This window comes from Ruegeria sp. CH5, assembly GCF_056537025.1.
In genome coordinates this window covers 171,031-397,213 of record NZ_JBQFQT010000001.1, presented here as the reverse complement: position 1 = coordinate 397,213, position 226,183 = coordinate 171,031, and the positions used below count along the sequence as shown (strand labels likewise).

At 61.1% G+C, this 226,183-nt stretch carries 212 protein-coding genes, 4 tRNA genes and 1 pseudogene (2 of these 217 running past the window's edge); 119 read left to right on the top strand and 98 right to left on the bottom strand.

Annotated features, from left to right (window positions below; all coding sequences use genetic code 11):
• Positions 1–344 carry the beginning of a class I SAM-dependent methyltransferase gene (locus tag ACR0JC_RS01900; protein ID WP_170339367.1) on the bottom strand. It extends 502 nt beyond the left edge of the window, so 344 of the gene's 846 nt are visible here — the first part of the coding sequence; its start codon is at positions 342–344; its stop codon lies off the left edge, out of view.
• A 143-nt stretch (positions 345–487) separates the two neighbouring features.
• On the opposite strand from ACR0JC_RS01900, the gene ACR0JC_RS01895 reads away from it, so the two are divergent.
• Positions 488–1,603, top strand: a complete 1,116-nt coding sequence (locus ACR0JC_RS01895; protein ID WP_170339368.1) for a carboxylate-amine ligase — start codon at positions 488–490, stop codon at positions 1,601–1,603.
• Between the two features lie 3 nt (positions 1,604–1,606).
• Here ACR0JC_RS01895 and ACR0JC_RS01890 read toward each other — a convergent pair whose 3' ends face one another.
• A complete protein-coding gene (locus tag ACR0JC_RS01890) occupies positions 1,607–2,464 on the bottom strand; it encodes a hypothetical protein (protein ID WP_170338794.1) in 858 nt (285 codons plus the stop codon).
• A gap of 174 nt (positions 2,465–2,638) precedes the next feature.
• On the opposite strand from ACR0JC_RS01890, the gene ACR0JC_RS01885 reads away from it, so the two are divergent.
• From ACR0JC_RS01885 to ACR0JC_RS01870, 4 genes are all read left to right on the top strand, one after another.
• Positions 2,639–3,781 carry an acyl-CoA dehydrogenase family protein gene (locus tag ACR0JC_RS01885; protein WP_170339369.1) on the top strand — a complete coding sequence of 381 codons (1,143 nt, stop codon included), beginning with the start codon at positions 2,639–2,641 and terminating at the stop codon, positions 3,779–3,781.
• 7 nt (positions 3,782–3,788) lie between these two features.
• Positions 3,789–4,823: an enoyl-CoA hydratase/isomerase family protein gene (locus ACR0JC_RS01880; protein WP_170339372.1), complete on the top strand. Its 1,035-nt coding sequence runs from the start codon at positions 3,789–3,791 to the stop codon at positions 4,821–4,823.
• Positions 4,824–4,826: 3 nt separating this feature from the next.
• Positions 4,827–5,699, top strand: a complete 873-nt coding sequence (gene mmsB, locus ACR0JC_RS01875) for a 3-hydroxyisobutyrate dehydrogenase (RefSeq protein WP_170339374.1) — start codon at positions 4,827–4,829, stop codon at positions 5,697–5,699.
• Between the two features lie 102 nt (positions 5,700–5,801).
• Positions 5,802–6,191, top strand: a complete 390-nt coding sequence (locus ACR0JC_RS01870; protein WP_170339376.1) for a hypothetical protein — start codon at positions 5,802–5,804, stop codon at positions 6,189–6,191.
• Between the two features lie 12 nt (positions 6,192–6,203).
• On the opposite strand, the gene uvrA is transcribed toward ACR0JC_RS01870, so the two are convergent.
• From uvrA to ACR0JC_RS01850, 4 genes are all read right to left on the bottom strand, one after another.
• Positions 6,204–9,062, bottom strand: a complete 2,859-nt coding sequence (uvrA, locus tag ACR0JC_RS01865) for an excinuclease ABC subunit UvrA (RefSeq protein ID WP_170339377.1) — start codon at positions 9,060–9,062, stop codon at positions 6,204–6,206.
• Positions 9,063–9,166: 104 nt separating this feature from the next.
• Positions 9,167–9,736 (bottom strand): methyltransferase domain-containing protein, encoded by a 570-nt coding sequence (locus tag ACR0JC_RS01860; protein ID WP_170339379.1) that lies wholly within the window; start codon positions 9,734–9,736, stop codon positions 9,167–9,169.
• Positions 9,737–9,828: 92 nt separating this feature from the next.
• Positions 9,829–9,905, bottom strand: a tRNA-Asp gene (locus ACR0JC_RS01855).
• Positions 9,906–9,955: 50 nt separating this feature from the next.
• Positions 9,956–10,032, bottom strand: a tRNA-Asp gene (locus ACR0JC_RS01850).
• 573 nt (positions 10,033–10,605) lie between these two features.
• On the opposite strand from ACR0JC_RS01850, the gene ACR0JC_RS01845 reads away from it, so the two are divergent.
• The 3 genes from ACR0JC_RS01845 (at position 10,606) to ACR0JC_RS01835 (ending at position 14,444) form a co-directional block, all read left to right on the top strand.
• Positions 10,606–12,483, top strand: coding sequence for a M10 family metallopeptidase C-terminal domain-containing protein (locus ACR0JC_RS01845; RefSeq protein ID WP_170339381.1), 1,878 nt, complete (start codon positions 10,606–10,608; stop codon positions 12,481–12,483).
• Between the two features lie 207 nt (positions 12,484–12,690).
• Positions 12,691–12,765: transfer RNA gene (locus ACR0JC_RS01840), tRNA-Val, on the top strand.
• A 95-nt stretch (positions 12,766–12,860) separates the two neighbouring features.
• Positions 12,861–14,444, top strand: coding sequence for an APC family permease (locus tag ACR0JC_RS01835; RefSeq protein ID WP_170339383.1), 1,584 nt, complete (start codon positions 12,861–12,863; stop codon positions 14,442–14,444).
• Between the two features lie 47 nt (positions 14,445–14,491).
• On the opposite strand, the gene lon is transcribed toward ACR0JC_RS01835, so the two are convergent.
• The 3 genes from lon to ACR0JC_RS01820 all read right to left on the bottom strand — a co-directional run bounded on the left by lon (position 14,492) and on the right by ACR0JC_RS01820 (position 19,220).
• The gene (gene lon, locus ACR0JC_RS01830; protein WP_170338810.1) at positions 14,492–16,900 is read right to left on the bottom strand and encodes an endopeptidase La; all 2,409 of its coding nucleotides are present in this window, start codon (positions 16,898–16,900) and stop codon (positions 14,492–14,494) included.
• A 214-nt stretch (positions 16,901–17,114) separates the two neighbouring features.
• Positions 17,115–18,245, bottom strand: a complete 1,131-nt coding sequence (gene tgt / locus ACR0JC_RS01825) for a tRNA guanosine(34) transglycosylase Tgt (protein ID WP_170339385.1) — start codon at positions 18,243–18,245, stop codon at positions 17,115–17,117.
• Positions 18,246–18,308: 63 nt separating this feature from the next.
• Complete coding sequence (locus ACR0JC_RS01820) at positions 18,309–19,220, bottom strand: nucleoside hydrolase (RefSeq protein WP_480763082.1); 912 nt, start codon at positions 19,218–19,220, stop codon at positions 18,309–18,311.
• Positions 19,221–19,395: 175 nt separating this feature from the next.
• Here ACR0JC_RS01820 and ACR0JC_RS01815 point away from each other — a divergent pair, with 175 nt between their 5' ends.
• The 3 genes from ACR0JC_RS01815 (at position 19,396) to ACR0JC_RS01805 (ending at position 21,022) form a co-directional block, all read left to right on the top strand.
• The gene (locus ACR0JC_RS01815; protein ID WP_170338815.1) at positions 19,396–20,286 is read left to right on the top strand and encodes an SPFH domain-containing protein; all 891 of its coding nucleotides are present in this window, start codon (positions 19,396–19,398) and stop codon (positions 20,284–20,286) included.
• Positions 20,286–20,564, top strand: a complete 279-nt coding sequence (locus ACR0JC_RS01810; protein ID WP_093962948.1) for an NfeD family protein — start codon at positions 20,286–20,288, stop codon at positions 20,562–20,564. Before ACR0JC_RS01815 ends, ACR0JC_RS01810 begins: the two co-directional genes overlap by 1 nt.
• Before the next feature lie 95 nt (positions 20,565–20,659).
• Positions 20,660–21,022 (top strand): SUF system Fe-S cluster assembly protein, encoded by a 363-nt coding sequence (locus ACR0JC_RS01805; protein ID WP_170339389.1) that lies wholly within the window; start codon positions 20,660–20,662, stop codon positions 21,020–21,022.
• Between the two features lie 264 nt (positions 21,023–21,286).
• On the opposite strand, the gene ACR0JC_RS01800 is transcribed toward ACR0JC_RS01805, so the two are convergent.
• Positions 21,287–21,619, bottom strand: a complete 333-nt coding sequence (locus ACR0JC_RS01800) for a hypothetical protein (protein WP_170339391.1) — start codon at positions 21,617–21,619, stop codon at positions 21,287–21,289.
• Between the two features lie 171 nt (positions 21,620–21,790).
• On the opposite strand from ACR0JC_RS01800, the gene ACR0JC_RS01795 reads away from it, so the two are divergent.
• Both ACR0JC_RS01795 and tpiA read left to right on the top strand, forming a co-directional pair.
• A complete protein-coding gene (locus ACR0JC_RS01795) occupies positions 21,791–22,156 on the top strand; it encodes a HesB/IscA family protein (protein ID WP_170338817.1) in 366 nt (121 codons plus the stop codon).
• Positions 22,157–22,336: 180 nt separating this feature from the next.
• Positions 22,337–23,086 (top strand): triose-phosphate isomerase, encoded by a 750-nt coding sequence (gene tpiA / locus ACR0JC_RS01790; protein WP_170338818.1) that lies wholly within the window; start codon positions 22,337–22,339, stop codon positions 23,084–23,086.
• A 15-nt stretch (positions 23,087–23,101) separates the two neighbouring features.
• Here tpiA and ACR0JC_RS01785 read toward each other — a convergent pair whose 3' ends face one another.
• From ACR0JC_RS01785 to ACR0JC_RS01755, 7 genes are all read right to left on the bottom strand, one after another.
• Positions 23,102–23,635 (bottom strand): nucleoside deaminase, encoded by a 534-nt coding sequence (locus ACR0JC_RS01785; RefSeq protein WP_254430708.1) that lies wholly within the window; start codon positions 23,633–23,635, stop codon positions 23,102–23,104.
• On the bottom strand, positions 23,628–23,939 hold the full coding sequence (locus tag ACR0JC_RS01780; RefSeq protein WP_170340063.1) for a DMT family transporter: 312 nt from the start codon (positions 23,937–23,939) through the stop codon (positions 23,628–23,630). Before ACR0JC_RS01780 ends, ACR0JC_RS01785 begins: the two co-directional genes overlap by 8 nt.
• A 191-nt stretch (positions 23,940–24,130) precedes the next feature.
• Entirely contained in the window at positions 24,131–25,507 is a 1,377-nt protein-coding gene (locus tag ACR0JC_RS01775) for a TRAP transporter large permease (RefSeq protein WP_170339394.1), read from the bottom strand.
• Entirely contained in the window at positions 25,507–26,184 is a 678-nt protein-coding gene (locus ACR0JC_RS01770; protein WP_170338826.1) for a TRAP transporter small permease, read from the bottom strand. Before ACR0JC_RS01770 ends, ACR0JC_RS01775 begins: the two co-directional genes overlap by 1 nt.
• A gap of 108 nt (positions 26,185–26,292) precedes the next feature.
• Entirely contained in the window at positions 26,293–27,294 is a 1,002-nt protein-coding gene (locus ACR0JC_RS01765) for a DctP family TRAP transporter solute-binding subunit (RefSeq protein WP_170338828.1), read from the bottom strand.
• A 273-nt stretch (positions 27,295–27,567) separates the two neighbouring features.
• Complete coding sequence (locus tag ACR0JC_RS01760; RefSeq protein ID WP_170339397.1) at positions 27,568–28,797, bottom strand: sigma-54-dependent transcriptional regulator; 1,230 nt, start codon at positions 28,795–28,797, stop codon at positions 27,568–27,570.
• Positions 28,794–30,527 (bottom strand): sensor histidine kinase, encoded by a 1,734-nt coding sequence (locus ACR0JC_RS01755; protein ID WP_170339399.1) that lies wholly within the window; start codon positions 30,525–30,527, stop codon positions 28,794–28,796. The genes ACR0JC_RS01760 and ACR0JC_RS01755 overlap by 4 nt, the downstream gene beginning before the upstream one ends.
• 47 nt (positions 30,528–30,574) lie before the next feature.
• Between ACR0JC_RS01755 and ACR0JC_RS01750 the strand changes: the two genes are divergently transcribed.
• A complete protein-coding gene (locus ACR0JC_RS01750; RefSeq protein ID WP_170340065.1) occupies positions 30,575–31,756 on the top strand; it encodes a cytochrome P450 in 1,182 nt (393 codons plus the stop codon).
• Positions 31,757–31,763: 7 nt separating this feature from the next.
• On the opposite strand, the gene ACR0JC_RS01745 is transcribed toward ACR0JC_RS01750, so the two are convergent.
• Positions 31,764–32,243 (bottom strand): Lrp/AsnC family transcriptional regulator, encoded by a 480-nt coding sequence (locus tag ACR0JC_RS01745; protein ID WP_093961931.1) that lies wholly within the window; start codon positions 32,241–32,243, stop codon positions 31,764–31,766.
• A 174-nt stretch (positions 32,244–32,417) separates the two neighbouring features.
• Here ACR0JC_RS01745 and cobA point away from each other — a divergent pair.
• The 7 genes and pseudogenes from cobA to infC form a co-directional block, all read left to right on the top strand.
• Positions 32,418–33,164: pseudogene (gene cobA / locus ACR0JC_RS01740) on the top strand (uroporphyrinogen-III C-methyltransferase); the annotation flags it as partial.
• Positions 33,164–33,478 carry a DUF2849 domain-containing protein gene (locus tag ACR0JC_RS01735; protein ID WP_093961929.1) on the top strand — a complete coding sequence of 105 codons (315 nt, stop codon included), beginning with the start codon at positions 33,164–33,166 and terminating at the stop codon, positions 33,476–33,478. The pseudogene cobA and the gene ACR0JC_RS01735, both read left to right, overlap by 1 nt.
• Before the next feature lie 65 nt (positions 33,479–33,543).
• The gene (locus ACR0JC_RS01730) at positions 33,544–35,208 is read left to right on the top strand and encodes a nitrite/sulfite reductase (protein ID WP_170339403.1); all 1,665 of its coding nucleotides are present in this window, start codon (positions 33,544–33,546) and stop codon (positions 35,206–35,208) included.
• Positions 35,198–35,959: a phosphoadenylyl-sulfate reductase gene (locus ACR0JC_RS01725; protein WP_093961927.1), complete on the top strand. Its 762-nt coding sequence runs from the start codon at positions 35,198–35,200 to the stop codon at positions 35,957–35,959. The genes ACR0JC_RS01730 and ACR0JC_RS01725 overlap by 11 nt, the downstream gene beginning before the upstream one ends.
• Positions 35,956–36,363, top strand: coding sequence for a DUF934 domain-containing protein (locus ACR0JC_RS01720; RefSeq protein WP_170339405.1), 408 nt, complete (start codon positions 35,956–35,958; stop codon positions 36,361–36,363). The genes ACR0JC_RS01725 and ACR0JC_RS01720 overlap by 4 nt, the downstream gene beginning before the upstream one ends.
• 88 nt (positions 36,364–36,451) lie before the next feature.
• Positions 36,452–37,285, top strand: coding sequence for a ferredoxin--NADP reductase (locus ACR0JC_RS01715; RefSeq protein ID WP_170339407.1), 834 nt, complete (start codon positions 36,452–36,454; stop codon positions 37,283–37,285).
• Positions 37,286–37,416: 131 nt separating this feature from the next.
• Positions 37,417–37,992: a translation initiation factor IF-3 gene (gene infC, locus ACR0JC_RS01710; protein WP_311201685.1), complete on the top strand. Its 576-nt coding sequence runs from the start codon at positions 37,417–37,419 to the stop codon at positions 37,990–37,992.
• Positions 37,993–38,071: 79 nt separating this feature from the next.
• Here infC and ACR0JC_RS01705 read toward each other — a convergent pair whose 3' ends face one another.
• Positions 38,072–39,388, bottom strand: coding sequence for an aspartate aminotransferase family protein (locus tag ACR0JC_RS01705; protein ID WP_170339409.1), 1,317 nt, complete (start codon positions 39,386–39,388; stop codon positions 38,072–38,074).
• Position 39,389: 1 nt separating this feature from the next.
• Positions 39,390–40,151: a beta-keto acid cleavage family enzyme gene (locus tag ACR0JC_RS01700; protein ID WP_170339411.1), complete on the bottom strand. Its 762-nt coding sequence runs from the start codon at positions 40,149–40,151 to the stop codon at positions 39,390–39,392.
• An 88-nt stretch (positions 40,152–40,239) separates the two neighbouring features.
• Between ACR0JC_RS01700 and ACR0JC_RS01695 the strand changes: the two genes are divergently transcribed.
• On the top strand, positions 40,240–41,142 hold the full coding sequence (locus ACR0JC_RS01695; RefSeq protein ID WP_170339413.1) for a MurR/RpiR family transcriptional regulator: 903 nt from the start codon (positions 40,240–40,242) through the stop codon (positions 41,140–41,142).
• A gap of 44 nt (positions 41,143–41,186) precedes the next feature.
• Here ACR0JC_RS01695 and ACR0JC_RS01690 read toward each other — a convergent pair whose 3' ends face one another.
• From ACR0JC_RS01690 to ACR0JC_RS01670, 5 genes are all read right to left on the bottom strand, one after another.
• Positions 41,187–41,978, bottom strand: a complete 792-nt coding sequence (locus ACR0JC_RS01690) for an FAD binding domain-containing protein (protein ID WP_170339415.1) — start codon at positions 41,976–41,978, stop codon at positions 41,187–41,189.
• Positions 41,979–42,078: 100 nt separating this feature from the next.
• Entirely contained in the window at positions 42,079–44,439 is a 2,361-nt protein-coding gene (locus ACR0JC_RS01685) for a xanthine dehydrogenase family protein molybdopterin-binding subunit (RefSeq protein ID WP_170338852.1), read from the bottom strand.
• 81 nt (positions 44,440–44,520) lie between these two features.
• Positions 44,521–45,006, bottom strand: a complete 486-nt coding sequence (locus tag ACR0JC_RS01680; RefSeq protein ID WP_170339417.1) for a (2Fe-2S)-binding protein — start codon at positions 45,004–45,006, stop codon at positions 44,521–44,523.
• A 148-nt stretch (positions 45,007–45,154) separates the two neighbouring features.
• Positions 45,155–46,159 carry a molybdopterin-binding protein gene (locus tag ACR0JC_RS01675; protein WP_170339419.1) on the bottom strand — a complete coding sequence of 335 codons (1,005 nt, stop codon included), beginning with the start codon at positions 46,157–46,159 and terminating at the stop codon, positions 45,155–45,157.
• The gene (locus ACR0JC_RS01670; RefSeq protein WP_170339421.1) at positions 46,156–47,124 is read right to left on the bottom strand and encodes an XdhC family protein; all 969 of its coding nucleotides are present in this window, start codon (positions 47,122–47,124) and stop codon (positions 46,156–46,158) included. Before ACR0JC_RS01670 ends, ACR0JC_RS01675 begins: the two co-directional genes overlap by 4 nt.
• 256 nt (positions 47,125–47,380) lie before the next feature.
• Here ACR0JC_RS01670 and ACR0JC_RS01665 point away from each other — a divergent pair, with 256 nt between their 5' ends.
• Positions 47,381–47,881 (top strand): hypothetical protein, encoded by a 501-nt coding sequence (locus ACR0JC_RS01665; RefSeq protein ID WP_170338859.1) that lies wholly within the window; start codon positions 47,381–47,383, stop codon positions 47,879–47,881.
• A 2-nt stretch (positions 47,882–47,883) separates the two neighbouring features.
• Here ACR0JC_RS01665 and ACR0JC_RS01660 read toward each other — a convergent pair whose 3' ends face one another.
• Both ACR0JC_RS01660 and ACR0JC_RS01655 read right to left on the bottom strand, forming a co-directional pair.
• Positions 47,884–49,140, bottom strand: coding sequence for a vWA domain-containing protein (locus ACR0JC_RS01660; RefSeq protein ID WP_170339423.1), 1,257 nt, complete (start codon positions 49,138–49,140; stop codon positions 47,884–47,886).
• A gap of 37 nt (positions 49,141–49,177) precedes the next feature.
• Positions 49,178–50,086 (bottom strand): AAA family ATPase, encoded by a 909-nt coding sequence (locus ACR0JC_RS01655; RefSeq protein ID WP_170339425.1) that lies wholly within the window; start codon positions 50,084–50,086, stop codon positions 49,178–49,180.
• 144 nt (positions 50,087–50,230) lie between these two features.
• Between ACR0JC_RS01655 and pyrC the strand changes: the two genes are divergently transcribed.
• Positions 50,231–51,268 (top strand): dihydroorotase, encoded by a 1,038-nt coding sequence (gene pyrC, locus ACR0JC_RS01650; protein ID WP_170339426.1) that lies wholly within the window; start codon positions 50,231–50,233, stop codon positions 51,266–51,268.
• On the opposite strand, the gene ACR0JC_RS01645 is transcribed toward pyrC, so the two are convergent.
• Both ACR0JC_RS01645 and ACR0JC_RS01640 read right to left on the bottom strand, forming a co-directional pair.
• Positions 51,265–52,560 carry an MmgE/PrpD family protein gene (locus ACR0JC_RS01645; RefSeq protein ID WP_170339428.1) on the bottom strand — a complete coding sequence of 432 codons (1,296 nt, stop codon included), beginning with the start codon at positions 52,558–52,560 and terminating at the stop codon, positions 51,265–51,267. The two genes, pyrC and ACR0JC_RS01645, sit on opposite strands and share 4 nt — an antisense overlap.
• A 38-nt stretch (positions 52,561–52,598) precedes the next feature.
• Positions 52,599–53,045 carry a type II toxin-antitoxin system RatA family toxin gene (locus ACR0JC_RS01640; protein WP_170339430.1) on the bottom strand — a complete coding sequence of 149 codons (447 nt, stop codon included), beginning with the start codon at positions 53,043–53,045 and terminating at the stop codon, positions 52,599–52,601.
• Between the two features lie 75 nt (positions 53,046–53,120).
• On the opposite strand from ACR0JC_RS01640, the gene hpt reads away from it, so the two are divergent.
• Both hpt and ACR0JC_RS01630 read left to right on the top strand, forming a co-directional pair.
• Complete coding sequence (hpt, locus tag ACR0JC_RS01635) at positions 53,121–53,663, top strand: hypoxanthine phosphoribosyltransferase (protein ID WP_170339431.1); 543 nt, start codon at positions 53,121–53,123, stop codon at positions 53,661–53,663.
• 47 nt (positions 53,664–53,710) lie between these two features.
• Positions 53,711–53,860 carry a hypothetical protein gene (locus tag ACR0JC_RS01630; protein ID WP_170337603.1) on the top strand — a complete coding sequence of 50 codons (150 nt, stop codon included), beginning with the start codon at positions 53,711–53,713 and terminating at the stop codon, positions 53,858–53,860.
• Here ACR0JC_RS01630 and ACR0JC_RS01625 read toward each other — a convergent pair.
• Positions 53,850–55,004 carry an amidohydrolase gene (locus ACR0JC_RS01625; protein ID WP_170339432.1) on the bottom strand — a complete coding sequence of 385 codons (1,155 nt, stop codon included), beginning with the start codon at positions 55,002–55,004 and terminating at the stop codon, positions 53,850–53,852. The genes ACR0JC_RS01630 and ACR0JC_RS01625 overlap by 11 nt on opposite strands.
• Positions 55,001–55,951: a lipoyl synthase gene (gene lipA / locus ACR0JC_RS01620; protein ID WP_170339433.1), complete on the bottom strand. Its 951-nt coding sequence runs from the start codon at positions 55,949–55,951 to the stop codon at positions 55,001–55,003. Before lipA ends, ACR0JC_RS01625 begins: the two co-directional genes overlap by 4 nt.
• 266 nt (positions 55,952–56,217) lie before the next feature.
• Between lipA and ACR0JC_RS01615 the strand changes: the two genes are divergently transcribed.
• The gene (locus ACR0JC_RS01615) at positions 56,218–56,766 is read left to right on the top strand and encodes a peroxiredoxin (protein ID WP_170339434.1); all 549 of its coding nucleotides are present in this window, start codon (positions 56,218–56,220) and stop codon (positions 56,764–56,766) included.
• 48 nt (positions 56,767–56,814) lie between these two features.
• On the opposite strand, the gene ACR0JC_RS01610 is transcribed toward ACR0JC_RS01615, so the two are convergent.
• Both ACR0JC_RS01610 and ACR0JC_RS01605 read right to left on the bottom strand, forming a co-directional pair.
• Positions 56,815–57,738: a LysR substrate-binding domain-containing protein gene (locus tag ACR0JC_RS01610; RefSeq protein ID WP_170339435.1), complete on the bottom strand. Its 924-nt coding sequence runs from the start codon at positions 57,736–57,738 to the stop codon at positions 56,815–56,817.
• Positions 57,739–57,798: 60 nt separating this feature from the next.
• A complete protein-coding gene (locus ACR0JC_RS01605; RefSeq protein ID WP_170339436.1) occupies positions 57,799–58,902 on the bottom strand; it encodes a DUF6456 domain-containing protein in 1,104 nt (367 codons plus the stop codon).
• Between the two features lie 238 nt (positions 58,903–59,140).
• On the opposite strand from ACR0JC_RS01605, the gene ACR0JC_RS01600 reads away from it, so the two are divergent.
• A complete protein-coding gene (locus tag ACR0JC_RS01600) occupies positions 59,141–59,449 on the top strand; it encodes a DUF6477 family protein (RefSeq protein WP_170339437.1) in 309 nt (102 codons plus the stop codon).
• Here ACR0JC_RS01600 and ACR0JC_RS01595 read toward each other — a convergent pair.
• Together ACR0JC_RS01595 and ACR0JC_RS01590 are read right to left on the bottom strand one after the other, a co-directional pair.
• The gene (locus ACR0JC_RS01595; RefSeq protein WP_170339438.1) at positions 59,442–60,986 is read right to left on the bottom strand and encodes a trimethylamine methyltransferase family protein; all 1,545 of its coding nucleotides are present in this window, start codon (positions 60,984–60,986) and stop codon (positions 59,442–59,444) included. The two genes, ACR0JC_RS01600 and ACR0JC_RS01595, sit on opposite strands and share 8 nt — an antisense overlap.
• 140 nt (positions 60,987–61,126) lie before the next feature.
• Positions 61,127–61,564, bottom strand: a complete 438-nt coding sequence (locus ACR0JC_RS01590) for a GNAT family N-acetyltransferase (protein ID WP_170339439.1) — start codon at positions 61,562–61,564, stop codon at positions 61,127–61,129.
• Between the two features lie 82 nt (positions 61,565–61,646).
• On the opposite strand from ACR0JC_RS01590, the gene guaA reads away from it, so the two are divergent.
• The 9 genes from guaA (at position 61,647) to ACR0JC_RS01545 (ending at position 70,997) form a co-directional block, all read left to right on the top strand.
• A complete protein-coding gene (gene guaA, locus ACR0JC_RS01585) occupies positions 61,647–63,206 on the top strand; it encodes a glutamine-hydrolyzing GMP synthase (RefSeq protein ID WP_170339441.1) in 1,560 nt (519 codons plus the stop codon).
• 98 nt (positions 63,207–63,304) lie between these two features.
• Entirely contained in the window at positions 63,305–64,210 is a 906-nt protein-coding gene (locus tag ACR0JC_RS01580; protein WP_170339443.1) for a DMT family transporter, read from the top strand.
• Positions 64,211–64,352: 142 nt separating this feature from the next.
• Positions 64,353–65,489 (top strand): OmpP1/FadL family transporter, encoded by a 1,137-nt coding sequence (locus ACR0JC_RS01575; RefSeq protein WP_170339445.1) that lies wholly within the window; start codon positions 64,353–64,355, stop codon positions 65,487–65,489.
• Between the two features lie 134 nt (positions 65,490–65,623).
• On the top strand, positions 65,624–66,520 hold the full coding sequence (locus ACR0JC_RS01570; protein WP_170339447.1) for a DMT family transporter: 897 nt from the start codon (positions 65,624–65,626) through the stop codon (positions 66,518–66,520).
• Positions 66,521–66,569: 49 nt separating this feature from the next.
• Complete coding sequence (locus ACR0JC_RS01565; protein ID WP_170339449.1) at positions 66,570–67,442, top strand: ATPase; 873 nt, start codon at positions 66,570–66,572, stop codon at positions 67,440–67,442.
• A 37-nt stretch (positions 67,443–67,479) separates the two neighbouring features.
• Positions 67,480–68,397 (top strand): homoserine O-acetyltransferase MetA, encoded by a 918-nt coding sequence (gene metA, locus ACR0JC_RS01560; RefSeq protein ID WP_170339451.1) that lies wholly within the window; start codon positions 67,480–67,482, stop codon positions 68,395–68,397.
• A gap of 43 nt (positions 68,398–68,440) precedes the next feature.
• Entirely contained in the window at positions 68,441–69,340 is a 900-nt protein-coding gene (locus ACR0JC_RS01555) for an alpha/beta fold hydrolase (RefSeq protein WP_254430709.1), read from the top strand.
• 49 nt (positions 69,341–69,389) lie between these two features.
• On the top strand, positions 69,390–70,259 hold the full coding sequence (ppk2, locus tag ACR0JC_RS01550) for a polyphosphate kinase 2 (RefSeq protein WP_170339455.1): 870 nt from the start codon (positions 69,390–69,392) through the stop codon (positions 70,257–70,259).
• A 123-nt stretch (positions 70,260–70,382) separates the two neighbouring features.
• On the top strand, positions 70,383–70,997 hold the full coding sequence (locus tag ACR0JC_RS01545) for a TetR/AcrR family transcriptional regulator (protein ID WP_093961897.1): 615 nt from the start codon (positions 70,383–70,385) through the stop codon (positions 70,995–70,997).
• 3 nt (positions 70,998–71,000) lie between these two features.
• Here ACR0JC_RS01545 and ACR0JC_RS01540 read toward each other — a convergent pair whose 3' ends face one another.
• From ACR0JC_RS01540 to ACR0JC_RS01515, 6 genes are all read right to left on the bottom strand, one after another.
• Positions 71,001–72,059 carry an adenylate/guanylate cyclase domain-containing protein gene (locus ACR0JC_RS01540; RefSeq protein ID WP_170339457.1) on the bottom strand — a complete coding sequence of 353 codons (1,059 nt, stop codon included), beginning with the start codon at positions 72,057–72,059 and terminating at the stop codon, positions 71,001–71,003.
• The gene (locus tag ACR0JC_RS01535) at positions 72,056–72,424 is read right to left on the bottom strand and encodes a group I truncated hemoglobin (protein WP_170338900.1); all 369 of its coding nucleotides are present in this window, start codon (positions 72,422–72,424) and stop codon (positions 72,056–72,058) included. Before ACR0JC_RS01535 ends, ACR0JC_RS01540 begins: the two co-directional genes overlap by 4 nt.
• A gap of 133 nt (positions 72,425–72,557) precedes the next feature.
• A complete protein-coding gene (locus ACR0JC_RS01530; RefSeq protein ID WP_170339460.1) occupies positions 72,558–73,451 on the bottom strand; it encodes a glycosyltransferase family 25 protein in 894 nt (297 codons plus the stop codon).
• A gap of 75 nt (positions 73,452–73,526) precedes the next feature.
• On the bottom strand, positions 73,527–74,204 hold the full coding sequence (locus tag ACR0JC_RS01525) for a GntR family transcriptional regulator (RefSeq protein ID WP_170339462.1): 678 nt from the start codon (positions 74,202–74,204) through the stop codon (positions 73,527–73,529).
• The gene (locus ACR0JC_RS01520; RefSeq protein ID WP_170339464.1) at positions 74,201–75,232 is read right to left on the bottom strand and encodes a Gfo/Idh/MocA family protein; all 1,032 of its coding nucleotides are present in this window, start codon (positions 75,230–75,232) and stop codon (positions 74,201–74,203) included. The genes ACR0JC_RS01525 and ACR0JC_RS01520 overlap by 4 nt, the downstream gene beginning before the upstream one ends.
• Complete coding sequence (locus ACR0JC_RS01515) at positions 75,229–76,320, bottom strand: isocitrate/isopropylmalate dehydrogenase family protein (protein ID WP_170339466.1); 1,092 nt, start codon at positions 76,318–76,320, stop codon at positions 75,229–75,231. The genes ACR0JC_RS01520 and ACR0JC_RS01515 overlap by 4 nt, the downstream gene beginning before the upstream one ends.
• 131 nt (positions 76,321–76,451) lie before the next feature.
• Between ACR0JC_RS01515 and ACR0JC_RS01510 the strand changes: the two genes are divergently transcribed.
• From ACR0JC_RS01510 to ACR0JC_RS01450, 13 genes are all read left to right on the top strand, one after another.
• Complete coding sequence (locus tag ACR0JC_RS01510; protein ID WP_170340069.1) at positions 76,452–77,459, top strand: tripartite tricarboxylate transporter substrate binding protein; 1,008 nt, start codon at positions 76,452–76,454, stop codon at positions 77,457–77,459.
• A 58-nt stretch (positions 77,460–77,517) separates the two neighbouring features.
• Complete coding sequence (locus tag ACR0JC_RS01505; protein WP_170339468.1) at positions 77,518–78,267, top strand: hypothetical protein; 750 nt, start codon at positions 77,518–77,520, stop codon at positions 78,265–78,267.
• Between the two features lie 4 nt (positions 78,268–78,271).
• Complete coding sequence (locus ACR0JC_RS01500) at positions 78,272–79,783, top strand: tripartite tricarboxylate transporter permease (protein WP_170339470.1); 1,512 nt, start codon at positions 78,272–78,274, stop codon at positions 79,781–79,783.
• Positions 79,783–80,070 (top strand): putative quinol monooxygenase, encoded by a 288-nt coding sequence (locus ACR0JC_RS01495; RefSeq protein WP_170338916.1) that lies wholly within the window; start codon positions 79,783–79,785, stop codon positions 80,068–80,070. Before ACR0JC_RS01500 ends, ACR0JC_RS01495 begins: the two co-directional genes overlap by 1 nt.
• On the top strand, positions 80,067–80,864 hold the full coding sequence (locus tag ACR0JC_RS01490) for an N-acyl homoserine lactonase family protein (RefSeq protein ID WP_170339472.1): 798 nt from the start codon (positions 80,067–80,069) through the stop codon (positions 80,862–80,864). Before ACR0JC_RS01495 ends, ACR0JC_RS01490 begins: the two co-directional genes overlap by 4 nt.
• The gene (gene otnK / locus ACR0JC_RS01485) at positions 80,861–82,090 is read left to right on the top strand and encodes a 3-oxo-tetronate kinase (RefSeq protein WP_170339474.1); all 1,230 of its coding nucleotides are present in this window, start codon (positions 80,861–80,863) and stop codon (positions 82,088–82,090) included. The genes ACR0JC_RS01490 and otnK overlap by 4 nt, the downstream gene beginning before the upstream one ends.
• Positions 82,087–82,731, top strand: a complete 645-nt coding sequence (gene otnC, locus ACR0JC_RS01480) for a 3-oxo-tetronate 4-phosphate decarboxylase (RefSeq protein WP_170339476.1) — start codon at positions 82,087–82,089, stop codon at positions 82,729–82,731. The genes otnK and otnC overlap by 4 nt, the downstream gene beginning before the upstream one ends.
• Positions 82,732–82,890: 159 nt before the next feature.
• On the top strand, positions 82,891–83,979 hold the full coding sequence (locus ACR0JC_RS01475; RefSeq protein ID WP_170339477.1) for a glycosyltransferase family 4 protein: 1,089 nt from the start codon (positions 82,891–82,893) through the stop codon (positions 83,977–83,979).
• 152 nt (positions 83,980–84,131) lie between these two features.
• Positions 84,132–84,722, top strand: a complete 591-nt coding sequence (locus ACR0JC_RS01470; protein WP_170339479.1) for a TetR/AcrR family transcriptional regulator — start codon at positions 84,132–84,134, stop codon at positions 84,720–84,722.
• Positions 84,719–84,979 carry a hypothetical protein gene (locus ACR0JC_RS01465; protein WP_170339481.1) on the top strand — a complete coding sequence of 87 codons (261 nt, stop codon included), beginning with the start codon at positions 84,719–84,721 and terminating at the stop codon, positions 84,977–84,979. The genes ACR0JC_RS01470 and ACR0JC_RS01465 overlap by 4 nt, the downstream gene beginning before the upstream one ends.
• 18 nt (positions 84,980–84,997) lie before the next feature.
• Positions 84,998–86,161, top strand: coding sequence for an aromatic ring-hydroxylating oxygenase subunit alpha (locus tag ACR0JC_RS01460; RefSeq protein WP_170339483.1), 1,164 nt, complete (start codon positions 84,998–85,000; stop codon positions 86,159–86,161).
• Between the two features lie 112 nt (positions 86,162–86,273).
• On the top strand, positions 86,274–86,726 hold the full coding sequence (locus ACR0JC_RS01455; protein ID WP_480763048.1) for a hypothetical protein: 453 nt from the start codon (positions 86,274–86,276) through the stop codon (positions 86,724–86,726).
• Between the two features lie 38 nt (positions 86,727–86,764).
• Positions 86,765–87,826 (top strand): 2Fe-2S iron-sulfur cluster-binding protein, encoded by a 1,062-nt coding sequence (locus ACR0JC_RS01450; protein ID WP_170339487.1) that lies wholly within the window; start codon positions 86,765–86,767, stop codon positions 87,824–87,826.
• A 131-nt stretch (positions 87,827–87,957) separates the two neighbouring features.
• Here the strand turns inward: ACR0JC_RS01450 and ACR0JC_RS01445 are convergent.
• The 8 genes from ACR0JC_RS01445 to ACR0JC_RS01410 all read right to left on the bottom strand — a co-directional run bounded on the left by ACR0JC_RS01445 (position 87,958) and on the right by ACR0JC_RS01410 (position 97,324).
• Positions 87,958–88,047: transfer RNA gene (locus ACR0JC_RS01445), tRNA-Ser, on the bottom strand.
• 159 nt (positions 88,048–88,206) lie between these two features.
• Positions 88,207–90,651 carry a DUF3772 domain-containing protein gene (locus ACR0JC_RS01440; RefSeq protein ID WP_170339497.1) on the bottom strand — a complete coding sequence of 815 codons (2,445 nt, stop codon included), beginning with the start codon at positions 90,649–90,651 and terminating at the stop codon, positions 88,207–88,209.
• Entirely contained in the window at positions 90,651–91,685 is a 1,035-nt protein-coding gene (locus ACR0JC_RS01435) for a cysteine synthase A (protein WP_170338935.1), read from the bottom strand. Before ACR0JC_RS01435 ends, ACR0JC_RS01440 begins: the two co-directional genes overlap by 1 nt.
• A gap of 69 nt (positions 91,686–91,754) precedes the next feature.
• Complete coding sequence (locus ACR0JC_RS01430) at positions 91,755–92,870, bottom strand: NUDIX domain-containing protein (protein WP_170339500.1); 1,116 nt, start codon at positions 92,868–92,870, stop codon at positions 91,755–91,757.
• Between the two features lie 21 nt (positions 92,871–92,891).
• Positions 92,892–93,332, bottom strand: coding sequence for a TrgA family protein (locus tag ACR0JC_RS01425; protein WP_093961876.1), 441 nt, complete (start codon positions 93,330–93,332; stop codon positions 92,892–92,894).
• Between the two features lie 17 nt (positions 93,333–93,349).
• The gene (locus ACR0JC_RS01420) at positions 93,350–94,558 is read right to left on the bottom strand and encodes a class I SAM-dependent methyltransferase (RefSeq protein WP_480763044.1); all 1,209 of its coding nucleotides are present in this window, start codon (positions 94,556–94,558) and stop codon (positions 93,350–93,352) included.
• Positions 94,559–94,627: 69 nt separating this feature from the next.
• On the bottom strand, positions 94,628–96,052 hold the full coding sequence (locus ACR0JC_RS01415; RefSeq protein ID WP_480763042.1) for a cryptochrome/photolyase family protein: 1,425 nt from the start codon (positions 96,050–96,052) through the stop codon (positions 94,628–94,630).
• A 45-nt stretch (positions 96,053–96,097) separates the two neighbouring features.
• Complete coding sequence (locus tag ACR0JC_RS01410) at positions 96,098–97,324, bottom strand: aminotransferase class V-fold PLP-dependent enzyme (RefSeq protein WP_170339506.1); 1,227 nt, start codon at positions 97,322–97,324, stop codon at positions 96,098–96,100.
• 257 nt (positions 97,325–97,581) lie between these two features.
• On the opposite strand from ACR0JC_RS01410, the gene ACR0JC_RS01405 reads away from it, so the two are divergent.
• Complete coding sequence (locus ACR0JC_RS01405; protein ID WP_170339508.1) at positions 97,582–97,965, top strand: VOC family protein; 384 nt, start codon at positions 97,582–97,584, stop codon at positions 97,963–97,965.
• Positions 97,966–98,014: 49 nt separating this feature from the next.
• Here ACR0JC_RS01405 and ACR0JC_RS01400 read toward each other — a convergent pair whose 3' ends face one another.
• Together ACR0JC_RS01400 and pyrH are read right to left on the bottom strand one after the other, a co-directional pair.
• The gene (locus ACR0JC_RS01400) at positions 98,015–99,601 is read right to left on the bottom strand and encodes a BCCT family transporter (RefSeq protein WP_170339510.1); all 1,587 of its coding nucleotides are present in this window, start codon (positions 99,599–99,601) and stop codon (positions 98,015–98,017) included.
• A 206-nt stretch (positions 99,602–99,807) separates the two neighbouring features.
• On the bottom strand, positions 99,808–100,560 hold the full coding sequence (pyrH, locus tag ACR0JC_RS01395) for a UMP kinase (protein WP_170339512.1): 753 nt from the start codon (positions 100,558–100,560) through the stop codon (positions 99,808–99,810).
• 98 nt (positions 100,561–100,658) lie between these two features.
• Between pyrH and miaA the strand changes: the two genes are divergently transcribed.
• The 5 genes from miaA (at position 100,659) to ACR0JC_RS01370 (ending at position 108,409) form a co-directional block, all read left to right on the top strand.
• Positions 100,659–101,555 (top strand): tRNA (adenosine(37)-N6)-dimethylallyltransferase MiaA, encoded by an 897-nt coding sequence (gene miaA, locus ACR0JC_RS01390; protein ID WP_254430711.1) that lies wholly within the window; start codon positions 100,659–100,661, stop codon positions 101,553–101,555.
• Positions 101,556–101,895: 340 nt separating this feature from the next.
• Positions 101,896–103,566: an ABC transporter substrate-binding protein gene (locus ACR0JC_RS01385; protein WP_170339516.1), complete on the top strand. Its 1,671-nt coding sequence runs from the start codon at positions 101,896–101,898 to the stop codon at positions 103,564–103,566.
• 137 nt (positions 103,567–103,703) lie between these two features.
• Complete coding sequence (locus tag ACR0JC_RS01380; protein WP_170339518.1) at positions 103,704–104,750, top strand: ABC transporter permease; 1,047 nt, start codon at positions 103,704–103,706, stop codon at positions 104,748–104,750.
• A 13-nt stretch (positions 104,751–104,763) separates the two neighbouring features.
• A complete protein-coding gene (locus ACR0JC_RS01375) occupies positions 104,764–106,227 on the top strand; it encodes an ABC transporter permease (protein ID WP_170339519.1) in 1,464 nt (487 codons plus the stop codon).
• Between the two features lie 94 nt (positions 106,228–106,321).
• The gene (locus tag ACR0JC_RS01370) at positions 106,322–108,409 is read left to right on the top strand and encodes a dipeptide ABC transporter ATP-binding protein (protein WP_170339521.1); all 2,088 of its coding nucleotides are present in this window, start codon (positions 106,322–106,324) and stop codon (positions 108,407–108,409) included.
• 52 nt (positions 108,410–108,461) lie between these two features.
• Here the strand turns inward: ACR0JC_RS01370 and ACR0JC_RS01365 are convergent, their stop codons facing one another.
• Positions 108,462–109,040 carry a lytic transglycosylase domain-containing protein gene (locus ACR0JC_RS01365; protein ID WP_170339523.1) on the bottom strand — a complete coding sequence of 193 codons (579 nt, stop codon included), beginning with the start codon at positions 109,038–109,040 and terminating at the stop codon, positions 108,462–108,464.
• Between the two features lie 204 nt (positions 109,041–109,244).
• Between ACR0JC_RS01365 and ssb the strand changes: the two genes are divergently transcribed.
• A complete protein-coding gene (gene ssb, locus ACR0JC_RS01360; RefSeq protein WP_170339526.1) occupies positions 109,245–109,718 on the top strand; it encodes a single-stranded DNA-binding protein in 474 nt (157 codons plus the stop codon).
• Positions 109,719–109,736: 18 nt separating this feature from the next.
• Positions 109,737–110,807: a site-2 protease family protein gene (locus ACR0JC_RS01355; RefSeq protein WP_170339527.1), complete on the top strand. Its 1,071-nt coding sequence runs from the start codon at positions 109,737–109,739 to the stop codon at positions 110,805–110,807.
• Positions 110,808–110,816: 9 nt separating this feature from the next.
• Here ACR0JC_RS01355 and aroB read toward each other — a convergent pair whose 3' ends face one another.
• Together aroB and ACR0JC_RS01345 are read right to left on the bottom strand one after the other, a co-directional pair.
• Entirely contained in the window at positions 110,817–111,929 is a 1,113-nt protein-coding gene (gene aroB, locus ACR0JC_RS01350) for a 3-dehydroquinate synthase (RefSeq protein WP_170339528.1), read from the bottom strand.
• Complete coding sequence (locus ACR0JC_RS01345) at positions 111,930–112,517, bottom strand: shikimate kinase (RefSeq protein ID WP_170338960.1); 588 nt, start codon at positions 112,515–112,517, stop codon at positions 111,930–111,932.
• Between the two features lie 79 nt (positions 112,518–112,596).
• On the opposite strand from ACR0JC_RS01345, the gene ACR0JC_RS01340 reads away from it, so the two are divergent.
• From ACR0JC_RS01340 to ACR0JC_RS01300, 9 genes are all read left to right on the top strand, one after another.
• The gene (locus tag ACR0JC_RS01340) at positions 112,597–112,746 is read left to right on the top strand and encodes a hypothetical protein (protein ID WP_170338962.1); all 150 of its coding nucleotides are present in this window, start codon (positions 112,597–112,599) and stop codon (positions 112,744–112,746) included.
• A complete protein-coding gene (locus ACR0JC_RS01335; protein ID WP_170339529.1) occupies positions 112,736–114,262 on the top strand; it encodes a hypothetical protein in 1,527 nt (508 codons plus the stop codon). Before ACR0JC_RS01340 ends, ACR0JC_RS01335 begins: the two co-directional genes overlap by 11 nt.
• A 2-nt stretch (positions 114,263–114,264) precedes the next feature.
• A complete protein-coding gene (locus tag ACR0JC_RS01330) occupies positions 114,265–115,215 on the top strand; it encodes a tyrosine recombinase (protein ID WP_480763036.1) in 951 nt (316 codons plus the stop codon).
• Positions 115,216–115,284: 69 nt separating this feature from the next.
• A complete protein-coding gene (locus ACR0JC_RS01325; RefSeq protein ID WP_170339536.1) occupies positions 115,285–116,592 on the top strand; it encodes an HlyC/CorC family transporter in 1,308 nt (435 codons plus the stop codon).
• Between the two features lie 94 nt (positions 116,593–116,686).
• Entirely contained in the window at positions 116,687–119,104 is a 2,418-nt protein-coding gene (locus ACR0JC_RS01320; protein ID WP_170339537.1) for a GcvT family protein, read from the top strand.
• Positions 119,105–119,136: 32 nt separating this feature from the next.
• Entirely contained in the window at positions 119,137–119,742 is a 606-nt protein-coding gene (locus ACR0JC_RS01315) for a nucleotidyltransferase family protein (RefSeq protein WP_170339538.1), read from the top strand.
• Between the two features lie 744 nt (positions 119,743–120,486).
• Entirely contained in the window at positions 120,487–121,923 is a 1,437-nt protein-coding gene (locus ACR0JC_RS01310) for a DegQ family serine endoprotease (RefSeq protein WP_170339539.1), read from the top strand.
• A 165-nt stretch (positions 121,924–122,088) separates the two neighbouring features.
• Positions 122,089–122,769: a response regulator transcription factor gene (locus tag ACR0JC_RS01305; RefSeq protein WP_093961855.1), complete on the top strand. Its 681-nt coding sequence runs from the start codon at positions 122,089–122,091 to the stop codon at positions 122,767–122,769.
• A 37-nt stretch (positions 122,770–122,806) separates the two neighbouring features.
• Entirely contained in the window at positions 122,807–124,132 is a 1,326-nt protein-coding gene (locus tag ACR0JC_RS01300; protein ID WP_480763032.1) for a sensor histidine kinase, read from the top strand.
• A 25-nt stretch (positions 124,133–124,157) separates the two neighbouring features.
• Here ACR0JC_RS01300 and ACR0JC_RS01295 read toward each other — a convergent pair whose 3' ends face one another.
• Positions 124,158–125,336, bottom strand: a complete 1,179-nt coding sequence (locus ACR0JC_RS01295; protein ID WP_170340071.1) for a cytochrome P450 — start codon at positions 125,334–125,336, stop codon at positions 124,158–124,160.
• Positions 125,337–125,478: 142 nt separating this feature from the next.
• Here ACR0JC_RS01295 and ACR0JC_RS01290 point away from each other — a divergent pair, with 142 nt between their 5' ends.
• The gene (locus tag ACR0JC_RS01290; protein WP_170339541.1) at positions 125,479–125,826 is read left to right on the top strand and encodes a TfoX/Sxy family protein; all 348 of its coding nucleotides are present in this window, start codon (positions 125,479–125,481) and stop codon (positions 125,824–125,826) included.
• A gap of 60 nt (positions 125,827–125,886) precedes the next feature.
• Here the strand turns inward: ACR0JC_RS01290 and ndk are convergent, their stop codons facing one another.
• Together ndk and ACR0JC_RS01280 are read right to left on the bottom strand one after the other, a co-directional pair.
• Entirely contained in the window at positions 125,887–126,309 is a 423-nt protein-coding gene (gene ndk, locus ACR0JC_RS01285; RefSeq protein WP_027237357.1) for a nucleoside-diphosphate kinase, read from the bottom strand.
• Between the two features lie 119 nt (positions 126,310–126,428).
• On the bottom strand, positions 126,429–127,631 hold the full coding sequence (locus ACR0JC_RS01280; protein WP_170339542.1) for a multidrug effflux MFS transporter: 1,203 nt from the start codon (positions 127,629–127,631) through the stop codon (positions 126,429–126,431).
• 106 nt (positions 127,632–127,737) lie between these two features.
• On the opposite strand from ACR0JC_RS01280, the gene ACR0JC_RS01275 reads away from it, so the two are divergent.
• The 10 genes from ACR0JC_RS01275 to ACR0JC_RS01230 all read left to right on the top strand — a co-directional run bounded on the left by ACR0JC_RS01275 (position 127,738) and on the right by ACR0JC_RS01230 (position 141,028).
• Entirely contained in the window at positions 127,738–129,591 is a 1,854-nt protein-coding gene (locus ACR0JC_RS01275; protein ID WP_480763029.1) for an ABC-F family ATP-binding cassette domain-containing protein, read from the top strand.
• Positions 129,588–130,208 (top strand): MarC family protein, encoded by a 621-nt coding sequence (locus ACR0JC_RS01270; RefSeq protein WP_093961850.1) that lies wholly within the window; start codon positions 129,588–129,590, stop codon positions 130,206–130,208. The genes ACR0JC_RS01275 and ACR0JC_RS01270 overlap by 4 nt, the downstream gene beginning before the upstream one ends.
• 42 nt (positions 130,209–130,250) lie before the next feature.
• Entirely contained in the window at positions 130,251–130,832 is a 582-nt protein-coding gene (locus ACR0JC_RS01265) for a retropepsin-like aspartic protease family protein (RefSeq protein WP_170338984.1), read from the top strand.
• A gap of 51 nt (positions 130,833–130,883) precedes the next feature.
• Entirely contained in the window at positions 130,884–131,504 is a 621-nt protein-coding gene (locus tag ACR0JC_RS01260) for an ImuA family protein (RefSeq protein WP_093961848.1), read from the top strand.
• 66 nt (positions 131,505–131,570) lie between these two features.
• A complete protein-coding gene (locus tag ACR0JC_RS01255; protein ID WP_170339548.1) occupies positions 131,571–132,785 on the top strand; it encodes an MFS transporter in 1,215 nt (404 codons plus the stop codon).
• Positions 132,782–133,381, top strand: a complete 600-nt coding sequence (locus tag ACR0JC_RS01250; RefSeq protein WP_170339550.1) for a YceI family protein — start codon at positions 132,782–132,784, stop codon at positions 133,379–133,381. Before ACR0JC_RS01255 ends, ACR0JC_RS01250 begins: the two co-directional genes overlap by 4 nt.
• Positions 133,382–133,457: 76 nt before the next feature.
• Complete coding sequence (locus ACR0JC_RS01245; protein WP_170339553.1) at positions 133,458–134,681, top strand: MFS transporter; 1,224 nt, start codon at positions 133,458–133,460, stop codon at positions 134,679–134,681.
• Positions 134,682–134,750: 69 nt separating this feature from the next.
• Entirely contained in the window at positions 134,751–136,469 is a 1,719-nt protein-coding gene (metG, locus tag ACR0JC_RS01240; RefSeq protein WP_170339555.1) for a methionine--tRNA ligase, read from the top strand.
• A 239-nt stretch (positions 136,470–136,708) separates the two neighbouring features.
• Positions 136,709–137,887 (top strand): efflux RND transporter periplasmic adaptor subunit, encoded by a 1,179-nt coding sequence (locus ACR0JC_RS01235; RefSeq protein WP_170339557.1) that lies wholly within the window; start codon positions 136,709–136,711, stop codon positions 137,885–137,887.
• Between the two features lie 3 nt (positions 137,888–137,890).
• The gene (locus tag ACR0JC_RS01230; RefSeq protein ID WP_170339559.1) at positions 137,891–141,028 is read left to right on the top strand and encodes an efflux RND transporter permease subunit; all 3,138 of its coding nucleotides are present in this window, start codon (positions 137,891–137,893) and stop codon (positions 141,026–141,028) included.
• A gap of 56 nt (positions 141,029–141,084) precedes the next feature.
• Here the strand turns inward: ACR0JC_RS01230 and glpD are convergent, their stop codons facing one another.
• On the bottom strand, positions 141,085–142,677 hold the full coding sequence (gene glpD / locus ACR0JC_RS01225; RefSeq protein WP_170339562.1) for a glycerol-3-phosphate dehydrogenase: 1,593 nt from the start codon (positions 142,675–142,677) through the stop codon (positions 141,085–141,087).
• Between the two features lie 218 nt (positions 142,678–142,895).
• Between glpD and ACR0JC_RS01220 the strand changes: the two genes are divergently transcribed.
• From ACR0JC_RS01220 to ACR0JC_RS01195, 6 genes are all read left to right on the top strand, one after another.
• Entirely contained in the window at positions 142,896–143,657 is a 762-nt protein-coding gene (locus ACR0JC_RS01220) for a DeoR/GlpR family DNA-binding transcription regulator (RefSeq protein ID WP_170339563.1), read from the top strand.
• Between the two features lie 110 nt (positions 143,658–143,767).
• Positions 143,768–143,923 carry a DUF5993 family protein gene (locus ACR0JC_RS01215; RefSeq protein ID WP_170339565.1) on the top strand — a complete coding sequence of 52 codons (156 nt, stop codon included), beginning with the start codon at positions 143,768–143,770 and terminating at the stop codon, positions 143,921–143,923.
• A 12-nt stretch (positions 143,924–143,935) separates the two neighbouring features.
• Positions 143,936–144,505, top strand: a complete 570-nt coding sequence (locus ACR0JC_RS01210; RefSeq protein WP_170339003.1) for a disulfide bond formation protein B — start codon at positions 143,936–143,938, stop codon at positions 144,503–144,505.
• A 34-nt stretch (positions 144,506–144,539) separates the two neighbouring features.
• On the top strand, positions 144,540–144,899 hold the full coding sequence (locus ACR0JC_RS01205) for a DUF3302 domain-containing protein (RefSeq protein ID WP_093961840.1): 360 nt from the start codon (positions 144,540–144,542) through the stop codon (positions 144,897–144,899).
• 21 nt (positions 144,900–144,920) lie between these two features.
• Positions 144,921–146,066, top strand: coding sequence for an HlyD family secretion protein (locus ACR0JC_RS01200; protein ID WP_170339567.1), 1,146 nt, complete (start codon positions 144,921–144,923; stop codon positions 146,064–146,066).
• A gap of 2 nt (positions 146,067–146,068) precedes the next feature.
• Positions 146,069–147,661: an efflux transporter outer membrane subunit gene (locus ACR0JC_RS01195; RefSeq protein ID WP_170339569.1), complete on the top strand. Its 1,593-nt coding sequence runs from the start codon at positions 146,069–146,071 to the stop codon at positions 147,659–147,661.
• A 3-nt stretch (positions 147,662–147,664) separates the two neighbouring features.
• Here ACR0JC_RS01195 and mprF read toward each other — a convergent pair whose 3' ends face one another.
• Together mprF and ACR0JC_RS01185 are read right to left on the bottom strand one after the other, a co-directional pair.
• On the bottom strand, positions 147,665–150,274 hold the full coding sequence (mprF, locus tag ACR0JC_RS01190; protein WP_170339570.1) for a bifunctional lysylphosphatidylglycerol flippase/synthetase MprF: 2,610 nt from the start codon (positions 150,272–150,274) through the stop codon (positions 147,665–147,667).
• Between the two features lie 101 nt (positions 150,275–150,375).
• Complete coding sequence (locus ACR0JC_RS01185) at positions 150,376–150,804, bottom strand: Lrp/AsnC family transcriptional regulator (protein ID WP_093961837.1); 429 nt, start codon at positions 150,802–150,804, stop codon at positions 150,376–150,378.
• Between the two features lie 86 nt (positions 150,805–150,890).
• Here ACR0JC_RS01185 and rocF point away from each other — a divergent pair, with 86 nt between their 5' ends.
• The 3 genes from rocF to ACR0JC_RS01170 are packed head-to-tail and all read left to right on the top strand — an operon-like array spanning position 150,891 to position 153,782.
• Entirely contained in the window at positions 150,891–151,811 is a 921-nt protein-coding gene (rocF, locus tag ACR0JC_RS01180; protein WP_170339573.1) for an arginase, read from the top strand.
• Positions 151,811–152,731, top strand: a complete 921-nt coding sequence (gene ctlX / locus ACR0JC_RS01175) for a citrulline utilization hydrolase CtlX (protein WP_170339575.1) — start codon at positions 151,811–151,813, stop codon at positions 152,729–152,731. The genes rocF and ctlX overlap by 1 nt, the downstream gene beginning before the upstream one ends.
• Before the next feature lie 10 nt (positions 152,732–152,741).
• Positions 152,742–153,782, top strand: a complete 1,041-nt coding sequence (locus ACR0JC_RS01170; RefSeq protein WP_170339577.1) for an ornithine cyclodeaminase — start codon at positions 152,742–152,744, stop codon at positions 153,780–153,782.
• 170 nt (positions 153,783–153,952) lie between these two features.
• On the opposite strand, the gene ACR0JC_RS01165 is transcribed toward ACR0JC_RS01170, so the two are convergent.
• From ACR0JC_RS01165 to ACR0JC_RS01155, 3 genes are read right to left on the bottom strand one after another with little or no spacing between them, the layout of a single operon-like run.
• Positions 153,953–155,356 carry a TRAP transporter large permease gene (locus tag ACR0JC_RS01165; protein WP_480763021.1) on the bottom strand — a complete coding sequence of 468 codons (1,404 nt, stop codon included), beginning with the start codon at positions 155,354–155,356 and terminating at the stop codon, positions 153,953–153,955.
• A 3-nt stretch (positions 155,357–155,359) separates the two neighbouring features.
• Positions 155,360–155,989, bottom strand: coding sequence for a TRAP transporter small permease subunit (locus ACR0JC_RS01160; RefSeq protein ID WP_170339581.1), 630 nt, complete (start codon positions 155,987–155,989; stop codon positions 155,360–155,362).
• Between the two features lie 58 nt (positions 155,990–156,047).
• Positions 156,048–157,064, bottom strand: coding sequence for a C4-dicarboxylate TRAP transporter substrate-binding protein (locus tag ACR0JC_RS01155; RefSeq protein ID WP_170340073.1), 1,017 nt, complete (start codon positions 157,062–157,064; stop codon positions 156,048–156,050).
• A gap of 429 nt (positions 157,065–157,493) precedes the next feature.
• On the opposite strand from ACR0JC_RS01155, the gene acs reads away from it, so the two are divergent.
• The 8 genes from acs (at position 157,494) to ACR0JC_RS01115 (ending at position 166,901) form a co-directional block, all read left to right on the top strand.
• On the top strand, positions 157,494–159,458 hold the full coding sequence (acs, locus tag ACR0JC_RS01150; RefSeq protein WP_480763018.1) for an acetate--CoA ligase: 1,965 nt from the start codon (positions 157,494–157,496) through the stop codon (positions 159,456–159,458).
• A 7-nt stretch (positions 159,459–159,465) separates the two neighbouring features.
• The gene (locus ACR0JC_RS01145) at positions 159,466–160,149 is read left to right on the top strand and encodes an adenylate kinase (RefSeq protein ID WP_170339585.1); all 684 of its coding nucleotides are present in this window, start codon (positions 159,466–159,468) and stop codon (positions 160,147–160,149) included.
• Positions 160,150–160,332: 183 nt separating this feature from the next.
• The gene (locus tag ACR0JC_RS01140; RefSeq protein ID WP_093962930.1) at positions 160,333–160,617 is read left to right on the top strand and encodes a DUF4212 domain-containing protein; all 285 of its coding nucleotides are present in this window, start codon (positions 160,333–160,335) and stop codon (positions 160,615–160,617) included.
• Positions 160,618–160,632: 15 nt separating this feature from the next.
• Complete coding sequence (locus tag ACR0JC_RS01135) at positions 160,633–162,417, top strand: sodium:solute symporter family protein (protein WP_170339586.1); 1,785 nt, start codon at positions 160,633–160,635, stop codon at positions 162,415–162,417.
• A 108-nt stretch (positions 162,418–162,525) separates the two neighbouring features.
• Positions 162,526–164,349 carry a DUF294 nucleotidyltransferase-like domain-containing protein gene (locus tag ACR0JC_RS01130; RefSeq protein ID WP_170339588.1) on the top strand — a complete coding sequence of 608 codons (1,824 nt, stop codon included), beginning with the start codon at positions 162,526–162,528 and terminating at the stop codon, positions 164,347–164,349.
• A gap of 31 nt (positions 164,350–164,380) precedes the next feature.
• Positions 164,381–164,899: a hypothetical protein gene (locus ACR0JC_RS01125; protein ID WP_170339590.1), complete on the top strand. Its 519-nt coding sequence runs from the start codon at positions 164,381–164,383 to the stop codon at positions 164,897–164,899.
• A 2-nt stretch (positions 164,900–164,901) separates the two neighbouring features.
• Positions 164,902–166,314, top strand: a complete 1,413-nt coding sequence (locus ACR0JC_RS01120) for a 3'-5' exonuclease (protein WP_170339592.1) — start codon at positions 164,902–164,904, stop codon at positions 166,312–166,314.
• Between the two features lie 86 nt (positions 166,315–166,400).
• Positions 166,401–166,901, top strand: a complete 501-nt coding sequence (locus ACR0JC_RS01115; RefSeq protein ID WP_170339594.1) for a flavin reductase family protein — start codon at positions 166,401–166,403, stop codon at positions 166,899–166,901.
• On the opposite strand, the gene ACR0JC_RS01110 is transcribed toward ACR0JC_RS01115, so the two are convergent.
• The 4 genes from ACR0JC_RS01110 to ACR0JC_RS01095 are packed head-to-tail and all read right to left on the bottom strand — an operon-like array spanning position 166,902 to position 169,328.
• The gene (locus ACR0JC_RS01110; protein ID WP_170339033.1) at positions 166,902–167,381 is read right to left on the bottom strand and encodes a DUF6505 family protein; all 480 of its coding nucleotides are present in this window, start codon (positions 167,379–167,381) and stop codon (positions 166,902–166,904) included.
• Positions 167,378–168,076 carry a biotin/lipoate--protein ligase family protein gene (locus ACR0JC_RS01105; protein ID WP_170339596.1) on the bottom strand — a complete coding sequence of 233 codons (699 nt, stop codon included), beginning with the start codon at positions 168,074–168,076 and terminating at the stop codon, positions 167,378–167,380. Before ACR0JC_RS01105 ends, ACR0JC_RS01110 begins: the two co-directional genes overlap by 4 nt.
• Complete coding sequence (locus ACR0JC_RS01100; protein ID WP_480763012.1) at positions 168,073–169,134, bottom strand: Mrp/NBP35 family ATP-binding protein; 1,062 nt, start codon at positions 169,132–169,134, stop codon at positions 168,073–168,075. Before ACR0JC_RS01100 ends, ACR0JC_RS01105 begins: the two co-directional genes overlap by 4 nt.
• Positions 169,131–169,328, bottom strand: a complete 198-nt coding sequence (locus tag ACR0JC_RS01095) for a DUF6494 family protein (RefSeq protein WP_170339600.1) — start codon at positions 169,326–169,328, stop codon at positions 169,131–169,133. Before ACR0JC_RS01095 ends, ACR0JC_RS01100 begins: the two co-directional genes overlap by 4 nt.
• 63 nt (positions 169,329–169,391) lie before the next feature.
• On the opposite strand from ACR0JC_RS01095, the gene ACR0JC_RS01090 reads away from it, so the two are divergent.
• Positions 169,392–170,120 carry a c-type cytochrome gene (locus tag ACR0JC_RS01090; RefSeq protein ID WP_170339602.1) on the top strand — a complete coding sequence of 243 codons (729 nt, stop codon included), beginning with the start codon at positions 169,392–169,394 and terminating at the stop codon, positions 170,118–170,120.
• Here the strand turns inward: ACR0JC_RS01090 and ACR0JC_RS01085 are convergent.
• Positions 170,114–172,069 carry a 4Fe-4S dicluster domain-containing protein gene (locus ACR0JC_RS01085; protein ID WP_170339604.1) on the bottom strand — a complete coding sequence of 652 codons (1,956 nt, stop codon included), beginning with the start codon at positions 172,067–172,069 and terminating at the stop codon, positions 170,114–170,116. The genes ACR0JC_RS01090 and ACR0JC_RS01085 overlap by 7 nt on opposite strands.
• A 252-nt stretch (positions 172,070–172,321) precedes the next feature.
• Between ACR0JC_RS01085 and ACR0JC_RS01080 the strand changes: the two genes are divergently transcribed.
• From ACR0JC_RS01080 to ACR0JC_RS01040, 9 genes are all read left to right on the top strand, one after another.
• Entirely contained in the window at positions 172,322–172,876 is a 555-nt protein-coding gene (locus tag ACR0JC_RS01080) for a DUF3305 domain-containing protein (RefSeq protein ID WP_170339606.1), read from the top strand.
• Positions 172,873–173,442, top strand: coding sequence for a DUF3306 domain-containing protein (locus tag ACR0JC_RS01075; RefSeq protein ID WP_170339608.1), 570 nt, complete (start codon positions 172,873–172,875; stop codon positions 173,440–173,442). Before ACR0JC_RS01080 ends, ACR0JC_RS01075 begins: the two co-directional genes overlap by 4 nt.
• A 4-nt stretch (positions 173,443–173,446) precedes the next feature.
• A complete protein-coding gene (locus ACR0JC_RS01070; RefSeq protein ID WP_005983758.1) occupies positions 173,447–174,058 on the top strand; it encodes a TorD/DmsD family molecular chaperone in 612 nt (203 codons plus the stop codon).
• Positions 174,059–174,119: 61 nt separating this feature from the next.
• On the top strand, positions 174,120–174,308 hold the full coding sequence (locus ACR0JC_RS01065; protein WP_005983760.1) for a twin-arginine translocation signal domain-containing protein: 189 nt from the start codon (positions 174,120–174,122) through the stop codon (positions 174,306–174,308).
• A 129-nt stretch (positions 174,309–174,437) separates the two neighbouring features.
• Positions 174,438–177,332, top strand: a complete 2,895-nt coding sequence (locus ACR0JC_RS01060) for a formate dehydrogenase subunit alpha (protein ID WP_170339610.1) — start codon at positions 174,438–174,440, stop codon at positions 177,330–177,332.
• Between the two features lie 11 nt (positions 177,333–177,343).
• Positions 177,344–177,937 (top strand): formate dehydrogenase FDH3 subunit beta, encoded by a 594-nt coding sequence (fdh3B, locus tag ACR0JC_RS01055; RefSeq protein ID WP_005983764.1) that lies wholly within the window; start codon positions 177,344–177,346, stop codon positions 177,935–177,937.
• A 71-nt stretch (positions 177,938–178,008) separates the two neighbouring features.
• Complete coding sequence (locus ACR0JC_RS01050; protein ID WP_170339612.1) at positions 178,009–179,217, top strand: formate dehydrogenase subunit gamma; 1,209 nt, start codon at positions 178,009–178,011, stop codon at positions 179,215–179,217.
• A complete protein-coding gene (locus ACR0JC_RS01045) occupies positions 179,218–180,486 on the top strand; it encodes a c-type cytochrome (RefSeq protein WP_170339614.1) in 1,269 nt (422 codons plus the stop codon).
• A gap of 139 nt (positions 180,487–180,625) precedes the next feature.
• Complete coding sequence (locus ACR0JC_RS01040) at positions 180,626–181,498, top strand: helix-turn-helix transcriptional regulator (RefSeq protein ID WP_170339616.1); 873 nt, start codon at positions 180,626–180,628, stop codon at positions 181,496–181,498.
• A gap of 6 nt (positions 181,499–181,504) precedes the next feature.
• Here ACR0JC_RS01040 and ACR0JC_RS01035 read toward each other — a convergent pair whose 3' ends face one another.
• The 10 genes from ACR0JC_RS01035 to ACR0JC_RS00990 form a co-directional block, all read right to left on the bottom strand.
• A complete protein-coding gene (locus ACR0JC_RS01035) occupies positions 181,505–182,323 on the bottom strand; it encodes an ABC transporter substrate-binding protein (RefSeq protein ID WP_170339618.1) in 819 nt (272 codons plus the stop codon).
• A gap of 19 nt (positions 182,324–182,342) precedes the next feature.
• Positions 182,343–183,077 carry an ATP-binding cassette domain-containing protein gene (locus ACR0JC_RS01030; protein ID WP_170339620.1) on the bottom strand — a complete coding sequence of 245 codons (735 nt, stop codon included), beginning with the start codon at positions 183,075–183,077 and terminating at the stop codon, positions 182,343–182,345.
• Complete coding sequence (locus tag ACR0JC_RS01025; RefSeq protein ID WP_170339622.1) at positions 183,070–183,783, bottom strand: ABC transporter permease; 714 nt, start codon at positions 183,781–183,783, stop codon at positions 183,070–183,072. The genes ACR0JC_RS01030 and ACR0JC_RS01025 overlap by 8 nt, the downstream gene beginning before the upstream one ends.
• 153 nt (positions 183,784–183,936) lie before the next feature.
• Entirely contained in the window at positions 183,937–184,926 is a 990-nt protein-coding gene (locus ACR0JC_RS01020; RefSeq protein ID WP_093961809.1) for an ABC transporter substrate-binding protein, read from the bottom strand.
• Positions 184,927–184,989: 63 nt separating this feature from the next.
• On the bottom strand, positions 184,990–185,835 hold the full coding sequence (locus tag ACR0JC_RS01015; RefSeq protein WP_170339624.1) for an ABC transporter permease: 846 nt from the start codon (positions 185,833–185,835) through the stop codon (positions 184,990–184,992).
• Positions 185,832–186,749 carry an ABC transporter permease gene (locus tag ACR0JC_RS01010; protein WP_170339626.1) on the bottom strand — a complete coding sequence of 306 codons (918 nt, stop codon included), beginning with the start codon at positions 186,747–186,749 and terminating at the stop codon, positions 185,832–185,834. Before ACR0JC_RS01010 ends, ACR0JC_RS01015 begins: the two co-directional genes overlap by 4 nt.
• Entirely contained in the window at positions 186,746–187,177 is a 432-nt protein-coding gene (locus ACR0JC_RS01005; RefSeq protein WP_170339628.1) for a GNAT family N-acetyltransferase, read from the bottom strand. The genes ACR0JC_RS01010 and ACR0JC_RS01005 overlap by 4 nt, the downstream gene beginning before the upstream one ends.
• Positions 187,177–187,974, bottom strand: a complete 798-nt coding sequence (locus ACR0JC_RS01000; protein WP_170339630.1) for an ABC transporter ATP-binding protein — start codon at positions 187,972–187,974, stop codon at positions 187,177–187,179. Before ACR0JC_RS01000 ends, ACR0JC_RS01005 begins: the two co-directional genes overlap by 1 nt.
• A gap of 51 nt (positions 187,975–188,025) precedes the next feature.
• Positions 188,026–189,480 (bottom strand): dihydropyrimidinase, encoded by a 1,455-nt coding sequence (hydA, locus tag ACR0JC_RS00995; RefSeq protein ID WP_170339632.1) that lies wholly within the window; start codon positions 189,478–189,480, stop codon positions 188,026–188,028.
• 72 nt (positions 189,481–189,552) lie between these two features.
• Positions 189,553–190,803 carry a Zn-dependent hydrolase gene (locus tag ACR0JC_RS00990; protein ID WP_170339634.1) on the bottom strand — a complete coding sequence of 417 codons (1,251 nt, stop codon included), beginning with the start codon at positions 190,801–190,803 and terminating at the stop codon, positions 189,553–189,555.
• Between the two features lie 171 nt (positions 190,804–190,974).
• Between ACR0JC_RS00990 and ACR0JC_RS00985 the strand changes: the two genes are divergently transcribed.
• A complete protein-coding gene (locus ACR0JC_RS00985) occupies positions 190,975–191,583 on the top strand; it encodes a TetR family transcriptional regulator C-terminal domain-containing protein (RefSeq protein WP_093961802.1) in 609 nt (202 codons plus the stop codon).
• 43 nt (positions 191,584–191,626) lie between these two features.
• Here ACR0JC_RS00985 and preA read toward each other — a convergent pair whose 3' ends face one another.
• The 3 genes from preA to ACR0JC_RS00970 all read right to left on the bottom strand — a co-directional run bounded on the left by preA (position 191,627) and on the right by ACR0JC_RS00970 (position 195,127).
• Positions 191,627–192,931 (bottom strand): NAD-dependent dihydropyrimidine dehydrogenase subunit PreA, encoded by a 1,305-nt coding sequence (gene preA, locus ACR0JC_RS00980; protein ID WP_170339636.1) that lies wholly within the window; start codon positions 192,929–192,931, stop codon positions 191,627–191,629.
• A 69-nt stretch (positions 192,932–193,000) separates the two neighbouring features.
• Positions 193,001–194,335 (bottom strand): NAD(P)-dependent oxidoreductase, encoded by a 1,335-nt coding sequence (locus ACR0JC_RS00975; protein ID WP_170339638.1) that lies wholly within the window; start codon positions 194,333–194,335, stop codon positions 193,001–193,003.
• Positions 194,336–194,494: 159 nt separating this feature from the next.
• The gene (locus tag ACR0JC_RS00970) at positions 194,495–195,127 is read right to left on the bottom strand and encodes a cupin domain-containing protein (RefSeq protein WP_170339640.1); all 633 of its coding nucleotides are present in this window, start codon (positions 195,125–195,127) and stop codon (positions 194,495–194,497) included.
• Positions 195,128–195,278: 151 nt separating this feature from the next.
• On the opposite strand from ACR0JC_RS00970, the gene ACR0JC_RS00965 reads away from it, so the two are divergent.
• The 3 genes from ACR0JC_RS00965 to ACR0JC_RS00955 all read left to right on the top strand — a co-directional run bounded on the left by ACR0JC_RS00965 (position 195,279) and on the right by ACR0JC_RS00955 (position 198,356).
• The gene (locus ACR0JC_RS00965) at positions 195,279–196,274 is read left to right on the top strand and encodes a hypothetical protein (RefSeq protein WP_170339642.1); all 996 of its coding nucleotides are present in this window, start codon (positions 195,279–195,281) and stop codon (positions 196,272–196,274) included.
• A 72-nt stretch (positions 196,275–196,346) separates the two neighbouring features.
• The gene (locus ACR0JC_RS00960) at positions 196,347–197,639 is read left to right on the top strand and encodes an O-acetylhomoserine aminocarboxypropyltransferase/cysteine synthase family protein (protein ID WP_170339646.1); all 1,293 of its coding nucleotides are present in this window, start codon (positions 196,347–196,349) and stop codon (positions 197,637–197,639) included.
• 6 nt (positions 197,640–197,645) lie between these two features.
• Positions 197,646–198,356: a GNAT family N-acetyltransferase gene (locus tag ACR0JC_RS00955; protein ID WP_170339647.1), complete on the top strand. Its 711-nt coding sequence runs from the start codon at positions 197,646–197,648 to the stop codon at positions 198,354–198,356.
• Positions 198,357–198,358: 2 nt separating this feature from the next.
• Here ACR0JC_RS00955 and ACR0JC_RS00950 read toward each other — a convergent pair whose 3' ends face one another.
• A complete protein-coding gene (locus tag ACR0JC_RS00950) occupies positions 198,359–199,054 on the bottom strand; it encodes an SIMPL domain-containing protein (RefSeq protein WP_170339649.1) in 696 nt (231 codons plus the stop codon).
• Between the two features lie 164 nt (positions 199,055–199,218).
• Here ACR0JC_RS00950 and ACR0JC_RS00945 point away from each other — a divergent pair, with 164 nt between their 5' ends.
• A complete protein-coding gene (locus tag ACR0JC_RS00945; RefSeq protein WP_170339650.1) occupies positions 199,219–201,249 on the top strand; it encodes a hypothetical protein in 2,031 nt (676 codons plus the stop codon).
• 60 nt (positions 201,250–201,309) lie between these two features.
• Here ACR0JC_RS00945 and hppD read toward each other — a convergent pair whose 3' ends face one another.
• Positions 201,310–202,407, bottom strand: a complete 1,098-nt coding sequence (gene hppD / locus ACR0JC_RS00940; protein ID WP_170389767.1) for a 4-hydroxyphenylpyruvate dioxygenase — start codon at positions 202,405–202,407, stop codon at positions 201,310–201,312.
• A gap of 145 nt (positions 202,408–202,552) precedes the next feature.
• Between hppD and ACR0JC_RS00935 the strand changes: the two genes are divergently transcribed.
• Both ACR0JC_RS00935 and ACR0JC_RS00930 read left to right on the top strand, forming a co-directional pair.
• On the top strand, positions 202,553–203,008 hold the full coding sequence (locus ACR0JC_RS00935; RefSeq protein ID WP_093961793.1) for an Lrp/AsnC family transcriptional regulator: 456 nt from the start codon (positions 202,553–202,555) through the stop codon (positions 203,006–203,008).
• Between the two features lie 19 nt (positions 203,009–203,027).
• On the top strand, positions 203,028–204,905 hold the full coding sequence (locus ACR0JC_RS00930; RefSeq protein WP_170339654.1) for a monovalent cation:proton antiporter-2 (CPA2) family protein: 1,878 nt from the start codon (positions 203,028–203,030) through the stop codon (positions 204,903–204,905).
• A gap of 27 nt (positions 204,906–204,932) precedes the next feature.
• Here ACR0JC_RS00930 and cobT read toward each other — a convergent pair whose 3' ends face one another.
• A complete protein-coding gene (cobT, locus tag ACR0JC_RS00925; RefSeq protein ID WP_170339656.1) occupies positions 204,933–205,946 on the bottom strand; it encodes a nicotinate-nucleotide--dimethylbenzimidazole phosphoribosyltransferase in 1,014 nt (337 codons plus the stop codon).
• Between the two features lie 79 nt (positions 205,947–206,025).
• Between cobT and cobS the strand changes: the two genes are divergently transcribed.
• Entirely contained in the window at positions 206,026–206,790 is a 765-nt protein-coding gene (gene cobS / locus ACR0JC_RS00920; RefSeq protein WP_093962928.1) for an adenosylcobinamide-GDP ribazoletransferase, read from the top strand.
• Here cobS and ACR0JC_RS00915 read toward each other — a convergent pair.
• From ACR0JC_RS00915 to ACR0JC_RS00890, 6 genes are all read right to left on the bottom strand, one after another.
• Entirely contained in the window at positions 206,787–207,548 is a 762-nt protein-coding gene (locus ACR0JC_RS00915) for an ion channel (RefSeq protein ID WP_170339658.1), read from the bottom strand. The two genes, cobS and ACR0JC_RS00915, sit on opposite strands and share 4 nt — an antisense overlap.
• Positions 207,549–207,674: 126 nt before the next feature.
• The gene (locus tag ACR0JC_RS00910) at positions 207,675–208,184 is read right to left on the bottom strand and encodes a CarD family transcriptional regulator (protein ID WP_093961789.1); all 510 of its coding nucleotides are present in this window, start codon (positions 208,182–208,184) and stop codon (positions 207,675–207,677) included.
• Positions 208,185–208,466: 282 nt separating this feature from the next.
• Positions 208,467–208,805 (bottom strand): ferredoxin FdxA, encoded by a 339-nt coding sequence (gene fdxA / locus ACR0JC_RS00905; protein ID WP_170339660.1) that lies wholly within the window; start codon positions 208,803–208,805, stop codon positions 208,467–208,469.
• Between the two features lie 66 nt (positions 208,806–208,871).
• Positions 208,872–209,243, bottom strand: a complete 372-nt coding sequence (locus ACR0JC_RS00900) for an RNA-binding S4 domain-containing protein (protein ID WP_170339096.1) — start codon at positions 209,241–209,243, stop codon at positions 208,872–208,874.
• Positions 209,244–209,249: 6 nt separating this feature from the next.
• Positions 209,250–212,051 (bottom strand): helicase-related protein, encoded by a 2,802-nt coding sequence (locus ACR0JC_RS00895; protein WP_170339662.1) that lies wholly within the window; start codon positions 212,049–212,051, stop codon positions 209,250–209,252.
• 20 nt (positions 212,052–212,071) lie between these two features.
• Positions 212,072–212,680: a tetratricopeptide repeat protein gene (locus ACR0JC_RS00890; RefSeq protein WP_170339665.1), complete on the bottom strand. Its 609-nt coding sequence runs from the start codon at positions 212,678–212,680 to the stop codon at positions 212,072–212,074.
• A gap of 29 nt (positions 212,681–212,709) precedes the next feature.
• Here ACR0JC_RS00890 and ACR0JC_RS00885 point away from each other — a divergent pair, with 29 nt between their 5' ends.
• The 4 genes from ACR0JC_RS00885 (at position 212,710) to ACR0JC_RS00870 (ending at position 216,101) form a co-directional block, all read left to right on the top strand.
• A complete protein-coding gene (locus tag ACR0JC_RS00885) occupies positions 212,710–213,000 on the top strand; it encodes an SCP2 sterol-binding domain-containing protein (protein WP_093961784.1) in 291 nt (96 codons plus the stop codon).
• Positions 213,000–213,977, top strand: coding sequence for an alpha/beta hydrolase (locus ACR0JC_RS00880; RefSeq protein WP_170339667.1), 978 nt, complete (start codon positions 213,000–213,002; stop codon positions 213,975–213,977). Before ACR0JC_RS00885 ends, ACR0JC_RS00880 begins: the two co-directional genes overlap by 1 nt.
• A gap of 70 nt (positions 213,978–214,047) precedes the next feature.
• Positions 214,048–215,868 (top strand): M3 family oligoendopeptidase, encoded by a 1,821-nt coding sequence (locus ACR0JC_RS00875; RefSeq protein ID WP_170339669.1) that lies wholly within the window; start codon positions 214,048–214,050, stop codon positions 215,866–215,868.
• The gene (locus ACR0JC_RS00870; protein WP_170339671.1) at positions 215,865–216,101 is read left to right on the top strand and encodes a hypothetical protein; all 237 of its coding nucleotides are present in this window, start codon (positions 215,865–215,867) and stop codon (positions 216,099–216,101) included. The genes ACR0JC_RS00875 and ACR0JC_RS00870 overlap by 4 nt, the downstream gene beginning before the upstream one ends.
• Positions 216,102–216,119: 18 nt before the next feature.
• Here the strand turns inward: ACR0JC_RS00870 and ACR0JC_RS00865 are convergent, their stop codons facing one another.
• From ACR0JC_RS00865 to ACR0JC_RS00855, 3 genes are read right to left on the bottom strand one after another with little or no spacing between them, the layout of a single operon-like run.
• Positions 216,120–217,007, bottom strand: coding sequence for a DMT family transporter (locus ACR0JC_RS00865; protein WP_367646549.1), 888 nt, complete (start codon positions 217,005–217,007; stop codon positions 216,120–216,122).
• Complete coding sequence (locus ACR0JC_RS00860) at positions 217,004–217,273, bottom strand: DksA/TraR family C4-type zinc finger protein (RefSeq protein WP_170339675.1); 270 nt, start codon at positions 217,271–217,273, stop codon at positions 217,004–217,006. Before ACR0JC_RS00860 ends, ACR0JC_RS00865 begins: the two co-directional genes overlap by 4 nt.
• 57 nt (positions 217,274–217,330) lie before the next feature.
• Positions 217,331–218,305 (bottom strand): Gfo/Idh/MocA family protein, encoded by a 975-nt coding sequence (locus ACR0JC_RS00855; protein WP_170339677.1) that lies wholly within the window; start codon positions 218,303–218,305, stop codon positions 217,331–217,333.
• A 147-nt stretch (positions 218,306–218,452) separates the two neighbouring features.
• On the opposite strand from ACR0JC_RS00855, the gene ACR0JC_RS00850 reads away from it, so the two are divergent.
• Complete coding sequence (locus ACR0JC_RS00850) at positions 218,453–219,631, top strand: dipeptidase (protein ID WP_170339680.1); 1,179 nt, start codon at positions 218,453–218,455, stop codon at positions 219,629–219,631.
• Between the two features lie 60 nt (positions 219,632–219,691).
• Here the strand turns inward: ACR0JC_RS00850 and rpoH are convergent, their stop codons facing one another.
• Together rpoH and ACR0JC_RS00840 are read right to left on the bottom strand one after the other, a co-directional pair.
• On the bottom strand, positions 219,692–220,588 hold the full coding sequence (gene rpoH, locus ACR0JC_RS00845; protein WP_170339682.1) for an RNA polymerase sigma factor RpoH: 897 nt from the start codon (positions 220,586–220,588) through the stop codon (positions 219,692–219,694).
• Between the two features lie 124 nt (positions 220,589–220,712).
• Positions 220,713–221,756, bottom strand: coding sequence for an RluA family pseudouridine synthase (locus ACR0JC_RS00840; RefSeq protein ID WP_170339685.1), 1,044 nt, complete (start codon positions 221,754–221,756; stop codon positions 220,713–220,715).
• On the opposite strand from ACR0JC_RS00840, the gene ACR0JC_RS00835 reads away from it, so the two are divergent.
• On the top strand, positions 221,755–222,057 hold the full coding sequence (locus ACR0JC_RS00835) for a DUF6476 family protein (protein WP_093961773.1): 303 nt from the start codon (positions 221,755–221,757) through the stop codon (positions 222,055–222,057). The genes ACR0JC_RS00840 and ACR0JC_RS00835 overlap by 2 nt on opposite strands.
• An 18-nt stretch (positions 222,058–222,075) precedes the next feature.
• Here the strand turns inward: ACR0JC_RS00835 and ACR0JC_RS00830 are convergent, their stop codons facing one another.
• The 3 genes from ACR0JC_RS00830 to ACR0JC_RS00820 all read right to left on the bottom strand — a co-directional run.
• Positions 222,076–223,059 carry a hypothetical protein gene (locus ACR0JC_RS00830; protein ID WP_170339688.1) on the bottom strand — a complete coding sequence of 328 codons (984 nt, stop codon included), beginning with the start codon at positions 223,057–223,059 and terminating at the stop codon, positions 222,076–222,078.
• Positions 223,059–224,063: a glycosyltransferase family 2 protein gene (locus tag ACR0JC_RS00825; RefSeq protein WP_170339691.1), complete on the bottom strand. Its 1,005-nt coding sequence runs from the start codon at positions 224,061–224,063 to the stop codon at positions 223,059–223,061. Before ACR0JC_RS00825 ends, ACR0JC_RS00830 begins: the two co-directional genes overlap by 1 nt.
• A gap of 164 nt (positions 224,064–224,227) precedes the next feature.
• A protein-coding gene (locus ACR0JC_RS00820) for a tetratricopeptide repeat protein (RefSeq protein ID WP_170339693.1) crosses the window boundary here: on the bottom strand, positions 224,228–226,183 show its 3' portion. Its footprint extends 39 nt past the window's final position; the window shows 1,956 of its 1,995 coding nt (coding positions 40–1,995); its start codon lies beyond the right edge, outside the window; it ends in the stop codon at positions 224,228–224,230.

The window sequence follows — 226,183 nt, the reverse complement described above, 5'->3', positions numbered from 1 at the left end:
ACCTCGACGACGCGTTTCGGCTTGAACCGCCGGATCATCAAGTACAGAGCGTCGGCGTCCGGACTGTCGTAGTACCCGTTGCCGATCCGGTAGCCGGTTTGGTTCCGCTCAGGATCCTTCAAGGCAGCCAGTGCTTCGGCATGGACCGTATATTCTGAGACCAGTTCGGCAATATCGAACCCTTCCATCCCGGGTGACAGGGCATAGGCCGGTCGGGTCAGGCCGCCAACCCGCTCGAATGCTTCAAGCCGTGCCCGCTCATCCCGCTCGGGTGCCTTGTCGATCAACCGTGTGCCGAACCTGTCCAAGAATGCATTGAGCTTCGGGAATTTCCTGGGTTTCACGACATACGGCTCCGATTATCTGTCTGGCTTCTGTGGTGCTTACCGTCGGCACACGGGTCAGCGCAAGGTCGATGGCGCCAAAGCCTTGGCAAAAGAGCAGATTCCGTATTCACTGATCCCAAAAGGGAACGGGAGGCCCGCACATGCAGCAGGATTTCACGATCGGCATCGAAGAGGAATACCTGCTGGTCGATCGCGACAGTTTGCAACTGGCGCAGGCGCCCGAGGCATTGATGCAGGCCTGCCAGGCGGATTTTGAAGGCCAGGTCAGCCCGGAATTCCTGCAATGCCAGATTGAGGTTGGAACCCGCCCGCATACGACGGTCAAATCCGCGCGTGAGGACCTCAGGCGGCTGCGGTCCTGTGTCGCCAAGCGCGCCGCCGAGCACAACCTGTCGCCCATCGCTGTATCCTGCCACCCGTTTGCGGATTGGAAAGACCAGCACCACACGCGAAAAGAGCGGTATGACAACCTGCAACACGCGCTGGGGGGTGTCGCCCGGCGCATGCTGATCTGCGGGATGCATGTGCATGTCGGCGTGGACGATCCCGCGCAGCGCGCCGATATCCTGCCGCAACTGTGTTATTTTCTGCCCCACCTCCTGGCGCTTTCAACCTCATCACCCTTCTGGAACGGACAGGATACCGGGCTGTCCTCGTATCGCCTGACGGTGTTCGACAACCTGCCCCGCACCGGCCTGCCCCCTGTTTTTGGTAGCTGGTCCGAATACGAGCGCACCACCGGTGTCCTGGTCGAATTGGGCGTAATCGAGGATACCTCGAAGATCTGGTGGGACCTTCGACCGTCGCACAGCTATCCGACGCTCGAGACGCGGATCATGGATGTGCAGCCTCGCATGGAACACGCGCTGTCGCTTGCGGCCATGGTGCAGGCACTGACCCGAATGCTCTGCCGCCTGAAAGACCGCAACCTGCGCTGGCGGCAATATGATCGGTTCCTGATCGGCGAAAACCGTTGGCGCGCGCAGCGCTACGGCGTGGGCGAAGGTCTGATCGATTTCGGAGACCGCTCGATCAAACCGATGCCCGACCTGATGGGCGAGTTGATGGGCATGCTGGCCGAAGATGCCGAAGCATTGGGCACCATGGCCGAGTTGGCCCGTTTGCGTCAGATCGCCGAGAGCGGCACCTCGGCTACGCGACAGCGTCGCGTTCACGCCGAAGCGCTGGCCAATGGCGACGATCCGGGCCAGGCGGTGGTCCGGCACCTGATTGACGAATTCCACGCTGATCTCTGACTCTCACACCGCATTGAGGATCTGTCTGATCCGGTCGGCCACGGGCTCGTACAGGCTGCGGGCTTTCCAATACCCATTGTGCGAAAACGGATTCCATCCGGTGAAGATATTCCCGACCCGGATTGCCTGGTCGGTGATCTCCCCCGTTCCGACAAGCTGCCCATAGCTGGGCGCGATCGGTCCAAGGGGGAAGCCAAGAACGTCGTGCTTGTCATAATAGTTCTGCCACCAGTTATGGAATTGCAGGGTCAATGGCAATTCCTGGTTGGGGCGTTGGATCGGCGTGATGTCCTGTTCGGGATAGGCGAACAGAAAGATCGGGATGTTGCAGCCAAACGTGACCAGCCCGGCCACTGTCTGCATGTCTTCCACCGGAACACCGTGCTGCGGCAATCCACCGTGGCGCAGATGGCGCTGAAGGTCATAGATGTAGTTCGACATGATATGCCCACCCAGGGAATGGGCGACGATCAGGATGGGGGCACGCTCGCCGATCTGAAACCGGACGATGCGTATCACTTGCGCAACTCGTTCATGGATCGCGGCATAGGTCTTGTCGCTGCCGTCGGGGGTCGGGCGATAGGATGCCGCGTCGGACAGGTTGCACACTACGAAACGGCGCGTGCGGTCATAGCCAGTATAGGGGCTTATGCTGTTCAGATAGGCCATCTGCCGCCCCTGCAGGATCTGCGCCCAGATCACCTCGTGCCAGGCAACCTTGCTCATGTCCTGCCCCAACTGCCGCCCCACCCGGTCGTGCAAGTCGCTCGAAAACGTCGGCACCGAGGACGGCTGGTTCGGCCCGACCGACTGGCTGCCCATTCCGTGTATCGCAACCACGGCCATCTTGTAATTCGACATCCACAACTCCGATCAATCAATAAAACGAATGGCTCAGCATAACCGCCTTTTGGCAATCACCCAAATCCGGCGCACGTGCATCACGGGGTTTGCTCAGCGTGAAAAATTTCTGTAAGGATTGCGCAATAAATAAACAGTCGTTCAATTCACGTCGCCACAAGGGGGAGACCGGCCATGGATTTCGCGCTGACCGAGGAACAGACGGCCATTTTCGATATGGCCTACGCGTTCGGGCAAGAACAGATCGCACCTTTCGCCCGCCAGTGGGAGGCCGAGGGCACCATACCCAAGGATCTGTGGCCCAAAGTCGGCGAACTGGGCTTTGGCGGGCTCTATGTGTCCGAGGAAAGCGGCGGTTCGGGCCTGACCCGTCTGGACGCCACGCTGGTGTTCGAGGCGCTGTCGATGGCCTGCCCCTCGGTCGCGGCCTTTCTGTCGATCCACAACATGTGCGCCAAGATGCTGGACAGCTTTGCAAGCGATGAATTGAAATCGCGCATCATGCCCGACGTTCTCAGCCTGAACACGGTGCTCAGCTATTGCCTGACCGAACCGGGCACGGGCTCGGACGCGGCGGCGCTCAAGACACGGGCCGAGCGCACCAACGACGGTTATACGCTGAACGGCACCAAGGCCTTCATCTCGGGCGGCGGCTATTCCGATGCCTATGTCTGCATGGTGCGCACAGGCGGAGACGGGCCCAAGGGAATCTCGACCGTCTATGTCGAGGACGGCACACCGGGCCTCAGCTTTGGTGCGCTGGAACAGAAGATGGGCTGGAAAAGCCAGCCCACCGCGCAGGTTCAGTTCGACGACTGCAAGATCCCGGCCGAAAACCTTGTCGGGACCGAGGGCGACGGGTTCAAATACGCGATGATGGGCTTGGACGGCGGGCGCCTGAACATCGCCTCATGCTCTCTGGGTGCGGCGCAGGCGGGGCTGGATATGACGCTGCAATACATGTCCGAACGCAAGGCCTTCGGTCAGACCATCGACCAGTTCCAAGCCCTGCAGTTCCGGCTGGCCGACATGGAGATCGAGCTGCAGGCCGCCCGCACCTTCCTGCGTCAGGCGGCTTGGAAGCTGGATCAGGGCGCGCCCGACGCCACCAAATTCTGCGCGATGGCCAAGAAATTCGTGACCGAGACCGGATCGAAAGTGGTCGATCAGTGCCTGCAGTTGCATGGCGGCTACGGCTATCTGGCCGACTACGGCATCGAAAAGCTTGTGCGCGATCTGCGGGTGCATCAAATTCTGGAGGGCACGAACGAGATCATGCGCGTGATCGTTGCCCGCCAACTGCTCGCCCATCGCTGAGGTTTCCATGTCCGATATCGACATCCGCACCACGGGCCGCGCCGGCCGGATCACCCTGACCCGGCCCAAGGCCCTGAATGCGCTGAGCTACGAGATGTGCATGGCCATCGACACCGCCCTGCGCAATTGGCGCGAGGATGACGAGGTCGATCTGGTCATCCTGGATGCCGAGGGCGAAAAGGCCTTCTGCGCGGGCGGAGACATCGCCGAGTTGTACACAACGGGCACCAAGGGCGACTATGCCTATGGGCAGAAGTTCTGGCGCGATGAATACCGCCTGAACGCGATGATCTTCGAATATCCCAAGCCGGTGGTCAGCTTCCTGCAGGGCTTTACCATGGGCGGCGGCGTGGGCATCGGCTGTCACGGCACGCACCGGATCGTCGGCGAAAGCTCGAAGATCGCGATGCCCGAATGCTCGATCGGGCTGGTGCCGGATGTGGGTGGGTCGCTGCTGCTGGCGCTGGCGCCGGGGCGGCTGGGCGAATATCTGGGCGTCACCGGCGCGCGCATGGGTCCGGGCGACGCGATCTATGCCGGGTTCGCCGACCACTTCATCCCGCAGGACCAATGGCCCGACATGATCGAGATGCTCGAGGCCTCGGGCAAGGCCGACCTGCTGGCCGAACACGCCGCCCCTGCCCCGAACCGCACCTTACCGCAGGACGAGATCGACCGTTTCTTCGGTGGTGAAACCCTGGGCGACGTGCTGACCGACCTGCGCAATGGCGACACCGAATTCACGCGCGGCGCGCTCGCGGCGATGGGCCGCAATTCGCCGCTGTCGATGGCCTGCGCGATCGAGATGCTGCACCGCCTGCGCGGACCCGCCCTGACCATGCGCAAGGCGCTGGAGCTGGAATACCGCTTTACCTTCCGGTCAATGGAGCATGGCGATTTTCTGGAGGGCATCCGGGCGCAGATCATCGACAAGGACCGCAACCCGAAATGGCAGTTTGCGGACATGAACGTGCCGGCCACGGCGGTATCACGGATGCTGATGCCGCTGGGCGCGGACACGCTGACATTCGAGGAGGAGTGAAACATGAAGATCGGATTCATTGGCCTGGGCAACATGGGCGCGCCGATGGCGGCCAATCTGGCCAAGGCCGGTCACGACGTGACTGGGTTCGACGCCGCGGGCGTGTCGGTCGAAGGCGTGACCAAGGCCGAAACGGCCACTGATGCTGTCCGCGGGGCCGAGGCGGTCATCACCATGCTGCCCAATGGCGACATCCTGCGCGCGGTGGCCGATCAGATCATTCCGCACATGGAGAAAGGCGCGGTGTTCATCGACTGCTCGACCGTCGATGTGGACAGCGCCCGCGCCGTGGCCGATCAGGCCGAGCGGGCCGGGCTTCTGGCCGTGGACGCGCCCGTTTCGGGCGGAATCGGTGGCGCGGCCGCAGGCACGCTGACCTTCATGGCCGGCGGATCGGACGCGGCCTTTGCCAAGGCGGCTCCGCTGTTCGATATCATGGGCCAGAAGGCGGTGCATTGCGGTGCGGCCGGCGCAGGCCAGGCCGCCAAGATCTGCAACAACATGATCCTGGGCGTCACCATGATCGCCACCTGCGAGGCTTTTGCCCTGGCCGACAAGCTGGGCCTGGACAGGCAGAAGATGTTCGACGTGGTCAGCACCTCGTCGGGCTACAGCTGGAGCATGAACGCCTATTGCCCCGCCCCCGGTGTCGGACCGCAGTCACCTGCCGACAACGGCTACAAGCCCGGTTTCGCCGCCGAGCTGATGTTCAAGGACCTGCGGCTCAGCCAGCAGGCCGCCGAAAGCGCCGACGCCGACACGCCGATGGGCCAGATCGCCACTGCGCTGTACGAACAGTTCGTCGAAGCCGAAGACGGCAAGGGCATGGATTTCTCGGCCATGCTGCCCCGTTTCGAAAAGCGCGGCCGCAGCTGAGCTTGGGCGGCATTTCGCCGCCCAGGGCTTGAACTTCTGGCGGGCATTCCAAAATATCGGGAAACGCGGCATGACGGCGCGACGAACCGAGGGGAACCGCCCATGAAGACACTGTTGCATATTGCACTGCTTGCCGGCCTGTCGCTGACCCCGGTCGCGACGCTGGCTGACAACGGCAAAGGCAAGGGAAAGACCAAGGACGCGTTCTCGGTCGAGCGCGTGGCCCCGCAGAAGGGCGCAAAATCCGTTGCCAATTGCCCGCCCGGATTGGCCAAGAAGGCCGTGCCCTGCGTCCCGCCCGGTCAGGCCAAGAACTGGTACAAGGTCGGAGACCGGATTGATCGCGACTATGTCTGGATCGACGATCCGTACCGCTATGGCCTGAAACGTGGCGGCAACTACGTTCGCGCGGGCGACTACGTCTACAGAATCGACCCCGATACGCGCAAAGTGCTGAACCTTATCGGCGCGGTGGCGGATATTCTGTACTGACGCGCAGGCAGCCTATTCGGCCGCCACGCGTTCGGGGTTCAGCATCGGCTTGAGGTATCGCCCGGTGTGGCTGCGCTCGCATTCGGCGACCTCTTCCGGGGCGCCCACGGCAACGATCTCGCCGCCGCCATCGCCACCCTCAGGGCCGATGTCGATGATCCAGTCGGCGGTTTTCACCACGTCCAGATTGTGTTCGATCACGACGACAGTATTGCCCTGATCGACCAGTTCATGCAGCACTTCCAACAGCTTGCGCACATCTTCGAAATGCAGGCCGGTTGTGGGCTCGTCCAGAATGTACAGGGTCCGGCCCGTCGAACGTTTTGCCAGCTCTTTCGAAAGCTTGACTCGCTGCGCCTCGCCGCCCGACAGGGTCGTGGCCTGCTGGCCGACCTTGATGTAGCCCAGCCCCACGCGTGCCAGCGCATCCATCTTGTCGCGGATCGAGGGTACGGCCTTGAAGAACTCCTGCGCGTCTTCGACCGTCATATCCAGCACGTCGGCGATGGACTTGCCCTTGAACTTGATCTCGAGCGTCTCGCGGTTGTAACGCGCGCCCTTGCAGGTCTCGCAGGTGACATAGACGTCGGGCAGGAAATGCATCTCGATCTTGATGACTCCGTCGCCCTGACAGGCCTCGCAGCGCCCGCCCTTGACGTTGAAACTGAACCGCCCGGGCTTGTAGCCCCGCGCCTTCGCCTCGGGCAGACCGGCGAACCAGTCGCGGATCGGGGTGAAGGCGCCGGTATAGGTGGCCGGGTTCGACCGTGGCGTGCGTCCGATGGGCCGCTGGTCGATGTCGATCACCTTGTCCAGATGTTCCAGCCCCTTGATCGTTTCGCAGGGCGCAGGCGTCTGACGCGCGCCGTTCAGACGCATCGAGGCGGTCTTGAACAGCGTCTCGATCGTCAGGGTTGACTTGCCGCCGCCGGACACCCCAGTCACGCAGACGAACTTGCCCAGCGGAAACTCAGCCGTCACGTCTTTGAGGTTGTTGCCCGAAGCCTTTACAACCGTTACCTTTTTCTTGTTCCCCTTGCGCCGCTCGGCGGGCACCGGAATTTCCCGAACCCCCGACAGATACTGCCCCGTAATCGAGGCCGCATCGGCCGCGATCTGCTCGGGCGTGCCGTGGCTGACCACCTGCCCGCCATGCACGCCGGCACCGGGGCCGATGTCGAACACATAGTCGGCTTCGCGGATGGCTTCCTCGTCATGCTCGACGACGATCACGGTGTTGCCCTGATCGCGCAGGTTCTTCAGCGTGCCCAAAAGGCGGTCATTGTCGCGCTGATGCAACCCGATCGAGGGTTCGTCCAGCACGTAAAGCACGCCGGTCAGGCCCGAGCCGATCTGGCTGGCCAGCCGGATGCGCTGGCTTTCGCCGCCTGACAGGGTACCACTTGAACGAGACAGCGTAAGGTATTCCAAACCAACGTTATTCAGAAACCCCAACCGCTCACGGATCTCTTTCAGAATCGCGCGGGCAATCTCGTTTTTCTGGGCGCTCAGATGGTTCGGCGCGTCCTCGACCCAGGCTAGAGCCTCTTTGATCGACATTTCGACCACCTGACCGACATGCAGCCCTGTAATCTTGACGGCCAACGCCTCGGGGCGCAGGCGGTAGCCCTCGCAAGTGTGGCAGGGACGGTTGTTCTGATACCGTTCGAATTCCTCGCGGATCCACGCGCTGTCGGTTTCGCGATAGCGGCGCTCCATGTTCGGGATAACGCCTTCAAAGCTGCGGGTCACCTGATAGACCCGTCCGCCTTCGTCATAGCGGAACTGGATTTCATCATCGCCCGAGCCATGCAGAAACACCTGCTGCACATGCGCCGGAAGATCTTTCCACGGCGTGTTCTTGTCGAACTCATAGTGGCGCGCGATCGCTTCGATCGTCTGCAGGAAATACGGCGACTTACCCTTGCGCCACGGGGCCAACGCACCGTCATACAGTTTCAAGGTCTGATCGGGCACCACAAGCCGTTCATCGAAAAACAGCTCGACCCCCAGCCCGTCGCAATCCGGGCAAGCCCCAAAGGGCGCGTTGAACGAAAACAGGCGCGGCTCGATCTCGGGGATGGTGAACCCACTGACCGGACAGGCAAAATTCTCGGAGAACGTGATGCGCTCGGGCTCGCCCTCGCGCGGGGCGGTCTCCAGTATCGCGATGCCATCGGCCAGGTCCAGCGCGGTGCGCAGGCTGTCGGCCAGGCGGGTCTCCATCCCCTCGCGCACGACGATCCGGTCAACAACCACGTCGATGTCATGGCGGAACTTCTTGTCCAGCGTCGGCGGCTCGTCCAGTTCGTAGAACTGGCCATCGACCTTGACGCGCTGGAACCCTTGCTTGCGCAGTTCCAGAAACTCTTTCTTGTACTCACCCTTGCGGTCGCGAACGATGGGCGCCAGCAGATAGCCTCGGGTGCCCTCCTCCATCGCCATGATCCGATCGACCATGTCCTGAACCTGCTGGGCTTCGATCGGCAAACCGGTGGCAGGGCTGTAGGGCGTGCCTGCGCGCGCGAACAGCAGGCGCAGATAGTCATAGATCTCGGTCACCGTTCCCACGGTCGAGCGTGGGTTTTTCGACGTGGTCTTCTGCTCGATCGAGATCGCCGGGGACAGGCCGCTAATGTGATCAACATCGGGCTTTTCCATCATGTCCAGAAACTGGCGCGCATAGGCCGAAAGGCTTTCGACATAGCGGCGCTGGCCCTCGGCATAGATCGTATCGAAGGCCAAGGACGACTTTCCTGACCCGGACAGACCCGTGATGACAACCAGCTGATCGCGCGGAATGTCCACGTCAATGTTTTTCAGGTTGTGCTCGCGCGCGCCGCGCACCTCGATATTCTTCAGCTCAGCCATTCAGGCCCCCAACACACAAGTGTCCTAGAGATAGGCGAGCGACGCTGAGTCTCCAACCGAAAAGTTAGAACAAAGTGTGAACGAGCAGATTTTCTCCGCTTGGCTCACCCGTCTTCGCTCTTTTGTGCCATGGCCCAGGCACAGATCGGAAAATCCGGGTCGTTTTCCAGACTGTCGGTTTCAGGGTCGTAGACGGGCGGCCAGACCGGTTCGAGGTTCCGCAAAGCCGCCTGACGGTTGCCCCATTGCGCGGCCTGTATACCTTCCGGATCAAAGCCGCATTCGGTCAGCAAGTTGCGCAATCCCCGCGCCGACCAACGCGAACAGTCGTTCGGAGCCGCATGGAACGGGATGAAGAACGGCACGGCCAACCAGAACCACCCTCCCGGCCGCAGCATTTCGAGCACGTTCAGACTGGCTTCATAGGGCCGGTCCAGATGTTCCCAGACCTGGTTGGCCAGTATCAGATCGAATTGCCGAACCTCCGCGCGCTCATCCATCAGCGGTCCTTTGCAGATATCGTGTTTACGATGCCAGATCTGGGTATGGCTGCGAAATCCGAATTGCGTTCCCCATTTTCCCGAAATTTCGGCGCAGTCCAGCGCCTCGGGCCCCAGACTCCGTATCCATTTCTTGCTTTCCCGAACCATGACGACGCGGTTCAAGCTGACCATCGAAAACCCCGACTGCGTGCTACCTGCCGGGACCGATTGTCCAGAAAAGCAGCCCTGTGTCCACAGGGAACGCAACGACTTTTGAGGAGAAGTGGCGCGGTTGACGGGGCTCGAACCCGCGACCCCCGGCGTGACAGGCCGGTACTCTAACCAACTGAGCTACAACCGCGCATTAGGGTCTATGTCGATCCGTTTGCCCAGATCAAAGGCTGGCAGCGATGGCGCGGTTGACGGGGCTCGAACCCGCGACCCCCGGCGTGACAGGCCGGTACTCTAACCAACTGAGCTACAACCGCCCGCTGCCCGTTCATTGCTGAACGTTGGGGTGTATTATGGCCACGCCCGGGCATCGTCAAGCGGCGTTTTCAAGTTTTTTGCAGGAACTGGAAAATTTGTTCGCGAGCGCGTTTGGCATGCTCCTTTTGAATAGCTCCGGCGCGCACCGTTGCGTGAACCGGCACTCGCCGGACTTTCCACTGGCCAGCGTGCTGGATAGCGGTTGCCAGACTGCGCTCCCGCATAGGCTGTCGAATTCGAAGATTACTTTTCGGTTTGCCCGCAGGAGCCTTGCTCGAACCGAAGGGGAAAGCCCACTCGCTGTGTAGACCCGACTTATTCACTGCCCCGACGTTTACTTGACGACACGGTTTTGCCGAAGTCTTGACCCAATCGAGCCACAACCATCTGGGAACTATTTACTTTCTGGCACATCAACGCGAGAAGAGTCCCTGAAAGAATTCAGAGGCCGGGAATTCCTCCATGGTACTTTCCGATACCCTCCACCATGATCGCGCGCAGCAAACAGGGGGCTGCTAGAGGCCCCAAAAATATTGAAACCTGTTGAACACCAAAGAAGGCGATAATTTTCTATGTCGATTGCCAATACAACCAGTCCGGGCGCCAACCCGACCGGGCTTACCTACGTAGACGGATTGATCTGGGGGACATCCTGGGATCTCAGCACCAATATCGGAGGCCCGGCTGGAACGCTTACCTATTCTTTTGATGACGGCACCCTTGGGGATCAACCGTTTGCAAAGTACATGAAGGCGGCAATTCGGGCAGCATTCGACCTGATCGAAACGATTATCCCCATTGAGTTCACCGAGACAAACTTTCTCGCGCCCAATGGCACCATCAACCAGGTGAACCTGACTTATGGCTTGGTGACCCAAGACACCCTGGGAGGTTCGATCGGGTTTCACCAAGTGCCGGGCGATACGCCTCTGCTGTCCGGCTCACTCGGTTTGGATGCGCTGTTTGGCCTGTTTGCGTACGATACCGTTTTGTGGAGCAAAGCTGCTTTGCGTAAGGGCGGTGAAGGCTTCGCGACTGTACTGCATGAAATTCTACATGGCATGGGGTTAGCTCACCCCCATGATGACGGCGGTTCTTCCTCGGTCTTTCCCGGGGTTACCCAACCCTTTGACGACTTCGGGACGGACGGACAAAATCAGGGCGTCTATACGATCATGTCCTACAATTCGGGTTACCCCGAAATGTTCCCCCTGCATTACTACGATATCGGCGGCACTGCCTCGCCAATGGCGTTGGACATCGCAGCACTGCAGGCGATCTACGGCACCCAGCAGCACAACACCAAAAACGACGTGTACAAGATCAAAGGATCGAACAAGGTCGGAACGGCCTGGACCTCAATTTGGGATGCTGGCGGAATCGACACACTTTCGGCCGCCGGAGTCGGGCGTTCAGTGACGATCAACCTGAACGACGCCGACCTCGAGGGGGACGACGCCGGAGGCGCGATATCATCCGCCGAAGGCGTTCGTGGCGGGTTTACAATCGCCAATTCTGTCGTCATCGAGAACGCGATTGGCGGCAACGGTGGGGACGCCATCCTCGGAAACGAGGTTGGCAACGTCCTGCAGGGTCGCGGTGGTTCCGACACCATCTACGGCGCCGAGGGCGAAGATACACTCAGCGGCGGCGGTGGCCACGATACGTTGTCCGGTGACACCGGTGCCGATACGGTTCTCGGCGGCGGCGGCAAGGACAACATCCTTGCGCAGGACGCGGACGGAAACGATGTTCTGGACGGAGGTGGTGGCAGCGACTGGATTCGCTTCCTCGGCACCGGGGCGGCCACTGTTGATCTGTCGAATATCGAGGCGCAGGACACCGGGTACGGCGTTGACACTTTGCAACGCATCGAAAACGTTTCCGGGACCGCTCAAGCTGACCAGATAACCGGGTCCAAAAAAGCCAACATCTTGCAGGGTAATGATGGAAACGACACACTCAACGGCCTGGAAGGAAGGGACACACTGGAAGGCGGTCAAGGAAATGACGCTCTGACAGGCGGAACAGGATCCGACAAACTGCTGGGCGGCACCGGTCAAGATATCTTGGCCGGAGGAACCGGAAAAGACTTCCTGACCGGTGGCGACGATGCCGATACCTTCGTGTTCAACACGATAAAGGACAGCTCAAAATCCGCAGGCTCGGCGGATGTCATCACCGATTTCGAAGTCGGCGTGGACAAGATTGACCTCAGCGGAATTGACGCCAGCACGGTTTTGGATGGCGATGATGCTTTCACCTTCAACGGAACGACGCCGTTCTCGACTGCGGATGAAGGTGAGATCTACTACAAGCAGATCGATTCTCGCGGAACGGCTTCGGACAGGACCCTGGTCTTCATCGACACCGACGGGGACAAATCGCCCGAGATGGTCATCCGCTTGAATGGCCTCCTTGACCTGACAGCGGACGACTTCATCCTCTAGAAACGGCGCGATTCTCGAATGGACAAGGCCCCGGATTTCCGGGGCCTTTTCGTAGGAACGACTACCTGCAACACGAGCCGGCGCCTCAGAATGACCGTGTCGATTTCACAGCTTGGCGCAGGATATCCTCATGCCTGAAGAGGTTAAGAACTCCAGCCATCTCCCCTCTTGCAGCCGGATAAAAAGCACTGTAAGACGCCGCCCTACGGGTGATTAGCTCAGTGGTAGAGCGCTTCGTTCACATCGAAGATGTCAGGAGTTCAAATCTCTTATCACCCACCATTCTCTCTCTTTTTCAACGCTTGAAACGGATGAGACTCGGCGTCTATCCTTGAGTTCGGGTCGGTGCAGCACCGGCATGGCAATCAGGGACATGCATGGCCGAATTAAAGCGCGACATCGGCCTGGTGGGTCTGACATTCATATCTGTCGGAGGAATCATTGGCTCAGGCTGGCTGTTTGGGCCGCTTCTGGCCGTTCAGCACGCAGGCCCCGCGGCGGTTTTGTCCTGGGCAATCGGGGCCGTCGCGATGTTCATTCTGGCCATCACATTCGCCGAAATCTCTGCCATGTTGCCGATCCCCGGAGGGATCGCTCGGGTCCCGCAGTTTTCACACGGCAATATCGTCGCCATGACGATGGGTTGGACTGCCTGGATCGGGTACAACACGACCGCTCCGATCGAGGTCGAGGCAATGCTGTCCTACCTCGCACCCTATGCACGCTGGCTGCATGCGCCATCTGGTGACCTGACCGCGCCCGGACAGGCTGTGGCCTTGGCATTCATGGTGTTCTTCGTCGTGATTAACATGCTGGGCGTAAAGTTCTTTGCGCGTGTCAACACAATGATAACAAGCGCAAAAGTGGCCATTCCAATCCTGTTGTCCGTGGTGCTGATCGTTTCACGTTTCAATGCCGAGAACTTCACGCAGCCCGAGGGGTTCGCACCGTATGGGCTCAAGGGAATAATGGCCGCCGTTTCGACAGGTGGGGTAATCTTTTCGTTCATCGGGTTCAGGCATGTGGTCGACATGGCAGGCGAGGTGCGAAACCCGAAATTCGACATTCCGGCGGCGCTTGTATTGTCGATCATCATGTGTGCGGCAATCTATCTGGGCCTCCAGATCGCTTTCATCGGCTCGCTCGACCCTCAGATGCTGGTGCAGGGCTGGGCCAAGCTCAGTTTTGCCGGAGAGGGCCCTTTGGACGGGGTCATAATGTCCGTCGGGATATTATGGTTCATCAGCATCCTCAACGTCGGCTCGGTGATCGGGCCGTTCGGAAACGCCCTCGTGGCCACCGGTTCGAACGCTCGTATTGCGATGGCCCTGTCGCAGAACGGGTTTCTGCCTGCGCGCATCCAACACCTGTCGGCATTTGGCGTGCCCATCTGGGCGCTGGTGCTCAACTTCGTGATTGGCACTCTTTTCCTTTTGACCATTCCCTTTGAGACAGTGATCGCCCTGAACGGGGCAGCGATCGTCCTGTCCTTCGCCGTGGGCCCCATCGCCGTTGTATGCCTGCGCAGCCTACTGCCAGACAGGCCCCGCTCGATCCGCGTTCCAGCGGTTGGTTTTGTCGGAATGCTGGCCTTTGCGATTGCAACTCTGATCGTCTACTGGAGCGGCTGGGATACGGTCTGGCGCCTGGGCATCACCCTTCTGATCGGACTGCTCCTGCTTTTGGTGCGGTTTCGGGGGCGCCTGGAACAGATGGATCTCAAACAGGCCTTGTGGCTCGCGCCCTATCTGGCCGGACTTGGGTTGATCTCGTTTCTTGGTCAATTCGGAGACGGCGCGCTGCACCTGATCCCGTTCGGGTGGGACATCTTGTTGTGCACCCTGCTGTCATCGACCATTTTCTGGATCGCAGTCCGGTCCGCCCTGCCCCCTGAGAAATTCCAGCGCTACATAGCCGAGGAAGAAGTTCTGGACCCATCAAAACCTGTAATCGGGCTTTGAATCAGAAAGGGCGGGGATTATTCCCCGCCCTTCTCGTTGTTTTCAGATCAGTGCGCCGTGGCTGAAGGTCCGCTGTTATCCGAAGCCTTGGCCGCTGCGGCTGCGGCTTCTTCGGCGGCCTCATCCCATTCGATCGGCTCAGGTTTGCGCACCAAGGCGCGCTCAAGAACTTCGGACACGTGCTTGACCGGGATGATCTCCAGCCCTTCCTTCACGTTTTCGGGGATGTCGGCCAAATCCTTCTCGTTCTCTTCCGGAATAAGCACCGTCTTGATGCCACCCCGCAGAGCCGCGAGCAGTTTCTCCTTCAACCCGCCGATCGGCATGGCGTTGCCACGCAGCGAAACTTCGCCCGTCATGGCGATGTCCTTGCGGACCGGGATACCGGTCAGAACCGACACGATCGAAGTCACCATCGCCAGGCCGGCGCTGGGTCCATCCTTGGGCGTCGCGCCGTCAGGCACGTGCACGTGGATGTCGATCTTGTCGAACTGCGGCGGTTTGACCCCGATCTGAGGCGAAATCGACCGCACATAAGACGAAGCCGCGTCGATGGATTCCTTCATCACATCGCCCAGCTTGCCTGTGGTCTTCATCCGACCCTTGCCTGGCAGCTTCAACGCCTCGATATGCAGCAGGTCGCCACCGACCGAGGTCCAGGCCAGACCGGTCACAACGCCGACCTGATCATCCTGTTCAGCCAAACCGTAACGGAACTTGGGCACACCCAGGAATTCGTGCAGGTTCTCAGCCGTCACGACAACCCGGTCGGTCTCGTTCTTGATGATCCGGGTCAACGATTTGCGCGCCACCTTGGCAATCTCGCGCTCAAGATTCCGCACACCGGCCTCGCGGGTATAGGTGCGGATGATCGCGGTCAGCGCCTCATCGGTCAGTTCGAACTCTTTGGCTTTCAGCCCGTGGTTCTTCACCTGCTTGGAGATCAGATGCTGCTTTGCGATCTCGCGCTTTTCGTCCTCGGTGTAGCCGGCCAGCGGAATGATCTCCATCCGGTCCAGAAGCGGCCCAGGCATGTTGTAGCTGTTGGACGTGGTCAGGAACATCACGTTGGACAGGTCGTATTCGACCTCAAGATAGTGGTCCATGAACGTGCTGTTCTGTTCCGGGTCCAGCACCTCGAGCATGGCCGAAGCCGGATCACCACGGAAATCCTGCCCCATCTTGTCGATTTCATCGAGCAAGATCAGCGGGTTCGTGGTTTTCGCCTTTTTCAGCGCTTGGATGATCTTGCCGGGCATCGAGCCGATATAGGTCCGGCGGTGGCCGCGGATCTCGGATTCATCGCGCACCCCACCCAACGAGATGCGGATGAACTCGCGCCCCGTGGCCTTGGCGACCGACTTCCCAAGCGAGGTCTTGCCCACGCCCGGAGGGCCGACAAGGCACATGATCGGGCCTTTCAACTTCTTCGAGCGCTGCTGAACCGCCAGATACTCGACGATCCGTTCCTTGACCTTTTCGAGGCCATAGTGATCGGCATCGAGGATCTGCTGCGCCCGGCCAAGGTCTTTCTTGACCCGAGACTTGGTGCCCCAAGGCAGCGACAGGATCCAATCCAGATAGTTGCGCACCACTGTCGCTTCGGCCGACATCGGCGACATGTTCTTGAGCTTTTTCAGCTCGCCTTCCGCCTTTTCGCGGGCTTCTTTCGAAAGCTTGGTCTCGGCGATCTTGGCTTCCAGCTCGGCGATCTCGTTCGCGCCGTCCTCACCATCGCCCAGCTCCTTCTGAATGGCCTTCATCTGCTCATTCAGATAGTATTCGCGCTGGGTCTTCTCCATCTGCGACTTGACGCGGGTCTTGATCTTCTTCTCGACCTGAAGAACCGACATCTCGCCCTGCATCAGGCCATAGACCTTTTCCAGACGCTCGCTGATGCTGAGCGTTTCCAGCAGGTCCTGCTTCTGTTCGACCTCGATGCCAAGGTGACCCGAAACCAAATCGGCCAGTTTCGCCGGATCGGTTGTCTCGCTGACTGCAGTCAGGGCTTCTTCCGGGATGTTCTTGCGAACCTTGGCGTACCGCTCGAACTCATCGGCGACAGTGCGCAAAAGCGCCTGCGTCGTCGTAACGTCGCCGGGGATCTCGGTCAGGTATTCGGCGCGGGCCTCAAAGAACTCTTCATTCTCAATGAACTCCGAAATCTTGACGCGTGCCTGCCCTTCGACCAGCACTTTGACCGTGCCATCGGGCAGCTTGAGCAGCTGCAGGACATTTGCCAGAACGCCGCTGCGGTAGATACCGTCCTGGGTCGGGTCGTCGACGGAAGGGTCAACTTGACTGGACAGCAGAATTTGCTTGTCATCCTGCATCACCTCTTCCAGCGCGCGCACCGACTTTTCACGCCCCACGAACAGCGGGACGATCATGTGCGGAAACACGACAATGTCGCGCAGCGGCAGAACGGGGTATGAGGAATTAAGAGGCTCTTGCATGCTCTATCCTTATCATTGGCAAGATGGCACTGACCCCTGTTTCAGGCAGCCGTCGGCCATCTCCTTTCTCGGACGATAAAGGTGGGGCGCGGACCGCCCCATTTCAACCTCGTCGCCTTACCTGTACAAATCAGAATGGCCCGAGGTTTCCCCGACTGCAAGGCATCGCGGCAACATATCCACTGATTTTGACTTGGGTCGCCCAACACGCCCGTTAGAGCGGCTCGATATCACCCAGCGCCCGCTGCGCATGGAACTCGGCCTGCCAGACCTCGAATGCACCGGCGGCGATGGCGTCCCGCATGCACTGCATGATCTCTTGGAAATAATGCAGATTGTGCCAGGTCAGCAGCATGCCCGAAATCATTTCGTTGGCCCGGAATACATGGTGCAGGTAGGCGCGCGAGTAATTCGAGCAGGCTGGGCACGTGCACTGTTCGTCCAGCGGACGCGGATCGTCGGCGTGGCGGGCGTTCTTGATGTTCACGACCCCGCGGCGGGTGAACACCTGCCCCGTCCGTCCCGAGCGCGACGGCAGCACGCAATCCATCATGTCGATCCCGCGCGCCACCGCGCCCACGATGTCGTCGGGCTTGCCCACGCCCATCAGATAGCGCGGCTTGTCGGTTGGCAGGAAATCGGGCGCATAATCCAGACAGTCGAACATGGCCTCCTGCCCCTCGCCCACCGCGAGTCCACCAACGGAATATCCCTCGAACCCGATGGCCTTCAGCGCCTCGGCGCTTTCCTCGCGCAGGTCGCGCTCCAACCCGCCCTGCATGATCCCGAACAGCGCATGGCCGGGCCGATCGCCAAAGGCCTCGCGGGACCGTTCGGCCCACCGCATCGACAGGCGCATCGACTCGGCGATCCGATCGCGGTCGGCAGGCAAGGCAGGACATTCGTCGAAACACATCACGATGTCCGATCCCAGCAAACGCTGGATCTCCATCGACCGCTCGGGTGTCAGCTCGTGTTTGGACCCGTCGATATGCGATTTGAAGGTCACGCCCTTTTCGGTCAGCTTGCGCAGACCCGCCAGGGACATCACCTGAAACCCGCCCGAGTCGGTCAGGATCGGGCGCTCCCAGTTCATGAATTTGTGCAGCCCGCCCAGACGGTCGATCCGTTCGGCCGTGGGCCGCAGCATCAGGTGATAGGTGTTGCCCAACAGGATGTCCGCCCCGGTCGCACGCACGCTTTCGGGCATCATCGCCTTGACCGTCGCGGCGGTGCCCACGGGCATGAAGGCAGGCGTGCGCACCTCGCCCCGCGGCGTGTGGATAACGCCGGTGCGAGCCTTGCCGTCGGTGGCCTTCAATTCGAATGAGAAACGCTGGGTCATGTCATCGCCTCGGGTCGCTGAACCGGGCAGGATTTGCCCGATCTGCCCGGCCATTGCAACCCGTCAGGGCAAGCTGGCAACCCTTTGCGTGAACAGGTCCACCACCTGCTGACCAACGACGTCACAACACACCTGCAATGGTGGGCGAGACGGGTCCGGCCGGGTTGCCCCAACCTCGGGCCCTTCGGTTACCACTTTCAAACCTGTTTCTTGAATTTCGAACATCGCACGGTGCGAACAGGCGATGACTGCGGTCGAGTCATGCAGACCGCAGCCATCCAACCCGGCGACATCGCGGTAGAAATTCAGATAGAACTGAGAGATATCGTTCAGAAATCCACCGATTTCAGGCGCGCGTCGCGCCAGTTCCCCGAAATCAGCCGCGCGATAGAGCGTTCTCAGGGTCACATCCAGACCCACCAGAACCGTCGGAGCGGGCTGGGCAAACACCTCGTCTGCAGCTTTGACATCGTGATAGATATTCGCCTCGGCGTGTTCGGTGATGTTGCCAGGACAGAAGACTGCTCCGCCCATGATGACCAATTGGCCGATGTTCTCAGCGAAATCCGGATCCAGACGCATCGCATTGGCAATGTTGGTCAGCGGCCCAACCGCGCACACCGTTAGGTCCTTCTTGTAGCGCCGGGCCATCTCGACCAGAAACTCGGCTGCGCTCAGGTCGTGGTTCGCGCCGATCTCGGGCACGTCGATTACATCGCCAAAACCCTCATCCCCATGCACGTGCCGAGAGGGCGTGTGCGCATCAGCTTCCCATGGAAACGCTGCGCCCTGCGCTACAGGTATGTCCAGCCCAAGCTTGTGAGCCAGAAACCGCGCGTTCCGGCTGGACTGCTGGACATGCGTATTGCCGAAAACCGTAGTCAGGCCGATCAGGTCAATTTCCGGAGCGGCGGCGGCGTAGGCGATCGCCATGGCATCGTCGATGCCGGGGTCTGTGTCTATAATCAGTTTCATTTCGCCCCGATAGCGCAATCAACGGCGGATGCAAAGCAGCCACAACCCGAAATCTCCGTGCTTTGTCCCAATTACCTTGCATGGATATCCTGTTCGGTTCATTTCATAGCTGAGTTGAAATTCAGCCCTTCAATCCCCAAGTGTATACCATTGTACACAAAAAATGAGGACAGAAATGACCGAAGACCAGATCATCGGACTGCTATCATCGAACATCATCTACCTGCTTGGGGCGGCTTTGGTCGTCGTCATCATTCTCAAGGGTATCAAGATCGTTCCACAATCCGAGAAATATGTGGTCGAACGGTTTGGACGCCTCCACTCTGTGCTGGGGCCCGGGATCAACTTTATCGTTCCTTTTCTTGACGTTGCGCGCCACAAGATATCCATCTTGGAACGTCAGCTGCCCAATGCGACGCAGGACGCGATCACCAAAGACAATGTGTTGGTGCAGATCGATACATCGGTCTTCTACCGTATCCTCGAGCCGGAAAAGACCGTCTACCGCATTCGCGACGTCGACGGCGCCATCGCAACGACCGTTGCTGGTATCGTGCGGGCCGAAATCGGCAAAATGGACCTGGACGAGGTTCAGTCAAATCGCGCGCAACTGATTGAACGGATTCAAGAAAGCGTCGAAACCGCGGTTGACGACTGGGGGATCGAGGTAACCCGCGCCGAAATTCTGGACGTGAACCTGGATCAGGCGACCCGCGACGCCATGCTTCAGCAGTTGAATGCCGAACGCGCACGTCGCGCTCAGGTAACCGAAGCCGAGGGCCAGAAACGCGCGGTCGAACTCCAGGCCGACGCCGAGCTGTACGCGGCGGAACAGGCCGCCAAGGCGCGTCGCGTTCAGGCGGATGCTGAAGCATATGCAACTGGCGTCGTCGCAAAAGCCATCCAAGACAACGGGATCGAAGCCGCCCAGTATCAAGTTGCGCTGAAACAAGTTGAGGCATTGAATGCGATGGGCAAAAGCGGAGGCAGCCAGACGATCGTCGTGCCCGCAAATGCGCTTGAAGCGTTTGGCGATGCCTTCAAAATGCTCAAGGGAGGCAAATGATGGCAGATCCGTTCTGGCTGACATGGTGGGTATGGCTGGCAGCCGCACTGGCGCTGGGCATTCTGGAAGTGGCCTTGCCGGGTTTCATCTTCCTTGGCTTCGCTATCGGCGCGGCTATCACCGGCATCCTTCTGGTCATCCCCGGCTTGGCGCCGAACCTGCCCGTCCTGCTTTTGATCTTCGCCACCTTGTCGTTGATCGCATGGCTCGTTCTGCGGCGCATGTTCGCGCTGCCACATGGGCAAGTCAGGACGTTTGACCATGACATCAACGACTGAGCGGTGCGGCGCCCTGTAGCGGGGCGCCCTACCCCCTCTGGACGCTGCCTTCAGCTTTCCCTATATAATTGCTCAGGTAACAACCCGAGGCATTCATGACCCACCCCAGCGAACAGCTTGAAGGCACGCCCCTGATTGCGCCTTCGACCGTTGAGCACCCTCTGTACGAATCCGTGGTCGAGGCCTGCAGGACTGTCTATGATCCTGAAATTCCGGTCAATATCTATGACCTTGGACTGATCTACACGATCGACATCAGCAGCGACAACGCAGTCAAAGTCATCATGACCCTGACCGCTCCGGGCTGCCCGGTGGCCGGTGATATGCCAGGCTGGATCGTCGAGGCCATCGAGCCTGTTGCCGGAGTTAAGGAGGTGGATGTCGAACTGACCTGGGAACCACCCTGGGGCATGGAGATGATGTCCGACGAAGCCCGGCTGGAACTTGGCTTCATGTAAGGGCCTGCCGCACTGAACGCACGGGAATTGTCACAAACCTGAAACCCAGCTGTCACGGATCGGTCGTCGAACCGTTACGTTGCTGCGTAACAAGTACAACGCGGGCTTCGCAGTCGGACCCGTCAGAGGAACTCGGCAACTCAAATATCGCCCCAGCAGTCAATGGCGACCACGTTGGAGCGTCTACCGCCCCCCCTGCCGAGGCTCCGCAATACTGGGCCGCTCTTGCCCGAGAGCGGCCCTATTTTACTCGCTGAGGTGCACTCACTTCACGTTGCACTGCGCTTTGATCTCGGCGGCGCGGTCGTCCAGCTTCTTGACATAGTCACCCGACAGCATCTGCAACCGCTTCTGTTCTGTTCCAGAGATCAATCCAAGCAGCGCCCCGGCCGGCGTGATCGCGACCACACTTTCCGCCTGCTGATCCTCGGCGTGTTTCTTTTCCGCCGCAATTGCACGCAGGTCGCCTTCGGCGGTCGAGCAATTCACCGGGTGCCGCTTGTGATCGCCCGCTGCATGAACGGCACTGCCGGCCACCAGAAGAGCCAGAAACGCAACCTGCCGGCACAAGCCAATCTTATTTGAAATCCGCAACATCATCGAAACCCACCTTGTTCTGCTGTCAATTCGATCTCATCGGCAAACCCTGCCCTCTGCCCGTACGGTACGGTCAAAACCGGCGATGAGCAAACTTGTGGCTCTGCGCTCTCTTGAGCCCGGGCCCTCGGGGCCTTAGATTAGGTATAACGCGCGAAAATGGAGACGACGATGTTCGGCATTCCCGGCAAACAGGCCGTGACGATGACGCCCAAAGCTGCAGAGCAGATCCTCCGCCTGATGACGTCGGGCGGCCATGCCGGTCTGCGGATTGGCGTCAAGAAAGGTGGCTGCGCCGGTATGGAATATACCATGGAGTATGTCGATCAGCCGGATCCGCATGACGAAGTGGTCGAACAGGATGGGGCGCGGGTCATGATCGCTCCGATGGCTCAGATGTTTCTGTTCGGAACCGAGATCGACTACGAGGTCTCGCTGCTGGAATCCGGGTTCAAGTTCAAGAATCCCAATGTCGTCGATGCCTGTGGCTGCGGCGAGTCGATCAAGTTCGACGAAAACCTGGCCGAACAGCGCTGAGTCACCTAAAGCCTGCAACGTTTGTGGGCAGGTGAATTGCCGCCTGCACCGTCCGTTTGAGTCCACCCAGATCGATCCGTCGCGCGACTCGCTCGCGCGCAGCCACCCAAGCGCAATTGTCAGACCTTGATCCGGGTGCTAACTGGATAGAAACGCACGAAAGATCACGGAGACCCCGCTATGCGACGCAGACTGGCAGCCGGAAACTGGAAAATGAACGGAACCGGGGCTGCTCTTTCCGAGTTGGACACGCTGACTGCGACGCACCCTTCTCCGACGGTCGATATTCTGATCTGCCCTCCGGCAACTCTGATCCACCGGGCCGCACAAGCCGTGCAAGGCTCGGGCGTCGCCATCGGCGGACAGGATTGCCACGCCGAAGTTTCGGGCGCCCATACGGGTGATCTGAGCGCCGAGATGCTGAAAGACGCCGGCGCGACCAGCGTAATCGTCGGGCATTCGGAACGGCGAGAAGACCACGGCGAGAAAGACGACGATATCCGCGCCAAGGCCCGGGCAGCCATGAACGCGGGCCTGACCGCAATCATCTGCGTCGGCGAAAGCCTTGAACAGCGCGAAGCGGCCAATACGCTCGATATCATTGGCGGACAGTTGTCCGGATCGATCCCGGATCTTGCTACCGGAGAGAACCTCGTCGTGGCTTATGAACCGATCTGGGCCATCGGCACCGGCAAGGTTCCCACCTTGGAAGAAATCGGAGAAGTCCACGATTTCATTCGCGCCAGACTTGAACGGCGATTTGGCGAAGGTGTCGGCCGGTCGGTTCGTTTGCTCTATGGCGGTTCGGTCAAGCCGGACAACGCGGCGGAGATTTTCGGAGTGTCAAACGTGGACGGCGCGCTGGTCGGCGGTGCAAGCCTGAAGGCACGCGATTTCTCGGGCATCATTTCAGCGCTGGAACAGGCCTGACCGGTCCACGCACACTCAGTCCGCGATGTCCTCGGCCCAAAGCTCAGGCTGTTCGGTCACGAACCTGCACATCAGGGCAATGCAGTCCGGGTCTTCGGCCAAAACAACCTCGAGCCCATGATCGCGCAGGAAGTCTTCGTTGCCGCCGAAGTTTTCCGTGTCACCGATGACCACGCGTGGGATGCCGAACTGAACGATCGTTCCGGCGCACATCATGCACGGAGACAGGGTGGTATACAGAACGGTATCTCGGTACGTCTTCTGCCGGCCTGCCTTGCGCAGTGCATCCATCTCGCCATGGGCGATCGGATCCCCCTGCTGAACCCTTTGGTTTCGGCCCCGCGAGATGATCGTGCCGTTCCGAGCCAATACAGATCCGATCGGGCAACCGCCCTCATTGAAACCGGCTTTGGCTTCTTGGTAGGCAACGCGCATCAGGCGCTTGTCGTCATCGGTCAGCATGTTGCGGCACTCGTTGGTTGCGGTGGTCAGGATGGTTCCAGCCTGCCCACCGCGGGTGCCTGCGTCAACAACGGGCCGGTCACGCAAGTTTCATTGCGACCATGCCGGACACGATCAGCGTCGCTGCGATGACACGCAGCGGGGTCAGTGCCTCGCCCAGAAACATCACACCAACCAAGAACGCACCGACCGCGCCAATACCCGTCCACAGCACGTAGGCGGTTCCCAGTGGCAAGGAACGCATGGCCAGGGCCAGCAAACCGAACGAACCGGCCATCGCGCCCCCCATGACAACGGTCGGCCAGAGCCGCGTGAACCCAGCAGACTGCTTCATGGCAACTGCCCAGACGATTTCCAGCAAACCGGCAAAAAGAAGAAAGATCCAGGACATCGGGACACCTCTATCAGCTTCGGGTCGTCCCGAATGATCACCCATGGTGGGGAGGTCGTCCTCGGTCAGTATGTGGGAAGAACCGGTGGTGAGTTCAAGCCCGGCCATTCAGCGTAGCGGCCCGTCAGATGCCAGCCGGCCGCGCAAAAGTGATCCGAACCGGTAGCCCGGTTCGGATCGAACGCAATGGTCTAGTTCGTAATGATCTCGGGGCCCATGAAGGTATTCGGCAACACCGTCGACAGCCACGGGATATACGTGATCATGATCAAGAAGACGAACAGAACGGCCAGGAACGGCAGTGCCGCGCGCACGACGGCCATCATCGGCATTCCCGCGACGCCCGACGTAACGAACAGGTTCAGACCGACCGGAGGCGTGATCATCCCGATTTCCATGTTCACCACCATGATGATGCCCAGATGGATCGGGTCGATGCCCAGTTCGATGGCAATCGGAAACACCAGCGGCGCCACGATAACCAGCAGGCCCGAGGGCTCCATGAACTGACCGCCGATCAGAAGGATCACGTTGACCACGATCAGAAAAGTGATCGGCCCCAAACCCGCCGACAGCATCGCGCCGGCAATATGTTGCGGCACCTGCTCATCGGTCAGAACATGCTTGAGGATCAGCGCGTTGGCGATGACGAAAAGCAGGGTGACCGTCAGCTTGCCAGCCTCAAACAGCGTATGTTTGGTGTCGGGGTGGAAAAAGGCCGTGATCAGCGCCAGCGGCTTTTTCGCAAGCGAGAGGTTTTGCTCACCATCCTGGGTGCTGAGTGGCCCCATGTCCTTGTAGACGAAGCTGGCAATGAAGAAGGCGTATACAGCCGCGACCGCCGCTGCTTCGGTCGGCGTGAAGATACCGCCGTAGATGCCGCCCAGGATGATGACGATCAGGAACAGACCCCAACCGGCCTCGCGTGCCGACGCAAATATCTCGCCCCAGCCTTTCCAATCACCTTTCGGCAGGTTCTTGACCTTGGCCATCACATAGATTGTGACCATCAGCATGAACCCGGCCATGAGCCCCGGAATGACACCGGCCAGGAACATCCTGCCGACCGAGACTTCGACCGCGGCCGCGTAGACAACCATAACGATCGACGGCGGGATCAGGATACCCAGCGTACCGGCGTTACAGATCACGCCAGCTGCGAATTCCTTGGAATAGCCGACCTGCCGCATACCGGCGATCACGATCGAACCGATCGCAACAACGGTGGCCGGGGACGATCCTGACAGCGCGGCGAACAGCATACATGCGAACACGCCCGCGATTGCCAGACCGCCAGGCAGGTGACCAACGCAGGCGATCGAGAACCGAATGATCCGCCGTGCCACCCCTCCGGTCGTCATGAAGGACGATGCAAGGATGAAGAACGGGATGGCCAGCAGGGTAAAGTGGCCCTCGAACGCCTCGAACAGGGTCCCGGCAACCGAAGCCAGCGAGCTGTCCGAGTAGATCAGAAGAAACAGGGTCGAGCTCAGCCCTAGGGCGACCGCGATCGGAACGCCGATCAGCAGCAGGCCCACGACCATGGCAAAAAGTAGTACTACATCCATCAGTCGTGTTCTCCCTGAAGGGCCCGGACTTCTTCGATCTCGTCCTCAACCTCGTGGCTTGCGACAATACGGTCGGCCTCACCGCGCAGGATCTGCAGCCCTGCCTGGGCAAAGCGGATCACCAGCAGCAGCATCGACAGCGGCAGAACGAAATACGGCACGACCTTGGGCAGCTTCTCGTAGTACTCGCCATAGTTGATGAGGTCTTCGAGGAACCGAAGCGGCGCGACCATGGGGATGTCGTCCACCTCGTAGAAGCTCTGACTACGAGCGTCAAAATCAAAGCCCGTGGGGAACCAGCGTCCAGAGGTCGGAGGCAGGTCGGCAAAGACCGCCCAGTAATCGTAGGACCCTTTCAGCAGCAGCAGCGAGAATACGAGGCAGCACCCCACCGCGATCAGTGCCAGTACCCTGCGCGGTGCTGGTGGCAGCATGTTCAGGATGGCATCCACCCCCAAATGCGCGTGCTTCTTGACGGCGTAGGACGCCCCCAGCAATACCAGCCATCCGAAGGTGAATACGGTCAGCTCTAGCGCCCAAAGGATGTTGGAGTTGAAGACGAAACGCGCAATCACGTTGGCAAAGGTCACGGCCGTCATCAGGCCAAGAAGCAACGCGATCAGGGTTTCTTCGATTCGGTCGACCAGCCCACCGGGGCCGGTTTTCGCACCAGACATCTTTCTGTCCCCATTTTTGTTGATTTATCGAGGTGGCGGGCGCGATTGGGCCCACCTGGTATGTGCTCCGGCGGGCTTGCGACCGTCGGAGCACACCTGCGTGTCGGATCAGAACCCGGCGTTGATCGCCTGAGCGGCGTCGATCTTGTCCTGACCGACGTCACCGGAGAACTTGTCCCAAACCGGCTTCATCGCGTCGACCCAGGCCTGACGCTGCTCGGGTGTCAGCTCGCGGATCGTTCCGCCCGCGTCGATGATGGCCTGCTTGGCCTTTTCGTTAACCGCAAACGCCTCTTTGTTGCGCTCTTCGGTCACCTCGGCCAGGATCGTCAGGAACTGCTCGCGCACCTCCGGATCCAGGCTGTCCAGCCAGTCGACCGAAGTCACGACCAGATAGTCGATGATGCCGTGGTTGGTTTCGGTGATGCCATCCTGAACTTCGAAGAACTTCTTGCCGTAGATGTTCGACCAGGTGTTCTCCTGACCGTCCACAACGCCCTGCTGCAGAGCACCATAGACTTCCGAGAAGGCCATTTTCTGCGGGCTGCCGCCGATGGCTTCCATCTGCGCAACCAGCACGTCCGAAGACTGAACGCGGAATTTCAGTCCGTTGGCGTCCGAAGGATCGATCAGCGGCTTGTTGGCCGACATCTGCTTCATGCCGTTGTGCCAGAACGCCAGACCCTGCAGGCCGCGGCGCTGCATGCTATCCTTCATTGCCTGGCCATCCGCCGAGGCCTGGAACGCATCAACCGCGTCGATGTTCTTGAACATGAACGGCAGGTCGAACAGACGGAACTGCTTGGTGAACTTCTCGAACTTCGACAGCGACGGGGCGGCCAGTTGCACGTCGCCCTGCAGCATCGCCTCGAGAACCTTGTCGTCGTTGTACAAGGTCGAGTTCGGATAGACCTCCATGCACATGACGCCGTTCATCTCGTCATTCACGCGCTGCTCGAGCAGCGATGCGGCGATGCCCTTGGGGTGCTTGTCGGTGTTCGTCACATGCGCGAACTTGACGACGATCTCGCCATCGTCGCAGGCAGCGAAGCCCGCTGTTGCGGTAACGGAAAGCGCAAGCGCGGTGGCGGCTGTTGCCAGGAATTTCATCTGTCTTTTCCTCCCAGACTTCCAAAGAAACTTCCTTTGACATCCATGCGGATGCCGGATGCGCAAGAGTGAAACGAATCAAAGGACACCGTTCAACAATTCGAGAACGACTGGCAGAATACAGATTTTCTAATTACTTTTCATTGGCTTAAATAGAACATCCGCAATGAGCATTTTGTTATCGCAGACATTTGTGCGGGAAACCGCACACCCAAATGCGCGAGTGTGCGAAAAACCGCACATACATCGAATCATCGGGCGAATCGTTCCGCGTCAGCGCCGATAGTCTTCAGGGCGTATGCCGTAGCGGGCCAATTTGTCGTAGAACGTCTTGCGCGGCAGTTTCAGGGACTTGGCCGCATCCGACGCCCTTCCGTTGTGACGACCCAAGGCCGCAATCAGCAACGAGCGCTCAACGCGCGCCATCTGTTCGTTCAGCCCAAGATCGGCCGCGGCGGCAACATCCTCGGGCATCCCCAGAACAAAACGCATCGCAGCTGACATCAGTGAACGCGCGTTGCCGGGCCAGTCCCGTGCCATCAATGACGCCAAGTGTTCGGACGAGACATCAGGTACCGCGATCCCGGCCTGCTCGGCCGCCTGGGCGACGTAGTGGCGAAAGATCACCGGGATGTCCTCGGGGCGTTCGGCCAAAGACGGTACGCGCACCCGCATCACGTCCAACCGATAGAACAAATCTGCGTTGAAACGACCCTCGGCCGCCATCTCGGCCAGATCCGCGGTTGTTCCGGCGATGATGCGGACCCCGGGCCCGTTTTCGATCATCTCCAGGGCCGCATATTGCGTCGACTCGGGCATGGCCGAGACTTCATCCAGAAACAACGATCCGGCTGCCGCATCCTTGCATATCGCCTGCAGGGCATCCGCTCCCAGACCTGACGCCGGGCGCTTAACGAACGGCCCCTGCGCGCGGGGTGACATCAAATGGATGACTTCCGCGACTTTCGAAATACCGCTGCCGGGCGGTCCGGTGACCAGAACTTCGGCCTGAGTTGGGGCAACGCTGCGCACCCTGTTCCGCAATGCATCAGCCTGCGGTGACAAACCGAACAACAAGCGGGCCGCAGGATCGCCCTTCTCCAGTTCGCGCTTGGCTGCCCGGTGGTCCAATACCTGACTGCGCGCGGCAAATGCACGGCTCAGAACCGCAAGCAGATCGGCGGCGGCGCAGGGCTTCTCAAGAAAGTCGAACGCGCCCTGCCCCATAGCCTGCACCGCCATCGGTATGTCGCCTTCGCCGGTCAGCAGAACGACCGGCAACTCCGAGTCGACCTCGCGGGCATAGGACAGAAGATGAAACCCATCCCGCCCCGGCATCCGAATATCCGAGACAATCACACCTGGGAAATCTTCCCGGATATGGTCTTTGGCAGCCACAAACGATCCAGCGGGAATTACGGAATAGTCCGCAAGTTCCAGAGTCTGGGCCAGCGCCTCGCGCACGGCGGCGTCATCATCGACCAATAGAACCGTTCGGATCATGCCGCGGCTTCCTTCTCAAATGGTTCCAACTCGACGGTGAATTCTGCTCCGTCGGGCATGTTCGCGCCGCGTATCTCTCCTCCGAAACTCTGGACCAGACCGTATGAGATCGAAAGGCCAAGGCCCATTCCCTCGGATGTGCCAACGGTTTTGGTTGTGTAGAACGGCTCAAAAACGCGATCGGGATCCTGAATGCCCGGGCCGGTATCGCGCACCGCGACCATCAACCGCTCGCCACGGGTCAGCGTGATCGTCAGGCTTCGGGTTTCCCGACCGGTCATCGCGTCGGCGGCATTGGTGATCAGATTGACGAAGACCTGCACCAGCCGCACCTCTCCGCCCCAGGCAAAGACAGGTGCATTGGGCGGCTGCCAGATCAACGTGACCCCGTCCGAGCGCAACCGACCGTCAGTCAGTTCGACGGCCGTATTGAGCACCTGAACCAGATCGACCTTGCCCATCGGCTCGCTCTCATTGCGGGCAAAGGCTCGCAAGTTCTTGATAATGCGCGCCATACGGGCAGCCATGTCCGAGATACGCCCCAGGTTTTCGCGGGCCTTTTCAGGCTTGCCCTGCGCCAGAAAGGCCGTGCCATTGTCGGCGTATTGCCGGATCGCCATCAGCGGCTGATTCAATTCGTGGCTGATGCCTGCCGACATTTTCCCCAGAGCGCTCAGCTTGCCGGCCTGAACCAGATCGTCCTGAGCGCGTTTCAACGCCGCTTCGGCCTCTTGCCGCTCGGCGACCTCGCGGCGCAGCGCCACGTTTGCGGCCGTCAAAGCGCGGGTCCGCTGGGCCACCCGGCTCTCCAGCACCGCATTGGCTTCGGCCAACGTACGCCGCCGTTCGGTCGCCAAAAAAAGCAACGCGCCAAAAGCTAGGCAGATCGCCGCGACCGCGGCAGCCTGCAGTCCGGCCAGCCGTCGTGCCGGCGTCACATCCATCAAGACTTCGCCGGTCATTCCGATTACCGGCAGATCGCGGGTCAGGTGCAGGGCACGATCCGGAAGGTACGGGCTCCAGCCGATCGACCATAGTTCGTGCGGGCCCATGCGCGTAGACGAAAACGCGCCCGGCTTGCCATCAGCAGGCTGCAAGCCGATCTGTCCCGGCCGACGTTGCCAGAACAGCAGTTCGGACCGGTTGGAAATGAAGACCGAGCCAGCACGATCCACGAAGAACACCGCCTCGGTACTGCCGCGCCACGTGCTTTCAACGTCTTCGACATCCGCGATGACCATCAGGGCACCGGTTACCTGACCATCTTTGGAAAACGCAGGCGCCGCATAGGAATAGATCCGGTTTCCAGTGTCGCGCAAAACCCCGTGCGAACTGCCAAGAGCGCCGTGTAGCGCGCGTTGAAACGCGGGCTGGTCGGCCATGTTGCCATTCACCACGTCCCGCGCAGCGGCCAGAACGCGCCCGGTCTTGTCCGCATAAAGTACATCCACAGCCGAGGTCTTGTCCGCGACCTCCAGCAGAAGCGCCTGCGCCGCCCGCCGCCGGTCGCTGGTGTCCAACGCCCGCAGTGCCGGATGCTCGGCCATCAGTACCGCAAGTTCCTGATAGACCTGCAACTGAGTGCTCAGACGATCCGACGCCAACTCCAGATCGGCTTCGGCTTTCTCGCTTAGCTGAGAGAGCGCCTGCCGGTACCCATAAGACCAGACGGCTGCCGACAACAGCGCGACCGCGAACAGGAAACCAATCGTGACCCAAACCCTTTGCATGAAACAGGGTCTTGCATTCACAGCGCCGCATGGCAAGTCTGCGCCGCATGAAGACCGTTCACCAATCTCCGACCGAGCCCGAATTTGTTCAAAACCCCTACCCTTTCTACCGGGCTGCGCGCGATCAGGGTAACCTGGTACACTGGCAGGACTACGACATACCCGCGGCGATGTCTCACGCGGCGGTCCAGGCGCTTTTGCGCGATCGGCGTTTCGGACGCGAAGTACCGCCAGAGATGGCCACAAAAGGCCCCGATCACCTTGCGCCGTGGCTGACGGTCGAAGCGCATTCGCTGCTCGAAGCCGAACCTCCGCGCCATACCCGCCTACGCGCTCTGGTTCTGCGCGCCTTTACCTCGCGGGCAATCGGAGCGCTCGCACCGGACATCGAAAGGCTGTGTCACGATCTGATCGACGCATTCCCCGATGCTCCATTCGACCTTCTGGATGCCTATTGCACGCAGGTTCCAGTGATCACGATCTGCCGGTTGCTGGGTGTACCCGAGAGCATGGCACCGCAGTTGTTGCATTGGTCCCACGCCATGGTCGCCATGTATCAGGCCAGCCGCACCCGTGAGACCGAAGATCAGGCAGCACAGGCCTCCGCCGAGTTCTCGGCTTTCCTGAACGACTACGTCTCTCACCGTCGATCCGAACCGAAAGACGACCTGATCACCCGTTTGATCACGGCAGAGGAAGACGGCGAGAAACTGTCACGCGACGAGTTGATCGCAACCTGCATCCTTTTGTTGAACGCCGGCCATGAGGCAACCGTTCATTCGCTGGGCAACGGCGTCAAAACGCTTTTGGAGTCCGGAACCAGCCCTGATGCCCTGGACGCGGACACACTCGACATGACGGTCGAGGAGATCCTGCGCTTCGACCCGCCGCTGCATATGTTCACGCGATATGCCTATGAGGACGTCGAGGTTTTTGGCCATCGGTTTGCCCGCGGCGATCAGGTGGCGTTGATGCTTGGGGCCGCCAACCGTGACCCGGACGTCTGGACCGACCCGGACAAATTCGACCCGACCCGCAGCATTCAGGCCAACGCGAGCTTTGGCGGTGGTTTGCATTTCTGCGTCGGCGCCCCGCTGGCTCGGCTGGAAATGCGGATCGCTCTGCCGGTTCTTTTTGACCGCTGTCCAGGCCTGCGACTGGCCGAATCTCCGGTATATGCGAACACCTACCACTTCCACGGGCTGACACGACTAATGGTCCAAACCTGAGCGCCGATCAGGTGTCGGCCAGGGCGTTCAGGGGCAGCATGGTGGTCGACTTGATTTCTTCCATCGACAACAGCGCGGTGACGTTGTGCACGCGCACTTCTGAGATCAGTGCCTGGTAAAAAGCATCGTAGGCCCGTGCGTTCCTGACCCGAACTTTCAGAATGTAGTCGATGTCGCCAGCCAGGCGGTGCGCTTCTTGAACTTCGGGACGATCACGCAGGGCCTGCAGGAACTTGCGTTGCCAATCCGCCTCATGCTCGGAGGTTCGGATCAGAACAAAGAACGTCGCCTCGAAACCCAGCGCCTCTGCGTCCAGCAGAACGGTCTGCTGACCGATGATTCCGGCCCCTTTCATCTTGCGGATCCGATTCCAAACGGGTGTCTTTGAACTGCCCACTTTGGCCGCGATTTCGTCCAGCGATTGACTGGCGTCTCGCTGCAGCTCGGCCAGAATTTTCCGATCCGTGTCGTCTATTCGAACCGACATTCCAATTTTCCTTCCGAATGAAAACCCTTGTTCCGCCTGCCGCGCAATTCAGAACGCTTGTCCTTATTTATTCGGCAATATGGCATCTGGTCGGGAATATTTCCTATATTGAGGGCCAAGTCAAACAACAGCCAGGGCTACCCAATGAAGGCCACGCAGACAAAAGGACAAACGGGACAGGTCGACTTCGTCGGCGCGGGACCCGGTGATCCTGAATTGCTGACTCTCAAGGCCCTGTCCGCATTCCAGCGGGCCGAGGTTGTTTTGCATGATCGCCTGATCAGCCCAGAGGTTTTGCAACTGGCCGGCCAGAACGCCCGGCTGGTCGACGTGGGCAAGGCCGGCTTTGGTCCGTCCTGGAAGCAGGATGACATCAACGCATTGCTGGTTGACTACGCGCTCAAGGGACAACGGGTCGTTCGCCTCAAATCCGGTGACGCGACCCTTTTCGGCCGGCTGGACGAAGAGATCGATGCACTGGACGCAGCCGGTATCCCGTGGACGATCGTTCCCGGCATTACGGCTGCCTCGGCGGCGGTGGCCGGAATTGGCCAAAGCTTGACCCGACGCGGCCGAAACTCCTCGGTCCGGTTTCTGACCGGGCACGACATGCAGGGCTTTGCCGATCACGACTGGGCTGCGCTGGCCCGACCGGGGTCTGTTGCAGCCATCTACATGGGCAAGAAATCCGCGCGCTTCATTCAAGGACGCCTGATCATGCACGGCGCCGATCGCGCCACGCCGGTCACGTTGGTCGAAAACGCCTCGCGACCTGATCAGCGCGTTGTCGCCACGACGCTGGATCAACTGTCTGCAGACCTCGCCGCTGCCGGCCTCGACGGTCCTGCACTCACATTCTATGGCCTGGCCCCGCGCGACGCGGCCAAAGCCGTCACCGAATTCAACAAGGAGCTTGCCTGATGGCCCGCGCTTTCACCCCCAAAGTCGTTACCGCAAATGACCTGCTGGAAGGCGACGTGATCTATCTGACCGCCGATGACCGTTGGTCGCGCGATCTGCGCGAGGCCGAGCTGATCACCGACGAAGCGCACGCTCAGCTGCGTCTTCTGGATGCACAGAAGCAAGTCGACAAGATCGTAGGTGCCTATCTCGCCGACGTCGTTGCAGGCGAAAACGGTCCTGAACCCACCCATTTTCGGGAAGACTTCCGCCGGACTGGTCCGTCCAACTATGCCCACGGCAAACAGGAATCTTCCCCGCAGCCCCGGGTCTGACCTCAGGCCCCTCTCTCCCCGTAAAAAGGCCCCGGATCCGGGGCTGCAACAAAGGACAGCCAAAGATGTACCGCTACTCCGAGTTTGACAAAGCATTCCTGGCCGAGCGCAACGCACAGTTCCGCGCCCAGGTCGAACGCCGCATCGACGGCTCGCTGACCGAGGACGAGTTCAAGCCCCTGCGCCTGATGAACGGCCTGTATCTGCAACTGCACGCCTACATGCTGCGGGTGGCCATCCCCTATGGCACGCTCAACAGCGACCAGATGCGCCAACTGGCCCTGCTGGCCGAGAAGTGGGACAAAGGTTACGGCCACTTCACCACGCGCCAGAACATCCAGTACAACTGGCCGAAACTGCTCGACGTGCCTGACATGCTGGACGCGCTGGCCGAGGTCGGCCTGCACGCGATCCAGACCAGCGGCAACACCATCCGCAATGTGACCGCGGACCATTTCGCCGGCGCCGCAGCGGATGAGATCGCCGATCCGCGCCCCTATGCCGAACTGCTGCGCCAGTGGTCCACCGACCACCCGGAATTTCAGTTCATGCCGCGCAAGTTCAAGATCGCCATCACCGGGTCCGAGCATGACCGCGCCGTGATCAAGGCCCATGACATCGGCCTGCAACTGGTCGAGCGCGACGGCGTTCTGGGCGCCCGCGTTCTGGTCGGCGGCGGTCTGGGCCGCACGCCGATGATCGGCAAGGAGCTGTCTGATTTCGTGGCCTTCGACGACCTGCTGGCCTATCTGGAGGCCACCGTTTCGGTCTGGAACCAGATCGGCCGCCGGGACAACAAGTACAAGGCCCGCATCAAAATCACCGTGCATGAACACGGTATCGACGCGATCCGCGCCAAGGTGAACGAGCGCTTCCTGCAGGTCCGCCCGCAGTTCAAGGGCGCCGACATGGCGCTGCTGGATCAAATCAAGGCGCATTTCGCCCCGCCCACCTTCCGCGAAGGCTCGGTCGCGGGATTCGAGAGCGCCTATTCGAACGACCCGGTGTTCCGCTCGTGGATCGACACCAACATCGCGCCGCACAAGCAGGCGGATCACGCGATCGTCACGATTTCGATCAAGAAACACGGCCAGACGCCGGGTGACGCAACCGCCGAGCAGATGCGCGTGATGGCCGATCTGGCCGAGCAATACGCCTATGACGAGCTGCGCATCAGCCACGAGCAGAACGTGATCCTGCCGCATGTCCACAAATCGGACCTGCCCGCGATCCATGCCAAGCTGAAAGAGCACGGCCTGGCCACCGCGAATATCGGCCTGATCAGCGACATCATCGCCTGCCCCGGCATGGACTATTGCGCACTGGCAACGGCCCGCTCGATCCCGGTGGCGCAGCAGATCGCGACCCGGTTCGACGAGCTGAAGCTGGAGCACGACATCGGCCACCTCAAGATCAAGATCTCGGGCTGCATCAACGCCTGCGGACATCACCACGTGGGTCACATCGGCATCCTGGGCTTGGATCGCGCGGGCGTCGAGAACTACCAGATCACGCTGGGCGGAGACGCCACCGAAACGGCCGCCATCGGCGACCGCACCGGTCCGGGCTTTGCCTATGACGAGATCGTGCCCGCGGTCGAACGGATCGTGGAAACTTATCTGGAACAGCGCGCAAGCGCCGAGGAGACCTTTTTGGAAACCTACCGCCGTGTTGGAATGGCCCCGTTCAAGGCGGCCCTCTACCCCGAGGCGCGGGCCAATGCCGCTTGACCTGATCCAGACGGAACTGGGCCGGGAACGACGCGAACTGACCGAAAAGGTCGAGGCGCTGAACGCCCGGTTCCGCCACCACAGCGCACATGACGTCATGCATGGTGCGCTTGAGGAAGCAGGCAACCTAGCGCTTGTCTCAAGCTTCGGCGCCGAGTCGGTGGTGTTGCTGCACATGGCTGCCGTGGTCGACAAGGCCACGCCTGTCCTGTTCATCGACACGATGATGCTGTTTACCGAGACGCTGGAATACCAGCACGAAGTCAGCGAGCGTCTGGGTTTGAAGAACGTCCAGATCATCCGCGCGGATGACGAGGATATTCAGCGCGAAGACCCCTATGGCGCACTGCGGCTGCGCGACATGGATGCCTGCTGCAACCTGCGCAAGACCTTCCCCTTGCAGCGGGCCTTGGCGGGCTATGAAGGCTGGATTACCGGGCGCAAGCGGTTCCAATCCGGCACCCGCGCCACGCTCGAGTTCTTCGAGGTCGAGGACGGCACCGGCCGGATCAAGGTGAACCCTCTGGCGCATTGGGCGCCTCAGGACGTGCGCGCCTACATGGAAGAAAACCGCCTGCCCCGGCATCCGTTGGTGGCAAAGGGCTATCCCTCGATCGGCTGTGCGCCCTGCACCTCGCCGGTGAAGGATGGCGAAGATCCCCGCGCCGGACGCTGGCGCGATCAGAACAAGGAAGAATGCGGCATCCATTTCGTCGACGGCAAAATGGTACGCAGCGGAGAGAAAACATGAACGTAATCGTGAATGACGAGGGCTTTGCCCCTGATGACTGGACCGACGGCTTTGTCACCCTTGAGGATGCCGCAAACGATGTGATCGCACTGGACGTCACCTCGGATACGGACCCCGACGAATTGTTCGAACGGCTTGGAAACACGCGCATGGTGCGCGTCGACTTTCCGTCCTTTGCCGATGGCCGAGGCTTTACCATTGCCCGTACGCTGCGCCTGAAGGGCTATGAAGGCCGCCTGCGCGCGAAGGGACACGTGTTGGCCGACCAATACGCGATGGCCCGGCGCAGCGGCTTCGACGAGGTCGAGATTGACGCAGACCTTGCCGCCCGCCAGCCCGAGGACCAATGGCTGGCCCGCGCCAACTGGCAGGACCACGATTATCAGGCCCGCCTGCGCGGCTGACGCAACGATCGGGGCAATCTGCCCCCTTTTCCTGACCTGGATCAAAGCTTAAACGGAGATGCCGGTTTACCAGACCGGTAGTGAAACGATGACAGAGATGAAGCCCGTGACCGAAGCAACCGCCGTGAAGGCCCCCGTCCTGCCGGACGCCCAGACCGTTCTGGAAGTGAAACACTGGACCGACCGCCTGTTTTCGTTCAAGGTCACGCGTCCGCAATCGCTGCGCTTCCGCTCGGGCGAATTCGTTATGATCGGCCTTTTGGGCGACAACGGAAAACCGTTGCTGCGCGCCTATTCGATCGCGTCGCCGTCGTGGGACGAGGAACTGGAATTCTATTCGATCAAGGTGCAGGACGGCCCGCTGACCTCGAAACTGCAGCACATCCAGCCCGGCGATCAGATCATTCTGCGGCCCAAACCCGTGGGTACGCTGGTGCATGATGCACTGCTGCCGGGCAAGCGCCTGTGGTTCTTTGCCACCGGAACAGGGTTTGCCCCCTTTGCCTCGCTGCTGCGCGAGCCGCAGACCTATGAGGACTACGACGAGGTCATCATCACCCACACCTGCCGCGAGGTGGCGGAGCTGGAATATGGCCGCCAGCTAATCGAGAACATCCGCAAGGACGAGTTGCTGGCCGAACTGATCGGCGAAGGTTTCGCCGACAAGATCCGCTATTACCCGACCACCACCCGCGAACAGAGCCCCAAGATGGGCCGGATCACCGACCTGCTGAAGGACGGAACTGTCTTCAAGGACCTGGGCATCGAAGGCGGCATCAAACCCGAGACCGACCGAGCGATGGTCTGCGGCAGCCTGGCCTTCAACCACGACATCAAGGCCATTCTCGAAGAGTTCGGCCTGCGCGAGGGTGCGAACTCGGACCCCAAGGAATTCGTGATCGAAAAAGCCTTTGTCGGCTGAGCCGAGATCCGGGCCGGCGAACGCCCGTTCCGCCGGCCCGAGCACCGCGTCGACACGTGCGAATTTCGTGTCATAGCACCTATATGGCGCTTGAAAGAACCTTCGTCTCAGTTTAAGTTCCCGGCTCGGAAATCGGCAATTATCAAAGGAATGAACCCATAGCCCGCAGACCTCACAACGCGCCGCCACAACGTGATACCGGCCCGCGCGTCAATGAAAAGATCCGTGCCCCCGAAATTCGCCTGATCGGCGCCGAAGGTGAGAATGTCGGGGTGGTTCATCCCGCCAAGGCCATGCAGATGGCAGCCGATGCCGGTCTTGATCTGGTCGAGATCTCGCCCAACGCGAATCCGCCGGTCTGCAAGATCATGGACTTTGGCAAGTTCAAGTACGAGCAGCAGAAACGCGAAAGCGAAGCCCGCAAGAAACAGAAGATCATCGAGGTGAAAGAGGTCAAGTTCCGGCCCAACACCGATACGCATGATTACGACGTCAAGATGCGGAACGTTTTCAAGTTTCTCGAGAATGGCGACAAGGTCAAAGTGACCCTGCGCTTCCGCGGCCGGGAAATGGCGCACCAGAACCTGGGACGCGAACTGCTCGAGCGCGTGGCGGAGGACGTCAAGGAAATCGGCAAGATCGAAAACATGCCGAAGATGGAAGGCCGCCAGATGATCATGATGATCGGACCGCTTCCCCAGAAGTGACGGCACTTGGATCCGAGTGACCAAAGCTCCCTCGTTCGAGGGAGCTTTTTTGTTTTTGGGTCACATTCAGAACGGCATGTCAAATTGCTTTGGAAATCGCAACCGACAGCTTGTCCACCAGTTCGTCCAACTGCGGCTCTTCGATGATGAATGGCGGGGCCAGAAGCACATGGTCGCCTCTCCTGCCGTCGCGTGTTCCGGACATCGGATAGCAGATCAACCCCGCTTCGACGGCGGCTTTCTTGATCTTGGCCGCCACTCCCCGGGCCGGGTCAAACGGTTCGCGCGTATCTCTATCAGCCACCAGTTCGATGCCCCGGAACAGGCCGCGGCCACGGATGTCCCCGACATTGGGATGCTGGCCAAAGGCTGCTTCGAGTTTGGCTTGCAGTTTGTCACCCATGTTGCGGGCACGGGCCGGCAAATCGCGCGAGGTAAGCTCTGTCACCACTGCGAGGGCTGCAGCCGTGGCCACCGGGTGTCCGACATAGGTATGGCCGTGCTGGAAGAAACCCGAGCCATTTCGGATGGCGTCATAAATCCGATCGGTGCACAGCGTGGCACCGATGGGTTGATATCCGGCCCCCAAGCCCTTGGCGATGCAAAGAATATCCGGCGCCACCCCATCGTGGTCGCAGGCAAACAGATGGCCGGTCCGGCCCATGCCGCACATGACCTCGTCCAGGATCAACAACACGCCGTATTGATCACAGATTTCGCGGATCCGCTGGAAATACTCCTCGACCGCGGGGACGGCGCCCAATGTGGCCCCGACCACCGGTTCCGCCATAAACGCCATCACGGTCTCGGGTCCCAGCCGCTTGATCTCCACCTCAAGCTCGTTTGCCACGCGTTGGCCATAGTCATAGCTGCTCTCGCCTGCGGGCTTTTCGGCATATTCGTAGCAGGGTGCGATATGGCTCATCTCGATCAGCATTGGTGCGAATTGAGCCCGTCGCCATGCATTTCCGCCCGCTGAAAGCGCGCCCAGCGTATTGCCATGATAGCTCTGCCGCCGTGCGATAACCCGAGACCGCTCGGGCTGCCCGATTTCAAGGAAGTACTGGCGCGCCAGCTTGATCGCGGCCTCGGTCGCCTCGGACCCGCCCGACACGAAATAGACCCGGTCCAACGATCCGGGCGCGTGCTGGATCAGCAGATCTGCCAGGGCTTCGGCCGGTTCCGAGGTCATGAAACCAGTATGGGCAAAAGCGATCTTCTGAACCTGCTCCTGTACCGCGTGGATCACTGCCGGGTTTGAATGTCCCAGGCACGACACGGCCGCATCCCCACAGTCGAGATACTGTTTGCCCTGTGCGTCGATCAAATAACACCCGTCACCGCCGACAGCGACCGGCAATTCCGCCTTGGTGTGGCGCGGAAAAACATGGCTCATATCATTGTCCTTTCAGCAAAGCGATCAAAGCCGCAACCGAGGCCGCGTTGTCCGTCCATCGGGTTCCATCCGAGTTCGTCAGGCTGTTCTCAAAACCGACCCTGACATCGCCGCCACGAGCGGCCGCAGCGGCCAGACAGGCGTGTTCCAGACGCCCGAACGCACAAACCATCCAAGGCGTACGAGCAGCGGGAAAGGCCTCGAGGTCCGCCGGTTGGGATTCCTGCCCGGTGGCATAGCGTCCCAGCACCAGCAAGCGGTCTTCCTGCTCGCGCCGCACGATCCCTTCCGACTGCCATCGCTCCAGCAGATCCGCATCCGTCGAATCGTAGAGGATATGCTGCACCCGAGTTCCCTGTTCCGCACACAGCGCATAGACCCGCGGGGCCAGATCGGGCGCGCGCGCAATTTCCCGAACCGAGATCGAGGCCCATTTCGGGGCCAGCTGCTGCAGGCACTCCAACTGCGCAGAAACGTCAAAGATACCGGCGGCCTCGGTCGTGATCTGAACATCCATCGTGGGCACGGTTCGGGCAAGCTCGGCCATAGCCTCCCGATAGCGCCCTGCATCCAGAGAATGCGCGCCCTGCCCATCCCTGACATGCAGGTGCAACCCGTTTGCCCCGGCCGCGTGGCAGGCAACGGCCGTCTCCACAATCTCACCGGTCGAAACCGGCAAGGCGGGGTGATCCGTATGACTGCGTCGCGCACCGTTCGGTGCGACCAAAAGATACGGAAGCGACGAAGCCTGTGTGTCAGACATTGAATCATCCTATCGGTTTCTTGCGTGCTTAGCTCGTGTGAGGGTGTTTTTCTGTTGAATTATTCAAAACATTTGTTTTTCTCCCATCATGACACCCTCAACTCACCACCTGATGGATCGGCTGCGCCGAGAGATCGACCATTTGCCGGCCCAATTGCAGGCCGCAACAAAATACATCATCGACCATCCGGGCGATTTCGGAATCGACTCCATCCGCGTGTCTGCCGAAAAGATCGGCGTCAGCACAAACGTGATCGTTCGCCTGGCACAGCATCTTGGTTTTGATGGCTTCGAAGCCTTTCGCCGCCCTTTCCGCAGGGATCTTGTGACAGACAACGAAGACCGCCTCAGCCGGGATTGGCTGACCCAGTTGAATGCCGGCGATGCCTTTGCGTCGGCACAGGCCAACTATGCCCGAAACGAAATGAACGTGGTGTCACGTTCGTTGCGCCAGCTGGATCCCGGCAAGGTCAGATCCGCAGTCACCCTGATGTCCGATGCTCCCCAGTGCTTGGTCACTGCAACCCGCGCAAGCTATGCCTTGGCCTATTACTTCCACTACGCCGGACGTATGGCCCACCCGGGAATGCAGTTGATCCCCAGGCATATGGGGTCGGCCATCGACGACCTTCTGAGCGCGGGCGAAACCGACTGCCTGTTCGCGATCACCGTTCATCCCTATTCGGCCGACACGATACGTGCCATCCGGTTTGCCAGGGAAAAGGGTATGCGCGTTGTACTGCTGGCTGACAGCGATGTCATTGCCCCAGGCGTCGAAGCGGACGTGACGCTGACCGTCAGTACCCGATCGCAGCATCAGTTCTCCAGCTTCTCCGGAGCGATGGCCGTTCTCGAAGTGCTTCTGAGCCACCTTTTCGCGGTCAAGGGCGACGCGGCTTATCACCGGGTTCAGGACTATCAGAAAGCGCGCGAGGATGCGGGAGCCTACTGGCAGCCCAAAAGGCTTCCGCGTGTCGCGAAAAAGAAATAGGCCCCAGAACACGTCCGGGGCCCGAAGCAGTCACTGCGACCGCGTCACATGCAGGCCTGAACCGCTCGCCGCGTCATGACACCCACCAAGTGCGCGCGGTAGTCTTTGCTGCCGTGCAGATCTCCGATCATGTTCATCGGATTCACCCGGAGATCCATAAGGGCATCGGGCCGGAATTCCTTGCTCAGCGCCTGTTCGGCTTCGCTCCAACGGAACACGCCGTCCTCGCTGGCTCCGGTCACCGCAACGCGCACACCGTCCGCGAAACGGGCAAGGAAAACCCCCACCAGCGCAAAGCGCGAGGCAGGCTGCAGAAACTTCTGGTAGCTTGCTGCCTGCGGTACCGGGAACCGGACCGTCGTTATCAGCTCGCCCTCGTCCAGCGCTGTCGTGAACATGCCCTGAAAGAATTCATCCGCAGCGATTTCGCGCGCATTCGTACGAATGGTCGCGCCTGACCCCAATGCAGCTGCGGGGTAGCAGGCCGCCGGATCGTTATTGGCCAAGGACCCACCTATCGTGCCCCTATTGCGAACGGCAGGATCACCGATATGCCCCGCCAGATCAGCCAGCGCGGGATACTTGCCCGCAACTTCTGCCGCTACCGTGGCATGCGTGGTCGCCGCTCCAATCGAAATCGACCCATCATCTTCGATGCAGACGCCCTTCAACTCGGGAATGGCACCCAGGCTCACCAGCGTCGCGGGTGAGGCCAGTCTTTGCTTCATCGTCGGGATCAGGGTCTGACCGCCCCCCAACGCCTGTGCATCCTCTCCTGCCAACGCGGCAACCGCATCAGCAATGGTCGAGGGGTTCTTGAACTCGAAATTGTACATTTCGCTTTTCCTTTCCGAAAGGCGCGGAACCGCCCTTCATCTGGCATTTGATTGACCAGGGAGCGCGAAGGGCTGACCCCTCGCACACCAACCTCTCCACTCAGCTGTTCATCGCCGCCCAAACACGCGACGGGCTGACCGGCATGTCGATGTGGTCCACCGCCTTGCCACCCGAGTTCAGCGCATCGATCACGGCATTGACCACCGCAGGCGGCGATCCAATCGCCCCGGCCTCGCCGCAGCCCTTCACACCCAGCGGGTTGTGCGTGCAGGGCGTCTGGCTCGAATGATCCACGGTATAGAACGGCACGTCATCGGCCCGCGGCATGGCATAGTCCATGAAGGACGCGCTCAACAGCTGGCCGTTTTCGTCATAGACGCAGTTTTCCAGCAGGGCCTGACCGATCCCCTGCCCGATACCGCCATGCACCTGGCCGTCAACGATCATCGGGTTGATGATGTTGCCGAAATCATCCGCTGCGGTGAACCGTTCGATGGTCACCTGCCCGGTCTCAGGGTCAACCTCGACCTCGCAGGCATAGGCGCCGGCCGGGAAGGTGAAGTTGGCCGGATCATAGAACGCGGTCTCCTCCAGCCCCGGCTCGACCTCCAGCGGGAAGTTGTGCGGCACATAGGCCGTCAGGGTCACATCCCCCCAGGCCACCGACTTGTCGGTGCCGGCCACGGTGAACTGGCCATCCTTAAGCTCGATATCGGCCTCGGACGCCTCCAGCAGGTGCGCCGCGATCTTCTTGGCCTTGTCGATCACCTTCTCGGTCGCCTTGACCATGGCCGATCCACAGACCGCGAGAGAGCGCGACCCATAGGTGCCCATGCCAAACGGGATCTTCGAGGTATCGCCGTGCACGATCTCGACCATCGACTCGTCGATGCCGATCATGTCGGCCACGACCTGCGGAAAGGCGGTCTCGTGCCCCTGCCCGTGGCTGTGCGCCCCGACCATGACGCTGATCGAGCCGGTGGCGTTCACCCGAACGGTTGCCGCGTCATAGAGACCCGCACGCGCCCCCAGCATGCCTACGATGTTCGAAGGCGCGATGCCGCAGGCCTCGATATAGCAGTTCACGCCCAGGCCGCGCAGCTTGCCCCGTGCCTCGCTTTCGGCGCGACGTGCCGGGAACCCTGCGAAATCGGCGGCCTGTTCCAGCTTGTCCATGGTGCCGTTGTAGTCGCCGGTGTCATAGGTCAGCGCCACAGGCGTGTCATAGGGGAACTGCGTGATGAAGTTCTGCCGGCGCAGCGCCACCGGATCGACACCCAGCTCGCGCGCGGCTTTGTCGATCACGCGCTCCAGCTGATAGGTCGCCTCGGGGCGGCCTGCACCGCGATAGGCATCCACCGGCACGGTGTTGGTGAACATCGCCCGCACATTCACCTGAATGACCGGCGTCTTGTAGTTGCCCGCCATCAGCGTCCCGTGCAGCCAGGTCGGCACCGAGCTGGAAAACGTCGACAGATACGCGCCCAGATTGGCAAAAGTATTTGTCCGCAGCCCGACAAAATTGTTGTCGGCATCCAGCGCCAGCTCGATCTTGCTGACATGGTCGCGTCCCTGTGCATCCGACATGAACGCCTCGGACCTGCTGGCCGTCCACTTGACCGGGCGGTTGCAGGCCTTGGCGGCGAAGGTGCAGAACGCCTCTTCTGCGTAGTGGAAGATCTTGGTGCCAAAACCGCCACCCACATCCGGAGCCACGACGCGGACCTTGTGCTCGGGCAAGCCCAGCACGAAGGCACACATCAGCAGTCGGATCACATGCGGGTTCTGCGAGGTGGTATAGAGCGTGTATTCATCCGTGCCCCGGCTGTATTCCGCCACGGCCACGCGCGGCTCCATCGGGTTGGCGACCAGACGGTTGTTCACCAGTTCCAAGGTGGTGACATGCGCCGCATTGGCGAACACCTCGTTCACCTTGGCATCGTCGGCCTCGCCCAGCTGCCAGTCATAGCAGATGTTGTTTTTCAGATCGTCATGGACTAGCGGCGCGCCCTCTTCGGCGGCGGCTTTCATGTCCAGAACGGCGGGCAGTTCCTCGATGTCGACGTCGATCGCCTCGGCCGCGTCGCGGGCCAGTTCCAGGCTGTCGGCCACGACGGCCGCGATCGGGTCGCCCACATGGCGCACCTTGCCTTGCGCAAGGATCGGGTGCGGCGGTTCCTGCATGGGCGCGCCGTGCTTGTCGGTCACCTCCCAGCCGCAGGGCATGCCGCCCACGCCTTCGAAATCCTTGCCGGTAAACACCCGGACTACGCCGGGCATGGACTCGGCGACGGACGTGTCGATGCTTTTGATCCGGCCATGCGCGATGTCGGATCGCAGAAAATACACATAGGCCTGACCACGTACGTTGATGTCGTCGGTGTAATTGCCCGCTCCGGTCAAAAAGCGCACGTCCTCGCGGCGCTTGGAACTGGCTCCGATGCCACTGTCTTTGGGCATTGCTTGTTCTCCTCCCATAAACGGATGCTTGGGCGCATCCCTGTCAACCCACGGGCGCTTTCAGTCACGCCCGCAGCGGCATCATTCGGCGGCGATGTGGCTGACGTCCTGGCCGGACGCGGCCATGATCGCCTTGACGATGTTGTGGTACCCAGTGCAGCGGCACAGGTTGCCTTCCAGGTATTTGCGGATTTCGCCCTCGGTCGGGCGCGGGTTTTCCTTCAGCAGGGCCGCTGCCGACATCACCATGCCGGGCGTGCAGAAACCGCATTGCAGGCCGTGATGATCCTGGAACGCCTGCTGGATCACGTTCAGCGATCCGTCCGGGTTGGCCTGCCCTTCGATGGTGCCAACCTCTGCTCCATCCGCCTCGAGCGCCAGCATGTTGCAGGACTTCACCGCCTCGCCGTTCACATGAACCACGCAGGCGCCGCATTGGGCCGTGTCACAGCCCACATGGGTACCGGTCAGGGACAGGTTATCGCGCAAAAAACTGGACAGCAGCGTCCGGCCTTCGACATCACCACTCACGGTCTTTCCGTTCACGGTCATTGAGACCTGTGTCATAAGTTCCTCCCATTTTCGTATTTATCCTTGGCCCGAGTTAAACACGGGAAAAGTCGTTTGAGAACAAAAATCTTGGCCGTTTCCAACCCGTCTCTTGGGAGCAAAGAGCTAACACATATCGCAGGTCGCCAACGGGGCAAAACTGCCGTTACGTCACTTTGCGTTTGGCCCGAGGTTGCGGACGGGTCGGGATTTCCTTGAGCAGACCACCGACGCCCATCGCCGCGATATCGGCTCCCGTGGTCGGGATGCCGCAGGCGACCCGAGACAGCACCCAGTCGGCCCCATTCAACGCGGGCGAACGTGCGCATCCCGGCAAACCGATGACCGGCCGCTTGCCCAAAACCCCGAGAAACAACAGGTTGCCCGGATCAACCGGCATACCGAAACGGTCCACCTGCCCGCCCGCGCGCCGAACAGCCTGAGGCGCCACGTCCTCGACATCGGATGTGGCCGAGCCGGTCAGGATCATCACGATATCGGTGTTCATCCGGGACAATGCCTGCGCCAGAGCGTCGACCGCGTGCGGAACGATCTGCACGTCCTCCAGGCTCAGACCCAGGGCCTCGACCCGGCCGCGCATCGCGGCGATGCCCTTGTCGTTGGGCGGCCCGCCGGTAATGTCGGTCACCACCAACCCGGCGCTGCCAAATATCGGCGTTGCCAGGCGAATGGCCCCCTTTGCCAGCTTCGCCGCGCGCTGAACGTCCGCCAGCGGCACCGCGTAGGAAATGACCTTGATCGTGGCAACCATGCCACCGACACCCATCTGGTGATGCTGAGGAACGGTGGCCACCGTGATCATCGGGTTGACCTGATTGAACGCAAGCAGAGCCTCAACGTCCAGAGCGGCAACCCCAGCTTGATCCGCAATTAGGTTGACGCGGCCTGTAAACGGCTCGGTCACGCGCAAGTTGGCCCCCTTCGGATCCGGGGTCAGTGCCGCAGCCAAATGGCGCGCGGCCTCGTCCTCGTGACAGTCGCCGGGTTCCAGCCGCGCGACGACCACCTCGGACAAGCCCGCCTCGGCCAACAGGGCGACATGCGTGTCGTCCAGCATCAGACCCTTGCGCAGCTTTTTCGTGCCAGCCATGACCGAATGCGCAAGGATCGCGCCCTTCGCGACCGCAACCGGTACAGGGCCGAACTTCATGCCTTGCCCCGCAGCACCGCCGTCATCTGCGCGATGATCGCAACGGCAATCTCGGCCGGTCCGGCCGCGCCGATATCCAGACCAATCGGCCCGTGGATGCGCTGCAACTGCGCTGCCGAAAAACCCGCCTCGGTCATCCGCTGCACCCGCTTGGCATGGCTGCGCGACGACCCCAGCGCGCCGATGTAGAACACGTCCGAGTTCAGCGCGGCCTGCAGGGCCGGATCATCCAGCTTGGGGTCGTGGGTCAGCAGAACCACCGCCGTACGCGCATCCAGTCCGATGCTGGCCACGGCCTCGTCCGGCCAGTCGGTCAGCAGCTTTTCACCGGGAAAGCGGGATTGCGACGCAAACGCCTCGCGCGGGTCGATGATGATCGGGTCATAGCCCGCAATCCGCGCCATCGGCACCAGCGCCTGCGCGATATGGACCGCGCCCACCACGATCAGCCGCAGGGGCGGGTTGTGCACGGCTACGAAGGTCTGACCGTCTTCCTCGAACCCTGATCGATCCATGCGCAACCGGTCCGCATAGGCGTTGCGCCGCAGCGCGCGGTGGCCGGTTTCGACATTGACCTCATAGGCCACAGGCTCGCGCCGCGCCCGCGCCGCCACCAGTTCGGCCAGCATCGGTTCGGGCAGGACCGAGCCCACCGGCTCGACCAGAACCCGGATCGTGCCCCCACAGGCCAGCCCGACGGCAAAGGCATCCTCGTCGCTGACCCCGAATTCCAACAGACGCGCCTCGCCTTCTTCGATGGCTTCAAGCGCCTCGACGATCACCGCGCCTTCGACACAACCGCCCGAGACCGAGCCTTCGATCCGGCCGTCGCCGCTGATGACCAACTGAGCGCCCACCCGCCGAGGTGCGCTGCCCCAGGTTTCAACGACCGTCGCCAGAACCGCGCCGCGACCCTCGCGAAACCACGCCAATGCCGTTTCCGGACTGTTGTCAAATCTGCCCATCGGACCCTCCCGCGGTGGTTCGCATCAACATAAGCAGGATTGACGCGATGAAAAGCAAGGAGCGCGTTCTCGGGTGGATTATCTCGAGCACCGACCCTGCCAACTTGGTTCTTCATGTGACGCAGAAGGCAGGTTTCGGCCGAAGTCCGCGACAGACAATCAAACATTTGATTGTTTCTCGGACGCCGACTAGCCTGCGGACAGGCCCGACTTGCGGCCGAATTGACGCAAGAGATTTCGTAAAGGAGACAATGTCTTGAAACAGATATTTACACTAACCATCGGCGCAGCGGCATTGATTGCAGGCAGCGCCTGGGCCGACACTTTCGAACGCTACGGAGAGGTCGAGGGCTGGAAGGTCTTTGTCGACAAGGACAAAAAGTCATGCCTGATCGAAGCGGTCGATGATGCCGAGAACGTGGTGCAGATGGGTCTGACCGAAGACCGCAGCGTGGGATATGTCGGTGTCTTTACCAAGGCGGAAACCGACATCAAGCGCGGAGACAAGGAGGCCGTCGCGATCCTGCTGGGCGACAACCTGTATGTCGGTGAGGCAACAGGAATGAAGGGCAACATCACCAAGGGGTATTCGGGCGGCTATGTCCTGTCGGACGACCCGCAATTCGCCGACGACCTGGCCAAGCAAAAGGTCATGGCGGTGTTTCCCGAGAAGTCCTTTGGCTTCACCGTCGATCTGACCGGCACCTACAAGGCCATGGAAATGGCGCGCGAGTGCAACGAAAAGCAGCTGCAGTGACGTCAGCCTGAAAGCGCGGCCAACAACCGCGCTTTTTCTCCCTGGTCGTCGGGTCGTGAAATCACGGCGGCCAGATCCTCAAGCGATGCAATCGAATGACCAGCGCGGAAGCTGTCCACATGCGGCAGCATGGTGGCGACGCCCTTCGCCTTCGGCGCGAACCCGTCCCAGCGCAGCAGCGGGTTCAGCCAGATCAGCCGCCGGGCTGACAAGTGCAGGCGTTCGATCTCTTTTTCCAGCAGATCAGGGTCACCCCGCTCCAGCCCGTCGGTAATCAGCAGCACGACGGCCCCCTGCCCCATCACCCGGCGCGACCAGTCGCGGTTGAACTGGTGCAGGCATTCGCCGATGCGCGTGCCGCCCTCCCAATCCTGCGCCTCGGCCCCGGCGGCGGCCAGCGCCGCATCGACGTCGCGCTGATGCAGGTGCCGGGTGATGTTAGTCAGCCGCGTGCCGAAGGTGAACGCATGCACCTTGGCCCAGCCGGCCCCCTTGGCGTTCGAGACCGTGTGCAGGAAGTGCAGGATGATCCGGCTGTACTGGCTCATCGACCCCGAGATGTCACACAGCGCGATCAGATTGGGCCAGCGCGGTTTCGGTTTGACGAGTGCGATCTGTCGCATCTCGCCGCCCTGACGCATGGCGGCGCGCAAGGTGCGCGCCCGGTCGATCCGCTGGCCCAGATGGCGGGCCTGTCCCCGGCGCGAGGCGATCGGGTCCACCGGCAGTTGCAGCCGCGCCAGAATGCGCTTGGCCTGTGCGGTTTCCGCGGTGCTCATCTGTTCGAAATCCAGCGACCTCAGCCGTTCTTCGGACGAGGCGGTCTGCGTGGCATCAATCTCGATTTCGCTTTCGCCTTCTTGCTCGACGTCCTTGGGCTCGTCCCGTTCGACACCGTCCAGCAGGGCCTCGGCCGCGCGTTTTTCGCCCGCTTCGGCCATGCGTTCCTCCTGAACTCCGCGAATGGCCGGCAGCATCATCGACATCATGTGCTCAAGATACCGCGGGTCGCGCCAGTACAGGCGGAAGATCTGGGCAAACACGGTGCGATGCTCGGGCCGGTTCACGAAACAGGCGTGCAGGGTCCAATAGAAATCCTGCTTGCGGGTAAAGCCCGCCGCCTGCACCGCGCGGATGGCGTCGACCACACGGCCGGGGCCGATCGGCAGCCCGGCCTTGCGCAAGGCGCGCGCGAAATGGGTGATGTTCTGCGCCAGTTTCGGATCGGCCGGGATATCCAGCGGAAGCTGTTCGGCCATCGCTAGGCCCCCGGAGTGTTTTGGCGCTGCGACGACATCAGACCGGTTCGAGCGTGGCTTTGGCCTGATCCAGAATGCGCTTGGCCTCAGAGCCCTGCAGTTTCTGGATGTCGTCCTGGTATTTCAGGACCGCGCCCAGCGTGTCGCCGATCACCTCGGGGCTGAGGTTGATCACGTCCAGCGCCAGCAGGCACTTTGCCCAGTCGATGGTTTCGGCCACGCCGGGTTTCTTGAACAGGTCCTCGGTGCGCAGATGCTGGACAAAGGCCACCACTTCACGGCTCAGCGCCTCGGCGGCCTCGGGCGCGCGGGCGTGCAGGATCTCCAGCTCGCGGTCGAAATCGGGGTAGTCGACCCAGTGGTACAGGCAGCGGCGCTTGAGCGCGTCATGTACCTCGCGCGTGCGGTTCGACGTGACGATGACGATGGGCGGTTCGGGCGCCTTGATCGTGCCGATCTCGGGGATTGTCACCTGGAAATCGCTCAGCGCCTCCAGCAGGAAGGCCTCGAACGGTTCGTCGGTGCGGTCCAACTCGTCGATCAGCAGCACCGGCGGGCCAGCCGGGTCGGGCTCCATCGCCTCGAGCAGCGGGCGGCGGATCAGATAGTCGCCGCTGAACAGCTCCTCCTGCAGGCCCTTCCGGTCGGACCCGCCGACCGCCTCGGCGGTGCGGATGGCCACCATCTGGGCGGGAAAGTTCCATTCATAGACGGCCGAGGACGCATCGAGCCCTTCATAGCACTGCAGCCGGATCAGGCGGCGGCCAAGTCCAGCGGCCAAAGCCTTGGCGATCTCGGTCTTGCCGACACCCGCCTCGCCCTCCAGAAACAGCGGCCGGCCCAGTCTCAGCGACAGGAACACCACGGTGGCCAGGGCGCGGCCACAGACATAGCCCTGTTCGCCCAGCATCTTCTGAACGGCATCGATGGAATCTGGCTGGCTCATGTTTCTCAATCTCCCTTGGCACAACAGGTCATGGCTGCCGCTGCGCGTCAAGACCGTGATCTTTCCGGGACTTGCGGCAATCTGGTCGCCTGGCAAGGTTTGTTGTCACTTTCCCGTGCGGCCTGCCTGTGCTAGCCCGGCGCCATGACCGATACTCTGACGCTCCGCCGCCCCGATGACTGGCACCTGCATCTGCGCGATGGCGCCATGCTGCAGGCCGTCCTGCCCGAAACCGCCCGCCATTTCGCGCGAGCCATCATCATGCCCAACCTTGTGCCCCCTGTGGTCACCGGCGCTCAGGCCGCGTCCTACCGCGACCGTATCCTGGCCGCCCTGCCCGAAGGCATGAGCTTTGAGCCGTTGATGACCCTGTACCTGACCGAGGATACCGACCCCGACGACATGGCCGCGGCCCACGCAAGCGGTCTGGTCAAGGCGGTCAAGCTGTACCCGGCGGGGGCCACGACCAACTCGGCCTCGGGCGTGCGGGATTTCGACAAGGTGCGCCCCGTGTTGGACCGGATGGCCGAGATCGGCCTGCCGCTCTGCGTGCACGGCGAGGTCACCGATGCCGAGATCGACATCTTCGACCGCGAGGCGGTGTTCATCGACCGCGTTCTGGACCCGATCCGCAAGGCCACGCCGGGCCTGCGCGTGGTGATGGAGCATATCACCACCGTCGACGGCGTTGAGTATGTGCGCGCGAACGAAACTGACCTGGGCGCAACGATCACCGCACATCACCTGATCATCAACCGCAACCACATCCTCGTGGGCGGGATCAAGCCTCACTACTACTGCCTGCCCGTCGCCAAACGCGAAGAGCACCGCACGGCACTGGTTGATGCCGCGACTTCGGGCGACGAACGGTTCTTTCTGGGGACTGACAGCGCCCCGCATACGGATGCCAACAAGGAAATGGCCTGCGGCTGCGCGGGATGTTTCACTGCGACCAACACCATGTCACTGGTGGCCGAGGTCTTTGACCGCGCGGGTGCGCTGGACAAGCTGGAAGGGTTCACCTCGGTCAACGGGCCAAGGTTCTACCAGCTACCCGTCAACGATCAGACCATCACCCTGCAGAAGGGCGAACCGGTCAGCTACCCCGACAAGATCGAAACGCGCGATGGCCCGGTCACCGTTTTCGACCCCGGCTTCCCGCTGCACTGGCGCGTGGTCTAATCAACCAGTCGTTTTGCCAGATCCGCTGCGCGCCCGCCGGTGCGCAGCATCGACCAGATCGCATCCGCCTCGTCAGCGCCGATCAGTTTGGCGGCCTTGTCACGGACCCGGTCCTCACGTTCGGAAATCGAGATCGGCGCGGTCAGATCGTGGGTCGCTTCGCGCCGCGCCCCGTCCCGCCGCAGCAGCGCCAAGCGGGCCTCGGTCTCGGAAAGGGTTTCATCCGCTTCGACCGTTATCCGGTCGCGCAGCGATTGCAGGCGCGGATCGGCGCAGACCTTGTCCGTGTAGCTTTCAGGCAGGGCCGTATCGTATCCCAGCGCCTGCATCGCGATCACCGTCCGATAGGAAAACTTGGCGCCCAGCCCGGTTGTCGGTGCGGTCTGATTGCAGACGCTCATCCAACGGGGATGGGTGCGGATCTTGATCTCGGCCACCTCGGGTTCGGCGATGTCCAGATCGCGCGCCGCCTCGAGCGCGGCGTGCAGCCCGTGGCAGCAGGCGTGGAACTTGTGGCTGACGCTTTCGAACAACCATTCATCCCCAAGCCCCGACAGCGCTGTGGCTGTGTCATCGGCACCGTGATGGGTTGCGCCGAACCCGAACGGCCCGGTCAGGGCATCGGGATTGGGAACGAACCCCCGCTGCACCAGCAGCGCGGCCTCGACCCCGACCGAAGCCGCCTGCCCCGCATTGTAGGGCTTGCCCATGGTGCCAAACTGCGCCTTGAGGCCCGCCGCCCGGGTCGCGGTCAGCCCCAGTACTCGGCGCATGGCCGCCGCATCGCATCCCAGCAGGCGGGCGGCCGCCACGGCCGCTCCGAACGCACCCGCCGTCGCGGTCTGGTGAAACCCGACCTGATAGTGTCCCCGCCCCAGCCAGAGGCCGACACGGATGGAAAGTTCCATCCCCACCAATGCCGCCTCGAGCAAATCGACGATGGGCTGGTCCTGCCACTCGGCCACGGCCAACGCGGCCGGAAACACCGCCACCGACGGGTGACCGATATGGGCGAAATGCGTGTCGTCATAGTCCAGCGCATGCGACACCGTGCCGTTAACCAAAGCCGCCGCGCGCATCGGCGCGGCCCCGCCGCCGAACAAGGTGGCCTGTCCGGCCCCGCATTCGTCCAGCACCATCCCTCGCAGGATGCGAGAGACCGGATCCTTGACCCCTGCGCGCCCGACCGCCAGCCAATCCAGCGCGGACAGAGACGTCACGATCCGTGCCTGCGCCGTTGTCTTGACCGGCCCTGCGGCGAATTCGGAAAGAGTGCGTGTGAAATCAGTCATGCGGCGCAGTCTAACGTGCGCCCGCGCCGGGTAAACCCTCAGCCGTAGAGGCTGACCGCGCGCTGCTCGAAGGCGCGTACGATCCGGTGCATCGCCTCGTTGAAGACCACGCCGATGATGCCCTGCAACACGGCGTTCTTGAACTCGAAATCCACGTGGAAGGATACGTTGCAACCGCCCTCGGGGGCGTCTTCGAAATGCCAGTCGGATTTCATGTATTTGAACGGGCCGTCCAGGTATTCGGTGTCGATCTTCTTTTGCTCGGGGTACAGCGTCACCCGGCTGCCGAACCGTTCGCGGAACACCTTGAACGAGATCACCAGATCGGCCTCCATCACCTGCGCCTCGCCCGCCGCATAGGTCCGCCGGATCCGCGCGGCCGCGCACCAGGGCAGAAACTCGGGGTATTTCGCCACATCCGCAACCAGATCATACATCTGCTGCGCGGTGTATGGCAGGTGGCGGGTTTCCGAATGAGTGGGCATGGCAACCTGGGCATTTGAAACGTGACAATGGCGCGTCATGTCGTATGTTGCGCGCCAAAGATCAAGGGGGCAGCCATGAGCCAGCGCGCATATGTGATAGATGAGATGATCTCGGCCAAGGCCATCGCGGCGCGGATCGAGGAACTGTGCCGCGAAATCACCCGCGAATTCGGCGATACCGACAAGCTGGTGGTCGTGGGCCTGCTGCGCGGCAGCTTCGTTTTCATCGCCGATCTGGTGCGCGAACTGGACCTTCCGATCGAGGTCGATTTCCTCGAGGCGTCCTCGTATGGCGATTCAATGGAAAGCAGCCGGGAAGTTCGCATTCTCAAGGACTTGCGCGGCGCAATTGAAGGGCGCGACGTACTGGTGGTCGAAGATATCGTCGACACGGGGCACACGCTGAACCACGTCACCAGCCTGCTGCGCAGCCGCCAGCCGAAACGGCTCAAGTCGATTGCCTTGCTGGACAAACCCAGCCGCCGCGAGGTTGATTTCCGCGCCGATTGGATCGGCTTTGAAATCCCGGACGAATTCGTCGTGGGCTATGGCATCGACTATGCCCAACGCAACCGCAACCTGCCCTTCATCGGCAAGGTCCGCTTTACCGAAGACTGATCCCGCCGCGGATTCGAGGCCCCATGATCCTGCGCCACCTTCTGCGAATGTCCCGATCGGCGCGCAATCCGCCCTCGGACCAGCGGGTCAAGCTGGTGCTGGGCCTGATCGTGCTGTGCCTGGTGATTGCCGGCGTTGAATACATGGGCTGGTGGCCCGAATGGGCAACCAGCCAGCCGCGCAAGCTCAGGCCGTGACCGGCGCGTCCAGAACCTGACGGATTGCCGCCAGAAAGATACCCGCGCCGACAGGGATCAGCGCATCGGGGAAGTCATAGTCGGGGTTGTGAAGTTGCGGATGGTCGACCCCGGCCCCCAGCCAGAACATGGCCGTTTTCGACCCTTTGGCGAACTGCCCGAAATCCTCCGAGAACCGTTGCGGCACGGTGGTCAGGCGCGGTTGCACCCCGGCCTGGGCGCAGGCATGAGCCAGGATCTGTACGGCCTCGGGGTGGTTGACACAAGCGTCGAACACGTCGTCATAGGTGATCTCGACACCCAGTCCCTCGTCGGCCGCAGCCTTGCGGACCAGCGCCTGGGCCTGATCGACCAGTTGCGCCATGCGCGCGTCCGAGACGGTGCGCAGCGTGACCCATATCTCGGCCTCACCGGGCGCCACCCCGAATGTCGGGGCCCCCAGTTGGGCGTGGGTGACGGTGGTCAGTGCGTAATCCTCGGTCAGCTCTCCGCCCGGCCCCAAGGCGGTCAGGGCCGGAATCAACTGCGCCATGGCCGAGGCCGGCGACAGGCCGTCCTGCGGAGCCGCGGCGTGCGAGGTCTTGCCCGTCAGCCGCACCCGCATCCCGCGCGAGGCGCAATTGGCCGGGCCAGAGCACAGCTCGACCGCTCCCAGGTCCAGCCCCGGCAGGTTATGCAGGGAGAACAGGAAATCCGGCTGCATTTCAGCGTATTGCGGGTCGTTCCGAAAGTCGCGCGCGCCCTGTCCGGTCTCTTCGGCGGGTTGGAAGATCAGCACGACCCGACCGCGTGTCACGGGCGTTTGCGCCAGGTCCTGCGCGACGCCCAGAACCATGGCCATATGGCCGTCATGCCCGCACAGATGACCCTTGCCCGGAACCTGCGAGTACCAGGGTTTGCCCGGCATCTCCAAAATCGGCAGCGCGTCCAGTTCGCAGCGAATGCCCACGGTGGGCCCCGGCTGGCCCGAGTCGAACACGGCCGCGACCCCGTACCCACCGATCCCGGTCAGAACCCGGCCGGTCACACCGCGCAATTGCTCGGCTATGAATGCCGCCGTTTCAGCCTCTTCACCCGAAACCTCGGGGCGTTGGTGCAACGCGTGGCGCAGCGCAGTCAGTTGCGCGAGCCGTTCGGGCGTCACGCCTGCCCCAGCTTTTTCTGCCGCGCGGCCCGCAGGCGCGCGAAATCATCGCCCGCATGGTAAGACGACCGGGTCAAGGGCGTGGCCGAAACCATCAGGAACCCTTTGCCGTAGGCGGCTTTTTCATAGGCCGCGAACTCTTCGGGCGTGACAAAGCGGTCCACGCGATGGTGTTTCGGCGTGGGCTGCAGATACTGGCCGATGGTCAGGAAATCAATATCGGCGGCGCGCATGTCGTCCATGACCTGGCGCACCTGCTGTTCGTTCTCGCCCAGTCCGACCATGATACCCGACTTGGTGAAGATCGACGGGTCCAGTTCCTTGACCCTCTGCAGCAGACGCAGCGAGTGGAAATAGCGCGCGCCCGGGCGCACCTCGGGGTACAGGCCCGGCACGGTTTCAAGGTTGTGGTTGAACACATCCGGCTTGGCCGCGACCACGGTTTCCAAAACCGACGGATCGCATTTCAGGAAATCCGGGGTCAGGATCTCGATCGTGGTCTTGGGCGAGCGGTGACGCACCGCGCGGATGGTCTGAGCGAAATGCTCGGCCCCGCCATCGGCCAGGTCGTCGCGGTCGACCGAGGTGATCACGACATGATTCAGACTCAGCTTTTCCACCGCATGTGCCACCCGGCCCGGTTCGAACGCGTCCAGCGCATCGGGGCGACCGGTGGCGATGTTGCAGAAGGTGCAGCCGCGGGTGCAGATCTCGCCCATGATCATCATGGTTGCGTGGCCCTGGCTCCAGCATTCGCCCACGTTCGGGCAGCCGGCCTCTTCGCAGACGGTGACCAGGTTGTTGTCGCGCATGATCCGGCGCGTGTCGGCATAGCCCTTGCCGCCGGGCGCTTTCACCCGGATCCAGCTGGGCTTTTTCGGCTGCGCATTGTCGGGCTTATGCGCCTTTTCCGGGTGACGTTGTTCAGGGATTTTCAGATCGCGCACGGGGCCGGTTTCCTGACTTTGGGTCAATTTGGTTGGTGCATAACATAAACCGGTCGGATGTATTACGCCAGCCGTGCATAGCAGCCATGCGTCAGCGTTTCGCAGATGCAGAATTTAGGTGTGATTTTCTAGGAGATCAACGCAAATTTCGACATGATTTCCATAGATAAGAGGATATTCGCAAACGCAGCACATCCCGTGTTGAAGCCGGTTTGGAATCGTTTTAACCCACGGGCCGAACAAATGTGAATCACAGGAGATGCCCCATGAAAACCGGCGCCAAGCTGCCCGACGTGACATTCCACACCCGCGTGCGCGACGACTCGATCGAAGGGCCCAACCCGTTCCGCTGGGAAGACAAGACCACGGCCGACTACTTCGCAGGCAAGCGGGTCATCCTGTTCTCGCTGCCCGGTGCGTTCACGCCCACCTGCTCGACCTACCAGCTGCCGGGGTTCGAGAACAACTACGAGGCGTTCAAGGCAAAGGGCATCGACGAGATCTACTGCATGTCGGTCAATGACAGCTTCGTTATGAACAAATGGGCGCAGGATCAGGGGCTGAAGAACGTCAAGGTCATACCTGACGGGTCGGGCGAGTTCACCCGCAAGATGGGCATGCTGGTCGACAAGGCCAATCTGGGCTTTGGCATGCGGTCGTGGCGCTATGCCGCCATCATCAACGACGGTGTGGTCGAGGCGTGGTTCGAAGAGCCCGGCCTGATGGACAACTGCCCCGAGGACCCCTATGACGTTTCGTCTCCCGAAAACCTGATGAAGCACCTGGAAGAAGCCCAGCAGCCCGAAATGGCCTGAGCCTTCAACCAGCCTCCACTCGAAGGGCTCGCCAAGTGCGGGCCCTTTTCAGTTCCGGGTTTCTGACACGATGTTTTCGCCGACCTGCCGGATCACCTGGGCCAGTTGATCGAACCACACCGCCCCATCCGACGAATCGCGCCGCACGAGGCCGATCTGCCGCGCGGGCTCCGGGGCGCCGAACCGCAGCAGTTTCAGCCCCGGCACGGCATCGGCCTCGGAACGTGCCGCCAATTCCGGAATCAAGGTCAGGCCGAACCCCTCGGCCACCAACCGCGACAGCGTGGCCAAAGACGACGCGCCCATGTTGATATGGGCGCTGGTCCGGTCCTGCCCGCACACCTCAAGCGCCTGATCCGTCAGGCAATGCCCGTCTTCCAGCAGCATCAGCTGGGCTGCGTTCAGGTCGATCGGGCGCAGAGCGTCGGGGCTGACGGTCAAGCTCTTCAGGCGTGTCTCGCTGCCGGCCAGCAGAAAACGATCCTCGAACAAAGGCACCTCGTCCAGGCCGCGCGCGCCCACCGGCAGGGCCAGCACGGCGGCGTCAATCTCGCCCGCTTTCAGCATCGACAGCAACCGCTCGGTGCGCGCCTCGCGTACCTGTACGCGCAGGGACACATCCGCTGACCGCAGACCAGCCAATACAGCCGGCAACAGATATGGCGCGACCGTCGGGATCAAGCCGACCGACAGACTGCGATGCCCGGTGGAGTTGTCACGCGCGAACCGATCCAACCGTTCGGCCGCGCCCAAAATGCGCCGTGCGTGCTCCAGCGCATCACGCCCCAACGGTGTCAGCAGAACATCGCGGGCGCGCCTTTCAAACAGCGGCCCGCCCATGATGTCTTCCAAAGCCCGGATCTGCACCGATAGCGCCGGTTGAGAAACGTGACACACCTGAGCGGCCCGGCCAAAGTTGCGCTGCTCGGCCACGGCGCGGAAGTATTGCAGCTGCCTGAGGGTAAAATTCATAACCCCTGATTATCACCTCCTGCGTTGTCCGCAACTGCAGCCAATCGGATTCAACGTGAATCAGCCGATCAACCGGTCACACTCTGCTTGCTTCTCGTAATGTCGCTTGAGGCGCTGCAGTGCAATGCGCAGCACGATCTTCCCCGAACGCGCTGACCAGCCCATCCGTTTCTCGGCCAGTTCCAGACCTTCCAGATAGCAGCAACACCGCAGCGCAACGTCGCTCAGACCCGGACCCAGATCCGACAAGGCCCGGGCCACGCGATCACGCGCCTCGGACGACCCGCGCGCAACCTGCGCATCGCCGTCGAAACCCGCACGACCGCCAGCGGTGAGGAACCGGTCCCAGTTCTGCGTGACCCGCGGTCCGATCTGGGCCAGCTCGAAATCTTCGCGCAGTCGCTCTCCGGCGCGCACCAGGCTTTCGTCCAGAAACGGCTTTCCATCCCGGTCGCGCCGGCGCGACAAGGCAATCAGGGGGCTCTCTGCTGCGCAATAGCGGATGCGCCGTGGGCGCTTCTCGTCGGCTTGACTGCGCGTTTTGAACTTCGCCGGTGCCTCGGCCATCCCATATTCTGTCTGTGTCCGCGCCCGGTTTTCGGCATCTGCAATCAACTGGCTTAGTGCGGTTCGGCCCGTTTGCGTGATCCGGTAGCGCGACACACGCCCCGGATTGTCACAAACGATCCAGTCCTTCAGAGCCAAAGCCTGAGCGGTCTTGCAATCAACAACAGCGGTCCGAGTTGCACCGCCCTCGCCGTTGTCGCGGACAACGACCGCCTTTTCCATGTCCTCGGCCACGGCCAGAACCGCGCCCGTTTCGCAAAGGCGCCGAAGCACCCGCAAAGCCTCGCGCTCGAACGCCTCGTCTTCGGCATTGGGAATGCGATGAGGATCATCGCCGACGCCGAACAAGGCACAAGAAGCCGTTTCATTCCCCGCACCGGGAAAGTGTGTTTCGGCAAGAGATTGCAATGCTGCATCCACCAAGGGGTCGTCGCGCCGCATTTCGATCCTTCGGATCTGTCGCAGAATGGTTGACGCGTGACACCCTGCCGACCGCGCCAGATCCCGGATCGACCGTCCCGCCTCGGTATGGGCCAGGTATCGCTGCGCCCCTTCGGGAACCCAAGCTGGAACGGTGAATGCGGTGCTGTTTTCCATCGTTATTCGCCCTCGTCGACAATCAAACTGCCACTGTCCGCCGTCGGATAAAGTGTTAACCAAATCTACCTAGAGTTGCTTTCGTTACTCGTTCGTTAACCTCCAACGGCTCTGACCAGAATTGATTCAAAAAGATAAACAGTCGTGAAACCATCGTTCGGCGCGAACTAAGTCACGGCAACACCCGCTTGGGTTGTGCCAAATTGCTGCAGGAAAAATTGAACAGAGGAACGCCGAAATGCAGGACCTGATGACTATGATCACCGCCCTCCGCCGCCCACGGCTACTGTCTCGGGCAGCCAAGGTCGGAGCACAGCAATACGACCGTGACCGCCACTTGCAGCGCCTGTTCGGCTATGGCGCGCTACCGGGAACCGGAGCCGCCTTGATGCGACTGTTGGAAATGGAGCGGAGCGTCGACGACCAACGACGCTCGGGCGACGCCGCGTATTCGCTGGTTCGCCACCTGGACCTACTGATCGCATTGATTGGCGAGGCGCGGCTGCATCAAGCCAGCCGCGCCCCGGAACTCCATGTCATCAAGTGAAGGCGTCGGGCATGGACGCTTTCTTTTCCTCGACATAGGCGGTTAGCGCCGCCAGTTTTTCCGGGTCGAGTTGCGGTTGCTGGTAGTTGGCCAGCAGATGCTCGACCCGGGCCGAGGCAAGCATGCGCGTGTCCCGCGCACCCTCTTCTTCCCATGTTTCAAAGGGTTTGTAGTCCAGCAGGTCGGTCTTCCAGAAGGCGCTTTGGAAATTGGCCTGGGTGTGCGCACAACCAAGATAGTGGCCACCCGGCCCCACCTCACGAATCGCGTCCATGGCCTGCGCGTTTTCATCATAGGCCACCCCTTTGGCCAACGCGTGAAGCGCTCCCAACTGATCGGCATCCATGACGAATTTTTCGAAATCCGCAACAAGACCGCCTTCGAGCCAGCCACATGCATGCAACATGAAGTTGACGCCTGACAGCAGACCCATGTTCAGCGAGTTCGCAGTCTCGTAGGCCGCCTGCGCGTCCGGAAGCTTGGATCCGCAGAACGACCCGGCCGAACGGTAGGGAACACCCAAACGACGCGCCAACTGACCGGCGCCATAGGTGATGTGCGCGGCTTCGGGCGTGCCAAAGGTCGGTGCACCAGAGTTCATGTCGATCGACGACACGAATGCGCCGAAAATGGCCGGTGCACCCGGGCGGATGATCTGGCTGTAGGCGATGCCGGCCAGCACCTCGGCCAGCACCTGCGTCAGAGTACCGGCAACCGAAACCGGGGCCATCGCGCCGCCCACGATGAAGGGCGAAATGATGCAGGCCTGGTTGTTGCGCGCATAGACTTCCAGCGACCCCATCATCACGTCGTCGAACGTCATCGGCGAGTTGATGTTGGTGAGCGAGGTCATAACGGTGTTTTCCTGCACGAACTCCTTGCCGAACAGGATCTCGCACATCTCGACCGAATCCCGCGCCCGGCTGGGATCGGTCACCGACCCCATGAAGGGTTTGTCAGACAGCGTCATATGCGCCATCAGCATGTCCAGATGACGTTTGTTAACCGGAACGTCCGTCGGTTCGCAGACCGTACCGCCCGAATGGTGCAGCCACTTGGACATGTAGGCCAGTTTCACGAATTTGTTGAAATCGTCCATCGTGGCATAGCGGCGGCCACCTTGTGCGTCCCGGACGAAAGGCGGTCCGTAGACCGGCGCTAGCACAAGGTTGCGCCCGCCGATCACCACCGATTTTTCCGGGTTGCGCGCGTGCTGCGTGAACTCCTTGGGCGCGGTCTTGATCAGTTCGCGGGCCAGACCTCGCGGAATGCGAACGCGCTCACCATCAATGTCGGCCCCGGCATCGCGCCAGCGTTCCAGCGCCGCGGGGTTGTCGACGAAATTGACGCCGACCTCCTCCAGCACGGTTTCCGCATTGGCCTCGATGATCTCCAACGCTTCGTCATTGAGGATCTCGAAGTTCGGAATGTTGCGTTCGATATACTTCGCCGTTTCGATCCGAACCGCGGTACGCTCGGCCCGGCGGGCGGCGCCTCCGCCACCACGCGCTCTGCGTCGGGTGCTTGCCTCTGTCATGAGATGATCCCGTGTGAAAGTTTAGATTGGATTGCTTGTTACAAGATGCCGCGACTTCACCAGATGTGGATTCCGGCGCAATAGGGGGAAAAGCGACATATTTCGCGCTGTCCAGTACCTGCAACAGGCCTTACGGGGCGTCAGTTTGGCTTGCTGAAATAAACCTTGTTCCCCTCGTGCTCGGTCTCCTGCCACCCAAGATGGCGGTACATCGCGCGGGTGCCCGTCATCAGGCGGTGGGTTGTCAGGCGCATGTTCCGAACTCCGTTTTCGCGAGCCTCTGTCGCGACGAAATCGAGCAGCCGACGAGCAATGCCCCGCCCTTGCGCATCCGGTGAAACGGCCAGATTGAAGATCATCGCGGTTTCTCTTTCGAAACCAAAAACCACGACACCCTGCAGGGATGTTTCATCCACGGCCACAACGACGTTCCGGTCGCGAATGTCCTCCTCGACCCCCTCGGTCACATCCGGCAGGTCCGGAATGGTCTGGCGCGCGGCGGTATAGGCCGCTTCGATACATCGGCGGATGGGCTCCGCATCGGTTGCCACAGCCCTTCTGAGCGAAATTCCGGTCATTCAATGCGCTCCGCGTCACTCTTTCCCGCCAAATGACGTCAAGGCGCTTGCACATGCAAGGCTTCCGACCTAAAGGCCGGGTATGACCGAGACATCCCATGACCGCCTTCTGATCATCGACTTCGGCAGCCAGGTAACGCAGCTGATCGCCCGCCGCCTGCGCGAGTTGAACGTCTATTGCGAAATCCACCCCTACCAGAACGTCACGATGGATTTCGTGCGGGACATGGCCCCGCGCGCCATCATCTTTTCCGGCGGGCCGGACAGCGTGACCCGCGAGGGATCACCGCGCGTCCCGCAAGAGATATTCGAGTATGGCGTTCCGATCCTGGGCATCTGCTATGGCCAGCAGGTCATGATGCACCAGCTGGGCGGCAAGGTCGAAAGCGGCCACGGCACCGCCGAGTTCGGGCGGGCTTTCGTGACGCCGCGCGGCAAGCTCGACCTGCTCGAGGGCTGGTTCACCGATGGCGACGAACAGGTCTGGATGAGCCACGGTGATCATGTGAGCCAAATCGCACCGGGGTTCGAGGTGTTCGGCACCTCGCCCAACGCGCCTTTCGCGATCACCGCCGATACCAGCCGTCATTTCTATGCCGTGCAGTTCCACCCCGAGGTGCACCACACCCCCAAGGGCGCAAAACTGTACGAGAATTTCGTGAAACTGGCCGGGTTCAAGGGCGACTGGACCATGGGCGCCTATCGCGACGAGATGATCCGCAAGATCCGCGAACAGGTCGGCGACAAGAAGGTGATCTGCGGTCTGTCGGGCGGCGTCGACAGCTCGGTCGCGGCGATCCTGATCCACGAGGCGATCGGCGACCAGCTGACCTGCGTCTTCGTCGATCACGGCCTGCTGCGCAAGAACGAGGCGCAGGAAGTCGTCTCGATGTTCCGCGACAACTACAACATCCAACTGATCCACGCAGATGAAAGCGAGCTGTTCTTGGGCGAGCTAGAGGGCGTCTCGGACCCCGAGACCAAGCGCAAGATCATCGGCAAGCTGTTCATCGACGTGTTCCAGAAACACGCCGACACGATTGAGGGCGCCGAGTTCCTGGCCCAAGGCACGCTCTACCCCGATGTCATTGAATCGGTGTCGTTTTCCGGCGGCCCGTCAGTCACGATCAAATCGCATCACAACGTCGGCGGCCTGCCCGAGAAGATGGGCCTGAAACTGGTCGAGCCGCTGCGCGAACTGTTCAAGGACGAGGTGCGTGCGCTGGGCCGTGAACTGGGCCTGCCGCCCAGCTTTATCGGCCGCCACCCCTTCCCCGGACCGGGTCTGGCCATCCGCTGCCCGGGCGAGATCACCCGCGAAAAGCTGGAAATCCTGCGCGAGGCCGACGCGATCTATATCGACCAGATCCGCAAGCACGGCCTGTATGACGAGATCTGGCAGGCCTTCGTCGCGATCCTTCCGGTGCGCACAGTCGGCGTGATGGGCGACGGGCGCACCTATGACTATGCCTGCGCCTTGCGGGCGGTGACCTCGGTTGATGGAATGACGGCCGATTACTACCCGTTCACCCACGAATTCCTGGGCGAAACCGCCACCCGGATCATCAACGAGGTCAAGGGCATCAACCGTTGCACCTATGACATCACCTCCAAGCCTCCGGGCACGATCGAATGGGAATGACACCAAAAGCCGGGCGCTGACCCGGCTTTTTTGTTGTTGTGAACCGGCGTCGGTTTTGGTTCGGTGGCCAAACGCACGCTCAGCCCAAGGATCGAAACATGCGCGATAGCAAATCGATGATTGCCAAAACCGCGCTGTGGATGACCGGGGCGATCGCTTCTTTCTCGTCAATGGCCGTTGCCGGGCGCGAGCTTAGCCTGACGCACGACACGTTTGAAATCATGATGTACCGCAGCATTGTCGGCGTCATCGTCGTTTCGGCCGTTTTGACGGCAACCGGCAAATGGCACCAGGTATCGACACAACGTCTGGGTCTGCACGCGGTTCGAAACTCGTTGCATTTTGCGGGCCAAAACCTGTGGTTCTACGCTGTCAGCGTCATCCCGCTGGCGCAGGTTTTTGCGTTGGAATTTACGCAACCGATATGGGTCGTACTCCTGTCTCCGCTTCTGCTGGGCGAACGCCTGACACCCACGCGGGTCATGTCGGCAATCATAGGTTTCGCAGGCATATTGATCGTCGCCCGACCCGGAGCCACACCGCTCACGCCCGGTGTTCTTGCAGCGGCCTCCTCGGCTGTTTTCTTTGCGCTTACAACGATTTCGACGAAGAAACTGACAGGGTTCGCCAGCATCGGATGCATCGTTTTCTGGCTGACTACGATGCAGGCCGCAATGGGTCTTGCTGTTGTCGGAGCGGACGGGCAGATCGTCCTGCCAACCGCTCAAAGCGCGCCCCTGTTGTTGCTGGTCGGGCTGGCCGGCCTGCTGGCCCATTTCTGCATTACAAACGCGCTTGCCATCGCTCCGGCCACGGTCGTTATTCCCTTTGATTTCGCGCGCCTGCCGACGATCGCCATTGTTGGGATGCTGCTGTATCACGAACCCCTGGATCAGTGGACCATGCTGGGCGCCGTCGTGATTTTCTCGGGCATATTCCTGAATGTCTGGTCCGAAGGCCGCGCGGGATCGGGCACTCTGGCAAAAACCACACACAAAAACTGACGTTCGGTCACTGGCAGAAACTAACGTATGGTCAGTGGTTGACGTTTTTTTAAACTCCCCGTGAATAATGGTCACAGAAATCACCGCCACTGACACTCACAAGACAATACTGTGGCGCCGGATAGTGAAAAGGGAGGAATACATGAAGAAAGCGCTGTTACAGGCGTGCGTGCTCTGTGCAGGGGCGACCGCCGCTCATGCCGGCGGTATCGACCGTAGTGGGCAAGGCATCAACATTATCTTTGAGGAAGGTTCCGTCGTACAGTTTCGCCTGGGCTACACCAACCCAAGCGTAAGCGGCACGATGCTGGGCGTTGACTCGGGCAACGTTGCAAACGACTTCTTCTCGCCTCATCTCGCGTACAAGCACGCCTTCACCGACCAACTCGACTTTGCGCTGATCTATGACGAACCGTTCGGTGCCGATATCGCCTACGGTTCGAACTACCCGCTCTCGCAGAACCCGATCCCGGGCGGTCGCACTGACGTTCTGCGCGCGAAAGCCGACACAGAGGCAATTACTGCCTTGTTGCGCTACAAGTTCGACGGCGGCTTCAGCGCCATCGGTGGTCTGCGTATTCAGCGGCTCAGCGCTGACGTTGCCGTGCCGGCGGCGGCTGGTTACGAGGTGAATGCCGACAAGGATACCGCGCTGGGTTACGTCGTAGGTGTGGCTTGGGAAAAGCCCGAGATCGCAGCGCGCGTGGCGCTGACCTACAACTCGAAAATTTCCCATGACCTGTCGCAAACGGAGTCGGTGAACCCAATCCCGATCCCGCCGATCCCGCCTGGAACCGTGGCGACATTCGACACTTCCAGCGAGGTCGTTTCTCCGCAATCGGTGAACCTGGACTTCCAGACCGGCGTTGCCCCCAAGACATTGCTGTTCGGATCGATCCGCTGGGTCGATTGGCCGCAAACGGTTTACGATCCCCCGAACTATCCGCCGACCAGCGCGCTGGTGGACTATGACGATCCGACCTGGACCTATTCGCTGGGTCTTGGCTACCAGTTCTCCGAACAATTCTCGGGCGCTGTGACCCTTGGCTATGAATCGGCAACCAATGAGCCCGTTTCCAACCTGGGTCCGACCGACGGGTTCTGGAGCATTGGCCTTGGCGGCACCTACTCGATGGAACGTGCCAAGATTTCGGGCGGCGTTCGCTATACCGATCTGGGCGACGCAACCGCTGACGGTGCTGGCCCCGGGGCGCGGGCGAACTTCTCTGGAAACAGCGCGTGGAGCGTTGGTATTCAGGTGACCTACGCCCTGAACTAACGGATAGGCTCATTCATACAGAATTGGAAAACCCCGCCCTTGTGGCGGGGTTTTTCGCATGATCCGGGTCGCTTACCGAATTGCCGAATGCAAGTATTCCGCGTGAGGCAAACATAAACATGCAAGAAATAGCCATGACGCAGCAAAAATCCCTCTCCGCCCTTGCCTGGTTCGAGCTCATCCTCCTTGGACTGATCTGGGGAGCGTCCTTCCTGGCGATCCGCGTCGCACTGGACACGATACCTGTGATGACGGCCGTGTTTCATCGCGTTTTCTGGGCGGCGCTCGTACTTTGGGCCGTCGTCCTCTTCCGCCGAGAAACGATACCGAGGGACCCGCGTATTTGGGGCGCTTTTCTGGTCATGGGTCTGTTGAACAACGTATTGCCCTTCTCGCTGATGGCCTGGGGCCAATTGTATGTCGACACCGGTCTGACCTCGATCTTGAACGCTGCCACGGCAATCTTCGGTGTTCTGGTTGCTGCTGCGTTCTTTCCCGACGAGCGACTGACCAAACGTCGAGCCGTGGGCGTTGCGCTTGGCTTTGGCGGAGTTTCCACCGCAATCGGATTGCACAATTTCCTTGGGTTCAGCCTTCAAAGCGCTGCTCAGTTGGCCATTTTGGCGGGGACCGTATCCTATGCGCTGGCGGCTGTCTGGGCCCGTTTGCGCTTGTCAGGCCTGGCGCCGCAGGTTGCGGCGGCGGGAATGCTGAGCGGGTCAACCATCGTCATGCTGCCGGTAATGCTGGTCGTCGACGGTGTGCCGTCGTTCGACTTGCCTATGACAACTTGGCTCGCCGTAGCTTATTACGCACTCGTCGCTACGGCTGGGGCCTACTTGCTGTACTACAGGGTTCTGGCCGCAGCCGGCAGCGGCAACCTGCTGCTGGTCACCCTGATCATCCCTCCGGTCGCCATTCTGTTGGGCGCCTATGTCCGGCACGAAACCCTTGCCCCGAATGCCTTCATCGGCTTTGCGATCCTTGCATTGGGGCTATTGATCCTAAGCCGATCCCGCAGCCGAGATTGACGCCATCGCCGGGCCGATTTAGCTAGAACAAAACAAGGGACGGTTGCACATGATCTACAGCTCGGCAAAGGACTGGCGCGAAGCGGCGCGCAAAAAGGTGCTGTTTTTCGGCATGTCCGGCTTGGGCAAGACTTACGTGTCGAACATCCTTCGCGACTCGGGCGACTGGTTCCACTACTCGATCGATTATCGAATTGGCACGCGTTACATGGGTGAATACATCACCGACAACGCCAAGGCTGAGGCAATGAAGGTTCCCTTTCTGCGGGATCTGCTGCTCTCTGACTCGATCTATATCGGTTCCAACATTTCGTTCGAAAACTTGACGCCGGTCGCCGCCTATCTGGGCAAGCCCGGAAACCCGGCCTTGGGTGGGCTGGCGATGCCGGAATATCGGCGTAGACAAGAGCAGTTCCGGCAGGCCGAAATCCACGCTCTGCTGGACACCGAATTTTTCATTGACCGCGCTCAGCGTCTGTACGGGTACCCGCATTTTATCTGTGACACCGGCGGGTCAATCTGCGAATGGGTGGACCCTGACAACCCTTCCGACCACGTCCTGTCGGAACTGTCGCGCCAGACCTTGATGGTCTGGATCAAGGGTGACGACGATCACACCGCCGAACTGATCCGACGGTTCGACAAGGCTCCCAAACCGATGTCGTATCAGGCCGATTTCCTCACGCGCACCTGGCAGGAATACCTTGATCAGCACGGCTGCGCCGAGGCAGAGGTCAATCCCGACGACTTCATCCGCTGGACCTATGCCCGCGCCCTGGCCCACCGTCAGCCCAGATACCAATCCATGGCTGAGAATTGGGGGGTCACCGTTACCGCCGACGCAATCGGCAAAGTGCGGGATGCCCGTGATTTCGATGAGTTGATCGAGAGCACACTTGAGACCCGCGCCGCGGCGTCCTAACTAGAACGCTTCAGAAGAAACTGGAAAAGTCCGCCTCATGCCTATCAAGATTCCGTCCGACCTCCCGGCCTTTGACGTTCTGACGAAAGAGGGCGTCATGGTCATGGCCGAGGATCAGGCCGCACGGCAGGACATCCGGCCCCTGAAGATCGGGTTGCTGAACCTGATGCCGAAGAAAATCCAGACCGAAAACCAGTTTGCCCGATTGATCGGCGCGACGCCTCTGCAGATCGAGTTGTCCCTGATCCGCATGACCGAGCATCAGACCAAAAACACCGCGGCCGAACACATGGAAGAGTTCTACCGCCCCTTTCAGGACGTGAAGGACCAGAAATTTGACGGCCTGATCATCACCGGCGCCCCCATCGAGCATTTGGAGTTTCAGGACGTCACCTATTGGGACGAACTGACCGAGGTGTTTGAATGGACCCAAACCAATGTGCATTCGACCTTCGGCGTTTGCTGGGGTGGTATGGCGATGATCTATCACTTTCATGGGGTCAAAAAACATATGCTGGACGCCAAGGCGTTTGGGTGTTTCCGGCATCGGAACCTGTCACCGGCCTCGCCTTTCCTTCGAGGTTTCTCGGATGACTGCGTGATCCCGGTCAGTCGCTGGACCGAAGTCCGTCAGGATGAAATAGATGCTGCCGAAGGGCTTGTGACCCTTTTGGGCAGCGACGAGGTCGGTCCGTGTCTGGTTGAAGATCGGCAGAACCGGGCGCTGTATATCTTCAATCACTTCGAATACGACAGTGACACGCTGAAACAGGAATACGACCGGGACGTGGCCAATGGCACTCCGATCAACGTGCCCATCAACTATTATCCCGACGATGACCCGTCTCGCACGCCTCAGAACCGGTGGCGCAGCCATGCGCATCTGCTGTATGGGAACTGGATCAACGAGATCTACCAGACCACTCCTTTCGACATGACGAAAATTGGTCATTAAGTCGTTGATATACCTGGGCCTGTTTGCGGCCCTTTTTGCGGCCTTGACGGCTTGGCTTGCCGCACGCCATGAGGCCCGGGCCGAGGCCGCGTTTCCGCCAGAGGGTCAGGTATTGGATGTCGACGGCGTTGCTGTACATGCCGTCGTCATGGGCGAAGGCCCGGATGTCGTCCTGATCCACGGGTCCAGCGGCAATACCCGGGACATGACGTTTGCTCTGGCGCCGTTGCTGGCAAAGTCCTTTCGGGTCATTGTATTCGACCGGCCGGGGCTGGGCTATTCTCAGAGCTTCTCGGCGGATGGCGAAACCATCGTCGAGCAGGCAGAAATCCTGCAGAAAGCTGCCGCGATATTGGGGGCCGACAAACCCATCGTCGCCGGTCAAAGCTATGGCGGGTCGGTATCACTGGCCTGGGCTGTGACGCGCCCTGACAACATCTCGGCTCTGGTCCTGATCGCCCCGGCCGCGGTGCCATGGGAAACTCCGCTCGATTCCTTCAACCGCATTGCCTCGACCTCCTGGGGAAATGCTCTCGTCCTGCCGTTGATCACCGCCTACGTTCCGGACTGGTACGTCAACAAGGCCCTGGATACGGTCTTTGCCCCCCAGACCGCACCCGAAGGCTATGCCGAGCATTTTGGCCCGGCCCTGACGCTCCGCCGGTCGTCGATGCATGCCAACGCAAAACAACGGGCCAACCTCCTGGACGAAGTTGCCGAACTGCAACCGCGCTACCCTGAGATATCGGTGCCCACCGAAATCGTGCATGGTACGGCAGATACGACAGTTGGTCTGGGCTGGCATTCCGAGCGGCTGATCGAACAAATCCCCGGCGCTGAGCTGATTGAACTTGAAGGCATGGGGCACATGCCGCAGGTGGTGGACGCTCCGGAAGTTGCTGCTGCGGTCGAACGTGCCGCGGAACGAGCGGGTTTGCGTTAACCCCGCCCGTAATCCATAGTAGAAACTGGATTTTATGGCGAGGCAACTCATGACCCGTGCAGCGGACCGAGCAATCAACAGCTACTTTCGGCACGACGCTCCCGAGAGCGTGCGAAAGGCCATCGAAGACGCTGAAAAAGGCGACATCCTCAACCCCAGCTACCCATATCAGGAGAGGATGAAGCGCAAGGACTATGACAATCAGATGGAGGCCCTGCAGATCGAACTGGTCAAGATGCAGGCATGGGTCAAGGAAACCGGACAACGCATCGCGATCGTGTTCGAGGGCCGGGATGCAGCAGGCAAAGGCGGTACGATCAAGCGATTCCGGGAAAACCTGAACCCGCGTGGCGCCCGCAATGTCGCCCTCAGCAAGCCCTCCGACGCCGAGCGCAGCCAATGGTACTTCCAGCGGTACATTCAGCACCTGCCATCGGCTGGCGAGATCGTTTTCTTCGATCGCAGCTGGTACAACCGGGGGGTCGTCGAAAACGTCTTTGGATTTTGCACCGCAGACCAGCGGGAACGCTTCTTCAGGCAGGTCATGCCACTGGAGAACGGGCTTGTTCATGACGGCATTCACCTGTTCAAGTTCTGGCTCAACGTCGGACGCGCAGAACAGCTCAATCGGTTTCTCGCGCGCGAGAATGACCCGCTGAAACAATGGAAACTGAGCCCTATAGACATCGCCGGTCTGGGCAAATGGGATGAATACACGCAGTCGATTTCCGAAACTCTAACACGCTCCCATTCCGATCTGTGCCCTTGGACGATCATCCGTTCGGACGACAAGAAGCGTGCCCGGCTTGCGGCAATCCGGGCGGTATTGTCGAACGTGGACTATGACGAAAAGGACGTCGAAGCCGTTGGAGAGCTCGACCCGATGATTTGTGGCGGACCGGAAATCTGGGATGCGTAGTCTAGGGCGCCTTTGGTCAAGCGGTGGCCCCTCCGATCATGCCCCGGGGATTGGACCTGCAGCGCCGCGTGCATTATGTCTGGTTGGTAAAAGAGCACGCAACCACAGGCAGGTGCCGTCGGAATGACCAAACGCGGCTATCACCATGGAAATCTGAAACAGGCGCTGATCGACGCCGCCCTCTCGCTGATCGAAGAAAAAGGTCCGACCGGCTTTACCCTATCTGAGGCCGCAAAACGGGCCGGTGTCACCCCAGCCGCGGTTTACCGACACTATCAGGGTCGCGAGGATCTGATCGCCGAGGCGGCCCGTCAGGGGTTCGAGATGTTCGCGGACCTCATGCAGTATGCCTATGACAAGGGGCAGCCCTCGGCGCTGGCCGCTTTCGAAGCGACCGGGCGCGCATATCTGGCGTTTGCGCGCAAGCATCCCGGCCATTACATCTCGATGTTCGAAAGCGGAATCTCGGTCAACCGGACGCCCGAGCTGGCGCTGGCCGCCAACCGTGCAAAGGAGGTTCTGGAAATGGCTGCGGCCGATCTTTCAGAACACATTCCGCCGGAAAAGCGACCACCGGCGTCTATGTTCAGCGCGCATATCTGGGCGATGAGCCATGGTGTCGTCGAGCTTTATGCCCGCAATGCGGGGGCCAGTTCGCCCTTCCCGCCCGAAGACCTTCTGGAATCCGGGATCGGCATTTACCTCAGAGGGTTGGGGCTGGTTCCGCCCGACGAATGATCGTCAAAACATCCGGCTGGCATGCGGTGCGTTCAGCCGTGAGGTGACATTGATCAGATCCATCATGCCCATCCCCTTGATGTCGACCGGACCCAGATCCGAGACCTGAAATTCATCGATCAGGGCGTATTTCATCTCTTCCGGGGCAACGATGTTCATGGGGTTCGCAAAGACCTGCAACCGCGATGCTATATTCACGGCCGGTCCGAAAACGTCATAGACGTATTTCTGGATCCCTACCACGGACCCAACGGCAGGCCCCATGCCAAGCCCGATCCGAGCCTGCCATTTGTGCGGATGACTTTCGTTGCGCCGTTCCAGATACCGCAGAAATCGGACCGCACAATGCGCAACCGCCGTGGCATGGTCAGGCGTGGCGTCGGGCATGCCTGACACCGCAAGATAAGCGTCCCCGATCGTCTTGATCCGTTCACACCCGAACTGTTCGACGATCCGGTCGAAGGCGGTGAAGATGTCATTCAACTCACTGAGGGTGACCGTAGGGTCTGTTTTTGCCGCAAAATCCGTAAAGCCGACGAAATCCAGCATGACCACGGAAACCTGATCATACAGCTGAGGCGTTACTACGCCGAAGGTTTTGAACTCTTCATAAACCGCACGCGGCATCAGGTTCAGCAAAAGCCGTTCGACCCGTTCCTTTTCTCTTTCCAACTCGCGAGTATTGCGCTCGACCATGGTCGAATAACTGTCGATCATGCTTTCCAGCTCACGAATTTTCGTTATGTTCTGACATTCGACAACCAGAACCTGCTCATCCATCCCGTTGGCCAAGGAAATCGTCACCGCGAAGATCAGCGTGCGGCGCTTGGGCTTCATCTGCAGCTCGGCCGAGTATCGCAGGCCCGATTGTTTGACGTCATCCAGTTCGCGCTGGTCGAGATCCGGCAATATATCCAAAAGTGTCTGGCCGGGCTCGGGTTTGCCGAACCATTCGGCAAATGGACCATTGTGGAACACGAAGGTCAGGTCCGAGGCCCGCAATACCGCTACACCGACCCCGATGGCACGCAGCAGTTGCTCGTTGATGGCCAGGATGCTCATGCCGCATCCCGGGCAACGATGATCGCCCTTTTGCCTTCGATCGCAGCCAGCGCGACCTGCACGTCATCTTCGGTCATTCCATGAATCGAAAGGGCTTCGCCGAACAGCGTAGCCATCTCGTCGAAATCATCGTGGCTGATGTTGAGGTGCCGATGCACGGCCTCGATCCGATCATCACTGAAAGACGCGGGACCACCCACCAGAGACGAAACGAATTTGGTTTGGTGATCAATCAACCGTGGCATGTCGATATCTTCGAAGTAGCCTCCGATCTCATCCGATTCCAATGCCATTTCGTAAAATGTCATCACGATCCGGCTGATGGTTTTGAACCCGCCGTATTTCTCGTAAATCGTTTGACCCACACCAAAACCCCAACAAATCGCGCAATAACACTGCGAGGTTATATCAAATCGAGAGTTTTGTTAACGTTTATGCACTTTGCGACTGGCGCCGATGGTTGGAACCGCTTGGTTTTTCACCACTGGCACAAAGACTTCAGGACCAAGGGCGCACGATCAGATCGTCGGCACAGGGAATGAAGTCCACCATGCCGCCGCGCTGGAGAAGCCGCGCCTGACCGCCCAGCTTCCATTTCAGTTTTCGGCCGGCCGACTGAAGCTCGCGCCGCAGCCGAAACCACGTGGGGCCCTTGTCCAATCCGCTGTTTGTGGCTGCGCTTTGGGTTCGTTCGCTGCTTTTGACCGGTTCGTCGATCTGCTCCTGCCGTCCCGACCAGATCATCTGGACACCAACAGCCGGAAAGCACTGAAACATGTTCCAATCCCTGCGCGGCAAGGACAGAAAATCATCGAGATGGTCAGAATATCTCTGCGACCAGGCCAACAATTTGCGGCAGCCTACCTGTGACAGAACATAGGCCGCCGCACTTGGCGCCATTTCCAACATTGGGCGCACGCGGACATTTCCGATCCCGGTCTCCGGCCCAAAACGCAGTGACCGGGGCGAGTAATCCAATTTGACGCAATCATAGGCTTCCGGGTGGTTCAGCACTTCGATGATCACCCGGCCAGCTTCAGAGGACATTTCCACATCATCCTCAAAGACGACAGCAGCTGGAAGGTTCCGATCGGCGATCCGTTGCCAAACCGATCTATGGCTTTCGAAACAGGCGATTTCGCTGGTCGTCAGACCCCAGCGCGTTCCCGTTCCCGCGATATATCCGTTTTGCTCCAACGCGCCCGACTGACTGGCATCCGTGGCGCTAATCCTATGCGCACCCACAAGGCCCGCCTTCAGAAACTGCGCTTCCATGAACGCCCGGCGCTCAGGCACACGGTCCAGATTGATGTAATAGACGCTGTCGCCTGCCATCTGCTGGGTTATCTGCACCGGAAGTCCTTTCGCATCGCGCGCCGCTTTATTGGCCATATCCCCAGTTGGGACCGGAAGTCCAGATTGCACAGCCGGCAGATCTACGGCCAGCGGGGTGAGCGAACTGACTGGCTAAAGCTTGTTCAGCCGATGTTTATCCAAGATGTCAATGATGACGGATTTGGCATGCAGCCGGTGCTGGCGATGCCGGTCGCGTGCCACATCAGGTTTGCCGTCGCGGATTGCCGTATAGACCGCACGGTGATCCTCATTCGACTTGACCGGCAACGGGCGGATGAACAGGGTCGAGGCCCGCGCCCTGCGGACCTGGTCGCTCATCATGGACACGATGCTTTCCACCCGCCGGTTGCCACCCAATCGGACAAGCTCGCGGTGGAACAGGTCGTCGGCCTTGGCCCATGCCTCCAGGTCTTCGTCACCGATGGCGCGATCCATTTGGGCGATCGAGTCCGCCAACGGCTGAAGATCTTGCTCGGAAAATCCGGCCTGGGCCGCGCGTTCGGCTGCAAGGCTCTCCAACTCGGTCAGAATGTCATAGATCTCGCGCATGTCATCCGGAGATACCGGCAGGATCCGCACCCCTTTGCGCGGCCGCATTTCCAGCAGGCCCTTGCTTTCCAACATAAGCGCTGCTTCGCGAACCGGCGTGCGCGACATCCCCAACTGCTCGGCCAGTTCGGTTTCCAGATGGTCGGTGCCGGCGGCCAACTCTCCGGTCAGGATCATCCGCCGCAAGTCCCGCACCGCGCGTTGAGTATTCGAGAGAGCCTTGCCGGTCTCGTTTTTCATTCGGCCTCCAAAACGATTTTCCTGCCCTCCGCATCAGATCTGTAGATCGCCTGTTCTATGCGGATAACGTCCAGATAGTCCGGGCCAGTATTTTCCAAATGCGTTCCATTTAGAAGACCGGATATGACATGCTGCTGCAATGCGTGCACGCAATCGCCACCAAAGCCCTCCCATTTATCGGGTGCAAGCAACTGCTCTCTGCTCTGGCTGCCGAATTCCCGCAGCCCAACGGCGCCAAAGCCATCCATCGTCAGTGTTCCGCCAGTGCCTTCGATCAAGGCCTCCCCCATGGTGCGGCGCAGATTGTCCGAGGTATGATCCAGGTTCCGGTTGCCATCGAATACGGCCCTCAAGCCGTTTTCGAACTCAAAGATGACATAGCCTGCGTCCTCTCCGGCAATGACCGGGTTTATCCGCCGCAGATCGGCATAAACCGAGATCGGATTGCCGAACAAGAACCGGAACGTATCGACCCAATGCACCGCCGTTTCGTGGATCAGAAAACGAGGCATTTTCTGAAAATAGGGTTGCCGATCAAGATAGGCGCGCGGCCCCTGCCCGTCGCCCGGGCGCAGTCGGAACGTGGCCTGCAACGGCGTCCCGATATCCCCGCGTGTCAGGGCGTCCTTCATCACCCGATACCACGGCTGGAAACGAAAATTCTCGTGGACAACGACGGTGGCTCCGGCATCCCGAGCGTCCTGCAGTACAGCCTCCGCTTCTGCCAGAGAACGACAAAACGGTTTTTGGCACAGGATCCAACCCACACCTGCGTCCAGCGCGGCACGAATTGCGTCGGCATGACCGTCAGGCGGCAGGATTATGTCCAACAGCTGGGGAGATTCCCGGGCCAGCATCGACGGCAGATCATCATAGGCAGGCAACCCAGTGGCGGCCGCCTTCTCGAGATCGCGATCACATGCGGCGACCAGTTGAACCTGCGGTATGCGGCGCCAGCTGCCATAGTGGAACTGGCTGAAATAGCCGGCGCCGACACAGGCGACACGAATGAACTGCTGGCCGCTCACGCCAAAAACACCCTGTCCGCCACCGCTCGCGCCGCGGCCAGCGTATCGGCTTCTCCGCCCAGATCACGGGTCAGAATTCGGCCCTCGGACACGACGCTGTCGACTGCCGTGTGCAACCGTTGCCCATCTCGCGACAACACGGGGTTCTGATGCCGCAACCCAAGCCATTCCAGCATCATCGCCGCCGACTGGAACATGGCAAACGGATTGGCGATGCCTTCCCCGGCAATGTCAGGGGCGGATCCGTGACAGGGCTGGAACACCGCATGACCCAGACCAATGTCAGCCGAGGGCGCCAGCCCAAGCCCTCCCATCAGACCGGCCCCAAGGTCAGACAGGATGTCTCCGAACATGTTTTCCGTGACAAGAACATCAAATTCCCAAGGCTTCTGAACCATCCACAAGGCCGTTGCATCCACATAGGCATGATCCGCAACCAAATCCGGGTGACGCTCAGCCTCGGCATCGAACAGATCCCGGAAGAATGCAAAGGCACGGAAGACGTTGGCCTTGTCCACACAGGTGACCCGACCCCGACCCTGCCCGGACGTTTTTCGGTCATGCGCCAACTGGAAGGTAAACCGAAACAGCTTTTCGCAGATCTCTCGGGTGATCAGCAGCGTCTCGCGCGCCTCGTCCTCGGTCACTTCTCCGCACCCCTGGGTGTGAAACAACCCCTCAGTACTTTCGCGGATCAGAACAAAGTCAATTTCCTTGCCCGGCGGCAGGGCCAACGGTGTTGCTTGCCCAGCTCTCACCCGCACAGGGCGCACACCGGCAAACAGCCCCAACGCCTTGCGGAGGTCGATCTGAGGTGAAATCTCGGTCCCATCCGGGTACCGAACGTCCGGCAAACCCATCGCGGACAGTAGAATGGCATCCGCCTGCCGCGCCGCATCCATTGACGTTTTCGGAAATGATTCTCCGGTTTGCGCATAGTGGGCTGCCCCGGCCGGAACCTCCCGAAACTCAAGTGTATAGTCCTCGGTCTGCTCAGATAGCTGCCCAAGGATGCTTAGCGTCGGAGCCATGATTTCCGGGCCGATCCCGTCCCCGTGGAACACTGCAATCTCTAGTTTCTCGGCCATCTGCGCCCTGCGTCCTTTTCCTGTGTTCTTGCGTTCGACCTTAAATCAATTCCGGTCGTTGACAACGCATTGTGTAACGTATACGCAATTAAATGCAACAACAAACACATCACTGCATCTGGGAGGAAAAGATGAAGTCGAAAATCGCAAGGTTGGCAGCGGCCGCCCTAATGTCGGCAGGTGCCGCAGGGCTCGTCAGCGCACAGGAATATCCGTACCGGGACATTACCACCGCCGTCGTCTGGGGCGCCGGAGGCGGTACCGACACCATCAACCGGATGATCATGGCCGAGATGGAGAAACATCTGCCGGTGTCGATCAACGTGATCAACCAGACCGGAGGCGTGGCGGGTTCAAACGGAATGGTCTACGCCATGAACCAGCCTGATGACGGCTATACGTTGGTCGGACTTTCCGAATCGAACGTGACCGCCGCCGTCCAGGGCGGCTGGGACAAAAAGTTCGACTACTGGTATCCGTTCATCGTTGGCGGCTCGCCTGATTTGATCTCGGTTCCCGCCGACAGCCCCTACAACAGCCTTGAAGAGTTGGTGGACGCGGCGAAGGCCGCGCCCGGAACCATCCCCGCGGCAGCCTCGGGTGCGGGATCCATCCACCACCTGAACCTGCTGGCCATCGAAAAGGGCTCGGGCGCCGAGTTCAAATTCGTCCCCTACAAAGGCTCAGCTCCGGGGCAAGAGGCCGCCATCGCCGGTGAAGTTGCGCTGGTCGTGACCTCGCTGGCGGAACAGGCCCCGCTGATCGAAGGCGGACAGTTGCGCCCGCTGGCGATGCTGACACCTGAAAACGCGGAAATCGCGGGAATGACCGTTCCTTCGGCCTTTGGCATCTATGACGGGCTCGACCAATATTTGCCGCTGAAACAGGCAATCGGCTTTGCGGTCCACAATTCGGCAAGCGACGATGTAAAGGCAAAACTGGCCGAAGCATTCCAGAAAGCCATGGCCTCGCAGGCCGTGGCCGATTGGGCCGCGGCAAACAATTATGACATCGGCGGACAGTACGGACCCGAGGCGCAGAAGCTGTTCTCGACGTTGGAATCCACCTTTGCATACACCCTGCAAGATTTGGGTGCGACGACCGTCGATCCGGCCTCTCTGGGCATCGAGAAGCCCTGAGCGACAAACGATCTTGGGGGCGCGGTTCCGCGCCCCTTTTTTGCACGGGAGGGCAACGTTGGAAAAGGCTGAGGACATTCTGGTCCTGCGCGCACGGGATTTCTGGGCGTCGCTGGTTTTGGGGGCAACATCAGTGTTCTTCCTGTGGGAGACCATGGACATCCCCCTGTGGGGAGAAAACAAGGCGGGGGTCAGCGGTACCCAATGGTACGACTCGGCAGCCATTGTTCCGTTGTTCATCTTTGTGGGCCTGTTGTGCCTCTCGATCGCGCTGTTCGTGATCTCGGTCCGGTCCGGCGGGGCGCGGCACGCCCTTGGTGCGGCTGGCATCGGCTGGAACCCTGACGAAGCATTTCGCTTTTCCACCATTGGCCTGATCCTTCTGGCCTATGTGGGCGGGCTGGTGCCGCGCGTCGATTTCATCCTGTGTTCCGGCCTTCTGATTACCGCTCTCATATTTGGGTATTACGGTGGGCACCCGCGGCGCGCGATGATCGCCTGCGGCGCCGTTTGCCTGGCTGGGTTCACGTCCCGGTTGCTCTACCCTGCTCAAGCCGACTGGAACGCACATGCGGACGACTGGATCACGTTGGGCATATGGGTTGCCCTGACGATCCCGGTTTTGGTCAAGGCCCGGTCCGAGCGGCTTTTGCGGGTTGTTCCCTACACAGCCATCCTCGCGCCGTTTACCCTGGTTTGCGCCATGGCCTTCGGATTTCGCCAGAATGTTCCGGCGCGCGGTGGCCTGCTGTTTCAACAAATCGAGTACCACTACTACGTGACGCTCCGCCCGATCTGGAAAGGCTAAGACCATGGAGTTCGTCTTGTCTCAGCTGGCGGGTTTCGGCCATGCCTTCGCTGCGCTGGTCGCCGATCCGCTGACCTATCTCTATCTGGTTTTCTCGGTCTTTCTGGGCATCACATTCGGTGCTCTGCCCGGCCTGACTGCGACCCTTGCCGTGACCATTCTGACCGGTTTCTTCGGCAACAAGATCCCGCTGGATTACTCTTTGATCGCGCTGCTGGGCGCTTATGTGGGGGCGATTTACGGCGGGTCCTATCCCTCGATCCTGCTGAACATCCCCGGCACCGCCGCCAGCGCCGCCACCGCAATGGACGGTCACCCACTTGCCAAGGCCGGACGCGGCGGTGAGGCCCTTGGATTGACGACGACGGCCAGTTTCATCGGGACCATCATCGGCACACTCACGCTCCTGATCTTCGTCTGGGCACTGCTGCTTGTTTCAAAGAATATCGCAAGCCCGGAAAAGGCGCTACTGGCCCTGTTCGGTATCCTTCTGTCTGGCACGCTCATGAGCGAGGACCTGGTACTCAAAGGGTGGATATCCGGTCTGATCGGGCTTGCCATGGCCATGGTCGGACTTGACCCCTTGCTGTCCGAACCCCGCTACACTTTCGGCTGGTCCTACATGCTGAGCGGGTTCCAGGTGGTGCCCGTTCTCATGGGGGCCTTCGCGATCCCTCAGATCATCGAAGGCCTGCGCCATGTCGAAGCCGGCAAGGTCATGGCTCTGAAAGGCTCGATCCTGCCAAATCTCTCGACGGTCCGCCGTCACCTGCCCACCATCGGCAGGTCCGGCGTGATCGGCACCGGCGTTGGTGCCCTGCCGGGCGTCGGCGAGGATGTTGCCGGATGGGTCAGCTACGGTGTCGGCAAAACCGTTTCGAAGGATGGGAAGAACTTCGGCAAAGGTTCACTGGACGGGCTTTTGTGTTCAGAGACAGCCAACAACGCCTGTATCGGCGGCGCACTGATCCCCCTGTTGGTGCTGGGCATCCCCGGCTCACCACCCGCGGCCGCGCTGCTGGGGGCGTTCAAAATCAACAACGTCATCCCCGGCCCTACGATCGACCCCGAAATCATCTTGCGGGTCGTGGCCATCCTGGTGCTGGCATCGTTGACGATGTTCCTGATGGGCCTTTTCACCGCGCGGGTCTTCATCAAGATTCTCAAAATCCCGCAAACCGTTTTCTTGCCCGTCGTGATGGTTCTGACCACGATTGGGTCATTCAGTGTGGGGGGCGGGGTCAATGACCTTTACCTTATGCTGGGGGTCGGCTTCGTGGCGTATTTCATGAACCTGATGAAGTATCCGATTGCGCCGCTGGTCATTGGCGTCATCCTTGGTGGGTTGTTCGACGAGACATTCCGCCGGTCACTGTTCCTGTCGGATGGCGATCTGTCGGTATTCGTTTCTCGACCCGGAGCAGCAATTCTGCTGGTGTTGAACGTGGCGCTGATCCTCAGCCAATTGCCTCCGGTCAAACGCCTGTTCGCCCGTCTGAAAGGAGCGCCCGCCTGATGTATGCCGTCACCGTAACCTTCGAGTTGAAGCCCGGGACACGCGATCGTTTCCTGCCTCTGATGCTGGACAACGCGCGCATGTCGTTGAGCTACGAGCCCGGGTGCCTCCAATTCGACGTCTGCGCAGGGGACGATCCGGCCATCGTTTTTTTGTATGAGATCTACTCGAACGCCGAAGCGTTCAGGATCCACTTGGACAGTCCGCATTTCAAGACATTCGATCTGGCAGTTTCGGATATGGTGGTCCGAAAGCAGGTCAACACGTTCTCCGAGGTCATGCGATGAACGACTGGGAAGTCTATGCCATCAAATATGCGGACAGAAATGCCCGCACCCGCGCCGACAGTTTCATACTGGATGACGATCACGCTGCCCCTCATGCCATGGACTACTACTTGTGGCTGCTCAAGCGCGGCACGCAGGTCATTCTGGTGGATACCGGATATGACACCGACGAAGGGCTGAGCCGCGGACGTCCTATTGCCATGGATCCACGTGATGCCTTGCGGCCATTCGGGATCGCGCCAGAGGCCATTCAGCAAGTGATCGTCACGCACCTGCACTATGACCACGCAGGGGGTCTGCACCTGTTTCCAAACGCCACGTTGCATATGCAGGCGGCCGAGATGGCCTTTGCCACGGGTCCCTGCATGTGTCACGACACTCTGCGCGCGCCATTTTCGGCCGGTCATATCTGCGAGGCGGTCAAGCGGCTTTATTCCGGCAAAGTGGTTTTCCATGACGGCGACGCCGAGTTGGCTGACGGAGTCACGGTCCATTGCATCGGCGGCCACTCCCGCGGGCTGCAATGCGTACGTGTCCGGACTGCCAGCGGCTGGATGGTTTTGGCCTCGGACGCATCGCATTACTACGAGAACTTCATGGCCCGAAAACCATTTCCCATTGTGGTCGACCTGCAGGACATGCTGGACGGCTTTGACAAGCTGCAAAGCCTCGCGTCCGCCCCCGGCCTGATCATCCCGGGCCACGATCCGCTGGTCCGGTCCGTTTTTCCCCCGGGACCAGCCGACCACATCAACCGTTTGGACACGGGGCCAATCAGAGAGATCAGACTATGAAGATCGGAGTCATTGCCGATGATTTCACCGGCGCATCCGACATTGGCCTGACCCTCGCTGAGGGCGGCATGCGCGTCAGCCAGTTTGTTGGCATCCCAAAGGGCCACACGGACCAGGATCTGGATGCGGCCGTGGTTGCGCTCAAGTCACGCACGGCCCCGGTTGACGAGGCGGTGCGCGACAGTCTGGCAGCCTGTGACTGGCTGCTATCCCAAGGTGCGCAGCAAATCGTCTTCAAGGTCTGTTCGACCTTCGACAGCACCGCAAAGGGCAATATCGGTCCGGTTCTGGATGCGCTGACGGAAAGGCTGAACGCTCCGACCACGATCGTCTGTCCGGCTTTTCCCGAAAATGGGCGCAGTGTTTACCAAGGGCACCTGTTCGTGCAGGACAAGCTGTTGAATGAAAGCGGCATGCAGAACCATCCACTGACTCCGATGACCGACCCTGATCTCCGGCGTCTGCTGGCCGCTCAGTCCGCCCGTCCGGTCCATCATGTGGCCGCCTTGTTGGTCATGCAGGGGGCTGCGGCCATTCGGTCTGCCCTGCCTCCCAAAGGTCATACGATCGTCGACGCAATCCGCGACGCAGACCTGCTGGAAATCGGCAAGGCTGCCCGTGATACCCTGCTCCTTTGCGGCGGGTCCGGGATCGCGCTTGGGTTGCCGGCAAATTTTGGGTTCGCACCGCGACACCCACAGTGGGACGGAGTGTCCGGGCCCGGCATCGTGCTGTCAGGATCCTGCAGCCGCGCCACCCGAGAGCAAGTCGCGCGCTTCCGGGACGTCGCCCCACACCGTGAGGTCACCGCGCGGGACGCGGTCAGCGGCTCGATCTCGGTGGAAGAATTGGTCAACTGGGCGCTCGAGCAGAAACAACCGCCGCTGATCTATTCTTCGGCCGATCCACAAGTCGTGAGGCAAGCACAGGACTCCTTCGGCAAGGAAAAGGCATCTGCAGCGATCGAAAACCTGTTCTCCGATCTCTCCCGCAGCCTGCGGGCCGCGGGCTTCCGACGGATGGTCATTGCTGGGGGTGAGACTTCGGGCGCGGTTGTCCAGGGTCTGCGCGCGCAGCAGTTGCAGATCGGCCCCCGCTTGGCCGCCGGCGTTCCCATGGTACTCCTGCCCGGCACCCCGTCCATTGCACTGGCTCTGAAATCGGGCAATTTCGGCGGCCCCGATTTCTTTGCGGACGCCTTGAACAGAATGGAGCAACAACAATGAGCGAGGCGGCGAAGCTGCGGGAAGAAATCTGTCTGCTTGCAAAGTCGATGTTCGACCGGGGACTGACCTGCGGTGCGTCGGGCAACATCTCGGCCCGGCTGACCGACGGAACGATCCTGGTTACGCCGACCGGCAGTTCGATGGGGTTTCTCGACCCGGCGCGGATCAGCCATCTGGATGCCCGGTTTCAGCACATTGATGGCGACTTACCGACCAAGGAAGTCCCGCTGCACTCGGCCTTCTACGACACAAGGCAGCAGACCGGGGCTGTGGTCCACCTCCACTCGACGCATTCGGTGGCCTGGTCCATGCTTCCCGAAGTTGACCCCGAGGACGTTCTGCCGCCGCTGACCCCGTATTCAATCATTCGGGTCGGTCGGGTGAAATTGCTGCCATTCTTCCTGCCCGGCGACCCTGAAATGGGCAACGCGGTCCGGGGACTGGCTGGACAGCGCAGCGCGGTGCTGCTGGCCAATCATGGCCCTGTGGTTGCCGGCAAAGACATCTGGGCGGCCAGTTTCGCAATGGAAGAACTGGAGGAAACCGCAAAACTCGCCCTGCTGACCCGAGGCCTGAACCCTCGCCAGCTGAGCGCCGAACAGATTTCAGCCCTGTACGACATGACAGGCCACAGCAAGTAACCGGTTCGAACACCTGCTGCTCTGACAACACGCTTTGCGATCCAATCGGCCGGATTTCGGCAATTGCCGCCAGCTTTTACGCACATTTCTGGCAAAGATCATCTCAAGCTTGCTCAATTACCCTGCGTAAATTACCATTTTCGGCGGGGGACTGTGTCGTTGAATGGTTTAAAGCTGCTTTTTGTGCAGGCAGGGTTCGGTCCGGGTGGTGCGGAAAAAGTCATCGCCATGTTGTCGAACCATTTCGTGGAACGCGGTTGCGAGGTTCACGCAACGGCGTTCAGCATGCCGGAAAACGGTCCCTATTTCTCGATGAATGAAAAAGTGCGGACCAGTGCGCTATCAGGCAGGCGCGGACAGTTGAACAGGATCACGCACCTACGTTCGGTCATTCGCGACCTACGCCCCGATGTCGTGATTTCGTTTCTGACCAAAGTGAATGTAGTTACCCTGATCGCCACATTGGACTCCAAGCTGCCGGTCATCATTTCGGAACGGAACAACCCACGTCTACAGGACGCACACCCCGGATGGGCACGATTGCAATCCGTTCTGGGCCGAAGGTCGAAGGCTGTCGTTGCATTGACACAAAAAGGTCTGGAGGATCTGCCTGGCCCGCTCCGCCGTCGCGGTCGGGTCATACCAAACCCGATCGAGCCCTTCACAAGGGCGCAGGTGTCGAACTCCGAAAAAGCGCGTCACCTGGTCTCGGTTGGTCGCCTGGTGCCGCAGAAAGGTTTTCACCTTCTTCTGGAGACCATGGCCAAGATCCATGCCGAGTGCCCATGGACCACCCTGACGATCTATGGTGAAGGCCCCGAGCGTCCCCCACTCGAGCGGTTGCGCAAGTCTCTCGGTCTTGAGGGTTGCGTTCATTTGCCCGGCAATACGGCCCGGGTCGGAGAATGGGCAAACGACGCCGATATCGTGGTTGGGTCTTCGCTGTATGAAGGGTTTCACAATGTTGTCGCCGAAGCTGTCGTCAGCGGGATCCCGGTCGTCTCATTCGATTGTGACTATGGTCCGTCCGAATTCATCCGCCACGGGCGAAATGGCTATCTGGTACCGACCGGCGACGTAACCGGATTGGCAGAAGCCGCCATTCGTCTGATCAATGACCCGACAGCCCGCGCGGGGATGGCAAACGAATCCGATGAGTTAAGGGCGCTTCTTTCTCCAGAGAGGGTCTACTCCGCGTGGGAGAACGTCGTCGCGGACGCAGTTGCGCGAAACGGTCGTATGATCTGACGAGACCCGACACGGACGACCATCCCATTATGCCAAATCCTGAGCAGGGACAGGCTGATTTTGGCCTGTCTTCAACCCTGCTTTGTTAATTTTCATTATTGACAACTTATCCGCTGTAGTTATTTGTCAAAACTGACAACAAAGGAGCCCCAATGCCCCGGCCCACGCTCAAAGACCAACGATCCGCTGAAATACTCGATGCCTATCTGACCTGTGTGGCCCGTTTCGGATTGGAAGGCGCAACACAAGAACGCATCGCGGCGGAGGCTGGTGTCAAACGGCCCTTGTTGCGCCACTACTTGGGAAACCGGGATGACATGACGGCGGCATTGGCAGACCACGTGATCAACGCTTTTGCCGAAGTTACAGAGGCGGTCTCGGTTCACTTCGGGTCGCAGGGTGAGCCATCTGAGTTGATTGATGCCCTGTTTGACGACGGGCACGGCCATGATCCCCGCCTGATGCTGGCTTGGCAGGCTTTGGCAACGGCCGCAGAACGCATTCCTGACCTGGGCCCCAAACTGACCCAAAGCTACGCCGACTTTCTGGCCGTCATCGAAGGCAATCTGGCCCGCGCCTATCCATCGGCACCTCCCGAACGCATTCGGGCCGTCGCCCATGGAGTAACCGCTTGCGCTCAGAACATCGACGCGCTTGTCCCGATTTCACCGCCAACTCAGTGGCGCGACGATCTGAAAGCGGCGGCGCTGGCGTTGCTTGCAAGCTTGGAGAGTGACGCATGATCAATCTCCCCAGACTGATCAACTACGCAGCCCTACCCGTTCTTTTGGTGGCCACATGGCTGGGGCTCCAATGGCCCTGGGGGCTGGTATTCCTCTGGTGGGCCATACCGTCGATCCGCAGCGGCCAAGCTTTCCTGATCAATACCGTCAACCGCGAAACCGATCCACTCCTGTTCTGGACCGTTACTGTTCTTTGGATGGTCTTCGGCGGCCTGATGGTTACCGCCGACATCGCACCGGCCGACTATCCGGCCTGACTGGTCTGAGAGGTTTTCATGACACGAATGTATCACCGGCTTCCCGCCTCTGCCTATACAGCGCAGGACTGGTACGGCCGCGAGCAAGAACTGATCTTCTCTCGCACCTGGCGATATGCCGGGTTTGCCGAGGATGTACCCGAGCCCGGACATTACATCTCGGTCCAGGCAGGTTTGCACAACATCTTCGTCGTAATGGGGCGCGACCGTCGGCTGCGGGCGTTCCACAACATCTGCCGTCACCGCGGAACCCAATTGATCCGTGCAGTGGGCAAAACACAGAAGGCACTGACCTGCCCCTATCACGATTGGACCTACGATCTGGAAGGCAACCTGATCTCGGTCCCGGATGAAAACCGCGAATATCCTGACGGCATCGACAAATCTTGCCTCGGGTTGAAACCCGCAAGCGTCGATCTCTGGCGCGGGATGATCTTCGTGCACCCTGACCCGCAGGCGCCGAGCCTTGCGGAGTGGTTCGGGCCCGTGGATCCGCTGCTGGGCCGGCACAAGCCCGAAGAATTGGTCGAATACGGCGAAGCCCGCCAAAGCTATGAGATCCGCGCCAACTGGAAGATCGTTGTTGAGAACTACATCGACGTCTACCACCTGAGCCACCTGCATTCGAACACGCTGCACATGTATGACCATGGTCGCGCAGAATATGGCTGGAAAGGTCCACACTATCATTTTTGGGAGCCGCCCTCGTCAGACTATGCCCGCACGCTCGAGAAAAACCTGCCCACTCCGCGGGTAATCCCGAAACCGAATGTTGGCGCCTGGGTGCCGATGCTGTTTCCGGGCATTGGCTTGGCAGGCAGTGAAGACAGCTGGAACATCTTCATCATCACGCCACTCGCGCCCGACCGAACACGCGTGGAGAACCGAACCAGATTGGCCAGCGCGTCGGCATGGGAGTACTCGCGGCAGCAATGGTCATCTTGTGCGTTCTGGCGTGACTTCGGTGGCCCGAAATACAAAGGCGACGATGCGTTGGGCAACGATGACCCGATGGCCTCGGGCGATTTCACGACCGAAGATGTCTATGCCTGCGAACAGCAACAGAAATCCTTGGCAAGCCCGTTGTTTGAAGTCGGCCCCGCCTCTGTCGGAGAAGGCCCGGTTTTGCAGCATCAGCAAGTTGTTATGGACTTCATGACGAAAGCTGAGGCCGAGACATGACCAGGCCCAAAACACTCTCCCCAAACGCCATCCCTGGGCCGGCACCAATCATCCCGCGCCCAACTGCCTAGAACCCAAAGGTCATCCTGTGAGACTTCGCATTCTTGCCAGCTTGGTTGGGATCGCCCTGGCAGGCGGACTGGCTCTCGCCGCGCCCGGCAGCGACCCGAAGGCGGTTGCCGAACGTCAGCTATCTGTCCCCAACTCTCAGATCGCGTGGAGCGACTGGGATCCCGAAGCGATCCACACGATCACCGTAAAATATGGTCAGGGCCAGCCGGATGATCACTTTAGCTATTCGGTGGCCGATTGGGCCCAGCGAAAGGGCGACCCCGGCTTTGAACCTGTCCCAGAGCTGCAGGGGTATGTGGAAACAGAGCGCTCACCCCCGCGGATCGTGATCACGGAAGAGCCGGGCAGCGCCACGGCAACAGCGGTCACCACAGTCAAGTACGACTGGCAGGGTCACGCAGGTACGATGGCTCAAACCGACCGCTTTTCGCTGACGCGCAAAGGCCGAAAATGGGTGATCCGCGCACTGCACACCACCATGGATTATCGCTGACTGAAGATGGCCGTCTTTTGCTCGGGAAAGGACCACTCGTGACCCGCAAATTCTTCCCCTTGTCCGTGGCTGAAATCCGGCCTGAAATCGGTGGCGAAGCAACCACCGTCGTGCTGGACGTACCACCAGCCCTGACTGAGCTGTTTCGCTGGTCCCCCGGCCAACATCTGACACTGCGCTTCGGCCTGAGCGGGAAAGAGCAGCGACGCTGCTACACCATCTCAAACCCGCCAGACGAAGCGCTGCGGATCACCGTGAAACGCGTTTCCGAAGGATTGGTGTCGAACCATATCGGCGACACCCTGCGCGCCGGAGATGCGGTCGAGGCGATGCCACCCTTTGGCCGCTTCACGCTGGAACCCAACGCAACTGCACGACGCACGCACTACTTTTTTGGCGCGGGCAGCGGGTTGACTCCGCTTTATGCGATGATCCGAGCCGTGCTTGACCACGAGCCACATTCCGTCGCCCATCTAATCTACGGCAACCGGTCCGAGAATGAGATTCTGTTTCGGGAAACGCTGGACGCCCTCGTCGAGGCCAACCCATACCGGTTCACCCTGCGCCATGTCTTGTCTGCCCGATCGCTGTTGAGCTGGTTCAGCCCCTGGCGAACCGGACGCGTTGACTCGGATGCGATCAAGGCCGCAATCGAAGAGTCACCCCCCATCGCGCAGGACGTCCAGTATTGGATCTGCGGCCCTGGCAGCATGAACTCAGACGTCCGGGCAGCGCTGAACGCACTGGATGTGCCCGATGCTCGCATCCACATGGAAAGCTTCGGCGCCAACCCAGCTCAGGACACGATCCAGTCGGGCATGGCGGCCACAGCGAGGGTGACGCTTGATGGGGAAACCCACGATGTGCCCATTGAGGCCGGGCAAACGATCCTGGAGGCCGCCATTGCAGCGGGACTGGCGCCGCCCTTCAGCTGCCAGTCAGGCGTCTGCGGCGCATGCCGCGCAAATCGGACAGAGGGTCAGGTTCAAATGCGGGCGCACATGGCCCTCGATCAGAACGACATCGCACGCGGTGAAGTTCTGACCTGCCAAGCCGTTCCCAAAAGCACAGAACTGGCCGTGCAGTTCCCCGATACGTAACAGTCCCGGTACCACCCCTCACCGCCCGGCAGTACGGATCCCAGCGCACAACACATGTTCGCCCAACATGCCCGGGTCAAAGAACGGCCGATCCCGCGCGGTACGCAAAAACTGTGGGTATTCAAGGTGAATGGCGGAGAGACAGGGATTCGAACCCTGGAGACGGTTTCCCGCCTACACACTTTCCAGGCGTGCGCCTTCGACCACTCGGCCACCTCTCCGTGCCGGCGATATTTGGACCAACGAACAGGGATTTGCAAGGGCCGATTGCGCGGAAATCCAAGGGATACGCAAGTTGCCTGAAGCCCCCCCACCCCAAGCGAATGAGCGGGGTCGCTTCAGTCTCGGCCAGCCGGCGAGATGGTACTGTAGTCCTCTGACTACAGCTCTTCGCCGTTGTCTCCGTCCATGTCCGCCTCGGTCAGGCCCATCGGCGCCGAGCTTGAGTCGTCGGTCTTCACAGGTTCCTGTTGATCCGGCTGTTGGGGCTTCGCTGCTTTGTTGGCCGGTTGCACCAGAACCTCGGGGTTGCGAAGCCAGAGATCGCGCTGTACGAATGGAATCTCGATCCCTTCTTCGGTGAAGCGCCGGTTGATTTCGTGGTTCATGTCCGACTTTACGGACAGCACCCAGTTCACGTCGCGCAGGATCGCTCTGATTTCGAAATCCAGCGAGTCCGCGCCAAACCCCTGGAACACGACGTTGGGTGCCGGGTTGGCCAAAACCATCGGATGCGCATTCGCGATTTCGCCCAGGATCTTCTCGACCTTTCGGGTGTCGGTCCCATAGGCGACGCCAACCGGAACGATGACCCGTCCGATGGTATTGCCGCGGGTATAGTTGGTCACCACACCGCTGATCAGGTCCGAGTTCGGAACGATCACATCGGTCCGGTCAAAGGTTTCCACCCGTGTCGAGCGTACTGAGATGTCGCGTACATAACCCATCATCCCGTTGACATCGATCCAGTCCCCCTTGGCAACCGGCCGTTCGACCAACAGGATGATGCCCGATACAAAGTTCGACACGATTGTCTGCAATCCGAAACCGATACCCACAGACAACGCACCCGCGACGATCGCCAGTGACGACAGATCAAAGCCCGCGACAATGATCGCGGCCAGCGCCGCAAGGAAAATTCCCACATAGCCCGTTCCTGCGACGATCGCGTTCTGCCCACCCGGATCGATGCTGGTTTTTGGCAGCAATGAGTTACGCAAACCGCTCTGCAGCAGTCGGGTCAGCATGTAACCGATCGCAAACACAGCCACGAAAGTCAGGAAGTTGCTGGGCGAGACCGTCACGCCGCCGATGTCAAAACCCATCAGAAGCCGGGACCACGCCTCGCGCAGGTCCGAGTCGCGCGCGCCCCAATACAGCGCCAGTATGGGCAACGACAGAATGGCCAGAACGAACCCGACCAGCACCGAGAACAACGAGTCGCTGGCCGCGTCGCCCTGCCCCGTCAGCCAGCCATAGATCGAGCTGATGAACCGCTGGAAGATGACGATGGCCGTTATCAGGACCAGCGTTTTGACCGATGGGAACACGATCGCTTCGGCGGCATTGGTATAGCCAATGGCAGCCAGGACAACGCTTGCGATGCCCAGGAAAAACAGCGCCCGACGGAGCAACTCGACCAGTTGACTGAACCCGGCAGCCCGTGCTGACTGGCCCTGCTCAGTCTCGTCCTCGGAACCTTCGGGGCGGCGGATTTGGCGGATCCGCAGCAGCAACAGGGCTGTCACGAGTATCACCGGGAAGCTGACGACGGCGCGAGTAGCCTCGGACGTGTTTTCGATCCGTTCGAACAATTGGCCCAGTTCATGCAGGATCAGCATCAGCGCGAGCAGATCCAGATAAACCCGCAGTTCCTTGATCGTATTTGCCGACAGGACTTTGAAACCCCGTTCTTCGCCCATCAAATAGACCTGACGGCCGATCCAATCGTAAAACAGGATGATCGCGGCCCAATACGGAATTTCCTGGATCAGCAATGTGCCGCGCAACCCCGGCACTCCGGTCATGACCACGGCCTGAACGATAATGGCAACCCCGAACCATGGCAGGATGATCCGGAACAGCGACACGACGAATGTCCATACGCCACGCCCGGAGCCTCCGAACCGCCGCAGATAGTCCCCAGCTTTCTCTGACCATGATCGCCCGAACAACAGCAGGATCGCGGCCACCGCGAGCAGAATACCGATGGCAAGTCCGCTCTCTTTCAGCTTTTCACGGACAACGGCCGAACGCATGTTGGCCTTCGTCTCGTTCATCAATGCACGGCCAGCTTCGGTTACGTCCACCCAAGCAGGCGCCCAATGCGCCGGGTTGAGCGGCGATGGCCCGCGCTCAAGAAACTCTTTCCGCTGCCGTTCACGGATGATCTTGTCAATTTCGCTGATCAGGCCGTTGGCACGGCTGTAGGCCTCTTCCGAGATGATCCGCGGCACCTTCAGGCTGTTAAGTTGCTGCTCGAGGTTCTCTCGCAAGCTTGCGATGTCTTCGGGTTCCGAAGATCCGTCATCGGGTTTGGGCCCCAATGCCTTGAGCTGGCTTTCCAGCGTTTGAATGCGATCCGTGTTCGCACTTCGGGCGCGATTGAAGTCGTCCCGATAACCACTTATTTCAGTGCGCAATTTCTCCATCGAGGCATTCGATGCTCGATTGGCTTCGATCACCTTCTCGGCACGCTCGGCGGTGCTGAGCCATCCCTGGTAGTACTCGCTCTGACGGTCGGTCAGCTGCGCCGAGGCTCCGCCTGCGACGCCAAATGCGACCACAAACGCAAATGCCAGTAAAACGAGAAACTGCCGCAGCATCATACGTCCTCAAAAACACCCGGTATGCTGCGCGGGGCCTCGGTCATCCACTCTGGAACCGGCAACTCTTTTTCACGCAGGAAGTCGGGGTTGAACAGTTTCGACTGGTAGCGCGTGCCATAGTCGCACAACACGGTGACGATGGTGTGACCCGGACCCATTTCCTTGGCCAGCCTCACGGCGCCGGCAATGTTGATTGCGGTGGACCCACCCATGACCAACCCCTCTTCGCGCAGAAGATCGAAGATATAGGGCAACGCTTCGTTGTCCGTAATCTGGTAGGCGTGGTCGGGCTTGAACCCTTCAAGGTTTTTGGTGATGCGGACCTGGCCGATCCCCTCGGCGATCGAGCCACCCTCCATCGCGATTTCACCCGTCGTATAATAGGAATAGAGACCCGCACCCATCGGATCGGCGATACCGATCTTGACGCCCTTGGGCTGCAAAGCCTCGGCCACACCGGCCAGCGTTCCGCCCGATCCGACCGCGCAAATGAATCCATCGACCTTGCCGTCGGTCTGCTCCCAGATTTCCGGCCCAGTGGTCTCGACATGTGCCTGACGGTTCGCGACGTTGTCGAACTGGTTTGCCCAAATCGCACCATTGGGTTCGGTCTTGGCCAACTGCTCGGCCAGCCGCCGCGAGTAATGCACAAAATTGTTGGGATTCCGGTAAGGTGCAGCGGGAACCTGAACCAATTGAGCCCCGGCGAGGCGCAGCATGTCCTTCTTCTCTTCGGATTGGGTTTCCGGGATGACGATCACGGTTTTGAACCCCATCGACGCGCCGACCAGCGCCAGACCGATGCCCGTGTTCCCCGCCGTCCCCTCGACAATCGTCCCGCCAGGCTTGAGATCGCCGCGCGCAATGGCGTCGCGAATGATGAACAGCGCCGCGCGATCCTTGACCGACTGCCCGGGGTTCATGAACTCGGCCTTCCCAAGGATTTCGCACCCGGTTTCTTCGCTGACACGGCGCAGCCGGATCAACGGAGTTTTTCCTACAGCGTCAGCAAGGTCTCGTGCAATGCGCATGGCACCCTCTTGTAAAATGGCGTTTTCGCAGATGTACAGGTGCCCTGCGCCGACCACAAGGCGGGATAGTCATCCCCGCAGCCGATCGCGGTTGCGTGCCAACCAATGCGCCAGGGACAATAGAGGAAGGTCCTTGAAGACATGCCGGTCAACCATATCCATGAATTCGACATATGGCAGAATCCTGCTGCGAATGTCCTCCCCCTCGGTCGCTAAGCCACCATTGTTGATCGAGGCGGTGACGTCTCCAATCCCAACATAGAGGTGGATGTATTCGGTTGACGAACCGCTCGAAGAATAGGCGCCACCTGCATATTCGAGCCGCGAGAACGACACCTGCGCCTCCTCCATGGCTTCTCGGTGGGCCGCCTGTTCCGGGCTTTCTCCGGGGTCGATCATGCCGGCAACCGGCTCCCACATCCAAGGCTCGGGGTCATCGATCAAAAATACGGGGGTTCGGAACTGCTCAACCAGAAGGACCGTATCGCGCAGGGGATCATACGGCAGCACCACGACCGCAGCACCCTGCATCAAGCCATTCCGATTCAGAACCGGCCCCATCGATCCATCGTATCGGCGGTGCTGCAGTTCGATTTCTTCCATCCCGAAATAGTCGATGTATGCGCGCGTGTGGCGGTGCACGATCACATCATCGTGGACACTGCGACCACCCCCGGTTCTCCGTTGCTGCGCCGCAAGCTTGGCCCACGCCCGGGTACGAATGGCGGGAAAGCTGCGCGCGATCCGAGAGGCATCGACCTTGCCGAAATACCCCATGACCTCATCCGCAGCCAAAAGGGTCATCGCACCCCACTCTGACACCCACTTTTCCAATGACCAGGGATCGGCCGGCGTCCATAACCCGGGGGCGGGAAAGAAGACTTGGGCGGAAACGGGCGATCCGCCCTCAAGGACGACCTCTTTGACATGCAGGTCATAGTCGAACCCACCTTCGTAGAAGGCCAACCGTTCAATGTCTTGCGTAGATAGGTTCTGCACCAAGATACCCTGTGCCGCTGCGCCGGGCACCTCAAGGATCATCGGAAAGGCCTGGTCCTGCACCGCGTGAACCGCATGGTCCGGCAGCATCGCCGGCTCGGCCGCAAGATCCTGTCCCGAGCGACCCAAAACAAGTTCAAGCAGCGGCAAATACCGCAATGTGCCGTAAAAAAACAGATTGGTCATCGTAGTCTCGTGACTAGGGCGTCAGTTCCAGCGCCGCGAGGCGCCTTCGGTAAACAGGCCGGACAGCAGAGCACCAATCGCCAAGGTCGCGATGATCTCGGGCGAGATCAGTTGCTTGCCGAAATCCACACCGATCTGGAAAATGGCCAGCAATGCCTCGAATGGCCCGTCATAGCGGTGACGCATCGCAAGCCGGAACATCTCGTACGTGCCCTGGACGAACAGGCCCCAAAACACCAGAGAAACCACTCCGGTCAGGCCATTGTTCACGGCTGCAGTCCAGCCGCGGCCAGCCCGTTTGCCCATGATGACCCAACCACACAAAAAACCAAGGACCAGGTTCACATAGGTAAAGTAGCCGTAGTCCTTTCCCTCTTCGCCGTTGTCGATGATCATGCCGGACACAAGGAAAGCCACCACCATGAGACTGAGCGCGGCAACAAGACGTGAGGCTGTCGGCATTCCGATATTTCCGTGTGTTAGTTGGGTTTTGCTACGGTGATCTGTGTCACATCGCAATTGCCCGTGTCAAAGGCTGCGCCGCAGGCGGTCAAATAATAATTCCACATGCGGCGGAAACGCTCATCAAAGCCCATTGCAGCAACCTGGTCCCACTTGTCGTTGAACGTGTCGTACCAGCGCCGCAAGGTCAGGTCATAGCTTGGGCCGAACTCCTTCGACTTGACCACATCCAGACCGGCCTGCTGGATTTCCTGCCTCAGCACCGTCGGGGCTGGCAACATGCCGCCCGGAAAGATGTATTTCTGAATAAAATCAACGCCGTTCTTGTAGACGTCCCAGCGGCGGTCGGCCACAGTAATGATCTGAAGCGTGGCCCGTGCGCCGGGCTTCAGCCGGTCGCGGATTGTTTGAAAATAAACCGGCCAGTACTTTTGCCCAACGGCCTCGAACATCTCGATTGACGCAATGCCGTCATACTGCCCACGCTCGTCGCGATAGTCCTGCAGCTTGAAGGTTACCTTGTCGGAAAGCCCAGCTTTTTCTATACGTTGCGTCGCATACTTCAACTGCTCCTGACTGATGGTCAGGCCTGTGACCCTCAGGTCTCTTTCCTTGGCGGCGTATTCGGCAAAGCCACCCCAACCGCAGCCAATTTCAAGGATGTGGTCGCCCGGCTTTGCTCCCATCTCGTCGACCAGGCTGGCATATTTGGCCGTCTGAGCCTTTTCCAGACTTTCCTGACCGGTTTCGAACAGCGCGCTGGAGTAGGTCATCGTCTCGTCCAGCCACAGGCTGTAGAAATCATTGCCCAGATCATAGTGGTACGAAATGTTCTTTTTGGCCTGTTTTCGGTTGTTCCGGTGCAGCCAGAACCGCAGGCGCTCGTAGGCCTGAACCAAAAACTTGCCAGTGAAATCATCATAGACCGTCTCGGTGCCCAGATGGACAAGATCCATGAAGGCGCGCAGGTCAGGTGTGCTCCACCCACCCTCAAGGTAGGCGTCGGAAAATCCGAGCTCGCCTTCACGGATCAACCGGGCGAAGACATCCGGGTCGTGAATATCAACGCGGGCGACAGGTCCGGGCTTGGCGCCTTCGTTGCGAAACACGCGCCCATCCGGCAGCGCGATGTCCAGCCGTCCGGACTCCATTCGCTGCAGCATCTTGAAGACCTGCGAAAAATATCTGGGCAGGCTTTTCTGCCCCTCTGTCGTCGTCAGGATCATCCGCTCTCCCCTGTGCGGTGGTCGGAGCAGGCTAGGACGGGATTCCGTTTCTGGCAAGTTTTCAATTCCTTACTGGTGTTTTCGGCCTTCGTAGGCGGCAAGCGCCCGCTGTCGCCCAACCTTCAGATCAACGACCGGATCAGGATAGGCATCCGTCGGAGACAGTCCCCATGACACCGGCACCGCATCGAAATAGGCAAGCGCCGTCTCGGGTGGGTTCTTTTGTCCTTCGGCCAGCCACCGGCGGACATAGGCGCCCGTGGGGTCAAACTTCTCGGCTTGGGTCTGCGGGTTGAAGATACGAAAGAACGGCGAGGCATCCGGCCCCGACCCCGCAACCCACTGCCAACCCATGGCATTCGCCGCCGGATCCCAATCGACCAGACAGTCCGCAAACCAATCCATGCCGACCTTCCAGTGCGTCATCAGGTGCTTGGTCAGGTAGCTGGCGACGATCATGCGGACGCGGTTGTGCATCCGCCCGGTGACATACATCTGCCGCAGGCCCGCATCTATCACCGGTATCCCCGTTCGCGCCATCGTCCAGGCTCGAACTTCGGGGGTGTAGGTGTCGGTGTTCCACGGAAACGCATCCCATTCCGGCTTCCAGTTTGCGCTCAGTAGATGCGGTGTGTGGTACATCAGGTGATATGCGAACTCGCGCCAGACGAGTTGGCGCAAGAAGCCCTCGGCCCCGGACGAACCGGAAAACCCTGCGCTCTGCACCCGGTGCCAAATGGTTGCCGGGCTGATCTCGCCCAACGAAAGGTACTCGGACAGTCCGGACGTGCCGTCATCGCCCAGATCGTCGCGTTTTGCTGGATACGCGTCGAGCCGTTCGGTGAATTCGTCCAGCTGCGCAAATGCGGCGGCCTCGCCCGGTTCGACATGAGCCCGAACGACCGTTGCGCCACGACGCATATCCGCGCCAAGGTTCCAGGCCTCAAGCCCGTCCGACTGCGGCCATGATCGGGGTGCCGCGATCCGCGACGGTGCCGGCTTGGGAGCGTCGACCTGTCTCCCGCTCACAGCCCGCCACATGGGCGTAAAAACACGAAACGGCTGACCCGCCTGTGTGGCAACCGTCCAGGGCTCGAACAATAAATGCCCTGCAAAGGACTTGGCGGTTACGCCCTGCGCGGACAATGCAGCCTTTATCTTAGTGTCACGCCCGATGGATTCGGGATCATAGGCCCGCGACCAATAGACATCAGTTGCCCCTGTTTCCCGTATCAGGTCTTCAAGCGCGGCCAGCGCCGGGCCGCTTCGCAGGATCAGCTTGCTGCCCTTGCGCTCGAGGCTGTCAGACAATGCGGCAAGGCCGAGGCCCAGCCGCCATTTCGGAGCCGCGCCCAAGTCATCGACCAGCTGATCTCGCAGAAAAACAGGGATCACAGGTCGACCTGTCTGCGCTGCCGCAGCCAAAGCCGGGTGGTCAGTCAGGCGTAGATCACGCCGGAACCACAAAATGATTGGTGACTGCTCTTTGTCCATTTCCGCCCCGTTTTCATATGTCTACGGGGCGGAACTGTTACCGGATCACAAAACCCGGTCAAATGCTTCGAGCAATTGGTCGATCTCGTTTCGCGAGGTGTAGTGGGTGAAACTGACCCGTAGAACACCTTGCCCCAGATCGACACCCATGGCGGTCAGCGGGCGAACCGCGTAGAAATCACCACCGCCGGCCATGATGCCGTGTTTGGACAGATCAGCCGCGACGCTTTCGGCGTTGCGATTGACGGCCAAGGCCACGGTCGGAGCCCGGCGTTCGGCATCGAACGGGCCGATCAGGCGCATCGCGTTGCGATCCTTGAGCGCGTCCAGAAGCGGCTGCAGAAGCTCAACTTCGTGCGCACGCATCAGGTCGTGGACAAAAGCACCACGCGCAGAAGCCCCCGAGGATGGGCCGCCGTGGTGGTCGCAGAGTTGTTCGACATAGTCGGCCATGCCGGCGCTGGCGGCAATCTGAGCGTGGTCCGGTCCGGCCGGCGTGAACCGCTTGTAGAGCACGTCTCCGTTGAAGAAATGCCCCTGATTGGGCAGCAGCTCGCCCAGCGTGCGCCGGATCACCATGCAGCCCTGATGCGGTCCGTAGGTCTTGTAGGACGAGAACAGGTAGACATCCGGCCCAAGGTCCCCCACGTTCGGGAAGCCGTGCGGTGCGTAGGAAACACCATCCACGCAGACAAATGCCCCGGCCGCATGCGCGATCGCCGTGATTTCTGTGACCGGGTTGATCTCGGCGATCACGTTTGAACAGTGGGGAAAGCAGACCAGCCGCACCTTTTCGTCCAGCAGATTTTCCAGATCGGACGGATTCAACGAACCGGTTTCCGGGTCGATTTCCCATTCGCGAACCTCGATGCCGTCCTCGGCAAGGCGCCGCCAGGGGCCCGAGTTGGCTTCATGGTCCTGGTTGGTCACCACGATCGCTTCACCCGGTTTCATCCACTGCCGAAAGGCCTGCGCCAGTACGTAGGTGTTCTGCGTGGTCGAAGGGCCAAAGCTGAGTTCGTCGGTGTCCACGCCCAGCAGAGCCGCCATCCGGGCACGTGCCTCGTCCATCTCTTCGCCCGCCAGACGGCTGGCCTCGTAGGGCGCATATGGCTGAACCTTGCGCTGGGTATAGAAGCGGGTCAGCCGATCCAGAACGGGTTTGCAGGTATAGGAGCCGCCCGCGTTCTCAAAGAATGCCTGCCCTTTCAGGCTGGGTTCGGAAAAAGCCGGAAACTGCGCCCGAACGAAATCGATATCCAGAGTGCCCATCGCACAATCCTTCTGTTGTCATGCCCAATGTTCCGGAGTTCCGCCCGCGCATGACACCGGACAACTCCGATACATGGCAGGTCTTCCAGCCAGCCACGGGTATCGCCGCGGCAGTTCGGCAGCCCGCACGAGAATGACGGGACCAAACGCCGTCAGTTAGCCCGGCCAACCCCGCGCGGTCAAGCCGGGCGTCTGATGCCAGCTTCTGTCATCAGCGCATGCCAAACTCACGGCACTCAAGACAAGAGAGGTTACAGATGAGTTATCTTCCGAAGGATTTTCTGGTGTGGGGCGAACTGCCCGTTTTCGACTTGGACAAGGCGGTAGAATTCTATGCCCACGCCACGGGGGCAGAACTTGCGGTCGACACATCCGGCCCGAACCCCATGGCCATGTTCCGCCCCGCTGACCCGGCAACGGGCGTGGCCTTGCATCTGTATCCGGGTAAGCCAGCAAAAGATGGTACCGGCCCAACCCTTCATCTGGCCGCAGAGGGCACGGCTGAAGAGATCATGGCCAGGGTCAAGGTTGCCGGGGGTCAGGTTGTCTCGGATCCGATCCAGATCCCGGCCGGTCGGTTCTTCTATGCGGTCGATCCCGACGGCAATTCCGTCGGCTTCTTCGAAGGCAGTCAGAGATGAAAAAAGGCCCCGGTGATGTAACCGGGGCCCTCTGTCAGTGGCGTTACGTTCAGTTGCGTCGGCGTTCGTTCACCAGACCGATGAAGATGGACACGCACATCAAAACCAACACGATCGCAAAAGGAAAGCCGGTGGCAATGGCCGCGGCCTGCAATGCGCCGAGCCCACCGCCCAGCAGCAGTACGACCGCGATGGCCCCTTCCAGCACGCACCAAAATACGCGCTGAGCCGTCGGAGCGTTGGTCTTGCCGCCAGCCGTGATGGTGTCGATCACCAGCGAACCCGAATCCGAGCTTGTGACGAAGAACACAACCACCAGAACGATACCGACGAACGACAGCAGTCCAGCCATCGGGAAGGCCTCGAACATCTTGAACATCTTCAGCTCCAGCGCCGCATCGGTCAGAGCCTGTCCATTGCCGGACATGACCTGATCCAGAGCAGCTCCGCCGAAAACGCTCATCCAAAGGGCGCCGACAAGCGTCGGGATCAGGATGACACAGGTCACGAACTCGCGGATCGTGCGCCCGCGCGAGATACGTGCGATGAACATGCCGACGAACGGCGACCAGGAGATCCACCAAGCCCAGTAGAAGGTGGTCCAGCCCTGCATGAAGTTCGTGTCTTCGCGCCCGACCCAATTGGACAGGCCCGGCAGCGCGACGACGTATTCGATCATGCTGTCGAAGAACCCGGTCAGGATCGCCATAGTCGGCCCCACGATCAGGACCAGCAACAAAAGCAGCGCCGCCAGCACCATGTTGGCCTCGGACAGGCGTTTGACCCCCTTGTCCAGTCCGGCGATCACCGAAATCAGCGCGAAGACCGTGATCAAGCCGATCAGCAGCACTTTCATCCCGTCCGTCACCGGAACATCAAACAGATAATTCAAACCGGCCAGCGCCTGTGTCGCCCCCAGGCCGAGCGAGGTCGCCAGACCGAAGATGGTCGCAAAGACCGCAAGTACATCGATGACATGCCCCAGCGGACCCCAAGTGGCCTCGCCGAACAGCGGATAAAAGACCGAACGCATCGTCAGGGGCAGCCCGCGATTGAAGCTGAAGAATGCCAAGGCCAGCGCAACGACCGCATAGATCGCCCAGGGGTGCATGCCCCAATGAAAGATCGTGGCTGCCATCGCCAGCTTCCGCGATGCGTCGGGATCCTCCAGCCCGGCGCCCAACGGAGCCCAGTCGGTGCGCAGGCCGTCCTCTCCCACGGCGACACCACCAAGTGATGCGCCATAGTGCGAGATCGGCTCAGCCACGCCCCAGAAAACAAGCCCGATCCCCATGCCAGCGGCGAACAGCATCGAGAACCAGCCCGCATAGCTGTAGTCCGGTTTCGCATCGTCGCCGCCCAACCTGATCTTGCCCAGCGGCGTCACGATCAGCAGCAACGAAAACACAACGAAGATGTTGGCCGAAAGCATGAATACCCAGTCGAACTGGTTGGTCAGCGCGGGGCGCAACCAGCCGAAGAAATCGGCAGCCTGCTCGCGGAAAACCAACGAAAAGAAGACGAAGGCGATGATGGTCAGGCCAGACACGGCAAAAACCGGATTATGAATATCCAGCCCCATGATCTGGATATTGTCCTGGCCGACCTCGTAGTCGGCATCTGAATTGTCGGACATTCTCTCTCCTCTCATTTTAATGCGCTTTTGATCGGGGAAAGATCGCTTTTTCGGTCTGCCGCCAGAGACTTTCCGGCGGGCAAAAGCGACACGCAAACCGGTCACACCGAGCATTTTCAGCAGACCGGAAGGCGTTGGGTTACCTAACGTCCGAACCGAGTCGGGCGTCAGGCAAACTGATGTGGTCTGTTGGGTCGGGTCTTTGGCTAGCCTTGAACCTTGGTATAGGTCCCCTCGCCTGCCAGGATTCCGCGGAACCCGCCAGGCTCGTCCAGTCCGAATACGATCAGCGGCAGATTGTTGTCGCGCGCCAGAGCGATGGCCGAAGCATCCATGACCTTCAAACGCTTGGCGAGAACGTCGTCATAGGTCACCGAGTCATAGCGGACAGCGTCCGAATGTACCTTGGGGTCCTTGTCGTAGACGCCATCGACCCCGTTCTTGCCCATGAAGATGGCCTCGCAGGTCATTTCGTTGGCACGCAACGTCGCTGCGGTATCTGTGGTGAAGTACGGGTTGCCGGTTCCAGCCGCAAAGATGCAAACCCGTTTCTTTTCCAAGTGGCGCACAGCGCGGCGGCGAATATAGGGCTCGCACACCTCGTCCATGCGGATGGCCGAGATCACCCGGGTGAAGACACCCAGGCCCTCAAGCGCGGATTGCATGGCCAGCGCGTTCATCACGGTCGCCAACATGCCCATGTAGTCGGCCGTGGTCCGTTCCATCCCTTGGGCCGAACCGGACAGGCCGCGAAAGATATTCCCTCCGCCGATGACCATGCAGATCTCGACCCCGAGATCATGCACCGACTTCACCTCCTGCGCGATGCGCTGGACAGTCGGCGGATGCAGCCCGAATCCCTGATCCCCCATCAGCGCCTCGCCCGAGATTTTCAACATGACGCGTTTGTATGTCGTCTTTGGGGTTTCGGCGGTTGTGTTGGTGGAAGAAAGGCTCATCTTGCGCTCCGGGCTGGCACGGGTTTGTTTTCCGGCGCAAAATGAAGCAAAACCACCGCGGGTTCAATGCGGATGGTCAAGGAACAGGGCAAACACTCATGGCTGAAAACACAGCGCGCAATTTGCTGAACAGTCTGCCGCCCATTCCCGACGATCTGCCGGTCCTCATCATGGGGCCGACCGCATCGGGCAAATCAGCCCTTGCGCTGGAGATTGCCGAACACGCGGGCGGGATCATCGTCAATGCGGATGCCAGCCAGGTTTATGACTGCTGGCGCATCATTTCCGCCCGACCCTCGATCGACGAAGAAGCTCGGGCTCTACACGCTCTCTATGGCCATGTCGCTTTTGATCAAGACTATTCGGCCGGCCACTGGCTGCGCGAGGTGCGGACTTATTTGTCAGGGCCGCAGCGTCCGATCATCGTGGGCGGAACAGGTCTCTACTTTTCGACGCTGACGGAAGGTATGGCAAACATCCCGGCAACGCCGCCCGAGTTGCGCAAGACTGCGGACGCGATCCCCCTGCCCGAGCTTCTGGTCGGGATTGATCTAAGGACACGGGACCGGATCGACACGCGCAACCGCGCCCGTGTGCAACGGGCCTGGGAGGTCGAGCAAGCCACGGGCCGGACTCTGGCGGATTGGCAGGACGACACGCCGCCACCGCTGCTGCCCCTGAATCAAGCGTTTCCGATCGTCGTGACGCCCGAGCGAGACTGGCTGATCACGCGCATCAATTCGCGCTTTGACCAGATGTTGCAGGCAGGTGCCCTGGACGAAGTTGCGGCGATGCGCAACAGGTACGACCCGAACCTGCCCTCGTGCAAGGCCATCGGAGTACCTGAGTTGATGGCCCATATCGAGGGGCGAATGACCTTGGCGGAGGCCCGCGAAAGAGCAACGATTGCGACACGCCAGTACGCCAAACGCCAGCGCACGTGGTGCCGTGCCCGGATGAAGCAATGGCATAACGTCGATCCGAGCCAAGGCTGAGTGGATCACTGACATCGCACCAAAACCTCGTCCGAAATCTTTTATTTTCAGCCACATAAGGGGTTTTCGACCGAAACCCGCCGGAAAAGGGAATCACAAGTTCCAGAATCAGACTTGCCGATACCAGCTCCGGCGACCACGGCTAAGGTTTCTCTGCAAATGTCGTTTTTGTGCACTTGATGACGATTTCGAACATTGACCTAAATTGGAATCTGGTGCCGAATGAACCCATGGGGATGCACAGAATTCGAAAAACCACATCCAAAATGACCTTGCTCGGCGCTGTCTGGCTTCGACGGGGACCAACAAATACCCATAATAATCTCACAGGGAGACATCCATGAAAACCAAGACATTGACCGGAGCACCGATGCACTGGGCTGCCGAAATGCACGCCCAGGAATATCGGGACGGCAAGCTGAGCCGCCGCGAGTTTCTGACGCGCACGACCAGCCTTGGTGTCACTGCCGCGGCCGCATACGGCATGGTCGGCCTGACCGCACCCGCCAAGGCCGCGGGCGAAGACGCCAAGAAAGAAGGTGGCACCCTGCGCGTTCAGCAGGAAGTTCGCGCGCTGAAGGATCCGCGCACCTATGACTGGTCGCAGATCGCCAACGTCACCCGTGGCACGCTGGAATACCTGGTCGAGTACAACTCGGACGGCACATTCCGCGGCATGCTGCTGGAGGGCTGGGAAGTCAACGACGATGCGACCGTCTACACGCTGAAGGTGCGTCAGGGCGTCAAGTGGAACAACGGTGACGATTTCACCGCCGAAGACGTGGCACGCAACATCGCGCGCTGGTGCGACAAGAGCTCGGAAACGAACTCGATGGCAGGCCGTTTTGCCACGCTGGTCGACGCAGATACCGGCCAGGCAATCGAAGGCGCGATCGAGGTTGTGGACTCGCACACCGTCAAGCTGAACCTGCCGAACTCGGACATCTCGTTGATCCCGGGCATGGCAGACTATCCGGCCGCGATCATCCACAGCTCGTTCAGCGAAACGGACCTGACAAACAACGTGGGCACCGGCCCCTACCTGATCGAAGAGCTGGAAGTGGGTGTGAAAGCCGCGCTTGTGCGCAACGAGAACCACACCTGGTGGGGCGAAGCCGTATTCGGTCGTCCGGCGCTGGATCGCATTGAGTACATCGACTACGGCACCGATCCGTCGGCATGGCTGGCAGCTTTGGAATCGGACGAAGTCGACATGCTGTATGAATCGGTTGGTGAATTCATCGACGTGATGGACAGCCTGGGCTACGTCAAGTCCGAGGTTGTCACGATGAACACTATCGTGATCCGCCCGAACCAGCTTGCGGAAGTGGACGGCAAGAAGGTCTATGCCGACAAACGTGTGCGTCAGGCGCTGCAGATGGCCGTGGACAACTCGGTCTGCCTCGAGCTCGGCTACGGTGGTCGCGGCTCGCCTGCGGAAAACCACCACGTCGGTCCGATCCACCCGGATTACTACGAACTGCCGCCGCAGAAAGTTGACCCGGAAGGCGCGCGCAAGCTGATGGAAGAGGCCGGTATGGCCGATTTCGAGCACGAGCTGATCTCGATCGACGATGACTGGCGCCGCAACACCACCGATGCCGTGGCAGCCCAGCTGCGCGACGCGGGCATCAAGGTCAAGCGGACGGTTCTGCCGGGCAACACGTTCTGGAACGACTGGGCGAAATACCCCTACAGCTCGACCAACTGGAACCACCGTCCGCTGGGCGTTCAGATCTGGGCACTGGCATACCGCACTGGCGAGGCATGGAACGAGTTCGGCTGGTCCAATGCCGAGTTTGACGCCCTGCTGACCGAAGCTCTGGCCATTGCCGATGCCGACAAGCGCCGCGAAATCGTGGCCAAGGGCGAAGCAATGATCCAGGAAGAAGGTGTCACCATCCAGCCCTATTGGCGGTCGCTGTACCGTCACATGAAGGACGGTCTGGTCGGAACCGACATGCACGTGTCGTTCGAACACCATCACTATAAATGGGGTTGGGCGGCCTGATCCCGACCTGAACCTTTCAAGGGGCGCCCGAATGCGGGCGCCCCTTTCCAGCCGCAGACACACCGACGCGGGGTCGGACGTCCGAGGCCAGAAAATGGTCCACTGATCTGCGGAGAACCCGAACAACAGGGGCCAACATGGGACTCTTCATCCTTCGACGATTGGGCGTGATGCTGCTGACGGCGCTGTGCCTGACCTTCGTGGTCTTCTTCCTGACCAACCTCTATCCAAACCTGGAAAAGCTGGCCAAGACGCAGGGCAACCAGCGTATGTCCGATGAGCAGGTCGTCACTTGGCTTGAGAACCGCGGATACATGCAGCCCACGCTGGTCAAATACGGTCAATGGCTGGGGGTGGTGCCCGGTTTCACCAACACGCTACCGGATGGTCAGTTCGTGGGAAGTTGCACTCGTCCCGGCTCTACTCCGGAAACGACACCGCGCTATTGCGGCATTCTTCAGGGCGACTGGGGCTATTCCACCGTCTTCAAGGACGAGGTCGGAACGATCGTCAGCAAGCGGCTGGGCAACACCGGCTACCTGATGTTCTGGGTGCTGGTGCTGATGATCCCGACCGCCCTATTGGTTGGCGTGCTGGCCGGCATGCGCGAGGGGTCTGCGTTGGACCGGTCCCTGTCCACGTTTTCGATCATCACGACGGCCACGCCGGAATACGTGTCGGGCGTGATCTTCATCGCTATCTTCACCTCGTCAACCGTGGGTCTGAAATGGTTCAAGGGCACGGCCACACAGGCCATGGAAAACCCGACTTTCGAGAATTTCTTCCTGCCGGTCCTGACAATTGCCCTTTACGGCATGGGCTACATTGCGCGGATGACCCGAGCCTCGATGACCGAGGTGATGACCGCGCAATACATTCGGACCGCGCGCCTGAAAGGTGTGTCCTTCGGGAATATCGTTCTGAAGCACGCCCTGCGCAACGCGCTGATCGCGCCCTTCACGGTCATCATGCTGCAGTTCCCTTGGTTGCTGAACGGCGTCGTGATCGTCGAGACCCTGTTCAACTACAAAGGTTTTGGCTGGGCGCTGGTGCAGGCCGCGGGGAACAACGACATCCAGCTTCTGCTGGCGATCTCGGTCGTGTCGGTCTTCGTGGTGCTCGTGACGCAGCTGATCTCGGATATCGGCTATGTCTACCTCAACCCGCGCATCCGCATTTCATAAGGGAGGATAGACCATGGAACCTCTGAGCTGGACTGGCTCTATCGCCTTTCTGAACCCGATCATGATGATCGCCCTGGCTGCGCTGGTCGTATCCGTCGTTGTCTGGATCCTGGCAAGCATTCTGCTGCCCGAGACGCAAGTCAGCGTGAACGCGGATGGCACCGTCAGTTCGGGCGGCGGCCTCAGGAACCTGACGCAATCCGCGCTGTGGTATTCTTTCCTGGCCAGCATCGCGACGATGGTCGCCTACCTGCTGCTGGGAATATTCCTGGGCACTGGGGCCGGGATTATCGGCGCGATCTCACAGCAATTTCTGCCGGTCTGGCTGTCGCTGATCATTCTGTTCGCAATGTCGGTTGCCTTCAAACGGCGCCTTGGCCTGTACGGCAAGCTGTTCGACAGCCCGATCGGCATGATCGGTTTTGGACTGGTCATGTTCTGGGTTTTCACCGGCATCTTCGGGGCTTTGGACCTGATCGTGACACATGATCCGTTGGTCCAGGTTTCCGGCATGAAGAACAAGGTGCCCGGCACCCCCCTGCCCAATGCCGAGGACGGTGAGTTCGCCTGGTACCTGCTGGGCGGCGACAACCTTGCCCGCGACGTATTCAGCCGCATGGTCAAGGGGGCGTGGATCGTCGTACAGATTGCTCCGCTGGCCACGATGTTTGCCTTCATGGTCGGGATCACGCTGGGCTTGCCCGCCGGGTATTATGGCGGGCGGCTGGACACGTTTCTGTCGTTCCTCGCCAATCTGATCCTGGCGTTCCCGGTCATCCTGCTGTTCTACCTGCTGGTCACACCGGAAATCGTCGCGACCGGCGTGCCGAACTATATGGCCGCAGTCCTGTTCGTGTTCCCGATCCTCTTCATCGGTGTCCTTCTGAATTCGCGCTACTACACCCGGCCGAAATTCCGTACGCCGCTGCTGATCGGCGTCTTGGGTATCGCGATCTGGCTGTACCTGTCGCTGATCTCGACCGGGGGATACGTCATCCGCACGGACGACTACAGCATCTGGGGTCTGCCGACCTATCTGGATCTGTTCGACATTCCGGGCGGCATCCTGGTCGTGTTCGTTTCGGTTGTCTTCGTCAACTCGCCCACGGTGTTCCGCATCGTGCGCGGCTTGGCCATGGACATCAAGACACGCGATTACGTGGCCGCGGCGCAGACGCGCGGCGAAGGCCCCTGGTACATCATGCTTTGGGAAATCCTGCCCAACGCCCGCGGGCCGCTGATCGTCGATTTCTGCCTGCGCATCGGCTACACGACCATCCTCTTGGGGACCTTGGGGTTCTTTGGACTGGGCCTGCCGCCGGAAAGCCCGGATTGGGGGTCCACGATCAACGAAGGACGCAAGCTGCTGTCGATCTACCTGCACCCTGCACTGCCGCCGGCACTGGCGCTGTTGTCACTGGTTCTGGGATTGAACCTGCTGGCGGATGGCCTGCGAGAAGAAAGTCTGAAGGACTGATGTGAAAGCGGCCGGGGGACTGCCCCCGGCCCCCACCAGGATATTTTTAGCCAGATGAAGGGGATCCCCTGAATGCTGGCGAGGAGCAAGCAAGATGAACAAACTGGCGGATTATGACGGGCCGATCCTCGAAATCGACAAGCTCTCGATTTCGTTCTTTACCCGCTTGCGGGAAATACCAGCCGTAATGGATTTTTCGGTCAGTGTGCAGCCCGGCGAAGCTGTCGGCCTGGTCGGTGAATCCGGCTGCGGCAAGTCGACGGTCGCCCTGGGTGTCATGCAGGACCTTGGCAAGAATGGTCGGATTGTCGGCGGTTCGATCAAATTCAAGGGCCGCGACCTTAGCGAGATGAGCAAGGAAGAACTTCGGGACATTCGCGGCAATGAGATCGCGATGATCTATCAAGAGCCGATGGCTTCGTTGAACCCGGCGATGAAGATCGGCAAACAGCTGATGGAAGTGCCGATGATCCACGAAGGGGTCGGCAAAGAAGAGGCCTATGCCCGCGCCCTGGAAGTGGTGACCGATGTGCGCCTGCCGGACCCCGAACGGATGCTGAACAGTTTCCCGCATCAGCTGTCCGGTGGCCAGCAGCAGCGCATCGTGATCGCGATGGCGCTGATGTCCAAGCCGTCGCTTCTGATCCTGGACGAACCGACAACCGCGCTGGACGTGACCGTCGAGGCCGCCGTGGTGGAACTGGTCAAGGATCTGGGCAAGAAATACGGCACATCAATGCTGTTCATTTCGCACAACCTCGGCCTGGTTCTAGAGACATGTGACCGTTTGTGCGTGATGTATTCCGGCGAGGCGGTCGAACGTGGCTCGATCCACGATGTCTTTGACGAGATGCAGCACCCCTACACTCAGGCGCTGTTCCGCTCGATCCCCCTGCCCGGCGCGGACAAGAATTCGCGCCCGCTGGTTGCTATCCCCGGCAACTTCCCGTTGCCGCACGAACGCCCACCGGGCTGCAATTTCGGCCCGCGATGTGACTATTTCGAAGAGGGGCGCTGTGACGCGCAGGACATTCAGATGTTCCCGGTCCCCGGCAATGACCGCCACCATACGCGTTGCTTGAAGTTCCAGGAAATCGACTGGAATGCGCCCATCTCGGTTGCCGAGCAAAAAGAAAAAGCACCGATCGGCAAGACCGTTCTGAAGATGGACAACCTCAAGAAATATTACGAGGTGGCCGCAAACGCTCTGTTCGGTGGGGGCGAAAAGAAAGTGGTCAAGGCCAACGAAACCCTCAGCTTCGACGCACATGAATCGGAAACATTGGCAATCGTTGGCGAGTCCGGCTGCGGCAAATCCACGTTTGCCAAGGTCCTAATGGGATTGGAGACGGCCACCGACGGGCAGATCCTGCTGGACAACCGCAATATCGAGCATTTGCCGATAGAAGAACGGGATGCCAAGACCGTCGGCGAAGTTCAGATGGTCTTTCAAAATCCGTTCGATACGCTGAACCCGTCGATGACGGTCGGACGTCAGATCATCCGCGCGCTGGAAATCTTCGGCGTCGGAAACTCGGAAGCCGAACGCAAGCAACGGATGCTCGAGTTGCTGGACTTGGTGAAGCTTCCGCGCGCGTTTGCCGACCGTATGCCGCGCCAACTGTCAGGCGGCCAGAAACAGCGCGTCGGGATAGCCCGTGCCTTTGCCGGGGACGCCCGGATCGTCGTCGCGGACGAGCCGGTCTCGGCATTGGATGTGTCGGTGCAGGCAGCTGTGACCGATCTGTTGATGGAGATCCAGCGCGAACACAAGACGACACTGCTGTTCATCAGCCACGACCTGTCGATCGTGCGCTACCTCAGCGACCGCGTCATGGTGATGTATCTGGGCCACGTGGTCGAACTGGGCACGACCGATCAAGTCTTCTCGCCGCCCTATCACCCCTATACCGAGGCGCTGCTGAGCGCGGTTCCCATCGCCGATACCTCGGTCGAAAAGAAACACATCGTCCTTGAGGGCGACATTCCTTCGGCGATGAACCCGCCGCCCGGATGTCCGTTCCAAACCCGGTGCCGGTGGAAGTCCGAGGTTGCGGGCGGATTGTGCGAAAAAGAGGTTCCGCCGGTCCAGACGCTGGCTGACGGACACCAGGTCAAGTGTCATCTGTCCACCGAAACACTGGCGAAGATGGAGCCGGTTATCAAAATAGCGGCTGAGTGATCGCCCAAAGAAAAACCGGCCTTGGGCCGGTTTTTTTTGAGCAGCTATTGTATCAGCCGCCCCAGATGACTTTGACGTAATTCTGCGTCTCGGCATAGGGCGGCACGCCCCCATGCTTTTCCACCGCTTGCGGACCCGCGTTGTAAGCTGCCAGCGCGAGGCGCCAGGACTTGAATTTGCGGTATTGCCACGAAAGATACCGCGCACCGCCTTCAAGGTTTTGCTTCGGGTCATGCGGGTTCACGTTCAGCAGCCTGGCGGTTTGGGGCATCAGCTGCGCGAGGCCCAAAGCGCCCTTGTGCGACTTGGCGTGAGGGTTCCAACCGCTTTCCTGTTGAACCAGACGCAGGAACAGTTCTTCCGGGACGTTGTGCTTGCGCGCTGCCTGGCGCGCCATGGCAAGGTATTCACCACGGTACTTGCCGGAATAGCGCTTTTTGAAACTGGCGTCCGGCGTTTTCGGTTTCAGCCGTTCAGAGTCGCGATACTGGCTAGCGGCCCGCGTGTCCAGAATCTTGGCCTGCTTCAAAAAGATATCTTTGCGATTCTTGGTCGACAGCACATCTGCGCTCAGCGGCGTCGACGCCAGAACGAGGCATGCAATTGAAAAACCACTTAACAGACAACGCATTCAAGCAATCCCGCTCGTTCAGCAATCAATCGGATTATAGGTAATTCAGGCAGAAATGAAAGCTTGGTTAAGGAAACACTGATTTTCCGGGTGGCTTTCCGGGCATCAACCGTGTTCCAACCCGGGCGCAGGACGTATAGGGTTTCAGGTGAACTCAGCGTCAGATTCGGGCGCCATCAAGCTAGTCAAAAAACGGGGAAATCCATGGCAGGTTCAGTCAACAAAGTCATTCTGGTCGGCAATCTCGGGCGCGATCCCGAAGTGCGGTCGTTTCAGAACGGTGGCAAGGTCTGCAACCTACGGATCGCCACCTCAGAGAACTGGAAAGACCGCAATACCGGTGAACGCCGCGAACGGACCGAGTGGCACACAGTCGCTATTTTTTCCGAACCGCTCGTCCGCATCGCCGAGCAGTATTTGCGCAAAGGGTCAAAGGTCTACATCGAAGGCCAACTGGAAACGCGCAAGTGGCAGGATCAGTCCGGTCAGGATCGCTATTCCACTGAAGTCGTTCTGCGCCCTTACCGCGGTGAACTGACCCTATTGGACAGTCGCAATGAGGGCGGCGGATACGGTGGCGGCCAGGACAGCGGCGGATACTCCGAGCCCTACGCCGCACAATCCAGCGCGCCGGCACCGGCATCAGGCGGCATCGACGACGACGAAATCCCGTTCTAAGCTTTAGCGAGGCACGTCATGACATGGTCCTTCGCCGTCGGCCGGTTGCTCGGATCGGAACTGAGGGTCCATGTCACCTTCTTCCTGCTGCTGGCTTGGGTCGGCTTTGCCGCCTACTCTGACGGAGGGTGGCCGGCAGCCATCGACAACATCATTTTTGTTCTGGCGTTGTTTGCCTGCGTTGTTGCCCATGAATTCGGTCATGCGCTGATGGCCCGCAGGTATGGCATTCGCACTCCTGACATCACTCTGCTGCCCATCGGCGGCTTGGCCCGCTTGGAGAGGATGCCGGAAAAGCCGATGCAAGAAGTTGCCGTTGCATTGGCTGGTCCAGCGGTCAACGTCGTCATTTGGGGCATCCTTGTGCTTCTGGGCGCGGGAATGCAGGTAGAAACGCTGGCGCAAATCGACTCGACCCGCATCGACCTGCTAAGCCGGCTGGCCTACGTCAATCTGTTCCTCTCGGTGTTCAACCTGATCCCAGCGTTTCCGATGGACGGCGGCCGCGTGTTCCGCGCCCTGCTCTGCCTGAAGATGGACAGGGTCAAGGCCACACGGGCCGCAGCCTTTGCGGGCCAGGCCGTGGCCGTCGGTTTCGGTTTTCTGGGGCTCAGCACCGGTAACCCGATCCTGGTTCTGATCGCAGTTTTCGTCTTCATCGCGGCCAATGCAGAAAGCCAGGATGTGGCAATGCGCTCGGTGGCGCGCCGCGTGCTGGCCCGGGACGCGATGATCACCGAATTCCACGCACTGACCCCCCAAGACACGTTGGCAACGGCGGCTCAGGCCGTGATCCAGACAACGCAGCACGAGTTCCCGGTTTTGGGCGAAGACGGGCAGCTGTTGGGCTTCGTGACTCGCAATCGGCTGTTTGCCGCGCTAGCTGGCGATCACCCCCGGTCGGAACCCGCGACCTCGGTCATGGAAGAGCAAATCCCCCGGGTGGCCTTGACCAGTGGGCTCGAGGCCGTTCTGGATGGTCTTCATGGTGGCGCACCGGCCGTGGCGGTCTGCACCAAGACCGGTCAGATGGTCGGATACATCACCCGCGAAAACATTGGCGAATTGATGGTGATACGGGGCCGCTGACTCCGCTTATCAGCACGTTGCCAATGCATCCTGCAGCACGGACAGAACGGCATCGCGTGGCACGTCCGACGTGACGAAGGCCTGCCCGATCCCACGCGCCAGGATAAAGCGCAGTTGGCCGTCAACGACCTTCTTGTCCTGAGCCATAAGGTCGACCAGATCTTCCGCGCCCGGCAGATCTCCGGGAATGTCAGACAGATCGGTCTTCATGCCCATTGCCTTCAAGTGCGCGCGGACGCGGCTCGGGTCTTCCTGGGAACACAGACCCATGCGGGCCGACAACTCGAACGCCAGGGCGCAGCCGATGGCAACACCCTCGCCATGCAGCAGCCGGTCGGAATAGCCCGTCGCCGCCTCAAGCGCGTGGCAGAACGTATGCCCGAGGTTCAACAGCGCCCGGTCGCCTTGTTCAGTCTCATCACGGGCCACGATATCGGCCTTCATCTGAACCGAACGGGTGACCGCCCGAACCCGGGTCGCCATGTCCCCGGCCGACAGCGGGGGGCCGTTGCGCTCCAACCATTCGAAGAAATCGGCATCCCCCAAAAGGCCATATTTTACGACTTCACCATATCCCGCCAGAAAATCACGCGCCGTCAGCGTGCCAAGCACTGAGGTATCAGCCAGAACCAACGAAGGTTGATGAAACGCACCGATCAGGTTTTTGCCTTGCGGAGCATTGATACCGGTTTTGCCCCCCACGGAACTGTCGACCTGCGCCAAAAGCGAGGTTGGGATCTGCACAAAGCGCACACCGCGACGCAGCACCGCCGCAGCAAAGCCGCCCAGATCGCCGATCACTCCACCGCCGAAGGCTACGACGACATCGCGCCGTTCGATCTTTTCGGCCAGCAGCCATTCGACGGCGCGCTCGAAATGCGGCCAGCTTTTGGTCGCCTCACCTGCGGGCAGAGCCAATGCGGTCATTTCCACCCCGGCGGACGCCAGGCCGCTGCGCAAAGCATCCAGATGCAAACCGGCCACGGTTTCATCGGTCAGAACCGCGACACGCGGACGGTGCAGCATAGGTCTGATCCGCGCACCGGCCTGAGCCAACAGGTCCGGCCCGATTTCCACGTCATAGGACCGCTCGGCCAGATCAACGTTAACTGTCTGATGCATCTATTTGACTTCCAAAACATCCGGGCGCGTCATCAGCTTTTCCAGAACCCGGTCAACCATATCTTCGATGGCGGTGTCGCCGTCCGAATTCACCACCAGATCAGCCTGTGCGTACAACGGCACGCGGGCCTCGTACAGGTCACGCAGCGTTGCATACGGATCCGGCGTGCGCAGCAAGGGTCGCGTGTCTTTGTGGCGCACCCGGTTCCACAATACTTCCAGGTCGGCGCACAGCCATACGGAAACCCCACGGTCCGAAATCATCGTCCGGTTTTCTTCGCTCAGAAAAGCGCCGCCACCGGTCGACAAGATACCCTTTTTCTCGTCCAGCAGACGGCCGATGACCTGGCTTTCTTTGGCGCGAAAGAACGGCTCGCCGTCCCGTTCAAAGATCTCGGGGATGGTCATGTTGGCAGCCGATTCGATCTCGCTGTCACTGTCGAGGAAAGGAACACCAAGGCGCGCGGCCAGAGCGCGCCCCACGGCCGTCTTGCCAGCGCCCATCATGCCGACCAAAACCACCGTTTTGTGCAGGTCATAGACCTGCCGTTGTCCGGTCGGCGCCACGTTATGCTTAATTTCGCTCATTTCCCAGTGAATGACGTGATCTTGGGAAAAATGCCAGTTATAACTTGGCCAAAATCGAAAATTGAGGCAGCGTTGAGCCATGGGCCGTCTGATCAAATTCCTGTTGTACCTAATTTGCCTGCTTTTCATAGGCTTGGTGGCCTATGCGTATCTTGGTCCGTTCTTCGGCGCCGACTTCTCGGCCCCGCAAAGCGAAATCAGCGAACCGGTAATTCTGGATGTCAACTAGGGCCGTCGTGCTGGCGCTTGCACTGACCGGCCAAGCCGCCGCACAAACCGAACAGCCGCTATCCGCGATCGACTGGCTGGAGACAGCCCCTGACCTGTTGCCGGGGACCGTATTGCTTGAGCCGCCGGTTACCGATACGGGCCTGCAACCCGACATTCAGGTTTCTCCTCTCGAGGCGCTGTCGCCGCCGTTGGGATTGGTGGATGGGTCCGCGACCGGGCTGCCGGTTGATCTGTGGTTGCCCAGCGATCCGGCCCGGCTGGCCGAACTTATCGCGCGCGTGCCGGTCAAATCGAACCCTGCCATGCAGCGGCTGTTGTTCACACTTTTGCTGACCGAGGCCCGCGCACCGGCGAATTCCAATGAGCCAGACCAACTTCTGCTGGCGCGGCTGGATCGTCTGATGCAGCTGGGTGCCGCCGATCCGACGCAATCCTTGGTGCAACTTGCCGGCCCCACCGATACGCCTGAGCGGTTCAAACGATGGTTTGACGCAACTCTATTGACTGGCGACGAAGACCGCAGCTGCACTGCGCTGATCGCGCAACCGCATTTGTCGAGGGATTATTCCGCGCAGGTCTTCTGCAAGGCCCGCAGAGGTGACTGGGCTTCGGCCGCGCTGACACTCGAAGCGGCGCATGCGCTCGAATTACTGCCGCCCGCGCAACTCGATCTGCTGGATCGCTTCCTAAGCCCAGAGATGTTCGAAGGTGCCGCCTATCTGCCGCAGCCCGAAGACCCTGACCCGCTGACGTTTCGCCTGTTCGAAGCGATCGGCGAGCGACTTCCGACCGCCTCGTTGCCGCGGGCCTTTGCCAATGCCGACCTGCGCGATGTTGCCGGTTGGAAGGCCCAGATCGAAGCGGCCGAGCGCCTGACCCGCATCGGCGCGCTTACGCCGAACCATCTGCTGGGCCTCTATACCGAGCGCGCGCCTGCGGCTTCGGGCGCGGTCTGGGATCGCGTCTCGGCAGTTCAGCGTTTCGAAACGGCGCTGGAGACCGAAAGCCCCGAGGCAATATCCAAGACCCTGCCGAAAGTCTGGGCAGAAATGGGTTCGGTCGGGCTTGAAGTGCCCTTTGCCGAACTGTTCGCCGAGCGCTTGATGCCGATCAAGCTGCCCGACCCGACCACCGAGAATCTGCGCTGGCGCATCCTGCTGTTGTCCGAGTTGTACGAGGATGCCGCACGATCTGTCCCCGACGGACCCGAGGCCAATGCCTTTCTGGCGGCTTTGGCCTCGGGCCAACCCGAGCGTTCGAACTCGCCCTCACCGATGGCTGACGCCATTGCCGAAGGGTTTGCATGGTCGGCCCCGATCCCGTCCGATATCCGCGCGATGTTGGAAGCAAACCGTCTGGGTGAGGCAATTCTTGAGGCCATGCAGATGTTCGCGCATGGCGCGCGCGGCAATCTGGTTGACTTGACTGCGGCCATCGCGGTGTTCCGACATGTCGGCCTGGAAGACACGGCGCGCCGCGCGGCCTTGCAGTTGCTTGTTCTGAAGGGGGCCTGACAGTGTCCGCTCCGGCGACACAAGACTTGTGGATTTCCGCGTTTCTTGAGGCGCAGGCCGCAGAACTTGGGGCGGCAACCAACACTTTGCTGGCCTATGGGCGGGACCTAAAGGACTTTGGCGCGTGGCTCGACCGGCGACATGCCGGGTTCGAAGCCGCCGACCAAGGTATGATCGAGGCCTATCTGATTGACTGTGACGCACAAGGCCTTTCGCGCGCAACCCGCGCCCGCCGCCTCTCTGCCATCAAGCAATTGTACCGTTTCGCGTTTGAGGAGGGCTGGCGCTCGACCAATCCGGCCATCCAGATCAAGGGTCCGGGACGCCAGAAAAGGTTACCCAAGACGCTGGACGTAGCAGAAGTCGACCGCCTGCTTGAGGCGGCCAGGCAAACAGGGCGCAGTACGGCAGACAAGCTGCGCAACACCTGCCTGATGGAAATTCTGTATGCGACCGGGATGCGTGTGACCGAGCTTGTTTCCCTGCCGGTATCATCCGCCCGGGGCGACCCACGTATGCTGCTGGTTCTCGGCAAAGGTGGAAAGGAGCGCATGGTGCCCTTGTCACCGCCTGCGCGCGATGCTTTGGCGGCATGGCTGACCATCCGGGACGAAGCCGAAGATGCAGCCGTTGCCAACGGAGGCCAGCGGTCCCGGTTCCTGTTTCCTTCGCGCGGAAAATCAGGGCACCTGACCCGTCACCGGTTCTTTGCACTGATAAAGGAACTGGCCGTGCAAGGTGGTGTTTCTCCCGACAAAGTCACGCCACACACGCTGCGCCATGCCTTTGCGACGCATCTTTTGGCCAATGGTGCCGACTTGCGTTCGATCCAGACCCTGCTTGGGCACGCCGACGTCGCGACGACCGAAATCTATACTCATGTCCTGGACGAGCGCCTTTCGGAACTGGTGTTGCAGCATCACCCGCTTGCCAAGGATGAACGTCGAGACTAGGGCCAAACCCTTGATCGCGCGCATCTGCGCCCCCATAACCATTGCATCAACAATACCTGAAACGGACCGATGGACTCTGACCCTTCTCTTCTCGATGGCGCCTTCTGGCTGACTACGGCCTCAATTCTGCTTCTGCTGGTACTCTCCGGCTTCTTCTCGGGGTCTGAAACAGCGCTGACGGCGTCTTCGCGGGGCAAACTGCGGGCGCAAGCCGACAAAGGTTCGCGCGGCGCGCAAAAGGCGCTGGAGATCACTGATGACAACGAACGTCTGATCGGCTCGGTTCTGCTGGGCAACAACCTGGTCAACATCCTCGCAGCCTCGCTGGCCACGGCGTTGTTCACCCGACTTTTCGGAGAAAGCGGCGTGGCACTGGCCACCTTGGTCATGACCCTGCTTGTTCTGGTCTTTGCTGAAGTCTTGCCTAAGACCTACGCGATTACCAATGCCGAAAAGGCCGCCGCGGCGGTCGCCCCGGTGATCGGTGTTGTCGTTACTGTGTTTTCGCCGGTGGTGGCTGCCGTACGCCTGCTGGTGCGCGGGGTCCTCCGCCTGTTCGGGGTTCAGATCGACCCCGACAGCAACATCCTTGCCGTACGCGAAGAGATCGCCGGCGCCCTGCAACTGGGCCATTCCGAAGGCGTCGTGGAAAAAGAGGATCGCGACCGTATTCTGGGTGCGCTTGATCTCGGCGACCGCACGGTCGAGGAGATCATGCTGCACCGCTCGAATATCGAGATGATCGACGCGGACGCAGACCCTGAATCAATCCTCAAACAATGCCTCGAAAGCCGTCACACGCGCCTGCCAGTGTTCCGTGGCCAGCCCGAAAACATCGTGGGCGTCGTGCACGCCAAGGATCTGTTCCGCGCCATGTACGCAAAGGCAGGTGGTAGCGATGGTGGGGCGGAAAGACTGAAGTCATTTGACATCCTCAAGGTAGCAAATGACCCCTATTTCGTACCGGAGACCACCACGCTGGACGACCAAATGCGGGAATTCCTGCGCATGCACAGCCATTTTGCGCTGGTGGTAGATGAATACGGCTCGCTGCGCGGTTTGATCACGCTCGAGGACATTCTCGAAGAAATCGTAGGCGAGATTGCCGACGAATTCGACGTGGACGAAGATGTGACGGTAACGCGAACCGAAGATGGTCAGTATCTGGTCGAAGGCTCGATGACGATCCGCGACCTGAACCGTGCGATGGACTGGTCGCTGCCCGATGACGAGGCCAACACCATTGCCGGGCTGGTCATCCACGAAGCGCAGATGATCCCGACCGTCGGTCAGGTGTTCTCGTTCCACGGCTTCCGGTTCGAGGTCGTCGAGCGCGAGGGCAACCGGATCACATGGTTGAAGGTGCGGCCGCTCTGACGGACGGCGGGTGGAAACGACAAACTCGGTCGTTTTCGTGACAGATACCGGCGCGGCGCCCCTGCACCTTCAGGCCAGACGCAAGGAGGTGCGGATGAAATCGACGTGTCAGGTTGCCGTAATCGGCGGTGGAGTTGTCGGGTGTTCGGTGCTGTATCACCTGACTAAGCTGGGCTGGTCGGATGTGATGCTGCTGGAACGGTCGGAACTGACCAGCGGATCGACGTGGCACGCGGCGGGCGGGTTTCATACGCTGAACGGCGACACCAACATGGCGGCGCTGCAGGGCTATACCATCCGGCTGTACAAAGAGCTGGAAGAGATCACCGGCATGTCCTGCGGGCTGCACCATGTGGGCGGCATCACGCTGGCCGACAACCAGGACCGGTTCGACATGCTGCTGGCCGAACGCGCCAAGCATCGCTTCATGGGGCTGGAGACCGAAATCGTCGGCCCCGACGAGATCAAGCAGATCGCCCCCATCACCAACACCGACGGGATCATCGGCGCGCTCTATGATCCGCTGGACGGGCACCTCGACCCTTCGAGCACGACCCACGCCTATGCCAAGGCCGCGCGGATGGGCGGCGCCACGATCGAGACCCACTGCATGGTGCGTGAAACCAACCAGCGCCCCGACGGCACGTGGGACGTTGTGACGGACAAGGGCACCATCCACGCCGAGCATATCGTCAACGCTGGCGGCCTCTGGGCACGCGAAGTTGGCGCGATGGCGGGCATCTACTTCCCGCTGCACCCGATGGAGCACCAATACCTCGTCACCGACACCATCCCCGAAATCGAGGCGATCATCGACGCGGGCAGCGAGCATCCGCACGTCATGGACCCGGCCGGCGAAAGTTATCTGAGGCAGGAAGGCCGCGGTCTCTGCATCGGCTTCTACGAACAACCCTGCAAACCCTGGGCCGTGGACGGCACGCCGTGGGAGTTCGGGCACGAGCTGCTGCCCGACGATTTCGACAAGATCACCGACTCGATCGAATTCGCCTATCGCCGCTTCCCGGTTCTGGCCGAGGCCGGGGTGAAATCGGTGATCCACGGCCCCTTCACCTTTGCCCCCGACGGCAACCCGCTGGTCGGGCCTGTGCCCGGCGTGCGCAACTACTGGTCGGCCTGCGGCGTGATGGCCGGGTTCAGCCAGGGCGGCGGCGTCGGCCTGACGCTGGCGCAATGGATGATCGAGGGCGAACCCGAGCGCGACGTCTTTGCCATGGACGTGGCCCGCTTCGGCGACTGGATCACCCCCGGCTACACCCGCCCCAAGGTGATCGAGAACTATCAGAAGCGTTTCTCCGTCGCCTACCCCAACGAGGAACTGCCGGCCGCGCGGCCCAACCGCACCACGCCGATGTATGACATCTTCAGCGATCTGGGTGCGGTCTGGGGCCAGCAATACGGGCTGGAAGTGCCGAACTATTTCGCGCAAGAGGGCGAGCCGGGTTATGAAACCCCGTCCTTCCGCCGCTCGGACGCCTTCGAGGCAACGGGCCGCGAGGTTCGCGCTGTGCGCGAAGGCGCCGGCATCAACGAGGTGCACAATTTCGGCAAATACCTCGTGAAAGGCCCCCGCGCCCGCGACTGGCTGGATCGGATCATGGCCGGGCGCATCCCCAAGCCAGGCCGCCTGTCGCTGACCCCGATGCTGTCGCCCAAGGGCAAGCTGATTGGTGATTTCACCGTTTCCTGCCTGGGCGAGGAGGAATTCCAACTCACCGCCTCCTACGGCGCGCAGAACTTCCACATGCGCTGGTTCCACCAACATCAGCAAGACGGCGTAACCGTCGAGAATATCAGCGACAAACGCAACGGCTTCCAGATCGCAGGCCCCAAGGCGCGCGAGGTTCTGGCCGCCTGCACGCGCGAGGATATCGGCAACATGCGCTTCATGGACGTGCGCCGGATGGTCGTCGGCATGACCGACTGCATCGTGCAGCGGGTCAGCTATACCGGCGACCTGGGGTTCGAGATCTACTGCGATCCGATGGCGCAACGGCAACTGTGGTGGACGCTGTGGCAGGCCGGCCAGCCGCACGACATGACCCCCTTCGGGATGCGCGCGATGATGAGCCTGCGGCTCGACAAGTTCTTCGGCTCGTGGATGCGCGAGTTCTCACCCGACTACACAGCCGCTGAAACCGGGCTGGACCGCTTCATCTCGTTCTCCAAGAACGTCGATTTCATCGGGCGCGCTGTCGCCGAGGCCGAGCGGGCTGAAGGAACAGCCCGCAAGCTTGTGGCTTTTGAGGTCGAAGCCGAGGACGCAGATGTGAACGCCTACGAACCCATCTGGCATGACGGCGCAGTGGTTGGGTTTTGTACATCCGGCGGGTACTCGCATTTCGCGCAGAAATCAGTTGCCATGGGCTTCCTCCCAACGGGACTGGCGGCCGACAGTTTGGCGGTCGAAATTGAAATCCTGGGCCAGATGCGCAAAGCCCGTGTGCTGACCAGTCCACTATTTGACCCCGACGGTGCGCGTATGCGGGGGTGACAGCCGTTCCGGTTGGCGGCAAGGTGGCCGCCATGAAGGATATCCCTGTCATCTTGCTGGCCGCCGGAAGTTCTCGCCGTATGGGCGGAGTGGACAAACTGATGCAAATTGTCGACGGTCAACCGCTGATCCGACGCTCGGCTGAAACCGCACGAGCTGTCGGGCCGGTCATCGTCGCCCTGCCGCCGGCGCCTCACCCGCGATACACCGCCCTGAGCGGGATGGACTTGGAGGTCGTTTCAGTTCCCGATGCGGATGAAGGCATGAATGCCAGTTTGCGCAGGGCCGTCGCGCAGCTGCCGGTATCAGCCCGGGCAGCGATGATCCTGCTGACCGATCTGCCAGAGCTGACATCAGACGATCTGCGCGCGGTCCTCCGGTCGGTCACCGAACATCCTGACAAGCTGATCTGGCGCGGAGCGTCTTCGGACGGCGTACCAGGCCATCCTGTGATCTTCGACCGAAGTCTCCTTGCTGATCTGGCGCATTTGACCGGAGATGGCGGCGCACAAGCCATCGTACGCGCGCATCTGGACCAGGTGCACCTACAGCCTTTGCCGGGTCAGAACGCTATTCTGGATCTGGATACGCCCCAAGCGTGGGCCGAATGGCGCAAAAAGCAAAGATCCCAAAAGTAACGCGGCCCGGTCGAGAACGACCGGGCCGGTTGCCCAAAACAGGACTACCACTTTCACCAATCCCGAAAACGCGGCCCGGATGTCGTCAAGACATCGGACCAATGTGCTGCCGAACCGAAACAAGACCCCCTCGTTAACATGCCGCTCAGCGCTTCCGGTGACTGAGATCTGCCTTCAAGCACCCCCTTGATGCTGTCAGGCCCCCCTTTCACTTGGGCACGTTCATCGTCACCGATAAGTTCAGTGCAAACAACGTAAAATTGGTTGAATCGGTTAATTTTACCGGATTCGTAATGGTATTTCCGCAACAACGCGCGTCACGGAAATCTACCCAAGGTTGTTCGTTCGCTTTGCCATTGCTGACCCACGACAAGAAATTTTTAGCGCTAAACGATCAAAATGACATTTTTGCAAAGACCTATTAGACAAATACCGCCTTCTGAAAGGGCGGTGGCGCAACCTGTGAGTGTCCGTGAAAATTCGGTCAAAAACCGCCGCTGGACTGTTAACAAATTTGATTCAATTCAATGCTTTTGCGAATTTGACCCTCATTTCGGCAACAATCCACCGATTCGACCGGCAACTCCCACGGCCGATTCCCGGGATTGCGAGCGCTACCAGACGCCTGCAATGTGGCAAAATTAAGATTTATTAATTGATCAGTCAGAAAACGCAAAGACTGTTGGCTCATGTTCCCTGCAAAGCGCACATCAACAAGCGCCGAACCAAGGAGACCTAGTCAACATGAGCATCCGCAAATCCCCCCTTATTCTTCCTCGCACCTCAGGGCTGTTTAGCGCCACCGCGCTGAGCGCGGCGTTGCTGGCCGCGACCGCCATTCCGTCGCAGGCCGACGAAGCCCTGGCGGATCTGGTCGAGACCGTTTCACCGTCCGTGGTAACCGTCATTGCCTCGATTGACGCGGCCCCGTCGCCAGCGAGCGGCCAGGAGTTTGATTTCGAAGGCCAGCCTTTTGGTGAGTTCTTCAAACGTTTCGGGATTCCCGAAGGCTTTGACGCCCCGCGCCGTGGTCCCAGTCAGGGCCTCGGGTCCGGGTTCGTATTGGATGAAGATGGCTATATCATCACAAACCACCACGTCGTCGACAAAGCCAGCAAGATCACCGTGCGCCTGAACGATGATCGCTCGTACGAGGCTGAAGTCGTGGGGACCGATCCCCTGACCGATATCGCGCTGCTCAAGATCGACGCGGATGAGGCGCTGCAGCCGGTCCCGCTGGGGGATAGCGACGACATCCGCGTGGGCGAAGACGTGGTCGCCATCGGCAACCCGTTCGGCCTGAGTTCGACCGTCACGACCGGCATCGTGTCCGCCAAGGGACGCAATATCTCGGAAGGCCCCTACGCTGAATTCATTCAGACCGATGCAGCCATCAACAAAGGCAACTCGGGCGGTCCCCTGTTCAACATGGACGGTGAAGTCGTCGGGGTGAACTCGGCAATCTATTCGCCCAGTGGCGGTTCGGTCGGACTGGGCTTTGCCGTGACTTCGAACATCGTCGAGCACATCGCTGCGGACCTGCGTGACGATGGCCAGGTCAGCCGCGGCTGGCTGGGTGTATCGATCCAGAACATCAGCCCCGAGCTGGCAGCAGCGATGGGTGTCGATGGCACTGTCGGCGCACTGGTGTCCGAGGTTCTGCCGGACAGCCCCGCTCAAGGCGTGCTGCAACAGGGTGACGTGATTATCGCCTTCAATGGCGAACAGGTCGACTCGAGCAGTGAACTGCCGGTGCTCGTTGGTACCACGGCCGTCGGGACCGACAGCAAGGTCACCGTCCTGCGCAATGGCAAGGAAGAGACCCTGAACGTCACGATCGGGCAGCATTCGGCACAGATGGCGGCAAACGCGGAACCGACCGATGACGCGGTGGCGGGCAAGACGCTGGGTGTCACCGTAGCACCGCTGTCCGAAGCGACTCGTGCGCAGATCGGAGTTCCCGAGAACGTGCACGGCGTGGTCGTCACTTCGCTCAAGCCGGACAGCCCGGCGGCCAAGGCCGGTCTGCGGCAGGGCGACGTGATCGTGAAGCTGGGCAACCAGGATGTGGAAACACCCGAGGCGCTCAAATCCGCGCTCGAAGATCAGAAGACCGATCCGGCGCTGATGCTGATCAACCGCGGCGGCAATCAGATCTTCGTCGCCGTCGAGATCGCCTGACCTGCGTCCCGCGCGCACCGCATGATGGGGATATCCGGTGCGCGCATCTCCTGACGGACACGATTTGTCCACGTGCTGTCGGGATTGCCGGGTGCGGATTTCGCACCCGGCAGTTTTTTTACCTGTCCATACGTGATTATATCCTGAGTGAAAGGAAATCCGACCATGAGCAGACGTCTGTTGATCGTTGAGGATGATGAAGACACGCGGGACTTCATCGCCAAGGGATTTGGCGAGGAAGGTTATGTCGTCGAATGCGCCGAGGACGGCCGCGAAGGTTTGTACCACGCGACCGACGGCGGATTTGACGCGGTCGTTCTGGACAGGATGCTGCCCGGGCTGGACGGGCTGGCCCTGATCAAGTCGATGCGCGCCGCCGGCGTCAAGACACCGGTTCTGATGCTGACAGCCATGAGCGCCGTGGACGAACGGGTGAAAGGGCTGCATGCGGGTGCCGACGACTATCTGGTCAAGCCTTTCTCATTTCAGGAACTTCATGCCCGGATCGAAGCCCTGTTACGCCGGCCTCAGGAATCCGAGGAAACCCCGACCCTCAAATGCCGCGACCTTGAAATGGATCTGCTGACCCGAAAGGTCACGCGCAACGGTCGCGAGATCACCCTGACGCCCAGAGAGTTCCAGATTCTGGAATTCTTCCTTCGGCGGAAAAACCGGGTGGTGTCGAGGACGATGCTTCTCGAAGGTGTCTGGGACTATCATTTCGACCCGAACACAAACGTCGTCGACGTTCACATCTCCAAACTGCGTCGGCAATTGGATGAAGGTGGTGAACCACCACTGATCGAAACCGTGCGCGGGGCCGGTTACATGGTTTCTGATGGTTAAGTCGCCCTTGTCGTTCAAGGACTCCAGGACACGGTTGGTGCTGGCCAGCATGGTGCTCAGCACATTGCTGACCGCGGCCGTATTGTTGCTAGTCTATATCACCGCCAACCGCACGATCGAAGGCGAAACCCGATCTGTCGTGTCCGCCGAGCTGACCGGGCTGGCGGACGAGTACGAACGCCTGGGGCTGGTCGGTCTGATGGTGGCCATCGAACGCCGGCTTCCGACCGCGTCCGAGCGCGATGCGCTTTATCTGTTGGCTGACCGCTCGGGAAAAACCTTGGCCGGCAACCTCAAGCGATGGCCCGATGGCATCGCCGCTGGCAGTGGGTGGGTGGATCTGGAACTGCGCAGAACCGAGACGGATCAGCTGGTCCCGATCTCCGCCGCATCGATCCTGCTGCCCGGCGGCGAAAGGCTGTTGGTTGGCCGCGACGCCCTCGCCCGTCAACAGTTCGACCGGGTGCTGTTTCATTCGGTGGCGCTGGCCCTGGGCGCGGCCCTTGCGCTGAGCATTCTGACCGGTTGGCTTTTGACCCGTCTGGTGTTTTCGCGGCTGAAGGATATCGCCGACACCGCAGAAACCATCGTGTCCGGCGACCTGTCCCAACGAATGCCACAGCGTGGGACCGGCGACGAATTCGACCAGATGGCAGGCACATTGAACAACATGCTGGACCGGATCGAAGAGTTGGTCAGCAACTTGCGCACCACGTCGAACTCGATCGCGCATGATCTGCGGTCACCTCTGTCCCGGTTGAAGCAGCGGGTGGTCGCCTTGGCCGAGCCAGGCAAAAGCGACCTGGATCGTGAGGTCGACATCGCCCGGGCAACGGCCGAAATCGATCACGTGTTGCGGGTTCTCGGGCAGCTGACCGAGATCTCACGCGCCGAGGCCGGGCTGGGGCGGGAGCAGTTTGAACCTGTGGATCTTGAGCGCTTGGTCAACGATGCCGTGGAGTTGTACGAACCGGTCGCGGCCGACAAGGATGTGCGCCTCGAGGTCACGGGTCGGGCGGCTCCGATCATGGGGCACCGCCCTTTGCTGTCGCAGGCCCTGTCGAACCTTCTGGAAAACGCCATGCGCTATGCCCCTGAAGGAACTGCAATTTCCATCGAACTGCGCGAAGACGGCCCGTTTGCCCTGCTGAGTGTCCGCGACCGCGGCCCGGGCGTGCCGGCCGAGATGCTGTCGCAGCTTCAACTGCCCTTCGTCACGCTCGATCCCGCGCGGTCGGACCGAAACTCAGGCCTCGGACTGGCTTTGGTGGCGGCCATCACCCGCATGCATGGCGGGGGCTTCAGTGCCCAGAATGCGGATCCCGGGCTGAAGGCAGTTCTGAAGCTGGCGCAAAAACCCTAGGTTAACGCCCCACCCCTTTTGTCGATCAAAGGGACGCGGGCAAGGAAGCATATCCGCGGAACCGCATACGCCCACCTCTGACACGTTCATCGGACAGTTGGAAATCTGGGAACCGTGTCACGAACCGCGACAGGGCGACCCGCCCTTCAAGGCGCGCAAGTGTAAGACCTGCGCAAACGTGCGGCCCGCCGGCAAAGGCAAGGTGACGGTTCGGTTTGCGCGAAATGTCGAACCCGCCCGGGTCTGGGAACACAACCGGGTCCCTGTTTGCAGCGCCGATACACAGATGAAGGTTGGTGCCCTTGGCTATCGGACACCCGTCAATCACGATGTCAGCCGTCGTTTCCCGGTTGCCGAACTGGTTGGGTGAACGGAACCGCAAAACCTCTTCGACCGCCGTATTGATCAGGCTTGGATCATCCATAAGCCGCTGACGCTGCTCCGGGTGGTCATGCAGCAAGGCCAACCCGTTTCCGATCAGGTTCGTCGTGGTCTCATGACCCGCATTCAGAATGAAGATGCAATTCTGAAGCAACTCGATTTCACTCAACTTTTCGTCGGCCCCTTCACCGCGGATCAACCGGGTCAGGACGTCGGTTTCGGGGTCGCCGGGCGTGGCCCTGCGCCGGGCCACCAGATCGGCCAGATACTCCTTGAAGTCCCGAACGGCCGCATGGCCGTCCTCGAGTTGCTTGGCGGTCAATGCCGGTTCGAGCGCCCCAAGAATCGCCAGGGACCAGTCGCGCAGCGGTTCGCGCTCGTCCACCGGTACGTCCAGAAGGTTTCCGATGATCTGGATCGGGATGGTGGCGGCATAGTCTTCGATCAGATCCACTTGCCGCTTGTCTTCCAGGCGATCCAGCAAGAGATCGACAGTCTGGATCAAACCGGGCTCCATCCGGGCGATGGCGCGCGGGGTCAGGGCCGAAGTCATGATTTTGCGAACCCGCGTGTGCAACGGCGGATCCGAGAACACCAGCGAGGTGGTGTGATGCTCGAACAATGGTGATCCCGGACCGAACTTTGGTCCGAACACGGCCTTTTTGTCGGACGAGTACAGGGTCGTGTCCCGATAGATCCGGTCCAGATCAGCGTGCCGCGACAATAGAACCGAGCCATCGGGCTGCGCCAGAACCGGCGCCGAAGACAGCAGCGCATCATAAAACGGGAAGGGATTGTCGATGAAGCCCTCGGGCGGGTTCATCAGGTCCAGATTGCTGATGTCGCTTGTCAATTCCTTCCCCCTCCTGCACGGACCCGTCGCTCAATGCCTAGCGCAACAGAATTCGTCGCACAACGTTCCGGCGGGCAGTGACAGCACGCCCTGGCAAAGCTAAGAAAGAAACATGCCCGAACCTGTGTCTTCCATCCGCAATCTTGGACCTGCTTTCGAGCAGGCCTGTGCCCGTGCGGGCATCCACTCGGCCGAAGAGCTACGCGAACTTGGTGCCGATGCGGCTTATGCCCGGCTGATACAGGCCGGAACCCGGCCTCATTTCATCGGCTATTACGTGTTGGTCATGGGCTTGCAAGGCCGCCCCTGGAACGATTGCAAGGGCGAAGAAAAGAAAGCCCTGCGCGCAAGGTTCGATGCTTTGAAATCGTCAACGAACCAGGCTCCGGCGTCCCGGATCGTCGCGGATCTGGATGCCATCGGTGTACGTGTCGGCCCTGACGATCTGAAATCCGTCTGACCAACAAAAAACCGCGCCCGAAATCGGACGCGGCAATCTCGACAGGTATCGTGGTGCGGCTTAGCCGACCAGTTCGATGCCCGAGAAGAAATATGCGATCTCAACCGCTGCGGTTTCCGGCGCGTCCGAGCCGTGAACCGAGTTCTCACCGACGGACTCGGCGAATTCGGCGCGGATGGTGCCCGGTGCCGCATCGGCGGGGTTGGTTGCACCCATGACTTCACGGTTCTTGGCGATGGCGTTTTCGCCTTCCAGAACCTGAACGACAACCGGTGCCGACGACATGAACTCGCACAGTTCGTCATAGAACGGACGCTCGGCATGAACTTCGTAGAACTTGCCGGCTTGTTCCTTGGTCATGTGGATGCGCTTCTGCGCGACGATGCGCAGGCCGGCTTCCTCGAACTTGGCGTTGATCTTGCCGGTCAGGTTGCGGCGGGTTGCATCGGGCTTGATGATCGAAAAAGTGCGTTCCAGTGCCATATCGGGCCTCTCCTTGGTCTGACGGCGCGGGCTGGGCCGCGCGAAATTCATCGCGCGCCGCCTAACACGGTATTTCGCCCGTGAAAAGTGGAATGATGGCGCGATCGCGCCTTTGGGCGTCAGATTGCGTCGGGAAGCGGGTCCCGTGCATCCACCCAACGGACATACAGAACGGCCAAAAGGCCCAGAAAGCTGCTGCCTGCCATCATCGACAGCACCAGATACGGGCCGTTTTCGGGGCTGACCGCAGCTCCGGTGATCGAAGTGATGACCGCACCGAGCGCGACGATCAGAGCGCCCGACAGGCCCGCCGCGCTGCCGGCCAGTTGCGGTCGAACCGACATGACGCCCGCAGACGCGTTGGCGTTCGTCAAACCGTTTCCAAAACCAACAAAGATCGCTGATCCAAAAAACACCCAGACCGACCCCATCCCCCCTAAAAACAGCAACAGCCCGCAGAACGGCCCGACCGAGGCGATGATGCGCCCGGCCAGAATCATCGTCGTCAGCCGAGTACGCGCGGCGATCCGACCCGTTACGAAATTGCCGACCATGAAACCGCCGGTGATGATGCCGATCCCCAGGCCCAGTGTGGCGGGGCTCAGATCGAACCAGGCGGCGGCCACCAGGGGCGCTCCGGTGATGAAACTGTAGAACCCCCCGATCGAGAATGCCGCGCACAACGCGTAGCCCCAGAACCGCCGGGCACGGAACAGGTGCGGGTATTCGCGCATCTGCGCGGCAAAAGTGGCGGACCGGTTGTGGTTGGTCTCGCCCATATCCGCCCAGAGCAGCGTCAGCAGCGCCGCCCCTGCAACCGTGTAAAAGACGAACCCGGCCCGCCACCCGAACAGCATGTCCAAAGTGCCACCCAGCATCGGGCCCAGCATCGGCGCCAAAGCCATTGCCATGGCGACATATCCCAGCTTGCTTGCGGCCTCGTTGGGCAGAAACTGGTCGCGGATCGACGCGGCAGACAGCACCGAGCCCCCGACCACGGCGGCCTGCATCAGACGGAACCCCAGAAAGGTCCAGATCGACTCCGCCAGAACACAGCCAAGTGACGCCGTCACAAAAACCGCCATGCAGGTCAAAAGAACCGGCCTGCGCCCGAACCGGTCGGACATTGGCCCAAGGATCAGTTGCAGCACGGCGGACACGGCCAGATAGGCCGCGATCGAGAGGTTCACCAGCGCATAATCCGCCCGAAAGTCGACCGCCATGTTCGCAAGCGACGGCAGGAACATGTTCAGCGACAGCACGGACAGCCCCGTCGCCAGAACAAGGGTCACCAAAGAGGGTGGAGTTTGTGCCGCCCGCATCTCAACATCCGAATTTCGTTCATCTGCAAAAGCGCTAGCACAGCGCGTGTGGTTTGCACATGGCTTGCGTCTGGCGGTGCCAGTATCGCTCTGCTAAGAGCGGCCCATGCTACGGATCGAGAACATCACCTATTCGGTCGAAGGCCGCCCTCTGTTCGAGGGCGCCAGCGCGACCATTCCCGAAGGCCACAAGGTCGGTCTGATCGGCCGCAACGGCACCGGCAAGACCACTCTGTTCCGCCTGATCCGGGGCGAGTTGGCGCTGGAATCGGGCAGCATCACCCTGCCCCGCCGCGCGCGGATCGGCGGCGTGTCGCAAGAGGTACCCTCGTCCAATGTGTCGCTGATCGACACGGTCCTCGCCGCCGACACCGAGCGCAGCGCCCTGATGGCCGAGGCGCAGCAGGCCACCGACCCCGACCGGATTGCCGAGATTCAGACCCGGCTGGCCGATATCGACGCCTGGTCGGCCGAAGCCCGCGCGGCCACGATCCTCAAAGGGCTGGGCTTTGACGATGCCGATCAGCAACGACCCTGCTCCGATTTCTCGGGCGGCTGGCGGATGCGCGTCGCTCTGGCGGCGGTTCTTTTCTCACAGCCCGATCTGCTGCTGCTGGACGAACCGACCAACTATCTGGACCTTGAAGGCGCGCTGTGGCTGGAAAGCTATCTGGCGAAATATCCGCATACGGTCATCGTCATCAGCCACGACCGGGGCCTGCTGAACCGGGCGGTCGGCTCGATCCTGCATCTGGAAGACCGCCAGCTGACCTATTACGCGGTCCCTTATGACAAGTTCGCCGAACGTCGCGCCGAACGTCTGGCCCAGGCCGAGGCCGAAAACGCCAAGGCCAAGGCCCGCATCGCCCATTTGCAAAGCTTCGTTGACCGGTTCCGTTACAAGGCGTCCAAGGCCGTTCAGGCACAATCGCGGCTGAAGATGATCGAACGGATCCAGTTGATCTCCACCCCGCAGGAGGCCGCCTTGCGCGCCTTCTCGTTCCCCGAGCCCGAGGAACTGTCGCCCCCGATCATCCAGATCGAAGGCGGCGTCACCGGCTATGGCGACACCGAGGTGCTGCGCCGTCTGAACCTGCGCATTGATCAGGACGACCGGATCGCGCTGTTGGGGAAGAACGGTCAGGGAAAATCGACACTGTCCAAGCTGCTGTCGGACCGGTTGCCCCTGATGGCTGGCAAGATGACTCGCAGCAGCAAGCTGCGCATCGGGTATTTCGCCCAGCATCAAGTGGACGAGCTGCATGTGGACGAAACACCGCTGGATCACCTGCGGCGCCTGCGCCCGACCGAGACCCCGGCCCAGCTGCGCGCGCGTCTGGCCGGTTTCGGGTTGGGCGCGGATCAGGCCGAAACCGAGGTGGGCCGGCTTTCAGGCGGCCAGAAAGCGCGCCTGTCGCTGCTGATCGCGACGATCGACGCGCCGCACATGCTGATCCTCGACGAGCCGACCAATCATCTGGACATCGAAAGCCGCGAGGCCCTGGTCGAGGCGCTGACCGCCTATTCCGGTGCTGTGGTTCTGGTCAGCCACGACATGCACCTGCTGGGGCTGGTGGCCGATCGGCTGTGGTTGGTCTCGGACGGCACGGTCAAACCCTTTGACGGCGACCTGGAAGCCTATCGCCAGATGCTGCTGGCGCGCGACAAACCACCGGCCCGGGAAAAACCGGCCGCCAAACCCAAACGCGCCTCTCGCGATACCATTCTCGCGCTACGGGCCGACCTGCGGAAATGCGAGGAACGGCTGGAGAAATTGACGGACATGCACGAAAAGCTCTCGGCCAAATTGTCCGACCCGGCCTTGTACGAAGATGACCGGATCGCTGATCTGGAAACCTGGAACCGAAAATTCGCCGAGGTGGTCGAGGCCATGTCCCGCGCCGAGGCGCTGTGGGTCGCCGCCGCCGAGCGGCTGGAAAGCGCAGAGGCCGCCGCATGATCGAAATGGCATTCTTCATAACCGCGTTCACAACCCTGTTCGTTGTGATCGATCCCTTTGGCACCGCACCGATCTTCGTCGCGCTGACACAAGGAATGGACCCGGCCACCCGTCGCCGCGTCGCCTACCGCACGTGCCTGACCGCTTCGGGCATCCTTATCGCCTTCGCCGCTTTCGGAGAGGCGGTTCTCGGCTTTGTCGGCATCTCGATGGAGGCTTTCAAGGTCGCTGGCGGCGCATTGCTGTTTCTGACCGCGCTCGACATGCTGTTCGAGCGGCGCAACAAGCGGCGCGAGGACCGAGCGGAAGAAGAAGAGCACCCTGACCCCTCGGTCTTTCCGCTGGCCATTCCGCTGGTGGCCGGGCCCGGATCGATCGCAACGATCATCCTTCTGGCCGGTGAGCACCCCGGCATTCAGGGCATCGCTGCCGCTGTCGGCGTGATGCTTGCCGTGATGGCGGTTGTATTGCTGTTCTTCTTGTCCAGCGGCCTGATCGCGCGCATTCTGGGCAAGACCGGCCTGACCGTGCTGACCCGCCTTCTGGGCATGTTGCTGGCCGCGCTGTCGGTTCAGTTCATTCTTGACGGGCTCAAGGCCTTTGGGTTCGCGTCCTGAAACCCCATATTGACCTTATGAAAGAAGGTTTCGGGTGCCCGCATGGATGGTAACGATTTTGGACGGTTGGCCTATCTGGTTCTGCTGGGAGCCGCACTGCTGATGTGGTTCTTCACTCACAATCGGCAGTCGTTGGGGAAGACCCTGCAGATGGCTATGGCCTGGGTCTTCATCTTCATCGGGATCATTGCCGTTGTCGGCCTTTGGGGCGACATCCGCTCGACCGTTGGCGTATCTCCGCAGATGTCCGTGACCGGAGATGTGATCGAAGTACCCCGCTCGTTCGACGGGCACTACTACTTGCCGATGCTGGTGAATGGCAAACCGGTGACATTCCTGGTGGATACCGGGGCCAGCCAGATCGTGCTGAGCCCGCAGGACGCGGAGCGCGTCGGATTCGATACCGGTCAGCTGACCTTTCACGGGCGTGCCTCGACCGCAAATGGGGTGGTCCAGACTGCGCCTGTGCGCCTCGACAGCCTGGCGTTGGGGCCCATCACGGACCGAAATGTTGCGGCATGGATCAACGGAGGAGATCTGGACCAGTCCCTGCTGGGCATGGATTACCTGCACCGTTTTTCCAACATCCAGTTTTCTGACGGCCGGATGATCCTGTCGCGCTGAACGGCGGCTTTCGGGATTGAGAACAAAGTGCGAACATGCTAGCATTCGGCCATGTCCACGCATCTTCTTGGCCGCAAACCGGCGCGCGCGGCGCCGGGGCTGACCCTGCATGATGAGATTTCGCTGCAACTGGCCCGCGTGCACGAGGCCTGCGGCCCCGCGCGGCGCAGCTTTGCCATGTGGCTGGCCGGTCAGGCGCAGGGGCCGGTTCTGTGGATCTCGCCCGCGTGGGAGGCCGATCAGCTGAACCCCGACGGCATGATGCCCTTTGCCGATCCCGCCCGTTTCCTGTTCGTCCGCCCCACCCGGGCCGAGGACCTGCTGTGGTGCATCGAAGAGGCGCTGCGCAGCGGGGCGGTGCCGCTGGTGATCGGCGATCTGCCGGGGGCACCGGGCCTGACGCCGGTGCGTCGGATGCATCTGGCCGCCGAACAGGGGGGCACGATGGGTCAGGCCCCGCTGGGGCTGCTGCTGACCCCGGGCGACGGCGGCGCGCAGGGGATCGAGACGCGCTGGCACATGGCCCCGGCGCACACGGGCCAGACCCGCCGCTGGACCCTGACCCGCCGCCGCGCCCGCGCCCTGCCCCCGGTCAGCTGGCACGCCACCCAGACCGCGCCGCGCGCCGGGCTGCACCTGCAACGGATCGGCGCCGAGGAAACCTGCGCCTGACCGACCGGCCCCGGATCACGCAAGTTGTGACTGGTCAAACTGCATCCCGCCCCCTAGCGTGCCGAAATGACCCATCCGATCCACGACAGCCGCTATTCCTGGCTTCGCCTTCTGGTCACGCTGGCCATTGCGGCGGTGGCCAATGTGGGCATGTGGGCGGTGATCGTGGTGATGCCCGCGATCGAGACCCAGTTCGGCGCCAGCCGGGCCGAGGCCTCGATGCCCTACACGCTGGCCATGATCGGATTTGCGCTTGGCAACATGTGGCTGGGTCAGGTGGTGGACCGGCTGGGCGTGACCAAGGCGCTGATCGGTGCCGCAGGCCTCAGCGCGCTCAGCTATCTGCTGGCGACATGGGCGCCGACGATCACGATGCTGTCGGTGGCGCATCTGCTGCTGGGCCTGGGCACCGCCGTCGGGTTCGGCCCGCTGATCGCCGACATCTCGCACTGGTTCCTGCGCCGACGCGGGATCGCCGTGGCGCTGGTGGCCAGCGGAAACTATCTGTCCGGCGCGATCTGGCCCACGCTCCTGTCCGGTATCCTCGCCCGCGACGGGTGGCAGCAGGTCTATCTGACATTGGCGGTCATCACCCTGATCGTTGTCATCCCGCTGTCGCTGCTGCTGCGCCGGCAGGTCCCGGCCGAGGCGCATGGCACCGCCGCAGCCGCCGCGCAGATCAACGCGCGCAGCGTCGGCCTGTCGCCGCGGACCCTGCAATATGTTCTGGGCCTCGCCGGAATTGGCTGCTGCGTCGCAATGTCGATGCCGCAGGTCCACATCGTCTCCTACTGCGTAGGCTTGGGCTATGGCCCGGCGGTCGGGGCCGAGATGCTGTCGCTCATGCTGATGGGCGGTGTCGTCAGCCGGATCATCTCGGGGCTGGTGGCAGACAAGTTGGGCGGCGTTCACACGTTGCTGATCGGGTCGATCCTGCAATGCATCGCCCTGTTCCTGTTCCTGCCTTATGACGGGATGGTGTCGCTCTATGTCATCAGCCTGTTGTTCGGACTGGCGCAGGGCGGCATCGTGCCCAGCTATGCGCTGGTCGTCCGCGAATACATGCCCCCGCAAGAAGCCGGGGCACGGGTCGGTTTCGTGATGATGATGACGATCATGGGCATGGCGCTGGGTGGCTGGATGTCCGGCTGGATCTATGACGTGACCGGGCAGTATGAACTGGCCTTCGTGAACGGGATCCTGTGGAACGGGCTGAACATCGCCATTATTGCGACACTGCTGATGCGCTCGCGGCCGCGCCAGGGGCGGGTTCCGGCATGAGCCGCCTGACCCGCCGAACTCTGGTACTGGCGGGGCTGGCATCGCTGCCCTTGGTGCGGCACGCCGTGGCCGCCCCGGTTCCGTATATACTTGAAACACAAGGGACATTGATCGAATTCACATTCGGGCTGGCTGGCTCGGCCCAGACCGGCACCATGCCGATCCAGACCGCTGACGTTCTGGTGGACACGAAAAACCTGCGCAACAGCATGGTCGACGTCGTCCTGAACGTCGCCGAGGCACGCACGAAACTGCCGTTTGCACGCGGCCCGATGCTAAGTCGATCCGTGTTGGACGCCGCGCGGTTTCCATCTATCCACTTCGTCTCGACGGCCGTCAGCCTAGGCCCCGGCGGACGCATTTCCGACGGAGCGACCGTCACCGGCGATTTGACGGTGCGCGACGTGACCCGCCCGATCACTCTTGATGCCGCCCTCTATCGCCCGCCGGGTTCCGCAAAGGACGATCTGAACCGGCTGTTCATCCATTTGACCGGCGCGTTGAACCGGAACGATTTCGGCGCCACCGGCTATGCGGACCTGGTCGACGAAACTGTGGGATTGAACATACGAACCGAAATTCGCAGAAAACCCTGAAACTGGCGGAAAACGACACCACAAAGTCGAATAGCCGCGCGCATCGTCATGCGCCATTCGGACATCTACTGGACCCATGCGTACCATCATCTCATTCGCCGCCCTTTTTCTTTCGGTCATTCTATTGCAGCTTTCCACGGGCGGCGTGGGTCCGCTGGACGCGATATCCGGCCTGACGCTGGGGTTTTCGACCGAACAGATCGGCCTTTTGGGCTCGGCTCACTTCTTGGGCTTTTTCGCGGGATGCTGGTGGGCGCCAAGGTTGATGGGATCCATCGGGCACTCGCGCGCCTTTGCGGTCTGCACGGCTCTGGGCGCGATGGGTCTGATTGGCCACACGCTGACCGAAAACCCCTATGCATGGGCCGCGCTGCGCATTGCCTCGGGCACCTGCGTGGCGGGTTGTTATACGGTTATCGAGGCCTGGCTGAACGCCAAAGTCACCAACGAAACCCGCGGCCGCGCCATGGGCACATATCGGTTGGCCGATATGGGAGCCTCTCTCAGCGCGCAGTTGATCATCGCCGTTCTGCCACCTGCCTCATATGTCTCTTACAACCTGCTGGCCATCCTGTGCTGTGCCTCGTTGCTGCCGCTGACCCTGACGCGCGCCAGCCAGCCCGAAACCCCGGACGCACCGCGTTTGCGGCCCAAGCTGGCCTGGCATTGCTCGCCCTTGGCGGTGGCTGGAGTGATCGTCTCGGCCATCAGCTCTGCTTCGTTTCGGATGGTTGGTCCCGTCTACGGACAAGAGGTTGGGCTGGGCGTCGATCAGATCGCGTTCTTTCTGGCCGCCTTTGTACTGGGCGGCGCGCTGGCGCAGTATCCGGTCGGGTGGCTGGCCGACAAGTACGACCGCCGCTGGGTGCTGATCTGGATGTCGATTGCCGCCGTTATCAGTTGCAGCATCACCATGGCTGCCAGCGGCACGGGCACCGTCGGCGTCATGCTGGCCGCAGGATTATTCGGAATAACGACCTTTCCGATATTCTCGATCTCATCCGCGCATGCCAACGACTTCGCCACCACCGAGCAGCGGGTGGAACTGTCGGCGGCGCTGATGTTCTGGTACGCGCTGGGGGCCATTGCCTCGCCCTATGTTTCCTCGACGCTGATCGAGCAATTCGGCCCCGGCGCGCTGTTTGCCTTCGTGGCATTGGGCCACGCGGTCCTGATCATCTTTGGACTGGCCCGGATGCGCTCGCGCCCGACGCCCGAGGAACGTACGAACTACGTCTACGCGCCGCGCACGTCCTTCACCATCGGCCGCCTGCTGAAACGCTCGCGCGAAGGGCGATAGCATTCTGGGGCTGGGATTTCCCGATCCGGTTTGATAGAGCGCGCGCAGACAGTTAGGCGGAAACCAAACATGGCTCGGATTCTCATTACCTCGGCAATTCCCTACATCAACGGGATCAAGCACCTTGGCAACCTGATCGGCTCGCAGCTGCCGGCGGATCTGTTCGCGCGCTACCAGCGCGGCCGCCGCAACGAGGTCATGTTCCTGTGCGCGACCGACGAACACGGCACCCCGGCCGAGCTGGCCGCGGCCAAGGCGGGCAAGCCTGTGGCCGAATACTGCGCCGAGATGCACGAGGTGCAGGCCGACATCGCCAAACGCTTTGGCCTCAGCTTCGATCACTTCGGCCGGTCGTCCAGCCCGCAGAACCACAAGCTGACCCAGCATTTCGCCGGCAAGCTGGCCGAGGCCGGGCTGATCCGCGAAGTGACCGAAAAGCAGGTCTATTCCAACGCCGACGGCCGTTTCCTACCCGACCGCTACATCGAAGGCACCTGCCCCAACTGCGGCTACGAAAAGGCCCGCGGCGACCAGTGCGAGAACTGCACCAAGCAGCTGGACCCGACGGACCTGATCGACCCGCGCAGCGCCATTTCCGGCTCGACCGACCTTGAGGTGCGCGAGACCAAGCACCTGTATCTGCGCCAGTCGGCGATGAAGGATCAGCTGGACGCCTGGATCGACGGCAAGACTGACTGGCCGGTGCTGACCACCTCGATCGCCAAGAAATGGCTGCATGACGGCGACGGCCTGCAGGACCGCGGCATCACCCGTGACCTGGACTGGGGCATCCCGGTCAAGAAGGGCGACGAGGACTGGCCCGGCATGGAGGGCAAGGTCTTCTACGTCTGGTTCGACGCGCCGGTCGAATACATCGCCTGCGCCAAGGAATGGGCCGACGCCCACGGCAAGCCGGATGCGGAATGGGAACGCTGGTGGCGCACCGACAAGGGCGCTGACGACGTGCGTTATGTGCAGTTCATGGGCAAGGACAACGTGCCGTTCCACACCCTGTCCTTCCCGGCCACCATCCTCGGCTCGGGTGAGCCGTGGAAGCTGGTCGATCACCTGAAGTCGTTCAACTATCTGAACTATGACGGCGGACAGTTCTCGACCAGCCAGGGCCGCGGCGTCTTCATGGACCAGGCGCTGGACATCCTGCCCGCCGACTACTGGCGCTGGTGGCTGCTGAGCCATGCGCCCGAAAGCAGCGACAGCGAATTCACCTGGGAGAACTTCCAGCAATCGGTCAACAAGGACCTGGCGGACGTGTTGGGCAATTTCGTCAGCCGGATCACCAAGTTCTGCCGCTCGAAATTCGGTGAAGAGGTTCCGTCCGGTGGCGAATACGGTGAACGCGAACAGGCGCTGATCGAGGAACTGACCAAGCGCATTCGCGCCTACGAGGCGCACATGGAGGCGATGGAGGTCCGCAAATCGGCGCAGGAACTGCGTGCGATCTGGGTTGCGGGCAACGAATACCTGCAGGCCGCTGCGCCTTGGTCCACCTTCAAAGAAGACCCGGAACAGGCCGCCGCGCAGGTGCGGCTGGGCCTGAACCTGATCCGGCTTTATGCAGTACTCAGCGCGCCGTTCATCCCTGAAACTTCGGCCAGAATGCTGAGCGCGATGAACACGCTCGATACCAGCTGGCCCGAGGACGTGGAGGCCGCGCTGAGCGCCCTGCCCGCCGGACACGCGTTCACGGTGCCGGACGTTCTGTTCGCCAAGATCACCGACGAACAGCGCGAAGATTGGCAAACACGCTTTGCCGGAGTGCGGAGCTGAGTACAGCAAGGGGGCCGGCGGCCCCCTTTTTTTCAGCCAACTGACCCGACCGATCCGATGAAATCGTCGGACGAAATTGGTTCGACGGCCGAGACATCCCCGGACAGGGTTCGAGCGTTTAAAATTCAAATACTTGAGAATTTTCAACAATGCCTCCATCCTGACTTGGAGTTTAATCGACTCGGGCTTCAGGAACGGTCCGGCTCGACCCAAATCCCGGTTTGAATGAGGCACTCGCAATGACCGTTGAAAAGACGCTTACCCACACGACCAGCAATCGAACGCTCTCGCGTCTCGGCCTTTGCGCGACACTGCTGGCATGCCTTGCGTTTACACCGGTCGCATTTGCCCAGGATCAGTCGGATGCACCGCCGCCCAAGGTTTCGATTGCGGCCGCATACACACAGGAAATCACCGAGGAGGCTGTTTTTATTGGGCGGGCCGAAGCCACGGACAACGTGGACATCATCGCACGTGTCAGCGGTTTCCTTGAAAGCCGGAATGTCGAAGAAGGCTCTTTGGTCAACGAGGGTGATCTGCTGTTTACCATTGAGCCCGACCTGTACCAGGCCACGCTGGACGCCCGAAAAGCGGATCTTGATCGGGCCGAAGCCAATCTGGAACTGGCCAAGGTCGACCTGGCCCGCAAGGAAGAACTGTACAGGCGCGACGCAACGCCGGAATCCGAGCGCGACATTGCCCGCGCGAACGAGTTGGTCGCCGAAGCCGAAGTCAAAGCGGCCAACGCAGCCATTCAACAGGCGCAGCTTGATCTGGACTACACGCAGATCCACGCGCCGTTTTCCGGCCGGATCGGTCGGATCAGCACCAGCGTCGGCGACGTGGTCGGCCCCAACACGGAACCGCTGGTCAACCTGATCAGCGAAGCGCCGATTTACGTGAATTTCTCGTTGAATGAAAAGCAGTTCACCTCCGTTCTTCAGACCGTTGGTGAGACCGCCTCCACCCTTGCTGAAAGCAACAAGAGCCCGGTTGTCCGGCTTACGCTGCCCAATGGTACCGAGCTGGAAGAAACCGGCAAGATCGTGTTCGTAGACAACCGGATCGACCCGTTGACCGGTGCGATCACCCTGCGCGCCGAGTTTGCAAACGACAAACGTCTGATCGTGGATGGCGCCTTTCTGAACGTTCACATCGAGGCGCTCGAGCCTACGCTTGAGGTGCTGATCCCTCAAGCTGCCCTGCAGCGAGATCAACGCGGAGAGTTTGTGCTGGTCGTCAACGACAAGCAGATGGTCGAACAGCGCTACATCACGACCGGCGACACGGTCGGTTCTGCCGTGATCGTCAAGGAAGGTCTGCGCGAGGGCGAAAGCGTCATCGTGGAAGGGCTGCAAAGGGTGCGCCCGGGTGTTGCCGTTGACGCCGTTGTCGCCTCTGAACAGCCGGGAGAATAACTGATGTTTTCCGCCCTGTTCATCAGCCGGCCCAAGCTGGCACTTGTGATCTCGCTTGTGCTGACAATCATGGGGGCGATCGGCTACATGGTCCTGCCGGTTGCCCAATTCCCGGACATTACCCCGCCGGTGGTCAGCGTCACGACGACGTACACTGGCGCTAACGCCGAAACCGTTGAAAACACGGTTGCCGCGCCGATCGAAGCGCAGGTCAACGGCGTGGATGACATGATCTACATGACGTCCACATCCTCGGACAACGGCTCGTATTCGCTGAACATCACGTTCGAGGTGGGCACCGACCCCGACATCGCATCAGTCAATGTGCAGAACCGTGTGGCGCAGGCCATGTCCTCGCTGCCGACCGAAGTTACCTCGTCGGGGGTGGTGACGCAGAAAGCGTCGACCAACATGCTGTTGCTGGTCACCCTGACCTCGCCCAACGGCACCTATGACAGCGTGTTCCTGTCGAACTACGCGTCGATCAACCTCAAGGATGCGCTGGCACGGGTGCAGGGCGTGGGCAAGGCCGACGTTCTGACCAACCTGGAATACGCGATGCGGATCTGGATGGATCCCGACAAGATGGCCGCCCTTTCCATCACGCCGGGTGACGTGATCTCGGCCATTCGCGAACAGAACATCGAGGTTTCCGCTGGCTCGATCGGCGCCCCGCCGGTGCCTGAAGGCCAGACCTTTCAGTACACGATCAAGACCAAGGGACGCCTCACGTCTGCCAAGGAATTCGGCGATATCGTGATCCGCACCGGCGACGCCGGCTCGATCGTACGGGTCCGCGACATCGCGCGGGTCGAACTGGGCGCTCAGTACTATGCCGCCTCCGGTTTATATCAAGCCGTACCTGCCACCGTCATCGGCATCTATCAAGCGCCGGGCGCCAATGCGCTGGCGGTGTCCGATCGGGTTCAGACAGAACTGGAGCGCCTGTCGCGCGCCTTTCCGACGGATGTCGAATACGACGTTCCGTTCAACACCACCGATTTCGTCGAACAATCCCTCAACGACGTGGTATCGACGCTGGTTCTGACCTTCATCCTGGTGATTTCGGTCGTGTTCATCTTCTTGGGCAGTTGGCGGGCGACCATCATTCCGGCGGTAGCGATTCCGGTCTCATTGATCGGGACATTTGCGTTCCTGCTGCTGTTCGGGATGTCGCTGAACACAATCTCGCTTTTCGCACTCGTGCTAGCCATCGGGATCGTGGTCGACGACGCGATTGTGGTCGTCGAGAACGTGGAACGGATCATCGCCGAGGAAGGCCTGTCGCCGGCCGAAGCGACCCGCAAAGCCATGGGGCAGATTACTGGCCCCGTCATTGCGACAACTCTGGTTCTGCTAGCCGTGTTCGTGCCCGTGACCTTCATGCCCGGTATCTCGGGGCGGCTGTATTCACAGTTCGCGGTTACGATCTCGACCGCCGTCGTCATCTCGTCCATCAATGCGCTGACCTTGTCCCCGGCGCTGTGCGGTTTGGTCCTTCAGGCACGTTCAGGCCCACCCAAGGGTCTGCTGGCGGTGTTCGAGAAATTCATCGGGACGATGCGCGCAGGCTATGTGTCCATCGTACGCAAGCTGCTGATCATCCCCGTGGTCTCGCTTGGGATCATCGCGGGGTTTGCCTTTGGCGGCGTGACGATCATGTCGAACACCTCCAGCGGGTTCCTGCCGCTTGAGGACAACGGCTATCTGTTCGTCGACATCCAATTGCCCGACGCGGCCACACTGGAGAGAACCGAGGCGGTATCCAAACGTGTCGATGACCAGATCCGCGAGATTCCGGGCGTGGCGAATACCGTTCTGATCAACGGTTTCTCACTGCTGAACGGAACCATCACCAACGGTGCAGCTGTTTTCGTCAACCTCGACAACTGGGATGAACGGCAAGACGAGGATCTGACGGCGGACGCCATCCTGCAGAAGGTACTGGCCATCGCCAACGGCGAATCCGCCGCCTCGATCGTCGCGTTCAACCCGCCACCGATCCAAGGTCTTGGCATGTCGGCGGGCGTGGAAATGGAGGTTCAACAAACCGGAGGCGGCTCGCCGCAGGATTTGGCCTCGGCCGTGGGATCCTTTGTCTACGCGGCCAACCAGCGGCCTGAAATCGGCCAAGCCTACACGACTTTCCGGGCCAACGTCCCGCAGCTGTTCGTGGATCTGGATCGGGAAAAGGCAAAAACGCTGAACGTATCGGTCGCCGAAATCTTCCAGACCATGCAGGCTCAGCTTGGCTCGTACTATGTGAACGACTTCAATCTGTTCGGCCGCGTCTATCGCGTGATGATCCAAGCCGAAGGGTCGTATCGTGACAATGTCGAGGACATCTCGAACCTGTACGTCCGCTCGAACACCGGTGAGATGGTCCCGCTGGGAACGCTCATCGACGTCGAAAACGTGCTTGGCCCGGTTCTGTTGAAACGCCACAACCTGTTCCGTTCCGCGACGGTGACAGCGGTTCCGGCCGAAGGTCTGTCGACCGGTGACGCAATCACCGTGATGACAGAAGAGTCGGCGACCGCCCTGCCCCCGGGATATGCCTTTGAATGGACCGGAACCGCCCAGCAACAGCTGGCATCCGGCGGGCTGGTCGTGGTGATCCTGGGGCTGGCTATTTTGTTCGGGTATTTGTTCCTGGTCGGCCAATACGAAAGTTGGACGATGCCGGTCTCGATCCTGCTGTCGGTGATCGTGGCCCTGTTCGGAGCGGTTGCGGCGGTGGCGATCGTGGGCAGTGACATCAACCTGTACACGCAGATCGGGATGATCATGCTGGTGGGGCTTGCGTCAAAGAACGGCATCCTGATCGTGGAATTCGCGATGGAGCAGAGGGCCAAGGGTCTGTCTGTCAAGGACGCCGCCGCCGAGGCTGCGCATCAGCGTTTCCGGGCCGTCATGATGACCGCGCTGTCCTTCCTGCTGGGCGTTGTGCCCCTGCTGGCAGCCAGCGGTGCTGGTGCCGCCAGCCAGAAGGCGATTGGTGTGGCCGTATTTGGCGGGATGCTCGCCGCGACCCTGTTCGGGGTGATCCTGGTGCCGGTCCTCTATGCGGTGATGCAGAGCATGCGAGAGTGGATCAAGGGCACGAACAAGGATCCCGACCCCTCCGAAAAGGCGGCCTGACCGAGAAAAAAGAAACGCCCCGCGACATCCGCGGGGCGTTTTTCTTTGGTGGGTAATTAAGCGGTTTTCCGTTGTTGCTGACGACGCTTCTGCATCCAGGCCTCGATCTGCTCAACCTGCTCGGGTTTCAGGCGCAGTCCCAGTTTGTTTCGACGCCAGATCACATCCTGCGCTGTACGGGCATATTCCTTGTCGATCAGCCATTCGAGCTCACGCTCGGTCAGGGTCGCGCCAAAATCGACGCCCAGATCATCGGCCTGGACCGCGTTCCCGAGGATAATGCGTGCTTCGGTGCCGTACGCATGTACCAGACGGTGCGCCCATTTGTCGGTGAGGAATCCGTAGTCAGCCTTCAATCCGGCAACCAGTGCCTCTACCCCGTCGACCGGGAAATCCCCACCCGGCAGAGCAACTCCCGCAGTCCAAGGGCCAGAGAGGTCTGGGAAGTGCTCGGCCACCTTCTCCATCGCGCTTTCGGCAAGGCGGCGATAGGTTGTGATCTTGCCGCCAAACACGTTGAGGACCGGCGCGCCGCCCTCGGCGTCCACTTTCAATGTGTAGTCCCGCGTCGCTGCCGTGGCGCTTTGGGCGCCATCATCATACAGCGGGCGCACGCCGGAGTAGGTCCAGATGATGTCGTCACGCGAGACCGGCTTCTTGAAGTATTTGGACGCGAAGGCGCACAGATAATTTTGCTCGGCCTCGGTGCAGACGGGCGGCTCGGACGGATCGGGGTGGTCCTGATCAGTGGTCCCGATCAGAGTGAAGTCCTGCTCATAGGGAATGGCGAAGATGATGCGCCCGTCCTCACCTTGGAAGAAGTAGCATTTGTCATGGTCGCAGAGACGCGGCGTCACGATATGGCTGCCGCGCACCAGCCGCACGCCCTCGCGTGAGTTCGAACGGATCTTGGTCCGAATGATGTCTCCAACCCACGGCCCGCCCGCATTGATCAGCATCCGCGCGCGCAGTTCACGGGTTTCACCGCTTTCGCAATCCTGCACGGTGATCTGCCAAACATCTTCGCTGCGTTCGGCCGACAGAACCTTGGTGCCCACCAAGATCCGCGCGCCGCGTGCCTCTGCATCGCGTGCGTTCAAGATCACCAGCCTTGAATCCTCGACCCAGCAATCGGAATACTCATACGCGGTTTCGAACTTGTCCTTCAGCGGCGCACCCTCGGGCGCCGTGCGCAGGTTCAATGAACTTGTTCCCGGCAGGATCTTCCGGCCGCCCAGGTTGTCATACATGAACAGCCCCAAACGGATCAGCCAGGCAGGCCGCCGCCCCTTCATCCACGGCATGACCGCCCCCAACAGGCGCGACGTGGGCGTTTCAGAGTCAAACCGCATGTCCGGGTGATACGGCAGAACGAACCGCATCGGCCAACTGATATGCGGCATGGCACGCAAAAGCGTTTCACGTTCGATCAGGGCCTCGCGGACCAGACGGAACTCGAAATACTCCAGATAGCGCAGCCCTCCGTGAAACAGCTTGGTCGAAGCTGACGAAGTGGCCGAAGCCAGATCGTTCATCTCGGCGAGCGTGACGCTCAACCCGCGCCCTGCGGCGTCGCGCGCGATGCCGCAGCCATTGATGCCGCCACCGATGATGAAAAGATCGGTGATCTGGGTGTCCGACTGTTCCATGTCTGATGATTCCATTTGCAAAAGGGTCGCGCGCATTAACGCGACCGACACTCGTTTAGTCAATTTCGATTTTCGTTTTTGTTCGCTTTGTCGCATCTCGTGCAACTTGGTCGTCGTTCACTTCTTTCTTCTTCGGCACCCAGTCGGGAAAACATCAGGCTTGCGCTAGATGCCCAAAAAGAACAAAAACGAACAGAGCCACACCCGCGGAGCCGAATATGTCCCTGTCCTTTCGCCAATCCGACATCCTGAGCCTTGCCAAGCAAAACGGACGTGTCGCGGTCGAGGATCTGGCCGAGCGGTTCAATGTCACCGTCCAGACCATTCGTCGGGACCTGTCGGAACTGTCCGATTCCGGGATGCTGGACCGCGTTCACGGCGGCGCGGTTCTGAGGTCGGGCGTTTCGAATATCGGTTACGAAGACCGCCGCGGACTGAACGACGAAGCCAAGAAACGCATTGCCAAACGGTGTGCCGCCGACATTCCGGACGGAGCATCGGTGTTCATGAATATCGGCACCTCGACCGAGGCCGTGGCGCGGCAACTTCTGACCCACAAGAACCTGATGGTCGTGACCAACAATATGAACGTGGCCAACATTCTGGTCGAAAACCCCGAATGCGAGATCGTGGTCGCTGGTGGTGTTCTGCGCCGCTCCGATGGGGGCCTGATCGGAAACCTGACCGTTTCGACCATTCGCCAGTTCAAGTTTGACTACGCGGTCATAGGCTGTTCTGCGTTGGATGACGAAGGCGATCTGCTGGATTTCGATTTTCAGGAAGTGAATGTCAGCCAGACGATCATCGCGCAGGCGCGGCATACCAGCCTTGTTGCAGACCACTCGAAATTCCAGCGGTCGGCCCCGGCCCGCATCACGTCATTGTCCGAAATCGACACGTTCTATACAGACGCACCCGTCACATCCGAACTGGCTGCGTGCTGCCGCGAATGGCAGACTCAATTGGTGGTGTGCGGCTAGGGTTCGCTCGCACTTAAGGCGAACGGACGATCCCAAAACTTGCCAGATGGCAGCGGGCCTGACAGTATCACCACCATTGCAATCGTTGCACGGGAGGGGAGGACCGAGCCATGATCGCGCTTTTATTTGCGTTACTTACAGCCGTTATGGCGCTGAACTACTTTGGACGGACAAAAGCCGGAAACGTGGTTTTCTTTCTCACGCTGGCGTTGAGCGTCTATTGGCTCAAGTTTCACGCCACCAGCCAACTGACAATTCAGTTGTAGAAAGGGACGATCATGACACCTGAACTGTCCCGTACTCTGAATGCCCTAGGAATGCTGGCCGTCAGCCTTGTTCTGCTGCTGGCCTATGTCTACCAGCTCAAGCTGTACGAACTGCCCTGCCCGCTCTGCCTGTTGCAGCGAGTTGGCTTCGTTGCGGTTGGTGTTGGTCTGGGCCTGAACCTGCTTTATGGCCCGCGGCCCCAACACTATGCGATCATGCTGATTGCGGCCCTCTACGGCGGCAGCGTGTCGGTGCGGCAGATCCTTCTGCACATCGTGCCGGGAACCGGGCACTATGGCTCTCCTGTGTTGGGCCTGCACTACTATACTTGGGCTGCCATCTGCTTTTTCCTGATCCTGTTGGGCACCGCCATCATGCTGATGTTCGAGAAACAGTATGTCTCGGACACGCGCGCGGAACCACGCTTTGGCGGCAGCACATTGGCAAAGGTTGCGTTCTTCATCATGCTGGGTCTTGCGGTGCTGAACGCCGGTTCGACGCTGTTGGAATGCGGTCCGGGCATCTGCGCCGACCCGCCGACCAGCTACAAATTGATTGACGAACTGGACACCAACAACTGAGGATGGGGCAACCGTCCAGACAGGAGGCGCGACGATGGGACTACTGGGGCAGCCGCTGGGCTATTATGACTACCTGACATTCGTCGCGCTGATCTTGCTGCTGGCGGCGGTCATGGCCTTGTTTCTGTTCATCATGGGCCTGCCCGGCCGCATCGCAATCAAGCGGAACCACCCCCATGCCGAAGCCGTCAAGCTGATGGGATGGATGGGGTTTCTGGCGATCATCCCATGGGTGCACGCCTTTATCTGGGCCTACCATGATGGCATGACCGTGGACATCCGCCGCTTGCCCGAGGGCGAGCGCGAAGCGATCCGCAAGGAGATCGAGCGCCTTGGCGGGCAGGTCAAGGACGAGTACCGGGCCCCTGCTGCAGACGACCCACAGAAAACCTGACGCCGAAGGAAATCCACCACAATGTTCGTCGCCCTCGGCATCACGCTTTTCTACATCATTTTTGTCTGGTTCATTTTCTTCAAAGCACAATGGCTCAAGTTCAACATTGTCTGGGGGATCGTGTCGTTCTGGGTTGGCGCCCATCTGCTGCTGATCTTCTTGGTCGCGCTGCGGTTCTTCCAACCCTTCTCAATCGACAGCCACGTGGTGCGGTCCACCATCCAGATCGTCCCGAAACTGACCCAACCGACCATCCTGACCGAGGTCTTGGTCGAACCCAACACGCCCATCACCGAGGGCGATCCGCTGTACCGGTTCGATGACACGGTGTTCAAGCTGGCCGTCGAGAACGCGCAAGCGCAACTGGTGGCTGCCGAGCAAAACGCCAAGATCCTCGAACAGGACGTGATCGCCTCGACCGAGGCGGTGGAGCGCGCCAATGCCCAGCTGGCCTATGCGATGACGCAGAAGGCGCGCTATGAAAACCTGGTGCCTGCCGGGGGCGCGCGTCAGGACGAACTGGACCGCTGGAACGAACAAGTGACCGAAGATCAGGCTGCGGTCAAACAGGCTGAGGCCAATCTTAGAAAAGCGCAACTTGCGCAGGAGTCACAGATCGACGGAGTGAACACCGGTATCCTTCAGGCCAAGGCGCAGCTGGCCGAAGCGCAGTATTTCCTCGACAATACAACGATCTACGCTCCTGAAAACGGTATGATCGTCTCGCAACAGGCCCGTCCCGGCCTTGTGGTGGGTGATATCCGCCTTGGGGCCATCGCCAGCTTCGTGACCGAGGATTCGCCCTATATCCTGGCCACATACCGTCAGCAGAACCTGAAATTCGTCGAACCCGGTCAGCCCGTCGAAGTCGCGCTGGACCTCTATCCGGGTGAAATTCTGCCCGGCAAGGTCGAGGCCATCTGGTGGGCCACCCGGCAGGGGCAATACCTGCCCTCCGGCCGCCTGCCGGGGTTCGAGCTGCCCAAAATTCCCGGGCGCATCGCGGTGCAGATTTCGGTCGACGTCCCTGAAGGGCATACCTTCCCCGCTGGCGGGCACGCGGCCGTGGCCATCTACACGGGACAAGGCAAAAGCTTCGAGTTTTTGCGCCGCATCAACATCCGCCTCTATTCCTTCGCCAACTTCATCCGACCGTTGGATATCTGAGCATGACACACATGAACCCGGACCATCCGCGCAGGCCACGAAACCGCCGCCGCATGTTGATCGGCACCGCGCTGAGCGCCGCATTGCTGTTTGCCTGCACCCCGGTCGGGCCGGATTTCGTGCGCCCCAACTCGCCGGTCGTGAAACAGTGGATGGAGGCCAACAGCCCCAGCGCCAGCCAAGCCAGCGGGCTAACGTCGCGCAGCGCCCCCGTGGTCAAATGGTGGCAGAGCTTCAATGATCCGACCCTGAACAAGCTGGTGGCCGAGGCCTATGCCCAGAACCTGACCCTTCAGGTCGCAGGCGCGCGCGTGTTGCAGGCCCGCGCGCAACTGGGCATCGCCTTCGGCGAGCTCTATCCGCAATCTCAGGCCGTGGGCGGCGCGTTGGAGCGGCGCCGGATCAGCGACAACCTCGGTCCCATTGCCGATATCAACCGGATCATTCCGCTGGATACCGAGTTTTCGACTTCACAGGTGGGATTTGACGCCCAGTGGGAACTGGACGTCTGGGGGGCGCAGCGGCGCGGAGTGCAGGCGGCGCGGTCGAACCTGGCGCTACAGGTCGCCAACTATGACGACGCACTGGTGACGCTGACGGGCGATGTGGCCGCGCTGTACATCAACATCCGCGCGCTGCAGGAGTCTCTGGCCGTCGCGCGCGAGAACATCAAGCTGCAGCAGGAAGCCAACGATCTGACGCAGTTGAGGTTCACCAATGGCGTGACGACGGAATTGGATGTGCAGGAGTCCACCGCCCTGCTGAACAACACCAAGGCGCTGGTGCCGACGTTGGAAAGCGATTTGCAGCAGGCCAAGAACGCGCTGGCGGTTCTGCTGGGCACGACACCGTCGCGCATGGCCGGTTTGCTGGGAACGTCTGGACGGATTCCGTCGGCAAGATCGAACGTCGCCGTCGGCGTTCCGGCCGAACTGCTGCGCCGCCGCCCCGACGTTCGCGCCGCAGAACTGGCTGCAGCCACGCAATCGGCGCAGGTGGGCATTGCCATGGCGGACCTGTATCCGCAGTTCATCCTGTCGGGCTCGATCGGCCTGCAGGCGTCGGGCGGGCGCGACCTGTTCAGCTCGAACAGCACCACAGGTCTGGCCAGCGCCGGCGTGGTCTGGAACGTTCTGAACTATGGGCGGATCAAGAACAACGTGCGCGCGCAGGACGCCGCCTATCAGGCGCTGATCGCCAACTATCAGAACACCGTGCTGACCGCCTATTCCGAGGTCGAAAGCGCCATGGTCGCCTATGCCCAGGCGCGCAAACAGGTGACGTTCTACCAACGCAGCGTCGACGCAGCGCGCAAGGCCGCCGACATCGCCGTCAGCCAGTATCGCGACGGCATCGCCGACTATTCCCGCGTCCTGAACACGCAGACCGCGCTTCTGCGCTCGCAAGCCAACCTGATCGAGGCGCGCCAGCAGGTGTCGTCGAACCTGGTCGCGGTCTACAAGGGGCTGGGCGGGGGCTGGCAGATCCGTCAGAACCAGGAATTCCTGCCGGAAACCGTACTGGCCGAGATGTCCTATCGCACCGATTGGGGTGACCTGCTGCAGCAGGACCCTACACGGGCGAGTCTGAACTAGGCGCTATTTCGTCAGGCCCGTCAGGCCTCCAGAGATCAGGATGTTCACCTCGTAAAGGATGCGCGGCGCGGCCAGACCGCCTGGGCTGGCAAGATAGTTGGGGCTCCACTCCGGGTCGAACTTCTGCTTGAAGGCGCGCAGACCCTCGAAGTGATAGAACTGCTCGCCGTGCTCGTACACGAAGCCGCCGATCCGGTTCCAGAGCGAGGCGAGTTGCCGGTTCTCGATCCCGGAAAACGGCGCGGCCCCCAATGAGAACCAATGAAACCCTTGGCCGGCGCCCCAGTTCATCATCTCGGCGAACAGAGCGTCCATGACAAAGCTGGGGCAGTCGGGCTCGTACCGCATCAGATCCAGCGACAATTCCGACTTGTTGCCGCCCTGAAACAGGTTGGCAAAAGCCACGATCTTGCCTGTTTCGCCGTTCTTCAGAACCGCATGATCGAAATAGGACAAATACTGCTCGTCGAACCCGCCCAGGGCAAAACCCTTTTCCGCGCCCGCCTTGCCTTCCAGCCAGTGATCCGAGATCTGGCGCAGCTCGGGCAGGACTGGTGCTAGCTGTTCTTTGGGAATGATCTCGAAGACATATCCTTCACGCTCGGCCCGGTTCCGGGCCTGACGGAACCGCTTGCGGGATTTGCCGTCCAGCGTGAAGTCCTTCAGCGGAACGCGGGCGACTTCACCGATCTTGAGGATCGACAGCCCGAGGTCCAGAAACGTAGGCAGATACTTGGTGGACACGCTGTAAAATGCGCAGAGCTTGCCTTCGGCATCGGCCATTTCGCGCAACTGCCAAATCAGCTGCTGGCCGGCGGCCTCATCGCCGACAGGCTCGCCCTTGCTGATCAACGCGTTGCCGGAATCGGCATAGGCCAGAAAGGCGCTTTCATCTGGCGCGATCAGGAACTGTTTGTCGCCGGTCAGGCTGATCTGCGCCTCGGTGTCTTCGCTGGCAAGCGACAAACGTTCGACCGCCGCAGGGATTTCGGTGCGTTGACGTGCGGGGATCGTACGTCCGAACAACGAGTTCACGGCCACCACCCCGACGATGACCGCCACCACCATGCTGGAGCGTAGGAACCGCGAGGCATCGCCATTCCATGCAAACTCCCACCACAACGCATTTTCGTATTCGACATGGGAATAGGCGAACAACCCGATCCAGAAGATCACCGCCAGCAACGCGATCAGACTGACCAGCCAGGGAATGTTCAGTCGGAAGATGGATGCGCCGCTGACCCGGTAGAAAGCCCCCCGAAACAGGGCCAACAAACCGATGGCTGCAAGCATTCCGATGGCCTCATGCGTATCCAGCCCCTTGGCCAGTGACGCAAAGAACCCGGCCAGCATCAGGATCATGGCAACGATCCATGCCCGGTAGAGCTTGCGGTACAGCCCCCGCGCCACAAGCAGCAGCAGAACGCCAATGGCGCTTCCGGCCAGATGCGATGCCTCGACGAAGGACAGGGGCAGAAACTCGCGCAGGATCCCCAGCTTCGTCGAGCTGGCAGGCAAGGTGCCGGACACCAGAAGAACCACACCGGCCACTGCCGCGATACCGGCAGCCACCATCGGCACGATTGGCCGGACGGCCCGATAGAACCAAGTAGCCGCGCCGCTGATGTGATGCCGGTGTGCCAGCGCCGAAGCGACGGCGATCGACAGGCTTGCGATGGCAAATGGCAAAAACGTGTAGACAACCCGGTAGAGCAGCAAGGCGGCAATCACGTCCGACCGACCCGAGGCCCCCAGCCCTGCGATCAAAGTGGCTTCGAACACACCGATTCCGCCCGGCGCATGGCTGAGAATCCCAACTGCGATTGCGCAGATATAGATGGTGAAGAAATACGGATAACCGACGCCTAGATCGTCGGGCATCAGAACATAAAGAGCCATCGACGCGCCGAACAGATCCCCGATTGCGGCCAGTGTCAAAAGGCTGGCCAACTTGCCTCCGGGCAGGTCAAATCCCACTCCGCCAAAGGCCAGCCGACGCCCGCCTTTGGCCAGCCATACAAACAGAACCAGCAGGCCGACCAGCAGGGCAACCCCGATGACCGTTTCAAGAGTTCCACTGATCGGCAGCGCTTGGGCGATCCCGTCCGGATGAAGCGTCATCATTCCGCCGAGGATCAGGATGAGACCCATCCAGAATGCCACCCATGATGTGGCGATCACGCCCGCGACCCGTCCCAGATCCAACCCCAGCGACGCATAGATCCTATAGCGGATCGCCGTGCCCGTGATGTACGAAAACCCTAGGCAATTCGACACCGCATAGCCGCTGGCCCCGGCCATGGCCGCGATGCGAAGGGGGACCGTTCCCCCCGCCACGCTCTGCACGGCGAAGACGTCATAGAAGGACAGAGACAGAAAACTGAAGGCCGTCCAGAACACGGCAAGGAACATCACCCGCCAAGACGTTCCGGCAATGTCAGATTGCACGTCCGACCATTTCACATGGCTCGACAGGTCGTGCAGCACCGTCAACGCGATCAGCGTTATCACCACAGGTATCGCAAGCCTGACGACCGGCTGCTCCAACAGACCGGTCACCCGGGCAATCAGGATTTCCGCCCGCGAGTTTTCGCCTGGGTCTGCTGTGCTCATATTGATTTCCCTGCCCATGGGCTTGATCAAGCCTGCGGGAAAACTCTTGCACAAATCGTTTGGTATTCAAAGCTATGCCGCGCTGGTGAATGGCGGGCGGTTCAGAAGCGGCCTTTTCGGGTGGACAGAAGCAGATTGGTCTCGGAGCGGGTCACACCTTCGATGCGGCGGATCTGGAACAGAACCTCGTCCAGTTCGGCCAGCGTCTCGGTCCCGATCTCGGCGATCAGGTCCCATCCGCCATTGGTGGAATGCACCGCCCGCACCTGCCGCATCGCCGCGATCCGGGCCATGATGCGCTCGGTCCCGCGCCCTTCGATTTCCAGCATCATCAACCCGCGCACCGGGCTTTGCGCGACGTCCCGACGGGTCAGGACAGTAAAGCCCACAATCTCACCCGATTGCTTGAGCCGCTGCAGCCGGCTGCGCACGGTCGTCCGCGTTACACCCAGCACTTCTGCAAGCTCTGACAGGGACGCGCGAGCGTCTCGGTGAAGGGCGCTGAGCAAGCGGCTATCCAGATCGTCCATTCCGTGTTTCCATTTTGGATTTTCAGATTTCATTTTGAGCATTTTGCCTCCTTCACGCAACCCGCATTGCACCGCTAAATGAACGTATGGATACCAAATCAGTCATTCTCGTTGGTGCCGGCATGGACGTCGGCAAGCGGCGGCAGGGTTGCCGAATGGGACCCGACGCGTACCGGGTGGCCGGAATCGCCGAGGCGCTGTCCGACCTCGGGCACACGGTCACAGACTTTGGCGACACCCGCCCGGACACTGTCGACATGCCGCAACATGATCACCTCTTTGCCCTACCCGAATGCGTAGGTTGGACGCGGGCTTTGAAACGGGTCGCGCAACAGGCGGCCCAACAGGGTCTGCCGATCTTCATGGGCGGGGACCACGCCCTGTCGATGGGCACGGTCTCTGGCATGGCCGCCCATGCGCAGCAGATCGGGCGCCCGTTGTTCGTGCTTTGGCTGGACGCGCACAGCGATTTCCACACGCCCAACAGCACCGGCAGCGGCAACCTGCATGGCACGCCGGTCGCCTATTTCACCGGCCAGCCCGGGTTCGACGCTTTCCCCGCTTTGGATGCTCCGATACCAACGGACCGTGTCGGCATGATCGGCCTGCGCTCGGTCGATCCAGCCGAGCGCGCAGCGCTGGAGAAAGACCGCGCCATGCTGGCCGACATGCGCAGCATCGACGAACACGGCATCAAAGCCCCGCTGATGGCCTTTCTGGAACGCGTCCGTGCCGCGAACGGTATTCTGCATGTCTCTCTGGACGTGGATTTCCTTGACCCCGCCATCGCGCCGGCCGTCGGCACCACCGTTCCCGGCGGCGCCACCGAACGCGAGGCGCATCTGGTCATGGAACTGCTGCACGAAAGCGGGCTTGTCTGCTCGCTGGACCTGGTCGAGCTGAACCCCTTTCTGGATGAACGCGGCCGCACCGCGAAACTGATGGTCGATCTGGCCGCCTCGCTGCTGGGGCGCCGCATCTTCGACCGCATTACCCGGAGCTTCTGATGCATTCCCTTCAGGCCCCTTCCGCCGTGGTCATGATCCGGCCGCATGCCTTTGCCTCGAACCCCGAAACCCGTGACGACAATGCGTTCCAGACGCTGGCTAACCGCTCGGCCGAGGCGACCTCCGCCGCCGCCCGCGACGAACATGACCGCGCGGTCGCCCAGCTGCGCAACGCCGGCGTGACCGTGCATGTGTTCGACGATTTGGGTGACAACGACACGCCCGACAGCGTGTTTCCGAACAACTGGTTCTCGACCCATCCGGGCGGACACGTGGCGATCTATCCGATGTTCGTCCCCTCGCGCCGGCGCGAACGACGGATGGATGTGATCGAGATGCTGAAACGCGACTATCGCGTACAGGACGTTATCGACTATTCCGGGCTCGAGCAGGACAACCTCGCGCTGGAGGGCACCGGTGCGATGGTGCTCGATCACGTCGGGCGCATTGCCTATACCGTCAAATCCAACCGCGCCGACCCGGTGCTGCTGGAACGGTTCTGCACCCATTTCAACTACGAGCCCATCGCCTTCGAGGCCCGCGACGCGCAAGGCCGCGATGTCTATCACACCAATGTTCTGATGGGGATCGGCACGCATTACGCCCTGATCTGTCTGGACATGATCACCGACCCCGAGCGGCGCGCGACCGTTCGGGCGCGGCTCGAGGAATCCGGCCGCACGGTGATCGACCTGACCCACGACCAGATCGCCGAATTTGCCGGTAACGCCATCGAACTGACAGGCCGCGACGGGCTGGTTCTGGCGCTGTCCAGCCGGGCTTTGGCCGCGCTGCGCCCGGATCAGATCGACATCATCCACGACAGCGCGACGCCCCTGCCGCTGTCCGTACCCACCATCGAAACCGCCGGCGGGTCGGTGCGCTGCATGATCGCAGGCATCCACCTGTCACGCCGCTAGGAGAGACCCCATGCAACCTTCCGACAAGGCGCTTGTTCCCTTCGTATCCGTCGACAACATGATGCGGCTGATTCACCACATCGGTGTCGAAAGAATGATCACCGAGATCGCCGCCCAGATCGAGGACGACTTCAAACGGTGGGAGAGCTTTGACAAGACCCCGCGCATCCCGGCCCATTCCCCACATGGCGTGATCGAACTGATGCCGACCTCGGACGGCGAGGCCTATGGGTTCAAATATGTGAACGGCCACCCCAAGAACACATCCGAGGGCCTGCAGACCGTCACGGCGTTCGGCCTGCTTGCGGACGTGTACACCGGGTATCCGACCCTGTTGACCGAGATGACGATGCTGACGGCGCTGCGCACCGCGGCAACCTCGGCGCTGGTCGGCAAGTACCTAGCCCCCAAGAATGCGTCCACGATGGCGATGATCGGCAATGGCGCGCAGTCCGAATTCCAATGCCTGGCCTTCAAGGCCATGGGCGGGATTGATACCGTTCGCCTTTACGACATCGATCCCGCCGCCACCGCGAAATGCGCGGCCAATCTGCAAGGGACCGGGTTGAACGTGGTTTCGTGCCGCTCGGCTGAAGAGGCGATCGAGGGCGCGCAGATCATCACCACCTGCACCGCCGACAAGAAATACGCCACCATCCTGACCGACAACATGGTCGGCCCGGGCGTGCACATCAACGCGATCGGAGGCGACTGCCCCGGCAAGACCGAATTGCATCGCGATATTCTTCTACGATCCGACATCTTCGTGGAATACCCCGAGCAGACTAGGATCGAAGGTGAAATTCAGGCCCTGGACCCTGACCACCCGGTCACCGAGATGTGGCAGGTCATCACCGGTCAGGCCGAAGGTCGCCGTGACGACCGGCAGATCACTCTGTTCGACAGCGTCGGTTTCGCGATCGAGGACTTTTCGGCCCTGCGCTACGTCAAACGCGCGATCGAGGGAACCGAGTTTTTTGAGCCCCTGGACATGCTGGCCGACCCGGACGATCCGCGCGACCTGTTTGGCATGCTCATGCGGGCAAAGTGAGCCGTTTCGCCCGGTTTTGACGTTAGGCCGGATGGGGGCGCTGCCCCCGTTCAGTCTTTGCGACACTGAGGTATTGGGTCCACTGATGGACCGAGACTTCGTGCCGCCCGAACTTTCTATGCGCGCGGCAGAGCCATGCATCAAAGCCCGTGCCTGGATTGCCCAAAACCTCAGCCGGCAAGCGATGGCAGATACAGAACGATCGCCGGAAACGCGACCAGCAGCGCAATTGTCACCGCATCAGCGACGAAGAACGGGGCCACGCCCTTGAACACGTCCTGAACGCTCAGGTCCGGGCGCACGCCAGCGACCACGAAGCAGTTCAGGCCGATTGGCGGCGTGATCAGACAGAACTCGGCCATCTTGACCACCAGAATACCAAACCAGATCGCGCACATAGGGCCCGACATGCCAAATGTGCTCTCGGCCGCGCTTACCGCCTCGCCCCCGTTCAGGGCCATGACGGCAGGATAGACCACCGGCAGAGTCAGCAGTAGCATCCCGATTGCATCCATGAACATGCCAAGCACGGCATAAGCCAACAGGATACAGATCAGGATCAGCATGGGTGACATATGGAGGGAAGTGATCCAATCCGAAAACGCCCCAGGCAGGTCGGCAAATCCCAGAAAGCGCACGTAGATCAAGACACCCCAGATGATCGAGAAGATCATCGCCGTCAGCTTGGCGGTTTCCAACAACGCCGACTTCAGCTCGGTCCAGCGCATGCCGTGAAACAGAGCAAAGCAGAACACGATGAATGCACCGATTGCGCCGCCCTCGGTCGGCGTTCCCCACGCCTTGTCACCAAATGGGTTGTAGACAAAACAGATGATGATCAGGATTACCGCGAAGATCGGCAGCGCACCGGGCAACGCGGCAAAGCGCTGTTTCCAGGTAAAGCCCCGTACCGGCGGACCCACGTTTTTGAAGAAAACCGCGATGCCGATGATCAGCAGTCCGTAGATCACCGCCGAAAACGCACCTGGGATGAACCCGGCGAGCAGCAGTTTGCCCACGTCCTGCTCGACGATGATCGCGTAGATCACGAGGATCGCGGAAGGTGGGATCAGCGACGCCAAAGTACCGCCTGCGGCCACGACGCCTGCGGCAAACCTTTTGTTGTAGCCGACGTCCAGCATCTCGGGGATGGCAATGCGGGCAAAGACGGCCGACGTAGCCACTGACGCGCCTGACACGGCTGCAAAGCCGGCCGTCGCGAAAACCGTGGACACCGCCAAACCACCCGGCACCCAGGCGACCCAGCGCTTGGCCGCTTCGAACAACGCCCGGGTCAATCCCGCGTAATAGGCCAGGTATCCGATCAGGATGAAAGTTGGGATCAGGCTGAGCGTGTGCGAGGCCACTTTGGAATGCGGCACCTGCCCCGCGGTCTTGACGGCAACGGTCAAAGCCTTACCAAACCGATCCGGGTCGTATCCGAATTTGGCCCAGAATATCCAGACCAGCCCTACCAGCCCTGCAAGGCCTGCGGCAAACGCAACGCGCATGCCCCCGACGACAAGAACCAGCAGGCCGCCCGTGACCCACAGGCCGATTTCAATCGTGTCCATTTGTCAGTCCTGCCTCTCAAACTGCTCGGCTTCGGCCGCGGCCTGCGCGGCGGCGTCCTGGATCAGCGGCACCGCAACCGGAGTTTCCAGCCCCAACAGGAACGCCCGACCATACCCCCAGATCTGGAGACACAACCGCAGACACAAAACGGAGAAGGCAACTGGCGCCAACAGCTTGGCGGGCCAGATCGGAATACCGATGTCGATCGAGCTGTCACGGCTCCACATCGGTGCGCCGAAATCAAACGATCGATCGAAATGGGACCAGCTGCCCCAGACCAAAGCCAACATCAGGACCAGGATCAGTACGACCGAAATCAGCTCGAACAACCACATTGCGCGCCCGTGCAGCCGTGCGATCACGATGTCCATGCGGATGTGCCCGCCGTCTCGCTGCACATAGGAAATGCCAAGAAACGCGATCAGAGGCATGACCTGCTCGATCCAGTCGACATAGCCCGGCAATGGCGCGTTGATCGCGTTGCGTCCGCTGACGGACACAACAGCCAACACCATCAAACCGAAAACGGCGATGCCGCTGAGAAGGGCCAGAAATCGTTCAAGTTGCAGCAATTGCCGGTCGAGACGGCTCAGGAGGCTGCCGTCCTCCAATACCGTGGCGTGTCCTGCCATCCGGTTGTCCCCTGTTCCAGATGATCCCGGGGGCGTTTCAGCCCCCGGCTGTTTTTTATCAGTTGCCGCCGCGCTGCTGCTTCAGCGTTGCCTGCACCAGGTCGTAAAGATCCTGCGCCGGCAGGCCTTGGGCGGACATGTCAGCAATCCACTGGTCGCGGATCGGGTCGGCCGCCTTGGCACGGAACTCGTCCAGAACCGAGTCATCGATCATGACTTTCTGAACGCCCTTTTCTTCGAGCACGCCATCCCACTTTTTCAGCAGCTCACCGTAGTTGGTCAGGTAGTGGTCAATCGCCTCGTCGATCGAGCTGTCCAGCGCCTCACGGTGCTCGGGCGGCAGTGCTTCATAGGCGTCGATGTTCACGACCACCGGGCAGTTCACCGTGCCGGGGTTCAGGTTCGCGGTCCACCAGTCGGCCTCATTGATGGTGCCGAAAGACAGGTGTGCGTGCTGAGCAAATGCGACGGTGTCCACAACACCGGACTGCATCGCATTATAGGCTTCGGTCGCCGGAACCGATGTCGGAACGGCACCAACGGCCTCGAACGCCTGACCAAGGCCCCCGGTCGCACGAACGCGCATACCTTCAAACTCTGCCAGTTCGTCACGCGGCTCGCCTGTCCCGACCAGATTGTACTGCGGCATCGGCGAGGTCATGAGGATCCGAGCGTTCCACTGAGCCATCTCTTCCTTGACCGCAGGGTGATCGTAGACCGCGTGGCTGACGGCCACTTCCTCATCCAGTGTGTTCACACCCAGGAACGGCAGTTCCAGGACGGTGATCGCGCGGTTCTTGTCGCGATGGTAACCAGCGCAGAACTGGGCCATCTCGAAGGCGCCGATTTCGATGCCGTCCAGGTTTTCCTTGGGCTTGGAAAGGCCGCCATAGCTGACGTTGATGGTGAACGCGCCATCGGTTTTCTCGCTGACCAGTTCGGCCAGTTTCTCAACATGTTCGGTGAAGGCGCGGCGCTTGCCCCAGACCGAGGCATTCCACTCGGTCGCAGCCGCCTCGGTGACAAAAGCAACGCCAAGGGCGGCGATGGCCGCTCCGCTCAACATCTTGTTCATAATGATCTCTCCCATTGGTGCACCCCCTCCCGGGGCGCTTGCGAGTCAAGCTAGCGCCAACATCGACACGTGCCAAGCCCCGCCGCCCGAATGGTGCACCCGTGAAAGCGCTGATTTCTGCATGGCTCAGAAAGCCCCGCCGACACGGTCGACCCACAGGAGAAAAGGTGTCGCTCTGGACCGTTAACAACCATTAGATCTTTAAATAATTGTTTTTTATCATGTTATCGCAAACTCAAGCCTAACGAATTTACAAAACGCCCCCAGAAACGGAAAGTTGTTTACAAACAAATCCAAGGATTACGGCAATTTATTTCTTTCTTTTCTCGAAGGCGTATTATCCCGACCGGGGAGGAAACGGATCGACAATGCCAATCAATTGGGCAAACTCGGTCCACCTGAAGTCCAGTCAGAGGGAGGAGCCTCAGAATGACCACCGCTGCCCAGGCAGAAGCCAAGGTATTTCCGCCATCCGCAGAAACCGTCGCTCGCGCTCATGTCGATGCCGAAAAATACACCCAGATGTACGAGGCATCTGTCAACGACCCCGTGAAATTCTGGGGTGAGCATGGCAAGCGGATCGACTGGATCAAGCCCTACACCCAGGTCAAGGACGTCAACTACGATTTCGGCTCGGTCAAGATCAACTGGTATGCCGACGGCACGCTGAACGTCTCGGCCAACTGCCTGGACCGTCACCTGAAGACCCGCGGCGATCAGACCGCGATCATCTGGGAACCGGATGATCCGAACGACGAAGCCCAGCACATCACCTATGCCGAGCTGCACCGCCGCACCTGCCGCATGGCGAACATTCTGGAATCGATGGGCGTGCGCAAAGGCGACCGGGTCGTCATCTATCTGCCGATGATCCCCGAGGCAGCCTATGCCATGCTCGCCTGCGCCCGCATTGGCGCGATCCACTCGATCGTGTTTGCCGGCTTCTCGCCCGACGCGCTGGCCGCTCGGGTCAACGGTTGTGAGGCCAAGGTCATCATCACCGCCGACGAGGCCCCGCGCGGCGGCCGCAAGACTCCGCTGAAATCGAACGCCGACGCCGCCCTGCTGCACTGCAAGGACACGGTAAAGTGTCTGGTGGTCAAGCGCACCGGTGGCCAGACGACCTGGATCGACGGGCGCGACTTCGACTACAACGAAATGGCGCTGGAGGCCGACGATTATTGTGCGCCGGCCGAGATGAACGCCGAAGATCCGCTGTTCATCCTTTACACCTCGGGCTCGACCGGACAGCCGAAAGGCGTGGTGCACACCACCGGCGGCTACCTGGTTTATGCCGCGATGACCCACGAAATCACCTTCGACTATCATGACGGCGACATCTACTGGTGTACGGCGGACGTGGGCTGGGTCACCGGCCACAGCTATATCGTCTATGGCCCGCTGGCCAATGGCGCGACCACACTGATGTTCGAAGGCGTGCCGACCTATCCCGACGCCTCGCGGTTCTGGCAGGTTTGCGAGAAGCACAAGGTCAACCAGTTCTACACCGCCCCCACCGCGATCCGCGCGCTGATGGGTCAGGGCAACGAGTTCGTAGAAAATTGCGACCTGAGTTCCCTGAAAACTCTCGGCACGGTGGGCGAGCCCATCAACCCCGAGGCTTGGAACTGGTACAATGAGGTGGTAGGTAAGGGGAAATGCCCGATCGTCGACACCTGGTGGCAGACCGAGACCGGCGGCCACATGATGACCCCCCTGCCCGGCGCGCATGCGACCAAGCCCGGCTCGGCGATGAAGCCCTTCTTTGGCGTTCAACCCGTCGTGCTGGATCCGCAGTCGGGTGTCGAAATCACCGGAAACGGAGTCGAAGGCGTGCTGTGCATCAAGGACAGCTGGCCGGGCCAGATGCGCACCGTATGGGGCGACCATGAGCGGTTCGAGAAGACCTATTTCTCAGACTACAAGGGGTATTACTTCACCGGTGACGGCTGCCGCCGCGACGAAGATGGCGATTACTGGATCACCGGCCGCGTCGATGACGTCATCAACGTCTCGGGCCACCGCATGGGCACCGCCGAAGTCGAAAGCGCGCTGGTGGCACACGCCGCCGTCGCCGAAGCGGCCGTCGTTGGTTATCCCCATGAAATCAAGGGCCAAGGCATCTATTGCTACGTCACCCTGATGAATGACCGAGAGCCCTCGGATGAATTGCTGAAAGAGCTGCGCACATGGGTCCGGACAGAAATCGGACCGATCGCCAGCCCCGACGTGATCCAGTGGGCTCCGGGCCTGCCCAAGACCCGTTCGGGCAAGATCATGCGCCGCATTCTGCGCAAGATCGCCGAGAACGACTTCGGCTCGCTGGGCGATACCTCGACCCTGGCCGACCCGTCCGTCGTCGAAGATCTGATCGCCAACCGGGCCAACAAGTGAGGGCGTGATGCAGGCTGAAACAATCACAAAGCCCGCTGTCCTGATCCTTCTCGGCCCTCCGGGCGCCGGGAAGGGCACACAGGCGCGAATGCTGGAACAGAAATTCGGCCTTGTGCAACTCAGCACGGGCGACCTGCTGCGCGCCGCGGTTGCTGCCGGAACCGAGGCCGGAAAGGCCGCGAAAGCAGTGATGGAAGCCGGCGACCTGGTCAGCGACGACATCGTCATCGCAATCCTGCGCGATCGCATTGCCGAGCCCGATTGCGCGCGCGGTGTCATCCTGGACGGGTTTCCCCGTACCACGGTTCAGGCCGAAGCGCTGGACAAGCTGCTGGCCGAAAACGGACAGAAGGTGAATGCGGCCATCAGCCTCGAGGTCGAGGACGCCGAGATGGTCACCCGGATCGCCGGACGCTACACCTGTGCAATGTGCGGTGAAGGCTACCACGATCAGTACAAGCAGCCGAAGGTGGACGGTGTTTGTGACAAGTGCGGCAGCACCGAATTCAGCCGCCGCGCCGATGACAATGCCGAAACCGTGGCGTCCCGGCTGGAGGCCTATCACGAACAAACCGCGCCTCTGATCGACTACTACAAGGATCGCGGCGTACTCAGAAAACTGGATGCCATGGGGCAGATCGATCAGATCGCCCGTGGCCTGGAAAGCATCGTGGGCGACGCGATGCGGTAAGGGGAAGAGGACTCCCAAAAAGCGGGCACTGACCCCGACACGAGTTTCTTCAACGGAACCGCTCTGGCGGACCGGAGGAGCTTTGCCTGGCGCCATCGCGGCGCTCGGCGCAATCGAATGGCGGCCCTACGCCGGAGGACAAATGCACCGGGCCGCCCTGGAGGAACCAAGGAGGAAACCGCAATGGCGGATAATTCAACAAACTCCGCGCAGACTGCCGAGTCCGACAAGGGCTATTGGCAGGCAAACCTGCGTCTCATCTACATCAGCCTCATCATCTGGGCGCTGGTGTCTTTCGGGTTCGGCATTCTGCTGCGCCCGTTGCTGTCGGGCATCGCCGTCGGCGGCACCGACCTGGGCTTCTGGTTCGCGCAACAGGGATCGATCCTGGTCTTTCTGGCGCTGATCTTCTTCTACGCCTGGCGCATGAACAAACTGGATGCCGAATACGGCGTCGAAGAAGAATAAGGGAGCCAGGGGACAATGGATCAGTTTACCGTCAACCTGCTGTTTGTGGGCGCGTCCTTTGCGCTCTACATCGGCATCGCGATCTGGGCCCGCGCGGGGTCCACGTCGGAATTCTACGCCGCCGGTCGCGGCATTCACCCGGTCACCAACGGTATGGCGACAGCGGCTGACTGGATGTCGGCGGCCTCGTTCATCTCGATGGCGGGCCTTATTGCCTTTACCGGCTATGACAACAGCTCGTTCCTGATGGGCTGGACCGGCGGCTACGTGCTGCTGGCGCTTCTGCTTGCGCCCTATCTGCGCAAGTTCGGCAAGTTCACCGTGTCCGAATTCATCGGCGATCGCTTCTACAGCCAAACCGCGCGCGTCGTGGCGGTGATCTGTCTGATCGTGGCCTCGGTCACTTATGTGATCGGCCAGATGACCGGCGTGGGCGTGGCCTTCGGCCGCTTTCTGGAAGTGTCGAACACCACCGGTCTGCTGATCGGCGCGGGCGTCGTGTTCGCCTATGCGGTGTTCGGCGGTATGAAGGGTGTGACCTATACCCAGGTCGCTCAGTACTGCGTGCTGATCACCGCCTACACCATTCCGGCGATCTTCATCTCGCTGCAGCTGACCGGCAACCCGATCCCGGCCCTGGGCCTGTTCGGCGACACCGCCGGCGGTGAGCCGCTGCTGACCAAGCTGGATGCCATCGTGGCCGAGCTGGGCTTTGCGGAATACACCGCTCATCATTCGAACACGCTGAACATGGTTCTGTTCACCCTGTCGCTGATGATCGGCACCGCCGGCCTGCCGCACGTCATCATGCGCTTCTTCACCGTTCCCAAAGTGTCGGACGCCCGCTGGTCGGCCGGTTGGGCGCTGGTGTTCATCGCGCTGCTGTACCTGACCGCCCCTGCGGTTGGTGCCATGGCCCGTCTGAATATCACCGACATGATGTGGCCGAACGGCGGCATCGAAGGCGGCGCTGTTTCGCTTGAGCAGATCGACAACGATGCCCGGTATGACTGGATGGCCACCTGGCAGAAAACCGGCCTGCTGGACTGGGAAGACAAGAACGGCGACGGCAAGATCCAGTACTACAACGACAAGAATGCCGACATGCAGGCGCTTGCCGAAGAAAAGGGCTGGGTCGGCAACGAGTTGACCAAGTTCAACCGCGACATCCTGGTTCTGGCCAACCCCGAAATCGCCAACCTGCCGGGTTGGGTGATCGGTCTGGTCGCGGCCGGTGGTCTTGCGGCTGCGCTTTCGACCGCTGCGGGCCTGCTGCTGGCAATCTCGTCGGCGGTGTCGCACGACCTGATCAAGGGCTCGATCAACCCGAGCATCTCGGAGAAGGGCGAGCTTCTGGCGGCGCGGATCGCAATGGCCGTGGCCATCGTGGTTGCCACCTATCTGGGCCTCAACCCTCCGGGCTTTGCGGCGCAAACCGTGGCGTTGGCCTTCGGTCTGGCGGCGGCCTCGATCTTCCCGGCGCTGATGATGGGGATCTTCTCGACCCGCATCAACAACACCGGCGCAGTCGCGGGCATGCTGGCTGGTCTGACCGTCACCCTGGTCTACATCTTCCTGCACAAGGGCTGGCTGTTCATTCCGGGCACCAACTCGTTCACCGATGCAGACCCGCTGCTGGGTCCGATCAAATCGACCTCGTTCGGAGCGATCGGCGCCATGGTCAACTTCGGCGTCGCCTATGTGGTGGCCGGCATGACCAAGGAAACCCCGCAGGATATCAAGGATCTGGTCGAAAGCGTGCGCATTCCCCGTGGTGCGGGCGCGGCTCAGGATCACTGAGCCGGATGCGGTCCGCGATGATCCATCACGGGCCGTTTCCCTCGACCAACTTTTCCCGCCCGGCTAACCCCCGGGCGGGGCTTTTCATTCAAGCGGATAGGCGGCCCCATGGCGCTTTCACCTGATCAGATCACCCGGTTTCTGAAATCCGTGCACCCCTATGACGCGCTGCCGGTCGAGGAACTGGCCGACATCGCCGCCCGGATCGAAGCGCGCGAAATCCCAAAGGGCACCGTCCTCTATCGCCGTGGCGCGCAGTTGCCCGGCCTGTTCATCATCTATGAAGGCCAGGTCGAGATCACCGACGAAAACGGCGCGGTTGTATCCCATCTGGGCCTGCGCAACTCGTTCGGCGAGCGTGGTCTGATGCGCGACGGGCGCGCGGTGACCACGGCAACGGCTGACGCGCCGTCGGTTCTGCTGATCATCCCCACCGATCTGTTTTCAGACCTGCTCCAGCGTCACGTCGTTGTCGCCAAATTCTTCAATCGGGCCCGCCCTGCGCGACCTGAACAGCAATCACTGGCCACCACCCGGGTCGAGACCCTGATGGCGCGCAAGCCGGCCACATGCACCCCGGACACGACCGTTCAGGAAGCCGCGCGCCTGATGCGCGACCGGGGCATTTCGTCTGTCTGCATCACAGAGCGCGGCGCGTTGCGCGGCATTGCTACGGTTCGGGACCTGTCGGGCCAGGTCGTGGCGGGCGCCCTGCCCCCGACGACCCCGGTGTCACAGATCATGACCCCGGACCCGCTGACCCTGTCGCCCGGCGACATCGGCTCGGACGTGCTGCACGCGATGCTGGAACGCGGTATCGGCCATATCCCCATCACCGAGGGTGGGCGTCTGGTCGGAATGGTCACCCAGACCGACCTGACCCGGTTCCAGGCCGTCAGCTCGGCCGAGCTGGTCGGCCGCATCGCGCAGGCCGGGTCGGCGACCGAGATGGCCGCGGTCACGGCCGAGATCCCGAACCTGCTGGTGCAACTGGTGGCGGCGGGCAACCGGCACGAGATCGTCACCCGCCTGATCACCGACATCGCCGACGCCGCGACGCGCCGGCTGCTGGCGCTGGCCGAGCAGAAACTCGGCCCGGCGCCCGTGCCCTATCTGTGGCTGGCCTGCGGCTCGCAAGGCCGGCAAGAGCAGACGGGCGTATCCGATCAGGACAATTGCCTGATGCTGGATGACAGCGTCACCGATCCCGACCTGCCCTATTTCGAGGCGCTGGCCAAATTCGTGTCCGACGGGCTGGATACCTGCGGGTATTTCTATTGCCCCGGCGACATGATGGCGACCAATCCGCGCTGGCGGCAGCCGGTCCGGGTCTGGCGCGACTATTTCAACGGCTGGATAGCCAAGCCCAATCCCGAGGCGCAGATGCTGGCCTCGGTCATGTTCGACCTGCGCCCCATCGGTGGCCGGTTCGATCTGTTTTCAGACCTGCAGGCCGAAACCCTGCGCGCGGCTCGGGCGAACTCGATCTTCGTGGCGCACATGATTTCGAATTCTCTGAAGCACACGCCGCCGCTGGGCCTGCTGCGCGGGATCGCCACGATCCGCTCGGGCGAGCATCGCAACACGCTGGATCTCAAACACAACGGCGTGGTCCCGGTGGTCGATCTGGGCCGCGTCTACAGCCTGCAGGGTGAATTGACCGAGGTGAACACCCGCGCGCGCCTCAAGGCCGCCGAGGCCGCCAGGGTGCTCAGCCCGTCGGGCGCGCGGGACCTCCTCGATGCCTATGACCTGATCGCGGAAACCCGGTTGAACCATCAGGTCAAACAGATCAGGAATGGCGACAAGCCAGACAACTATCTTGCGCCGTCGGAACTGTCGGACTTTGAGCGAAGTCATCTTCGGGACGCGTTTGTCGTGGTAAAGACGATGCAATCCGCGGTCGGGCACGGCAAGGGGATGCTGGGGTAAAGACCCAGGCCAGGAAGAACGGAGGAGGAAGATGTTTCTTGAGCTGATCGGCACGATCTTTGCGGGTTTTGCCATCGCGGGCCTCGTAATGGGGCTGAACCGGCTGACAGGTGGCCGTCTGCCGAAATGGTCGGCTCCGGTTGCGGCCGGTTTGGGCATGATCGCGGTCACGATCATCAGCGAGTATTCCTGGTACGACCGCACCCGTGACGCCCTGCCCGAGGGCCTTACCGTCGTGCAAGAGGTCGAAAGCCGCGCGCTCTATCGCCCCTGGACCTACGCGGTGCCCTATGTCGACCGGTTCGCGGCGGTCGATACGGCTTCGTTGCGGACCAATGCGCAGGTGCCGGATCAGCGCCTGATCGACCTGTACTTCTTTGGCCGCTGGGCGCCGGTATCCAAGATGCCGATCGCTGTGAACTGCGCCGAGCACAGCCGGGCAAGTCTGGCCGATGGGGCCGAGTTCTCGGATGAAGGGCGTCTGGTCGGTGCCGATTGGGTGCCGGTTGGCCAGGATGATCCGGTGGTCTTAGCCACTTGTGAGGCCTAACCATGCTGACCCGCCTGAGCCTGCGCCTGAGAATTTTTCTGTTCTTCTGCTTGCTTGCCGCGGGTGGCATCGCCATCACTCTGATCGCGCTTTGGCTTGGCCTGCGCCGGGCCGATCCCGCGGACATGACCAGCGCCTTCGTGTTCAGCGGCCTGCTGATCTCGTTTGGCTTGCTTGGGCTGGTTGTCGGTGTCTGGTTGCTGTTCGACGACAACGTGGCCAAACCGATCGAACGCCTGTCGGCGCAGCTGCGCGCACGTGCACATGCGGGGGTGGATACCGATCTCGACCTGCAGGCAGCACGCTATTTGGGTGATCTGGCCCCCGCCGCCGCCAGCCTGGCCGAACGGCTTGCCAGCACCGCCTTGTCGACCGCTGAGGCCGTTGCCGCCGAAACCGCGCATCTCGCGTCAGAGAAGGAACGTCTGACCGCGCTTCTGTCCGAGATCCCGGTCGCGATGCTGCTGGCGGGGCCAAACCACCAGATCGTTCTGTACGACGCGCAGGCCGCCGAGGTTCTGGCGCAGATCGCCCATCCCCGCTTGAACGCCTCGCTGTTCGACTATCTCGAACGCAAACCTCTGCTGGACGCTTATGAGAAGCTGGGGAAAACCGGCATGGATGTCTATTGCACCCTGGCCAGCGTGGACGGGCGGCAGACCTACACGGCACGTATGAAACCGCTGGGCGATGCGCCGGGCTATATGCTGATCTTCGAAGACAGCGTCGCCCGCATTCCGCCAGAGGCCGCGCGCCCTCTGGTCTATGATTTCGATCTTCTGGACACCCCAGGCGACGAGGCGTTCGAAAACCGCCCGCTATCGCAACTGTGCTTTGTGGTCTTCGACACCGAAACCACCGGTTTGCTGCCGCACAAGGACGAGATCGTGCAGATCGGCGCCGTCCGTGTCGTCAAGGGGCGCATCGTCGAGGGCGAGCGGCTGGACACGCTGGTCAATCCGGGCATTCCGATCCCACCCGCTTCGACCAAGGTTCACAAGGTCAGTGACCGTATGGTGCAGGACGCGCCCGATATCGCGCAAGCCGGGCGCATGTTCCACCACTTCGCCCGTGATGCCGTGATCGTGGCGCATAACGCACCATTCGACATGGCGTTTCTGCGCCGTCATGCCAAGCGCATGGAAGTGACGTGGGATCACCCCATCCTGGACACGGTTCTGCTGTCGGCGGTCCTTTTCGGAGCCAGCGAAACCCATACGCTCGACGCTTTGTGCGAAAGACTGGGCGTGGAAATCCCCGAGACGCTCCGCCATACGGCTTTGGGGGATGCGGTTGCGACGGCTGAAGCATTGGTGCGGATGCTGCCGATGCTGGCTGCACGCGGTATGCAGACATTCGGCGACGTGATCGCAGAAACCCGCAAGCACGGTCGGCTGCTGGAAGACCTGAACTGAATCAGCCTATTGATCGCGATACAGCTTTTCGTGGACAATTCTGCTGCGGCATGGCACCCCGTGCCCGGCCACCAAACGAGCGCGCGATGACCGAAAGAACATTCAAACCCGGACCCGATCAAAGCATGGCCTTCCGCGAGGCCCTGGGGTGCTTTGGCACTGGTGTAACGGTCGTGACGACCAGCACCTCGGAAGGGCCGTCGGCCATCACCGTCAACTCGTTTGCATCGGTGTCGCTGGATCCACCATTGGTCCTATGGTGTCTGGCAAAAGAGTCGAACCGTTACGGGGCCTTTCAAGCGGCGCAACATTACTCGATCCATGTCGTGGCCGAGGATCAGCAGGACCTGGCCCTTCGTTTTGCACGCAATGGCCTCGATTTCTCGCATGCAGACTGGTCCCCGGATCCCAAAGGACGACCGCAGCTGAGCCAGTGTCTGGCCCGATTTGACTGCACATTGTCTGCCCGCCACGAGGCCGGGGATCATCTGATTCTCGTGGGAGAGGTCGAACAGGTCATGTACCGCACCGGCAAGGGCTTGATCTTCAAGCGCGGACAGTTCGGCGGTTTTGCCGACCTTTTGTAATCACTCGTCCAATGACCCGTGCACGGCAAAGGCCTCCAACTCGGCCTCTTGCGGCGTGATCACCCGAAAAGCCTCGTGAACGCCGGACTCGGTCAGGCTGCGGGCAACGGTCAGCAGGGTGTTGGGGGCATGATCGTCACACAACTCGGACATGTGAGCCAGCTCGGCCCGGGCCACGTCCAGCGCCGCCTCGACCGACGGCGCGCCGTAAAGGCGCACGAAATGCTCGGCCAGGTTGGTGGCCAGCCGCTCCATCTCGACCGGCTCGATCTGCGTCACCGCTACGAAGGTCACGCGCCCGAAGGTCTCGAGCCCCAGCCACCCATTGGCAAAGGCCTGGCGCGCCTTGCCGGCCAGGTCGGCCTCGCCCCAGTTCGAAAACTCGAACCCGCCCGAGATGCACCACTCGCCCGTTCGGGCAGGCGAGTGAAAGACGTTCAGGTCGCTTTCGTCGAAATGAATGGCGCGGGCCAGATTCAATGGGCGTCCTCCAACAGATGGGTCAAGGGAACAATCTGCGTATCCGCCCGGTTCCGCAACAGCATGCCGAACCGCTCATCGGCCCCGAGAAACACGCCGCGATCACCATAGGGCTCTCCGACGCCCTGCAGCAAGCCCATCCATTCCCCGTGCAATGGTGCGTTGCCGTCCTCGGACCAACGGTTCAGCCAGGTCAGCATGTGGCGCGACCAGCTTTCGACCAGCTGCACCGGGGACACATCCGCGCAGCCTTCGTCATACAGGGCCGTCACATCGGGCGACTTGCCGGGCTCGTCCCCGGTTTGCAGCAAGGCCAGTTCCCAACCGACGACCAGCCAGTCGGGCACGGCTTCCGGATCCGAGGTCGACGCGGTCACACGAAATCGGCCACACCGGGCCCCGTTGACGAAAATCGGACCATCCCAGCCCAGATGCACCGCCACCTCGGGCGGAGCCAGCGCGCCCAGCGCGTTCTGGAACCCGACGGCGCACAGCGGCAGCATGGCCATGGCGTCCTGCAAGGGCACCTCGGGCGCAAATACGATGGCCGCGCGCAGGCGATCCGCCTGGATGTTGTAGACGACGCTGCCCGCATCGCAGCCCAGCGCCGCCATGGCCTGCGCATGGTCGAACGGGTCTTCCCCACCCTGCACCGGGAGCCCGGACAGCAATGGGGGAAAGACCGGCTGTGTCATGCCTTGCCCGCGGCGATCAGGTCGCGGGCGATCTTGCGGAAGGCCTCGGCCTGCGGGCTGTCGGGTTTGCTGACCACGATCGGCGCCCCGCCATCGGCGGCCACGCGGATATCCAGATGCAGCGGGATTTCCCCCAGCAACGGCACGTCCAATTCGGCGGCTTCGGCGGCGACGCCCCCATGGCCGAACACGTGTTCCTCGTGCCCGCAGTTCGAGCAGATATGCGTGGACATGTTCTCGATCATGCCGACGATCGGCGTCTTCAGCTGGCGGAACATGTCGATGCCCTTGCGCGCGTCGATCAGGGCCACGTCCTGCGGGGTCGAGACGACGATGGCCCCGTCCACCTTGAACTTTTGGCTCAGCGTCAGCTGCACGTCACCGGTGCCGGGCGGCAGGTCGACGATCAGCACGTCCAGTGCGCCCCACTGCACCTGGCTCATCATCTGCTGCAGCGCGCCCATCAGCATCGGGCCACGCCAGACCACCGCCTGACCTTCGTTGGTCATCAACCCCATCGACATAATGGTGACGCCGTGATTACGCAGCGGCAGGATGGTTTTGCCATCGGGGCTCGCCGGCCGTCCGGACACGCCCAGCATGCGCGGCTGCGAAGGTCCGTACACATCGGCATCCAGCAGACCGACACGCCGCCCTTCGGCCGCCAGCGCACAGGCCAGGTTGGCCGAAACGGTCGACTTTCCGACCCCGCCCTTGCCCGAGGCCACGGCGATGATCCGGTCAACCCCCGGCACCGCCTGCGGCCCGGTCTGCGAGGGCTTGGGCTTGGGTTTCAAATCCGGCGGCGCCTTGTCGGAATGCGCGGTCAGCAGGGCCGAGACCTTGGCCACCCCGTCGACCATCTGCGCCGCCTTTTCGGCGGTGGCGCGCACCGGCTCCATCTTTTCGGCGTACTTGGGGTCGATCTCGAGAACGAAGCGCACGGTGTCGCCCTCGACATTCAGCGCGCGGACCACGCCCGCGCTGACGATGTCCTGCCCCGAAACCGGGTCGGTGATCTTTTTCAGGTTCGCCAGAACCGCGTCGCGGATGCTCATGCGTCGCCGTCCTTGATCTGGCCTGTCACCACGTGTTCGACATCCAGCCCGTTGATCGTCAGGACCATCTTGGCCTCAAAGCTTTTGCCCGCCGGATCGCCCGCCTTGCGCAGCGCATCTTCGATGGCCTGCTGGCTGGTCACGCCAACCTGTTTGAGGAATTTGCGCATCGACATGTTGTAATCGCCGCTCATCGCCGTTGTCTCCGTCTTGTTCGTTCATTTGACGCATTCGCCCTGTCACCGTTAGGCTGGGCCATGCGCTTTGTTCTTTTGTGCCTGAGCCTGACGCTCTTCGCCAGCCCCTCTTGGTCGCAGGAGGAGATTGGTCTGGCCGCGCCGGAAGATGTCGCACGCTCGGGTCTTTTGAAACATATTCTTCCGCGCTTCTCGCTCAAGACCGGAATCCGCGTTGTCGCGGATGATGCGGGCGCGATGGTTCTCACGGTCGGGCCACCGGGACAGCCGGTGTTTCAGCGCGGCAACGACATCTATCACTTGCGCATTCAGGACGAACCGCGGCAGGCCCGTTTTCAGGATTGGCTGATGTCCGATGTGGGCAAGCGCACCGTCGAAAGCTTTGCACCGGCCGAGGGCGGCCCGTTCTCGGCCAGTTTCGAAACGGTCGCTGCGCCCGAGTCCGACGCAATCGAAGGCGACGCCTTGCTGGGCGAAAAGCTGTCGCTGACCCATTGCGGGCGCTGTCACGTGATTGGTCCGCAGAACCGAATGAACGGGTTGGGCTCTACTCCGTCCTTCGCTGTACTGCGCGCGATGCCGGACTGGTCGAACCGGTTCCAGGCGTTCTTCGCCTTGAACCCACATCCGTCCTTTACCCAGATCGAAGGGATCACTGCGCCCTTCGACCCCGAACGCCCCCCGCCCATTCACCCGCTGAGGCTGACGCAGGACGAGCTTGAGGCGATCCTCGCCTATGTCTCGGTCATCCGCGCGGCTGATCTGGGGGCGCCGCTCAAGCTTCAGTGATCCTTGCGCTTGCTGAAATAGTCATCTGTAGTAACGACCTTGGGCTTGGGCTTTGAGGTAAACGGGTTGTCCTCGCTGTGGAACTGCGCCTGCACACGGCAATCGTCACACATCTGGATCATCTTCGCCTGCTCGGACGAGGCGAACATCGGGTGGCCGCCGGCCAGCTTCTCCATGATCCGCTCGACCGTCGATTTCACCCCGAACAGAGCACCGCATTCGATGCAGGCAAAGGGCTCTTCTTCGTTCAGGACACGCGGCGACAGCGCGCGGTCGCTCAGGTCCAGCTCGGGCACCAGGGCGATCGCGCTTTCGGGACAGATGGTCTTGCACAGCCCGCATTGCAGGCAGGCATCCTGCTGAAAGTTCAGCTGTGGCATGTCGGGGTTGTCGATCAATGCGCCTGACGGGCACAGCGACACGCAACTCAGGCAAAGGGTGCAGGCCTCGATATCCACCGCCACCGCGCCATACGGCGCGTGTTCCGGCAGGGGCAGCGGCTGAGACGCATCGAGGCGCAGCGCCTGCGCCGCCAACCGCGTGATCTGGCGCCGGTTGCCCAGCGGCAGAACCGGCTGGGCCAGTGGTTGCGGCACGTCCTGCGTATAGAGCAGATCGGCCAGCACATCCGGATCGGATTCGTCGATCACTCCGACAACGTCCTCTCCGGCGATGGCCAGGGCCAGCGGCAGTTCGCGCTCCAACGCATCCCGCTCGGTCGTCGGGGCCAGCAGGATGTCGACCCGGGCAAAGCCATGAGCCAAGGCAGCCAGCATCTCGGCATGTCCAAAGCCGGACACGACCTCCAGTTCCAGTGGGATCACATCGGCAGGCAGCCCGCGTCCGAATCGCGCGGCCAGCCGGATCATCTCGGCCCCGTGGGCATCATGAACCAACAGGCGCGGGGCGCTCCCTCCGGCCCGACGGTAGGTCGCCGCCAAGGTCTGCATCCGCGCCAGCAGGGCCGCCACCGGCGGATCTTCGTAGCTGATCGCGGTCGAGGGGCACAGGGCCGCGCATTCACCGCAGCCCGCGCAGACCATCGGGTCGATGGCCACGTGATCTCCGGCCGGGGTGATGGCCCCGGTGGGGCAGATGTCCAGACAGTTGGAACAGCCCACCTGACCGGCCCGCGAATGGGCGCACAATGTTTCTTCGAGTCGGACATACAGCGGCTTTTCGAAAGTCCCGACCAGCTGCGCCGCGTCAAAGGCCAACCGGGCAACCGCCACAACATCGCGCGGGTCGGCGCGCAGGTAGCCTTCGCGCTTGTCGGGGGCCGTCACGAAAGGCTTACCCCCCGCCAGGTCGATCAGTACATCGCAGGCCGACACCGCACCGTCGCGCGGCGGGGTCCAGGCAAACGCACCGCGCCCTGCCGGATCAATCTGCTGCAACGCATCCAACCGCAGGTTGAACCCGCCCAGCGCCCCCGAGACCGACCGGACCCGCGCGCGCACCACGTCATAGGCCCGGCTGTCAGGCTGCGCCTCATCGGTGACGACCACCGTCACCGCCATCGTGTCCGACAGTCGCTGTGCAAGGTCAAACGCAACCTCACCCGGCCCGATGATGCAGGCGGTGCCTTCGCTGATGACATCCACGCTGGGCGTGATCGGCTGTTGCAACAGAGCCTCGGCCGCCAGCGCCGCCATCTTGGGCATCGCCGACCGCCCTTGCTCGGACCAGCCGGCCCGGTCGCGCAGATCGACAAAGCCGGGGTGATCCACGCCCAGTTCCTCGGCCAGTTCTTGAAACACTTGGGCTTCTTGACCGCAGGCGATGACGATCTGGTCATCCGACTGCATCAGCTTGGCCGCAGCGGTCAGTTCGGAGGTGCACAGCGCCGTGTGGACCCTGCTGCATTCAGCACCGCAGGCGTCCGATATCCCCTGCCCGTCCTGGGCCTGACTTCCGGCGCAATCGCACAAGACCAATTTGGTGACCATGTTCCCCCCGCATCTCTTCCTTGCCCCTAACCTTAGACCCAAACGCCGCCCATGCAACGTGTGGCGGCCGGTTCTGGTCAGAAACTCTGCCTCGCCCGCCAAAGTCGGCTGATCGTCGCCGCGACCCATTTGCGACGATTTTTTTCCAGATCACGACCATTTCAGGCCGCTGCGGACTTGGCACGTGGCCCATTTGTGTACCATAGTGAACCTAAGGGAAAGCAGGGGAGAGCTTTTCCGGGGAGGATCAAAGTGGCCGAGGCCGCAAAACAGATCGAAATGCCGGTTGGCGTCGTCGTGCGCAAGACACCGGGGGTCACTCGCTGGGCCCGGTGGAATTGGCGCGCTGTCGCGGTGCTGCCCGGCGCCCCGCCCGCCGACTGGGTCGAACTGCGCCGCGAGGGCGACGCGGTCGAATACCACGCTGCCACCCTGCCCTTGAAACTCTGGTCCGACGAAACCGAGGCCTATATGGCCAATCTCTCGGACAGCCAGCCATCGCTGTATCTTGTCCTGCGTGACGATGCCGAAGGTGATCGCCCGCTGAACGCGTTTCTGATCACAGCGTCACCTTATGAAGGGCAGGACTATGCCGATACCGGCGAAGAGATCGTGGAAAAGATCCCTATGACCGAAGGCTTGATCGCCTGGGTGCGCGATTTCACTGTGGCCCATCACCGCGATGAGGTGTTCGTCAAACGCCGCCGCGACAAGAAACGGGTGGATCTTGTAGAAGATGGCAAGGGCGATGCGCGCATCCGCCAGACCTCGGATGTCTACCGCGCCCCGCGGAGGGCCGCACAATGAGCACCCGACAGGATTTCTGGTCTCGCCGCAAGGCCGCCGTGCAGGCCGAAGCGCATGCCGAACAAGAGGCCCTGACCGCGCAGGAGATCGCCGCGCAGCAGGCCGAACTGGAAGAAAAGACCGACGCCGAGATTTTGGCCGAGCTTGACCTTCCTGACCCTGACCTGCTGCAGGCGGGCGACGATGTGTCGGGCTTCATGGCCAAGGCCGTGCCGGACCGTCTGCGCCGCCGTGCCTTGCGGCGCTTGTGGCGGTTGAACCCGGTGCTGGCGAATGTAGATGGGCTGGTCGATTACGGCGAGGACTACACTGACGCCGCCTGCGTGGTCGAAAACCTGCAGACGGCTTATCAGGTGGGCAAAGGCATGTTGCGCCAAATCGAGGCGTTGGCCGAGCAGACGGAAGCCGATGAACACCCGGTCGAGGCCGAAGCCGAGCCGGAAACCGAAACGCCCGAGCCTGAAGCCGAGCCCGCGCCCCTTGTCGAAGTGGCAGACGCCATCCAACCGGATGAGGACGAACGCCCCCCGGCCCCGCGGCGCATGAAATTCGAATTCGAAGGATGACCCGATGAACATTCGCGACCCGCAGACGTTCGAGATTTCCCCCGAGGACCGTCTGCGCGCGGATTTCTACAACTTTCTGGGCCTGCTTCTGGCCACACCGCCCGACCAGACCCTGCTGAGCCAGATCGCGGCGTTGTCGGGGGACGAGACAGATCTGGGCCAGGCCATTCAGGCCATGGCCCGCGTGGCCAAAGTGACCAAGCCCGAAGCGGCCGAGCGCGAGTTCAACGCATTGTTCATCGGGCTGGGGCGCGGAGAACTGCTGCCCTATGCCAGCTTCTACCTGACCGGGTTCCTGAACGAGAAACCGCTGGCGCAGCTGCGCAACGACATGGCGGCGCGGGGCATTACCCGGGCGGCAAACGTGTTCGAACCCGAAGACAACATCGCCTCGTTGATGGAGATGATGGGCGGCATGATCGTCGGCCGTTTCGGCGGCCCGGCCGCGTTGGAAGATCAAAAGACGTTCTGGAACAAGCATATCGGCCCCTGGGCCGAGCACTTTTTCTCGGACCTGGAAGCAGCCGAACATTCGGTTCTCTATGCCTCGGTCGGCACCGCCGGCCGGGTCTTCATGGAGATCGAACGCGAGGCCTTCCGCATGACGACGCACTAGGCGGCCGTCATTCGCTGGCGCCCCGGCGGGCGCTGAACCGCAAATGGGAAAGGAGGATCCCATGAGCAAGACCAAGGAGACCGGCGCCAGCCGCCGCGACTTCCTGAAACTGGCGGGCACCGCGGCCCCGGCAGCCGTTGCAGCGGCCAGCCTGGGAACCGAGGCCGAAGCGGCCGAGCAACCCTCGGACGAGACCCGCATTCAGGACACGGCGCATACCCGCGCCTATTTCGACAGCGCGCGCTTCTAGGCCGCCCCGACGACGCCCGGCATCGGTCCGGACGTGGTCACACTCGGCTGACGGTTGCGATTGGCCCTGACGTCGATTTCGAAACACCAAGCCAGCCATGGTCAACATGGCCAGCAAGGGAGGAAGGAAATGCTTAGGAAAAAGACCAACGGGGTTGCGAGACGCCCCCAGCGGACAAGTATCCTGTCCCAAATCGGCGAAAAGAGCGTCGATCGCCGCGCGTTCCTGCGTGGCTCGGGCCTGACGATCGGCGGCCTGGCCGCGATCAGCGCCACGGGTGGAACCGTGTCGCCCGCCAGCGCCCAGACCGCAGCCAACACGGCTGTCGAGAACATCAAATCCGTCTGCACGCATTGCTCGGTCGGCTGTACCGTGGTTGCCGAAGTGCAGAACGGCGTCTGGATCGGGCAGGAACCCGGTTGGGACAGCCCGTTCAACTTGGGCGCTCACTGTGCCAAGGGTGCCGCTGTCCGTGAACACGCCCATGGCGAACGCCGCCTGAAATACCCGATGAAGAAAGAGGGTGGCGAGTGGAAGCGCATCAGCTGGGAACAGGCGATCGACGAGATCGGCGACGGCATGATGAGCATCCGCGAGGAAAGCGGACCTGACAGCGTCTATTGGCTGGGTTCGGCCAAGCACAACAACGAACAGGCCTATCTGTTCCGCAAATTCGCGGCCTACTGGGGCACCAACAACGTGGACCACCAGGCGCGGATCTGCCACTCGACCACCGTTGCGGGTGTTGCGAATACATGGGGCTACGGCGCCATGACCAACAGCTACAACGACATCCACAATTCCAAGGCGATCTTTATCATCGGCGGCAACCCGGCCGAGGCGCACCCCGTCTCGCTGCTGCATGTTCTGCGCGCGAAAGAGCAGAACAACGCCCCGCTGATCGTGTGCGACCCGCGCTTTACGCGCACCGCGGCCCATGCCGACGAATATGTCCGCTTCCGCCCCGGCACCGACGTGGCGCTGATCTGGGGCATCCTGTGGCACATCTTCGACAACAGCTGGGAAGACAAAGAGTTCATCCGCACCCGTGTCTGGGGCATGGACCAGATCCGCGAGGAGGTCGCCAACTGGACCCCCGAAGAGACCGAGCGCGTCACCGGCGTGCCGGGATCGCAGCTCAAGCGCGTGGCGCGGACGCTGGCCAACAACCGTCCCGGCACCGTAATCTGGTGCATGGGCGGCACCCAGCACACCAACGGCAACAACAACACGCGCGCCTATTGCGTGCTGCAGCTGGCGTTGGGCAACATGGGCACCTCTGGCGGCGGTACGAACATCTTCCGCGGCCATGACAACGTGCAGGGCGCAACCGATCTGGGCGTTCTGTCCCACACCCTGCCCGGCTATTACGGCCTGTCCGCAGGCGCATGGGGTCACTGGGCCCGCGTCTGGGGCGAGGAACCGGAGTGGCTGGCTGGCCAGTTCGCAATGGTCAAGGACAAGGACGGCAAGGACAAGTCGCTGCAGAACGAACGGGGCATCCCGGTTTCGCGCTGGATCGACGGTGTTCTGGAAGATCCCGAGAACATGGATCAGCCCAACAACGTCCGCGCCATGGTTCTGTGGGGCCACGCGCCCAACTCGCAGACCCGGATGGTCGAAATGAAGACGGCGATGGAAAAGTTGGACATGCTGGTCGTGATCGACCCGTATCCAACCGTTTCCGCGGTCCTGCATGACCGGACCGATGGCGTCTATCTGCTGCCGGCCTGTACGCAGTTCGAAACCCGTGGCTCGGTCACGGCATCAAACCGGTCGTTGCAGTGGCGCGACAAGGTGGTCGATCCGCTGTTCGAAAGCCTGCCGGACGAGGTCATCATGGCCAAGTTCGCCAACAAGTTCGGCTGGGCCGACCGGCTCTTCCGCAATATCGAGATGGAGGACCCCGAAACCCCGAATGTCGAAAGCATCACGCGCGAGTTCAACGCGGGGCTGTGGACGATCGGCTACACGGGGCAGTCGCCAGAGCGGATCAAAAGCCATATGGCCAACCAGCACACGTTCGACAGAACGACGCTGCAGGCCGTGGGCGGTCCGAATGACGGCGAATACTACGGTCTGCCGTGGCCCTGCTGGGGCACCGCCGAGATGGGGCATCCGGGGACGCCAAACCTCTATGACATGTCCAAACCGGTGGCCGAGGGCGGCCTGACCTTCCGCGCACGTTTCGGCGTCGAGCGTGACGGTCAGAACCTGCTGGCCGAAGGGGTCTACAGCGTCGGCTCGGAAATCCAGGACGGATACCCCGAGTTCACGATGCAGATGCTGATGGATCTGGGCTGGGATGGCGACCTGACGGCCGAAGAACGTGCGGCCATCGACGCCGTGGCCGGGCCCAAGACCAACTGGAAGACCGACCTGTCAGGCGGTATCCAGCGGGTGGCCATCAAGCATGGCTGTGCGCCCTTCGGCAACGCCAAGGCCCGCACCGTGGTTTGGACCTTCCCGGATCCGATCCCGCTGCACCGCGAGCCGCTGTACACGCCGCGGCGCGATCTGGTGGCCGACTATCCCACCTACGAGGACCGTCAGGCCTATCGCCTTCCGACCTTGTATGCTTCGATCCAGAAGAACGACTTTTCAAAGGATTACCCGATAATCCTAACGTCAGGTCGTCTGGTCGAATATGAAGGTGGCGGTGACGAGACACGGTCGAACCCGTGGCTGGCCGAGCTGCAGCAGGACATGTTCGTCGAGATCAATCCGCGTGACGCCAACAACCTTGGCATTCGCGACGGATCGCAGGTCTGGGTCGAAGGTCCTGAGGGCGGCAAGGTCAAGGTGATGGCGATGCTGACCGAAAGGGTCGGTGCCGGCGTGGCCTTCATGCCCTTCCACTTTGGCGGCCATTTCCAGGGCGCGGACCTGAGGGAGAAATACCCGAAAGGCGCCGACCCGTACGTGCTGGGTGAAAGCACCAACACCGCCCAGACCTATGGCTATGATTCAGTGACCCAGATGCAGGAGACCAAAGCGACTCTCTGCAAGATCTGGGCAGCGTAAGGAGGACGACAATGGCTAGAGCAAAGTTTCTCTGCGACGCTGAACGCTGCATCGAGTGCAACGCATGCGTGACCGCGTGCAAGAACGAACACGAGGTCCCTTGGGGCATCAACCGCCGCCGGGTGGTGACGATCAACGACGGCAAACCGGGTGAACGTTCGATCTCGGTCGCCTGCATGCATTGTTCGGATGCGCCCTGCATGGCTGTGTGCCCGGTCGACTGCTTCTATCAGAACGAAGAAGGCGTCGTCCTGCACTCCAAGGACCTGTGCATCGGCTGCGGCTATTGCTTCTATGCGTGCCCGTTCGGCGCGCCGCAATACCCGCAGGCCGGCAACTTCGGATCGCGCGGCAAGATGGACAAATGTACCTTCTGCGCCGGCGGTCCCGAAGAAACGCACTCGACCGCAGAGTTCGCCAAATACGGCCGCAACCGGATCGCCGAGGGCAAACTGCCCATCTGCGCCGAGATGTGTTCGACCAAAGCCCTGCTCGCCGGTGACGGCGACGTGGTCTCGGCCATCTACCGCGAACGCGTCGTGGCGCGCGGTTTCGGCTCGGGCGCCTGGGGTTGGGGCACGGCCTACGACCAGAAGGACGGCTGAGACCTCAGCCTGACAACACGGGTGACCCGCCCCGGTGGGTCACCCGATTTTGGATTGATACCGAGGTTCCGATGCTGCGCATTTTTCTGGCTTTGACGTTGACACTTGGGATCGCGCACGGCGCGCTTGCACAGGACACGACCGGCACAGACGAACCAGCCGCTGCCCCGCGCGCGCAGACCGGTGGCGCCACGACGCTCGAGGATATTCTGGCCCGGCAACGCGGCGAGAAGGTCGACAACAGCTATCGCGCACAGAATACCGGGCAAGGCAATGCCGAAGGGCTGCTGGGTCAGTTGGGCACGCGCGGCGTAGCCTCAGACAGTGATGTGTATCGCGCCATCCGCTATGGCTCAGCCGATGTGACCGTTTCGACCAAGGGGCCTGCTGCCGGCGTACTGATCCAGGACGGCGGCATGTGGTGGTGGACTTTCCGCACCGGTCCCCTGCGCGAATACGGAACCTATATTCTGGGCGGGATGCTGGTCGTTCTGCTGCTGTTTTTCCTGATCCGCGGCCGCATCCGCATCGACGGCGAGAAAACGGGCCGCACGGTCACACGGTTTTCAGGATTTGAAAGGTTCGGGCACTGGCTGTTTGCCGGCTCGTTCCTGATACTTGGATTGACCGGCCTGCTGACGCTCTACGGCCGAGATTTCCTGATCCCATTGTTCGGCAAGGAAGGGTTCGCCACCATCGCGCAAGGCTGCAAGTGGTTGCACAACAATCTGGCCTGGGCCTTCATGCTGGGATTGCTCATGATCACCGTGAACTGGATCGCCCACAACATCCCCAACCGGACCGACCTGAAATGGCTGGCGGCGGGCGGCGGATTGTTCACCAAGGGCAGCCACCCCCCGGCCAAGAAATTCAACGCTGGTCAAAAGATCATTTTCTGGCTGTGCATCCTGCTTGGCGTCTCGATCAGCCTGTCGGGCCTGTCGCTGCTGTTCCCGTTCGAACTTCCGATGTTCGCCAAGACGTTTGCGATCGCCAACGCGACCGGGTTGCCCCAACTGATGGGGTTGGACTTGCCCACGCAGATGTCTCCGCAGGAAGAGATGCAATATGCCCAGATCTGGCACGTCATGGTCGCCTATGCCTTCATCGCCATCATCCTGGCCCATATCTACCTCGGCTCGGTCGGCATGGAGGGCGCGTTTGACGCCATGGGTACCGGCGAGGTCGAAGAGCAATGGGCGCGCGAGCACCATTCGCTGTGGCTGGAAGAGGTAAAGGCACAGGAGGCCAGCGACGGCGCGGCCTCGCCTGCCGAATAGATGCGCGGGCTGGCTTTGGCGCTGGCCCTGCTGCCGCTGCCGCTGCCGCTGGCGGCGGATTTCTACACGCTCAAGGGCCATGGCGGACCGATCATGGACATCGCCACAGCCCCGGACGGACGCATTGCCACCGCCAGTTTCGACAATTCCGTGGGCCTGTGGTCCGGGCAGCAGCCGGACTGGCTGGAAGGTCACGAGGCTGCCGTGAACGCGGTGGTGTTCAACGGCACGGCGATCTATTCGGCCGGCGACGACTTTACCCTGCGCCGTTGGCCCGGTGGACAGGTCGTTGGCCAGCACAAGGGCAAGGTTGTCGGGATTGCCGCCTCAAAGACCCTAGTCGCGACTGCCAGCTGGGACGGGACCATCGGCCTTTGGCCCACCGAGGGCGGTGTGCGCAAGTTGCTGGGCCCTACAGGCAGCGGCGTCAACGCGGTGGCCTTCGCGCCGGACGGGCGGTCGCTGTACTCCGCCGGGGTCGACGGCAGCTTGCGGGTCTGGGACGTGACGACCGGGGCCGAAACCGCGCGACTGGTCGAGCATGGTTTCGGCATCAACGAACTGGTCCTGAACGCGCAAGACGGTTGGATCGCATATGGCGCGGTCGATGGCGTGACCCGCATTCTGGACCTGACCACCGGAGCCGAGCGTGATTTCACGTTGGACCGCCGCCCGATCCTTGCGCTCGCCCTCAGCCCGGATCGGTCACTGCTGGCGGTGGGCGATGGTGAGGGCTACATCATGGTCATCGACACGCAGAACTGGCGGATTGCGCAGGATTTTCGGGCAACGCTACGCGGCCCGGTCTGGGCACTGGCCTTTTCCCCCGATGGAGAGAACCTGTACGCAGGCGGGCTGGATCAGGCCATGTACAGCTGGCCGGTGGCCGCGCTGGGGTCACAGGAACGGATGACCAGCCAAGAGCCGAGTTTCCTGAAGGACCCCGGCGAAATGCAAAACGGAGAACGGCAGTTCGCCCGGAAATGCTCAATCTGCCACAGCCTTACGCCGGACGATCAGCGCCGGGCCGGACCGACCCTGCATGGCGTATTCGGGCGTCAGGCCGGGACACTGCCCGGATACATCTACTCGGAAACGCTGAAAGGGTCTGATATCGTTTGGAACGAACAGACGATAAACGCTCTTTTCGATCAGGGACCGGACCACTACATTCCGGGATCGAAGATGCCGATGCAGCGGATCGCGCAGGAGCAGGACCGCACTGACCTGATTGAGTTTCTGCGCAGCGCGACGGCGCCCGCAGACTAAGCCGGAGGATAAGATGAAAGCCTTTCTTGCAGCTGCCGCCGCAATGGTCGTCATAACTGCGGCCGCACCGATGGTTTTGAAGCAACTCGGACACTCAGCCGCCGAGACACAGACCGGCTCCTCGGTGCGACTAGACTGAATGTCCGAATTCCTGACCACACGAGAGTTGGCGGACCTGCTGCGCATTGGCGAACGCAAGGCCTATGATCTGGCGTCTTCGGGCGAAGTGCCCTGCGTGAAAGCGATGGGAAAACTTCTCTTTCCCCGGGCCGAGGTACTGGCCTGGCTCAATGCGTCGCGTACTGGGCCGGACACGGTCAAACCGCCCCTGCCCGACATCGTGGCTGGTAGCCATGACCCCCTTTTGGATTGGGCGCTCCGCGAAAGCGGCTCGGGGTTGGCCACCTATTACGACGGCTCATTCGACGGGCTGAACCGCCTTGCGCGACGTGACGCACAGGCCGCGGTACTGCACATCCATGAACCGGGCGGGTTCAACGTCAATTCCGTCCGCGATGCGCTGGGAGAGGCGCCCGTGGTTCTGTACGAGGTCGCAAGCCGCCAGCGCGGCCTGTTGCTGGCCCCCGAGGTTCAGGGAATTTCCGATTTTGGTGATCTGAAAGGCCGCCGTATCGTTCTGCGCCAGGACAGTGCCGCCAGTCAGCACTTGTTCGATGCCCAGTTGGAGAGCTGCGGCCTGAGCCGCGCCGATCTTGACGCCCTGCCGACTTGTGCCCGCACCGAAGAGGAACTGGCAATCGCCCTGCACGACCGGAAGGCCGAGGCAGGGTTCGGCATCGGAGCCTTGGCGCGTCTCTACGGGTTGGGCTTCATTCCGACCCACTCCGAACGTCTCGACCTCGCCATCTGGCGGCGGTCCTGTTTCGATCCCCCGATGCAGAAACTACTGACTTTTCTGGGTACAGACAAATTCAGGCGTCGCGCCGATGAATTGGGCGGATACGATCTGTCCGGCTTGGGACAGATCCATCACAACGGCGCAAGTGACTGACCGGCCCTATTGCTGCGCGTTCGGAAAAAAGAGTTGCTCTCCGTTCAATTTGTACGCCGCAATTGCTTCCTGACCGTCGGGGCCAGTGAGCCAGTCGATGAACCTTCTTCCCGCGGCCGCCCGGACCCGCGGATGCTTTTCGGGGTTCACCAGAATTACGCCGTATTGATTGAACAGCCGTGGATCGCCTTCGACCAGGATCTCGAGGTTTCCCTTGTTGCCGAACGACAGCCATGTGGCCCTATCGGTCAGGGCATAGGCATCCATGCCCGCAGCAAGGTTGAGCGTTGCGCCCATGCCCGATCCGGTCTCGCGGTACCACTCGCCCGACGACAAGGTCGGGTCCGTTCCGGACAGGCTCCAAAGAGCCTTCTCCGCCTTGTGGGTCCCGCTGTCATCAGCGCGCGACGCGAACGGAGCTTTGGCCTGCGCGATCGCTGCCAACGCGGCCACCGCGTCGTCGCCGCCTTTGATCTTGGCCGGGTCCGATTTCGGCCCCACCAAGACGAAATCGTTGTACATCACGTCCCGCCGCTCGACACCCCAGCCGTCGGCCACGAATTGCTCTTCCGCCGGCTTGGCATGCACCAGCAGAACGTCACCGTCGCCGTTGATCGCGTTTCGGATCGCCTGCCCCGTCCCCACGGCGACAACACGGACATCTATCCCGCTTTCCGCCTCGAACCCTGGAAGGATAAAGTCCAGAAGGCCGGAATTCTGGGTCGATGTCGTGGACTGCACGACAATGAATGGTTCTTCGGCCGCCGCCGGACCGGCGAACAGCCCGAACAGGATCATTGCGCTTTTGATTGCTGCGCGAAACATGGATTGCCTCCGGTTGTTGTTATGTGACCAGCCAGCCCGCCAGATACTGGCGCGAGGCCTGACATTGTGGCGCTTCCAGCACCTGTTTGGCGGCGCCATGCTCGACCACGCGTCCGCCCTGCATCATCACGATATCCGCCGCCAGCCGACGGGCTTGCCCGACGTCGTGGGTAACCATCACGATCCGCACACCCCGGGCCGAGGCGCGCAGGATCATCGCCTCGATCATTTGGGTCGCCGCAGGATCAAGGGCGCTGGTGGGTTCGTCCAGGAACAGGGTCTCGGGGCCAAGCGCAAGCGCGCGAAGGATGGCTAGACGCTGTGCCTCGCCACCCGACAGCGAGCGCGCCGACTGCCGGGCCTTGGTCTCAAGCCCTCCTTCGGCCAGAAGTTCTTGGATCCGGTTTTTCCGAGCAGCCCTGCCGAGCCCCAGCCGTTTCAAAACAAAATCCAGATTGGCAGACACCGAGCGGCGCAGCAGAACCGGTTGCTGAAACACCATGGCCTGCCGGGCCTTGTGGGCCGCATTCAGAACTCCGCCATCCTGCAGAACCTGCCCCGCATCCGCCTTGATCAAACCATGCAGGCAACGCAGCAGCAGGCTTTTGCCAGCACCGTTCGGCCCAAGGATCAAAGTCGGCCCCGGACCATCCATCATCAGCTGCGGGACATCCAGCAACAGCTTGCCATTGCGTTCCACTCGCAGCCCATCGGCCTGCAGACAATTGGGCATTTCTGGCATCAGATCACGCATGGCGCAACCCTTCCTGCTCGGCCCGAAGCGTCAGGGCGCTGACTGCCGCATTCACGGCCACGGCAATTCCGATCAGGATCGTCCCCAAGGCCAGCGCCAGGGCCAGATTTCCCTTCGAGGTCTCCAACGCAATCGTCGTCGTCATGACCCGTGTCACATGGTTGATGTTGCCGCCGACGATAATCACCGCGCCGACTTCGGCGATGGCTCGTCCGAACCCGGCCAGCAATGCAGTCACCAACGCCAGACGCGCATCCCACAACAGCACGGGAACAGACGCCAGCCGCGACACTCCCAACGAACGCAACTGTTCCGAATATTCCTCGGCCAGCATCTCGATCACCTGCCGCGTCAACGCCGCGACGATCGGGGTCACCAGCACTGTTTGGGCGATGATCATGGCGGTCGGGGTGTACAAAAGCTCCAGCACGCCCAGCGGGCCCGAACGGGACAGCATCAGGTAGACCAGCAGGCCGACGACAACCGGAGGAAAGCCCATCAGAGCGTTCATCAGAATTATCAACGCGCGCCGTCCGGGAAAGCGGGACACCGCCAAGGCCGCGCCAACCGGCATCCCGATCACGGCTGAAATCAACACAGCCAGCACCGAAACTTGCAGCGACAGCGTCACGATCGCCCAAAGGTCCGGATCCCCGGTCAGGATCAGGTGGCCTGCTTGGCTGAATTGTGATGCAAAATCCTGCATTTTATTCCCAAATCCACCAATTTTCGTAGGGATCGCAAAATCTTACAGGAATAATAGAGGAAACTGCCTCTGAAGACAGTTAAATTCCGACATCCGCAAAAACAAACGCGGCCCACAGGGGGCCGCGCTGAATTGTTGCCATGGTACAGCCAATCAGTTCAGGGCTGCATCCGTGATCTGGCTGGTCCACGCGCCTTCGGGCTTTTTAGTGATCACCGGGTCCGAGCCGCCGGCCAGCAGCGTGTTCACCGTGCGCTCGAAATCAGCCGGATCCAACGCGCCATTCGAACCGGCGGTCAGCTTGGCGATTTCGCCCATCATGCGCTTCTGGTGTTCCTCGGTCTGAGCACCGGTCGCATCGTTCTCCAACACGATTTCGGCGGCTTCGTCCGGGTTCTCCTCGGCGTATTTCCAGCCTTTCATCGAAGCGCGCACAAAGCGTTCCATCTTGTCGACGAAGGCCGGGTCGCTGAGGTTTTCTTCAAGCACGTACAGGCCATCTTCCAGCGTGGCAACGCCCTGGTCTTCATACTTGAAGGTCACCAGTTCGTCGGGGCTGACGCCGGCGTCGATCACCTGCCAGTATTCATTGTAGGTCATGGTGCTGATGCAATCGGCCTGACGCTGCAGCAGCGGGTCGACGTTGAAGCCCTGCTTCAGAACCTCGACGCCGTTCTCGCTCTTGCCGCCGGTGTCGATGCCCAGCTGGCTCATCCAGCTCATGAACGGGAATTCATTGCCGAAGAACCAGACGCCCAGCGTGCGGTTCTTGAGGTCCTCGGGCGAGGAAATGCCCGCGTCCTTCCAGCAGGTCAGCATCATGCCCGAGCTCTTGAAGGGCTGCGCAATGTTTACCAGCGGCAGGCCCTTTTCGCGTGCGGCCAACGCGGCGGGCATCCATTCCACGGTGACATCAGCGCCACCGCCCGCGATCACCTGCGTGGGCGCGATGTCGGGGCCGCCGGGCAGGATGGTGACGTCCAGCCCCTCTTCTTCGTAGAACCCCTTGTCCTTGGCGACGTAGTAGCCCGCGAACTGGGCTTGGGTGACCCATTTCAACTGCAGCGTCACCTCGTCTGCGGCAAAGGCCGAACTTGCGGCGAATCCTAGGGCGGCTATGGCCCCGGTCAGTAGCTTGTTCATCTTCATCTTCTCCTAGTTGCTAGTGCTGCCCCGTTTTCGGGGTCTGTTGAATTGTTGTTCCGCTTAACTGCGTTGTGACGGGTGCCAGAAGGTCACCAATTTCTCGATCATGGCGACCAGACCATAGAACGCGGTTCCGGCCAGTGCCGCGACCACGATTTCCGCCCAGACCATGTCCAGCGACAATTGCCCGACACTGGTCGAGATCCGGAACCCCATGCCCAAGGTGGGCGAGCCGAAGAACTCTGCCACGATAGCGCCGATCAGGGCCAGCGTGGTGGAAATTTTCAACCCGTTGAAAATAAACGGCATGGCCGCGGGCAGCCGCAGCTTCAGAAAGCTTTGCCAATAGGTTGCGGCATAGGTCTCCATCAGGTCGCGCTGCATTGCGGTGGCCTCGCGCAGGCCGGCCACCGTGTTCACCAGCATCGGGAAAAAGACCATCACCACGACCACAGCAGCCTTCGAATGCCAGTCGAACCCGAACCACATTACAAGGATCGGCGCGGTACCCACGATCGGCAGCGCGGCCACGAAATTGCCCACCGGCAGCAGGCCCAGGCGCAGGAAGTCCCACCGGTCCACGGCGATTGCCATCAGGAAGGCGGCGCCGCACCCGATGACATAGCCGCTGAGCGCGCCTTTGATGATGGTCTGCACGAAATCGGCCCACAGGATCGGCAGGCTGTCCCAGAACCGGTCCCAGATCACCGAAGGCGCGGGCAGGATGACCAGAGGCACCTCGAGCCCGCGCACCAGCAATTCCCACACCCCGATGACGGTCAGACCGAAGATCAGCGGCGCAAGAATGCGCACCGCCCGCGCGTCGGCATAGGTTCCGCTGGCAAGGCGGGTGTTTAGCCACCAACCGGCCAGCCACAAAAGGATTGCAAGACCGACCATCATCATTGCGCCATCCCCATGCGTTTCAACACCGCCCGCTCGATCAGGCCCAGCAGGCCCACCAGGCAGGCCGCAAGAATGGCCGCGGCAAACAGCGCCGACCAGATCTGCACCGTCTGGCCGTAGTAGCTGCCGGCCAGCAGACGCGCGCCCAGCCCCGCCACGGCGCCGGTCGGCAGTTCGCCGACGATGGCCCCCACCAGCGACGCGGCGATCCCGATCTTGAGAGAGGCGAACAGATAGGGCATCGAGGCCGGCAGGCGCAGTTTCCAGAACGCCTGCCCGTTGCTTGCATTATAGGTGCGCAGCAGGTCCAACTGCATCGCGTCAGGACTGCGCAGGCCCTTGACCATGCCCACGACCACCGGGAAGAAGCTCAGATAGGCCGAGATCACCGCCTTGGGGATGATCCCCTGAATGCCGATCGAATACAGCACCACGATGATCATCGGCGCCAACGCGATGATGGGAATGGTCTGGCTGACGATGGCCCAGGGCATGACCGACAGGTCCATCACCCGGCTGTGCACGATCCCCACCGCCAGCAGGATGCCCAGCCCCGTGCCGATGGCAAAGCCAAGAATCGTCGCGCTGAGCGTCACCCAGCCGTGATAGACCAGCGACCGTTTCGAGGTGATCTTCTTCTGAACCGTGGTCTCCCACAGCTCGATGCCCACCTGATGCGGCGCGGGCAGACGCGGCCGGTCCTGCGCCCAGGTCGCCGGAATGGCAAAGCTGTTGCGCAGCGCCAGGCCGATTTCCCCCATGTCGCGGCGGTCTTTGGCCGAGGGCGGAACCACTTCGGCCCCGGCCCGTTCCTGTTCGGTCAGAACGCCCTTGATGTTCATCGGAATGCAGGCCGCGTACCAGATGACGACGATGGCCAACAGAACGGTCAGAACGGCAACAAGCTGCTTCATGCGTGCCACTCCATCCGCACCACGGGGACGGTCTCGGGCGGCGTTGCGGCCTCGGTCCCGGTTTCGACAAAACCCTCTCGGCGATAGAACCGTTGCGCGGCGACATTCGGTTGATGGGCCGTCAGCCACAGAAAGCTGCGCCCCTGTTTTGCCCGGTCCAGCAGGCGCTTGCCGATGCCCTGCCTGGTCCGCAGGCAATACAGCGCCCCGACCTTCTGCGCCGCGGGATCGACCGACATGTAGCAATCGACGGGTTCGCCCACGACCCACATCTCGCGGTCCGGGAAGGCCTGCACGATCAGCGACTCCAATTCCTGCTGGGGCAATTCATCCGTCATCCACTCGGTCTGGCGGACCCAGGCCGAGACCACCGCCGCGCAGGCCGGCACATCCGCCTCGGTCGCGCGTCTGATGTCATCCCTGCCCATCACACATCGTCCCCGTGCCCGGCGCGCAGCCCTTCGCGCACGCGATGCGCGACCTCTATGAATTCGGGCGTGTCGCGGATGTCCAGCGGCCGTTCCCTAGGCAGCGGGCTGTCGATAACATCGGTAATCCGCCCGGGGCGCGGGCTCATCACCACGATCTTGGTGCTCAGATACACCGCCTCGGGGATCGAGTGGGTGACAAACCCAATCGTCTTGCCGGTGCGCGCCCACAGCGCCAGAAGCTGTTCGTTGAGGTGATCGCGCACGATCTCGTCCAGTGCGCCGAAAGGCTCATCCATCAACAGAATATCGGCGTCGAAGGCCAGTGCCCGGGCGATGCTGGCCCGTTGCTGCATCCCACCCGAAAGCTGCCAGGGGAATTTTCCACCAAAACCTGCAAGATCAACAAGTTCCAGAACGTTATTCACACGTTCTTCCTGCTCCTGCGCCGAATATCCCATGATCTCGAGCGGCAGTTTGATGTTCTTGGCGATGGTCCGCCACGGGTACAGGCCCGCCGCCTGAAACACATAGCCATAGGCCCGGTTTCGGCGAGCCTCGTCCGGGGTCATGCCGTTGACGGTCAGCGTGCCGCCCGTAGGTGTCTCCAGCGCAGCGACACAGCGCAGAAAGGTTGTCTTGCCGCAGCCCGAAGGGCCGATGAAACTGACGAATTCGCCCTTGTCGATCGCCAGGTTCACGTCCTTGAGGGCGTGCACTGGTCCGTCATTGGTCTGGAAGGTCAGGTCGAGATTCTTTGCCTCGATCACGGGCTGGGTATTGCTTTCCGATGTCATCCTACTGCCTTGAAGTTTTGGCTTTTTCGCCCGTTCGGTAACCTTCGCGCATCACACCCCCGTCGCCGGTATGCCTGACCGCTCCACCGGGCGCGGGGCGGTTAGCTCTTTCCAGGTGCTCAGCGCTTTGTTCACGGTAGTGTTGGCCTCGCGCGCGACGAATTTGCCGTGGCCTTCCTGCGTTCGGATCTCGCCATCATGCACCGCGACCTGTCCACGGGTCAGGGTAAAGCGCGGCAGGCCCTTGACCTCGTGCCCCTCGAACACGTTGTAGTCGATCGCCGACTGCTGCGTCGCCGCGCTGATGGTCTTGGTCTTTTCCGGGTCCCACACCACCAGATCGGCATCCGCGCCCACCAGCACGGCACCCTTTTTCGGATAGCAGTTCAGTATCTTGGCGATATTTGTTGAAGTTACGGCAACGAATTCGTTCGGCGTCAGCCGCCCGGTCGCCACGCCATGAGTCCACAGCATCGGCATCCGATCCTCAAGGCCGCCCGTGCCGTTGGGTATCTTGGTGAAATCGCCCACGCCGAACCGTTTCTGCTCGGTCGTGAAGGCGCAGTGGTCGGTGGCCACCACGCTCAGCGAGCCCGACTGAAGCCCCGCCCACAGGCTGTCCTGATGCTGTTTGTTGCGGAACGGCGGGCTCATTACCCGGCGCGCGGCGTGATCCCAATCGGGATGCGCATATTCGCTGTCGTCCAGCGTCAGGTGCTGGATCAGCGGCTCGCCCCAGACGCGCTTGCCCTGCATCCGAGCCCGGCGGATGGCCTCATGCGCCTCTTCGCACGAGGTGTGCACCACATAGAGCGGCACCCCGGCCATGTCGGCGATCATGATGGCGCGGTTGGTGGCCTCGCCCTCGACCTGCGGCGGACGCGAATAGGCATGGGCCTCGGGGCCGGTATTGCCTTCGGCCAGCAGCTTGGCCTGCAACTCGGCCACCACGTCGCCGTTCTCGGCATGGACCATCGCGATCCCGCCCAGCTCGGCAAGCCGCTTGAACGAGGCAAACAGCTCGTCGTCATTGACCATCAGGGCGCCTTTGTAGGCCATGAAATGCTTGAAGGTGTTGATGCCCCGCTGTTCGATCACGGTTTTCAGATCGTCGAACACCTGTTCGCCCCACCACGTCACGGCCATGTGGAAGGAATAATCGCAATTGGCGCGGGTCGATTTGTTGTCCCAGCGTTTGAGCGCATCCAGCAGGCTTTCGCCCGGGTTCGGCAGGGCAAAATCCACCACCATGGTCGTGCCGCCGGCCAGCGCCGCGCGGGTGCCGCTTTCGAAGTCATCGCTGGAATAGGTTCCCATGAACGGCATTTCCAGATGCGTGTGCGGGTCGATCCCGCCGGGCATGACGTAACAGCCGGTCGCGTCCAGTTGCTCGTCCCCCTTCAGATCTGGCCCGATCTCGGTGATCACGCCGCCTTCGATCTTGACGTCGGCCTTGTAGGTCAGATCCGCAGTGACGACGGTTCCGTTCTTGATGACTGTGCTCATGTTCAACTCCCTGCGGGCGCGTCTGTTGCGCCTCTCTTGGTTTTCCGGTGGATTGAGGGCGCGCGGCCCCGGCTACTCCACGATCTCGGCGGTTTCGACGACCGCGTGGAACAGAACATCCGCCCCGGCGGTTGCCCATTCCTTGCTGATTTCCTCGGCCTCGTTGTGGCTCAGGCCATCCACGCAGGGGCACATCACCATCGCGGTCGGCGCCACGCGGTTGATCCAGCAGGCATCATGCCCCGCGCCCGAGATGATGTTGGTGTGCGAATAGCCCAGCCGCTCGGCCGCGTTGCGCACGGCGGCGACGCAGGTTTCGTCGAATTTCACCGGGTCGAACCCGCCGACCTTCTCAAACTCGACCTGCAGGCCCATCTCATCCACGATGTCCTCGGCGGCGACGCGCAGGCGGTTCTCCATGTCCTTGATGACATCCAACTCGGGCGAGCGGAAATCGACCGTGAACACCACCTTGCCCGGGATCACGTTGCGCGAGTTCGGATAGACGTCGATATGCCCGGCAGCCCCCACGGCATGAGGCGCGTGCGACCAGGCGATCTCGTCCACCTTTTCAAGAATGCGCGCCATCGCCAGCCCGGCGTTCTTGCGCATCGGCATCGGGGTCGATCCGGTATGCGCGTCTTTGCCGGTCACGGTCACCTGGGTCCAGCTGAGGCCCTGCCCATGGGTGACGACGCCGATATCCTTGCCCTCGGCCTCGAGGATCGGGCCCTGTTCGATATGCAACTCAAAGAAGGCATGCATCTTGCGGGCCCCGACCTCTTCGTCGCCGCGCCAGCCGATGCGCTGCAATTCGTCGCCGAATTTCTTGCCCTCGGCATCCTCGCGGTCATAGGCCCAGTCCTGCGTGTGCATCCCCGCGAACACGCCCGAAGCCAGCATGGCGGGGGCGAAGCGCGTGCCCTCTTCGTTGGTCCAGTTGGTGGCCACGATCGGGTGTTTGGTCTTGATGCCCAGATCGTTCAGGGTGCGGATGATCTCAAGCGCGCCCAGAACCCCCAGCACCCCGTCATACTTGCCGCCCGTCGGCTGCGTATCCAGGTGCGAACCGACATAGACCGGCAGCGCATCGGGGTCGGTGCCGGGGCGTATGGCGAACATGTTGCCCATCTGGTCAAGGCCCATGGTACAGCCGGCCTCTTCGCACCATTTCTGGAACAGCGCGCGGCCCTTGGCATCCTCGTCGGTCAGGGTCTGGCGGTTGTTGCCGCCGGCCACGCCCGGCCCGATCTTGGCCATCTCCATCAAGCTGTCCCACAACCTGTCGCCATTGATCCTGAGATTCTGCGCCGGAGCTGCCATGTTCGTCTTCCCTGTTGCTTGCGATTTGGCTCGCTTTTGGTGTCTTGATTTGACCATCTGGTCAAACTCACGCTATCACGGGTTCGACATCAGTCAAGAAATTGCATCGCACCGATGCAAAAATCGGCATATTCAACACCTGCTTGTTCGAAAAAGAGACGCCCTGCATACATGCCCAAAGACCGCGCCCCGACCCGAATTCAGAAAAAGAACCGCGCCGCGATTCTCGAGGCCGCGCTGAACGTGTTTTCGGCCCACGGCTTTCGCGGGGCGACCGTCGATCAGATCGCGGCCGAAGCAGGGCTGAGCAAGCCGAACCTTTTGTATTATTTCCCGTCAAAAGAGGCGATCCACACTGCGCTTCTATCCGGACTGCTAGATACTTGGCTGGCGCCGTTGCACGACCTTGACGAAAACGGCGAGCCGATGGAGGAGATCCTCTCGTACATCAAGCGCAAGCTGCAGATGAGCCGCGAGTTGCCGCGCGAAAGCCGCCTGTTCGCGAACGAGCTGGTGCAGGGCGCGCCCCGTATCCATGACGCCCTGTCGAACGATCTGAAGGCGCTGGTCGATCAGAAGGCGGCCGTTCTGACGCACTGGATGGACCAGGGAAAAATCGCCCGCCTGCACCCGCATCACCTGATCTTTTCGATCTGGGCGCTGACCCAGCACTATGCGGATTTTGATGTTCAGGTGCGCGCGATCCTGGGCGACGAAGACCCGTTCGAAGGGGCCGCGCCTTTCATCGACACCCTGTACCGTAAATTGCTGACCCCATGAAAAAAGGGCCGCAGCGCGGCCCCTTTTGGTGATCTGACGCCGGTCACTCGGCGGCCTTGGCCATCGGGTTGTTCGGGTGGGTCGTCCAGTTGGCATAGTCCGACTGAACCACCTTGCCGGTGCGCGGATCGACCTCGCCCGCCGCCATCGGCACCATCGAGATGCAGCCCTCGACCGGGCAGACATCCACGCACAGGTTGCAGGCCACGCATTCCTCGTCGATCACCTCGAACAAGCGGTCGGGCGACATCGAAATGGCCTGATGGCTGGTATCCTCGCAGGCCGCATAGCAGCGGCCGCACTTGATGCACTGATCCTGATCGATCTTGGCCTTGGCGACGTAGTTCAGGTTCAGATACTGCCAGTCGGTCACGTTCGGGACGGCCCGCCCGACGATTTCCGAGACGTTGGAGTATCCCTTCTCGTCCATCCACTGCGACAGGCCCGCCGTCAGTTCGTCGATGATCTTGAACCCATAGGTCATCGCCGCGGTACACACCTGCACCGTGCCACAGCCCAGCGCCATGAACTCGGCCGCGTCGCGCCATGTGGTCACCCCGCCGATGCCCGAGATCGGCAGGCCTTGGGTCGCCTCGGCGCGGGCGATCTCGGAGACCATCGACAGGGCGATGGGCTTGACCGCCGGGCCGCAATAGCCGCCGTGGCTGCCTTTGCCGTCGATCGAAGGCTCAGGGCTGAACGTGTCCAGATTGACACTGGTGATCGAGTTGATCGTGTTGATCAGCGACACCGCATCGGCCCCGCCATTCTTGGCCGCAGCCGCCGGCTTGCGAATGTCCGTGATGTTGGGCGTCAGCTTCACGATCACCGGGCGGTCATAGTATTTCTTGCACCAGCGGGTGACCATTTCGATGTATTCGGGCACCTGCCCCACGGCCGAGCCCATGCCGCGCTCGCTCATCCCGTGCGGGCAGCCGAAGTTCAACTCGATCCCGTCGGCGCCGGTTTCAGCGACGCGCGGCAGGATGGCTTTCCAGGCCTCCTCCTCACACGGCACCATGATCGAGGCGATCAGGGCGCGATCCGGGTAATCCGCCTTGACGCGGGCCATCTCCTCGAGGTTCACCTCGAGCGGTCGGTCGGTGATCAGTTCGATGTTGTTGAGGCCCAGCAGACGCCGGTCGGCCCCGTAGATCGCCCCGTAACGGGGGCCGTTCACGTTGACCACCGGCGGCCCTTCGGATCCCAACGTTTTCCACACGACGCCGCCCCATCCGGCCTCGAAGGCGCGGCGGACGTTGTATTCCTTGTCGGTCGGCGGCGCCGAGGCCAGCCAATAGGGGTTGGGGCTTTCGATGCCCAGAAAGTTCGTTTTTAAATCAGCCATTTATCCGGCCTCCCTGATGCGAAGATGCATCTTCGTCTTGTCACACATATTCACGCGCCGACGCCTCGCTCAGGCACTCAGGCTGGCGTGAATGTCCATCGCGGCATCGCGGCCCTCGGCCACTGCGGTCACGGTCAGATCCTCGCCACCTGCGGCACAGTCTCCGCCGGCCCAGACCCCGGGAACCGAGGTGCGGCCGGTAGCGTCAACGGCGATCTTGTTGCCGTCGAGTTCCAAACCTTCCGGAGCACCATCCAAGGTCTGACCGATGGCCTTCAGAACCTGATCCGCAGGCAGGCGAATGGTTTCGCCCGTGCCGGTCAACGTGCCATCTACGGTGGCAGTATACTCCAATTCGATCTCGGCCGCCGCTCCGTTGCCATGGATGGCAACGGGCTGGACGTTGCACAGAATTCGGACGCCGTGGGATGCGGCCAGATCCTGTTCGTAGCGACTGGCGCCCATTGCGTCACGACCGCGGCGATAGGCGATGGTCACATGTTCGGCCCCCAGCAGCTTGGATTTCACCGCGGCATCCACGGCCGTCATTCCACCGCCGATAATCACCACATTTCGGCCTACCGGCAGTTTTGCCAAATCGGATGCTTGCCGAACATCTGCGATGAAGTCGACAGCATTCCTGACGCCGTCCTTGTCCGACCCTTGCGCGCGCAAGGCGTTGACGCCTGCAAGGCCGATTGACAGGAAGACCGCGTCGTAGGCCTCCAACAATCCGTCCAACGAGATCGTGTCGCCCAGGACCGATCCGGTTTCGATCGCGATGCCGCCGATCTTTAGCAGCCAGTCCACCTCGGCCTGGGCAAAGTCATTGGTCGCCTTGTAGGCGGCGATCCCGTATTCGTTCAGCCCGCCGGGTTTGGGTTTCGCCTCATGGATAACCACGTCATGGCCCAACATCGCCAGCCGATGCGCACAGGCCAGCCCCGCCGGCCCTGCCCCGATCACGGCAACGGTCTTGCCGGTGGGGGCCACGCGTGTGAACGGGTGCACACCGGCCTGCATCAGCGTGTCGGTCGCATACCGCTGCAAGCGCCCGATCTCGACCGGCTTGCCCTCGGCTGTTTCGCGCACGCAGGCTTCCTCGCACAGCGTTTCGGTCGGACATACACGGGCGCACATGCCGCCCAGAATGTTCTGATCGAGGATCGTCTTGGCCGCCGATTCCGGTTGTCCCGCCTGAATCTGCCGGATGAACAGCGGAATATCGATGTCGGTCGGGCAGGCCGTCACGCACGGCGCGTCATAGCAGAAATAACACCGATCGGCCGCCACAGCAGCCTCGTGCGGCGCCAGAGGCGGATGCAGATCGGTGAAATTCGAGGTCAGCTCATCGCTGGAAAGCCGTCCGGCGACGATGCCGGGTGCCATCTGGCCCTGTGCCATCACTCTACTCCCTGTAGATATGTTTGTTATTGAGACCAGCTTGCCACAAACAAAAATTTTATCAATTGGTAAAATTTGCCAATTGGTCAAAAAAGAGAAAACCGGGCCGAATGACCCGGTTTTTGGCGGCACTTGCCTGTTTTTCAGGCGAAACCGGCCTCAGACCATGCCGGACAGGTGCCCTGATTTCACCCAGACGCGGGCGCCATCCGGTCCTGCCCCCAATTCGGTGCGCGTTCCGGGCGGCAGCCGCAGCCAGTCCCATCGCGCAAATTCCTCGCCTTGTTCGGTGAAACCGCCGTCGATCACGAAGACCTCGGCCCCGCCGGGCGCGTCAATCGGCACGACCTGACCCGGCGGCGAACTGCGCATTTCGACCGCTTCATGGTCGTCCTTGAACAGCGGCACGTGGTCCGCACCGTTGATCGAGCGGCGCACGGTGGTTCGGTCGTTCGGGTCGAACTGGTGCAGTTTGACCAGGATCGTCGCGCCCTGGCTGGCAGAGGGCGTATGCGACGAGGTCGGCGGGTTGCGGACATAGCTGCCCACCGGGAAATCTCCGGTCTCGTCCTGGAACACGCCGTCCAGAACCAGGTATTCCTCGCCCCCGTCATGGGTGTGGGCGGCAAAGGCGCTGCCGGGGGCAAAGCGCACGATGGTGGTGGCGCGCGCCACCTCGTCGCCGATCCGGTCCAGCATCTTGCGCTCGACCCCGGCGGCGGGCGAAGCCACCCACTCGGTCTGGTCGAAGTGCACCGCCACCCGCTGGGTGAAATCCGCATTGATCCGCATGTTGCGCTCCTGTCTGGCCCTCCCCATCAACATGGGCGTGCCGGGCCCGATTTCAAACACGCGGCGTCAACGGTTTTGACGCGGGTTCAGCGATGCTGTAGGTCGAAACCAACGGCAAGGGGCGGGCAAGCGCCCCGAACGGAAGGCGCAGATGCAGGCAGACCGGCAGAAATTCAACATCCTGATCATCGGGCAGAACAACCGCCTGCAATACGAAGCCGTCCTGTTCGCCGCCTCGCTGCGCCATTGTTCGCCCGGGTTCTCGGGCCGCCTGTTCGTTGGCGTTCCGCAACCCGGCCCGCGCTGGAGCCAGGACCCGAGCATCCGCAACGAGGATGTTTTGAAGGCGCTGAAACAGCTCGATGCCGAGATCCTGCCCTTTTCGTCCGAGGTGTTCGGCCAAAGCTATCCCTACGGCAACAAGATCGAGGCGCTGGCCGCCCTGCCCGAGGGTGAGCCCTTCGTGTTCTTCGACACCGACACGCTGATCACCGGCGACCTGGCCGCCGTGCCGTTCGATTTCGACCGGCCCGGCGCATCTCAGAAGGTCGAGGGCACCTGGCCCAAGCCAACCCTGTACGGGCCTGGCTTCGACGGCATCTGGCGGGCGCTCTATGACCGGTTCGGGCTGGATTTCCAAAGCTCGATCGACCCGACCCAACCGGCGGAATACTGGCGGCGGTACCTGTATTTCAATGCGGGCTATTTCTTTTACAAATGCCCCCGCCAACTCGGCGCGCGGTTTCTGGACTATGCCCGCACCATCCGGGATGGAGAGATCCCCGCCCTGACCGGCCAGAACCTGGACCCTTGGCTGGACCAGGCGGCGCTGCCGCTGGTCATCCACGCGCTTGGCGGCGGGCGCGATGTTCTGCCCGAGGGCCTGCTGGATGGCTCGGTCAGTTGCCACTATCGCCTGTTTCCGCTGCTCTATGCCCGCGAAAGCGACCGGGTGGTCGAGGTGCTGGAAACCGTTGCCGCGCCCAACAAGGTCAAGAAGGTGCTTAAGAACTACGACCCGCTGAAACGGCTGGTCTATCAGGGCAAGGGCGCCAAGATCCGCGCCATGTTCGACCGGGACAACCTGCCCCAGCGCGAGCAGGCCATCCGTAAGGTGATCAAGAACAAGGGGCTGTGGCTGCGCTGACGCGGACATTGTGCCGGGCCCGGCAATCGCCTAGAGATTCTGCAACGCTTATACCCAACAGGAGAGTGACGGATGTCCGACGGCCCCACCTATGGTTTTGATACGCTGCAAATTCACGCGGGCGCCCGCCCCGATCCGGCGACCGGCGCGCGCCAGACCCCGATCTATCAGACCACTGCCTATGTGTTCCGCGATGCCGATCACGCGGCCGCTTTGTTCAACCTGCAAGAGGTCGGCTATATCTACTCGCGCCTGACCAACCCCACGGTGGCAGTTCTGCAAGAGCGGGTGGCGACGCTGGAAGGTGGCGTTGGCGCGGTATGCTGCTCTTCGGGGCACGCGGCGCAGATCATGGCGCTGTTCCCGCTGATGGGGCCGGGCTGCAACGTGGTCGCCTCGACCCGGCTGTATGGCGGGACGGTCACGCAGTTCAGCCAGACCATCAAACGCTTTGGCTGGACGGCCAAATTCGTCGATACCGATGATCTGGATGCGGTTAAGGCCGCCATCGACGACGACACCCGCGCGGTGTTCTGCGAGTCCATCGCCAATCCGGGCGGTTACGTCACCGATATCCGTGCGCTGGCCGATGTGGCCGACGCCGCCGGCATTCCGCTGATCGTCGACAACACCTCGGCCACGCCCTATCTGTGCCGCCCGATCGAGCATGGCGCCACGCTGGTCGTGCATTCGACCACCAAGTACCTGACCGGCAACGGCACGGTCACCGGCGGCTGCATCGTGGATTCGGGCAAGTTCGACTGGTCCGCCAATGACAAGTTTCCCTCGCTCAGCGCGCCGGAGCCTGCCTATCACGGCCTGAAGTTCCACGAAACCTTCGGCCCGCTGGCCTTCACCTTCCACGGTATCGCCGTTGGCCTGCGTGACCTGGGCATGACGATGAACCCGCAGGCAGCGCATTACACGCTGATGGGGATCGAGACGCTCAGCCTGCGCATGCAGCGCCATGTCGAAAACGCCGAAAAGATCGCCGCCTGGCTCGAGAAAGACGACCGCGTGGACTATGTGACCTATGCGGGCCTGCCCTCGTCGCCCTATCACGACCGGGTCAAGAAGCATTACCGCAGAGGCGCCGGGGCCCTGTTCACCTTTGCGGTCAAGGGCGGCTATGACGCCTGCGTCAAGCTGGTGAACGCGCTCGAGATCTTCAGCCACGTCGCCAACCTGGGCGATGCGCGGTCCCTGATCATCCATTCGGCCTCGACCACGCACCGGCAGTTGACCCCCGAACAGCAAGAGGCTGCCGGCGCCGGGCCGAACGTGGTGCGGGTCTCGATCGGGATCGAGGATGCCGACGACCTGATCGCCGATCTCGATCAGGCGCTGTCCAAGGCTTGCGCCTAGGCCGAAATGCCAGGGCACCGGATCAACGCGTTGGGGCAGCCCGTGGGCCTGCCGGTTGCGGGGGATTTCCCGCGCCCGGCCCCACCGCGCGCGCCCATGCAGGGGCGGTTCTGCTGCGTGGTGCCCTTGGATGTGAATGCGCATGCGCCCGGCCTGTTCCGGGCGTTTGCCGCCGATACCGACGGGCGCAATTGGACCTACCTGCCCTACGGCCCGTTCGACTCGCAAGCCCAGTTCGCCGCCTGGCTGGCCCAAACCTGCACGTCGGACGATCCGCTGTTCCACGCGGTTCTGGACCAGGGCGGGCAGCCCGTCGGGATGGCATCCTATATGCGTATCGACCGCAATGCCGGGGCGATCGAGGTGGGGCACATCCATTTCTCGCCGCTGATGCAGCGTACTCCGGTCGCGACCGAGACGATGTTCCTGATGATGTGCCGCGTGTTCGACGAGTTGGGCTATCGCCGGTACGAATGGAAATGCGATGCGCTGAATGCCCCGTCGCGCCGGGCCGCCGAACGGCTGGGTTTTGTCTTCGAAGGCGAATTTCGGCAGGCCACCCATTACAAGGGGCGCAACCGCGACACGGCGTGGTTTTCGATCATCGATACGGACTGGCCACGCATCCGGCAGGCGTTCGAAACTTGGCTGTCACCTGAGAATTTCGATGCCACGGGCCAACAACGGGAACCGCTGATGGCCCGCAGCGAAAGCTGACGTCACTCGGAAATGTCGAACTCCATCGACACAGTGACCGAAACCGAAACCTCGCCACCGGCGACCGGGACCCCGCCCGAATCGGCCATGGCCATCTCGCGCATCTGGGGCATTGGGCGAATGCCCCCGTCCTGTTCGTTGATCGACACGACTGAACCCAAGGTTACACCTGCGGCCTGAGCCAATTGTTCGGCCTTGGCCCCAGCATCGGCGACGGCTTGAGCGCGCGCCTTCGCTTCAAGTGGCTTTGGATCCTGAATCGTGAAGGTCAAACCACCAAAATCATTCGCGCCATCCTGAATGACCGCATCCATGATCTGCCCCAGATCATCCAGATTTCTGACCCGCACGAACACACGGTTCGACGCAACGAAGCCCGTGATTCTCGGTGCTTCGCCATCCGCGTTGCCCCGTCCGGACCAGACCGGGGACAGGGACAGATCGCGGGTCTGCAGGTCGCGCGATTCGATCCCCATCTCACTCAGGCGGCTCAGGACGGTGGCAACCGCGTCCGAGGTCGCCTGCATTGCTGCCGAAGCCTGCGCGTCTTGATTTGTCACCCCCACCGTGATGGTTGCCATATCCGGCGCGGCCTCGGCCGTGCCGGTTCCGTAAACCTGGATGCGACGTTCTTCCGCATGGGCGGCCACAGCAACTGTCGCCGCCAATACCGCCGCCAAAAAAGCAAATGTCTTCAATGTGATCTCTCCTGTTTTCTGAGATCAAAGATGGGTTGGCAAGCCTTCGCCGGACAAGGGGAGATTTTGCCTTTTCCTTTCCCTCGGCGGGTTCCTGCTTTAATCTCGGTGCGCGGACGCAAGGGCGTTTGCTTTGGTTCAGACAATTACGGCACCCTTGAATAATGAAACCCGCTTTTGCGCTGTCTCTTTCTGATAACGGGATCACTCTGCTGCACTATTCGGATAACGAATGGTTTGGCATCGGGACCGTATCACTAGACGCGCCGGACTTTTCCGAACAGCTGAACGAGCTTCGCGGTCGAGGTTTCGCCCTGGCGAATGACCTGAGCTGTACGGTCGTGATTCCTCCGGACCACGTGCGCTACCTCACGGTCACCAGCCCAGACGACTCCGACGTGACGCAGGTGGTCGAGGCGGAATTGGCTCAGGCCACGGGCTGCGAGATTGCCGAGTTGATGTATGACCTCCGTGCGAATGGGTCGGATCTTCTGGTAGCTGCGGTGGAGAAAGAGACAGTAGAAGAGGCCCGAGCCTTTGCCAGTCGCTACGGGTTCGTGCCTGTCCGGTTCGCTGCAACATTGGCCCCCGATGCGCCTTGGACCGGTACCAGAGAGTTCGAGTTCTCCGAGCGCGCGACATCCATCACACTGCCACCCGAGCCACCGGCCGAGGAGATTGCTGCTGTCGCGCCGGCCCCGGACGCAGAACCCGCGCCTCAGGCTTCGCAGGCATCGGACCCCGATCCGGCCCCCTCGCCTCAGGCGCATCCGATTGCTGAACCGGCTCAGCCGGACGTATTCGTTTCGCTCATTGAAGCGACTGAAACCGCCTCACAGAATCCTGCGGCATCAGATTCCGGCATACCGGTTCGCTACATTGGTGCCGCTGCGGCGGGCGCTGTCGTGCTGGCCGTTGTCGCATTGATCTGGTCGGGTTCAGACGAAACCGGCAGCCCGGTGGCGACTGCGCCGATCGTCGAAACGGCACCTGCGCCAGTTTCTATCGCCGCCCCGCCGCTGACCGAGACCGACGCTGAAGGACTTGCAGAAGTCGCTCCTGAGCCCGAGGGCACGCCCGACCCCGAGGCATTGGCCGACGAAGACCTGACGTTTGAAGCCAGCACACCCCTGGTCGAGCCGGAGACACCCACACCCCCCGAATTGACGCCGACGGATCAGGCAATTCTGGAAGCATTGAATGTTGCGCCCTCGCCCGTTGAGCACGTCGAACGCGATCCGGAAAGTGTCGAGGATTTCGAAGAAGCCTCTGGCCTGGCGATCACCGCGCCCGATCCGCTGCCGCTGCCAGATCCCGAGGTGCCCGAGGACGTATACCTGTCGTCCGTTGATCACGCGGCGCTGTCGCAGGATGCTGTGGCGCTTCCTGCCGAAGAGAGCTTTGATACCGACGAGCCGGTGGCTACGGTTGGTCTGCCCAATGCCGCGGGCAGCCGTTTCGAGCTGGATGACCGCGGCCTTGTCACTCCGACACCTGAGGGGACATTGAACCCCGACGGCATCCTTGTGTTCCTCGGCCGCCCGTCGTCGGTTCCCCCCCAGGTGCCGGTCAGGTTCGAAACCGACCCAACCGCCACAGACGACGACACACGGCTGGCCGGCCTGCGTCCGCGCCTGCGCCCGGAAACGCTGGTTGAGAACTTTGAGCGTGTGCAGTTGGGCGGCCGGACGGTGGACGAGCTGGCGGTCATTCGCCCGAAATCCAGGCCGGCGTCTATCCAAGAGCGCGCGGCCGTGGACCGCACGCCCACCGCATTGGCCGTGGTGCGCGTCCCCCGCCCCCGCGTTCGTCCGTCGACCGTGGCCGCTCTGGCGGCCCGAAAAGCAACAACCGGCTCGGCCACTCTGGGGTCGACAGCGGCAGTAGCAAAGGCGGATGACGATGAAGCGGGATCGTTCAAACCCACAACCGTCGCCCCCAAGATACCCAGCCGGGCCTCGGTGGCGCGCCAGGCCACGATTGACAATGCATTGAATCTGCGGCGTCTGAACCTGATCGGCGTTTACGGTACTCCCGCCAATCGGCGTGCCTTGGTCCGACTACCGAGCGGTCGTTACAAGAAGCTGAAGGTAGGAGATCGGATTGACGGCGGCAAAGTCGTCGCGATCGGCGACAGCGAGCTTCGTTATCAGAAAGGCGGCCGCAACGTCACGTTGAAGATGCCGCGCGGATAAAATTCGCCGCGTTTCGGAAAATGGAACCCGGCAGGCCGGGTTCCAAATTCTGGGTCTTCATCAGGCGGCAGAAATCTCTCCGGATTCAATTTGCTCACGCTCGATCGACTCGAACAGAGCCTTGAAATTGCCCTCGCCAAAGCCGTCATCACCCTTGCGCTGGATGAACTCGAAGAAGATCGGACCAATCACGGTTTTCGAGAAGATCTGCAGCAGGATCTTGGTCTCGCCGCCATCCACCACGCCTTCACCGTCGATCAGGATGCCGTGCTTTTTCATGCGGTCCACCGGCTCGTCATGGCCCTTCACGCGGTCGAAGGACATATCATAATAGGCATCGTTGGGACCGGGCATGAACTTCAGCCCTCGTTCGGCGATTGCATCGGTCGAGTCATAGATGTTCTCGCTGCCGACGGCGATGTGCTGGATGCCCTCGCCTTTGTACTTCTTCAGATAGGATACGATCTGACCGGTCTCGCCGCGGTCTTCGTTGATCGGAATCCGGATACGGCCGCAGGGCGAGGTCAATGCACGGCTGAGCAAGCCGGTATATTTGCCCTGGATGTCAAAGAAACGGATTTCGCGGAAATTGAACAGATCGCCGTAGAACTTGAACCACTTGTCCATGTTGCCCTTGAAGACATTGTGAGTCAGGTGATCGAGGTAATAGAAACCGACGCCGCGCGGTTTGGACTGCTTCAGCCACTCGAATTCCTGATTGTAGGGCGAGGTTTCGTAATACTGGTCGATGAAATAGATCAGCGACCCGCCGATACCCTTGATCGCGGGCACATCCATGGTCTTGTCGGCCGCATCATAGGGTTCGGCCCCCTTCGACACGGCATGGTCATAGGCCTTTTGCGCATCCACGACACGCCAGCCCATCGACGGGGCACAGGGGCCATGCTCTTCCACGAATTTCGCAGCAAAGCTGTCGGGGTTCGCGTTCAGGATGTAGGTCACATCGCCCTGCTGCCATAGCTCGATCAGCGGTTTGGTCTTGTGGTGCGCAACCTTTTCAAAACCCATCTTGGCGAACAGGTCGCGCAGCTCCTGCGGTTCGGGATGCGCGAATTCAACAAATTCAAACCCATCTGTGCCGGCGGGGTTCTCGGCGCTGATCACGGATTTCGGGGCGTTGTGCGGGAAAGGGCCCATGGCTTGTCCTCTTGAAACAGGAAATTCTTTGCTGATTCAAGAATACGCCTTTTTCAGCGCTGTTTTTGCGCATTCTTTTCATGTAAACTACAGAAGCCTGCGAAAACTCCGCACCAGAACCCGAAAAATGTGAGAATCTCCGCACATGCTGGACGCAACCGATACTCGCCTTCTGGCCGCGCTGCAAAAAGACGCGCACCTGACCGCGCATCAGTTGGGCGAAATGCTGAACCTGTCCCCCAGTCAGGCCGGGCGCCGCCGTCAGCGGCTGGAGGCCGAGGGCTATATCACCGGCTACGCGGCGCGGCTTGACCCGCGCAAACTTGGCCTGCAGGTCCAAGGCTTCGTTCAAGTTCACCTCGGCACCCACGGCCCCGAACAATCATCCAGTTTTGCGCGCATGGTGGAAACCCGCCCGGAAATCACCAGCGCCTGGACGATGACTGGCGAGGCAGACTATCTGCTCCATGTCTATTGCGAGGATCTTTCCGCGCTCAACACCTTGCTTCACGAGGTGATACTGCCCCATCCTGCGGTGGCACGGGTGCAAAGCCAGATCGTGATGGACCAGCTGAAACGCGACGCTCCGCTGCCGACCTGACGGCAAGGAAAGGAAGAAGATGAACGAGTTCCTGTACCAGGCATCGATCTATCTGGCAGCCGCCGTGATCGCCGTCCCCCTGTCGGCGCGACTTGGGCTGGGGTCTGTCCTCGGATATCTCGCCGCCGGCATCGCCATCGGTCCGATCCTTGGGCTCGTGGGCGCGGAAACCAAGGACTTGCAGCATGTCGCGGAATTTGGCGTCGTCATGATGCTGTTCCTGATCGGTCTCGAGCTGGAACCCCGCGCACTTTGGGATATGCGGCACCGGTTGTTGGGGCTTGGTGGACTGCAGATCTCGGTCTCTACGGTCGTGATTGCAGCAGTTACTTTCTACACGGGTCAACCGTGGTCAGTTGCCTTGGCCGTGGGGCTGACACTGTCCCTGTCATCAACCGCCATCGTGCTGCAGACGCTGTCGGAAAAGGGCTTGATGCGCACAAACGGCGGGCGATCCACGTTCTCGGTCCTTCTGACTCAGGATATCGCCGTGATTCCGATCTTGGCGTTTCTGCCGCTGCTGGCCATGCCGGCCAGCATCTTCATCGAGGATGACGGATCAATCACGCGCGGCGGCGACGGGCACGGCGACGCGCACCATACGTTGTCATTGGTCGATGGCCTGCCCGGATGGGCGGTGACGCTGGTGACATTGGGTGCGATCGCGTTCGTGATCGTGGTCGGCGTCTACCTGACCCGTCCCTTGTTCCGGTTCATCCACACCACCCGCCTGCGCGAGATGTACACGGCGTTGGCCCTGATGATCGTGGTCGGGATCTCGTTCCTGATGACCTTGGTGGGCCTGTCCCCGGCGTTGGGCGCCTTCCTCGCTGGCGTCGTCCTGGCCAGTTCCGAGTTCCGGCACGAGATGGAAAGCGACCTTGAGCCGTTCAAGGGATTGCTGCTGGGCCTGTTCTTCATCACGGTCGGGGCCGGGATCGACGTCGGGTACTTTTTCAACGACCCGTTCGACCTGATCGGACTGGCCCTGCTGGTAATCCTGGTCAAGGGCCTGATCCTGTATGCCGTGGGTCGTGCATTCAAGTTGCGCGGCCGCGACCATTGGCTGTTCACGCTGGGTTTGGCTCAGGCGGGTGAGTTCGGCTTTGTGCTGCTGGCCTTTTCGACCAAGCAGAATGTCATTCCCCCGGCCCTGTCGCAGAAGCTGTTGATGATCATTGCCCTGACCATGCTGATCACACCGCTTCTGTTCATCATCTATGACTACCTTTCGCGTCACATCCGCGACAACTCACCCGAGGTTGAACCCGAGGAAATAGACGAAAAAGGTCCCGTCATCATTGCGGGAATTGGGCGGTTCGGACAGATCGTCAACCGGCTGGTGCGCGCCAGCGGGTTCAAGACGGTGGTGCTGGACCACAATATCGAAACGATCCAGCTGATGCGTCGGTTCGGCGTCAAAGGCTTCCTGGGTGATCCGACGCGCCCCGAGTTGCTGCGGGCCGCAGGTCTTGAGAAGGCTTCCGTTTTGGTGGCCGCTATGGATAACCGCAAGGAAGTGACCCGATTGGTCGGCTACGCCCGCCGGCAGCGCCCCGACCTTCACATCGTCGCCCGCGCACATGACCGGACCCATGTGTACGAGCTGTATCAGGCCGGCGCTGATGACATCGTGCGTGAGCTGTTCGACAGCTCTCTGCGGGCCGGGCGCTACGTGCTGGAGAACATTGGTCTGAGCGAATACGAGGCCGCGCAAGCGCAGCAGACCTTCTACCACCATGATCGGCAGGCAATTCGCGAATTGGCCGAACTCTGGGTTCCCGGCATGCCGACGGCCGAGAATAAAAAGTACATCGAACGCGCGCGCGAGTTGGAGAAGGACCTGGAGACTGCGCTGCTGGAACTGGCCGAAAAGAACGAAAAGAAGTCAGCCTGACCCGGGGATCTCCCGGGTCAGCCGAGCTCAACCGTCCGACACACCGGCTTCGGCAAAAGTGGCCATACCCGAATGGCAAGCGACGGCGCTTTTCAGGATGTTGATGGCCAGCGCAGCCCCAGACCCTTCGCCCAGCCGCAGCCCGAGGCTCAGCAAGGGCGCTTTGTCCAGCTTGGTCAGCATGGCCGCGTGCGCACCTTCCGCACTCTGATGGCCGGCAACGGCATGGTCCAGCGCTCCCGGCGCCAGACGATCGAGACAAGCAGCAGCAGCGGTACAGATGAACCCATCCAGAATGACCGGGATGCGCAGAATTCGAGCGGCTGCAATGGCCCCTGCCATGGCCGCGATCTCGCGCCCTCCCAAACACCGCAGGATCTCAAGCCCGTCGTCAGATGCTCCGTGCAGCGCAACACCTTCGGCAACGACGCGCGTCTTGTTGGCAAGGCCCGCATCGTCCACACCGGTTCCACGCCCGGTCCAATCAGCGGCTTCTCCGCCAAACAACGCGCAGGCGATGGCCGCTGCAGGGGTGGTGTTGCCAATGCCCATTTCGCCCACGACCAGAAGGTCTGCGGTGGGATCAACGGCACTCCAGCCGGTCTGCAGAGCGGCCAGAAGCTCGGCCTCGGACATTGCCGGGGCCTTTGTGAAATCGGCCGTCGGCCGATCCAGGTCCAGCGCGTGTACCGTCATCTTGGCCCCGGCCGCCTTGGCCAGTTGGTTGATGGCCGCGCCTCCGTGCTCGAAGTTCATGACCATCTGAACCGTAACTTCGGGCGGAAAGGCCGAAACACCCTGCGCCGTCACGCCGTGATTGCCGGCAAATACAATCACCTGAGGTGCCTCAATCTGCGGTCGGGCATCCCCGCGCCAACCGGCATACCAGATCGCCAGATCTTCGAGCCGGCCCAACGCACCCGGCGGCTTGGTCAGCTGTCCGTTGCGGTCGGCAGCCCCTTGCTTTGCAGCCTCATCCGGGCCCGGGACATTGCGCAAGGCGTCGCGGAAGGTATTCAGATCATTGAGTTCAGGCAGCATTCAAAGCCTCGTTGCATCGGAGTGGTCCTGCGTGTTTAACCGAAGCAGGCAAAGCAACAACCCCTCGAAAGGCGCGCAAGTGCACAAAAACGACACTCGAACCTTTTCGCCATGGGACGTGCCGCTGGTTCTGGTTCTGTTGACGCGGCTGCCTTTGCCCGTGCTGCCCAAATGGCTCTTTGAGCGGCAGTCCAAAGCCGCTTGGGCCTATCCTGCGGCCGGACTGGTCGTTGGCGGCTTGGGCTGCATCGTAGGCTGGTCTGCGATGGCCGTGGGCCTTTCAGGGACAGTCAGCGCTGTCCTTGCTGTCGCCGTTCTGATCGCAGCGACCGGCGCCATGCACGAAGACGGGCTGGCCGACACCGCGGATGGGCTTTGGGGCGGATATACACCCGAACGCAGACTCGAGATCATGAAGGACAGCCATATCGGCACCTATGGGGTATTGGCCTTGTTGGTCATTCAACTGCTCAGGATCTCAGCGGTCGCATCATTACTGGCGGCAGGAAGTCCGGCCGGAATACTGGCGGCGACTGTGTTTTCCCGTGCCCTAATGCCACCATTGATGGCGGGCCTACCGAACGCCCGCGGCAGCGGGCTGAGCCATAGCGTCGGCGCTCCTCCGCCTTTGTCGGTTGCAGCCGGTTTTGGGCTGGCTTTCGTTTTCTCTCTGGCTCTTCTGGGCTGGACCGCCCTTCTGCCCGTCGCCTGTGCGGTAACTGCAACCGTGGGTCTGGCAATCATAGCCAAAGCCAAGATTGGCGGTCAGACCGGTGATATCCTGGGGGCTTCTCAACAGCTGTCGGAGGTTGCTTTCCTGCTGGCCGTTGCGGCCCTGCTCTAGCCGACACCGCCGGTTTTGATCCGCAGTGTCTCACCGCAGTGCTTGCAGTGCACGGCATCCGGGTCGTGCCGAAACAGGCCGCAATTGGGACATTTGTGGCGTACTTTTTGCGGCATGAAAATGGCCTGAGCCAGCCGCACGAACAGCGCCACACCAACCACCATTATGAAGACGGAAAACAGCTTGCCGCCCGGAGAGTTCAGTGTGATGTCGCCGAACCCCGTCGTGGTCAGTGTCGCCATCGTGAAATACAGCGCATCGATATACGGGGTCTGGCTATCCTGGGGGATATAGAAAACCAGTACGGCGGTGGATGTTGCGAAAATGAACACCAACAGGTTCACGGCCGCGATGACCGCATCCTCGTGGGTTCGGAAAAACTCACTGTCGCGACGCAGATCATGCAACAGGTGATAGGAATGGATCAGTCGCAGCGCGCGCAGAATCCGCAGGAACGCAAGGCTGCCGGTCAGGAACGGGTCAAGGATCAGCGAGGCGATCACGACCAGATCCGCAAGCGTGTAGATTTTGAACAGCAGCTTCTTGCGGTCTTTCGCGATCCACATCCGAGCCGAGAAATCCAGGAGTATGATCAGCCCCACCGCCCAGCTGACTGCAATCAATCCGGGGCCGTGCGGAATGTTCGCCGTCGCCACGAAAAACACGATCGAGGCAAGGTCGAACAGGATCAGACAGTACCGGAACCAGACCGAAACCGCCCCTCTGCCGATATAGAGTGCCTTGACCGTCTGCTTCATGACTGACCCGTACACGGTTCCAATGACTGAGAAATTAGCGGGAAAGGCGGCGCGAACCAAGCGATCGGGCATGAAAAAGGCCGCTCTGAAACCAGAGCGGCCCTTTGGTGTTGCTTCAAAGCCCGATCAGGCCGCGCGCGAGGTCAGGACTTCGTCCACTTGCTTGGCCGCTGCGATTTCGTCCGAACCGGACACGGCCGCAACTTCGCGCGTCAGACGCTCAAGCGCGGCTTCATAGAGCTGACGTTCGGAATAGCTCTGCTCGCGCTGGTCGTCCGTGCGGTGCAGGTCACGCACCACCTCGGCGATCGAGATCAGGTCACCCGAGTTGATCTTCTGTTCGTATTCCTGCGCCCGGCGCGACCACATGGCACGCTTTACCTTGGCTTTGCCCTTCAGCGTCTTCATCGCCTGGCTGATCACATCGGGCGAGCTCAGCGAACGCAGGCCGGATTCAGTGATCTTGTTGGTCGGCACCCGCAGGGTCATCTTGTCTTTCTCGAATGAGATGACGAACAGCTCGAGCGAGTATCCAGCGACTTCCTGTTCTTCAATCGATATGATTTGCCCGACCCCATGTGCAGGGTAGACAACATAGTCGTTCGGACGGAACTCAAGCTTCTTCGACTTTGTCATGCACGTGTTTCCTTGGTTGCAGAGCGGGAAAAAAGCGACAAAAAACCTAACCGGGGTCACCCGCGACCCCTGTCAGGCTGATTACATGTCAAAAACTCAGAACTCCAAAGTGAGCATACTTACGGAGTCGTCCCCATCTCGATCATCATTTGCCTTAAGAGTATATCACAAAATTACGACACCTGAAAGCGGACGGGGCCTTCGGATCGGAATCTGTGACGGTTTTCAGCGCATTAGGGCCAAAACTTACGGCGGTCTTTCGGGTTTTGCGACCCGAATCGCTCAGCCGCCTTCGCCCGGGGTTTCGGAGAAGTATTTCTCCATCTTGCCCTCTTCACCGTCGCGCTCCTCGGCGCCCGGAAGCGGGTCTTTCTTGGTTACGATAACCGGCCATTGTTCGGCATATTTGCGGTTGAATTCGACCCACTGCTCCATCCCCGGTTCGGTATCCGGGCGAATGGCGTCCGCCGGGCATTCCGGCTCGCACACGCCGCAATCGATGCATTCATCCGGATGGATGACCAGGGTATTTTCACCTTCATAGAAGCAATCCACCGGGCATACCTCGACGCAGTCGGTGTATTTGCAGGCGATACAGTTCTCGGTGACAACGTAGGTCATGGTCCAATTCCCGTCAGAGGTTTGGGCGACTAGCTAATTCAGTCTGCCCCCATCTTCAAGAGAAGATCAGCCCTTGGGGGTGCGAGAAAGATCAAGCGCGCGCCGATCCTTCTTGGTCGGACGACCTTTTCCTTCGAAACCCGGATTTTGTGGCGGATTATCCTTCTCTTCAGTCAAATCCGTGTACAGCGTCCGCGCCTCGGTCGCCGGGCCGCGTCGCGCGCCCAGGATTTCGACCTGAACCACGCGAATAACCCGCCCCTGAGCGAAAGTCAGAACATCACCGGGCCCGACGGTTTGCGCCGGCTTCTGGGCCCGGTCGCCGTTGATGCGCACATGCCCGCCGCTGACCTGTTTGGCGGCCAGGCTGCGGGTCTTGAAAAACCGCGCATGCCACAGCCACTTGTCGATCCGCAGCTTGGCCGGTGCGTCGGCCATCAGCGATCAGTTGCCGTCCTTCAGACCCATCAGCGCAGCGGCAAACGGGTTGTCGGGATCAATCGCCTTTTCCTTTTTGGGCGGCCGGGACGAGAAGGTCTTGGCCCCTTGCGGCTTGCCACCCTTCTTGCCCTGCGGCTTGCCGCGACCATCCCGAGGCTTCCCGCCCGGTTTGCCCCGACCCTGCCGTTGGTCACCACGTGGCCCCCGGTTGGCCTGACGGCCCCAGGTAAAGGTGTAGAACACCTCGACTTCGGGTTCGTCCGATGCCGGGTCTGCGGCCGTGGCCTCGGCCTCAGCCTCGGCGCTGTCAGTAGCCTCGGCTGGCGCCTCGGTGGCGACGGCCACATCCGACTGCGCCTCTGCTTCGGTGGTCTCGGCCGGAGCTTCGGCAGTTGCCGCCGGTGGTTGCTCGGCCATCTGAGCCGGCTTGATCTTGGTCCGTTCACCGCGCTCGGCCTTGTAGCCCAGCCCCTGCATCAGGTCGGCGAACTGTTCCAGCGTCATACCGGTGATCGACAACATGTCCGCCTTGGCTTCGAAACCGCCGCGGCTGTCTTCGGCGCGCAGCATGTCGGCCAGACGCTCCAACATGTCGATACGGATCGAACGCTCGCCCGCATTGCGGTAGCCGCACATGGTGTCATAGCCCTCGGGCGCGCCCTTGGCGACGGGCACCGTCACCAAGCCCGGCGGCGGCGCTTCGGGAAACTCCTGAAGTCCATTTGCCAGGGCCCACAACACCAGACGCAGGCGCGTCGGGGCAGGTTTCAGCAGCAGCGGCATGAAGATGGTGAACTGGCCGAACCGGATGCCGTGCTTGCGCAGCGCGCCACGGGCGTCCTGGTCCAGGTCCTTGACCTCTTGTGCGACTCCGGCGCGCGGCAGGATGCCCAATGCCTCGACCATACGGAAGGCAAATCCCTTGGCCAACCCGGTCAATTCTTCGTCGCGCGACAGGTTCAGCAGGGGTTCGAACAGCGCCGCGATCTTGCGGTCGATGAAGTGTTGCAGGCGGCGCTGCACCTTCTGCTCAACCTCCGGCCCTGCGGCCTCGTCCACGAACACTTCGACCATCGGTTTGAGCGGTTCGGCCCCGGCAACCAGCTTGCCCACGGCATATTCGCCCCACATCAGGCCACCCTGATCGGTAAAATCAATTTCGGTATCGGGCGCATTGTAGAAGCGATCGGCACGCAGATGGAATTGCGGCGCGAGTGCTTGCAGTGAGGCCGATTTGAGCGCTTTCGCCTCGGTTCCCTGCGCGCTTTTGTCCGGGATGAACCGGAACCCTTCCAAACGACCGACGAATTCGCCTTCGACGGTCACTTCACCCTTGTCATTCACTTCGGCCAAAAGGGCCTCCTTCTGTTTGAGCCGGCGCAACAGAACAGATGTACGCCGGTCCACAAATCTTTGCGTCAGACGTTCATGCAAAGCGTCTGACACCCTGTCTTCTACAGCGCGGGTTTCCGCGCGCCAATGGGATTCGTCGCGCACCCAGCCGTTTCGTTGCGCAACATATGTCCACGTGCGAATATATGCCAACCTTTTGGACAGTGCATCAATATCGCCGTCGGTTCTGTCGATCCGGCGGATCTGGCGCGCCAGAAAATCCTCGGGAATCGTGCCGCGTTCGTGCAGATGTCCGAAGATCGATTCGAGCAGGCTGGCATGTTCCGCGTGGCTGATGCCCCGAAAATCGGGGATTCGGCAAACATCCCACAACAGGCGGATCGACGGACCATCGCTGGCACGGGCCGCAACCTCGGGCACCTGGGCCAGCGACTTGAGCGCGTTCAGGTCGTCTGCGGGCCGGGCTTTGACCAAATGCTCGTTGTCCGGGCTGGCCTCGAGCGAGTCGATCAGCGCATCGACCGAGCCGAACCGCAAGGCGGCATTCCGCCAGTTCAGCTTTTTCATCGGCGTGAACCGGCTGTCCATGATGGCCTGCGCCACGCCTTCGTCCAGCGGCGACGCCTCGCCCGTCACGCCGAAGGTGCCATCCGACATGCCGCGCCCGGCGCGCCCGGCGATCTGGGCCAGTTCGTTCGGGGCCAGCGGCCGCATGCGCCGGCCATCGAATTTGGACAGGGACGAAAACGCGACGTGGTTCACATCGAGGTTCAGCCCCATTCCGATGGCATCGGTCGCGACCAGATAGTCGACCTCGCCATTCTGGTACAGTTCGACCTGCGCATTCCGCGTGCGCGGACTGAGAGCGCCCATGACCACGGCCGCCCCACCCTTTTGCCGCCGTAGAAGTTCGGCAATGGCATAGACGTTCTCGACCGAGAACCCGACGATGGCACTGCGCGGGGGCATGCGGCTGATCTTCTTGGACCCGGTGTAGACCAGTTGCGACATCCGCTCGCGCCGGGCGAACTGCGCCTGCGGCACCAGCGCCGCGATCGGGCCGCGCATCGTGTCGGCACCCAGAAAAAGTGTCTCGTGCGTCCCACGCATCCGCAGCAGCCGGTCGGTAAACACATGACCGCGCTCGGGATCGGCGCACAGCTGGATTTCGTCGATGGCTACGAAATCGGTGCCCATCCCCTCGGGCATCGCCTCAACCGTACAGACCCAATATTGCGTGCGCGGCGGAACGATGCGTTCCTCGCCGGTCACCAGGGCCACCACCGAGGGGCCGCGGATGGCGACGATCTTATCATAGACCTCACGCGCAAGCAGCCGCAGCGGCAGGCCGATGACACCGGTCCGGTGCCCCAGCATGCGCTCGATGGCATAGTGGGTTTTGCCTGTGTTGGTCGGGCCAAGTACGGCCACGATTCGGGATTCCCCGTTCACCTTTGCCCCCTGCCCGGACCTTAAAGCGCCTTGCCCGCAATCTGCGGTTTCAGCCGATTCACGGCATTGGTTACTTCTTCGTGATGGGGATGTATAGCCAGCGCGCGGGAATAGGCGTCATAGGCCTGTTCGGGCTGACCCAGCACCTCAAAGATCAGGCCAAGCCCGTAGATGGCTTCGTAATTGTTCGGGTTCAACGCAAGCGCGTGCTCAAGATCGGCGGCCGCCATGCCGAACCGCTCCAGCCCAAAAAACACGGAGGCGCGCACATGCCAACCTTCTGCGAAATCGGGTGCATGGTCTGTCAGTGCCGTCAGATGGTCCAACGCCGCTTCGACATTGCCCTCGTCCAGTGCTTCGCGTCCGCGTTCAAGCAGCAGATCAGCCGACGCAGACCCGGATTGCGACCACAGCGACTGCAGTTGCCGATCCAGACCGGCTGCCTGCTCGGGCGACGCTTCGGCAAGCTGTCGCAGAAGCTCGGCTTCGTCCCGCAAATCGGCCTGTTGCGCAATCCCAGTGGTGGAATACATGACTAGGAGGGCAAATGCCGCAACGGTACCTTTGAGATTGTTGATTGCAATGCTCATAACAATTTTCAGTGTAGCGTTGCGACCGCGGATGTCCATTCACGGCGCACTAACAAATGAGGAAGACCATGAGCGACACTCTTGAAAAAGCGGCAGCCGCGCTGAACGAAAAACTGTCGGGCGGCGATTTCGATTCGTCGGCGAAATTCGCCATCGCCGACCTCGGCTCGATCGTGTTAGATGAAAATGGCGCGCGGGTCAGCGACGAGGACGCCGAAGTCACCCTGAGCGCCGACGCGGAAACGTTCGAGCAGATCCTCAGCGGTGAGCTGAACCCCACGGGTGCGTTCATGGCCGGCAAGCTGAGCGTCGACGGCGACATGGGTGTTGCCATGAAGCTTGCCTCGGTGCTGGCCTAATGGATTTGTCGCCGGCCCGTTTCTTTGAAGATGTGGCCGGCGGTCCCGCCGGCGGCGCCGCGCATTGGTTGACCACAAGCGACGGCACACGCATTCGCGTGGGCCACTGGCGCCCCGAGGGTGAGGCGACCGGGACGGTGATGATCTTTCCCGGCCGCACGGAATATATTGAAAAATATGGCAATGCAGCGGGTGAGTTCGTACAACGCGGCTTTGCTGTACTGGCCGTGGATTGGCGCGGACAGGGTCTGGCCGACAGGTTGCTGGAAGATCCGCGCGTTGGCCATGTGGACAAGTTTACCGATTATCAGCAGGACGTGCGCGAAACGCTGAAACTGGCCGAGCAGCTTGGCCTGCCGAAACCTTGGCACGTGATCGGCCATTCGATGGGCGGCGCAATCGGGATGCGCGCGGTTCTGGAAACCGGCCTGTTTGCCTCTTGTGCCTTCACCGGCCCGATGTGGGGCATTTTCTTCACCCCACTCATGAAACCGCTCAGCCGTCTGACCGCCTATTGGGGGCCGCGGATCGGGCTGGGCGAAAAGACGCCCCCGACCACGTCACTGGAAAGCTATGTTCTGATCCAACCTTTCGAGGGCAACGCGCTGACCCGCGATCTTGGGATGTACCGGATGATGCAGGATCAGTTGAAAGCGCATCCTGAACTGGCCTTGGGCGCGCCGTCCACCATCTGGCTGCGCGAGGCGCTTGACGAGTGCGCCTGGCTGATGGCGCAGACCGCCCCCGACATTCCCTGTCTGACCTATCTTGGCAGCCACGAGCAGATCGTGGACCGCAAGGCGATCCGGGCGCGGATGGCGAATTGGCCCAGCGGCCGGTTGGTCGAGATCCCTGACGGCGAACACGAGGTGATGATGGAACCGCCCGAGGTCCGCGGCCCCGTATTCGAGGAGATGGCCGCGCATTTCTCGGCCGCCGCCAACGGTCAGACACCCGAACTTGCGATGACGCGCTGACACCTCGGCTGCTTGTGATCCGCGCGCCCTGCGCCTAGATGTGATCCGACGCAGACAATAGAGGTGTTCCATGCACGAGCTTCCCTTCCCCGTCCGAGACGCAAATGCCGGTGGCGGCGCCGACAACCTTGGCAACCTGCCGGAATGGAACCTGGACGATCTGTACAAGGGGCAGGACGCGCCGGAACTGACCCGCGACCTTGAGTGGTTGGAGCAGGAATGCGCGGCTTTTGCCGCCGATTACGAAGGCAAGCTGGCCGATCTTGACGCTCAGGGTCTGCTGAACTGTGTCCAGCGCAACGAAAAGATCAACGCCATCGCCGGGCGCATCATGTCTTTTGCCGGACTGCGATATTACCAGCTGACCACGGATGCCGAGCGCGCCAAGTTCCTGTCGGACATGCAGGAAAAGGTCACGCTGTTCACCACGCCGCTGGTGTTCTTCACGCTCGAGATCAACCGCATCGACGATGACGTGCTGGCCACCCATTTCAAGGCCAACGCGGACCTGGCCCGGTACGAGCCCGTCTTCCGCCGCATCCGCGCGATGAAGCCCTATCAACTGTCGGACGAACTGGAGAAATTCCTGCATGATCTGGGGGTGGTCGGCGACGCGTGGGAACGGCTGTTCGACGAAACCATCGCCGGGCTGACCTTTACCGTAAACGGCGACGAGCTGAACATCGAAGGCACCCTGAACCTGCTGACCGAACAGGACCGGTCCAAACGCGAGGCCGCGGCCCGCGAACTGGCCCGCGTGTTCCAAGACAACGTCAAAACCTTTGCCCGCGTCCACAACACGCAGGCCAAGGAAAAAGAAATCATCGATCGCTGGCGCAAGATGCCGACCCCGCAGACCGCGCGGCACCTGGCGAACGATGTCGAACCCGAGGTGGTCGAAGCCCTACGCGAGGCGGTCGTGGCCGCCTACCCCAAGCTCAGCCACCGGTACTACGAGCTCAAGCGCAAATGGTTGGGTCTGGATGTGATGCAGGTCTGGGACCGCAACGCGCCGCTGCCGATGGAAGACACCCGCACCGTGTCGTGGGAAGACGCCGAGAAGACGGTGATGGAGGCCTATGCCGCCTTCGATCCCCGCATGGCCGAGATTGCGGCGCCGTTCTTCTCGAAAGGCTGGATCGACGCGGCGGTGAAACCGGGCAAGGCCCCGGGCGCCTTTGCGCACCCCACCGTGACCGATGTGCACCCCTACGTGATGCTGAACTACCTGGGCAAACCGCGCGACGTGATGACGCTTGCGCACGAGTTGGGTCACGGCGTGCATCAGGTGCTGGCCGCCGGTCAGGGTGAGATGCTGTCATCGACGCCCCTGACGCTGGCCGAGACCGCCAGCGTCTTCGGCGAGATGCTGACCTTCCGCAAGATGCTGGATCAGGCCGAAACGCCCGAGCAGCGCAAGGTTCTGCTGGCCGGCAAGGTCGAGGACATGATCAACACGGTGGTCCGTCAGATCGCCTTCTACGACTTTGAATGCAAGCTGCACGCCGCCCGCCGCGAGGGCGAACTGACGCCGGACGACATCAACGCCCTGTGGATGAGCGTTCAGGCCGAAAGCCTTGGCCCGGCGTTTGAATTCATGGACGGGTACGAGACCTTCTGGGCCTATATCCCGCACTTTGTTCACTCGCCCTTCTACGTCTACGCCTATGCATTCGGCGATGGGTTGGTGAACGCGCTGTACTCGGTCTATGAAAGCGGCGCGGACGGGTTCGAGGAAAAGTACTTCGAGATGCTCCGCGCGGGCGGCTCCAAGCACCACAAAGAGCTGCTGGCCCCGTTCGGGCTGGATGCCAGCGACCCGAAATTCTGGGATAAGGGTCTGTCGATGATCTCGGGCATGATCGACGAACTGGAGGCCCTGGAGGGGTGACAGACCCAACCGACAAGGGGCGTTGGCGGGCCATCAAGGACCGCCTGCGCCCTGTCCGCGCCCGGATCCGCCGCAATGTCCCGCGGGGGCTGCGTTTTGTCGTGGGACTTTTGTTGATCGTCGCAGGCGTCTTCGGTTTCCTTCCTGTTCTGGGGTTTTGGATGATTCCCTTGGGCATCATGGTTGCCGCCATGGACGTCAACCTGCTGCGGCGCTGGTGGCGCCGCCGGTAACTCTGTTCCGGCTGTCGCCTAGTTTTTTCTGGTCGTAAGGAACACCGCGAATACGATCAATCCCGCCCCAATTGCAGCCATTGGGGTGATCGGTGCCCCCAAAAAAATTGCCGAATTGACGAAGGTGAACACCACCGAGGTGGCGAACAAAAGGGTCGCGGTCAACGTCGACACTCGCGCGGCGGCCTCGTACCAAAGGTAATAGGCCAGCGCAGTCGGGAAAACGCCCAGCAAAACCAAAAACACCAAATCGCTGCCGGATGGCATCCGCAGCGCAAAAACGGAAAGCGGAAGCAGAATTACGGCCGAGCACAGGAACACACCAAACAGGAAATTCAGACGCTCGGCCGTCGATTTCGACGCGCGCATGGCCCGGCTGCTGGCGATCAGGAACACCGCCCAGCTGACCCCGGCCCCAATTTCCATCATATCCCCCAGAACCGGGTCCCCGCCGCCTTCGAAATCGCGGAAAACCGTAAGAAAAACCCCGAAGATGGCCAGAAGGGTCGCCAGAACATCGGTCCTTCCAACAGGGGTGTCGGCGAAGAAATACAAGAAAACCAGAACAAAGAACGGCGCGGTATTTTCCAACACCATCGCGCTGCCTGCACCGGTGTGTTCAAGCCCGATATGGAACAGAATGTAGTTGATGACCGTCGCCAAAACCGCAAGACGGAAGTTCCAATCCCGGAACTGAACGGAAACCGGCGCATTCATCGCACGCAACATGCCATAGATAGCCAAAGCAGCTATGAACAGCCTGGTTGTGGCAATTTGCATGCCACCCAGATCTCCGGTCAGGTAGCGCACGATGACACTGTGCGTGCCCCAAAGAAATGCGGCCATGAACCCAAGAAACAGGCCATTCTGAAAAAGGGAGCCGCCGTCTTTGCCGGGCCCCTTCACTTGAGCTGGCTGTCCTTGGAGCCGCGCCGATTGATACCGCCGCGGGCCTTGAAAGCACCATCACGCTCTTGCTGGCAATCCAGGCACAGCTTGACCCCGGGGATCGCCAGTCGGCGCTTCTCGGGGATCGGTTCTTCGCACTCTGCACAATGGGTCAGGCTTTCACCGGCCGGGCGCTTTTTCGCCTGCATCCGTGCCAGCTCGTCTGAAATCGAAGCCTCGATCTGTTCACTTACAGCGCCGTCACGCGCCCAGCCTCCGGCCATGGCTCCCTCCTGTTCAGGTGCTCTCCAGTTTAGGCGCGGGGTGGCTGATCACGCAAGTCAGAGCAGTGTTGCGCCGTCGAACACCCGGTCGATCATCGCCTGCGTCCCGCGTGAGAATTCGAGCGGACACGGGTATTCGTCGCCCGCGCGTACGGACCGGCAAAACGCCTCGACCTGCAGCTTATAGTGATCGTCGGCTGGGAAGCGCGTCACAAGAACTTCCAAACCTGGGCGATGCAGCTCGACCCGTGCCTCGCCAAACACTCGCGCGTTGAACGGCGCGGTCAGGCGGATCAGGCCGCGTTCGCCGTGAAAGACCATTTCCTGATACGGATGCATGCGGATCGAGACGTAAGCTGAATAGGTAAAGCCGGGAAATTGCGCACGTATTTCCGTGAACGCGTCGATGCCATCCTCCCAGCGGATGGCCGATTGCACGGCGTCCGGTTCCTGCCCCGTCGCAAAACGGGCCGACCCGATGACATAGACGCCGATGTCGCGCAGCCCGCCCCCGCCGGTTTCGGCGCGGTTGCGGATATTGCCGGTGTCGGCTCTGTTGTCGAAACTGAATGCGCCCGTGACATGCACCAGATCACCGATGGTGCCGTCGGCGATCAGGTCGCGCACGTGCTGCCACTGAGGGTGGTGCACAATCATATAGGCCTCGGCCGCCAGCAGCCCGGTCTGGTCGCGCTTGTGGATCAGAGCCTCGAACTCCTCCGCGCGCATGGTCATCGGCTTTTCACACAGAACGTGCTTGCCAACGTCCAGCGCTTTCAGACTCCATTCCACATGCAGGTGGTTCGGCAGAGGGATATAGACCGCCTCGATTTCGGACGAGGCCAGCAGCGCGTCATAGTCGTCAAAGACCTTCAGGTCCGGGCAGAACGCCTGAAACGGCTCGGCCTTGGCCGGGTCCGAGGTCGCAAGCGCCGCCAGCCGCGCGCCCGAGGCCGCATGGATCGCCGGACCCATGAATTGGCGTGCAAATTTCGCCGCCCCCAGAATGCCCCATTGAACCGGCTTGTGCATGGTTTCCTCCGTATTTGACCATGTTCCGCGCTGAAATGTTTGCGCCAACATCTGTTGCGCCTTCTGTATCAGCCAAGCGACGCCAAGTCAGGCTTTTCTGTGCGCGGGACACCCGTAATCTGCGCATGACAAACGGGAGGGACTAACGTGAGAAGATTTCTGAAATGGCTGGCAGGCCTCACGGCGGCTGTGGTCGTCATCGGGGCCGTGATATTTTTCGTGGTAGTGCCGCCATATGTCGAAAACGCACGCAACAACGTGATCGACCACGACCCATATCCGGTGTCCGACACTGCCGCGGCTCTGCACGAAACCCTGATTGTGGGCGACCTGCACGCCGATCCGTTGTTGTGGAGCCGCGACCTGACCGAACGCGGAACCCGCGGCCAGGTGGATATTCCCCGGCTGATCGAAGGCAACGTGGCCCTGCAGGTGTTCACCGCCGTGACCAAATCACCGGCCGGGCAGAATTACGAGGCAAACTCGGCCGAGGCATTCGACAACATCACCCTGCTGGCCATCGGTCAGCTGTGGCCGCTGCGCACCTGGGACAGCTTGAAAGAACGCGCGATTTATCAGGCCGAGAAACTGCACCAGTTCGAGGCCGCCTCAAGCGGACATCTCAAGGTCATCAAGACCCGCGCGGATCTGGACGCGGTGCTCGAGGCCCGCGCGCGCGGCGAAAAGGTCGTGGGCGGCATTCTGGGGATCGAAGGAGCCCATCCGCTGGAGGGCGATCTGGCCAATCTCGACCCGATATTCGATGCGGGACACAGGGTGTTCGGATTGCAGCATTTCTTTGACAACGAACTGGGCGGCTCGCTGCACGGCACCGGGAACACGGGCCTGACCGAATTCGGACGGCAGGTGGTGGCCGAACTGGCCAAGCGCCCTGTGGTGATCGACCTGGCCCATTCGAGCCCGCAAGTGGCGCGAGACGTGCTGGCCATGACGGACGAACCGCTGATCGTCAGCCACGGCGGACTGCACGGGTTCTGCCCGGTCAAGCGCAACTATCCCGATGACCTGATGAAGGAAATCGCCGCGACCGGCGGTGTCATCGGGATGGGATATTGGGCCGACGTCACTTGCGGCGACATCGCCCCGGCGGGAATTGCCAAAATGATCAAGGCAGCCATTGAGACGGTCGGGGAAGACCATGTCGCACTGGGGTCCGACTATGACGGCTCGGTCGAGACCGCATTTGACACGTCGGAACTGGCGGCGCTGACCTCGGCCTTGTTGGACGAAGGCCTGACCGAAGCGCAGATCCGCAAGGTCATGGGCGAAAACATGGTACGGGTATTCCGCCAACAGCTGCAGTAGGACATGACGAAAAAAACGGCCCGGGTTTTCCCGGGCCGCTTGTTCATCGGATTTCCGTGATCAGGCGGTGGCCAGCATGCCCTTTTCACGCGCCAACTCACGCATCTTTTTCTGCAGCTTTTCAAAGGCGCGCACTTCGATCTGACGGATGCGTTCGCGGCTGACATTGTACTGCGTACTCAGTTCCTCGAGCGTCACAGGCTGATCCATCAACCGGCGCTGGGTCAGGATGTCCTTTTCGCGGTCGTTCAGGACGTCCAGCGCCTCGGTCAGCAACTCGCGGCGCACCTCAAGCTCTTCGCGGGCTTCATAATCGCCGGCCTGGTCGGCATCTTCGTCTTCCAGCCAGTCCTGCCACTGCATGGTGCCTTCGCCCTCGGACCCGACCGTGGCGTTCAGCGACGCGTCCCCACCCGACATGCGGCGGTTCATGCTGATGACCTCTTCTTCGGTCACGCCCAAGTCATTGGCGATCCGCTTGACATTGTCCGGGTGCAGGTCGCCCTCCTCCAACGCGCCAATCCGTGCTTTCGCCTTGCGCAGGTTGAAGAACAGCTTTTTCTGCGCCGAGGTGGTGCCCAGTTTCACAAGCGACCAGGATCGCAGGATGTATTCCTGGATCGAGGCGCGGATCCACCACATCGCATAGGTCGCCAGACGGAAGCCTTTTTCCGGATCGAACCGCTTGACGGCTTGCATCAAGCCCACATTGGCCTCGGAAATCACCTCGGCCTGCGGCAAACCATAGCCGCGATAGCCCATGGCGATCTTGGCGGCCAGTCGCAGATGCGATGTCACCATCTTGTGCGCCGCTTCGGTGTCCTGCTCTTCGACCCAACGTTTGGCCAGCATGTACTCCTCTTCCGGCTCCAGCAGGGGGAATTTGCGGATTTCCTGCAGATACCGGTTCAGCCCACCTTCTGGCGTAGGCACGGGGAGATTTTTGTAATTTGCCATGTATCACGTCCCTTGGACAAATGTTTACACCCTTAACATGGATATGGGGCCACGTTCAGGACCATTCAAGAGCAGGTGTTAACAGTCTGGGATTAAGGAACGATAAAGGAAAGCTAAGAAAGTCTTAGTCACGAGACTTTGCAGGTTGTTTCAGAACCGAGATGAGTGCCTCGATATCTTGCGGCAACGCTGCCTCAAAACGCATTTTCTCGCCGGAAACGGGATGAACAAAGCCCAATACAGCCGCGTGCAGTGCTTGGCGCGGGAACGCACGCACCGCCTCCGCAGCGTCTGCATCAAACGACCGGGCCGACAGTTTACGCTTGCCGCCATAGACCGGGTCGCCCACCAAGCCGTGGCCCGCATGTGCCATGTGCACCCGAATCTGGTGGGTGCGTCCGGTTTCCAGCCAGCACTCGATCAATGATACCGCACCGGGTTGTCCGAACACGTCAACGACGCGCGCACGCGTCACGGCATGGCGCCCGCCATGGAAAAGCACCGCCTGTTTCTGCCGATCGTGCTTGTGCCGGGCCAGTTGCGTTGTGATGCGCATCACGTTGCCGGGCTCAAAACTCACGCCTTTGATGCCGCGCAGCCGCGGATCATTGGCATCCGGAACGCCATAGCAGACCGCGCGATAGTAGCGCTCGACGCTGTGCGCCTCGAACTGGGCCGCCAGCCCTTGGTGGGCGGCGTCCGATTTGGCAACCACCAGCAATCCGCTGGTATCCTTGTCGATCCGGTGCACGATGCCCGGCCGCTTGACCCCGCCTACCCCCGACAATTCCTCGCCACAATGGTGCAGCAGGGCGTTCACCAAAGTGCCGTTGGGCGATCCCGGTGCCGGGTGGACGACCATGCCCGCAGGCTTGTTGATCACGATCAGGTCAGCGTCTTCATGCACGATGTCCAGCGGAATGTCCTCGGCCCCGATGTGACTCTCGTCCGCTTCGGAGACGGTTATGGACACAACGGCGCCTTCTGGCACTTTGGCTTTGGCGTCGAGCACGACCTTGCCGTCGACCAGAACCGCGCCCTCTTCGATCAGCCGGGCGAGCCGGGTACGCGACAGGCTTTCACCTGCTGGCACATCCCGCGAAAGCGCCTTATCAAGGCGGGGCGGCGGAGCGTCCGCGATAACGAAGTCTATTTGCCGGGTGCCCATGACTGTCCCTTCAGATCCCCAAGAACCGCAGGAAACGCCTCAGTTGCGCCTTCTGCGCCGCATGGTCATGCTGCTGACCGCGGTGATGATTGGCGGGGTTCTAGTGACATTCGCCTTGATTGTCATCCGTCTATCGGACAGAACCCCCACCCTGCCCGATCAGATCGAACTGCCAGACGGTGCAAAGGCCCAAGCCGTGACCATCGGAAACAACTGGTTCGCCGTGGTGACCGATGACAACCGCATCCTGATCTTCGACAAGACCACCGGGAAGCAACGACAGCAGATCTCGCTTGATTGAGCCTTTGGCGCCGCCAGCCTATTCACCCAAGGCCATTCTGAACACGATTTCTGCAGCCTGCTTGAACGCAACGATCTCGTCCGGCGCATCACGACGAAACCTGACTTCGTCCGGGCTCAGCCAGACCGGTTTGAACAGAGTGTCCCGGTCGGGAAAGAACTCAGCCCGAAACCCTTCGTCGGCCTCGGTCAAATAGGTATCAAGCCATGCCCGTTCCTCGGGTTCCAGAACGTCATGGTGCCGGAACATGATGGGTTCTTTGGGTACTTGGCGACGCAGTTGGCGGCTGCGCTTGCGCCCGATGGCTCGCGTGACGACGCCAAAGGCTTCACTTGCAGCGCGGGAAAGTGTTGGATTGGCAGGCTCACTGGCAACCTCCCCTCCCGGTCGCGACACGCCCAGTTTGTTCAGGAAGTCATCGACGATATTGCCATTCAACATTTCGTCGCGGTCATAGAGTGCCGGCACAACCGTGACACCCGGGAACGCGTTGCGGATTCGGGAAACCGCGCCAGAAAAAGAAACCGAGTGAGGCTCGGCTTTGATCTTCGCCAGCCGGTCCCGAATCAAGGCTGAACCGTCGGCTGGCAAACGGCCATTTTTGGCCCGCTGCTTGTAATCCGCCTCAAAGAAATCGGAGTAGCGGCGGCAATAGAATACCACACGCATTTCGCGAGCGGGTATTTCGGTGAAGAGCTGCGCAAGCCGTTCCAGATCGGCCGAATAGAACATTTCCGACGACATCAGGCAGGCCTTGCTGCCATGTGCCTCGTACTCGTGCGCAACGGCCTCACGGTACTTGTCCATCGGTTCTGCGGACTGGTTCATGTGGAACGCCAACAGATTATGGCTGACCTTGGGGCGATCGTCCCCTTCCGGTCTGCGACGTCCGGCCTCCATGTATCTGAGCCCGGAATCTGACAAGGCCGACGCATTGTTGCGCAGATAGGACTGCAATGCCGTCGTCCCTGTCTTCGGCATCCCCAAATGCAACCACAGCATCAGGTTGCACCTTTTGTGACGGTATCGGCCTGCGCGGTCATTTGATGCATCAACTCCTGCATCTCGGACGTGCCAAGCAGTTCCGATATCTGTTTGCGGTGCAGTTCGCAGGACTGACGGTGCAGCCGGGCCGTTTCGGGGTCCGACATCAGGTCGTCGAAACAGTCCCGCTTCCGCGCGGCAATCGCATCGATCGAAGTCTCGACCACCGCATTCTGGTTCATGATGTTCCAGTACTCCAAGCCCAGGCTGTCGCCCGTGTGATGAGCCCGTCCCCGCACTTTCTTGACCAAGTAGCTCTCGCAGGACTTCAGAGCGTAGTGGTTGAGCTGCACAAGGTCATATCCGACCGAGTCCCGCGCCGACCGCCAACTGCTTGTAAAATACCGCTCGGGCATTGGCTGGCCCGAACCATTGTACCAACGGCAGTCTTCCATGCGGTCGACCGTCGGACGTTTGGGGCGGTGAACACCGATCACATCCCACAAGTGCCGCTGGAACATCGTCTTCAATCCCCATGCCTGCGCCGGTCTGGGTTTGCGCTCGGGGGCAGCACGGCGGAATTGGTCGGACAAGAACCTGTCTTCGTATTGAACCACTCCTGCATTGCCGAACAACCGCCAGGTCATTGAAATCATCTTGGCATCCGGAACGGCATCAACCAATGATTTCAGCGTGTTGTCACCCGTCTTTACATTGATCTGCTCGTCGGCGTCAATCACGATCACCCAGTCTTCAGGCCCCGCGATGTCCATCTGCAAAAAGCGTTTGTACGCGCGTTTCTGGGGGCTTGTTGCGCGGCGAGAATTGTTGTCCACATGGATCAGAACCCCGCGCTGGTCGAGCCGCTCGAGCAGCGCATCCGTCCCGTCAGTGCAGTCATTCGTCATCACGACCATCTGGTCGATGCCAATAGCCTGATTGTGCGCGACCCATTCAAGAACGAACGGGCCTTCGTTCTTCATCGGGGTAACGCTGACAAAGCGAGGGGGCTGATCGACCATTTTTGCCTCAGTTTTTGGTGCCTTGCAGGCCGGACGCGGGCACGCAAGACCAGTGTTTGCCCACAAGAGTAATTCCATTGCAGGCGGTGACCAAGCCGAAACCTTGGGCGTGTTTGCACACAGATGACCCTGAATGGCGCTGGATATCGTGAAAGGCCCGCATGTTACCCCTCTGCCCTTTTTAACTGGTTGGAAAACCGTTTGTAGGTTGGGCACAACGCCTTGGCCCGTTGCAGAAACACCTGCGCCCGCTGTTTTTCACCACGCTTCAGGCAAATCTGACCCGCGGCCCCTTGAATGGCGGCGGTGATGTCGTCCAGCTCGGCCGCGTGCAGGATCTGCGCCTCGGCCTGCTCTTCGGAGCCGATGCGCGCCAAGAGTTGCCCCATCGCGAAAACCAGAAACGCGCTGTCAGGGTCACAAGCCAGCGCCTCGGCCATAGTCAATCGCGCCTGTCGTCGGTCCCCTGCATCCGAATAAAGCTCGGCAAGACGTTTGTGGTACAAGGGGTTGTCAGGGCACCGCAGAACCACGTCCCGGGCGGCATCAATTGCCGTCTCGACGGCAACCTCGCCCATGCGCCATTGCAGCAACGATAACAGGCTTTCCACAGCGGGGTCCTGTTCCGGCACGTCGTCGATCGAAGTCAGCCCGGCCCACAAAGCTTGCAGGCGCGGACCGCTGTCCTGCAGCCGCCTGGCGCGCTGGTCCAGTGAAAGATCGGACCAATCAAGCAGAATCATGTCGAAATTGCAGGGCGCCCTCACGATCACCTTGTGCTGGACAAGGTACAGTTTGTTGAACGGCGGAAACCGACGTTGGCGCAACTTTCGCTGCAGGGCCCAATCCACGGGCGGAAACAGTCGAACGGGCAATTGATCGCGGTACAGCATGCGCGAACCCAAAACCACAACATCGGGTCGCAACGGCTTGGCCCAAAACGCTTTTGCAAAGTGACGCCCGGCAGCCCAGCGTTTCTTTGTGGCGCCAAGTATGGCCCCCCGCAATGCGGTCAGAACCGCGTGATCTTCGGGCCAAAGATGCGGGTTTTCCAACCCGTCCCGGGCCAGCTGCTCGCTTTCCTTCCACTTGCCCAGATAGAACGCGTTCAGCGCCTGCAGCAGGGGCAGAAAAGCGTTGTCCGCCCCGGCATCGAGGATCGGCTGGCCCAGATCATAAGCCTCTTGGCACCGATCCTGGGCGCACAGATATTGCGCAGCCTTGGCATAGACATGGGCGGCCTCGGACGGGTTCAGAAACGTCTCGGGGCCTTGCGCCACGCGCCGGATGACGGTTTCGTTCGCCTCGTCCAGTTCGGCCTCGGTCAGGACATCGCGGAATACCAGTCTTTGCTGACCCGATATCCGTGCGGCTGCCATGGAAAAGGCCGAGATGAACGGAGCGATCACCTGCTCGGCCCGGGACATCGCAAAAAGCTCGAGAAAGTCGCGCTGCGCTCGGGTCATTCCCGACAGGTCCGCAATGTCGGACATCTGCATCAGGTTCGGATAACGCTTTTGAAACCGCGCAATCAGCTCGGGCTGGTCCGAGAACATGATCGCGGGCCGGTCCTGCCTCTTGGAAAGATGCATATCGTAGAGTTCTTCCGGCTCGACCTTTGCCGGCCAGGTGGTGTGCTTCCAGGGCAGCGCGTTCAGGATGTCACCGCGCCGGATATGGTAGGCAGAAACGCCCTGCCCCGAGAGCCTGGCATCGGCAAGCTCCATGATGTGCCGGATTTGCGGAGTGAACCCGATACGGTGAATGAACTCGCGGTAGCGCGGGCGGATCGCCTCAATATCCTCCCAAGGAAAGGCCAGAACCTCGAACCCCTCTTCGACCAAGACCGAGCGGCCAGCGGCCAGATGCGCCATCAGCCGATCGGGCGTCGCGTCGCCCAAAAAGCTCCAGACCGGCAGTGCATTTTTCGACAGCCGATCGTGTGTTTTCTGATCCAGAAAGTGAGACTTGATCCATTCGGGATCGAACAGCTCTTCCGGGTTGTCCAGTTCGGGGGCATCGGCCCCCGGTGGAAACCAGTTGACCCGATAATCCGCGTCAAAATCCTCGGCCAGGCGTATGCAGGTCAGCATCATCAGCAGTCGGGCACCCATGCGGTC

What these genes read in the sequence shown, in the direction of transcription:
- ACR0JC_RS01020 (WP_093961809.1), bottom strand. Translation starts at nt 184,926, where the DNA reads ATGAACAAGCTACTGACCGGGGCCATAGCCGCCCTAGGATTCGCCGCA.
- ACR0JC_RS00860 (WP_170339675.1), bottom strand. Translation starts at nt 217,273, where the DNA reads ATGGCCGGAGGCTGGGCGCGTGACGGCGCTGTAAGTGAACAGATCGAG.
- ACR0JC_RS01140 (WP_093962930.1), top strand. Translation starts at nt 160,333, where the DNA reads ATGGCGGATAATTCAACAAACTCCGCGCAGACTGCCGAGTCCGACAAG.
- pyrH (WP_170339512.1), bottom strand. Translation starts at nt 100,560, where the DNA reads ATGAGCCTTTCTTCCACCAACACAACCGCCGAAACCCCAAAGACGACA.
- ACR0JC_RS00955 (WP_170339647.1), top strand. Translation starts at nt 197,646, where the DNA reads ATGCCAGGGCACCGGATCAACGCGTTGGGGCAGCCCGTGGGCCTGCCG.
- ACR0JC_RS01575 (WP_170339445.1), top strand. Translation starts at nt 64,353, where the DNA reads ATGAAGAAAGCGCTGTTACAGGCGTGCGTGCTCTGTGCAGGGGCGACC.
- ACR0JC_RS01595 (WP_170339438.1), bottom strand. Translation starts at nt 60,986, where the DNA reads ATGACAGAGGCAAGCACCCGACGCAGAGCGCGTGGTGGCGGAGGCGCC.
- miaA (WP_254430711.1), top strand. Translation starts at nt 100,659, where the DNA reads ATGGCTGAAAACACAGCGCGCAATTTGCTGAACAGTCTGCCGCCCATT.
- ACR0JC_RS01220 (WP_170339563.1), top strand. Translation starts at nt 142,896, where the DNA reads ATGTCCCTGTCCTTTCGCCAATCCGACATCCTGAGCCTTGCCAAGCAA.
- ACR0JC_RS01065 (WP_005983760.1), top strand. Translation starts at nt 174,120, where the DNA reads ATGAGCAAGACCAAGGAGACCGGCGCCAGCCGCCGCGACTTCCTGAAA.
- ACR0JC_RS01230 (WP_170339559.1), top strand. Translation starts at nt 137,891, where the DNA reads ATGTTTTCCGCCCTGTTCATCAGCCGGCCCAAGCTGGCACTTGTGATC.
- ACR0JC_RS01125 (WP_170339590.1), top strand. Translation starts at nt 164,381, where the DNA reads ATGTTTCTTGAGCTGATCGGCACGATCTTTGCGGGTTTTGCCATCGCG.
- ACR0JC_RS01095 (WP_170339600.1), bottom strand. Translation starts at nt 169,328, where the DNA reads ATGAGCGGCGATTACAACATGTCGATGCGCAAATTCCTCAAACAGGTT.
- ACR0JC_RS01130 (WP_170339588.1), top strand. Translation starts at nt 162,526, where the DNA reads ATGGCGCTTTCACCTGATCAGATCACCCGGTTTCTGAAATCCGTGCAC.
- ACR0JC_RS01590 (WP_170339439.1), bottom strand. Translation starts at nt 61,564, where the DNA reads ATGACCGGAATTTCGCTCAGAAGGGCTGTGGCAACCGATGCGGAGCCC.
- ppk2 (WP_170339455.1), top strand. Translation starts at nt 69,390, where the DNA reads ATGACCCGTGCAGCGGACCGAGCAATCAACAGCTACTTTCGGCACGAC.
- ACR0JC_RS01165 (WP_480763021.1), bottom strand. Translation starts at nt 155,356, where the DNA reads ATGGACACGATTGAAATCGGCCTGTGGGTCACGGGCGGCCTGCTGGTT.
- ACR0JC_RS01410 (WP_170339506.1), bottom strand. Translation starts at nt 97,324, where the DNA reads ATGGGCACTCTGGATATCGATTTCGTTCGGGCGCAGTTTCCGGCTTTT.
- ACR0JC_RS01305 (WP_093961855.1), top strand. Translation starts at nt 122,089, where the DNA reads ATGAGCAGACGTCTGTTGATCGTTGAGGATGATGAAGACACGCGGGAC.
- ACR0JC_RS01070 (WP_005983758.1), top strand. Translation starts at nt 173,447, where the DNA reads ATGAACATTCGCGACCCGCAGACGTTCGAGATTTCCCCCGAGGACCGT.
- ACR0JC_RS01025 (WP_170339622.1), bottom strand. Translation starts at nt 183,783, where the DNA reads ATGCAGGATTTTGCATCACAATTCAGCCAAGCAGGCCACCTGATCCTG.
- ACR0JC_RS01430 (WP_170339500.1), bottom strand. Translation starts at nt 92,870, where the DNA reads ATGACCAATCTGTTTTTTTACGGCACATTGCGGTATTTGCCGCTGCTT.
- ACR0JC_RS01680 (WP_170339417.1), bottom strand. Translation starts at nt 45,006, where the DNA reads ATGACACAGGTCTCAATGACCGTGAACGGAAAGACCGTGAGTGGTGAT.
- ACR0JC_RS01820 (WP_480763082.1), bottom strand. Translation starts at nt 19,220, where the DNA reads ATGAAACTGATTATAGACACAGACCCCGGCATCGACGATGCCATGGCG.
- ACR0JC_RS01720 (WP_170339405.1), top strand. Translation starts at nt 35,956, where the DNA reads ATGAACGTAATCGTGAATGACGAGGGCTTTGCCCCTGATGACTGGACC.
- ACR0JC_RS01630 (WP_170337603.1), top strand. Translation starts at nt 53,711, where the DNA reads ATGTCCCGATCGGCGCGCAATCCGCCCTCGGACCAGCGGGTCAAGCTG.
- ACR0JC_RS01610 (WP_170339435.1), bottom strand. Translation starts at nt 57,738, where the DNA reads ATGAATTTTACCCTCAGGCAGCTGCAATACTTCCGCGCCGTGGCCGAG.
- metA (WP_170339451.1), top strand. Translation starts at nt 67,480, where the DNA reads ATGCCTATCAAGATTCCGTCCGACCTCCCGGCCTTTGACGTTCTGACG.
- ndk (WP_027237357.1), bottom strand. Translation starts at nt 126,309, where the DNA reads ATGGCACTGGAACGCACTTTTTCGATCATCAAGCCCGATGCAACCCGC.
- tgt (WP_170339385.1), bottom strand. Translation starts at nt 18,245, where the DNA reads ATGACCCAGCGTTTCTCATTCGAATTGAAGGCCACCGACGGCAAGGCT.
- ACR0JC_RS01315 (WP_170339538.1), top strand. Translation starts at nt 119,137, where the DNA reads ATGAAGGATATCCCTGTCATCTTGCTGGCCGCCGGAAGTTCTCGCCGT.
- ACR0JC_RS01765 (WP_170338828.1), bottom strand. Translation starts at nt 27,294, where the DNA reads ATGAAATTCCTGGCAACAGCCGCCACCGCGCTTGCGCTTTCCGTTACC.
- ACR0JC_RS01745 (WP_093961931.1), bottom strand. Translation starts at nt 32,243, where the DNA reads ATGTCGGTTCGAATAGACGACACGGATCGGAAAATTCTGGCCGAGCTG.
- ACR0JC_RS01205 (WP_093961840.1), top strand. Translation starts at nt 144,540, where the DNA reads ATGGGACTACTGGGGCAGCCGCTGGGCTATTATGACTACCTGACATTC.
- ACR0JC_RS01135 (WP_170339586.1), top strand. Translation starts at nt 160,633, where the DNA reads ATGGATCAGTTTACCGTCAACCTGCTGTTTGTGGGCGCGTCCTTTGCG.
- ACR0JC_RS01545 (WP_093961897.1), top strand. Translation starts at nt 70,383, where the DNA reads ATGACCAAACGCGGCTATCACCATGGAAATCTGAAACAGGCGCTGATC.
- acs (WP_480763018.1), top strand. Translation starts at nt 157,494, where the DNA reads ATGACCACCGCTGCCCAGGCAGAAGCCAAGGTATTTCCGCCATCCGCA.
- ACR0JC_RS01735 (WP_093961929.1), top strand. Translation starts at nt 33,164, where the DNA reads ATGGCCCGCGCTTTCACCCCCAAAGTCGTTACCGCAAATGACCTGCTG.
- ACR0JC_RS01365 (WP_170339523.1), bottom strand. Translation starts at nt 109,040, where the DNA reads ATGCGTTGTCTGTTAAGTGGTTTTTCAATTGCATGCCTCGTTCTGGCG.
- ACR0JC_RS01420 (WP_480763044.1), bottom strand. Translation starts at nt 94,558, where the DNA reads ATGATCCTGACGACGACAGAGGGGCAGAAAAGCCTGCCCAGATATTTT.
- ACR0JC_RS01770 (WP_170338826.1), bottom strand. Translation starts at nt 26,184, where the DNA reads ATGTCTGGTGCGAAAACCGGCCCCGGTGGGCTGGTCGACCGAATCGAA.
- ACR0JC_RS01795 (WP_170338817.1), top strand. Translation starts at nt 21,791, where the DNA reads ATGTTCGGCATTCCCGGCAAACAGGCCGTGACGATGACGCCCAAAGCT.
- ACR0JC_RS01090 (WP_170339602.1), top strand. Translation starts at nt 169,392, where the DNA reads ATGCGCTTTGTTCTTTTGTGCCTGAGCCTGACGCTCTTCGCCAGCCCC.
- ACR0JC_RS00985 (WP_093961802.1), top strand. Translation starts at nt 190,975, where the DNA reads ATGCCCAAAGACCGCGCCCCGACCCGAATTCAGAAAAAGAACCGCGCC.
- ACR0JC_RS01215 (WP_170339565.1), top strand. Translation starts at nt 143,768, where the DNA reads ATGATCGCGCTTTTATTTGCGTTACTTACAGCCGTTATGGCGCTGAAC.
- ACR0JC_RS01270 (WP_093961850.1), top strand. Translation starts at nt 129,588, where the DNA reads ATGATCGAAATGGCATTCTTCATAACCGCGTTCACAACCCTGTTCGTT.
- ACR0JC_RS01100 (WP_480763012.1), bottom strand. Translation starts at nt 169,134, where the DNA reads ATGAGCATCCGCGACGCGGTTCTGGCGAACCTGAAAAAGATCACCGAC.
- metG (WP_170339555.1), top strand. Translation starts at nt 134,751, where the DNA reads ATGGCTCGGATTCTCATTACCTCGGCAATTCCCTACATCAACGGGATC.
- ACR0JC_RS01255 (WP_170339548.1), top strand. Translation starts at nt 131,571, where the DNA reads ATGACCCATCCGATCCACGACAGCCGCTATTCCTGGCTTCGCCTTCTG.
- ACR0JC_RS00930 (WP_170339654.1), top strand. Translation starts at nt 203,028, where the DNA reads ATGAACGAGTTCCTGTACCAGGCATCGATCTATCTGGCAGCCGCCGTG.
- mprF (WP_170339570.1), bottom strand. Translation starts at nt 150,274, where the DNA reads ATGAGCACAGCAGACCCAGGCGAAAACTCGCGGGCGGAAATCCTGATT.
- ACR0JC_RS01120 (WP_170339592.1), top strand. Translation starts at nt 164,902, where the DNA reads ATGCTGACCCGCCTGAGCCTGCGCCTGAGAATTTTTCTGTTCTTCTGC.
- ACR0JC_RS01490 (WP_170339472.1), top strand. Translation starts at nt 80,067, where the DNA reads ATGAACGACTGGGAAGTCTATGCCATCAAATATGCGGACAGAAATGCC.
- ACR0JC_RS01015 (WP_170339624.1), bottom strand. Translation starts at nt 185,835, where the DNA reads ATGATGATGGTCGGTCTTGCAATCCTTTTGTGGCTGGCCGGTTGGTGG.
- glpD (WP_170339562.1), bottom strand. Translation starts at nt 142,677, where the DNA reads ATGGAACAGTCGGACACCCAGATCACCGATCTTTTCATCATCGGTGGC.
- ACR0JC_RS00835 (WP_093961773.1), top strand. Translation starts at nt 221,755, where the DNA reads ATGACTGTCCCTTCAGATCCCCAAGAACCGCAGGAAACGCCTCAGTTG.
- ACR0JC_RS01385 (WP_170339516.1), top strand. Translation starts at nt 101,896, where the DNA reads ATGAAAACCAAGACATTGACCGGAGCACCGATGCACTGGGCTGCCGAA.
- cobT (WP_170339656.1), bottom strand. Translation starts at nt 205,946, where the DNA reads ATGCTGCCTGAACTCAATGATCTGAATACCTTCCGCGACGCCTTGCGC.
- fdh3B (WP_005983764.1), top strand. Translation starts at nt 177,344, where the DNA reads ATGGCTAGAGCAAAGTTTCTCTGCGACGCTGAACGCTGCATCGAGTGC.
- hydA (WP_170339632.1), bottom strand. Translation starts at nt 189,480, where the DNA reads ATGAGCACAGTCATCAAGAACGGAACCGTCGTCACTGCGGATCTGACC.
- ACR0JC_RS00960 (WP_170339646.1), top strand. Translation starts at nt 196,347, where the DNA reads ATGTCCGACGGCCCCACCTATGGTTTTGATACGCTGCAAATTCACGCG.
- ACR0JC_RS01415 (WP_480763042.1), bottom strand. Translation starts at nt 96,052, where the DNA reads ATGGACAAAGAGCAGTCACCAATCATTTTGTGGTTCCGGCGTGATCTA.
- ACR0JC_RS01705 (WP_170339409.1), bottom strand. Translation starts at nt 39,388, where the DNA reads ATGAGCCATGTTTTTCCGCGCCACACCAAGGCGGAATTGCCGGTCGCT.
- ACR0JC_RS01700 (WP_170339411.1), bottom strand. Translation starts at nt 40,151, where the DNA reads ATGTCTGACACACAGGCTTCGTCGCTTCCGTATCTTTTGGTCGCACCG.
- ACR0JC_RS01870 (WP_170339376.1), top strand. Translation starts at nt 5,802, where the DNA reads ATGAAGACACTGTTGCATATTGCACTGCTTGCCGGCCTGTCGCTGACC.
- ACR0JC_RS01010 (WP_170339626.1), bottom strand. Translation starts at nt 186,749, where the DNA reads ATGAAGCAGCTTGTTGCCGTTCTGACCGTTCTGTTGGCCATCGTCGTC.
- ACR0JC_RS01670 (WP_170339421.1), bottom strand. Translation starts at nt 47,124, where the DNA reads ATGGGCAGATTTGACAACAGTCCGGAAACGGCATTGGCGTGGTTTCGC.
- ACR0JC_RS01185 (WP_093961837.1), bottom strand. Translation starts at nt 150,804, where the DNA reads ATGGACGATCTGGATAGCCGCTTGCTCAGCGCCCTTCACCGAGACGCT.
- ssb (WP_170339526.1), top strand. Translation starts at nt 109,245, where the DNA reads ATGGCAGGTTCAGTCAACAAAGTCATTCTGGTCGGCAATCTCGGGCGC.
- ACR0JC_RS01435 (WP_170338935.1), bottom strand. Translation starts at nt 91,685, where the DNA reads ATGCGCATTGCACGAGACCTTGCTGACGCTGTAGGAAAAACTCCGTTG.
- guaA (WP_170339441.1), top strand. Translation starts at nt 61,647, where the DNA reads ATGACCGAGACATCCCATGACCGCCTTCTGATCATCGACTTCGGCAGC.
- ACR0JC_RS01370 (WP_170339521.1), top strand. Translation starts at nt 106,322, where the DNA reads ATGAACAAACTGGCGGATTATGACGGGCCGATCCTCGAAATCGACAAG.
- ACR0JC_RS01465 (WP_170339481.1), top strand. Translation starts at nt 84,719, where the DNA reads ATGATCAATCTCCCCAGACTGATCAACTACGCAGCCCTACCCGTTCTT.
- ACR0JC_RS01045 (WP_170339614.1), top strand. Translation starts at nt 179,218, where the DNA reads ATGCGCGGGCTGGCTTTGGCGCTGGCCCTGCTGCCGCTGCCGCTGCCG.
- ACR0JC_RS01035 (WP_170339618.1), bottom strand. Translation starts at nt 182,323, where the DNA reads ATGTTTCGCGCAGCAATCAAAAGCGCAATGATCCTGTTCGGGCTGTTC.
- ACR0JC_RS00855 (WP_170339677.1), bottom strand. Translation starts at nt 218,305, where the DNA reads ATGCACAAGCCGGTTCAATGGGGCATTCTGGGGGCGGCGAAATTTGCA.
- ACR0JC_RS01260 (WP_093961848.1), top strand. Translation starts at nt 130,884, where the DNA reads ATGTCCACGCATCTTCTTGGCCGCAAACCGGCGCGCGCGGCGCCGGGG.
- preA (WP_170339636.1), bottom strand. Translation starts at nt 192,931, where the DNA reads ATGGCTGATTTAAAAACGAACTTTCTGGGCATCGAAAGCCCCAACCCC.
- ACR0JC_RS01310 (WP_170339539.1), top strand. Translation starts at nt 120,487, where the DNA reads ATGAGCATCCGCAAATCCCCCCTTATTCTTCCTCGCACCTCAGGGCTG.
- ACR0JC_RS01030 (WP_170339620.1), bottom strand. Translation starts at nt 183,077, where the DNA reads ATGCGTGATCTGATGCCAGAAATGCCCAATTGTCTGCAGGCCGATGGG.
- ACR0JC_RS01005 (WP_170339628.1), bottom strand. Translation starts at nt 187,177, where the DNA reads ATGGGCAGGGATGACATCAGACGCGCGACCGAGGCGGATGTGCCGGCC.
- ACR0JC_RS01895 (WP_170339368.1), top strand. Translation starts at nt 488, where the DNA reads ATGCAGCAGGATTTCACGATCGGCATCGAAGAGGAATACCTGCTGGTC.
- ACR0JC_RS01155 (WP_170340073.1), bottom strand. Translation starts at nt 157,064, where the DNA reads ATGAACAAGATGTTGAGCGGAGCGGCCATCGCCGCCCTTGGCGTTGCT.
- ACR0JC_RS01525 (WP_170339462.1), bottom strand. Translation starts at nt 74,204, where the DNA reads ATGAAAAACGAGACCGGCAAGGCTCTCTCGAATACTCAACGCGCGGTG.
- ACR0JC_RS01170 (WP_170339577.1), top strand. Translation starts at nt 152,742, where the DNA reads ATGCAACCTTCCGACAAGGCGCTTGTTCCCTTCGTATCCGTCGACAAC.
- ACR0JC_RS00900 (WP_170339096.1), bottom strand. Translation starts at nt 209,243, where the DNA reads ATGGCCGACGCACCGGCCAAGCTGCGGATCGACAAGTGGCTGTGGCAT.
- ACR0JC_RS01530 (WP_170339460.1), bottom strand. Translation starts at nt 73,451, where the DNA reads ATGGCCAATAAAGCGGCGCGCGATGCGAAAGGACTTCCGGTGCAGATA.
- ACR0JC_RS01355 (WP_170339527.1), top strand. Translation starts at nt 109,737, where the DNA reads ATGACATGGTCCTTCGCCGTCGGCCGGTTGCTCGGATCGGAACTGAGG.
- ACR0JC_RS01195 (WP_170339569.1), top strand. Translation starts at nt 146,069, where the DNA reads ATGACACACATGAACCCGGACCATCCGCGCAGGCCACGAAACCGCCGC.
- ACR0JC_RS00945 (WP_170339650.1), top strand. Translation starts at nt 199,219, where the DNA reads ATGAAACCCGCTTTTGCGCTGTCTCTTTCTGATAACGGGATCACTCTG.
- ACR0JC_RS01570 (WP_170339447.1), top strand. Translation starts at nt 65,624, where the DNA reads ATGACGCAGCAAAAATCCCTCTCCGCCCTTGCCTGGTTCGAGCTCATC.
- ACR0JC_RS00875 (WP_170339669.1), top strand. Translation starts at nt 214,048, where the DNA reads ATGCACGAGCTTCCCTTCCCCGTCCGAGACGCAAATGCCGGTGGCGGC.
- ACR0JC_RS01200 (WP_170339567.1), top strand. Translation starts at nt 144,921, where the DNA reads ATGTTCGTCGCCCTCGGCATCACGCTTTTCTACATCATTTTTGTCTGG.
- ACR0JC_RS01325 (WP_170339536.1), top strand. Translation starts at nt 115,285, where the DNA reads ATGGACTCTGACCCTTCTCTTCTCGATGGCGCCTTCTGGCTGACTACG.
- ACR0JC_RS01425 (WP_093961876.1), bottom strand. Translation starts at nt 93,332, where the DNA reads ATGCCGACAGCCTCACGTCTTGTTGCCGCGCTCAGTCTCATGGTGGTG.
- ACR0JC_RS01760 (WP_170339397.1), bottom strand. Translation starts at nt 28,797, where the DNA reads ATGATCCGAACGGTTCTATTGGTCGATGATGACGCCGCCGTGCGCGAG.
- ACR0JC_RS01160 (WP_170339581.1), bottom strand. Translation starts at nt 155,989, where the DNA reads ATGGCAGGACACGCCACGGTATTGGAGGACGGCAGCCTCCTGAGCCGT.
- ACR0JC_RS00885 (WP_093961784.1), top strand. Translation starts at nt 212,710, where the DNA reads ATGAGCGACACTCTTGAAAAAGCGGCAGCCGCGCTGAACGAAAAACTG.
- ACR0JC_RS01500 (WP_170339470.1), top strand. Translation starts at nt 78,272, where the DNA reads ATGGAGTTCGTCTTGTCTCAGCTGGCGGGTTTCGGCCATGCCTTCGCT.
- aroB (WP_170339528.1), bottom strand. Translation starts at nt 111,929, where the DNA reads ATGCATCAGACAGTTAACGTTGATCTGGCCGAGCGGTCCTATGACGTG.
- ACR0JC_RS01075 (WP_170339608.1), top strand. Translation starts at nt 172,873, where the DNA reads ATGAGCACCCGACAGGATTTCTGGTCTCGCCGCAAGGCCGCCGTGCAG.
- uvrA (WP_170339377.1), bottom strand. Translation starts at nt 9,062, where the DNA reads ATGGCTGAGCTGAAGAATATCGAGGTGCGCGGCGCGCGCGAGCACAAC.
- ACR0JC_RS01510 (WP_170340069.1), top strand. Translation starts at nt 76,452, where the DNA reads ATGAAGTCGAAAATCGCAAGGTTGGCAGCGGCCGCCCTAATGTCGGCA.
- ACR0JC_RS01275 (WP_480763029.1), top strand. Translation starts at nt 127,738, where the DNA reads ATGCTACGGATCGAGAACATCACCTATTCGGTCGAAGGCCGCCCTCTG.
- ACR0JC_RS01460 (WP_170339483.1), top strand. Translation starts at nt 84,998, where the DNA reads ATGACACGAATGTATCACCGGCTTCCCGCCTCTGCCTATACAGCGCAG.
- ACR0JC_RS01440 (WP_170339497.1), bottom strand. Translation starts at nt 90,651, where the DNA reads ATGCTGCGGCAGTTTCTCGTTTTACTGGCATTTGCGTTTGTGGTCGCA.
- ACR0JC_RS01615 (WP_170339434.1), top strand. Translation starts at nt 56,218, where the DNA reads ATGAAAACCGGCGCCAAGCTGCCCGACGTGACATTCCACACCCGCGTG.
- hppD (WP_170389767.1), bottom strand. Translation starts at nt 202,407, where the DNA reads ATGGGCCCTTTCCCGCACAACGCCCCGAAATCCGTGATCAGCGCCGAG.
- ACR0JC_RS01725 (WP_093961927.1), top strand. Translation starts at nt 35,198, where the DNA reads ATGCCGCTTGACCTGATCCAGACGGAACTGGGCCGGGAACGACGCGAA.
- ACR0JC_RS01105 (WP_170339596.1), bottom strand. Translation starts at nt 168,076, where the DNA reads ATGACACAGCCGGTCTTTCCCCCATTGCTGTCCGGGCTCCCGGTGCAG.
- tpiA (WP_170338818.1), top strand. Translation starts at nt 22,337, where the DNA reads ATGCGACGCAGACTGGCAGCCGGAAACTGGAAAATGAACGGAACCGGG.
- ACR0JC_RS01400 (WP_170339510.1), bottom strand. Translation starts at nt 99,601, where the DNA reads ATGTCCGACAATTCAGATGCCGACTACGAGGTCGGCCAGGACAATATC.
- rpoH (WP_170339682.1), bottom strand. Translation starts at nt 220,588, where the DNA reads ATGGCAAATTACAAAAATCTCCCCGTGCCTACGCCAGAAGGTGGGCTG.
- ACR0JC_RS01780 (WP_170340063.1), bottom strand. Translation starts at nt 23,939, where the DNA reads ATGTCCTGGATCTTTCTTCTTTTTGCCGGTTTGCTGGAAATCGTCTGG.
- ACR0JC_RS01600 (WP_170339437.1), top strand. Translation starts at nt 59,141, where the DNA reads ATGCAGGACCTGATGACTATGATCACCGCCCTCCGCCGCCCACGGCTA.
- ACR0JC_RS01515 (WP_170339466.1), bottom strand. Translation starts at nt 76,320, where the DNA reads ATGGCCGAGAAACTAGAGATTGCAGTGTTCCACGGGGACGGGATCGGC.
- ACR0JC_RS01695 (WP_170339413.1), top strand. Translation starts at nt 40,240, where the DNA reads ATGACACCCTCAACTCACCACCTGATGGATCGGCTGCGCCGAGAGATC.
- ACR0JC_RS00935 (WP_093961793.1), top strand. Translation starts at nt 202,553, where the DNA reads ATGCTGGACGCAACCGATACTCGCCTTCTGGCCGCGCTGCAAAAAGAC.
- ACR0JC_RS01280 (WP_170339542.1), bottom strand. Translation starts at nt 127,631, where the DNA reads ATGCGGGCGGCACAAACTCCACCCTCTTTGGTGACCCTTGTTCTGGCG.
- ACR0JC_RS01375 (WP_170339519.1), top strand. Translation starts at nt 104,764, where the DNA reads ATGGAACCTCTGAGCTGGACTGGCTCTATCGCCTTTCTGAACCCGATC.
- ACR0JC_RS01675 (WP_170339419.1), bottom strand. Translation starts at nt 46,159, where the DNA reads ATGAAGTTCGGCCCTGTACCGGTTGCGGTCGCGAAGGGCGCGATCCTT.
- ACR0JC_RS00825 (WP_170339691.1), bottom strand. Translation starts at nt 224,063, where the DNA reads ATGGTCGATCAGCCCCCTCGCTTTGTCAGCGTTACCCCGATGAAGAAC.
- ACR0JC_RS01145 (WP_170339585.1), top strand. Translation starts at nt 159,466, where the DNA reads ATGCAGGCTGAAACAATCACAAAGCCCGCTGTCCTGATCCTTCTCGGC.
- ACR0JC_RS01470 (WP_170339479.1), top strand. Translation starts at nt 84,132, where the DNA reads ATGCCCCGGCCCACGCTCAAAGACCAACGATCCGCTGAAATACTCGAT.
- ACR0JC_RS01565 (WP_170339449.1), top strand. Translation starts at nt 66,570, where the DNA reads ATGATCTACAGCTCGGCAAAGGACTGGCGCGAAGCGGCGCGCAAAAAG.
- ACR0JC_RS01660 (WP_170339423.1), bottom strand. Translation starts at nt 49,140, where the DNA reads ATGGCCGAACAGCTTCCGCTGGATATCCCGGCCGATCCGAAACTGGCG.
- ACR0JC_RS01805 (WP_170339389.1), top strand. Translation starts at nt 20,660, where the DNA reads ATGACCCACCCCAGCGAACAGCTTGAAGGCACGCCCCTGATTGCGCCT.
- ACR0JC_RS01540 (WP_170339457.1), bottom strand. Translation starts at nt 72,059, where the DNA reads ATGAGCATCCTGGCCATCAACGAGCAACTGCTGCGTGCCATCGGGGTC.
- ctlX (WP_170339575.1), top strand. Translation starts at nt 151,811, where the DNA reads ATGCATTCCCTTCAGGCCCCTTCCGCCGTGGTCATGATCCGGCCGCAT.
- otnC (WP_170339476.1), top strand. Translation starts at nt 82,087, where the DNA reads ATGAGCGAGGCGGCGAAGCTGCGGGAAGAAATCTGTCTGCTTGCAAAG.
- ACR0JC_RS01085 (WP_170339604.1), bottom strand. Translation starts at nt 172,069, where the DNA reads ATGGTCACCAAATTGGTCTTGTGCGATTGCGCCGGAAGTCAGGCCCAG.
- ACR0JC_RS01605 (WP_170339436.1), bottom strand. Translation starts at nt 58,902, where the DNA reads ATGGAAAACAGCACCGCATTCACCGTTCCAGCTTGGGTTCCCGAAGGG.
- ACR0JC_RS01880 (WP_170339372.1), top strand. Translation starts at nt 3,789, where the DNA reads ATGTCCGATATCGACATCCGCACCACGGGCCGCGCCGGCCGGATCACC.
- ACR0JC_RS01890 (WP_170338794.1), bottom strand. Translation starts at nt 2,464, where the DNA reads ATGTCGAATTACAAGATGGCCGTGGTTGCGATACACGGAATGGGCAGC.
- ACR0JC_RS01115 (WP_170339594.1), top strand. Translation starts at nt 166,401, where the DNA reads ATGACCGAAAGAACATTCAAACCCGGACCCGATCAAAGCATGGCCTTC.
- ACR0JC_RS01750 (WP_170340065.1), top strand. Translation starts at nt 30,575, where the DNA reads ATGAAGACCGTTCACCAATCTCCGACCGAGCCCGAATTTGTTCAAAAC.
- ACR0JC_RS01040 (WP_170339616.1), top strand. Translation starts at nt 180,626, where the DNA reads ATGTCCGAATTCCTGACCACACGAGAGTTGGCGGACCTGCTGCGCATT.
- ACR0JC_RS01340 (WP_170338962.1), top strand. Translation starts at nt 112,597, where the DNA reads ATGGGCCGTCTGATCAAATTCCTGTTGTACCTAATTTGCCTGCTTTTC.
- rocF (WP_170339573.1), top strand. Translation starts at nt 150,891, where the DNA reads ATGGATACCAAATCAGTCATTCTCGTTGGTGCCGGCATGGACGTCGGC.
- ACR0JC_RS01690 (WP_170339415.1), bottom strand. Translation starts at nt 41,978, where the DNA reads ATGTACAATTTCGAGTTCAAGAACCCCTCGACCATTGCTGATGCGGTT.
- ACR0JC_RS01810 (WP_093962948.1), top strand. Translation starts at nt 20,286, where the DNA reads ATGGCAGATCCGTTCTGGCTGACATGGTGGGTATGGCTGGCAGCCGCA.
- hpt (WP_170339431.1), top strand. Translation starts at nt 53,121, where the DNA reads ATGAGCCAGCGCGCATATGTGATAGATGAGATGATCTCGGCCAAGGCC.
- ACR0JC_RS01000 (WP_170339630.1), bottom strand. Translation starts at nt 187,974, where the DNA reads ATGACATCGGAAAGCAATACCCAGCCCGTGATCGAGGCAAAGAATCTC.
- ACR0JC_RS01715 (WP_170339407.1), top strand. Translation starts at nt 36,452, where the DNA reads ATGACAGAGATGAAGCCCGTGACCGAAGCAACCGCCGTGAAGGCCCCC.
- ACR0JC_RS01885 (WP_170339369.1), top strand. Translation starts at nt 2,639, where the DNA reads ATGGATTTCGCGCTGACCGAGGAACAGACGGCCATTTTCGATATGGCC.
- ACR0JC_RS00880 (WP_170339667.1), top strand. Translation starts at nt 213,000, where the DNA reads ATGGATTTGTCGCCGGCCCGTTTCTTTGAAGATGTGGCCGGCGGTCCC.
- ACR0JC_RS01580 (WP_170339443.1), top strand. Translation starts at nt 63,305, where the DNA reads ATGCGCGATAGCAAATCGATGATTGCCAAAACCGCGCTGTGGATGACC.
- fdxA (WP_170339660.1), bottom strand. Translation starts at nt 208,805, where the DNA reads ATGACCTACGTTGTCACCGAGAACTGTATCGCCTGCAAATACACCGAC.
- ACR0JC_RS01210 (WP_170339003.1), top strand. Translation starts at nt 143,936, where the DNA reads ATGACACCTGAACTGTCCCGTACTCTGAATGCCCTAGGAATGCTGGCC.
- otnK (WP_170339474.1), top strand. Translation starts at nt 80,861, where the DNA reads ATGAAGATCGGAGTCATTGCCGATGATTTCACCGGCGCATCCGACATT.
- ACR0JC_RS01335 (WP_170339529.1), top strand. Translation starts at nt 112,736, where the DNA reads ATGTCAACTAGGGCCGTCGTGCTGGCGCTTGCACTGACCGGCCAAGCC.
- ACR0JC_RS00965 (WP_170339642.1), top strand. Translation starts at nt 195,279, where the DNA reads ATGCAGGCAGACCGGCAGAAATTCAACATCCTGATCATCGGGCAGAAC.
- ACR0JC_RS00915 (WP_170339658.1), bottom strand. Translation starts at nt 207,548, where the DNA reads ATGAAGCAGACGGTCAAGGCACTCTATATCGGCAGAGGGGCGGTTTCG.
- ACR0JC_RS00990 (WP_170339634.1), bottom strand. Translation starts at nt 190,803, where the DNA reads ATGGCAGCTCCGGCGCAGAATCTCAGGATCAATGGCGACAGGTTGTGG.
- ACR0JC_RS01815 (WP_170338815.1), top strand. Translation starts at nt 19,396, where the DNA reads ATGACCGAAGACCAGATCATCGGACTGCTATCATCGAACATCATCTAC.
- lon (WP_170338810.1), bottom strand. Translation starts at nt 16,900, where the DNA reads ATGCAAGAGCCTCTTAATTCCTCATACCCCGTTCTGCCGCTGCGCGAC.
- ACR0JC_RS01685 (WP_170338852.1), bottom strand. Translation starts at nt 44,439, where the DNA reads ATGCCCAAAGACAGTGGCATCGGAGCCAGTTCCAAGCGCCGCGAGGAC.
- ACR0JC_RS01265 (WP_170338984.1), top strand. Translation starts at nt 130,251, where the DNA reads ATGGATGGTAACGATTTTGGACGGTTGGCCTATCTGGTTCTGCTGGGA.
- ACR0JC_RS01755 (WP_170339399.1), bottom strand. Translation starts at nt 30,527, where the DNA reads ATGCAAAGGGTTTGGGTCACGATTGGTTTCCTGTTCGCGGTCGCGCTG.
- ACR0JC_RS01250 (WP_170339550.1), top strand. Translation starts at nt 132,782, where the DNA reads ATGAGCCGCCTGACCCGCCGAACTCTGGTACTGGCGGGGCTGGCATCG.
- pyrC (WP_170339426.1), top strand. Translation starts at nt 50,231, where the DNA reads ATGACCGATACTCTGACGCTCCGCCGCCCCGATGACTGGCACCTGCAT.
- ACR0JC_RS00840 (WP_170339685.1), bottom strand. Translation starts at nt 221,756, where the DNA reads ATGGGCACCCGGCAAATAGACTTCGTTATCGCGGACGCTCCGCCGCCC.
- ACR0JC_RS01295 (WP_170340071.1), bottom strand. Translation starts at nt 125,336, where the DNA reads ATGAACCCGCCCGAGGGCTTCATCGACAATCCCTTCCCGTTTTATGAT.
- ACR0JC_RS01345 (WP_170338960.1), bottom strand. Translation starts at nt 112,517, where the DNA reads ATGAGCGAAATTAAGCATAACGTGGCGCCGACCGGACAACGGCAGGTC.
- ACR0JC_RS00890 (WP_170339665.1), bottom strand. Translation starts at nt 212,680, where the DNA reads ATGGACATCCGCGGTCGCAACGCTACACTGAAAATTGTTATGAGCATT.
- ACR0JC_RS01245 (WP_170339553.1), top strand. Translation starts at nt 133,458, where the DNA reads ATGCGTACCATCATCTCATTCGCCGCCCTTTTTCTTTCGGTCATTCTA.
- ACR0JC_RS01640 (WP_170339430.1), bottom strand. Translation starts at nt 53,045, where the DNA reads ATGCCCACTCATTCGGAAACCCGCCACCTGCCATACACCGCGCAGCAG.
- ACR0JC_RS01835 (WP_170339383.1), top strand. Translation starts at nt 12,861, where the DNA reads ATGGCCGAATTAAAGCGCGACATCGGCCTGGTGGGTCTGACATTCATA.
- ACR0JC_RS01235 (WP_170339557.1), top strand. Translation starts at nt 136,709, where the DNA reads ATGACCGTTGAAAAGACGCTTACCCACACGACCAGCAATCGAACGCTC.
- ACR0JC_RS01290 (WP_170339541.1), top strand. Translation starts at nt 125,479, where the DNA reads ATGCCCGAACCTGTGTCTTCCATCCGCAATCTTGGACCTGCTTTCGAG.
- ACR0JC_RS00830 (WP_170339688.1), bottom strand. Translation starts at nt 223,059, where the DNA reads ATGCTGTGGTTGCATTTGGGGATGCCGAAGACAGGGACGACGGCATTG.
- ACR0JC_RS01730 (WP_170339403.1), top strand. Translation starts at nt 33,544, where the DNA reads ATGTACCGCTACTCCGAGTTTGACAAAGCATTCCTGGCCGAGCGCAAC.
- mmsB (WP_170339374.1), top strand. Translation starts at nt 4,827, where the DNA reads ATGAAGATCGGATTCATTGGCCTGGGCAACATGGGCGCGCCGATGGCG.
- ACR0JC_RS01320 (WP_170339537.1), top strand. Translation starts at nt 116,687, where the DNA reads ATGAAATCGACGTGTCAGGTTGCCGTAATCGGCGGTGGAGTTGTCGGG.
- ACR0JC_RS01495 (WP_170338916.1), top strand. Translation starts at nt 79,783, where the DNA reads ATGTATGCCGTCACCGTAACCTTCGAGTTGAAGCCCGGGACACGCGAT.
- ACR0JC_RS01405 (WP_170339508.1), top strand. Translation starts at nt 97,582, where the DNA reads ATGAGTTATCTTCCGAAGGATTTTCTGGTGTGGGGCGAACTGCCCGTT.
- ACR0JC_RS00970 (WP_170339640.1), bottom strand. Translation starts at nt 195,127, where the DNA reads ATGCGGATCAATGCGGATTTCACCCAGCGGGTGGCGGTGCACTTCGAC.
- ACR0JC_RS01655 (WP_170339425.1), bottom strand. Translation starts at nt 50,086, where the DNA reads ATGAGCCAGCCAGATTCCATCGATGCCGTTCAGAAGATGCTGGGCGAA.
- ACR0JC_RS01845 (WP_170339381.1), top strand. Translation starts at nt 10,606, where the DNA reads ATGTCGATTGCCAATACAACCAGTCCGGGCGCCAACCCGACCGGGCTT.
- ACR0JC_RS00975 (WP_170339638.1), bottom strand. Translation starts at nt 194,335, where the DNA reads ATGGCACAGGGCCAGATGGCACCCGGCATCGTCGCCGGACGGCTTTCC.
- ACR0JC_RS01050 (WP_170339612.1), top strand. Translation starts at nt 178,009, where the DNA reads ATGCTGCGCATTTTTCTGGCTTTGACGTTGACACTTGGGATCGCGCAC.
- ACR0JC_RS01645 (WP_170339428.1), bottom strand. Translation starts at nt 52,560, where the DNA reads ATGACTGATTTCACACGCACTCTTTCCGAATTCGCCGCAGGGCCGGTC.
- ACR0JC_RS01860 (WP_170339379.1), bottom strand. Translation starts at nt 9,736, where the DNA reads ATGGTCAGCTTGAACCGCGTCGTCATGGTTCGGGAAAGCAAGAAATGG.
- ACR0JC_RS01060 (WP_170339610.1), top strand. Translation starts at nt 174,438, where the DNA reads ATGCTTAGGAAAAAGACCAACGGGGTTGCGAGACGCCCCCAGCGGACA.
- ACR0JC_RS00910 (WP_093961789.1), bottom strand. Translation starts at nt 208,184, where the DNA reads ATGACAAAGTCGAAGAAGCTTGAGTTCCGTCCGAACGACTATGTTGTC.
- ACR0JC_RS01380 (WP_170339518.1), top strand. Translation starts at nt 103,704, where the DNA reads ATGGGACTCTTCATCCTTCGACGATTGGGCGTGATGCTGCTGACGGCG.
- ACR0JC_RS01800 (WP_170339391.1), bottom strand. Translation starts at nt 21,619, where the DNA reads ATGTTGCGGATTTCAAATAAGATTGGCTTGTGCCGGCAGGTTGCGTTT.
- ACR0JC_RS01775 (WP_170339394.1), bottom strand. Translation starts at nt 25,507, where the DNA reads ATGGATGTAGTACTACTTTTTGCCATGGTCGTGGGCCTGCTGCTGATC.